The organism is Vibrio sp. SCP2, from assembly GCF_059295395.1.
This window is the reverse complement of the sequence record NZ_JCAFVV010000001.1, coordinates 576717-807402: the sequence shown is the minus strand read 5'-3', so window position 1 is coordinate 807402 and position 230686 is coordinate 576717. Positions and strand designations below refer to the sequence as shown.

Below are 230686 nucleotides of genomic sequence, written 5' to 3'. Positions count from 1 at the left end.
CTAGCAATATCTACCCTTATCGGTTGTACCAGTTTTGGCGTCTTCGCTGATGCTGACACCATTTTTCATAATGCAAAAGTCTATACAGTGAATGAAGCAATGCCTTGGGCACAAGCGTTTGCCGTTAAAGATGGGGTAATTGTTGAAGTTGGTGATCTTGCTAAGGTTGAACAACACCGTGATGCAGCGACTAAGATGGTTGATCTAAGCGGTAAAGTCGTTATGCCGGGCATGGTTGATGAGCACATTCACCCTGACATGGGTGCTGACAACTATATGAATATTTTTGTCTCGCCTTTAGACCCGTGGGAGAAAGTCGTCGCTACATTAAAAGAATACCGTAACAAGTATCCTGATAAAAAGTGGATCTATGGCGGGAATCTCAACTGGCTTGCTGACAATGGCGAGTTTATTTCTGGGACAACGACTCCGTCTCATAAATCTGCTTTGGATGCGGTGATTGATGATAGGCCTGTAGCGCTGTGGGATCAGGGTGCTCACGCCATGTTACTCAACTCACTGGCCCTAAAAGAGCTCGGTATTACTAAAGATCGTGAGCCTCCTGCTGGTGGTATTTTTGTTAAAGATGAAAATGGAGAGCTAACGGGTGTTGTACGAGAGACGGTATCTGAGTGGGTGATTGCTGCACTAGACAACCCGACGGTCGAAGAATGGGCGGATAAAGGTATGAAACCATTTTTTGATGAGATGCACTCGTATGGTGTGACCGCAATGAACGATGCTTATGGTGTAAAGCGAAATTTTGATGCCTATAAGTACCTAGAAGACAAGGGAGAAATGGAGGTACGTATGCACGTCAGTATTTCCTCTCCACTTAATACACCAGAACCAGAAGCAAAGGCAGCCCAACAGTACCTAATTGACAACAAAGAGTCTTTCGCTAGTGAGTTTGTTTATCCATATGGAATCAAATACATCCTCGATGGTTCCGCTGCAGGGCGAACAGCGGTGATGCTAGAACCGTTTATTGGCACTAAGTACTCGGGTTCCCTACGTATTCCTCAAGAAGATGTGATGGAGGAGATGGCAAGGTTAGAAAAACAAGGCTTTGTGTTTAAGGTTCACGCGATTGGCGATGGTTCTATTCGAATGATGTTGGATAATCTAGAGCAATTGCCTGTGCGAAATGATGGTCGTTACCACAGTATTGCCCATGGGACTTTCGTTAACCCGCAAGACTATAAGCGTTTTCACAAGCTGAATGTCGTCTATGAAGCTTCTCCTGCACTGTGGTTCCCATCTGATGCGATTGGCATCATTGAAAAAGATATCGGTAAAAAACGCGTTCAGTACATGTGGCCGATTCGTCAGTTGTTGGCAAAAGATACCCTGATCTCTTATGGTTCCGATTGGACGGTAGCGTTCTCGCCAAATCCTTGGTTGGCTATCGAGTCATTGGTCACGCGTGAAGTGCCGGGAGGCTCGATTGAAACCGCGTTTGATTTTAGCTCCATTTCACTTACTGAAGCTCTGGAAATTGTTACCTTAAATGGTGCTAAAGCGATTGGATTGGGTGACAAGCTAGGCTCTATTGAGAAAGGCAAGTTTGCTGACTTTATCGTACTAGACAATGATATTTTTGATGGCGAGATTCGCAAGCTTCATAAAACGCAGGTCAAACAAACTTACTTCAACGGTAAGTTAGTTTATGAGATGTAATTTCAGCTCGCTGTGGAAAGGGAGCTAGTTTTAGCTCCCTTTTTAATCAATTTAGGATCAGGATAAATGCAGCCAGTAACAATGGCTATTCAAGCATCTTAATCAGCTGTTCACGAATGGGATCGTAAACCTTTTCGGTTGACCACAAAAGTTCGACAGACCAAGCTAGGTGGAAATCATCTTCTACATCGAAGGAGGTGATTTCTCCTGATTTAACATCAGCCTCAACCATTGAAGCAGGCAAGTTACTCCAACCAGCTCCATGTCGAGCTAACTCCCTAGCAATAAGTAGGCTATCTGAGTTAATAACGTTGTGACTATACACTTGATTCTCTACACCTAACTTACGCAGAGGTGTCATCACCACCTGAGTCATACTACGTACCGTACTTGGTGAGAGTGGCTTTCCTTTCTCATATCCGAACTGTTCTAGATAAGCTTGCGTAGCGACGCGCTGCAGCGGAAACTCCAAATAGCGAAAACCGTTTATCTGCGGAGGCCAAGAAAATGTTGCTAGTGCAAAAGCCATATCTGCTTCACCATTAACAAGGGCTGTACGCACGGATTCGGTATCGCCTGTCTTGATCGTGACGTTCACAGAGGGCATAGCACGAATCAATTGGCTAATGGACTCTAGCATACCTAACTCTATTACTGAGGTGTCTATCACAATTAAAGAGCTTCCTGTGTGACCATGAAAAATACTATTTACTTTAGTATCAAATAAATTCGCTTCGGTAAGAAAGGCTTTTGCATGGTCGTAAAGTGCTCTAGCTTGTTCGGTAGGTTCAAGGTATCGGCTATGTCTCACAAATAGATCAAAACCTAGGTAATCTTCTAATGCACTGATTTTTCTGCTAAATGTTGAGGCGTGTTGAGAGGATTTACTTGCCGCTTTAGCAAAACTTCCCTGCTCATAGACGTCTACGAATGCCGCTAAATACTCTAGGTTAAGGTTCATATTTCCTCCCATAATCGATTTGAGCGTGCGTTTTACGCATGCTTAGCGATTATGACATGAAACTAGACTGGATTAAATTCCTTCTCAGACCTTACAGATTTTATGTCAAACAATGTGTTTTAGGATAGTTCTTAATGCACTGACTCGGAGATTCAATATGAAACTTAAAGTACTCTCTCTTGCCGTCCTACTAAGCAGCACTTTTATGGCGAATGCCGCAACGTTCAGCAAACCAGACACCGCATTTGTAGAAGCAGCAACGGCCTCTGGGGTGCCTGCTGCGCTTTGGGATAATGCGGAATACGCAGCATCTACCTTCCCAAATGCGTATAAGTTCACGCCATCTTACGAGATTCAAAAGTCAGGAATTGCTCCTGAGCAGTTTAAGACTAACCAATCATTAGACTTTGACAAAATCATGGTGCCGGCAATCGATGGTGAAATGACCCTCAACGACTTTCTGCGTGATCGTGTGAAGAATCACTCAATGGTTGTTCTCAAAGGTGACCACATGCTTCATGAGCACTACTGGAATGGTATGGATGAGCACTCAACTCACCTAGATATGTCTGTCACTAAATCGTTTACAGCAATGCTTGCAGGTATCGCAGTGAGTGAGGGTAAGCTTGATATGTCTAAGCAAGTCACAGATTACCTACCTCAGCTTAAAGGTACGGCTTGGGATGGAGCTACCGTACAAGAAACCGCTGACATGCGTACCAACGTCGTACAAGAAATTCAAAAGCACAAGTCTTGGGATAATCGCATGACTGACTCTCAAGGCTGGAGCGGTAACCATGAAGCAACTTACCCGCATGGTATTAACGACTATTTCCCATTAGTGAAAGAAGTCTTTGCCCCTATGGGTTCAAAATACACTTACCAATGCATTAACACTGAAGTACTAGGTAAAGTCGTTGAAGCTGCAACAGGTGAGAAACTGGCTGATCTTCTAGAGAAGCAAATCTGGGGTAAAGTTGGCATGGCTGAAAACGCGCACTACCAAGCGGACTTCGCAGGTAACCCTGTAGCTTCTGGCGGTCTAAACGCAGCAACTAAAGACCTTGCACGCGTTGGTCGCATGCTAATGAACGGCGGTAAGAACTACAAAGGCGAGCAAGTGGTTCCTGCTGAGTTTATCAACCAAATTCTTGAAGGTAATGACGAAGTACGTGCTGCATGGCTGAAAGGTAAAGAGTCTGCTTTAGCTGAAGGCTGGTATAAAGATCAGTTCCGTGTACTCAAGACCCCTGGCCGCACTATCTTGGCAATGGTGGGTATTCATGGTCAGGTAGTGGCGATGGATTTCGATAGTGGTACAGTTGTCGCAATGAACGGTGGTTATCCTCAAACGGAGACACCACGTATGGCTATCGCTATTTTCTACAAAGCACTTCCTGCAATCTTTGCAGCCGCTGACGAAGTAAAATAACGGTTGTGACAAATCACCAATGTTACTGATTAAATCTGGTTTCGTTTCAGCGAAGCCAGATTTTAATTGGCCTCATCAGGCTATACTTACAAAGAGAGCGTTAAATTTTTATCTTCACTAATTTCATAAGTCGTTACACAACTCGACGTTTTAACGCTTTACATCTTAAGCTAAGCGTTGAACACTTCTCCCCGAAACTAAAATGAAGTGACAGAGTAGAGTCAGTAACAATTATGAGTAACACCACGACGAAAAAGTCGAATCCCCTATTCGAAATCCTGTTTAACGTATTTATTCCTTCATTCATTCTGATGAAGTTCAGCGGCGAAGAGCACCTAGGTACTGTAATGGCATTGGTTGTCGCGCTGGCTTTTCCGATTGTGTATGGCGGCATGGATCTTATCCGCAATAAGAAGTTCAACTTCATCGCCGCATTGGGCTTTATTAGTGTTTTACTGACAGGTGGTATTGGTCTGTTAGAGCTTGATACCCGTTGGTTAGCACTAAAAGAAGCGTTAATTCCTGGTCTTATTGGCTTAGCTGTTCTGGGTTCGACATTTACTCGTTACCCATTTATGCAGAAGATGATCCTTAACGACACTGTGCTAAATCTAGCGTTGATCACTGAGCGTTTAAAGGAAAAGGGCAAGACGGATGCATTCGAGCGTTGCTTAATGTCGTCAAACTACCTATTCGCGAGTACGTTTGCGTTCTCTTCTGCGATGAACTATTTCCTCGCAACTTGGATTGTGACCAGCCCTGCTGGCACGCCAGAGTTTAACGAAGAGCTTGGTAAGCTCACTCTTTATAGTTACCCAATTATCGCGATTCCTAGCATGCTGATGATGTTTGGTATCTTCTACTACGTATGGCGTCAAATCCGCGCGATGACCTCATTGGAAACTGAGCAAATTTTCCATACCAAATAAGAACATCAAGGGACGGAAACGTCCCTTTTTTTGTTTCCTTCATTCAGTGACTTAGCTAGCTTTTACTTCCCCAAAACCTGCTTCTAATCTCTTTTTATTCTTTGTTTAAGATTCAATCAGTGCATGATGGTTGAGGCAAATAACATTTGTGTCAATGCAATGGTGACAAGGCTGTAACAACATGTTACAAATCGCGAAAATCATTATAAAAATAAGTACTTATTGCTAGCCTGCTTCATTGAGAAAGATCATGACTATAAAAAGAAAACTGTTCGGCTTGACCGGACTCTCTATTATTGCGCTTATTGCCATTGTTGCCATCACGGAGATTAGTAACCTCAAGCTGCTCAAACTTGAGAAAACGCTGATAGAAGTAAAGGATATGGAAGTCTCGTTGCTAGAGATGAATCGTATCGAATATGACTTTCTCGACAAACCTTCGCCAGCTAAGTTGGAAGCCTTCAAAACGGAGTACGCGAGGTTCCAATCGTTATCAGGTTTACTAACAACGGACTTGGAAGAACTAGGGATCGTTGTTCAACAGCTACCGACATTGCGCAGCAACATCACGCTTTACAGAAAAGACTTGGAAAAAATGGCCCAACACTACGGGTCGGATGCTAATCAAGTTGAGCAGTCAAAGCAGGAGATGAAAAGTCTGTTTATAGATATCTTCACTATTTTTCATGGAATAGAAGCCACTCTCGAAGCTGAAATTGAACATGCTCAAATTGCCATAGAACGTTTTATTGCCGGTTCTGTTCTCATTGTCGCCGGGCTGATGCTATTGGGTTCATATTTCCTCATCAGAAGTGTTCAAGGCAATATCAAACAGCTGAGCAATATGATGTCTACTATCGCCAATACACATGATTTAACCTTGAAGGCAAATACAGAACGAAAAGATGAAATTGCTGAAATGGCAGGGCAACTGAACATTCTCCTTGCCAGTATGCAGGGACTCATTTCTCGGGTGCAAGGGAGTGTGAGTGAGCTTGGGGCCGCATCGACTCAATTACAGCAGAGTAGTGTTGATACCGAAGCGGCACTTAACCAACAACAGTTGGAAACAGACAGTGTTGCTGCTGCGGTGACTGAAATGGGCGAGACGATCAAAGATGTGGCGAGTACCACTGAAAGCGCAGCTGGCAACACACAAAGAAGCTATGAAAATGCTCAACTTGGCTTCGATGACATTGTGGAAACCCGTGATACCATTTCTTCTTTATCTACCGATCTTTCAACCGCAAGCGGCGAAGTGAATCATCTTCTTGCTCTGTCTGATCAGATTAGCTCAGTACTGAATGTCATTGGTGAAATTGCCGAACAAACCAACTTGTTAGCACTGAACGCCGCGATTGAGGCTGCGCGTGCTGGTGAGCAAGGACGTGGTTTTGCCGTCGTTGCTGATGAAGTGAGAACCCTAGCGGGCAAAACTCAGAACTCAACAGCAGAAATATCAGAAATCATTGGTGCGGTTCAGCAGCAAACCCAAACAGTGGTGTCTACTATCCAATCATGCAGCAGTAAGGGAGCTGATAGCGTTCATATGTCAGAGCAAGCGTTAAGCCACATTGAAGCTATTATGGAAGAGATGAAGCATATTCTAGATAGCAGTACGCAGATTGCCCTTGCTGTGGAGCAGCAAAGTACTGTGTCCGAAGAAATAGCGCGCAACGTCAATACTATCCGCGATTTGACCTACGCTAACGTGGGCGCGGTGTCTGAAAATGCGCAATCGGCAACGGTTGTCGCAGGTCAAGCGACAGACTTAACGTTGGCAATCGACCGTTTCAAAGCTTAACGGCTTTGGTTAAGTGAATAAAAAACAAAAGGGGTGTTCATCGCCCCTTTATTATTACAGCTGTCGCCAAGAAGATTCTAATGCTGAGTATTCAGGTTTTTCTGATAGCCTTTCAATGCTGACCTGTTCAAGAAGCTGGCTAAATGGTGAGGTATTTAAGAACTCATCAATATGTGTGACGACGGCATCGTCATACAAAGCGCGATGACGAAATTGGATGTATTCCAAAGCAATATGTAGATACAGCGTTGCTAAGTTTGGATCTAGATAGACCTCGCTACCTAACTCTTCCATTTCTTTGTTTAGGTTGGTTAGTGCCAAAACTATGCCTTCTTGCCCGCGTCTGATTAGCTCATTGTCTTGATCGGTAAAGCGAGGTAACACTGCGGTTCTAAAGGCGATTTCCATCAGAGTTTTCGCTGTTCCAAGGAGCTTAACTTGGTCTACATCGTTGAGCTTAACGTTCTTCAGTCTAGTTGGTTGATTGGTCTCAATTAAATACTGGCTAATGCATAAGCTCTCTGTCAGGGAGTGCCCGCTATCTAGCTCTAGGGCGGGAATTAAACAAAACGGATTAACACGTTCTAAATTGCTTGGAGAACTCCAAGGATCGACCCAAACCAATGAAAGAGAAGGGACGTTAGACAATAAAGCTGTCGCCACAACCACACGTGAAAATGGTGAAGTATCATTTAGGTAGAGTTGCATAGAAAGTCCTTATTTCATTGAGTTATTCGCTGATTGCGTTTGTTCTGAGCTGTGTTGATGTCGATAAAATGCATACAAATGAAAGTACTAGCGCACTGGCACTGAGAGCAAATAGGGTGTTGTAAGACGCAAAGTGGGTGAGAAAGTAGGCCATCAGAAAACCACCTACGCCTTGTGAAATAGCAAAAGATAACGTCATTCCGCTCCAAGCTTTGGTATGTAGCTCATAACCAACGCATTCGAGCGTGTAGGTGGACACAAGGGTGACTATCCCAGGGGTAAAAATGCCGACCAATAGGGAAGAGATAAACAACAAAATTGGATGGGTGCTGAATAAAGGAATCGCAACGCCCACCGCTTTAAAACTGAAAGCGATACATAGAGAACGCTTAAGCCCAAATTTATCTCCTAAGCTACCCGTAATGAGTGGTCCCATAGCTGCACCAACACCAAAGGTAGCCCAAAAGAACCCACCACTAGTGAATGACATGCCGAGTTCTCTAACAAGGTAATCGACCCAAAATAAAGTGTGTGGAAGATAACCAATCGCACATAAGCTGTAGGCGAGTGATATGAGGATGACATTTTTAATCTGTGGCTGTGAAAGATGAGAAAATGACGCTTGAACGTAAGCTGCATGGGTGGGGGTAATGCGAGTGTCCCATGCGTTCCAAGTCAAAATAGTGGTGACTAGCGCCACTGCGCCCATCCCTATCCAAGCGGAAATCAAATCATATGAGATAAGTGCTGGCAGCAGTGTACCTGAAAGCATTGCTCCGATACCGATACCAGAAAAGACAATGCCGCTGACTCTGGCTTTGACGTCGGAACTGAATTGGCGAACAATCACTGGCGGAGCAGCAATCATGAGTAATGCGCCAGTGACACCAGCCAAGGTACGCCAAATATAAAACCAAGTCAGAGGGGCGTCTTGCCACGAGCAAGCAAGGTAGCTGAAGCTGCTGATTAACATTGCGCTACGAATGAGCTGGCCAGAACTGAAATAACGAAGTAAAAGATTGGCCGCAGGCGCTCCGGCAATATATCCGACAAGCGTCGCTACGCCTAAGTAAGAAGCATCACTTTCGCTAAACCAACCGCTTTGAATCAATGCGGGCATCAGCGCAATATAAGCAAAACGACCTATCCCATTGCCAATGAGTGTCGCGCCCAAGCCAGCCATACTCGCTCGATTAACGATCTGTTTATTCCATAGCTGTATTGATGTGGTCATATCCGTCATTGCAAGGTGTTTTGCCACTATACTCCACGCATCGTGGTGAGCGTTTGCAAAAACCTGTTGTTCTCTACCTTGAGTCGTATGTTTTTTTGATACTCGCATTGGGTGCAAGTTGTTGCAATGGGGCTTTAGTCGCAATTTCTAATGCTAGTTAACCGAGTGGTGAAGGCTTCTAAGGATTGGGTGTTTGAATTCGCATATCTAACAAGCGTGTACTCAAAGGTAGGTTCAATAAGCTTATGTTTCAATTGTGATGGTTAGCCTGCCCGATGTTCTCGAGTGGCTTGATTATCTAATTTTAATTAGTGGGATATGGATCGGTTACAAGTAATTTTAAATGCCAGCCTAAGTTGATTTGAACTTAGGCTGGCGATGATTTAGCGCGTGTTACTCACCTAAGGCTTTACGTGCTAGCCTTGATGCTGCAGCTTTATGGCGTTCCATCAATTGATGGATGTCGACGCCAATCACTTCGCTGTTCATTACTCGCCAGTGACCAGCAACCATCACGCGGTCAGCTTGTTGAGCACCACATAACAGGAGTGCAGCAAGAGGGTCATGACTGCCTGAGAAACGAATATCGTCGAGTTTGAACATCGCAATATCGGCCTGTTTACCCACGCTTAGTTCGCCAATATCATTACGTCCCATCGCTTGAGCTGAGCCTTTGGTCGCCCAACGCAGCGCATCAAAGTGGGATACGTTTGCCGAGCCATATTGTAGGCGTTGTAAGTACATCGCCATACGTACTTCGGCAATCATGTTTGAGCCATCGTTTGAGGCCGAGCCATCAACGCCTAGGCCAACTTTCACGCCTGCGGCTTCTAAGTCATTGTTTTTACAAATTCCCGAAGCAAGCATCATGTTCGATGTTGGGCAGTGGCTAATGCCTACGCCTGCTTGGCCAAGTCTGCGGATCTCTTCATTATTGAAGTGGATACCATGGGCAAGCCAAGTTTTGTCATTTAGCCAGCCCACATCTTCGAGATAATCGACCGGGCGCATACCAAATTGTTCGACACAGAAATCTTCCTCATCCAGCGTTTCGCACAAGTGCGTGTGCATCATAACGTTCTCTTGCTTGGCGATGTGGGCGGTTTCTTTCATCAAATCTGTGGTGACGGAGAAGGGGGAGCATGGCGCAAGCGCTATTTGGGTCATTGCCCCTTCCTGTTGCTGGTGGTATTGGCGAATCAAACGGTAGCTGTCATCGACAATCGCTTGCTCGGTTTGAATGGTATGCTGTGGTGGCAAGCCTCCATCTTCTTCACCTAAACTCATTGAACCACGAGTAAAGATGGCTCTGACGCCAAGTTTTTGCGCCGCTTCGACCTGCAAGTCTATCGCGTGTTCTAAACCGTTTGGCAGCAAGTAGTGATGATCGGAAGCGGTGGTACAACCCGATAGCATCAACTCGACTAAGGCAAGCTCGGTCGCGACGCTCATCATCTCTTCGTCTAGATTTGCCCAGACGGGATACAGGCTTTTGAGCCAATGAAACAGTTCTTTGTTTAACGCGTCAGGGTAAGCGCGCGTTAAGGTTTGATAAAAATGGTGGTGGGCGTTAACGAGCCCAGGAGTGACGACATGCCGAGAGGCATCAACCACATAATCAATTGAGTGGGACGGTGTCCCATGTTTTGGGATAAGTTCGACAACTTTGTTTCCCTGAACCACGAGGCCACCTTGGGCGTCTTGCGTGTTTCCGGTATAAATTGCCAGTGGATTCTTAATCCAGATGGTTTCCATTCATAATAGTCCTTAGCCATCTCAGCCATTTCAGGGGAGAGGGTCTTAAACGTTTTAGTTACAGTTAAGCTAGCAAATACTAGCGGTGTTATTGTTGTTAAGCTCAGATTGATATCATGAGCTTAGGTCTCCTTTTGATGCCTCTGTTGTGATTAAAGTGAGTTTATTCAGTGGTCTTTGCTTCAAGTTTACTTTCTACCACTTGTGGCGCTTCATCATCAGATTTTCGAATGATCTTTTCTTCGACTTGAACCTTACTCTCTGTCAGTGCTTCACGAACTTCTTTGTTGGATGACTTAGGAAGAAGTTGATGAAGAAGAACCGTTGCTATGGTGCCAGTGGTAATGCCAGAGTGAAGAAAGTTAGCAATATCGTGCGGTAAGTGTTGAAGTAAACGAGGTTCAAAAGTTACGGCTAAGCCTGATGCCAAACCAACACAGATAACCAGTGCATTGCGCTTGGTGTCTGCGGCCATAATCAGCATGCGAATACCTGCGTAGGCAATCATGCCAAACATAACAAAGCCTACACCGCCAAGAACCGGTTTAGGGATGGTTACCGCAACGGCCGCAAGTTTAGGGAACAAGCCACCTAAAATCAGTAGTCCACCAGTTGCTGCAACAACATATCGACTCGCTACACCAGTAATGCCCACTATCCCAACGTTTTGACTGAAAGAAGCCAGTGGCATAGCAGTTAAAATCGAAGAAAGCGTACTGCCTAAGCCATCACCAAGCAGACCGCGTTGTAGATCTTTGCCCGAGATTTGTTTATTACAGTTGTTTGCTAGTGCCATAAAGTCACCCGTTGCTTCAGCAATCACGACAATATAAACCAAGCTCATGCTCACAATGGCGCTGGCTTGAAAGCTTAAACCGTATTTAAGAGGCTCTGGTCCACCAACCCAAGCGGCAGAAGTAATATCATCGAGGTTTACCATACCTAGAGACAGCGCGACGATGTAGCCGCCCGCCAGACCAATAACAATGGCAGATGCAGCAACGGCGCCTTTACAGTAAACCGAGACCGCAACCACGATGCCCAGTGAAACAATGGCTAAGAAAAGCTTTGGTAGAGTTGCAAAGTTTTCACTCGCAGCGGGCGCATCACCCACCCAGTTCATCGCAACGGGCAATATGGTTAAGCCGATTAGGGTGACAACAACGCCACTCACTACCGTTGGGAATAGTTTGCGGACTTTGTCCATATAAAAGCTAGCCACAATCACCACTAAAGAGCCGACTAAAGCCGAGCCCATAATGCTAGCGACACCGCCTTCGCGGCCAATGGCAATCGCCACACCTAAGAAAGCAAAACTAGAGCCCATGACAACAGGTAAACGAATACCGATAGGGCCGACACCAATACATTGCGCCATGGTGACGATACCCGAAGCGAGTAGGGCGGCGTTGATTAGCGAGACAATCTCTTCATTAGGCAGTCCGATGGATGCGCCAACAATGAGTGGGACAGCCACAATACCACCAATGGATGCCAGCATGTGTTGCAAAGCGAGCAGCAAGGTAATGCCGTGTGGCGGTTTTTGGTTGAGTGTATACAGAAGTTTCATTGGTTATACCTCAGAGAGAATCCATTTTTCTCTCGTAGATTGGACAATTGACTTCTACAAACTACGTAGGGTCACGAATTTTTCGTATAGGAAGCTAGCCCAAACCCATGCTCAGGCTAGTTTTCACAAGGATAATTAGGGTCATCAGACCCTAGGAATTAGATGTAGATAAGCTTAGCGACGAAGACGACAGTCAGGATGTACATTGAGATAGAGACATCTTTAGTTTTTCCTGTCGCGACTTTCAGTACTGTGTAAGTAATAAAGCCAAGAGCAATACCGTTTGCAATTGAGAAAGTCAGCGGCATCATCAGGGCAGTAATCGCTGCCGGAGCACCATTGGTAAAATCTTTCCAATCGACATGCTGCATACTGCTCATCATCACGAATGCGACGTAGATTAGTGCACCTGCCGTGGCGTAAGCTGGAATCATACCTGCCAGAGGTGAAAGGAAAATAGCGGCTAAGAATAGCGCTGCCACCACAATGGCTGACAGACCTGTACGAGCACCTGCTGCTACACCCGCTGCACTTTCTACGTAACTGGTAACAGGCGGACAACCGACACAAGCACCAGCGACACTAGAGATAGAGTCGGCCTTTAACGCCTTGCTAAGCCCTTCGATTTTACCTGTTTCTTTGTTTACCAGATGCGCACGTTCTGCAACACCCATCAGTGTGCCTGCAGTATCGAACATGTTAACGAACAAGAAGGCTAAGATGACGCTGACCATTGAGATGTTAAACGCGCCAGAGATGTCCATTGCCAAGAAGGTAGGGGCAATACTTGGCGGCGCTGCAAAGAAGCCGTTGTATTGGACAAGACCTAACATCATACCAACAACAGTGACGCTCAAAATCCCGATCAGTACCGCACCGAAAACTTTACGCTCGCTCAGTACCGCAATGATCAAGAAAGCGATAGCCGCAAGCATGGCATCAGGCTTAGTGAAGTCGCCAAGTGAAACCAAAGTGGCTGGGTTCTCTACCACAATACCCGCGGTTTTAAGCCCGATAAGACCTAAGAAAAGGCCGACACCTGCGGTCATGGAGAAGCGTAAACTCTCTGGAATACTTTCAATGATCCATTGGCGTATTTTGTAGAAGCTCATCCCGACAAATAGGATACCTGAGAGGAATACCGCGCCAAGCGCCACTTCCCAGCTGTAGCCCATTTCACTAACCACAGTGAAAGAGAAAAAGGCGTTAAGTCCCATGCCCGGCGCCAAACCGACAGGCCAGTTGGCAAAAAGTCCCATTAACAGACAGCCAATCGCTGCACCAATACAGGTTGCAACGAAGACCGCGCCAGAATCCATCCCTGAAGCCGCCATGATTTGAGGGTTAACGAAAATGATGTATGCCATAGTGGCAAAAGTGGTGATCCCCCCGATCATTTCGTTCTTAACACTGGTTCCATGTGCTTTCAGTTTGAAAAAGCGCTCTAGTAAGCCACCCGATTGGCTTTCGTTGTTAAGCACTTCTGCTTTGCTTTCATTCATGTCAGCAAGTCCTTTTGTTTTGGTGTTTCTGAAATTGAATACCGCTTTCTGCATCTTGATGGTGTTTTTGCAGACTCCAATTCTCCCGATTGATATGTATGACGTTGTTAGGGTTATCTATTGGTAATTTCTTGCCTTAACTACCTCGATAGGTAGAGAAGCTATACGGTGAGACAAGCAAAGGCACGTGGTAATGTGCACCTGTTTCTCCGAGACCAAAGCGAATCACAACGTCATCTAGGAATGGGATTTCACCAAGGTCGACGTCTTGGTTTTTGTAGTAATCTGCAACATGGAATACCAATTGATATTTGCCTGTCACAAACTCATCGCCTTCTAGTACTGGCTCATCAGTTCGACCATCGAAGTTGGTGGTGACCGTTTTAATCTTGGTCAGGCTGCCCTCTTCAACACGGAACAGCTCAACTTGAATATTTGCACCGGGAACGCCGTGCATTGTATCCAATACGTGTGTAGTTAATTTGCCCATAATTGTTATTCGCGCCCAGCGCTCTCCTTAGCGTTTATTGATTTTAAATTGTATACAAAGTTGTTTTAAACTTGCTTCTGTTACCTATATATGTACACAAAATATCCGGATAGTAAAGCTCGATGTTATAATTTTGTTACTAACGAAAGTGAGCAAAAATCAGTTTTGTGAGATTGAGCTAGATACCTATTTGAGCCTAAGTGTACATAACTTATTGATAAAATAGCTTTTGTTTACGCAAATTAACTTTAACAACAAAATCTTTACATTAAGATAATTTATTGTATACAATGAGTGTGTGAAGTTTGAGAAGGCATAAAGACAAAGTGTCTTGTATTTAAGGAGAGCCTGAATGGATAAGGATTATTCACGAGACCTGATTGGCTATGGGGCGAATCCTCCTCACCCTAAATGGCCAGGTGGTGCTCGTATCGCCGTGTCGTTTGTGTTGAATTACGAAGAGGGTGGTGAACGCTGCCTTCTACATGGGGATGATGAGTCCGAAGCCTTTCTGTCAGAGATTCCAGCCGCGCAGCCGATTAAAGGTGAGCGACATATCAGCATGGAATCTATCTATGAGTATGGCAGCCGCGCAGGTGTGTGGCGTGTGTTAAAGCTGTTTGATGAGTACGAGATTCCATTGACCGTATTCGCAGTTGCGATGGCGATTGAACGTCATCCAGATGTCGCAGAAGCTATGGTTCAAGCGGGACATGAGATTTGTAGTCATGGCTATCGCTGGATTGATTACCAATACATGGATGAGTCGCAAGAGCGCGACCATATGATGAAAGCGATTGAAATCATCAAAGAGATCACCGGTGAAAGACCGCTTGGTTGGTATACAGGTCGTACAGGGCCAAATACCCGCAAGTTAGTTGCAGAAGAAGGTGGTTTCTTATATGACTCAGATGCGTATGACGATGACTTGCCTTATTGGCATACCGAGGCGGGTCAACCTCAGTTAGTGATTCCTTACACACTTGATGTCAACGACATGCGCTTTGCCACTGTGCAAGGGTTTAACTCGGGTGAACAGTTCTACCAATACCTAAAGGACACATTCGATACTTTATACGCTGAAGGTGCGACAGCGCCTAAGATGATGTCGGTTGGTCTGCATTGTCGTCTGATCGGTAGACCGGGTCGTATCGCATCGCTAAAGCGCTTCCTAGATTACGTTAAACAACATGACGATGTGTGGTTATGTCGCCGTGTTGATATCGCTCGTCATTGGCACGAGCATCATCCATACACACCAAAAGAGGGAAAATAACATGACTGAATTTCGTTTTTGCAAACCATCTCAAATGGAACGTACGGAATTTGTCTCCCACTTTGGCGATGTGTATGAGCATAGTCCATGGGTGGCAGAAGCCGTCTACGATCAAGGGCTCTCAGATCAGGATAACTTTGTTTCAAATCTGCATTTAAGAATGGCTGAAACGCTATTAGACGCAGAGAAAGCAAAACAACTTGCACTTATAAATGCTCACCCAGATTTAGCGGGGCGAGCAGCAATTAACGGCGAACTTACTGCCGCATCCACAGCGGAACAAGCTGGCGCAGGCATTGATCAGTGCTCAGCGGAAGAGTTCGAAAAATTCACTACGTACAACGACAGTTACAAAAGCCGCTTCAACTTTCCCTTCATCATGGCAGTGAAAGGGGCCAATCGTTACCAAATTCTTGAATCCTTCGAGAAGCGATTAGGCAATGATAGTGACACTGAGTTTGCTACTGCGATACAGGAGATCAACAAGATCGCACTGTTTCGCCTACGAGATATGTAAGTCACGGAGATGGCGACTGTTTCGTTCTGATATCGATTGATATCTGCCCGACGAAGGGCATAGAGCTCTAGATGAGCATACTCACTTAACCTATTTTTGAATAATTGGAAGGATAAAGGACATGTCCTTAGATATTGAACAATACATTAACCTTGCTGACGATAAACTTGGCGCAGAAGCTATCTACGCTACCGACGACTTTTTTGCCGATAAGAGCCGACTTTTGCGCCGTGAAGCACCAGAATGGAAAGACGATCTTTACGATGATAACGGCAAATGGATGGATGGCTGGGAAAGCCGCCGTAAGCGTGGTGAAGGCTACGATTACTGTGTCATTCGCCTAGGTCTTGCAGGCACGATTGCGGGTGTTGATATTGATACGTCTTTCTTTACGGGTAACTTCCCGCCGTCGGCTTCGATTGATGCCTGTTACTCCCCAGACGGTGATCCAACCGACGCAACCGAGTGGCAAGAGATTCTGCCTTCTATGGGTTTGCAAGGCGATCATCATCATCTTGAACAGATCGAAAGTGATGAAGTGTTTACTCACTTACGTCTCAACATTTATCCAGATGGTGGCGTTGCACGTTTACGCGTTTATGGTCGACCTAGCGTTGATTGGGATCGCATCGATAGTCAACAAAAAGTCGACCTTGCTGCGGTTGAAAATGGCGGTCGCGCTTTGGCGTGTAGTGATGAGCACTACGGCAACAAGTCTAACATTCTGGGCCCAGGTCGCGGTGAGAACATGGGTGATGGTTGGGAAACAGCCCGTCGTCGTACTCCGGGTAATGATTGGGTGATTGTCGCGCTGGGACATGCAGGCAACATTGACCGAGTGGTTGTCGATACAGCCCACTTTAAAGGTAATTTCCCAGATAGCTGCTCAATTCAAGCTGCGTATGTCAAAGGCGGAACGGACGATCAAGTTGCAACTCAGAGTCTCTTCTGGCGCGAACTCTTACCTGCGCAAAAGCTCAAGGCACATGATATTCACGAGTTCAGTTCAGAGGTGAATGATCTTGGCGCTGTGACTCATGTTCGTCTCAATATTTTCCCTGATGGTGGTATCAGCCGTTTACGTTTGTTTGGCACTAAAGCGAAATAAGCGAGGGAAGCAATATGAGCAATGGAATTCGCCGTTTAACCATCGAACCTTTGACCAAGCAAGCATTTGCTGAGTTTGGGGATGTGATTGAAGTAGACAATAGTGACTACTTTATGATCAACAATGGCTCGACTCGTCGTTATCACAAGCTAGCGAGCACCGATGTACAAGAACAAGGTGGTGAAGCCATCATCAGTATCTTTCAAGCGACGCCGCTTAGCTATCCGTTAACGATAAAAATGTTAGAGCGCCATCCTTTGGGATCGCAAGCTTTCGTTCCGTTGCTTGGTCAACCGTATCTTATTGTTGTTGCGCCAAAAGGGGATCAGCCAAATCTGAAGTCATGCCGAGCGTTCTTGAGCAATGGACGTCAAGGTGTGAACTACCACAAAGGCGTTTGGCATCACCCAGTGTTAGCCCTAACTGACCAAGATCAGTTTCTTATCGTCGACCGAGGCGGTGAAGGGCATAACTGCGATGAAGTCTACTTTGAGAACGACTTAGTCTCACTGCATTTGGACGATCTACCGAGCAACAACAAGCTGGAAGAAAAACAGCGCATGGAACAAGCGCTGTAAAGGAGTAAATTATGGATCCACATATCACGGAGTGGTTGAATCTAGCGATTCGCTGGGTTCACATGATAGTTGGCATCGCATGGATTGGTGCTTCATTCTACTTTGTTTGGTTGGAGAACAACCTAAACCGGGTTAACCCAAAAACGGGCCTTTCTGGTGACCTTTGGGCGATTCACGGCGGTGGTATTTATCACCTAGAAAAATACAAACTTGCGCCACCAGAAATGCCAGAGCATTTGCACTGGTTTAAATGGGAAGCGTATTTCACTTGGATCACCGGTGTGCTGCTATTGGCAGTGGTTTACTACTTAAACGCTGAGATCTATTTGATTGCACCGGGTTCGGGCTTATCACCAACGACGGCAATTGCCATTGGTGTCGGTGCTTTGGTTGCTGGCTGGTTTATCTATGACTTGTTGTGTGATTCACCACTAGGTAAAACACCAATGCTATTAGGCGCGGTTCTATTCGTACTCTTAGTTGGCGCGGCTTATGGTCTAGCTCAAGTCTTCAGTGGTCGCGGCGCTTATATTCACGTTGGTGCAATCATCGGTACGATTATGGTCGGTAACGTGTTCCGCGTTATCATGCCTGCACAGCGCAACTTAGTGAGTGCTATTGAAGAAAACCGCGAGCCAGATCCTGCGCTACCAGCGAAAGGCTTACTGCGTTCTCGTCACAATAACTACCTAACCTTGCCAGTGCTGTTCATTATGATCAGTAACCACTTCCCGAGCACCTATGGCTCGGAGTACAACTGGGCAATACTCGCAGGTTTGGCGATCTTCAGTATCTTAGTGCGCCATTACTTCAATACTCGTCATGGTAGCCAGAAATTCGCTTGGACGGTTCCTGTAGCTGCATTAGGTATGGTGACACTTGCGTTTGTCACCTCACCGTATGCTAAGAAAGCGGCAGCACCAGTGGCTAAAGCGCCTGTTGCGGTTGAAGCGACTGCGCAGCCGGAAGTAAGCTCTACAGACACTGTGGCAGCAACATCAGAGAGCCTTGAGCAAACAGGTGCGTCGGCATCGGAATCTGCGGCGCCTAGCGGTGTGAGTTTTGCAGCAATCAACAAGGTTATTCAAGAGCGCTGCTCGGTATGTCACTCAGCAACGCCAACCCATGCTGCCTTTGCCGCTGCGCCAGCCGGAGTGATCTTAGATACACCTCAAGAGATTCAAGCCAATGGTCCACGTATAGCGCAAACCGTAAATACTAAATACATGCCATTAGGTAATTTGACCCAAATGACAGATGACGAACGTGTTCTGGTTGGCAATTGGGTAGAACAAGGGTCAGTAATCAACTAACCCAATTTATCTTGCTTTTCGGATTGCAAGCCCGATAAGCGTGATTCATGCAAACGTGGTATTTCCCGCTATTTATCTCAAGTGAGATCCCCCGGCCCCTGTTCCGGGGTTTTTTATACCGCTAAAAGGAGTTACAAGTGATGGCAACTGCATTAAGTATTCGACACAAGACTATCTTGGCTACGGTGATGGCAGTGATCCTTGTCATAGTGGTGCTAATTAGCATTACGGTCAGTCAGGGGCAGAAGATTATCCTCGACAAAACTTATTCACAGCAGATGCCAGCGGCGTTGGGAGAGGTCAGTAACCAAATTCAGCTGGAGCTAGAAAAGCCGTTGGTTGTTGCTGAAGTGATGTCTCAGCTACAACCACTTACGGATTTTGACGGTCAAGATAGTGGACAAATCAGTGCACAACTCGCCTCGATCAAGCAGCAGTTTAATGCCTTAACCGCCTTTTTCGTTACCACTGTCGACGACAGCTACTATTTGCCAAGTGGAAAGCTCAAATCTATGTCGAGTTCATCAGCGGATGACCAATGGTTTTATGGTTTTCTCAATGGCGATAAGCAGGTCGAGCTGTCGATTGATATCGATGATGCTACAGGCATCGCAACGGTTTTTGTTAACCACGTTGTGATTAGCCAAGGCCGCCGCGTTGGAGTGACGGGGATTGGTCTGTCGCTCGAAAATTTAGGCAATACTGTTGCTAACTACTCTCTAGGCGATTCAGGTCGACTAATGTTGGTCGACAAGAGCGGTGAGGTGATGGTGCACCCTAGTACGCAGCAAGTTGGAAAGCAGTTGGCTGATATTGGTCTTGGTGCATTGACGCCTGATCTGCAAACTTTAGCTGGAACAGCGCCTGTTATACATGAATCAAAGCTTGAACAAACATCGACGATCGTTGGTTTGATGGCTCTGCCACAACTTGATTGGGTGTTGATTTCTGTTCAACCGACAGCTGAAGTGCTCACCGAGATTAACCATTTCATTGAAACGATGATTTGGGTCGGCGGATCTGTAGCGCTGCTGTTCATCATTATCAGCGCATATATGACGAATATCTTGCTTAAACCACTCTCAACCACAGCACAACTACTGCTTGAAATTGGTGGTGGCGGCGGCGATCTAACTCAACGATTGGATGAAAGTCGCCGTGATGAAGTCGGTAACATTGCCAAGGGGTACAATCAGTTTGTCGCCTATATGGGCAATGTTTTACAAGAAATAGAAAGAGCGCGTAAAGAACTGGTTGCAACCATCAATCAGATAGATCAACAAGCTAACGAAATGAAACAGCAGATCCATGGTCAAGAACACAATATTGACCAGGTAGCAACTGCGGTTCATGAAATGAGCGCTAGCTCTGAAGAGATTGCTAATAACGCTAACCATACTTCAGACAACGTCCATAAAACCACTTTAGAGGTGAAAAACGGACTCAGCTCAGTGAGCAAAACATACGCACGCACTGAAGCTATGAGCCAGCAGTTAGAGCAGAGCAATCAAAGTATCGGAAAGCTATCTAATGATATCAATGCCATTGATACAGTACTGGATGTCATTAGTGGTGTATCAGAGCAAACTAATCTACTGGCATTAAACGCTGCTATCGAAGCGGCACGAGCAGGTGAACAAGGCCGTGGCTTTGCTGTTGTTGCCGACGAAGTAAGAACATTAGCGTCTCGAACCCATGAGTCCGCCAGTGAAATTCGTACCATCATAGAAAACTTACAGGGGCTTAGTAACACAGTCGTTAGCGAAGTCAGTCAGAGCCACAAAATTGGTAGTGAGTGTCTCACCGCAGCTCAAGAGTCTGAACATCACCTTGCCTCTATCAGCACTATTGTTGAGGAGATCAATCAACTCAGTGCACAGACTGCCACCGCAACAGGTCAACAGTCTCAGGTGATCAATGAGATTGCACCGCACGTCGAAAGTATTGCCGATGTAGCAAAAAGCAATACTGAGATGGTCACGCAAACATCACAACACTGCGTTAGTTTGAAGAAAAATGCAGAATCTTTAAGTCAATTGGTGGCTAAGTTTAAGTTTTAGCATTGCAGTGAGAGCAACAAGTTATACTAAATGGCCAGCAGTAAATCTGTCTGGCCATTATTGTTAAGTTAGAGTGCGATCAACTAGTGGTTAGCCACTACGCTAACACCACTGAAACTGCTGTATCCGTTGAGCATAATGTAATAACGACCACTTTGGGTGTTAGAGACAGTACAAGTTTCATTGTTACCGTAACGGTATGGTCGGCAATCCCAAGAGCTAGTGGTAGGTTTAGCACCATAGCGGAGGAACAAGTCTGCATCACCGCTACCACCACTTGTTGTGACAGTAAGGGTTTGACCTGCAGCTACATCAATATAGAAATGCTTCTGGTCACCACGAGAGCCGCTAATTCCAGATACAGGGACTCCATTTTTGAGTTCGCCGTCAGGATTTGGAGTTGTACAGTCAGGCTCACAGCCACCATCTGTTTGGCTATAAAGCAGTTTATTCACTGTACCGCGTGTGTCGCTCACTTTATCGACACTTGCTCTCTCGCTAATCAGAGCTGCCACTTGTGCTGGAGAGAGAGAACTGTTTTCTTGAAGGTATAAGGCTGCAACACCGGCGACATGTGGCGTTGCCATAGACGTGCCACTGATTGTACGGTAGCCGCCATCATACCAAGCAGACTTAATGCTCGATCCCGGAGCAAATACATCAACACAGCTGCCCCAGTTAGAGAAGCTAGAGCGGCTATCATTACTTGTGGTTGAGCCAACAGTTACACCGCTAGGTTCACGTGCAGGAGACGAATTACAAGCGTCAGCATTAGAGTTACCAGCCGCTAGCATAAAGCTAATACCTGATTGAACAGCGTTAGCAACAGCTCTATCGAGCGCGGTAGACACGCCGCCACCTAAGCTCATGTTGGCGACTGAAGGGCCCGATGCGTTGGCTGCAACCCAGTCAACACCACCAATTACCCCGGAAGTTGAACCTGAACCGCTACAACTCAAAACGCGGACACCGACAATATTGACGTTCTTCGCCACGCCATACTGTGTACCGCCGATGGTACCAGCAACGTGGGTTCCGTGCCCATTACAGTCCGTCGCATCACTGTCATTGTCGACAAAGTCGTAGCCTGATGTCGCGCGACCACCAAACTCTGCGTGCGTTGTCGTTACCCCGGTATCTATGACGTAAGCCGTGACACCGGAACCATCGTAGTTATAGTTGTAACTATTATTCAGTGGCAGACTACGTTGATCAATCCTATCTAGCCCCCAAATGGCGTTGCTTTGATTGGCATTCGTTGAAATCACAGGATCGATAGAGATCACTCGATCTTGTTCGATAAAATCAACCTGTGCGTCTGAGCGAAGTGCGTTGAGCTGTTGTGGTGACAGGGTGGCAACAAATCCGCTGATTGAGCGGTCGAACACTTTACTGATTTGCAGAACGTGCTCGTTCTCTAAGCTGGTAACGGCTTGTTGCGTAAATTGTTGCATCGCTTGTGGGTTGTCATTGCTGAGCGATAAAGGTTGCTTTAACACGACAATATATTGGTTCTGTATTCCTTTGTTTTCTGATGCCATCAACAGCGGGGCAAGTATTTCACTTTCTGGCTGGCTAACCTGGACCTCTATTTGTTCTGCTATGGCAGTGCTAGAGATCACTGAAAGTGAAGAGGCGATACAACAACTTAATAGTTTCTTAAACATTTAACTTTCCTTTGAATGGTATAAGAGATTGTTGAACATGGCCTACTACAAACAACAAGCATGTTTTGTCGATTCTTATGTCTATAACGGAACCCGTCGACACTCCTCAAAAATATCTCCATATGCAATCATGTTCATTTTAAATTTGGTTGGCGTTATAAATTTGAGTGCCATTTACTAGATTTTTGAAATTGATAGTAAGCTAAGTTCATATCGGTTGGCTGAATGTCAAAGGTCGGCATTATTATGCTGCTGTTTATTGAAATAGTGCTATATACCTCTACTTAGTGATAGATATGTAGATTTATCACTGGATGGGCTTGTGTGGGCGGTTAACGGATTTCGTTGAGGAGGATGATTTTTCGAGTCATCTCTCCAAATTGGTGAAATTGAATATGTAATTGCACTAGTATGCAGCGATACGCTGTCTCTTAGTTGCACCAAAATAACAAGGCGAAATTTTAATCTTATAATTATCAATAACTTGCCTGTTTTTGGTGTGAGCGGGCAAATTGGCATCGATTTTGGATTTGTTTCCTTAGGAAAAAAGAATTGAATAACAATTCACTATAAGGAGATATCCAATGAACACGAAGTTCAAACTCAAGCTTGCAGCAGTAGGTACCGCATTAGCCTGTATGTCAGGAGTGGTGAGCGCCGCCGACACCATTAAAGTCGGAGTATTGCACTCGCTTTCAGGCACCATGGCGATCAGTGAAACCACATTGAAGGACACGGTTCTGATGCTGGTGGAAGAGCAAAATAAAAAAGGTGGCCTACTAGGTAAAAAGCTTGAGGCGGTAGTGGTCGACCCTGCTTCAAACTGGCCGCTGTTTGCAGAAAAAGCTCGCGAGTTGATTGAAAAAGAGCAAGTCGATGTGGTGTTCGGTGGCTGGACATCCGTATCGCGCAAATCTATGTTGCCGGTATTCGAAGAACTCAACAGCCTACTTTTCTACCCTGTTCAGTATGAAGGTGAAGAGTCGTCGAAGAATGTGTTCTACACTGGTGCTGCGCCAAACCAACAAGCGATTCCAGCGGTTGACTACCTAATGAATGAACTTGATGTTGAGCGCTGGGTACTGGCCGGCACTGACTATGTATATCCACGTACTACCAATAAAATCTTAGAGTCTTACCTCAAGAGTAAAGGGGTGAGCGAAAAAGACATCATGATCAACTACACGCCATTCGGTCATTCAGACTGGCAGTCGATTGTTTCTGACATTAAGAAGTTTGGCGCTGAAGGCAAAAAGACCGCTGTGGTTTCGACCATTAATGGCGATGCCAACGTCCCTTTCTATAAAGAGCTTGGCGCTCAAGGTATCTCTTCAGAAGATATCCCAGTTGTAGCTTTCTCTGTTGGGGAAGAAGAGCTGTCTGGCATGGACACCTCTCCGCTTGTCGGCCACTTAGCGGCATGGAACTACTTCATGAGCGTCGATACGGAGAAAAACGATGAGTTCGTCGAAACGTGGCAGAAGTTTATCGCCAGCGAAAAGCGTGTGACTAACGATCCTATGGAAGCGCACTACATCGGCTTTAACATGTGGGCGCAAGCGGTCACCAATGCAGGAACGACAGATCCTGAAGCTGTGCAAGATGCGTTGATTGGCGTGTCTGTACCAAACTTGTCAGGCGGTTACTCAACTATGCTACCTAACCACCATATCACTAAGCCTGTGTTAATCGGGGAAATCCAAGATGATGGTCAGTTCGATATTGTTTGGGAAACGACGGGCCTTGTAGCAGGCGATGCTTGGTCAGAGTATCTCCCTGAATCGGCGAAACTCTTCTCTAGCTGGTCGAAGCCGTTTTCTTGCGGTGCGTTTAATGTTGAAACCAAGAAGTGTTCAGGGACCAATTAAGACTCAACACCCCCAATCAATAACCTGAAAAGTTTGGCGCTGCATGTGGTAACGCAGCGCATTTTTATTGCCATAAATTCTAACGCAAGGATGCATATCATGACGACCGTATTACGGATGCTCTGTGTGCTCGTTTCTGTGCTTATTGGATTAACGACAGCGTCGGCCGAGAACGTTAAGCCACTGACTCAAGACTCTTTCTTCCAGACGTTGACTGGAAAGAACACACACGAAAAGCAGCAAGCGGCTAGCTGGCTTGCCTCAAACTATTCTCATGACATAGCCAAGCCCATTCTAGAGGCGTGGCTGAATGGACAGCTCTATTACCTTAAAGATCATAAACACGCTCAGCATCAGCAGCTATTTATTATCGAGAGTGCTCAAACAGGGGCAGAGGCGAGACAGGCTTGGATTAACGATCCTCTGATCATTGAAAACAAGCGTAAGTTTAAAAAAATAAAAGTGAACAACAAACTTCGTGCTTACCTTCGTACTGAAATTGCATCACTTGGTCTTAACAGCGAGGACTCAGAGGTTCGCAAGCAGTCAATAAAAGCGCTGACAGGTAATCCTGAAGCAATCGACAAGCTCAGCGCATTACAACAAAGCGAAACTAACGCAGAGATCGTTGCTATGTTGGCGTTCGCTATTGCGATTGACGCGGCGCTTGACCCCAAGGCCTCCAATCGCATTGATGCTGTCGAGTCTATCTCTCAATCCAATCAACCGATTGTTCTTAAAACTCTTAACACGATTTTGGCGCAAGAGACCGACCCACAACTCATTGCGGCCGCAGAGCGTGGTTTACAAGACTACCAGCAAAGCCAGCGACTCTACGCAGGTGTCGAGACGTTGTTTTTTGGGCTAAGTCTTGGCTCTGTATTGGTACTGGCGGGAATCGGCTTAGCGATTACTTTTGGGGTCATGGGCGTGATCAACATGGCGCATGGTGAGTTGATAATGCTTGGGGCTTATACCACTTATGTGATGCAGCAACTTCTTCCGGCGCATACCGGTGTGGCGCTGATCTTATCGATTCCTATGGCATTCCTGGTGTCAGGATTAGTTGGGATCTTGATTGAGCGCAGCGTGATTCGCCATCTGTATGGGCGACCTCTTGAAACGCTATTGGCAACCTTCGGTATCAGTTTGATTCTTCAGCAAGCAGTTCGCTCTATCTTCTCTCCGTTAAACCGTTCGGTAAGTACACCAGATTGGATGGCGGGCGCGCTAGAAATCAACCCTATGCTGTCACTGACTTACAACCGCCTCTACATCATCTTGTTCTGTGCCATGGTATTTCTGGCTTTAGTGATGATCTTGAAGAAAACCCCCCTCGGATTACAGGTTCGTGCCGTTTCGCAAAACCGCCCGATGGCGAGAGCTATGGGGATTCGTTCTGAGCGTGTCGATGCGCTGACATTTGGTTTAGGGGCGGGTGTGGCAGGTGTGGCAGGCGTAGCTCTGTCTCAGTTGACCAATGTTGGGCCAAATATGGGCCAAGCCTACATTATCGATTCCTTTATGGTGGTGGTGTTTGGTGGCGTAGGCAACCTTTGGGGAACGCTGGTCGCTGGATTAGGTTTGGGACTGTTTAATAAGATCTTAGAGCCATGGGCCGGAGCGGTACTGGCTAAGATTCTGGTGCTGGTGTTTATCATCTTATTTATTCAGAAGCGACCAAGAGGATTGTTCCCTCAACGTGGTCGCGCGGCTGAGAGTTAAGGAGGCGTTATGACCAATCAAACACACACGAAACCCTCACGCTCTTTTGTCCTTTCTGCACTGCAAGGCGATAAAGGCGGTCAGATGACAATATTGGTCATCTTGGCAGCGGTGATCTTAATTCCGGCGGCGAATATGATGTTGCCCGTTTCGCACCCGCTTCACGTCGAAACCTTTACGATTTCATTGCTGGGTAAATACCTTAGCTATGCGATGTTAGCGCTCGCCGTCGATCTAGTATGGGGCTATTTGGGTATTCTCAGTTTAGGCCATGGCGCTTTCTTTGCGCTTGGCGGCTACGTCATGGGTATGTATTTAATGCGTCAGATCGGCGATCGCGGTGTCTATGGTAATCCTATCCTGCCTGATTTTATGGTGTTCCTAAACTGGCAAGAACTGCCTTGGTTTTGGCATGGTTTCGACCAATTCTGGTTTGCGGCTTTGATGGTGGTGCTAGTACCGGGCGCAATGGCGTATGTATTCGGCTATTTGGCGTTTCGCTCTCGGGTCTCTGGGGTCTATCTCTCCATCATTACTCAAGCTCTCACCTATGCGCTGATGTTGGCGTTTTTCCGCAATGAAATGGGTTTTGGTGGCAACAATGGCTTAACCGATTTTAAAGACATTCTGGGCTTTAGCTTGCAGCAAGACAGTACTCGAATCGCATTGTTTATTGCGACTGGTATTGCCCTTATTGTCAGCTATTTGGTCTGTCGCAGCGTCGTGGCGAGCCGTCTTGGTCGCGTATCGGTTGCGATTCGTGATTCCGAATCGCGCACACGCTTTATGGGTTACGACGTCGATGGCATCAAACTGTGGGTGTTCGTTCTTTCTGCGGTGATCGCCGGGATAGCGGGCGCGCTGTACGTGCCGCAAGTTGGCATTATTAACCCAGGTGAATTTGCACCGCTCAATTCGATAGAGGTGGTGGTTTGGGTCGCACTTGGCGGTCGTGCGACCTTGTTTGGTGCAATTGTTGGCGCTTTGGTGATCAACTATGCCAAAAGCTGGTTCACGGTAGAGTTTCCAGAAGTGTGGTTGTTTGCCCTCGGAGGCTTGTTCGTACTTTCAACGCTCTACTTCCCGAAAGGCTTAATCGGTTTTGTCAGTGATAAGTGGCATTTAGTCGTCAATCGAAACCGCAGGCCTAACGCCGCTGAGTCGAGCACTGACGAAGAGAAAAGTAAGGAGGTCTTGGTATGACTGAGTTAAAGCGCACCGAGCAATTTAAGCAATCACTCGCTGAAGTTACGCGTCGAGATCAAGTATTCTCGTTTCTTAAGCCGGACGTTCACCCACTGATTGATACCAGACACAACATCTTACTCTATGTGGAAGGGGTGAATAAAACCTTTGATGGGTTTAAAGCGATTAATGATCTCAATCTGTATATCCGTGAAGGCGAGCTCAGATGCATTATTGGCCCAAATGGAGCCGGAAAAACCACCATGATGGACATCATCACGGGTAAGACGAAACCGGAGACTGGTGAGGTTTGGCTCGGCTCGAACCTCAACTTACTTAATATGAATGAAGCCGAGATCGCCAATGCGGGAATTGGCCGTAAGTTTCAAAAGCCGACGGTGATCGAGTGCTTAACAGTGTGGGAGAACCTCGAACTGGCGATGTCGGGCGTGCGTTCCGTGTGGGGCTCGTATGTGGCGAAGATGACAGGAGAGCAAAAAGATAAGCTCGAATCGGTGCTGAGTTTAATTCATCTGCAGGACCACCAAACGCTGCTGGCAGGCAACCTTTCTCACGGCCAAAAACAGTGGTTAGAGATAGGAATGCTGTTGATGCAAAACCCTAAGCTGCTGCTTATTGATGAGCCTGTGGCTGGCATGACCCACCAAGAGATGGATCGTACATCTGAGCTCCTTAACTCACTAGCTGGTAAACACTCTGTGGTGGTCGTTGAGCATGATATGGACTTTGTCCGCTCAATCGCTAGCCATGTCACAGTGCTTCATCAGGGGCATGTGTTGGCAGAAGGCACCATGGATGAGGTTCAAGCGCACCAGCAAGTCAAACAGGTTTATTTGGGGGAATAACATGCTATCAATTTCTGGATTGAACCAGTTTTACGGTGAGAGCCACACACTTTGGGACTTGGAGATGGAGATCCCCAAAGGAAAATGCACTGTGTTAATGGGGCGTAATGGTGTAGGTAAGACGACCTTATTGCAATGCATTATGGGGTTGGTCAAAACTGAGAGTGGCGACATCGCCCTTGAAGGTCAGTCTATTATCAAAAAAGAAGCCGAAGCTCGGCCCAGAATGGGGATTGGCTACGTTCCTCAAGGTCGTCAAATCTTTCCAATGTTAACTGTGGAAGAAAACTTGCAAGTAGGCTTACCTATCCGAGCAAAAGGAGACCGTCACATCCCCGAATTTATCTTCGAGCTGTTCCCTGTGTTGAAGGAAATGTTGCATCGCAGAGGGGGCGATTTATCGGGTGGGCAGCAGCAACAACTGGCTATAGGTCGGGCGCTGGTGATCAACCCTAGCTTGCTGATTTTGGATGAACCGACGGAAGGGATTCAGCCCAATATTGTGCAAGAAATCGGCGATATTATTCGCATGTTGAATGAGAAATTTGGACTTACGGTTTTACTGGTTGAGCAAAAACTGCCGTTCGCCCGTAAGGTCGGCGATCAGTTTTGCATCTTGGATAGAGGGCGCACTGTTGCCCAAGGGAACATGGAAGATCTGGATGATAGATTGATAAAGGAGTATCTCACCGTATGATTTGTGAACCTGCCGTTGCGTTTGATTTAGGTGATAATAATCAGACGCTTAAAAAGAACATCGAGTCTGATGTAGAGAAAGGCTGGAAGGCCATGTTATCGCTTTTGTTTAAAGACAGAGGGGATAAAACTGTCATCAAAGACCGTCAACAGAAAGGGCCTTTAGCGATTCAGCGCCCTTTGTATCCCGAAGGGAAAACGTGCCATACCTATTTGTTGCATCCACCCGGCGGTGTGGTCGGTGGCGACACTCTGCAAATAAGCACTCGCGTGGAGCAAGGGGCTCATGCTCTGGTCACCACTCCGGGTGCGACTAAGTTTTATCGCTCTGAAAAACGCTACGCTCATCAGAAACAGATATTGCATGTCGAACGTGGTGGTCTACTAGAATGGTTACCACAGGAAAACATCTTCTTTCCTGATGCCCATGCTCGCCTTGATACCGAAATTCATCTTGACCGTGATGCCCTATTTGTGGGCTGGGAAATGCACTGTTTTGGGCGCCCTGCACTAAATGAGGGATTTTCCTCCGGACATTTAGTTGGAAAAACAGAGGTTTACCGAGATGGAAGAAAAATTTTGACCGAGGGGTTAAATATTTTTGGTGGCGATAAGTCCATGATTGAAAAGGGCTTGCTCAATTTCTCTCTCGCGGGAACGCTGTATATTTCTGTCGAAAATGAGGATTTTTTTCAACTGGTACAGAGCTTGCTCTCTAACATACAGCAAGAAGTCGGCACAGAGGACTTAGTGATTGCTGCGACACAGATAGAACAATTGGTTGTCGTGAGAGCACTGGGTCGATGGAGTGAGGTGATCTTGGAGAGCTTTCAGAGAGTTTGGCAACAAGCGCGTCAATACTGGACTGGTGAAACTCCCCAGCCCCCAAGAATTTGGGCAACCTAAACTCCATGTTTCTCTTTGCTCCTTCTCCATCATGTTAAGGGAATGGCAAGGAAACCAATGGAATTATCACCAAGAGAAAAAGACAAACTGTTGATCTTCTGCGCTGGGATGCTGGCGCAGCAACGAAAAGAGCGAGGGTTAAAGCTTAACTATCCAGAGTCTGTAGCGTTTATCAGTAGTGCCATTCTTGAAGGTGCTCGCGAAGGCAAAACGGTGTCTGAACTTATGGACTTTGGACGAACACTTCTTACTGTTGATGACGTTATGGAGGGCGTACCTTCCATGATTCCTGATGTACAAGTCGAAGCCACCTTTCCTGAAGGGACCAAATTGGTCACCGTTCATGAGCCAATCGTCTAGGAGGATATATGTCAGCATTAACAAGTCAATATTCTGGTTTTATTCCCGGTCAAATTGAATCCGCCCCTGGCGAGATTGAACTCAATGTTGGCCGCGCAACCATCAAGGTCAAAGTGGAAAATATTGGCGATCGACCAGTACAAATTGGCTCGCATTATCACTTTTTTGAGGTCAACGATTCACTGCGTTTTGAGCGTGAAGCGTGTAAAGGGTTCCGTCTCAATATCCCTGCTGGCACTGCGACACGCTTTGAACCTGGCCAGTCTCGCACGGTTGAGTTGGTTGAGTTTGCAGGTAAGCGAGAGATATACGGATTCCAAGGTAAGGTCATGGGCAAACTCGCCCAATAACAAACAAAAACAAGGATAGGTAATGGCAAGCATTTCTCGTCAGGCATATGCCGAAATGTTTGGGCCAACAGTGGGCGATCGCGTGCGTCTCGCAGACACCGAACTGTGGCTTGAAGTAGAAAAGGATTTTACTGTTTACGGCGACGAAGTTAAATTCGGCGGCGGTAAAGTGATTCGTGATGGCATGGGGCAAAGTCAACGCCCAAGCGCCGAAACGCCAGATCTGGTTATCACCAACGCAGTGGTATTGGATTACTGGGGTATCGTTAAGGCAGACGTGGCGGTTAAAAATGGGCGTATTCAAGCCATAGGCAAAGCCGGCAACCCTGATGTGCAGCCAGAAGTGACGATTGTGATTGGACCGGGGACAGAGATCTTAGCAGGGGAAGGATCAATTTTAACCGCGGGCGGTATCGACTCGCACATTCACTTTATTTGTCCCCAGCAAATCGAAGAAGCATTGGCTTCAGGTGTCACCACCATGATTGGTGGTGGTACTGGCCCCAACACAGGCACTAACGCGACAACTTGTACCCCAGGCCCGTGGAATATGCATCGTATGCTCGAAGCGTTAGATGAGTTTCCAATGAACTTTGGCCTACTCGGGAAAGGTAACGCTAGCCAGCCAGAAGCGCTAAGAGAGCAGGTAGAGGCGGGCGCGGTAGGACTGAAGCTGCATGAAGATTGGGGCACGACGCCAGCATCGATTGACACCTGTTTGTCGGTCGCTGATGAGATGGATGTTCAGGTCGCGATTCACACCGATACATTGAATGAGTCAGGATTTGTTGAATCGACTTTAGGTGCGATTGGCGATCGCGTGATTCATACCTATCACACCGAAGGAGCAGGTGGTGGGCACGCACCGGATATTATTCGCGCGGCAGGTGAATCCAATGTTCTGCCATCGTCGACCAATCCAACTCGTCCTTACACCGTCAATACGGTTGATGAGCACCTCGATATGTTGATGGTGTGTCACCATTTGTCGCCTTCTATTGCTGAAGACGTGGCGTTTGCCGAGTCTCGAATTCGCCGCGAAACCATCGCTGCCGAAGACATTCTGCATGATCTCGGTGCCTTCTCGATGATTGCCTCAGACTCTCAGGCAATGGGGCGTGTGGGCGAAGTGATTACTCGCACTTGGCAAACGGCGCACAAAATGAAAGTGCAGCGCGGCAGCTTGAAAGAAGATTCTTCCTACAGCGACAACTTTCGACTCAAACGCTACATCGCTAAGTACACCATTAATCCGGCAATTACTCACGGTATGGCGCATGAAATCGGCTCAATTGAAGTGGGTAAGCTTGCCGACCTCGTGTTGTGGAAACCTGCTTTCTTTGGTGTTAAGCCGAGTGTCATTCTCAAGGGAGGCATGATAGCCATGGCACCAATGGGCGATCCTAATGCTTCGATACCAACTCCTCAGCCTGTCCATTATCGCAGCATGTTTGGTAGCTACGGCAAGGCATCGCAAAACACTTCGATGCTGTTTGTCTCCCAAGCGGCTGAGCAAGCAGGCATCGCGAGTGAGCTTGGTCTTGGTAGCCAAATCGGGGTTGTCAGCCATTGTCGTGATATCAGTAAAGCCGACATGAAGCTTAACGACTGGCAGCCTAACATCGAAGTGGACTCACAAACCTACCAAGTTCGAGCTGATGGTGAGCTGTTGGTGTGTGAACCTGCTGACGTGTTACCCATGGCACAAAAGTACTTCTTGTTTTAACGCAGCAACGAAATAGCCAACCAGTAAACGAACGATTGAATGAGAAAACGAACTGATAAGGAGATGAGATGATCGAACTTACCGAAATCAGCAAAGAAATTTGTACTAAACCTAATGCGTTTCTGAGCTTGCCAATAGATAGCCGAATTAAGAGCCGACTTAAAGTTGAGCTAGATGATGGTCGTGAAGCAGGCTTGTTTCTGCCGCGTGGACACATTTTGCGTGGCGGTGAGCAACTTAAAAGCCAATGCGGCATGATCGTCGAAATCAAAGCTGCGCCTGAAAAGGTCTCGACGGTCTACTGCAGCGATTTGCATCTACTGACGCGCGTGGCGTATCACCTTGGTAACCGGCATGTACCGCTGCAAGTGGAATTTGGCTGGGTCCGCTACCAACACGACCATGTATTAGACGAAATGGTCCAAGGCTTGGGTGCAAAAGTCACCACAGAAGACGCGTCATTCGAGCCAGAAAGTGGCGCTTATGGTGGCCGCTCTGGTGGGCATCATCACCATCACTAATCACACCCAAATTAAAGCAATAACAACAAGGAAGTTATCATGAACAAAACACAACAATTCGCTGCATTCACTTGTCTGGCCCTTCTCTCATCATCAGTGATGGCGCACCCCGGGCACGAAACGGGCTCTTTCTCAGCAGGTTTAACTCACCCGGTAACTGGTTTCGATCACCTGGTTATGTTGGTCGCGTTTGGTATTTTAGTCGCATGCGTACAGACGTCAGCTGTGCGTAAAGTAGGATTAGTCCTCAGCGCGCTTGCCTCACTGTTGGTTGGCCTCGCTGCTGGGCAGGTGTTTGGCGGCTTTAATGGCGTCGAGCTTGCGATAGGGGCTTCGCTGTTTGTCGTGAGCGGCGCAATCTGGCAAGCCTTCCACGCTTCAAAAGATATGCTGCGTTTGGCGCTGACTTTATGTGTTGGCTTAGTGTTTTTCCACGGTTATGCACACGGTGTTGAAGCGCAAGGTGCAATCTCTTCATTTGCTGCGGGTATGACTGTCAGTGCAGCGGCACTTATGGTTCTTGGCTTGCAGTTTGGTCGCGCACTTTCAAGCCCTTGGCTTTCTGTTGGTGTTGCTTCAGTTAGCGCCCTCGTCATCCTGTAAACCTTAGCCTATGTCTTATCAAAATAGGCCAAGCGATCTGGCGTTGTATCGGCTGTTTCAATTGATAAGCCCCTCTCTACCCATCGGTGGCTTTACTTATTCGCAAGGTTTGGAGTGGGCGGTTGAGGCGCAGTGGGTATCGGATCGTGTTTCAATGCAAGATTGGCTCGATAACATGTTGATGAACAGTGTCGCGACACTCGAGCTGCCAATCCTTGAACGCTACTCCCAAGCGCTGATTAACAATAACCAACAACAGTTAGCTGCGCTGAGTGACTTGCTCTACAGCAGCAGAGAGACCAAAGAACTGAGAGCCGAAGAGAAGCAGCGTGGGCAAGCGCTGTATACCTTACTCAAACAGCTCGATATCTATCATGACAGTTTTGACTATGTCGATAGTGAGCCCAATCAGTTGCTTGGGCTTTGCGTCGCCGCGCAGCATTGGGATATAGAAATAGAGCAGCTCAAACAAGGCTACTTATGGAGCTGGGCTGAAAACCTGATCATGGCAGGGGTCAAGCTCGTGCCTTTAGGTCAAACAGACGGGCAGCGCGCTTTGATTCAACTCAGTGAGCGGTTTCCTAAAGCGTTATATAGAGCCAGAACGATTGAAGATTGGATGATCGGCAGCTTTACACCATCAATCTCAATTGCCAGCAGTTTGCATGAAACTCAGTACACACGGCTGTTTCGCTCTTAGCGAAGTAGCAAGCAAAGAATTAGAAGGACTTAATAATGGAAAGTTACAAACAACCTTTACGCGTCGGTATTGGCGGCCCCGTAGGATCGGGTAAAACAGCATTGCTTGAAGTGTTGTGTAAAGCGATCAGAGACAAACTCAATATCGCGGTCGTAACCAACGATATTTATACTCAAGAAGATGCCAAAATCCTTACCCGTGCTGAAGCGTTAGAGCCGGATCGTATTATCGGTGTTGAAACTGGAGGCTGCCCGCATACTGCGATTCGTGAAGATGCTTCAATGAACTTAGCGGCGGTTGAAGAGCTGGCAAAACGTCATAAGAATCTTGATGTAGTGTTTGTAGAAAGCGGTGGAGATAACCTGAGTGCGACCTTTAGCCCAGAGTTGGCGGATTTGACCATCTACGTGATTGATGTGGCAGAAGGGGAAAAGATCCCGCGTAAAGGTGGTCCGGGGATTACTCGCTCAGATTTGTTGATCATCAATAAGATCGATTTGGCACCATACGTTGGGGCGTCGTTAGAAGTGATGGAGCAAGATACTCAACGGATGCGTCCGACTAAACCTTTTGTTTTCACCAACCTCAAGGAAAGCAAAGGGCTAGATACCATCATCGATTTTATCGTCACTCAAGGTATGTTAACCCTGAAAGGTTAAACTTCTCGCTTGGGGCAAAGGCACCGTGTTTGGTGCCTTTCTTGATCTTGGTGTAATACAACTTATTGGTTTTACCAGTTATTTTCGGTTTGTAGTTATTATTTTATAAATATATGGTTAACAAATATTAACTGGAGAGAAAATTATGCCTATTAATGGAATATGTCACGACTTTGCTTTTACTCGCTGTTTCCCTGTCGAGAGTAAAGACAGAACACCTAGCGCGAAAGAGAGTGTTGACCTTTGGCGCATCTTGCGCACTAAGATGGAGCTTATTCATCCAGACAATATCGAAACTCTAAAACCTGGTGTATTAACGGTAACTAATGCAACAGGGCATCCGACATACACTCCGCACTCTTATTATGTTGGGGAAGGCAACGTTTTATACAGCACCAATGACCCATTCTTTGACAAAGTAGAGAAGAGTAAAGTGGATGTGAGCACTCAACATGGAGTGGGGGCGATCACCTATTCTCTTGCAACGCTTAAGGCAGCGCTGAATAACGTTACAGATGGTCCAAACGGTGCGAGCGCGAGAATTGGTACCGATAATCGAGATTTGCAGTTCTATTGGTGTTCTACCGCCGTTGCTCGTTTAGGCTGGTGGTCTAAATAATTGAAAACGCCCTCAACCACGAGTAGTAACAAGTGTTGAGGGCGGTTTGGACTCACTATCACTGCTCATCTTGTTTAATCGTTTCGGCTAAATGCCATGTTAAGCCTCTGGCGTGAGTAACGTCGCGAGCTACGCAGAAAGCAAATCGTCATCGATTCAATGACATACCTTAGTTGATTTCCCTCCCTCGACAGATTCTTGTCTATACTGATTTGATAGACCTAGATTACAGCGCGACTACTCAACTACGTGATTTCAGAGGCGACTATGCGAACAACTCTAATTATGAGTGTGATGAGCACTTTATTGTTTTTTAGCCATTCTGTGTTGGCGATCTCGCCTCCCGCGGAAGAGCCGATCCTTTGGGTATCGGGCAATATAAGCCAATCAAATTCCCCGCAGGGGGTTGAGCTTGATGAAGCGATGATCTTTGGTTTAGAGCAAGGGACTATTCATACCAGTAACCATGTTGTCGCTGAAGTGGTCGAATATAAGGGCCCCACATTAGCTAGCTTACTCGAGTATGTGGGGGTTAAGGGGAAGCAGGTACGAGTGATTGCGTGGGATGATTATGTTGTCACGATATCGCTAGAGGACATTAAGAAGTATGGCATTCTACTCGCAACGCATGAGGCAGGAGTTAGAATGACCATAGACGACAAAGGCCCTTTGTTTGTTGTATTGCCTTTCACCGAGCACGCTGAACTTAGAAACGATTTTTACTATAGCCTGTCAGTGTGGCAGGTGAGAGAGATTGTTGTGGAATAGCACAATGAGTTCCCGTCGTTTACCAAATGGACGAACCTTCATTATCATTATTGCGAGCGTTAGTATTGTGCTGCTGATAATGGCTACCTATTTCTTCTACTCGTTAAGTGAAATTAGAAAAATTTCCCCTCAACCTTATGTCACAATCGTGAACAACAATATTTCGGCAAAAGCGAAGCTTTTGTTGCTAAAGAGCGAACTGCTTAACTTCTCAATTCATCAAGATACCCGCTCATTAGTACGTCTTAAAATGCAAGCACGAGTACATAAAGCCAGCATTCTACAAGACTTAAAGGCTCAGCGTACGCGAAAGATACATGCGCAGTACGGTAATTTAGATGAGTTAGCCGAGTTAGAAGAGAGAATTGCTCAACTCGCGATACAAATATCTGGCATTACACTCAAAGACGAACAGAAGGTCGAAGACTCATTGAGTGCGGTGGAGAAAACGTACTTTGATCTCAACAAATACCTTTCTAGTTTTGTCGCAGAAGTACAAAGAAATCAGCTCGAATTCACTCAGCACAAAGAGAACCTCTATGACCAACAGTATCTGTACATGGCAGTGATTATTGCCTGCTCAATAATTCTGGTCGGTGTCATTTCTTATATGTATCTGGTTCAAATTAAATTGAGTCAAGACTTGGCTGAGCGCGGAGACAAGCTAGAAGAGGCTAAAAAGTTGGCCGAGCAACATGCCACAGCTAAAGCCCGCTTTTTGGCCAATATGTCGCATGAGATGCGGACGCCATTAAACGCGATTATCGGGCTTAGTCACAAAGAGTACTACGAGTCTACCGATGAGCAGACGCGCAACTTTTTGTCGATGATTAATAGCTCAGGCCAACACCTACTTAAGCTGATTAATAGTGTGCTTGATATCAGTAAGATAGAGCAAGGAAAGATGAAGCTGCAAACGGAGCCGTTCTATTGCAGTGAGTTAATTGAACTGTCTAAAACCATCTTTGTTGATATGAGCAAAAGTGATGTTGAGATCTTTTTTTCTACACAGTTGGATAAAGACTACCAACTCATCGCAGATAAAACTAAGTTGCTACAGTTGATCAATAACCTAAGCTACAACGCGCTTAAGTTTACTGAGCAGGGTTATGTTGATGTGTGCCTTTCATTGGAGCGTTCAGAACAAGCGACCATATTAAGATTAAAAGTGTCTGACACCGGCATTGGTATGTCACAAGAGCAACTCGATAAAGTGTTTGAAGAGTTTACTCAGGCCGATGATTCCATCACAAGAAAATATGGCGGTACTGGTTTAGGGCTGTCTATTTGTCAGTCATTGGTCAATCTAATGGATGGGTCTATAGAGGTCGAGAGTGAGTTAAGTAAAGGCACAGAGTTTAGCGTTGCAATACCAGTTAAGGTTGAGGGAGAGAAAGCCATTGGTTGTGTTACGAATCTTGAAAGCCGATTAAGAGTGGTTAGTGCTGACCTCCATGCCAAAGAGCTAATCAGTAATGAACTAAAACGCTTTGGCTTGTTTGATGAATCTGGCGATATCACTGTCTACTACCAAAGTGGCGACAGCGCCATAGAAGACAATTTATCTGTGGTACACGACGATGAGGAAACGATCGTTGTGATTGCGGATTTGCCTACTTCAATTACCGCCTCAGATAAGCAATTAAAGCTGACTAAGCCTTATGATATTTTCAGTTTACTCAATGTGTTAGGTAGTCAGAAGCAGAGTATAGAACAACCGGAGGTTTCGCTGACTAACAGTTCGGGCTTATCTGCTTTGATCGTGGAAGATATGCGAGTCAATCAGATCGTCGCGCAGAAAATGTTGTCGACATTGCAAGTTGAAACTACCACTGCAAACAATGGACAAGAGTGCTTAGATATTATTAAGCAACGCCATTTCGATATCATCTTCATGGATATTCAAATGCCGATTATGGATGGGATAGAAGCGCTGAAAAGAATTCGACAAGATGATTTGGCGCCAGACACCGCAATTGTTGCGCTAACCGCAAACACCTTCGATAAAGACGTATTGCACTATTTAGAGCTGGGTTTTAATGATGTTGTGCCTAAGCCTGTTCGTATTGACATAGTGCAGCGTATTGTAGACAAATACGCCCCCGCAACCATTTAGGTTTGACTTATCTGACTGTCCATTGGTCACAATCATGTTTGTTGGGGGTTTGATGCCAGTCTCTCGGTATTTCTCCTTTTCTGTAACAGCAGCCATACACCTCAAAAATGTGATTTAAATCTAATTAAACCCTTAGTTTGATAATTGATTAATCAGTTACTACTTTTTTATTAACTGTCGAAAAATTTGGGAGGCAGTTTTGAAAAAGTTAAAGGTCGTATTTTTAGTACAGGTCATCATTGCTCTGACTCTAGTGTTACTAGTATCGGCATTCCTTAAGTATCAAGGATTTAAAGATAACTTATTAGTTGAGTTACAGCATTCGGTAGAGAATACGACTCAGCGGATGATGATCAGTTTGCCCAAGGCTGTATGGGATTTTGATTTAGACTCGGCAAAAGTTTCTATTTCCGCAGAACTGAAGCTTCCAGAAATCTCCGCCGTACAACTAATTGATAACGAAGGCAGTGATCTCCTCTTCCTGACTCACCAACTAGTTAATGAAGAGTATGAAACGGTCGAGGTAACAGATAAGTCTCTGTTTACCGAAGAGAACAGCATGAGTGCTGCACTGACTTTTGTCGAATATGGTGAGGAAAATTCGGTCGGTAAGGTGACGGTTTATTTTGACACCCATGCTCTCGATACCAAGCTTGCAGATTCACTGACAACCAACATTATTGAGCTGATTGTTCTCGATATTATTTTATCGATTGTGATCGTCGCAGCATTGTCTATGACGGTGATTCGCCCAATCTCTGAACTGACAGAAGTGGTTAAAGATCTCGCCTCTGGTGATGGTGATCTAACTAACAAGCTTGCCCCAGCAAAATATCAAGAATTTGCAGACATCACCGAAGGAATTAACAGCTTTACAGAGTCTCTCAGGGTAATTGTTCAAGATGTTAATCAATCTTCCGATGCGCTTAAAGACAAGGCGCAAGCCAATGGCGCAACGGCAAAATCCAACGCTGAAAAGCTTGAAATGCAAAAGCATCAATTAACCACTGTGGCAGCAGCGGCAACAGAGCTAAATCAATCGGTTTCTACTGTTGCTGATACGGCTTCCGAAACAGCCCAACAAGCACATACAGCGACTTCACTTGCTACAAATGTCAGTGATGCAATCGAGAGCTCTGCCAGTGACATCATTAATATGCGTGAAGAGATGAATCATGTAAATGCTGAGATGCACATCTTGATTGAAGAAGGAGAAAAGATCACTACGGTTCTTAACGTGATTAATGACATATCTGAGCAAACTAATTTGCTTGCGCTTAATGCCGCAATTGAGGCGGCAAGGGCAGGGGAACAAGGGCGTGGCTTTGCTGTTGTGGCGGATGAGGTGAGAAATCTTGCGGTGAAAACCAGCGAATCCACCGAGCAGATTCAAAAAAACATTGCCGCATTAGACGCGGCGACCAAATCGGTAGAGGATGAGTTGACTCGTATTGCGACTTTACTTGAGCAAACGGCATCAAGAGTGAGTGAATCACAAAGCTCAGTCAGTGAAGTGCAAGGCTTGATTACCGTTATTTCAGATAGAAGTGGGCAGATTTCGCAGGCAACTGACGAGCAGCGTATGGCGGTTGAAGAAATTAGCCAAGCGATTGTTGAAGCATCAGAGGCAACCAATGATGTTTCATCAGGTGCGACTAAGAATGCTAAAAGAACGGAAGAAGTACTGAGCTTAAGCCAAAGTATTGCTAACCATATGGCTAAGTTCCGTACCTAAAATAAGACAGAGGATAAGTTATGAAAAATCTCATTTTGATTGTGGTGAGTACACTGTTTTCTTTTGCTTTAAATGCAGCGGTCATTACTGCCGCGCAGGACCCATGGGCGCCGTTTGTTCAAAAGGATAAAGCGAACCCAGGGGTATCTGTTGAGATTATTACTGAAGCCTTTAAGTCGCAGGGGCATAGTGTTGATTTCAAAATTATGCCTTGGACTCGCGCACTCAATGAAGTTAAAGGCGGTAGGGTAGACGTGCTAGTGGCGACTTGGTTTACCAATGAACGTACCTCTTTCTTGAAGTACAGTGACCCTTACCTAGAAAACTCGCTTAAATTTATTATGCGCCAAGGGGAAGGGTTCGAATACAACGGACTGGATAGCTTGTCGGGAAAAACAGTGGGTATCATCCGTAATTATGGTTATGGAGATGAGTTTTTAGCGGCGAATAACTTTAAAAAGCCCGAAGCGAATGACTTGGTCGCTAATGCTAAAAAGCTGATGGCTAAAAGGATTGATCTGACGTTGGAAGATGAGCTTGTGGCGAAGTCTACTTTGTCTGGTGCGGGAATGAATTTGGCTGACTTTGAGTTCACTAACAATGCCTTGTCCGTTAACCCACTGCATGTAACCTCAGGGTTAGCGAATCCTAATCACGCCGAATACATTGACGCGTTTAACAAAGGGTTAGCCGAGATTAAGGCCAATGGTACCTTTGACAAGATCTTAGCCAAATACGGCATTAAGTAGAGGTATTAGGCTGACAAATAAAAACGCTCCCTTCAAAAACGGGAGCGTTTTTAAATTACAGGTTATAGGAACTTAGCTAGCGAACTTCTTTCCATCGATCTTACCTTTAGCATCATACGCTTTTTCGCCGTAGATAAAGGTCTCGCAAACTGTTCTATCATCACCTAAGCTCATTAGAACAAACAACTTCTCTTCAAGGGTTGTCGCTTGATTCATCCGGAAACGCATTAATTGAGTTGCATGTAGGTCGAGTACGACAAAGTCGGCTTCTTTACCTACCTCTAGGTTACCTATCTTGTCTTCCAAGTGGAGTGAACGAGCGCCGCCTAACGTGGCTAGGAAGAGAGATTTAAGTGGATGTAGCTTCTCTTGTTGAAGCTGCATGATTTTATACGCTTCACTCATGGTCTGAAGAATAGAGAAGCTGGTACCCGCTCCGACATCCGTACCCATTCCGACTCTTACGCCGTGCTCTTCGAGTTTAGGCAGCTTAAACAAGCCAGAACCTAAGAAAAGGTTAGACGTAGGGCAAAAAGCGATCGCTGATTCCGTGTCGGCTAGGCGTTGGCACTCACAATCAGATAGGTGGATACCATGCGCGAATACCGAGCGTTTATGTAGTAAACCATAGTGGTCATAGACATCCAGATAAGAATCTCGCTCAGGGAATAGGTCTAGTACCCATTCGATCTCTTTCTTGTTCTCTGAAAGATGAGTGTGCATATACACATCGGGGTACTCTTCAAGCAGTTTACCCACAGTGGCTAACTGTTCAGGTGTGCTAGTGGGAGCAAATCGAGGTGTAACAGCATAAAGCAGACGACCGCGGTTGTGCCATCTTTCAATCAGTTCTTTTGATGCTTCATATCCAGATTCGGGCGTATCGGTTAGGTAGTCAGGCGCGTTTCTATCCATCAATACCTTGCCTGCAATCATGCGTAGGTTACGACGTTCCGCCTCACCAAAAAATACGTCTACTGACTCTTTATGTACCGTGCCAAATACGAGGGCTGTAGTAGTTCCGTTGCTTGCCAGTTCATCGAAAAACAACTTAGCGACCTTGAGCGCGTAAATTGGATTCTTAAAACGGCGCTCTTCTGGGAAGGTGTAGTTTTCTAGCCAGTCGAGCAGTTGTTCACCGTATGAAGCGATCATACCCGTTTGCGGGTAGTGAATATGGGTATCGATAAACCCAGAGGTGATCAGCTTGTCTTCGTACTCTGTAATATTGAGGTCTTTGGGTTGGCGGGCGAGCACTTCCTCGGTTTCACCAATATCTACAATATGCCCGTCTTCGACCACGATGATACCGTCATCAAAGAATTGATATGAATTGTCCAGTCCGACATCTTTCGGATCCGCGATACTGTGCAAAATTGCTGCACGATAAGCGTTGCGTTGCGTTGTCATTTTTACTTCCTTTTTCAACCCAAATTAAACGGCTGATTGGGTTAGGCGATTTTCTCTTCCAGTGGCGAATCGCTCATATGATTACTTTTACTGTGTGCCGTAGGGCGCTTTTCTTCAAGTGGAATGCCCTGATAGTGTGCGATTAGTTCACCTGCAACCGATACCGCGATTTCTGCCGGATGCTTGCCATTCACCATGCTGACGCCAATCGGGCAAATCATAGTGTTGATCTGTGCATCACTGTAACCACGCTGGGCTAAGCGCATATCAAACTTCTTGCGTTTTGTCAGGGAGCCAATCATGCCGAAATAGACGCTGTCGTCACGGTCAATAATGGCTCTAGCGAGGTCAAAATCGAGTTGATGATTGTGAGTCATGACTAAGTAGTAACTGTTCGGTGGCAAGTCTCGTACCTCTGCGACCGGATCATCGGTCACTAATTTAGTTACGTTACGTGGCAATTCTTCAGGGAAAACATCATCACGCTCATCAATCCAGGTAACTCGGAAGGGAAGAGTCGAGACGATATGTAAAAGGGCTTTGGCAACATGACCAGCTCCAAACACAACCAGATGCTTTTGCGCGGTGCCAATAGGTTCAAAGCTCAGTGTTGCCATTCCGCCACAACACTGGCCTAGACGAGCACCTAAATTAAAGCGTTCTACTTTGAGTGAGCGTTCACCAGCGATCAGCATCTCACGAGCCATTTTGGTCGCGACATGCTCAAGGTGACCACCGCCTATGGTGGCAATCAACCTTTCACGGGTGACCAGCATTTTGGTGCCTGCATCCCTTGGCACAGAGCCACGGTCTTCCAATACAGTCACCATCACGCACGGTTCGCTGTTTTTCTCTAGTTGTGCCAGTTCATGAATCCAATTGTCCTTAAACATACGTCTCTCCTTGAACTATTTATCTTGTCGTCAGTCTATGGAATGACGTTGGTTAGGCTTTCTCTGCTTGCTCTGGTGCCGTTTGTGGCTGACTCACTTTCGCAATCGCCATCAAGACACGTTCCGGTGTTGCTGGTGTATCCAACTTAGGAATCGCTCCCTCGACGGCGACAGAAGCAATCGCATCTTTCAATGCACTCCAGACCGACATACCCAACATGAACGGCGGCTCGCCGACGGCTTTTGAATTAAATACCGTATCTTCTGGGTTCGCTCGGTTCTCCAGTAAGTGGGTATGGAACTCAATTGGCATATCTGCGATCGCTGGGATCTTGTAGCTTGCAGGACCATTGGTCATTAAGCGGCCTTGCTCATTCCAGATTAACTCTTCGGTGGTTAACCAACCGACACCTTGCAGGAAGCCACCTTCAATCTGACCGATATCAATGGCAGGGTTTAGCGAAGCACCTACATCATGCAGAATGTCTGCACGTAGGATCTTGTACTCACCTGTTAAGGTATCAACGATTACTTCCGAGCAAGAGGCACCGTAAGCAAAGTAGTAGAACGGGCGACCGCGAGCCTTTTCATGATCGTAGTAGATCTTCGGCGTACGGTAGAAGCCTGTGCTCGATAGCGATACTTGGTTGAAGTAAGCCAATTGAACAAAGGATTCGAAGGTCATGATTTCATCACGAATCATGATCATGCCATTTTTGAACACGACTTCTTCAGGCGAGACCTTAAAGTGGCTAGACGCAAAATCAATCAAGCGTTGCTTAATGGTTAGTGCGGCATTTTGCGCGGCTTTACCATTGAGGTCGGCGCCCGATGAGGCTGCTGTTGGCGATGTGTTCGGTACCTTGTCGGTATTGGTAGCGGTGATTTGGATACGTTCAACATCAACTTGGAACTCCTGTGCAACAATTTGTGCCACTTTGATATTCAAGCCTTGTCCCATCTCTGTACCACCGTGATTCAAATGAATACTGCCATCGGTGTAGATGTGAATGAGCGCGCCAGCCTGATTGAGGAAAGTCGCCGTGAATGAAATACCAAATTTCACTGGAGTGATTGCTAAGCCTTTCTTCAAGATAGGGCTTTGCTTGTTGAACTCGGCAATCGCTTTGCGGCGAGCGTGGTAGTCACTGCTTTGTTCTAGCTGCTCTGTGATCTCTGGTAAGAAGTTATCTTCAACCTTTTGGTAGTAGTGAGTGACGTCACGTCCTTCCCCACCGTAGTAGTTGGCTTTGCGTACTTCGAGCGGATCTTTGCCTAAGTAGCGGGCAATCTCATCCATGATGTGTTCAATGGTCATCATACCTTGCGGGCCGCCAAAACCACGATAGGCCGTATTTGAGGCAGTATTGGTTTTACAGCGATGACCTGTGACCGTTGCATCACCTAGGTAGTAGGCGTTGTCTGAGTGGAACATTGCGCGGTCGACAATTGAGCTTGATAGATCGGGTGAGTAGCCACAGTTACCTGCAACGATGATCTCTGACCCTTGAATGACCCCATCATCATCAAAACCAATCTTGTATTGGTTGTAGAATGGGTGACGCTTGCCCGTCATGGTCATATCTTCTGCGCGTGGTAGGCGCATCTTAGTCGGGCGCTTGGTTAGATGAGCAATCACGGCCGCCATACATGCTGGCGCTGCGGCTTGGGTTTCTTTACCACCAAAACCACCACCCATACGGCGCATATCAATCACGACTTTGTGCATAGGTACGCCAAGAACTTCAGCAACTAGCTTTTGTACTTCTGTCGGGTTTTGCGTTGAGGTGTATACGATCATACCGCCATCTTCGGTCGGCATAACGCTACTAACCTGAGTTTCAAGGTAGAAATGTTCTTGACCGCCAATTTCTAAATCACCTTCAATGATGTGTTTAGCATTGGCAAGTGCTGCTGCCGAATCGCCACGTTTTTGCTGGTGGCTTTCAGTCACAAATAGCTCTTTTTCTAATGCTTCTTTGACATCCAGAACCGGTGGTAGGGCTTCATACTCAACAATGGCGGCTTGCGCGGCTTTGCGTGCGGTTTCCATGTCGTTTGCTGCAACTGCGAGTACGGGTTGTCCATAGTATTGAACTAGCCCATCAGCAAGCAATGGGTCACCGGGTAGTATGGCGCCGATATCAAGTTGCCCAGGTACGTCTTCATGGGTAATGGCAATCGCCACGCCTTCGAATTCATAACATGGAGAAACATCAAGCTTGGTAATTTTCGCATGAGCGTGGGTACTTAAACGCGCATACACATGCAGTTGATTTGGGAATTCAAGACGGTCATCAATATAGACCGCTTCACCCGTTACCTGCTTTGGGGCGCTGTCGTGTTTTACGCTTTTACCAACGCCAGTTTTGAGATCCTGCTTTACGATGGCGACCATCTCTTCATGAGATAGGGTCTGATGGTGTGCGTTAGACATAAGACGTTACCCTCGTTTCAATCTGGTTGTTCTGATGGTTCTGCTCGATAAAGAAACGGCGCAGCATGTTCGCGGCGGTCATAGAGCGATATTCTTTGCTTGCTCGGAAATCGGACAGTGGCTCAAAGTCGCTGTTTATCTCTTTCATTGCTTTATCGATAGTCTCTTGTGTCCAGATCTGGCCAATTAAGGCAGCTTCACAGTTCGAAGCGCGCTTTGGTGTTGCTGCCATGCCGCCAAAGGCAATACGAGCGTCGACTACTTTGTTGTCTTCGATCTGGATATTGAAGGCCCCACATACAGCTGAGATATCGTCATCTAAGCGCTTAGAAAGTTTGTATGCACGGAAAGTGTCGTTGCTCTTCGGTTTAGGAATAATGACTTGTTCAATGAACTCGCTTTCTTGCTGAGCTGTCACCTTGTAGCTGATGAAGTAATCTTCAATCGGCAGGATTCTTGATTGCTTACCGCGGCGCAGTTTAACCTGAGCGTTGAGGGCGATAAGAAGTGGTGGCGCGTCTCCGATCGGTGAAGCGTTACCAATATTGCCGCCAAGCGTACCTTGGTTGCGTACTTGCAGTGAGGCGAAGCGATGTAGCAGTTCGCCGAAATCAGCGTAGTGGCTGGTCAGCAGTTGGTATGCATCGCTAATCGCCACGTTGGCACCAATGTGTAGAGCGTCTTCGCTCTCTTCGCAAACCTTCATGTCTTCAACAAGGTTGACGTTGATTAGAGTTTCGATTTCTCGGTGGAACTGGGTTACTTCTAGCGCTAAGTCGGTACCGCCGGCAACCAGTTTCGCCTTAGGATTTGCAGTGTAAATTTCTGCTAGCTCATCGACGCTACGCGGAAGGTACGCGGTTAAGTTTCCATGACTTAAGCTAGCTGGCTGTTCTTGCAAGGTTTGCAGTCTCGCGACCGTTTTCTTCTCAAGCTCAACAAACTGATCCATTAGTGGCTCGTTTGAAACCAATGACAAGGCAGCATCCACAATAGGGCGATAACCCGTACAGCGACATAGATTGCCAGCCAGTGATTCCATGACATCTTCTTTGTTCGCTGCTGGTTTGTTCTTACTTAAAGCGAACATGGACATAATAAAGCCCGGAGTACAGTAGCCACATTGAGACCCATGAAAGTCCACCATGGCTTGCTGTGTTGGGTGCAGTTTGTTTTTGTTCTGCAAGTCTTCGACGGTAATAAGCTGCTTACCATGAAGGCTAGAGACGAACGTCAAACAAGAGTTAACAGAGCGGTACTGAAGTTTTCCTTCGATGACTTCACCCAGTACAACGGTACAGGCACCACAGTCACCTGAACCACACCCTTCTTTGGTACCCGTTTTTTGTACATGTGTTCTCAGGTACTGAAGCACTGTCATGTTAGGCGACAGCTCACTTTCTTGTTTGAGTTCTTGATTGAGTAGGAAAGTAATCAAGAGACCTCCTTGTGCATTGACACTATTGTTCTGATGTTTTTTCTGACCTTGTGGTCAATAATTGGATAATTTGACCATTAGGTCAACTTTATTTTTACAAAAATGCAACACGGAAAGGCGCGTTTTAGGCGCTTATGAATAGAGGTGTTTTTGGTAAGTTAATGATTATATGGATAAAGTTATCTAATCTTTGAGTGAAAAATCTTTACGTAAAGAAAATTAATATTGTATTTTTTGTTGTGTACAATCTTGCGGGGATCGGGATGGATGTACAGTCATCCTCAAGAATGAGGGACGAGTGAGTTGAGGCTCTCTTGCAGCGAGTATTGAGGGAGAGAAATTCCCAACACCTTATTAAGTTAGCGTTGGGAATTTGGCTTTTTCTCGTAGCGCAGCGGTCTCGCATCCAAAAGCGAAGCGTTCCCGCATCGTGCTACCTTATCAACGCCCTTTAATCAAATCAGAGAACACAACGTGCAGGTCGTTAGATGCAGCGCCGCTATCTAGGTTGAGCTTGGAACGAATATGGTCGATATGCACTCGCATTAACTCGACGGCCTGCTCGGTTTTACCTGCCTCAATGGCATCAAGTAACACCGTATGTTCATCTAAAGAACAATTAGCGTGGTTGCCTGTTTCGTACTGGGCGATAAGCAGTGACGTTTGAGAAACTAAACTGCGTTGGAAGGCAAGCAGCGGAGCGTTGTTTGCTATCTCGGCTAGCTTAATATGGAACTCACCTGATAAACGTAGCCCTTTACCATAATCACCATTGTCGAAAGCTTGATTTTCTTTTTCAACCAATCGACGACACTCGTCAATCTCGGCGGGTGTTGCGTGCTCAACGGCTAACTCAGTAATTGCTAGCTCCATGACTTCACGCGCTTTAATGATCTGCTTCGCCTCTTCCTTAGTCGGCGCTGCGACCATAGCCCCGCGGTTTGGGCGAATACTGACAACTTGCTCCATAGAGAGTCTCAGCAAAGCGCGGCGAATGATGGTTCGGCTGACACTAAAGATTTCGGCTAAGGCTTCTTCATTGAGTTTCGTTGCTGGTGGAAGGCGTTGTTCCAGAATTGCATCGAAAATGTGGCAGTAAACGACATCATCTTGGGTCTGACCCGCGACCTTAGTCTTGATATTTTTTGCCACAGAATTTTTTAGATTTGCCATAGGCGGCGTTCACTCTTAAACCATTTATTTCCTTTATAAAACAATCATACTTTACTTTGTATACATGTGGCTAGAGCAGGGCTGAATTTGCGACTTTGAACGCACTGTAAATTTTTGCGAATCTTAACAAGAATTCAACATCAAAGTTGTTAGCCGATTTCTAGCTAATGCTGCGTCTGATCTAACAACTCAATTAGAGCAGAGCAAAACGACATTAGCTGCGTAAAATTACCGTCAATCACACTGTAATTTCTGCAAGCCTAAATTAAACTTTAGGCGCAAATCACGTGCTACTTGTTGATGGTTTTGTGTGGATTAATTGGCGCACATTTTTGTCATTAGCGGTAAGCCTTTGCTTTGCTTTAATTAAATATTGACCAACTTTATATTTCTCTTGTTATTGATTTATTTGCGTAAATTGTAGTGAGCGTTCGGTAAAAGCGAGTTGAGCTGTAAACTTGCTCAATTTTGGTTCTATCTTCCATGTTTAATGCGCGATTTATCGCTAAATACTTCCTATCTAGCTGTTGGGAAGAAGGAATTTCTACAAATGACAGGAAAAAATAATGAACCAACAACGTCAATTAAGCTGGATGATCACCTCGATCTTGGGCACGTCTTTGAGCTGGTCTGTGACTGCGGCAGAAATGGTGCAAGTCAGTGATGATGCATTACTCCAACAAACTCTTCAGGCTCAGTCGAACAGCGTGGCTCCAGTGGAGACAGGTTTCGTTGAAGTGAAGCGTGTCGTATTGCCAAACGGTAAAACCAAAGTCCGTTACCAACAAACACACCTAGGTCTACCTGTATTCGATACTTCGGTTGTCGCCACCGTGTCAAAAGATCAGCCTAGCCAAGTGTTTGGTACCATGGCTCAGGGAATTGGTGCCGATCTAGCAACGACAAGCCCGACGCTGGATGAAAAGCAGGCCGTCTCCGCAGCAATTGCAGCCTATCAAGGTAAGTCTGTAGCTAAACCTAACGTTGAAAATGAAAACGCTAAACTTATGGTCCGTTTAGATGAGTCACAGACGGCGCAAGTGGTATACATGGTAGATTTCTTTGTCGCAGAGGAAGAACCAGCGCGTCCGTTCTATTTCATCGATGCAATGACAGGTAAAGTACTTCAGCATTGGGATGGCTTAAACCATGCAGAAGCAACTGGTACAGGCCCAGGAGGAAACTTAAAGACCAATCGCTATGATTACGGTAAAGACTTCCCAGCGTTTGCGATCGACAAAACTGGCACCAAGTGTAAGTTAGAAAATGCTGCGGTAAAAACCATCGACTTAAATCATGGCACTTCCGGTACTCAGGCCTATACGTACGACTGTACTGATGGGACTAACTTTACCGATCACAAATACATCAATGGTGCTTATTCACCACTTAATGATGCTCATTACTTCGGTAACGTCGTGTTTGATATGTATAAAGAGTGGATGAACACCGCCCCTCTTACTTTCCAATTAACAATGCGTGTGCATTATAGCTCTAACTATGAAAACGCATTCTGGAATGGATCGTCAATGACGTTCGGTGATGGTCAAAATACCTTTTATCCGCTAGTGGACATTAACGTCAGCGCACATGAGGTGAGTCACGGATTTACAGAGCAAAACTCAGGGCTCGTCTACCAAAACATGTCTGGCGGTATTAACGAGGCATTCTCTGATATTGCAGGTGAGGCTGCGGAGTACTACATGCGTGGAAATGTAGACTGGATTGTGGGTGCAGATATCTTTAAATCAGAGGGTGGCCTACGCTACTTTGATCAGCCTTCAAAAGATGGTCGTTCAATTGATCATGCATCTCAATACTATGATGGTTTAAATGTTCACTACTCCAGTGGTGTTTTCAACCGCGCGTTCTATTTGTTGTCGAATAAGACTGGATGGAATGTCCGTAAGGGGTTCGAAGTCTTTACCGTGGCTAACCAACTTTACTGGACAGCAAACAGTACTTTTGACCAAGGTGCGTGTGGTGTAGCGAAAGCTGCCTCAGATATGGGATACAGCGTCGATGATGTTAAAGCGGCATTTACCACTGTTGGTGTTGATGCGAGCTGTGGCGCAACGCCTCCTGGCGGCAACGTTCTCGAGAAAGGTAAGCCTCTCACTAACCTTAGTGGCAGCCGCTCTGCTCAAGACTTTTACACCTTTACCGTAGATTCAGCATCAAATGTGGTTGTGTCTATTTCTGGAGGTTCAGGTGATGCTGATTTGTACGTAAAAGCAGGCAGCAAACCAACGACGAGTAGCTATGATTGTCGTCCATACCGAAACGGCAATAGCGAACAATGTAGTGTATCAGCACAGAAAGGTGTGACTTATCATGTGATGCTGCGCGGTTATACAAACTACTCTGGCGTGACTCTAAGACTCGATTAAGCTTACGATCTTAGACATATGACTTAGGGCATCTTCGGATGCCCTTTTTAGTCTGGTGCTATTTACAACATTTCCCTTGATTGAATGTGCAACTTGTGGTCTACTCTCGCCCCTTTTTTGACTAGCATACAAGGAGTTACAATGCATAAGGTGAATGTTGTAGGGACAAGTGGAAGTGGAAAATCGACCTTTAGTGCTCAGCTAGCAAGTGCTCTTGATTGCAAGCATATCGAGATGGATCGCTTGTTTTGGAAGCCTGATTGGCAGGAGTCACCAGACCTAGAGTTTTTTGCCAAGATCCGTAATGCATTGCAAGGCTCCAGTTGGGTGCTCGATGGCAACTACAACCGTACACGGAAAGTGAAATGGGAGAACGTCGATACCGTTATTTGGGTAGATTACTCTCTCCCACGCACCTTGTATCAGGCGGTAAGCCGAGCGATACAGCGATGTATTACAGGCAAAGAGCTTTGGCCGGGAACAGGCAATCGCGAAACTTTTGCCAAGTCTTTCTTTAGCCGTGACTCAATAATTCTCTGGACTGTGAAAACCTATCACAAGAATCAGCAGCGTTATCTAGCGGATATGAATCACCCAGATTATCAGCATATTCGGTTTGTTCGCTTGCGTAGCCCTAAGCAAGCACAGCAGTTACTTGAAGGCTTGCGCAAAGAACACAGTGTCGACCGTTAGTCTGTTACTGATTGGCTTCTTCTACAGGCTGTTTTGTATCCTTTGTTTCAGTAGCCACGGGTTTATCACTGGGAGGTGCAAGCAAGATCCTCAGCCTCTGTCTTAGTGACATATGCTTGCTCTGCACATCATGGAACATATCTCGCCATTCGGAGAAGGTGACCGTCAGCGGATTATAGCTGTCGATAGGCTTGGTGATCCCATAGCGGACGGTTTCCACTTCAGGTTCAAACGTACCGAACAGTTTGTCCCATATGATCAAGACACCCGCGTAGTTCTTATCTATGTATTGTGGATTGCGTCCATGATGGACTCGATGATGCGATGGCGTGTTAAAAATGAGCTCGAACTTACCCAGTGAGCGAATCCACTGAGTGTGGACGAAAAACTGCAAGCCTAAGTTGAGCAGCACAGCAAAAATGACCCATTTAGGTTCAAAACCTATGATGACCAAGGGAACCCAAAATAGCCACATTCCGGCTACCGGGTACATCAAGCTTTGACGAAATGCGGTGCTAAAATTCATTCTTTCCGAACTATGATGCGCGACATGGGCAGCCCACATCCAGCGTATCCTATGGCTCGCACGGTGAAACCAGTAGTAGCAGAAATCCTGCAAAATAAGTAAAACAACGAAAGAGGTCGCGTTCATTTCAATGTCGAGCAATTTCCAACCAAACAGCCAAAAATAGAGTTTTACGATGACGAGGCCTGTCAGCAGATCCGCTAATTGATGCATGCCTGCTAACGAAAAATTGCACAGTACCTCTGGCAGTTTATAGGCGGAGTTCTCTGGTAGCTTTCCTCGTTTCTGACCGATGAAATACTCTGCGGCCATCAAGCCTATAAACAGTGGAGCGAGCAACATCAGCAGCCACTCTGGGTGATCAATAATCGTTTGAAATTCCATTTCTGCTCTCCGTTAAACAGGATTACCACTTGGCAAAGTGATCTTCAGTGAGCCCAAGAACACTTTTTAGCTGATGCTTTTGTCCATCGTTATCGACAACAAAGCCATCAAAGAGACCGATGAACTGGCGAAAGTTACTTTTAAGTAGCAGTAAGTTGAGCTTTTCACTGCGTTTATTGAGTGGTTTAAACCTAAGAGATACTTGTCCATCGTCGGAATATATATGCCAACCTTGCTCAACATGGTCGCGATCAAACGTAAAATGGACTGGATTGAGCAAGTGTCGTTGGCCATTGACCCAAAGTGCATTCTCGCAGCTGCCGGTTTCATTAACCCCTGCGGCTAGGTTCAACCCAAGCAAGGTGTTTTCATCACGGGTATTGATGCTCGCCCAGCGCCAACTCGTTTCACGGCGCATATACCCGGCTGAGAAGTCATAACTGGCGAGTGCATTGTTTAGATCTACGCTATTGCCAGCGATTTCTAGCTTGCCAGTTACCGTAAGGGCGTTGTGCTTTTGAGTGTAAGTCCATCCGGAATAAGCTGTGGGCGTACATACGGAAAGCGGCAAACTATTGGCTGGAGCATGTAAGATAATATCGAGCTTCAGATTGTTGCTCATCGCTTTAGCACGCCACTGGCCTTTGGCTATTTCAAACTGCAGTTTTGTTCCCGCGAACTGTGTCATACCAGAGTAGGGCGACTCGGTCATTTGTTTATCAAACGACAGTGGTCTTAACCAGCTTTGTTCGCTTAGCGAGTCGCTTTCGGTATCGTAGATATAGCAAAACGATGAACCAAGGTAGCGTATATCTGCGATGGCGAATCCTATGATGTATCTTGCCGTTTTTAGACTGACAAACTGAAACTGCTTGTAGTGGAAATGCTTGGCAAGCTTGCTTGCAGGTTTGTCCATACTATTTCGATAGTCAAAACATGTCGCATTGAGCTGCTTAGGCGTACCATCAAAATGACCATAGGTGGGTTTGCCTGCTGACGACACAAGATTCTCAGGAGCAGATTGAGTAGAGATCATAGCTTTGATTTACAAATGATTAACACTTGACTTAGCTTGAGCCATTTTGAAGCGATTAATCAGGTCACTTTCGGACATAAAGTCATCTATGATCACGAAAGTAAACTCATAATGTCAGTATGCTAGAAACACCAATTAGCCAACCTACCCCAAACAACCAACAAACGAGTTATGGAAATTGTCGCTGAGTATCTACCTATAGACCACCGTCACCAGTTAGGCGTTATGGACATCGCCTTGCTGCTAAAAGCGGTGGAGAGCTTTGGAGTCAATACTACTCCCATATTAGAGGAGCTCAGCTTGGTTCATTTAGATTGGCAAAGCGAGAAGACGCAGTTGACCTATGCGGACAAGTTGCTGCTGTTTCGCTATGTGTCTCAGCAGTTTCACGACGTAGGGCTGGGCTTGTTGATTGGAGAAAGAGCTAAGCTGAGCCATTTTGGTCTTTTAGGTTATGCCATCTTAAGCAGTCGTACTTTAGAAGAAGCGATCAAAACGGGGTTTAAATATCTCAACCTAAATGGTCCGGTATTTTCTGTAAAAGTGACAATAGATGACGGTATCGCTTCTATCGTATTGGAAAATACGCTCGAAATTGGCGAGCTTTTGCCTTTCTGTAGCGAGTACTTTTTTAGTGCGCTAGTGGCTATGTTCGAAGAGCTCACCGGGGAGAGGCTCGAGATTACTCGCCTCTGTTTTCCTTATCGAGCACCTGCTTATGGTTCGAAGTATAGCGAGCGATTTAGCTGTGCAGTCGAGTTTGAAGCGCCTAGTCTAAGATTGAGCTTTTGTTCCTCGCTATTGTCTCTGCCGCTTAAAACACATAACGCGGATATGTTGAGCAATTGTCTTCAATCCTGTGATTCAGTCATTGCAGCACTACAATCGCCATATCTACTGACCAACCAGATCAAAACAATTCTGTATCAGAGTGCGGGTGTATTCCCATCGATTGAAGCAGTTGCACTGCAGTTTGGCTGCTCTTCACGTACGTTAAGAAGAAAGCTTGAACTGGATGGGACGAGTTATCAGAAATTGCTCGGCGAGGTACGTAGCGACATTGCCAAAGAGTTTCTGCTTCGTACCGAATTGACCATTGAAGAGATTGCTTTTCGTTTGGGGTACAGTGATACCGCCAATTTCAGAAGGGGGTTCAAACGCTGGACAGGAATAACGCCTCAACGATTTCGTGGGGCGCGGTGAAAGCCTGCCAGTTTTGAGTTGGCAGGCTCTATTTATACCGATTGATATTAGAGGCTATTCGCTAACGCGGCTTGACACCCAAGCGTACATCAGTTCAAGTGCGACGGTTGCGCCCGCTAAGGCAGTCAGATCGCTATGATCGTAAGGAGGAGATACTTCCACCACATCCATCCCGACAATGTTAACACCAGCTAAACCACGCAAGATCTTAAGTACTTTGTCAGAGTTCAAGCCACCACAAACTGGAGTGCCTGTACCCGGTGCAAAAGCAGGATCTAAGCAGTCGATGTCAAAGGTCACATAGACTGGCTTATCGCCAATGATGTCACGAATACGCGCTACAATCGCTTCTGCACTCAAGTCATTCGCTTCCATGGCATTAATGACATTAAATCCATGATCATTTTGGTCATACTCAGTACGAATGCCAATCTGAACAGAGTGCTTTGCTGAAATTAGACCTTCATTTGGCGCATGGTAGAACATGGTGCCGTGATCGTAAGCACTGCCGTTGTCATAAGTGTCTGTGTGCGCGTCAAAATGAATCAGTGCCATTTCTCCGTGATGTTTAGCATAAGCACGCAGAATCGGCAAAGTGATGAAATGGTCACCACCTAGCGCTAACATCGTTTTACCGCTTTTAAGGATCTCACTGGTCGCAGCTTCTAGGCGGTAAGTGAAATCTTCCGCGTCGCCACAGTCGAACACCAAGTCACCTGCATCAATGACTTTAGCGCGGTCAAAGACATTGAAATCCCAAGGGAACTTGTTTCCTTCCCACGCAAGATTTACTGATGCACGACGAATCGCATCTGGCCCCATTCGAGCGCCTGGTCTGCCTGATGTTGCCATATCTAAGGGTACGCCAAGTACGACGAGATCGGCATCTGCAGAGACAGGATTGCGCAGGTAAGGTCTGCGCATAAAGCTCATTGAGTTCGAGTAAAGCGAATAATCAGTTTTTGTAAACAAATCATTCATTTAGAAATCCTCTAAATAGGTGTAGCCTGTTAAGCCACCTTCTAATTCTTCTAAGACGGTTTGCTGCTCGTTCACATTGACACGCTCAGCAACTAACTCACGGTAGTTTTGACGAATCTTATCTACATCAATGTGTACATAGCGCATCATATCTTCGACGCTATCACCTTCATCAATGCGCTCTATAATTGCCTCACCGCTTTCATCAACGGTCACCACTGCACTGTGGGTGTCGCCAAACAGATTGTGCATGTCGCCCAAAATCTCTTGGTATGCACCGACAAGGAAGAAGCCCATCAGGTATGGCTTATCCTTATCCCAAGCTGGAACAGGCAGCGTGGTTTCAATACCTTGACCTTCAACGTATTGCTCTATAGCACCGTCAGAATCACAAGTGATATCGAGCATGACTGCACGGCGATCTTCAACGTTTTCCAATCCTGATAGTGGCAGGACAGGGAACACCTGATCAATCCCCCAAGCATCTGGTAGAGATTGAAATAGCGAGAAGTTAACGAAGAACTTATCTGCTAGTCGATCATTCAACTCATCCAAGATTGGACGGTGGAAACGGTTTTTATTGCTCATCTGGCGGCTCAGCTCGAAGTAAATTCGTAGCGAAAGCTGCTCTGCCCAAGCGCGTTGCTGTAGGTTAAGTACTCCAGTTGCAAACTGTGAGTGTACTTCGGCTAAGTCACTTTGGGTGTCGTTATAAATCTCGATTAAGGCACGCGCATCGCTACCATCTTGCAGGTTTTCCCAATTACGCCACATATTCTGTAGCAGAGTTGGATCTTCAGCACTTGGCTGTCCCACGCTCTCTGGATGATACGCCTCTGTTCCAATTACGTTTGTGATCAATACTGCGTGATGGGCAGTGAGTGAGCGGCCAGACTCAGAGATGATGACTGGTACTGGCTGCTCATACTGTTGGCATACATCGCCCACTGTGCTTACGATGTTACGTGCATACTCAATCAGCCCGTAGTTCATCGAGTTAGACGACTGACTACGTGTGCCGTCATAATCTACTGCTAAGCCACCACCGATATCGAAGTATTTGATATCTGCTCCCATGTCACGTAATTCGCAGTAGAAGCGAGCTGACTCATTAACCCCATTGCGGATATCACGAATGTTGGCCATTTGCGAACCTAGGTGGAAGTGCACCAGTTGCATCGCATCCAGTTGGTCTCCTTGTTTTAGACGCTCAATGACGGTTAACACTTGAGACGCGGCTAGGCCGAATTTAGACTTTTCGCCGCCACTCGATTGCCATTTACCTGCCCCTTGAGATGCCAAACGAATACGGATGCCTAAGCGAGGTTTCACTCCAAGACTTTTTGCTTCTTTTAGAACCAGATCAAGCTCAGATAATTTCTCTAATACGATGAAGACTTTATGACCTAGCTTCTCACCAATTAGTGCTAAGCGGACGTATTCACGATCTTTGTAGCCGTTGCAGACAATCACAGAGCTCGCTTTCTGAGCTAATGCCAGTACTGCGAGTAGCTCAGGTTTACTGCCTGCTTCAAGGCCAAGCTGCTTCGTTTCTAGCTGAGCTTGGCTTTCAAGAATCTCGTCAACGACCTCTTTCTGTTGGTTTACTTTGATCGGGTACACCAGCAGGTAGTTGTTGTCGTATTGGTATTCTTCAATCGCTTGGTTGAACGCTTGGCAAATGCCGTGCACGCGTTGGTGCAGGATCTGCGGGAAGCGAACCAATACCGGCAAATTCAGTTGTTTCTGTTCTAGCTTAGAGACGATATTGCTTAATGGCACCTGATGGGCATTATCACTGCGAGGTGATACATACACTTCACCTTGGTTATCGATACCGTAGAAGCCTTGGCTCCAGTAATGAACATTGTAATCAGCACGAACACGATCAAGTTTGGAATTGTTTTCCACTTCAAATCTCACAAAGATAGGGAGAGAAATACATGACCCAGTGGACCTGAGTCATACCTGACACGGGTCTGAATTTGGCTCTCTAAGCTTCCGCGTCGAGCGCATTAACGGATAAAAAGGCAGCAGAGTCTAACAAAATTGATTTGTCGTCACGACAAGGTTTTTGTTGCTTTGTTTGGGATGATTTTCTATGCAGTATCGCTGACAACTTTATCTTGTTTGGAGCCTTTATTTGCTTGGTTTGAACCGTTAAAATGAGAGCAAATTGATTACCTTTGGAACTACGATGGCAAAACTGACACTTCAAGAGCAAATGCTGAAAGCGGGCTTGGTAAACGAGAAAAAATTAAAGAAAGCCAAAAAGGGCTCGAAGAAATCTCGCGTGCAAGCACGTGAAGTCAAAGCAGCAGTGGAAGAGAACAAGCGTCAACAGCAAGAGCGCGATAAAGCACTGAGTGAAGAGCAGAAAGAGCAACGTTTATCCAAAGAGATTAAAGCGCAAATCAAGCAACTGATTGAGATGAACACCATCGATCAGAAAGATGGCGAAATCAAATACAACTTTACTGATGGCACACTGGTTAAAGCTATCTATGTTGAACAGTTGATTCGTGACCAATTAGCAAAAGGCATTCTATCTATTGCCCGTGCTGATGAGACTTACGTGGTGATTCCAAGTAGCGTAGCGAAGAAAATTGCAATGCGTGACGAGAGCGTCATCATCGAACAAAATGCACCAGCGGAAGATATCCCTGCTGAAGATGATCCATACGCAGATTTCGTCGTGCCAGATGATTTAATGTGGTAATCGCTGTTAAAGAAAGCTCTACTTCGGTAGAGCTTTTTCGTTCTTATAGGCAATAAAAAACCAGCCACTTGGGCTGGTTTTTCGAATCTTAGATAATTGACGCTTAGGTCAATCTAAAATTAAGCTGGTACTACGTTAGCAGCTTGTGGGCCTTTTTGACCTTGTTCAACTTCAAAAGAAACCTGTTGGCCTTCTTTTAGAGTTTTGAAACCTTCAGAAGCGATAGCACGGAAGTGAACGAATACGTCAGCACCGCCGTTTTCTGGAGTGATGAAACCGAAGCCTTTCTCTTCGTTAAACCATTTTACGATACCAGTAGTTTTGTTAGACATGATGTCTTCCTTATATAAGTTAAGTTAATCTTCTATATGCACTGAAAATTTGAACTATTTAATGTAACGATGAAGCTAAGGGAAACACTAAGGATAACAACGGTAACGCGTTTTACTAAGAATTTACTTTCGACTTGCAGTTTCACTAATAACTCTGAATTGCAGAGCACGTAGATAGTACCTGAACTTAGCGCATTGTAAAGGTTTATTGTGAAGGTTGAGTAGGTTTCGAAGAGATTCGTTTAAAATATTTAGAAAAGCCCTCAAGAAGAGGGCTCTATATTGTTAAATTTCACCATTACCAGCTTTACGAGTTGCTTCTTTTGCAGAGGTGATTTTGAAAAGAACGTCCATCATAGCTTTAATGCGCTCTTCATCACTTCCATATTTGTCAAAAGTCAGCTGATTTGGTGCTTTGAATGTCACGTAGCCAACGCGTTGCCCTTCCTGGTATGCAGTGATACGAGCATCTGCGATAAAGGTTTTAAAGTCCCAGCTCCAGCGAGATACATAGTCGAGAGTGAGTTCATCTTCCTTAGGGGTTGTGCCATCTACGACAACTTTACATGTGTAGCCATTGATATCGCACCAATTTAGCATTGAAGCCAGAAAAATATCTCGTGTCGCATCATCTTCGACAATGGTGAGTTGCTTTGATTGGTTTGTCTCTTCAAGGGGCTTACCGTCAAATTTAGGTGAGCTACACCCAGCCATTACAAGTACAGCTGCAACGCAAAGTAGGCGTTTAAACATCATTATTCCTTAGTTTTTATGATCTAATTATTGATAACCTGACAAGCAACCCTGTCGCCTGTGGGAGAGTAAGATTATCATACTTTTCATAGGTATAATTTATAGTTTGTGAGCTATGTATTAGTGCAGGAGCGTGCATTATACGTGGTCATCTTTGTTCTCGCTGTTTGTCTTTTAAAAAATAAAAAAGGCTCCTGAACATCAGGAGCCTTGGTTATAGCTAATGTTTTACTTCATTACTGAGGGTTTAGACCCAGAGTTTGTAACACAAGTTTGAAGTTGTCTTGACGCTCTTTAACTGCGTGAACTTCACCACTCACTGGACAATGACTATCAGGACAGCCACGGTTTACAATGCCTGAAACTGCGTCAATAAACTCAGTGCCTTGTAGGCCACCGTCAACGTATCTCTTCAGCTCAGTATGGTAGTTCCAGCTTGCGTATGGACCACCTTCATCGTTGTAAGCCTGTACGGAGGTTACCCAGTAGAATAGACCTGCAATCCATTTGATCTCTCTGTTCTCTTCTGAGCTACAGATTAAGCCAGGGTTAGAACAGAAGTCGAGATCGGCATAGAGTGGGTTTGCAGGCGGTGCTTGAACAACAACACCATTCACTGTGGTTCCAATTGTATCTGGGTCAACGTGAGAACGACCCATGAAGTGGTTTAGCGTACCGAAGTTTTGGCGACCTGTGGTTTGAATAACACCACGGCCCCACCAACCACAGCCTTCGACAGTGCCGTTAGTGTCGCTACCATCCCAGATGAACTTACCTGCTTTTTGGCCTTCGTAAACTTTACACTCACCACGTTCCCAAACCTGCTTGGAGCTATCTACGCTGGTTGGAACTTCCATACAGTGACCGTCGTTTGTCCAGCGGCCAACATTGCCGTTTACGAGTAAACCTTTCTCTGCAAGAACAGAGTCTGGTGCTGCGAAGACTGGCGCTGGCGCACCGTACCATTTCGCATTAGTTAGTGCGGTGACTTCCATCTTCGGATCGCGTGGACACGAGTAAGGGTGGTCGATGCCGGTAACTGGGTCTTTACCGTAATCGGCGTATTTCTGACCTAGCTGACCACAACTTGCTGTCATTGGGTAGTTAACCGGAGCGCCGTATCTTACTTCGGACCAGTTGTTTTCATCACAAGCGTTGTAGCGAATGGTTTCCTGCATACTTTGCGCTAAGAATGCAGCAATGGCGACTTTTGCGTAAACTGAGTTCGTCGCATCGTTAGCATTGTCATCCAATAGCCAGAAGGTGTTACCAGCGACACCGACATTGTGCATCGAGTTAAGACCGGCTAAGAAGTCATTCCATTTGTATACCGTAGATGGTGCCCATTGTGCTTGAGCCACTTCATAGAGGAAGGCTTGGTTGTTCATTGCATTTTCAGCACTTGCCAATTCAGCATTCAATGAGGTGATTCGAGTTAGTGGTCCATTCTTCACGCTTTCGCCAACGTAATACAAAGGTACGGTCGCAGTCTGGTAACGAGCGATCTTAGTATTTAGGTCAGCACTGTCTGTATCAAATAAAATCGCAAAAATGTTGCTGTGTGCAGCTTTGCGAATATGGCGGTCACCAGAGTTATTGCCTAAGAAGTAGGTGGAAGCCTGCGTGGTTGGAATCGAAGAGAGTAGCGCTGGTGTTTTGATATGGTCAGACACTTGTTTAACGTATTCTAACGCATAGTGCCATTGCTCATCGGTAAGAGCGGCAGTCGTTGCTGATTTAGTAAAGGCAACAAAGTCGGCTTTGTTGAGTGAGTCTGCTTTATAAAGCTCGAAACTTGCCAACAGATCTGAAGACGCGCCAGAAGCGGCGTTCCATACAGCTCGTTTACCTGAATGAGTGTTGTAAGCAAAATCACCAATGCTCAATGTCCAACCGAATGTCGCCTGTGGTGCCAGCGCTGAAATGACAAGGTTATGAGCTAGCGCCCAACCTTTAACATCATCCGTAAGCGTATTGATCGCGTTAACGTCAATTTGGCTATGAGTACCAGTGGCGTCTACTGCTGCGGTTAGTGCTTGTTTGACCGCGACAGTACCAAGGGCTGCACCTTTATCGGCTGTTGCAGCATCCAATACGTCACTGTTGAGGATTATTGATGTTGAGCCCGCAAGATCTGCTGCTTGAATCAAGGCCACGAAGGCGTCAGTCAGTTTGGTCAGATTGGCAAGGTCTTGGCTATTAATCGCATTGATAGTCAAAGTGGATGGAGAATCAAGACTTGCAGGACTTGCGACCACAAAGTTACTTGGCCAACCGCTAACTTCAAGCCTTACTGGATCCAATGGGTTTGGCAATTTAAGAGCAGTAGTGCCACCTGAAGAGTTATTGTCACAATCTAGGTGATGTCCCCAACTGCTGTCACTACCAGGAATGGAAGATGTCCACCAGTTTGCTTTGTAGGCAACATTGTCATTAACCATGATGTCGCCACCAGTGGCATGATCGCCTTGCGTCCAATTTGGGTACACGTTGAATTCAGCACAGACTCCAGTACCAGGCGTTGGATCGGGTGTTGGGTCTGGCGTTGGATCAGGTGTAGGATCTGGGGTCGGATCGGGAGTAGGGTCAGGTGTTGGATCCGGTGTCGGGTCTGGATCAGGCGTTGGATCAGGAGTGGTGCCGCTGACCAACTTCCATGGAGAGTCCCATTCATTGGCGTAGTTATCAGTAGGGCTTTGTCCTGCATTCACCCACCATTTTGCTTCATAGGTATTGCCACCAACGGTTACTTGGCTGCCGCCAGAGTAGGTTTTCGTTGCATCGTAAGGTTCTGCAGCATAGAGGCTACCACTTAAAACAATACACGCTAACGAAGCCGCTAACTTGCTCATTCTAAACATAATTAATCCTTTCCACTCGTTATCTTATTATTTCTGTTTCACGTTTTAACGCTTATAAATTGCGCATGATTAGATAAATAATTACCTAAAAATAAGTTAGCAAGTCTAGAAAAGGATATGTGGAATATTGGCTATATTCGGTGCGTTATGCGGCTGAAATCACGAGGTAATGAGTGAATTTTTGCATGTTACTTAATTGTTAAAAATAACTTGTGAGCTTGCTTCAGATTTGGATTTAAGCCAATCTCATTTCATAAAGATTGTGCGCAAGTGCATAGAATTATTAGGGAAACGGGAAACGGGAAACGGGAAACGGGGGAGGAGGGCGAAGTCAGCCAAGTCACGGTTGGACTTGGCTGGGAAAGAGACCCTAGGGTTAGATCTTCTTAAAGATAATCGATGTGTTGATGCCACCAAAAGCAAAGTTATTGCTCATCAGGTATTCAACATCAAGTTCGCGACCGTTGCCGGTAATGTAATCGAGATTACCACACTGCTCGTCTAACAAGTCTAGGTTTAGTGTTGGGCTAAACCAACCAGTATGCATCATTTCTAGGCTCAACCATGCTTCAATGGCTCCACAAGCACCAAGAGTATGCCCGAAGTAACTCTTAAGCGAACTGATTGGCACTTTACCTAGCGCATTTGCGGTAGCGTTACTTTCCGCAATATCACCCCGATCTGTCGCCGTACCATGAGCCGAAACATAGCCGATTTTTTCCGGTTCGATTCCCGCATCTTGCAGCGCCATTTCCATACAAATCTGCATGGTTTCCATCTGTGGTTGGGTCACATGGGCGGCATCGCAGTTACTGGCAAAGCCAATGATTTCTGCATAGATTTTGGCACCACGTGCTTTAGCATGCTCGTACTCTTCAAGAACTAGAGTACCAGCGCCTTCACCAATCACTAGCCCATCACGGTGAGTGTCGTAAGGACGAGGCGTACTTTTCGGCGCGTCGTTCTTTAAGCTGGTGGCAAATAGAGTATCAAAGACCGCAGATTCGGTTGGGCATAGTTCTTCACCGCCCCCCGCCACCATGACCGTTTGGTAGCCATGTTTAATCGCTTCGTAGGCATAACCAATGGCTTGGCTACCCGAAGTACATGCGCTGCTGGTTGGGATTACACGCCCTTTTAAACCAAAGAAGAGGCCGACATTCACTGCGGCAGTGTGAGGCATCATCTGAACATAAGTCGTGGCGGTAATAGCTCTGGTTGATTTCTCGTTGAGCATCACACCAAATGCACCAACAGCGTCGGTACTGCCTGTCGAAGAGCCGTAAGCAATACCGGTTTGACCATTGGTAAGCACCTCAGCGCCGATTAATCCTGCTTGCTCTAGTGCGTTTTCAGTTGCCACCGTCGCCAAGCGAGACACACGCCCCATACCGCGAACTTGCTTGCGTTTGTAATGCTTAGGCAGTTCAAAGTCATCAACAGGCGCTGCGAGCTTAGTGTTAAGACCATCGTACTGCTCGTAAGACGGCATGTATTGAGTGGCGTTTTCGCAGGCTCTTAGCTTAGGCTCTACAGATTGCCAGTCGTTACCAAAGGCGGTAACGCCGGACATACCAGTGACTACGACGCGTCGACTCATACTAAACCCCCGTTAACCGAAATGACTTGGCGAGTTACATAGCCCGCGATGTCAGACATTAAGTAGCTGACTAGGCCTGCCACTTCTTCTGGCTCTCCCATGCGGCGCAACGGAATCTGAGGCATTGCGTGCTCTTTAACATGGTCATCAACCATACCGGTATCAATAAGACCAGGCGCGACACAGTTAACAGTGATTTTACGTTTAGCCAGTTCTAGCGCGAGAGATTTTGTTGCACCAATAACACCAGCTTTTGCCGCGCTGTAGTTGGTTTGCCCACGGTTACCCATTAGGCCAGATACAGAAGCTAGTGTAACGATTCTGCCACCTTTGCGTTTTTGTACCATTGGCATCACGCATGGGTGGAGCACATTATAAAAGCTATCCAAGTTTGTGTGGATAACACCATCCCACTCTTCTTCTGTCATTGCAGGGAAGGCGGTATCACGGGTAATGCCTGCGTTGTTAACCACACCATAATAAGCACCATGTTGTTCGATGTCGGCTTCTAGCTTAGAGCGGCACTCTTCGCGATTGCTGATATCGAACTGGATTAGACGGCCGCTGCCACCGTTTTCCTCAATGAGGTTCAATGTGTCCTGAGCACCTTGCTGATCGCCCATATAATGGACGGCAATGGTAAAGCCATCTTTCGCTAATTGAACGGCAATCGCTTTACCGATTCCTTTACTTGCGCCTGTCACTAAAACTTGTCGGGTCATTGTTGACTCCTGATTTTCATTTCTTTTAATTTTTCTTCAGATGGTACGTAAACATTCAATTGGCAGCTCGCCACGGTTTGCTGCTCGAATTCGATACGCGCAGTGAACACGGCCATTCCGTTATCTTCCATCATTTTCTCGGCGTATACATCGAGTATTTGACCTTGATTGAAATGGTCACAATGAGACGTGTAACGGCGACTGCCAAGAAGAAATCCTATTGGCGGTTCTTGGCCTTGTTGCATGGCATGGTAACCAGACCAAGCTGCCACTGATTGAGCCATAAACTCAATACCGACATATGCAGGAATGGTTTGTGACTCGGCGTTGAAGAACGGATTCTTATCACCAATATCCACCTGACAGTGAATGGTGTCTCGTTGAATGTCTAGCGCACGATCAATAAGTATCATGGGCTCATCATGGGGCAGTAGCTGCCCAACTGAAGGGTAGTTAGTCATGGGTGTAACCAAAAATTAGACTAATGTTGTTACCACCAAACGCAAAAGAGTTACTTAAAATGGCTTTGCCTTGCAGTTTGGTTTGAGTTTCAACCAGTGAAACTTCTATGTCTTCTGCTTTGTTTTGGCAATGCTGAATCGGTAGTGGTAAATCGTGTTTTAAAATGTGCCAAGCAATCGCGGCTTCGGTAGCACTGGCAGCGCCCAAGGTGTGGCCTGTCAAAGGCTTGGTTGAGCTAACAGGCACGTTGTTTAGGAACAGCCTATGGATGGCTTTGCTTTCCATGCTGTCGTTGAGTGGGGTCGCTGTACCGTGTGCGTTGACGTAGCCAATGTCAGCGGCAGTTAGCCCTGCATCGTCAAGTGCTTTCTGCATCGCTTGCTCAGCACCAACACCTTCAGGGTGAGGTGCAGAGATATGGTGAGCATCAGAGCTATCCCCAGCACCAAGCAAGGCAACCTTTGATGGTGTTTTGCCCAGCAGCATTATCGCCGCTGACTCACCGATATTGATGCCATCACGATTCTCTGAAAATGGCTGACAAAGGTTCTGGGATAAAGCTTCTAAACCGTTAAAGCCATTTAATGTTAGGCGGCAGATCGTATCAACGCCCCCGACAATGACGGCATCCACCAATCCACTGCGCATTAAGCGCTGAGCAGTAATAAATACTCGCCCACTAGAAGAACAAGCGGTTGAGATGGCATAACAAGGTCCGGTAATTCCAAAGTAGGACGCGACAAAGTCACTGGTATTACCTAACTCTTGTTTACGGTAGTGGTATGAATCGGGAAAGTCGCCACTATCTAACTTTTGCTTGTAGGCAATTTCGCCATCGGCAATGCCAGATGTGCTAGTGCCGATAATCACAGCGATACGTGATGCACCATATTCAGCAATGGCATTTTGGACTGAACCCTCAATTTGCTTAAGTGCAGAGAGAGCTAATTGGTTATTGCGAGTATCAAATGCGCTTAAGTGCTTAGGCAGTTCGGGCAGATCAGCTTGCACGCGACCGACTATGGTTGAGGTTTTTGTATTAAGTATATGATCATCTCGCACCATGTTTGATGCGCGTTGACCGGACAGGCACTGATGAATCTGAGAGTCTTCAGATCCCATTGCAGAATGAAAGCCACAGTCTTGAATAAAAATGGGTCTTGAAACGTGTGTCAGCATGATGGCTATCTATGGTGTTGTCTAAACTTTATTAAATTGCAGTGTTTTAATTTTAATAGTGTAGTTGTCGATTAAGTGATGGAAAACGATATCTCCGCTTAGCCTGTCCTTGTTGCTGTATTGGATATCAATGACCTTTTTACCACTATTATCGAAAATTGCTCGAGTATTATAGTTATCAATTATTCGCCACCTTACCTTATTTAATGGGGCTTCCCAAGCAGAAACGGGCCAGAGCGTGATCATCAGGTTAAATAGTACCTGTTCTGGAGGAGGTAAGACGCCCCCCAGGCCACTTAATACCTCGGTTGTGATCTCATCATCTTGATAGTTAAGCGATAATATTCGAGTGCCCCAAGATGAAAAACCAGCTAAAACCAGTTTGTCGCTACTCACTTGCAGCTGAACAGGCAGCTGCTCTGTACGTTTTTGCTCATCGCTGTTCCATGTCGCTTCAATCAGTTGGCTAGCTGTTAGGGAGTAACCTAGGTCGCTTGGTGTTGGTAAGTTAACTTGCTCCTGCTGAGTAATTTGAACAACGGGTGTAGCTGATTGAGGAGTTAAGCTACAGGCACTTACAGTCACACCAAGCAATGTGGCTAATAGCGTTTGGGATAGAAAACGTGACTTCATGATGGTTTCCTTTCTTCAATAGCCATAGGGGACAGCAACCAAGCAACGAAAATACCGCTCAACACTGTGATACCAAAACTATGAATGGCGTGTGTCTGGCTCAGTGACAGCAAGCCAAACGAGAGCAATGTGGTCATCGCCGAAAGCGTAATTGCCAGTAATGTACTTTGGCTACGCGCTTTTTCAGCAAAAAACAGAGTGTAGTCGATGCCAATCCCAATAATGAGAATAAGTGCGAGTAAATTGAACAGATTCAGTGTAGATCCTACGGCTGAAGCGGTCGCTAAACCGGCAACGCAGGCAATCAAAGAAGGCACTAAAATCTTGATTGAATGCTTGAAGCCATAACGTTTCACCAATAGCAGTGCGATAACCGTAAGCGCTGCAATAAGCAACTCCATGACTTTAACTCGATAGTCGGCAAACAAAGCTGAGATTTCTTCGGCTTTATTGAGGTAGCTAATATCACTATGGATATTGGCAAATGCCTTAATCTCTTCTGGTTGCGAGAGCTCATTGAGAACAACGACCCCGGCGACTTTATCTTCTATTTTGCCGACATAGAGAAAGCGCACTGGCTCCGAAACAGTATGCTCAAGATACTCTTGCAGCGTCACTTTCGATAGCGGAGCAGACAAACTAGGTACTTCGGATAGCTTTAACGTATCGCGGAGAAGAGTACCTTGCTGCTGATACAGGTCTTGAATCAGTTGATAGTTTTGCTCTTGGCGAGCGGCTGAACTCAGGTACTGGCTTAGGCTCTGGTAGCTTTGGATTTTACCTTCACGTTGCCATTCTTTTAGCTGTGTGTCTAAAGCTTCAAGCCTTTGCAGTAACGCTTCATCGTTGGCGGCGGTCACGACCAACATCTGTTGTGATGATTGCAGACCACTCAGTTGGGTAATGAACTCTTCCTGCTGTTTTAAACTCTCAGGCATGGCTTGAAGCTGCCTGATATCGTCATCATAGTGCAAGTTTGATAAAGGCAAGGTCGCCGCGATTAAGCAAGTTAAAGGTAGCCCGTACTTAACTGCAGGTTTAGTCCACACAGTGAGCCACTGTTGCCAGAACCATTGCCCTGGAAGCTTTCTGTCAGCACTTGGCTTAACCGCGAGCACAGGATACCAAGCGACGACAGTGGCGTAGGCGGCAATTAAACCAATTGAGGAGAACAGAGCCAGTTGTTGCAGCCCCGGGAAAGGCGCAATCAGCATTCCTAGGTAGCCGATTAAGCTGGTGATGAGCCCCATAGTGATTGCGGTAAAGATATGCTTAAGCCCTTTACGGCTGTCCCATTTTTGACCCGCGGCCAGTCGTTCGGTTAGGTAGTGGAATGCATAATCGATGGAGACGCCAATTAAGCTCGCTCCAAATACCAAGCTAAACAGATGTACGCTACCAAATATCCAAGTTGTTAGAGCTAACGCAGATAAAAGGCCTACACCAATAGAAAGAAGCGCAAGTGATAAAGGTGCTGTACTGCGGAAAACACCAACAATTAAAATGATGACGCCTAATAGCGAGAATAAACCTATGGTGCTGATCTCAGATTTGGCGCTTTCAGTACCAAATTGGGCGTAAAACAGCACTCCAGTATGGAAGGTATTGGCGCTAAACTTTTCGGTTAGCGAGTGCTCAATCGAAACAATATCTGCGACACCTTGCTGCGCCGATAAGCTATAAGGGGAGTCATTGAGTGTCGCACTGACAAGTATATATTTTTGCCCTGCAAACTCTGTAGTGAGGAAGCCTTGGTCAAGGACAAAAGCTGAGCTCAACTGAGTTAGTTGAGAAAGGTAATCTCTAAAAAGGAGGAATGGATCACTCGCGAGCTCTTGACCTGTCACACCAGAAAACGGGTTATACAGTGACTGAAGGACATGTTGGACCTGAGCTTGTGGTTGATTAGCTAACCTATCACGTTGCTCGGCAGTCAGCTGCTGGTAACGGTGATCAAAATAGTAGGCCGCCCAGTGACTTTGTTGCGCTGCACTTACTTTGCCGACGACTTCGGCAAACAGCCCTGTTTGGGTCAAATCTTGTTCCAATTGGCTGGCCGCCGCGAAGGCATGCTCATCTTTGTTGGCGGTGACAACAAACACGACTTTGTCACTTAAATTGCCGGAGACAGATTCAAAGGCTTGTTCTGCGACAGGGTCTTGCTGATTGATAGGCAGCAGCTTGAGGATATTGGTTTCAATCGGAGATTGGGCTGACCAGAGCCACTGCTTCGCAAGCATAGCAATAAACAGCATGACTAAAGCTAGCCATGCTAGTGCGATCTTTTTCGTTGTTTTTGCTTCTGCCAAGTTTGGGAGTTTAGAAGCTGAATTGCGCTTGTTCAGCATCCGTTAGACTCTCTGGTTGATGAGTTTGATTGGAGAAAAGAATCTCGGTTTTATCACCACGAATTTCTTTTAAGGTCAGTTGATCAATGTTCTGGCTTCCAACTAGGGTGATTGTTTCGAATACTGCATTTAATGGCGCTTGTTTTGGCGTCAGCGTAATCGTCCAGTCGCCGGAGGTCACCTTGAAAGCAATGTCGAACTGCTCCTGCAGTGCTTGCGTATCACCATGGAAAACCGCCAAAAACACATGGCTGAAATAAAAGGCCATTGGGTTGTCTTTTGCGGTGACGGTTTGTGGTTTTTGACCTGCAAAAGTTTGGCGCAGCTTATCTTCAGTCAGAACGAGATTAACTGGAAAAGGGATCGTTTGCTGCCAAAGTAGCCCTTGCTGTTTGCTTAATGTGAAATTGCCCTGTGAGCTAAGAGGTTGCTCGAACATTTCGATGTGGCGCAGTTGGGTGAAGTCTCCGCGAACAATTTCATGCTGTGCAAGTTGAACTTGCAGCGACTCAAGATCAGTGACTGTAGCCGATGAAAATGGAGAGACAGCAAGCAGGGCGATTAACAGCCATTTTTTCATTCGGCAATTCTCCCGTGTTGGTGCCAGTATTCTACTTTATCCGTTAGCGCCTTAGGTGAGGCAAAACACATCTCTTCCGTTTCCATTGCCACTGCGACTTGCATTGTGTGACCCTTACACATTCTTTGTCCTGACTTGCTATCATAAATGACGTAATCGACGCGCAGTCGGTTTTCCCACTCGATGAGTTTCGCGGTTACGCGGATCTCGTGGTTAAATGGAATCGCTTTCACGTACTTAACTTGAGTCCCTATGATAGGCCACATATAGCCAGAGGCATTCATTGCTAGGTAGCCGTACTCAATCTTATCCATCATCACACGACGAGCTTCTTCAAAGTAGCGGAAGTAGTTACCGTGATAGATGACGCCCATTGGGTCAGCATCTTGAAAAGAGGTGACTATTGTCACCTCAGATTCGAGCGGGAATAGGATCTCTTGCTCCATTATGACTCCGAGTACAAAGACCAGTGACGCTGTTGAATACGTGAAATAAAGTGGCGCAGATCTTTCTCCAATGGACGATCTTCTGCGACAAATTCAAACTCTCCAAGTACGGCATCGCGAATCATCTTTAGATTGTCGCTCATGTGGTGCTCATCGAGCTCATTATGACGGCGACGAATCTCTACCGCTTGAACACTTGCCAAAAGCGAAGCGGCAGCAACTTGTTCAGTCAGCTCTAGTACGCGAATACAATCACGCGCTGCGATAGTGCCCATGCTGACTTTATCTTGGTTATGACATTCCGTTGAGCGCGAGAAAACACTGGCTGGCATGGTGTGTTTTAGTGCCTCTGCTGTCCAAGCCGAGATGCCAATTTGTACCGCTTTGAAGCCATGGTTAATTGGTTTACGTTCGCCTTCGGCACCCGTTAGGTTGAATGGTAAGCCGTTATTGAACTTGTAATCCATTAGTTGCGCCATTTGGCGGTCGAGCAAGTCAGCTAAGTTAGCGATACCGGTTTTTAGCGTATCCATTGCCATCGCAATATGTCCGCCATAGAAGTGTCCGCCATGCAGAACTCGTTCGTTGTCGCCATCGATTATTGGGTTGTCGTTGGCACTATTGAGTTCGTTCTCAATCATTGAACGTAGCCAAGGCAGTGAGTCTTGGACTACACCGATAACATGCGGCGCACAGCGCAGTGAGTATCGGTCTTGTAGTCGGTCACTGTTACGCGGTGGACGATCCGCTTTTAGATCATCACGTAACCAAGCTGCGACCTGCTGTTGACCCGGGTGAGGCTTAACCGCAAACAGAGCTTCGTCGAAGTGGAAGTCATTCCCATGCATACCGACAGAAACCATGGCAGTAATCTTGGTGCAAAGTTGCGCTAAGTACTCGGCGCGTTTATAGGCAAGACAAGCCAATGCGGTCATGACGGATGTACCGTTCATTAAGGCTAGGCCTTCTTTGGGCTTTAGGTGAATAGGATCAATGCCAAGTTCGGCAAACACCTCAGCGGTAGGGCGCACTTCACCTTTGTAAAGGACATCACGTTCGCCAATTAATGCTGCAGCCAAATAAGAAAGTGGAGTAAGGTCGCCACTGGCACCAACAGATCCTTCTTGAGGAATACGTGGCGCAATATCTTGATTGATCAGAGTAACGATTTGGTTAAGCAGATCATGGGTAACGCCAGACACACCTTGCGCTAATGAGCAAAGACGCGTTGCGAGTACTGCTCTTGCTTGTTCATGAGAGAGCACCTCACCTAAACCACAGCCGTGGAAGCGAGTTAAATGCAGTGGCAGTTCGTCAACAAGGTTGGGCGGAATTGCGACAGTACAAGAATCGCCGTAGCCGGTTGTGACACCGTAGATGACGCCTTCTTCTTTCAGCAGGCGTTCTAAAAACGCGACACCGCGATCGATCTTTGCAGTGAATTCTGGTGAATTATTGAGGCTAGCATTGGCACCTTGGGCAATGGCAACCACATCTTCTATGGTTAGCGCCTGTGCGCCAAACTTAATGGCGTTAGTGTTTTGCTTTGTCATCATTCTGATTACTTAATGTCCAAAAATTGAAAAAATTATACCACTGCAAGGGTGCTTGCAGGGTGTAGTGTTGCAGGCGATTAGCATAATCCTGCACCACTTTCTCTAGTGCTTGCTGTCGCTCCTTACGAGGAAGAACGATCTTGTCGCTAAACGGTTCGAAATAGACGTCAAAGTGAGGTTTCTCACTTGAGTCATCTCTTAAGCCAAATAACAGGTAAACAGGCGCTTTGAGCACTGAAGCCAGCATAAATGGGCCTTGCGGGAAGGGAGCTGGTTTACCTAAAAATTCTGCCCGCACAGAGCGACTTTCTTTGCTGGTGGAAGTGCGGTCGCCAACAATAACCACCCACTCACCTTGCTCGATTTTTTGCTGGAGTAAAATCGCGGTATCAGGCCCCATTGAGCTGACCCGGATCAGATTTAACTCAGAACTTGGGTTGACGGCCTTCATTACGGTGTTGAAACGCTCAGCATGTTCAGTAAAGACCAGAGCGTTAATCTTGACGTGTGAATGTCGGCGGCCAAGCGCACGGCAAAGCTCGATATTACCCAAGTGCGAACCAAGGATAAGTACCCCTTGGTTATTGTCGACCATCTCTTGGAAATGTTCTTGACCGTGGATGGTCAGGTTATCGACATTGAAGTCACCTTTCCAAGCGGCCAGTTTATCCAGCATGGTATGACCAAAGGAGAGTAAATGCTGATAGCTATCTAATCCATTAGGCAAAGTGAGCGAGTGTTGCTGAGCGTAATTTTGTAGCTGATTGAGATAGATCTCAGAAGCTTGTTTCGCCTCTTTGCCAGTCAGGTGATAGTAGCGCATGACAACTTTGAGGATCAGGTTAAACACCTTACGCCCCAGCAAGCTGTAGATCGCGAGCATCAATTTGATACCAAAGATGGTGCCTTGCTCTTGTCGTTTAGACCAGTGTGCATCTTTATTGGCAGCGTTTTTGCGACGGTTTCGTGCCAGTAGGCGAGGGATTCTTGGCAACATGGCGAAGAAAAGTCGCGTGTGCATCCAACTGATTTTAACGTTATCCCACAGAGCATCAAAGTGGGAGATGCCGCCTTCAGGGTAGATAACGCGAGTTTCAATAAAATCAATTTCGACGCCTTCCCAATACATACGCACGAGAATTTCGATATCGAAATCCATTCGTGTGCCAATGTCGTACTTATCGAGCACGTCTACGGTTTTGGCAACTGGATAGGCTCGAAAGCCACACATACTGTCTTTGATGGCAAACGACAGTGTTTCTATCCAGACCCAAACGTGGGTCGCGTATCGACCATATAAGCGCGATTTAGGCACGCTATCATCGTAGACGGGCTGACCAGAAATGAGATGATTGGGGTTTTGCTGTGAAGACGCTAGCAGATTAGGCAGCGCTTCTACGTCGTGCTGCCCATCGGCATCAATCTGTACCACATGACTGTAGCCAAGCGCTTTCGCTTTGCGAATACCGGCCATGACGGCGCCACCTTTGCCCAAATTCTCAGACAGCGTGACCAGAGTAATATTGTCTTGCTCGGCTAACTGTTGAAGTGCCTGTTTAGTTTCATTATTGCTGCCGTCATCCACCACAATAAAAGGTAATGAAAAAGGTTCGAGCGATGACACCACTGCAGCGATGGTACTGCCATGGTTATAGCAAGGGATAAGGAAACAAGGTTGGTAATTTTCCACGTTACTGACCTAGCTTCATTTTACCTGAAGAGTGGATAACTAACCTCTCATCTTGTTGTGAACTGTACTTGAAGGCGAGCTTTTGCTTTGTTTCATCCCAATTCAGCGCGAGGTTTACTGTCATATCTGGCAAGATGGGCTCTTGGAATTTAATCACTTCCATGCCTTTAAAGGTCGGTGGAGTGTTTAACTGTTCAACGGCGTAATACAGCGCCCAATCGATTTGGCTGACGCCCGGCAGCAACGGGAAATCAGTAAAGTGACCACGAAAATCCAATATGTCAGCATCCACTTTAAAAGTTAAAGTCGTTTCTGAGTCTATGGTCTTTACATCTATTATCGTTGGTTTTCTTTTATCCATGTTCTTTTAATCTTGGAATAGCTTTTCAATTTCAGCGACTTGTCGCTTACCTTGACTGTTGAGCGGAATTTCATCTAGCACGCGATACTTTCTTGGAATCGCGATAGGCTCTAGCCAGTCGCGCAGACTTTTACGTAAAGAGAGCCAAAACTTTCCTTTACCAAGTCGCTCCACCTCTTGCTGGCCTGCGTTGGTTAATACTATGACTGCGCAAAGTGTTAAACGGTTCCCATCTTGCATTGGAATGACCGCGCTTTCTTCAATGCAATCTAATTGTTCCAAACGTTTTTCCACTTCAACCAAAGAAATACGTTTTTCTTCAATTTTCACGACTCGGTCAGTACGCCCTTTTAGATCAAAGGTCACCTTATCATGGAAATGGCATTCATCCGCTGTCTGATACCACTCATCGCCTGCAATGTGCGGAGCGCGCAATCTTAGACAATTTTCGCTATTTAGCTCTGCTTCTACACTCGGAAACAACTGCCAAGGTGTCGTTGCCTCTTGTTGTTGTCTAAATGCAATCCCTCCGGTTTCTGTACTACCGAAGACTTCAATAGGAAGATGAGTAAACAACTCATTGCTGTGTTTGGCTGCACTTAGGGGTAAGGGACCGCCCGAGGAGAACACACAGCGTAGTGGCGAGCTAGAATGCTCTTCTGTCAAACGCTTAAGTAAGGCAGGGCTGCTAACCAAGACAGTATTGTCATCCGCGTGGTGGACAATTTGTTCTGGAAACTCAAGATTGAACTGTGCAAACGGCCTACCTGCACACAAAGGCCATAACAGGCGAAACAGTAAGCCATAGATGTGTTGGTGAGATACGGTGCTTTCGATACGTGTATCTACCAAGGTTTGTCCCCACAGTGACTCTAATATTTCAATTTCAGTTGCAAGCTGTAAAAGCGTTTTGTTGATCGCTTTCGCTTTACCGCTAGAGCCGGAAGTGAACAAGGTTATCGAGATCTGTTCGAGTGATAACGCATCAAAGGAAACTTCTTTGATCGTCCCGCGTGTGTTGTGATTGATCTTTAATGCTTTCAGTTCGTTCGCTACCACGACTTGCTCATCATGGATAACGAGATCGAAATGTTCATTAAGCTCCGCAATGGCTTGAGTTTGGTAATTACCCGGTAGGATGATTGCTTTACTAGCATAACAACTGGCAAAGAAACTGACCGCAAATAGATAGCTGTTACCAAAGCACAGAGCGACGCGCTTTGCAGAATGTTGCGATAGCTGCTGAGAAAACTCAGCCACATCTTGTTGAAACTGACCCCATGTAATAGTTTCGTTTGACTCGAACGCCACTGGCTTTGTACTCAAGCGCGATGCGTTCATAAGCGAAGCAAGCGAAGTAAATTCGGGGTTAACTAGGTTCATTTTGATGAGTGATCCTTACGAATAAACTGACGCACAACCCACTCAATTGCAAACAAGCTGCCAGCAAAAATGTAGCTGATCAGCCCGTTATATAGTGTCCAAACTTCGATAGGTTGGAAACAGCTATATAGGGCAGTCAAACCATTGAGAACAAAGAATAGACACCAAACCATGGTGACTTTACGCGTGTAATCAACACCGCTTTGAGGTAGGTCGGGTTCTTGAAGGCGTGCCAAGCGCTCTATGATGGTCTGGGGCTGCTTCAAGCTAGAAGCAAACACAACCAGCATACATAAGTTGACAACGACGGGATAGAACATCAACCAGCCATGTTGTTTGAATAGGATACCTAATCCAACGAGTGAGATACCCGTAACAGCGGTAACTTGCGCGACGTATTTGAGTTCTTTTAGTTTGGTACGATGTACGGACAGGAGGCGTGCTCCCAAGGCGGCGATCAATAGAATCCCCACCATGGAAAGGCCGTATTTATCTATGCCGAAGTAAACGGCGAATGGATAAGCGAGCAGGACAAGTGCAGACAGAACTGTCAGCAGTTGGCGCATTAGGCTTCCTTAAGAAGCTCAGTCACTGCGTTAACCACGTCTTCGACAGTACGCACAGTACTGAACTCAGCGGGTTTGATTTTTTTGCCTGTCACGTTCTGCAGGTGAACTACTAGGTCAACAGCGTCAATGCTGTCTAAATCAAGATCTTGATACAAGTGCGCTTCAGGCACGATATCCGCAGCATCAATCTCAAATAACTCTTCAAGTGCGTCCTTTACTTGAGCAAATACCTGTTCTTTATTTACATCTGTCATGGGTGTACCTACGGATTATTCACTGATCTGTGAAGAAATATACTTCGCTAAGTTACTCACTGAAGCAAAGTGCTCACGAGTATTTGAATCATCCGCATCGATGACAATGTTATATTTCTTCTTAATCGCTAAACCTAGCTCTAACGCATCGATTGAGTCTAGGCCAAGACCATCACCAAACAGTGGAGCGTCTGTCTCAATATCATCAATGGTTAAATCTTCTAGATTTAGTGCATCAATTATAAGTTGTTTTATTTCGTTGTGTAGTTTTTCCACTTGGGCCTACTTGTCACTAGTAATTTTCTGGAAAGATCGTCTCTGATAAATGCTGCTGCAAACGGCGAGCGGCAATTGTTGGGGACGTAGTTTGCTCTATAAATGGTTTAACCTCAACTTTATCCTTAACTTCAACAAGGAAAAAAGGCTTGGTAGGGGGAACTTGATACCATTTTGTCTCTTTTGTGAGAAAGCTCGGAGAAACGCTAATATGGATAACGCGCAAATCTCGTTCAGTTCGCACTGCGATTTGTGCTGAACCTCGTTGGAGTTTCGACTCAACTCCGGGTGTGGTTCGGGTGCCTTCTGGGAAAACGAGTAATACGTTGCCTTGTTCAAAACGCTCTTCGCATATTGCCAGCAAGTCATCAGGCGTTTCATTTGGAATGTAACCTGCCGCTTTAACAATATGCTTCATAAACGGATTGGCCCAAATGGCAGATTTAACTAAGCAGTCGCAGCGTTTCAATTGTGATGCAATTAAAACATAGTCAATCAGGCTTGGGTGGTTAGCAACGATTAAGCAGTTTCTGTCTTGTTGCAGAAGCTCAGCACCGACAATTTTGTAATCAATCGCACCAGTGAACTTCATCAGTTTACAAAACAGATTGAATGAACGCTGAATGGCACCTTGAACACGGTACTCTCGAACCGTTTGATCTTTGGTCAATAGGTGAATTGCGGGGATTACGACGAAACTCAGAGTTAAGCCGCCAAGGCCAAAAACAGAGAAGCAGAACCCCGTTGCAAAAACACGCCAATGTTGATCGAATGTTTTCATTAATTTCTCTGCCAAGTCCATGTTTGCTGGGGTGAATTAATTTCCCATTGGCTTTGATTAGACAAGAAATGACGAATGAATTCTAATCCTTGTGGCAGTGTTTGGGCTGATGTCTCGTTAGTTTGATGTTGCGATAGCGAGAAGCCGTTGCCATTTGAAACAACAAGTCCTAAGCCGTAACCGCGATAGTTCTGGTCTTCATACTTTTTGTAGGCATCAGGTAGTGGCTCATCGAAATCGATAACCAATACTTTGCTGTTTGGATGATCGTTTAAATACAACCAAGCTTCGATAATTGCACTTTGGAAGGTGTTCTCTGAAGCGGCAATTGAGGTAAGAGGAATAGGCTTTTTGGTCGCGATAGTGGCTAGGCCAGCCGCAGTATTATGTACCGACTGAGAAAAAGCCATCGGAGAAGCTTCTTCACCATTTAAGATATCGTCGACAAGTTTGACACTGCGGTGCAGTTCTCCATGACGACTAGCGAAGACTAGGTAATCGACCTCGTGCTCATTGAGAAGTTCAATGGTCGTTTGAACGGCAAGCTTGCTCAGATTACTCATTCTGCGGCGCATCATGGGTGGAATCGCTGAAGTAATTAATTTTTCCTCTTCAGGCCACTGTAAGCTATTTGCCCAACTTTCCCAGTTTTGAGACACTGAGAATCCGTTAGAATGCGCGAGCCACGCGTCGATGTTAAATGAGATGTTGATATCTGAATTTAGCATAAGATATTGAATTGTCGTTTTTACAGCGAAATACTATTAAAGACCAAACACCTAATAAGGAATTATTAATATGTCACCACTAAAGTTACTCAGCTCAGTATTGCTAGCATTGCTACTTGTCGGTTGTGGTCGCGTTCAGCCAGTAATGAACGTTGAGGATACTCCAGTTGCTTATAATCTTCAAAGTAAACAAGTTAAGATGGCGATTATGCAAGCTGCCATGAACCGCGGTTGGGTTGTAGAAGAAGTTTCTGCAAATGAACTGAATGCGAAATTACACGTTCGCTCGCATTATGCGGAAGTAAAAATTCCATATAATGACAAGTTTTACTCAATTATTTATCTCAACTCAGAAAACTTGAAAGCAGGTGATGGCAAAATTCACCGTAACTACAATCGTTGGATTAACAACTTAAACGTAGATATTAAGAAGCAGCTAGCGCAAACAGCGTCTGCACAATAATCATTTAATCAACTTATAGTTAGGTTTTTCGTGGTACAAGAAAACAAAGACCCGTTTAATGCTCTAGAAGCAAAAACAGAAGCTCAAAAGCTATCATTTGCGCCAATCGTGTTCCAAACAGCGCGTACTTTACGTGATTTAGGTATTTTGTCTGCACTAGATAAAGCAGGCGATAAAGGTCTAAATGCAGTTGAAATTGCTCAGCAAACTCAGGTTTCTGAGTATGGCGTTAAGGTGCTGCTTGATATGGCGATCAGCGCCAATATCGTGTTGTGGGAAAAACCTAACTATTGCCTAGCAAACTTAGGCTTCTTTATCCTCCATGATGGCATGACCAATGCCAACATGGATTTTACCGCTGATGTTTGTTACGCGGCGATGATGCACCTCACTGAGGCGATTGTCGAAGGTAAACCTGCTGGCTTGAAGGAGCTAGGAGATTGGGAGACCATCTATCAAGGTCTGTCGACTTTGCCAGAACAAGCAAAAGAGAGTTGGTTTAAGTTTGATCACTTCTATTCTGATCGTTCATTCCCGGTTCTACTTGAAGAAGTATTCAAAAGCCAACCGAAAACCCTGGTTGATATTGGTGGCAACACGGGTAAATGGGCAATGCAATGCTGTAACTACAACCAAGATGTTGAGATCACCATTGTTGATTTACCTCAGCAGCTTGAGATGGCAATGAAAAATGCCAAAGAGCAGGGCTTTGCAAGTCGAGTTCACCCACACCCTGCCAATATGCTTGATAAGCAACAAGTGCTGCCAGAAAGCGCCGATGTTTGGTGGATGAGCCAGTTCTTAGATTGCTTCTCGCCAATGGAAATTTTGAATATCCTAAAGAAAGTCAAAGGTCAGCTTCGTCAAGGCGATTCAATCTACATTCTTGAGTTGTTCTGGGATGCGCAAAAATACGACGCCGCTTCTTTCAGTTTGAATGCCACTTCTCTCTACTTTACCTGCCTAGCCAATGGCAATAGCCGTTTTTATCGTAGCGACGATTTCTTAGAGATCATTGAAGCAGCAGGTTTAGTCGTTGAAGAAAGAACCGATAATATTGGTCTTGGCCATACGTTGCTCAAGCTAAAATCACAATAAAAATTATGAAAAAAGAAATTACCCAAGTCGTTGTTGTTGGTGCAGGGCCTTCAGGTTCTACTGTTTCTGCGTTGTTAAACGCGCAGGACATAAACGTAATTGTTATTGAAAAGGCGCAGTTCCCACGCTTTTCTATCGGAGAAAGCCTACTTCCCGCGTGTATGGAAGTGGTAGAGCAAGCCGGCATGCTTGATGCGGTTAATCAATACGGTTTTCAGTACAAAGATGGCGCAGCGTTTAGGCGCGATGGCGTATACACCCAGTTTGAATTCACCGATAAATTTACTTCAGGGCCAGGGACCACATTCCAAGTACAGCGAGGTAACTTTGATAAAGTCCTCGCCGATAGCGCTGAGATTCAAGGGGTAGAAATTCGTTATCAGCATGAGTTAACTGAACTTGAGTTTGTTGGTGAGCGCTCTTTGCTGACAGTTAAAGATGAGCAGGGTGAGAGCTACCAAATTGAAGCAGACTATGTGTTGGATGCGAGTGGCTTTGGGCGAGTTTTACCAAGAATGCTCAACCTTGAAGAGCCTTCTTGCCTTCCGCCACGCAAAGCTATTTTTACTCATATCGTTGATAACATTGACCCGCAAGCGTTAGAGTACGACCGCAACAAGATTCTAATTTCAGTGCACCCAGAAAATCACGATGTCTGGTACTGGTTGATTCCTTTTTCCAATGGCGTGTGTTCATTTGGTGTGGTGGGGGAACCTGAGTTCTTCGACCGCTACCCGGAAGATAAAATTGCCGCTATTAAGCAACTGGCGAGTGAAGAGTCTGGTTTAGCCCGATTGCTTGCCAATGCAGAATACCCCAACCCTGCGGGAGAGCTAGGCGGATACTCAGCAAACGTAAAACAACTCGCGACCAAGCACTATGCTCTGCTAGGCAATGCAGGAGAGTTTCTTGATCCGGTATTTTCTTCCGGTGTGACCATTGCGATGAAGTCGGCCCAGTATGCTGCCGAGTGCGTGGTGAAACAATTAAATGGGCAAGAGGTTGATTGGAATGAAGAGTATGCCAAGCCACTGATGGTTGGTGTAAATACTTTCCGAACTTATGTCGAAGGCTGGTATAGCGGTATTCTGCAAGATGTTATCTTCTACCAGAACCCCAATCCTAGAATTAAGCAAATGATCAGCGCTATCTTAGCGGGGTATGCATGGGATCAAGATAACCCATACGTTAAGAATAGCGATCAACGATTAAAAACATTGGCAGAGCTAGTTCGCGAAAACAATAACGCTTAGAGTTTTGATTTGGCTCAAGACTATAGATGGCGAAAACCTCAATCACCGCTCATACTTTTTAGAAAGAAGTCGATCGCTATTCAAACAAACTACGTAGGTTTGGATAGGGAAAGGAGGTGATCTATGAAGAACGAACTTGATCCAACCAAGGTTCTACAAGCTTACGAAACGGTGATGGCGAACGGCTCACCAACTGAGCATGGCAAGATCTATGAAGGTGTTGAAGCCTTCTCTGATTACGATGGGTACAATGTGTATATGCGAGGTAATGGTGTCGAGCTAAAAATTGGCTTTCACAATACCTATCATCTCGATTATGACCAAGAGCACCTTAGAGATAGCTTCCTGAAAAAGGTCGCCATGTTAGCGAAATAGAAAACATCATAAACAAGATAATGAATCTGCCCCAATATTTGAGTAATCAATTCTTGGGGCATTTTTATATCCATACACATCATAGACTACCCCACCTAGCAAAATGGTTTGGCTTATCTCCTATGTGTCTCAATTCTGAGTAGAGCCATGATAAATCTATGCATAGAAAGATGGTTTGATGACTAACTATATGGGTGGTAAATGTAGGCCTGTTTATCATGTGAGATTGGTGTCACTTTTTGGTTTCTATCATGAGGTTTTACTTTTTCTTTGTTTCAACTTTGATATATTGCACGCGAGTAGTTGCATGGTTGGCTGCTCTGGCGGTTTGAGTTGGATCTTAACGTTTTCTATCAGATAGGACTGAGCCTAATTTCGATAGGTGTGAAAACGAAAGTTATGGACGGATATCTTAGTGAAACATACTAAGTGTTACTGAGTCGCTATACATACCATGGTTGTAAGAAAGGAATGAATACAACGGTTCTTAAACAAATGATTTAGTTGGTTAATCAAATACAACGATATCGCTGTTGGCTTAAATTTATATGCAGTAAGGTATTGTTCTTTGGGGGATAGATGTTCTATTCATTTAATCTATGTGATGATAATTCCTTAGATTTGGTTCTGAGTGGTAGTCAGCTATATAGCGTTGAAAATGATAATAAAAAGCGTGAGACTGACCTTGATGAAAGAGAACGTTTTGTACTCGAATTTCTTATCAATAATAGTTCTATAGATAACCCGATTAGTCTAAACGACCTCGATAGTGCTTACAGGAGCATTAAATGTAGGGAGAGTGAAAGGGAGCCGTGGCAGACAACGATTCGGAGATTGCAATCAAAATTCAAGCGCTTAACCACGGGTTATGGCCAAAGTATTAATGAAAAGAGACTGATATCGAATGTATGCCAAAAAGGCTATTATGTTGATCTTACACGCTCGACAAGAACGACCCCCCAAAATACTGATCTCAAATTAAGCGATTTCAAGCCGAGTCTTTTTTTGATGTTAGGCTCATTTTTGATGACCTACAAAATGATGTTATTAAGAAAATCGGCCCGAGTTTTGTTGTATGTTGGAGTAATAACCTCTTTATTTTACTCATTGCATATCTATCAACTGACCTCGATCGTTGAACAGTTTCGAGGCAATATCGGTCATGTCGCCCAAGAGTTAACATCACTTGGATGCCATGATGATGAAACTCTGAACGCTTTTAACCATTCTCTCTATCTTGATTCAGCTCTTTTAGTTTCGCCCTTTGATTCATGTTTTGTAGATAGAGATTCGGTTGAATTGCTTAGTGAGGATTATGTTAACTCGCTGCTCAATTTGCCGCAGTTTATTTATAGCGTTAGAGATAACGATGAGACTTATACCACGATGATTGGCAGGGTATCTCTTCGAGCTGTTGAGAGTATGTATAGCAACAACCTTTGGTCTTTACTGGTTGATGGTTTAGTTATCCAGTATATGAATGAAGAAGAGATCGTCATTGGCCAACCCGGTGATATTCGAATTAAAACAAAAGTGCTCGATAGTGGCACCACAGTTTCCTTCTATGCGAGCAATCTAGTGGTTGAAATTGTGTCTCTTTTCTTTGTTGTTTCTCTTGCCTTGTATTGGCGCAAAATCGCAAGGTTTATTCGTTTTTGCCAAGATTGGGTTTTGCTTGATTATGAGTTAGAGCCTGTGGTTGACACCAAAAAGAAAACCACGATTTACCATGAGATATTAACACGTGTAACGCAACGTTCAGCGTTGCAGTACATAGAGAATTTGGCGGAAAATCGGCTTATAACCTTTCATACCATACTTCTCGCTAAGGTCATCGCGAACGCGAATCGAAAGGGCTCAGCTGGAGTCTATGGGATCAATATTTGTCCTAGTTCCTTGCTAGGTGATAACTATATCATCTTAGAAAAACATCTATCTCGGTTACGGCCAAGTGAGGTGGTGTTGGAACTGACGGAAAACTCCAACTTGCCTTACGACAAGGAGATTTGTGCCAATATCACTAAGCTTCAACAGCGAGGTTTTAAGATAGCACTCGATGATTTTGGCACTGGTAATAACAATGTTGAGGTTGTTCAAAAGATCTCTCCTGATTACCTCAAAATTGATAAAGAATTTATTCGTGACATTGACTCAAACGAAGCTAAGCAAAGGTTGCTAGGGATGCTGTCTGAAATCGGCGAGATGTCAGAATGCGAAATAATCCAAGAAGGCGTAGAAACTTACGCTCAGCAGCTTACCTTGCAAAGCTTGGGTTATAACCTTCACCAAGGTTATTTGTACGTATAGCTAATACCAACTAAAAGCCCCAGACAATTTTTCTGGGGCTTTTGTTTTGAGGTCTTGCTGACTGTTTCACGCACCCGATGAGTTACGACAAAAGAAAGCGACCAGTTGCCGCTTTCTCGTTTAGTCATAATGCTTAAAAGTATACGGTCGAAGAGTTTGAACAAACATTAGCAATTGTCTCGCATACTTGGTATGTATAAGTCATGCCACCTTTGGTTCCAGGAGCATCAGTATATGCGTCACTATTCTCTACTGTCTCTATGTCTTCTCCATTTCTTCTTATCACGAAGTTACCTTCCGCACTATTCCAGGCTAGGTCGATGAAATGTACACCCTTAACCTTATATCCGTTAGTCGTCAAAGTTAAATTTGTAGGAGGTTCTACGGTAGTGTCTACATCTATTTTAACGCCGAATTCATCAAGAACAGGCTGGATAGGTGAAGCGATGGTGTATGAAGAAGAACCAGCAAAAAGTAATCCAACTGGATTGTTGCCATTTTGAGTAACAATGAGTGAACCGGAGTCGCCTCCATCACTGAATGTTCCAGGTGTTATTCTCATCTGCTCTTGAAAAGTAGCTGACAAGGTACAGCTCAGAGTTCCTGCGTAGCAAACCGTGACCGTTACTTCAATGGCATCGATATCACCTTGAGTGAATCCTGTAGTGCGTCCATATTTTTGTACTTTGAGCCCAAGCATCGCCTCAGTCACAGTATCCGTTGGCGCTCCATAGCCGTCACTAAGAGTTGAAAACCCGAGCTCTCTACCATTGACGAGTGCTATTGCTGCATCCATTTTATTCATTGAACCTGTACCAAAATCAATATCTTTAGATGCGTAAAGAGTTGCGAAATCGTCATTAGGTGAAGACCCTCCGTCAAAGTCTCCGGGTTGAATAATAGGGTCTCCTATTGAAGCAGCATTAGAATCAGCGAAAACATGATTGTTGCTCAGAGCGTAGACATGCCCTTCAGTAGTGCTGTCGGGATTCTTTGCGACAACTCGAGCTCCTAATGTACCTGCTGTAATATCTCGATGCCCAGCTGACACACCAATAGGAATTGGGGAGTCGTACCTTAAGGTTGGGTCTTCGCTGGTCTCGCTAAAGCATTCCTCAGGTCGTTGAGATGGAGGGCCGCTGCAAGGCGACCTGCCAAGAGCGTAAAATCGACCAGTAAACTCTGGAGTGATTTTGACACCGTTTAAGTTTCTAGGAATACCTTTCATCATTGGAAATTCGGTGAAGACAACGATTTGGACCACTCCATTTTCACCAATAGATAAACCATGGCCAACGACACCTTCAGTCTCAAGGAGTTGAGGCCCGTATGTTTCTTGGACTTGACTTGCTATTTCTAATCCTGGTGGCGAACTAAATGGGGGGGCTGTCATCGCTAATTGCGACCACAGTAGACTAGTTGTAACAGCAAATATCGATATAAACCAATGCTTGAACTTCATGAAACATCACTCCCCTAAAAGTTTAATTAATAATTATGTCAATTATGGTTTGAAAATGTCTGTTTTGCGTATGGTCAAAGGGAAGAAATTGACCACGATTGAGGGATTGGAAAGAAACTGTTTGACTAGAAAGAGAAAACCCGAGAAATAAAATTTCTCGGGTTGGTATTATTGAATTTGAAATTACACTTCAGAGTGTTTGAGATGAACTTCTTCTTCTTTTACACCCGCCATTGGGTCATTGAAGCGATTTTCATCTAGCGCACCTTCAGATTTAGCAACAATGATGGTCACTGCACTATCACCTGTGATGTTTACCGCGGTACGAATCATATCAAGTAGACGGTCGACACCCATAATAAGAGCGATACCTTCTAGTGGTAGACCAACTTGGTTTAGCACCATGGCTAACATGACAAGACCAACACCTGGAACACCCGCAGTACCAATTGACGCTAGAGTTGCCGTCATGATCACCATTAGGTAATCACCCATAGTAAGATCAATGTTGAATGCTTGAGCAATAAACGCTGTAGCGACACCTTGCATGATTGCCGTACCGTCCATGTTCACTGTTGCGCCTAATGGCACAGTGAATGAAGATACACGGTTTTCTACACCCATACGGTTCTTCGCTGTTTCCATTGTGACTGGAATCGTCGCATTTGAAGAAGCCGTAGAGAAAGCAAACATGATCGCATCTTCCATCTTCTTCAAGAAGGTAATTGGGCTAAGACCCGTAAAGCCTTTTAGCATTACACTGTAAGTCACCAGACCGTGCAGCAATAGCGTTCCTGCTAGTACAAGGAAGTACTCAGCTAGATTGACGATAGCGCCAAGACCTAAGCCAGTGAATAGCTTCGCCATCAAGAAGAACACACCGTATGGCGCAAGGTTCATTAGGATAGCAACAAGCTTCATGATCACTTCATTGAGATCTGAGAAGAAAGAGGCAATACGTTCACCCGGTTTACCCGCAGCGCTGATTGCAATACCAAAAAGCACAGCAAAGACGATAACTTGAAGGGTTTTACCTTCTGCCATTGCGCTAATTGGGTTGGTCGGGAACATATCAATGATCACCTGACCAAGAGAGGGTGCTTCCGCCGATTTAAACGAGCTTGCAGCAGTTAAGTCTGCCCCCGCGCCCGGCTGGAAAAGGTTACCCATGGTTAGGGCAAGAGTGATGGCAACCGCTGTGGTTGCAACATAGAACGCGAGTGTTTTACCACCCATACGACCCAGTGTAGAAAGGTCTTTTAGAGAGCTTGTACCGCAAACTAGTGAAACGAAGACTAGTGGGACAACAAGCATTTTCAAGCTAGCGACAAAGATCTGGCCGCCGACTTCAAATAATCCATTTACAATATATGCATCGACAAATCCGTTGTCAGCAAAGAGACTGCGAATCGCAAATCCTGTCAAGATACCCGCAACCATACCTAGAATTACGCGGCTGGTTAGCGACATCGGTTTCTTGGTATTCATAGTGAACACTCCTTATAGTTATGCACCTTGAGTTCACTTCAAGGCGAGCAGGAGGTTAGCAGGCAGATCGAAAAATCAAAAAGCAAAATAACTGACTAGATTTATAGATGTGACATTCATCACTAGAATTTTATGTTATTTAACAGGTTTTTAACCAGTATGATTAACGGAATTATCTATAAATTCCATTTTGTAACAAGGAAAAGACTGATCATTAATATATGTAGGTTTCTCATTACTTGAGAATCTAAATGCATATACTGGTATGAGGTGTTAAAAACTGCATATATAGTCGAGGCTTATGCAGTTTTTAACATGAAATCATAGGGCTAGAGTTGTTCTTCAATTGGCAGCAACCCTGAAGCCCAAGCGCCCATTTTTCGCCAAATACTGGCGTCTGGTTCAGAGGTTAACAATTCTCCAGAAGAGAGATCTTTCCACGCAATGTCACCGTCTTGAATGACTATTTGATAGGCATTTTTCTCTAAGCTTTTTGGTAGCTCTTCGAGAGATTCTTCTACAAAGCGCTTTTGTTCTATGACCACTGCCATTTCTGTGTTGAGGTATGCAGAGCGAGGATCCCAGTTCATAGAGCCGACAAATAGAGTGCTACCATCGATGAATATCATTTTGGCGTGCAAACTTGAACGACTGCTGCCTGTTACACTCCATTTACTTGCTAGATCTGCACTGGCTTTGGTTTCCCATAGTTCTACCCCACCTTTGACGAGCGCTTCACGGTATTTCGCATACCAGCCATGAACGGCAAACACATCGTTTGAGGCGAGACTGTTAGTCACAACGGTAACGTCTATTCCTCGTTGAGCCGCTTCTACCAAAGCGGTTGTTCCAGATTCGGTAGGAACGAAATAGGGAGAAATCAGTACAATTGAGGAATCAATATCTGCTAGCAGTTCACTTAAATTATCAACCAGTTGGCTCTGCTGTGTGGCGACTTTGTCAGGTAAGTCATACCAAACTACACCTTCTCCCCAATACATATCCAAATCACCTGCGACGAGCTGCTCGTAGAGGTCTAACTCAGTGAAGTCGTATTGTCCTTCAGAGAACTTTTCGCCGAGCTTTCTTTTCGCGACTTCTTGTTTAATAGCGCTCTCATTTGGGTGCTGTGCATTTTCAACGATCCACTCCATTGGAATGGCGTAAAGGCTGTTCCAATAGAGGTCAAACTGCTCGGCGGTTTGTTCTACGGCTTTACCATATAAAAGTACGTCAAAGTCACCAAACTCGACATTAGACTCAAATGAAAAGTACTCATTGCCAATGTTGCGTCCACCTACGATAGAAGCAACGCTGTCAGCGGTGAAAGACTTATTGTGCATGCGCCGATTTAGTCTTTGGAAGTCACTTGCCATCGCTATTATTCGGGCACTTCGATAGTGGTGAGGGTTAAACAGGCGAATCTCAATATTTGGGTGGGCATTGAGTGCAGCCAGTTTATCATCACCTCTATCCTGCATATCATCGAGCAGCAAGCGAACCCTAACCCCACGCTCCGCTGCCTCGTAAAGTCGCCAAGTCAGGAGTTGGCTTGTCTCGTCATTACGATAGATGTAGTACTGTAAATCAAGCGAACTTTGTGCAGATTCAATCAAGGCTAGGCGGGCTAGAAGAGCGTCTTCGCCTTGATCTAAGGGTAAAAATCCAGTCAGGGAAGGATTGGGGTGCTTATCAAACTCAAAATATTTGGCGAGTGGGCTACTCTGTTGATAACCCAAATGAGTGGAGGTGGCTTTTTCAGGCAGCGTGCTTGGATCCACCGACGCACAGCCAACCAACCAAGTGAAACACAATAGTGTAAGCATGCGCCAAATGAGAGTGAACAAGCCTAGCCCCTTATGAGTGAGAAACAGTTAATAGACTGATTATAATATCATTTAGCGTTGTAACCACTAATCCAACCAATTGCGTGTATTGGTTTTAAGAGTTCATTGCTTTATGTTAGACGCATAACGCAACAAATAACGATAAAAATCTCAACTATGAATACCGCTTTGCTGGGAATGTTTATTCCGACTTTTTTCTTCGTTTCAATTACTCCTGGGATGTGTATGACGTTAGCACTAACCTTAGGCATGAGTATTGGCTATCGCCGAGCGTTATGGATGATGGCAGGGGAGTTAGTGGGTGTCGGTCTAGTGGCTGTCGCTGCTGTCCTCGGTATTGCTGCTGTGATGCTCAATTATCCGTGGTTATTTGTAGCACTGAAGCTCATTGGGGGCAGTTACCTGTTTTATCTAGGCATTCAGATGTGGCGCTCAAAAGGTAAGCTTGCTATTAACCTAGATGAGCAAGCTCCGCAACCTTCAAGTGATTGGGATTTGGTGGTGCAAGGCTTTGTCACTGCGATCGCTAACCCTAAAGGCTGGGCGTTTATGATCTCTTTGCTTCCTCCGTTTATCGACCAGAGTGCCGACTTAGCCCCTCAGCTGATTGTCTTGGTCTCGATAATTTTGGTGTTCGAGTTTATCTGTATGACTTTGTACGCAACGGGTGGGAAAGGGCTGAAACGCCTACTTGGGCATTCGCAAAACGTTCGACTTCTTAATCGTATTGCTGGCACGCTAATGATGGGTGTTGGTGTTTGGTTGTTTATGAGTTAGTTATGATAAATATAAGGAGAACTCTATGATTAAAACTACCACTTCAGTTGTTGAAGGTCGCCCGGTCCAAGACTATTTGGGTGTTGTTGTAGGCGAGGCAATATTAGGAGCCAATATCTTCAAAGACATGTTTGGTGCGATTCGTGATGTTGTTGGCGGTCGCTCAGGTGCCTATGAGCGAGAGATGGGACGTGCGCGTGAAATCGCCTTCCAAGAGATGGAGTCCAGAGCTCGTGAGTTGGGTGCAGATGGTATTGTCGGTATTGATATCGACTACGAAGTGATAGGTAGCGGCGGTAGCATGATGATGGTGAGTGTTAGCGGAACGGCGGTTAAGTTTAAATAACGCTATTAAGTCCCTAGTAATTACGGTCTAATAGCGTCAATAGACCGTTTTTAGGAATAATGAAGAATGAAAATTTGGGTAGATGCGGACGCTTGTCCTGTCGTTGTTCGAGACATCTTGTTTCGCGCTTCTGAGCGTACAGGGGTTGAAGTGACCTTGGTGGCTAACCAGTTTATTCGCACTCCAGCCTCACCAAAGGTAACTATGCTGCAAGTTCAAGCCGGATTTGATGTGGCTGATAATGAGATAGTTAAACGCTGCCAAACGGGTGACTTGGTGATCACCAGTGATATTCCGCTTGCGGACGAAATCATCACCAAAGGCGGCCATGCATTGAGCTCGCGCGGTGAGCTGTTTACCAAAGAGAACATAAAATCACGTTTGAACATTCGTGATTTTATGGAGACCATGCGTAGCAGCGGTATCCAAACAGGTGGGCCTGCGCCATTAAGTCAGGCAGATCGCCAGCAGTTTGCGAACCATCTTGATAAGTGGTTGGTGCAATGGCAGCGAGCTCAAAAGTAAGGTTGTAATATGGCGTTAGTGAATCAACTCTCTCTGTTTATCGATGTCGTCCAGCAAGGCTCTTTTACTAAGGCAGCCGCTCTGCATGATATGGACAACTCCTCTCTCTCAAAACAGATAAAAAAACTAGAGTCTGATTTGGGCGTTCAGCTTCTTAACCGTTCGACGCGCTCATTTTCACTAACGCCAGCAGGAGAAGAGATTCTCGAACAAGCTCATAACCTTGTGGGGACTTTGACTCACGTTCAATCAATCGCTGACTCTTATCATGCTCAGCCTAAAGGGCGAATTAGAGTGACTGCCCCGTACCATGTGGGTCAAAACTACCTTCGTCCAGTGATCAGTCAGTTTATGCAAGCGTATCCAGATGTTGAGATTGAACTGCTACTGGATGACAAACGCTCGGATATAATTTCTGACCACTTTGACGTGGCGTTTCGTTTAGGACGCCTAGATGATTCGAGCTTAATTGCGAAAAAGATTGCCGATATTAGGGCGGTGATCCTTGCTTCACACAGTTTTATCGAAAAGTATGGAGAGCCGTTAACCCCTGAAGAGCTAGTGAAGCTTCCTTCTGTGGTGTACAGCAACCGATCTTTGACTGTCGATACGATGAGGCTTAGCGAGCAACCCAACTCCAGTAATATCATTAACTACAAGATGAGAGGCAAGCTCAAAGTCAATGATGTCCCGACCTTGATTGCTTCGGTTCAAGATGGGCTCGGTTATGTGACGCTTTCTTCTTCCAATCTAAACTGCTCTATTGATGAGCTTGGGCTGAAGCCGCTTCTTACTGACTATACCTTGTGTAACAAAGGACTGGCTCTTTACGCTTTATACCCTCACCGTAAGCAGACGGCACTGGTAAGAGAGTTTATTACGGCTGTTCAACAGTATATTGGGACTCCGCCTATTTGGGAGCAGCATATTCCCAACTTTGAACATTACTATCCTGCTAAATCATAGCGACTCACTCTTGAAGTACTATCTTGTATAGCGACCGTAAATGCATTAATTCTACTGATAACCTTATTTTGACTAAGGTTATCGTTTGTATTATTTGCCAGATATAAAAATTTTCTAAGATACCTCGATTTATTAGAAAACTTTTACCTTTAATAGGTAAGGTTTGATGTGAAAGGAAAACATTTTCTCTTAGTGATTCATTAGACTACATGCCAAATTTTTCGTGCTTCAGCGCACAGTTTTCATTTGCGTAGTTGATGAGTTATCACCATGAATTCAAAGTCATTTACCTTTTTTCTGTTCCTATCGGTTTGTTTAATTTGGGGGACAACTTGGTTTGCGATGGAAGTCGCGCTGTATTCCATTCCACCCATGTTTGCCACTGCTCTACGCTTTTTGCTCGCAGCTCCACTGCTTATTGTCTTAACCAAAGCGTTTAACCAACCACTGCTTTTCCCTAAGGGGAAGCGTCGTTGGATGCTGATTGTGTCGATTATGTATTTTGCAATCCCGTTCACCCTGATGATTTATGGCGAGCAGTACATTTCGTCGGGTCTTGCTTCGATTATCTTTGCCAATATGCCGATTGCGGTGATGTTAACCTCTTCGCTATTTTTAGGTCTACGTTTGGAAAAGCACCAAATGTTCGGTTTAGTGTTAGCGGTGATCAGCCTATGCATCATCCTATCTAATGAAATGGAGCTTGGAGGCGAAGATTATCTCATTGGCACCTTATCGTTGGGTATGGCTGTTGCGATCCACGCGTTCATGTATGTGTTTGCTCAAAAGCAGTGCCGTGATGTTCAAGTGCTGACTTACAATGCTATTCCATGCTTGATTGCCGCGGTCTTTTTGTTTGCCGTTTCAGCCGTGGGTGAAAATGTAGAGATTGACGCGTTCACATGGGACTCGATCTGGGCGGTTATCTATCTTGGCTTGATCGCCAGTGTTGGAGGTATCGTGGCTTACTTTAAACTGGGTCAGGTGTCGTCACCATTTCATGCTTCAATCTGCTTTTTGATCTTCCCGATTGTCGCATTGTTTATTTCTTCCTATGTGAACGACGAAATGATCTCAGATCAATCAGTTGTTCTGATGTTACCGCTTCTTTTTGGTATCTTATTGACTAAAGTACCGAACAAGTTTTTCAAGCGTAATCAAGCAGCGACAACGGTCTAGTTGCGACTCGGTGGCGCTGTTTTAAAGCGCCAACCCTTACCAAGGAGGCAGTAAACGGATGATCAAATTTGAAGATCTCAAGCGCAGTCTAATCTTACACGGTATGACACCTTTGGAGTTTGCCCCAAGGCTTTCCGCAGAATTGGGGTGCAATTTGTATATCAAACGTGATGATTGCACTGGATTGGCTGGTGGTGGAAACAAGGCCCGTAAACTTGAGTACCTCATTGCCGATGCGCTAGCACAAGGGGCGGATACCTTATTAACCGTCGGTGGTTTCCAATCGAATCACGCCAGACAAACTGCGGCAGCGGCCGCTAAGTTTGGTTTGGATTGTGAGTTAGTGTTGGAGGATGTCGCGGGTACACCAAAGACTGACTACTACAATAACGGCAACATGTTGCTAGATCACTTGCTAGGTGCGCAGATTCACTCTGTGCCTCAAGGTCAACAATGCGATGACTTTGTAACTCAACTAATGAGTGAGCTTACCGCTAGCGGGCGTAAACCTTACTTGATTCCAATGGGTGGCTCTAATGTCATTGGCAGCTATGGTTATGTTCGATGTGCCAACGAGCTGGTACAGCAGATTGCTGAACAAGAAGTGAACATCGACCAAATCGTTTTGGCAACGGGGAGTGCAGGGACACAAGCGGGTTTACTGGCAGGGTTGATTGCGGCTGAGGTTGATATTCCAGTACTTGGAATAACGGTTAGCCGTTCTACTGAGGATCAGCAGGAACTGGTGTCGCAGCTTCTGCGCGAAACGCTAACAAGCTTAGATTTAGATCCTAATCTAGCGAACGGAAAAGTGTTTGCCGATGGCAGCTATTTTGGCGACGGCTATGGCATTCCTACTAAGGCTATGATCGCAGCGGTTGAGCGCTGCGCTCAGCTTGAAGGATTGCTTATCGATCCTGTTTATACTGGAAAAGCAATGGCGGGTCTTTTGGATCTTTGTGCTAAGGGAGAGATAAAAGCAGGAAGCAATGTTTTGTTCTTGCATACCGGGGGGAGCCAAGGCTTATTTGCCTACCGCGAGACATTTGCTTATTAGGCACTCGCTTAAACAGAAAGCAATCGGTGTTGGGTTAAGCCAAACACCGATTTTCGTTTTTAGTGAGCACACTCGATCAAGCTAAGCGCTCAATTGCTTCTACGACTTGCTGAACTTTCACATCATCAAGCGCATCCGGATGCGGTTCAGAGAAACGTTCGAGATCGTTATCGAAATAGAGTCCATGCGCATTGGTAAACTCGGCTGAAAGGCTCGCTCTGACCAGTATATCGGCACCTAAGTTGAGGTCGCCGCCAGCAATGCCAAACGCGTCTTTTACCATCTTGCTCCCAAGTAGTGATTTCGGATTGACGGAAACAATCACAGGGCCAGTATCTTTATGAGCTAAACCTAAGTGACGAGACCACATAGTGAGCGCGAGCTTACTCTGTGCGTAGGCGTCACCATCGGCAAGCGCTTTATTGCCAATAAGAGCCTCAATGCTGACACTTCCTTGAGCGGCTGAAGATAAGTTTACTACTCGCCCATCACTTGGTAGCAAAGGCAAAAGCGCGTTAGTGAGTTTATAAGGCGCAAGTGTATTGACCACATAGCGGACATCTAAACCCTCTTCAGTACGCGGCTGTTGGGTAGAAAATATGCCCGCGTTGTTAATCACAACATCGATGGCTTCAAAGTCGTTAACAAGCTGCTGCGAGAGCTTGTCTACATCACTTAAGTCAGACAGATCCGCCACATAACTAGAGACCTTGCCAAGTTGACTTAGTGTCTTTTCTACGTGTTGCAGTTTGCTTGGATTACGGCCATGAATAAGTACGTGATGCCCTTGGTGAGTGAGCATTTTTGCAGTTTCAAAACCGATGCCATCCGTTGCGCCTGTTACGAGAATAACCTTTTGCATTTTACTGAACCTGTCTGATGTCGATGTAGCCATTATGGGACAAACGGCTCAAGACTACATTAATCGATTCTTCCGAAGATTATGGGTTAAAGCTTCCATAATCAAAGTACACTTGAACGGGAAGTTTATTGCCAGTAAGTGCGAGAGCGCACATTTCACGGCAGAATTCATTGCTATGGTTAAAAATTGAACAGTTAATTTCTACCATGGAGGAGTACATATGCTCGGTGAAGATCATTCTCTACTAAAAGAATTTCCTGAATATAAAGATGCGATTCTTGCGCTTGTCGAAACCAATGAGGACTTTGCGCAGATGATGAGAAACTACAACTCATTAGATAAAGAGATTCGAACCCTTGAGTTGCGAGATTCTCCAATTAGTGACGGAGAAATGCATCAAATGAAACATGACCGAGCCGAGATGAAAGATGCTCTCCATAGTTGGGCTAAATCCTTTTAGTCCAACACTTAGCAAAAAATCTCAATTTTATACGAGCGCCTTTCTGGCGCTTTTTTATTGTCATCCCTAAATCACCGCCTTTGGCGGTGGTGATTGTTCCTAAGGGCTTTTGCCCGAAAATACGCCCATGTTAGAAGTAAGAATCTTATTCACCACAAGTAAGAGGAAACAATTAACATGGGCGATTACAGAAGTTCATCACACGTTTACTGGCGATGCAAATACCATATTGTTTGGGCTCCAAAAATTCAGGTTCAAAATTCACAAGGGTAATGTCGCTAAAGAGCTTTATAAGTCTATCTACATACTATGCAATATGAAGGATTGTGAGGTATTGGAGTTAAATGTTCAACCTGATCACGTTCATTTGGCTGCCATCGTTCCATCAAAAGTTTCGATCTCAACATTAATGGGCATTTTGTTGATACGGTAGGTGTGAACGAGGACATAATTCGGCGTTACGTTAGACATCAAGATAAAAGAGACCAAGAGTATGAGGCTCAGTTGGAGTTGAAGATGAACTAACAGCGCGGATATGCCCCCTTTTAGGGGGGCAGAAAGCTAAATCCGCCTTCTTAGAAGGCGGATATTTACTGATATTCATCAGGTTAAATCTCAACATTATCTCTAATTTTAAGTAGGCATAATGCGTTTCCTACGCACGTGGCTTCTACCATTTTTAAAGCTTAGAAAGTAACTGCTACTAAATTAATTAATAAGTATCCAAGTCTAAGTAGTGATTCTGTGCGTCTTATAAAGTGAGATTCAAAAATTGATTATTAGTTAAGATATTCCTGTCTAGATTACTCAGTGATTTCGCAGTAAGTGAGATCCGGTAACAGTTATACTGTTTGTATAAAATACCCACAGATAGAAGAACTTATGTGGAACCTTAAAAGCTAACAATTGCAGTGGCAGATGCTTTTTTTTCTTTGAGCGCGTATGCGGCAAGCGAGCCAGTGCCGCAATATGTAGACCGAAGTGTTCTTCATGACCATGAACATCATGGTGTCGAAGATCATCAACCAGACAAGGCACCGAAGAAAATACTGACTAAATAAAAATACCAGAGCCTACTTTTAAGGTGATTTCTGCTGCAGATGAAGCAGCAGTAACCTGCGATGTAGAGACATTTGCTACTTCAAATAGTACAGCGCTTATCTCCGCGACTACGACGCCGGGAGCGAGTTGCGTGAACAAACTTATTTCAACAGAAAGCTACGTTCAAGAAACAGCATTAACATGTTCAATGTAGCAAAGCATATAGGGAATATTGCTAAAGCATATCAGGGAGGTGGAAGTGATGAGTTAGAGGCGTTATTCCTCTTCCAGAGCGCAGGCTAATACGCTGAGTTTTATAGTAACAACGTGAGCTTTTTATCTTTGGGTGACAGCTGCGGTAAAGAAGCGGTATCCAAACAGGAGGACCAGCGCATTAAATCAGGCTGATCGCCGGCAGTTTGCGAACCACCTTGATAAGTGGTTGGTGCAATGGCAGCGAGCTCAAAAGTAAGGTTGTAATATGGCGTTAGTGAATCAACTCTCTCTGTTTATCGATGTCGTCCAGCAAGGCTCATTTACTAAGGCAGCCGCTCTGCATGATATGGACAACTCCTCTCTCTCAAAGCAGATAAAAAAACTAGAGTCTGATTTAGGCGTTCAGCTTCTTAACCGTTCGACGCGCTCATTTTCACTAACGCCAGCAGGAGAAGAGATTCTCGAACAAGCTCATAACCTTGTGGGGACTTTGACTCACGTTCAATCAATCGCCGACTCTTATCATGCTCAGCCTAAAGGGCGAATTAGAGTGACTGCCCCGTACCATGTGGGTCAAAACTACCTTCGTCCTGTGATCAGTCAGTTTATGCAGGCATATCCAGATGTTGAGATTGAACTGCTACTGGATGATAAACGCTCGGATATAATTTCTGACCACTTTGACGTGGCGTTTCGTTTAGGGCGCTTAGATGATTCGGGCTTAATTGCGAAAAAGATTGCTGATATTAGAGCGGTGATTCTTGCTTCACACAGTTTTATCGAAAAGTATGGTGAGCCGTTAACCCCTGAAGAGCTAGTGAAGCTTCCTTCTGTGGTGTACAGCAACCGCTCTTTGACCGTGGATACGATGAGGCTTAGCGAGCAACCCAGCTCCAGTAATATCATTAACTATAAGATGAGAGGCAAGCTCAAAGTCAATGATGTCCCGACCTTGATTGCTTCGGTTCAAGATGGGCTTGGTTATGTGACGCTTTCTTCTTCCAATCTAAACTGCTCTATTGATGAGTTAGGGCTCAAGCCGCTCCTTACTGACTATACCTTATGTAACAACGGACTGGCTCTTTACGCTTTATACCCTCACCGTAAGCAAACGGCGTTGGTAGAAGAGTTTATTACGGCTGTTCAACAGTATATTGGGACTCCGCCTATTTGGGAGCAACATATTCCCAACTTTGAACATTACTATCCTGCTAAATCATAGCGTGTTAACCTTGGACAGTTATGATGTAGAAAAGTAGGAAATGTTTAGGTTTTCGTAATATTCTTATTTATATTATGGGTTTGTTGGGCTCATTTTCTAGGTGCTAAATTATTTTAGATGTATTGACTTTTATGGAAATAATGTATAATTGGTATGAGGTGCCCTAGGCTAAAAATAAATATTACTCTCATTGATTAATATGACAAATTTTTGTGTGACAGAGCACATATAAATTGCATAATTAATGATTTATTACCATGAATTCAGTTTCATTTTCTTGTTACTTCCGTTTGCTTGATTCTGTCTAATGAGGAGGAGTTAGGTGGGAAGGAATACTCGGTCGGTTCTTTGCCTTTAGATCTGGTGGTTGTAGTGCAAGTTGTTATGTATGCCTTGCTCGAAAGCAGTGGAGTGATGTTCAGGTGCAGACATGCCATAGTTGATTGCTGTGGTCTTTTTATTTCTGTATCAGTTGAATGCGAAAACGTAGATATCAATTCTTGATGTAGGCGGTAATATATCTGATCGCCATTATGGGCGGTACTATGGCTTACGTTCAGATAGGTCATGTATCTTCATTTCGCGCTCCAATCTGGATTTTTGATCTTCCGGATCTTCGCCTTGTTCATTTATTAAAATGTGAATGACGAAATAACTTCGGAACAGTTAGTTGTTCAATTTAGTTTCGGTTTAGATAAACGATTAGTATTTTCTAGACGGAAATTGAAAAAGTACTAACTCTTTCTGGAAATTATTAGCAATATTTTGAATGACGAATAAATATTATGAAATTCAGTTTGGAATTATTGATGTAATATATTATAATGTAATGTATATTTTAACATTTAGAATGATGCATATGGAATTGATTGAAAGATTTGTCTTACTATTATTTATCACACTCATAACTTCTTGTGGTGGAGGTGATAGCACTGATAGCACTGATAGCACTGATAGCACTATTACCATTGATGCTGAAATAGGAAAATATAAAATCGTTGAAATGACAATTCCTGGGTTAAGTAATAAAACTGAAATTGGAAATGGTTTTTTTTATCAAAATGGAAAAATTAGTGGTTGGGCAAAGGAAAGTGGGATAAGTAGCTACAAAATAAATGATATTAAAATTATAATTAATATAAAAGAATCAATTTCAAACAAAATTAGGATGAATAACATAGAATACGGCTTTGCATGGAAGTCTCCAACGGAAAACAACCTTGTAAAGCTAGATTCTAATTCTAGTATTGTTGATTTAATAATGGAATCCAGAACCATTAAATGGGGTTTGGCAATTAACAATGAAAATGACACTCTATCATGGATTGATCTTACAAACAATACAGTTAATGTGCTTGAAATACCTTCTTCTAAACCAAAAGTAGTGAAGAAGTCTGAAGGTATTGTAAGGAAACCATTTTTAACAAATAATAAACTCTACTGGTTAGAAGATGAATTAGTGGAGGGGAGTCGGTTGATTGGATTATCATCTTATGACTTTTCTACAAAATCAATTTCTCCTCACATTTTGAAATCAATATATCCTGATATAATTACCGATTATCAAGTTATATCTAATGAAACTATCGTTATTCTCAAAAAAAACTATGACCAACAAAGAAGTGAGCTTCAGTTTTATAAAGATTCAGTTCTTGTACACAATTTTTATATAGAAGACACATATATAGGTAAGATATCAACAGACTCAGGGAAAGATAAATTATACTTTGAGTATAAAAAGCATGGTGAAAATTGGAAAGTTGGAGAGCTATCGTATGATAATTATCAACTAACAAATAGTATTGATAACTCTATACTAAATAGCCAAGGTGAGGTAATTAAAGTTGGTATTTCCAATAATAGAATAAAAACAATTAGTGAGTATTATAAGATTATTAAGGAAAGATACTACCCACCATTCGTTGGGCTTTCAAATTATGACAACACTCTTGGACTCCTATCAATATCGGAATCAGCTAGTTTAAGAGCAGAAATAATTTTGGCCGAATTATATAATGATATTGATTTATGGTACCAAATTGCAATTAGAGCAACAAATATAATTGCCAATAATGACATTAATTCCTACAAAAAGAGCTATGATGGGAAAGTTCATCCAACTTGGAGTGTTAAATTATACAGTTTGAACAATGATCAAAATATTCCTTATTTGGTACACGATGCATTGATATTTGATGCGCTTATATTGATTGCGAAAAAACTTAAGAGCAACAATGACCTCTCGTTAGCCTTTCCCACCTTATATAATGATATAATTACTCTGTTTTATGATAATTTTAAGTATCACGAAAAAAATGTAACCTTTTATAATAATGATCAGTATAATATATTACAACCTGGTGAGTTATACTATTCATTTCCATATGATTCACCTTTCAAATACGATGGGATTAATTTGCCATTTAACATGATGAATGCTTACGTACGACCTTTACTAAATTACTCAGAACTTACAGATAATCATTATTTTAAAGATCGTGCAGTTGCTATAGGCCAGCTTTTTAAAAGGCATGTTGAAGGTTCAGACCGCTATACTTGGCCATATTGGTGGGGCCTTTATTCCGTAGGGTGGAATTCTGAGAATGTCTCAAAAAACACAAGCACTCACGCTGCGCCTAATAGAAAGGATATTACCGATGTCGACCATGCATCTCTTGATATCAATGCTATGATTAGCTTATACGAAAGCGGGCTTGTATTCTCGAAAACATATATAGATAAAACAACCAGTACAATGACTAACATCTTGACCGATAATGACTATCGCTCTCCGTTATTAATTGACGGTACCATTAAGTCGGCAAACTACAACTCTATAGAGTACCTTTGGGGACAATTATCTTCGGCCAATTGTTCATCTGTTTTGAAGTATTATGAAAACATGAAATACTTCCCCTATGTACAGGATGCGTACAGTAATACTGCCAGATATGAACTTATTGGTTTATCTTACTTAATTAAAGGTCTATCAGAGTGTGATTTATAAATGTCTCTTTAAAGTGAGGAACGTTTATATCTTGTAATTTATTATGAATATTCGATGTTCTTAGGAAAAACATCGAATAATTCGTACTATCTTATGTCAGCTTTGCAGAACATCTAAGAAAGTATAAGTTAGGTTGTAGTGATGTAATGGACTCTCCACCATCGGCACAAATGTGCCACAAAAAAGTTGAATAGCTTGTATTAGATATGGATGGCTCATTATTAATGTTAATGTGGCTGGGTTAGACTTAGATAAAATCGTTTTTCAGATAGGTGTCTTACTCTATGATGATATATCTAGAGCCAGTTTATATTCCCGCCGAAATGCCAAATGCACTTTTAGCCATTTTTAGTGGAAGAACTAAGCTAGGTTAATGGGAACAATAGTAGTGTATCCGTATTTCTGTAGGCTAAATTTTGTAGTAAAGAAATGTATGAATGAAGGAAGTTTATTGCCAGTAAGTGCGAGAGCGCATTTCACGGCAGAATTCATTGCTATGATTAAAAATTGAACAGTTAATTTCTACCATGGAGGAGTACATATGCTCGGTGAAGATCATTCTCTACTAAAAGAATTTCCTGAATATACAGATGCGATTCTTGCGCTTGTCGAAACCAATGAAGACTTTGCGCAGATGATGAGAAACTACAACTCATTAGATAAAGAGATTCGAACGCTTGAGTTGCGAGATTCTCCAATTAGTGACGGAGAAATGCATCAAATGAAACATGACCGAGCCGAGATGAAAGATGCTCTACATAGTTGGGCGAAATCCTTTTAGCCCCAATTGCAGCGAAAAAACAAGTTTGATAGGAGCGCCAGTATGGCGCTTTTTCATTGATATTCATTAGGTTAAATCTCAACCTTATCCCACACTTTAGCCAGTTTCATGCTTTTCCTATACACGTAACGTCTTACACTTTTAAAGCTTAGAAAGTAACCGCTACTAAATTAATGAATGAATAAGTATCCAAGCTTAAATAGTGATTCTGTGCGTCTTATAAAATGAGACTCAAAAATTGATTATGAGTAATTTGTTTCATAGTTAAGATTTTCCCGTCTAGATTAATCAGTGATTTCGCAGTAAGTGAGATCCGGTGACGGCAATGCCGTTTGTATAAAATATACATAGGTAGAAGAGCTAAGATGGAACTTAAAAAACTAACAATAGCAGTGGCAGGTGCTTTATTTTCTTTGAACGTGTACGCGGCGAGCGAGCCAGTGCCGCAATATGTAGACCGAAGTGTTCTTCATGACCATGAACATCATGGTGTCGAAGATCATCAACCAGATAACGCGCCGAAGAAAACACTCACTCAAAAACCAGAGCCAACTTTTAAGATGTTTGCCGCTGCTGCAGACGAAGCAGCGGTAACCTGTGATGTAGAGACATTTGCTACCTCAAATAGTACAGCGCTTATTTCCGCGATTACGACGCAGGGAGCGAGTTGCGTGAACAAGCTTTTTTCAGCTGAAAGCCGTGTTCAAGAAACAGCATTTGAATCTAGCAATATGTTCAATGTCGCCAAGCATACAGTGAATATTGCAAAAGCATATCAGGGTGGTGGAAGTGATGAGTTAGAGGCACTATTCCTCTTCCTACGCGCAGGCTATTACGCTGAATTTTATAACGACAAAGTGAGCTTTTTATCTTGGGTGACACCTGCGGTAAAAGAAGCGGTCGATGCTTTTGTCGCCAACGCTAACTTCTATGAAAGCAGCGATGCTCACGGTAAAGTGTTGCGTGAAGTGATCATCACTATGGATAGTGCAAGTCTTGAGCATGCCTACCTTGATGTTATTACGCAGTGGCTAAATCGCTGGAACTCAGATTACGCTCAGCATTGGTATATGCGTGATGCCGTCAATGGCGTTTTCACCGTGCTGTTCGGAGGGCAATGGAATGACCAATACGTTCAGGCGATAGGTTCGCAGACCGCTTTGGTCGACGCACTCGCTAAGATGGCACTCAATCGAGATTCTATTACGCGAGCGGATGAGTTTATGACCGCTAACGCGGGTCGTGAAATGGCCAGATTACTAAAGTACAGTGGCACTGCGATTGAAGCGAAAGTAAAAGCTAAGGTCACCGAGGTGTTCAGCCAATACGAGATGTATGGTTATGGGGATACGGTTTGGCTCGCGACCGCTGATACTGCCTCTTATCATTCCGATTGTTCTCAATTTGGCATCTGTAATTTTGAACAACAACTGAAATCTCTTGTTCTAGCACAAAGCTACACTTGTAGCCCGACTATTCGTATTCTGTCGCAGAATATGACTCAAACTCAGCATCAGGCTGCGTGTGAAAAAATGGGTTTTGAGGAAGGTTACTTCCACACCCGACTGGAAACTGGCAATCAGCCTGTCGCAGACGATCACAATACTCAGCTTCAGGTGAATATCTTCGATAGCAGTGACGATTACGGCAAATACGCAGGCCCTATTTTTGATATCAACACTAACAATGGTGGCATGTATCTAGAAGGTGACCCTTCTAAGCCGGGCAATATTCCTAACTTCATTGCTTATGAAGCGTCTTACGCTAACCCTGACCATTTCGTTTGGAACCTTGAACATGAGTATGTCCACTACTTAGATGGGCGATTTGATATGTATGGTGACTTTAGTCATCCAACTGAAAAAGTTGTGTGGTGGAGTGAAGGTGTCGCTGAGTATGTCGCAAATGAAGACAACAATCCTAAAGCGATAGAGACAATTAAAGATGGTTCTACTTACACATTAAGCGAAATATTCGAAACCACTTACGATGGCTTCGATGTCGATCGCATCTATCGTTGGGGTTATTTAGCCGTGAGATTCATGTTTGAACGCCACATGGATGACGTCAACCGCATGTTAGTTGAAACACGAAGCGGAAACTGGTCAAAGTATAAAGTCATCATCAATCAATGGGCAGTTCAGTACCAGTCTGAGTTCGAACAGTGGCAACAACAACTGGTCAGTGGCGGTGCAGAGTCACCGACCGCGGTAATCAATGTAAGCAATGAGGGTAAAGTCGGTGAATCCATTTCATTCAGCAGTGCAGGTAGTTCAGACAACGACGGCCAAATCACAAAATACCTCTGGGACTTCGGTGATAGCTCGACAAGTTCCGAGGCCAATCCGTCGCACCAGTTCAACAGCGAGGGTAACTACACGGTCCGCTTAACGGTCACGGATAACGATGGAAATACCGGCACGACGACCGCTTCGATTGTGATTTCACAGCAAGGAGGTGATTCTTCGCTACCTACTGATTGTGCAGTACAAAGCAAAATCTCAGGCGGACGATTGGTGGTAGGAGAGCCTGCATGTCTTGCGAGCCAGTCAACCATCTGGCTCAGTATCGAAGGGGTCAATGAGCATCAGTCGATGGCAATAACTTCTGCCAATGGGACAGGTGATCTTAAATTGGAATACAGCAATTTTGGATGGCCGAATGAAGCAGGATCGAACCTTCATGGATGGTCAGACAATGAAGGCAACAGTGAGTGTATCACTATCGCTGGGCAAGCCAACTACTGGGGATATTTGAAAGTTTCCGGCAATTTTGAAAATGCAGCAATAGTCGTTGATTTCGATACCTCAAGCTGTCGCCCGTAATCATCTAACCAAAGAAAAAGCTCAGCATTCGCTGAGCTTTTTCAGTAGAAGTTATGAACCACAGTTTATGAAAGTTTGATCTTTTGCCAGATACTTATTTATAGATTTGCTTCTTGTTGCACGTAAACAATGTCTGATTCACGAATTTGTATCGCGATTACTGCGAAATAGCCATGTCATACATTCATAACATTTATGTAAAGCATATGCTCTAGATTCAAGCCTCCAAAACACAACAAGGATAACGTAATGAATTTTAAGCAGTGTTCCATCGCCTTAGTCGCTCTGATAGCAAGCTCAGCTTTTGCTGACACAGATGTGTATCTCACCAACAACTCCGGCCAAGCGCTGACAATTCAAGTCAGCCATGACGGCACAGACATTCTCAAACATGGTGAAGAGTGGAAGCAGCATGTTGAAACCCTTGGACCTTGGGAAACCAAACAGGTGATGAGCTTCAACCGTTGGGAAGGGGTTAAATCCGGTAAAACCTACCGCTTTAGTACCGTTGTTTCAAACCCGGTGGGTGAAAGTGTAACGTTAAATCAGGTGATGAAAGGGCATTGGTACAACTCTTCCATTGAGTATGGTGTATCTGCGTCAGATGTTTCGTTAAGTTTGAAAGATGATCGAAATGTTCACCGTTACAACAGCCAATCATTTGGGGAGCGCAGTGCTGAGCTTGCTTTTAAATCGGCTAAAACCGCTCGTTATGATGACCTTTACTACACCATCACCCCACAAAAGGTCGAAGAGCAAGTAGAGAATGATGAGAACACCCTCAAAATGATGACCTACAATATTTGGGCGCTACCTGTTATCGCTTCTCATATTGGTGATCGTTATGATCTGATCCCTGAATATGTGAAGGGTCATGACGTGTTGGCACTGCAAGAAGTATTCGCAAGTGGACGTGATGCTTTTCTACGTGAACTGGCGAAAGAATACCCTTATCAAACCAAGATGCTCGATAAGGAAGGGATCAACATCTACGATGGTGGTGTGATGATCGTGAGTCGCTATCCTATTGTTAACCAGGCGCAATATGTTTTCCCAGATTGTACGGGTACTGATTGCTTTGCGGATAAAGGTGTCAACTATGCTGAGGTGATCAAAGGTAGCAAGGCTTACCACGTATTCGCCACTCATACTGCGTCGTTTGATACCGATACGGCGAGGGATTACCGTCAGCGTCAGTTCAAACAGATTCGCCAGTTAGCGACGTCACTCAACATTCCCAAAACAGACACTGTGGTGTACAGCGGTGACTTCAACGTCAATAAGCTGAAGTTCCCGGGTGATTACCAACAGATGATTGCCAACTTAAGCGCTATCGAGCCAACCTACTCGGGCTATACGGCGTCGACGTTTGATCCTCGAATCAACGACTTTGCTGGTGAAGCTATGTCTGGGGGGGAAAATGTCGAGTATCTAGACTATGTGATGGTCAGTAATGAATATCAGGTGAAGTCCTATAACGATAACCGTGTGGATGTCCCTCGCTCAACCGACGAAAGATTATGGAAACACTATAATCTGTCGGATCACTTCCCAGTGACTGCGGTAGTGAAATAATGCTGCGTTTGTTGTCATTGATTATGCTCGTCGCTTCGGCGAGCATTATTGGTTGGTTCGTCATTGAAGTCCCGTCCTCTTCAACAATGAATCATAACGTTAACCCTGTAGAGTCCGCGGTTGAGGCGGCGAGAACACCTCCCCCTATTGATAATCTTGCTCAAGGAGACAAAGCTCAAACTCAGGCGCGATCTGCTCAACCTAATCAGCCGAATGCAAATGAATGGGTAGCGCGCTTATCAGCTTTGGAAGGGGCAGCGCTAAGTCAGGAGCTCGAAGCATTCTGGCAACATTGCCTAGAGTTGAACAACTGTGAATTGCAACTGGTCTCGCTGAAATCTTTAATGACTGATTCAGGTTACTTCTTGCTGGCAAATTATCCTCAATTGAAGCAGCAATGGTATGACAGCTTAGGGACTCTAGAGTTAAACCAACTAGCAACGTTAGCCGACAAAATTACTGAGTTTAAACGTGAGGCAGAAGCGATTTGGGGTCAGCAAGCTGAAACAATATTCGCAGATCAATTTGCGGCCTATGATTTTGCTCTCGACTCCCAAGCACTCGCTGATATCTCGTCAGATGATTACCTCGCCGAGTTCGAATCCCTTACGCAGCGTTGGCAACAGAATGCGACATCGGTGGGATTGGACGGTGATGTTGCCACTTTTGAAACGGCGGTTTCTCTCATTCCTGCTAGTTACAGCCAGCAGCAAAGAGATGCGGTCGTCAATCAACTAGCTGCGACTTACCTAAGCAGTGAACAGATAAATGAAATCAGCACTCGGCAGCAGCAAGTAAAGGATCAGCAGCAAGAAGTGCAAGACTATCAAAGCCAGCTTTCAGCATTGAAGTCCTCACTGAGTCAACAGCGAACTTCCACTTATAGCGCGATGACTGATTCTGATTGGATAGCCTATTACAATGAGCAGATTAGCCAGTTCCGTATCGACTTTTTTAATTCTAAGTAATTGTTAAATAAGTGTTTAATGAAAACGATTGCTATTTGAACAGAGAGCGAAATTTTTGAATGGGAGTCTAAAAGGCTTCTGATATGTTTTTAGTTAATATATTGATTGTTGTTATAACGCGCCTGCCATTTATCAATAAAAACAGGGTGTTGCAAATGAAACAACGTCAATGGGCTCTCGGAAAATTAGCGGGAGCATGTCTAGTAGCGAGCTTGGGGAGTTACGCTCAAGCGTCTACACAATGCGAATTTAACGAATTATCTCAAGGTCATTTATGGGTAGAGAGTATCGCATCTGCTCAATCATCTTGCTATCAATCTTGGTTCAATGCGCCAGCTGAAGCGGCTTTTTCACTTTATAGCGAAGCGTCTCTAAGCCAAGTAGCACGCGCGTTAAGTGCTGAAGTGAATCAGTATAAGGGGGAAGATGCGCAGGCAGTTCGTATTGCTAATCTAAGCGAATTCATCAAAGCGGCGTATTTTGCTCGTTATGCGACACAGGAGCTGTACGGCTACTTTTCTGATGAATTGAGTCGCTCGATTGCGAAAATCTCAGATCGCTTTATTCGCTCTCAACATGCAACAGATCTAGGACGCGAGCAAGTTAGGGCAATGTCGTCCATGACCTTGTTGGTTGATAGTGTTAAACAGCTTCATGTAACGATGGAGTCTATGCTGACTTTACTAGAGTCGTTTGATCGTGAAAACAGTAATAACCTTCAGTATGTTGATGGCTTAAATAACCTCTTTCGAGCAATGAATGGTCACATTGTTCGCGATGCTTTCTATGAGGAGTTGGTACAACATCCCCAGTACTTGCAAAGATTAAAACAATTTGTCGATAGCAACTTGTGGACTCTAGGGACGGACTCTGAGTTTCTTATTTACAACGCAGTGCGCGAAACTGGCCGCCTTCTAGCGGGCAGAAACGAATCACTTAACCAGCAAGTCATCCCTTTCTTAGAAAGCATTATGGCTCAGCATAAAATCGGAACTCAAGGTGAAAAACTTTGGCTGGCATCCGCTGAAATGCTGATGTTCTACGCGCCCGAAAAGGCGGAAAAGCTCAATGTTGAGGGTAAAAAGCAGCAACTAGAGCACCGCTTGTTAGTGAATAGGTATGAGTGTAATGGTCCGGCAATCATTCGCTCTCAGAACCTTACTCAGCAGCAGTCGCGGCAGGCATGCGAGATACTGGATTCGACTGAGGCTGATTTCCATCTAGTTGCCAATACTGGTCAGATTCCAGTCAAAGACGACCATAACAACAAGGTAGAGGTTGTGGTTTGGCAAGACAATAATTCGTACACCACATATTCGAACTTTCTGTTTGGTAATAGTACTGATAACGGTGGTCAGTATTTGGAAGGAGACCCTTCGGATGAGAACAACGTGGCGCGATTCCTCGCGTATCGATATTCGTCAGATGAACTCTCAGTCCTCAATTTAGAACATGAATACGTTCACTATCTTGATGGTCGATTCAACTTGTATGGTGGCTTTGGTAAGACACTAAGTGAAGGAAACATTGTTTGGTGGCTCGAAGGTTTTGCTGAGTACATGCATTACAAAAAAGGCTATCAGGCTGCGGTTGATCTCATTGGTGATGCAAACTATTCATTGGCAGAAATACTAACAACAACATATGAGCATGACCTTAATCGAGTTTACCGATGGGGCTACTTAGCGGTTCGTTTCCTGTTAGAGCAACATCCAAACGAAGTTGACCGTCTGCTTCAGTTTGCTCGTTCGGGCGATTATGTGACATGGTCCCGCGAAGTAGATCAGCTTGGTGTTAACTTGAATGCTGAGTTTGCTACTTGGCTGAAAGTTGTTTCAAAACAGCCGGATACAGAAGAGGGGGGCGGCAATGGTGAATCGGGCACCATTGATGAACCTCAACCACAAGAGCTATTGAGTATCGGCTTAAATCAAACAATGAGTTTTAAGGCTGATGATTATCAGGAGCAGCTGTTTTATGTTGATGTTCCTAACGGTATTTCGGAGTTCAGTATTTCGATAACAGGCGACGGAGACGCTGATCTTTACGCTAGTTACGAGAAAGTCGCTCACTATTATGACTACCAGGTTTCAGAGTTCCAGCGTGGAAGTGAAGAAACAATTCGGTTCCTTGCACAATCGAACGGTTTGGTTGCCCCTGGGCGATACTACTTTAGCTTGGCAGCGCGCGAGGCATTTCAAGATGTCGAAGTTGTTACGTTTGCTAAACAGCAAAATCAAACTCATAAACCGAAAGATGACCTATCGCCACTATTGATTGAAAATAGCAAGGCTAAATCACTTACTGTGAATGAGCGTCGCTATATCGGATTGTACGTTGAACAGCCGGGTACTGTCCGTGTTTGGTTGACACCTAAACAGCAAGCGCAAGGAGAAATCGATATGTACGTTGGTCTAGAGGCTTGGGCATCTGAAAATCAGTATGACTTTTCCACGGTTTCACAGGGAAAACACCAGTACCTTGAGTTCAATGTCGAAAAAACGGGTTATGTGCACTTCACTCTCAAGTCTTCTCACTTAGGCAGTGAAATAGAGCTATTTGCAAGTTACTAAAACTAAACATAAAAGAGCGCCAACGGCGCTCTTTTAGTTAATGATATTACAAATGTATCAATAGATGGAGGTTAAATTCGTTGTTGCTAATTTAGACAAAATTAAATATTGATATTTTATGTGATAGAGTGATCTTGAGCAGAAAAATCGGCCAAAATCTAATCATTTTGCTTCCTCTTATCCATCAAGCTGATAGGTTGTAGTTGTAGATTAATTACTCTACTACTGATAATTATTACAATGAGGATCATTTATGAGACCGAATATTTCTATCAGCTTAATGCTTGCAACGGCAGTGGTTGGATTCCAATCCAACGCAAAACCTCTTATTGCACAAGACATGACTCCGGTGTCGAAAGCAGAAGAAATCTCCAAACAGAAACAAGAACTCGCACTTCAGTTCAGTGAAAGGTACCAATCGCTAGAAGCTAACCTGAAAGCGCAAATCACCGAGAAGAATTTGTCGGCATCCGTCAGTCAGATTCAGTCGGCCCAACCATACTCGGCCTTTAGTCGTCAGTTACAACAAGCAGATCAAGACTACCGGACGATCAAAGGAGTCGAAGATTTTACGGACTCTTTAATCGAGCTCCGCATTGCTGATGCTTCGATGGTTGAACAGTGGAAGCAGGGGGAAAGCCCACTTTTCGCATTTGAACCTGCGGGCGATGACTCCAACTGGCAGTACATAGAGGCTTACGACATATACGGTCAGCTGCATCAGTTAGACGTATATGAAATGCCAGACGTACCTGTTCTGGTTGTTGATAGTAATGGCGCCGAGGAGCTAAGAGCGGGTCTACAAGCGATGCAGGCAGAGATGCAGCGTTTAGGCCAACCAACCAAGCTAACAACCGATGAACCCGTTGTTAAGCCAAAAGCGCAGCGGTTTAAACGCTCTGCGATGGCAGCAGATGTGCAACCCCTGAGTACGACTCAGCTTACCAAAATTCGCCTCAATGATGACCAAGAACCTTGGATTTCTGGCAAGGCAGAGATCTACGCTATCATCACTGGTGTTGATCCAAGCAGAGACGCGCCTCAGATAGATTTAGTTGAAATGCCTTACCTCGATTACGACGGCCAAGACTACTACCCAGGGCAAACAATCATAATCTGGCCTCGTTACCGCTGGGGAGCCGTTGATATGGTTCTGATGGAGCAGGACGACGGCACTGACTACAAGGAGCTTGCCAAGCTTCTAGTGAAAGCCGCTGAAGAGATCTTAAAAATGATTCCAGATCCGGAGGTGCAAGGCTATGCCATTATCGCTCAGATCACCGGAAAAATTATAGACGTGATTCCTGATGGATTGCTAACCAACGATGACGATTACGTCGATGTCTATTACACCTTGATGCAAAACACGCCATATGTCGATCGCCCTGGAGCTGGTGGTAATGCTACGGCGACCTTCAAGCCAGTGACGATTAATCCAACTGAGTAAAGATAACGAAACAAGATCTAAAAATGGGACTATTGGTTAGTCCCATTTTTTTGGTTCACGATTAGCGACACTAGAAAGTTTAGATGAACAAGTACCGCATCACTTCAATGGAAACGAAACTGATTAATTTAGAGATAAATGCGATCCATATACACCCTTCAAGAGGTGTTTCGGTCACGTAGTAAAGAAGGGTGACAAAAATGACTAAGCTAATCACCCACCCTAGTGACGGAATTAAAGAGAAAAGAGAGACAACAACAACGATTGCAGCCAGTGAAGCAAAATGTACTTTCTCTAGAGCAATCTGAGCAGCAACATAAACGCTAGATGCTAATATGAATACTTCAAAAGCAAACTCAACTGCACCAGATTCCATCGACTAATCCTTACCGCATACCATATTAAACAAGTTGCTTAAGTGTTTGTTTAAACTGCTATTAATTTGTCATGGTTTCAGTTTAGCCGAATATTTGAAGCCTGCTAATGGTGACCTTATTTTGGTTGTTATTTTTTACTAAGTGTAGGGATGTGGCTGTTTTCTGTGATTTTTCCGCTACTGAGCTGGAACCGCGCTAAATAGAGTAGACCTGCTTTCTGGTAGATGATAAGCAACTCATCATCGCTGATTAAATGATGGTCTATCAGTCGTTCGACATCGTTGATCACTTCGTAGTAGTGAGTGCCATCGGGCTTAGTGATTGCGATGGTTGATAGATCGTTCGATGATAATCGATCGTCTTCATCGGTGTCGGATTTTATTACTTGATACAAGATACCAACGCTTGGTTGATTCGCTTCTTTCTCATTCAGGCGTAAAGTCTCTGCCCGTTCAATCAAGTAATCGTTGTGTTCAAACAACCAGCGTTGTGTACTAGGTTGACTCTCAATAAACAAATAGTTACGCGTGGCGTAGGTGGACTTACTGTAATAAGAGTGATCAAAAAACTGATCGGAATATAGAGGAACCATAAGCGTGCTTTGTCCCTTGATAGAAACAACACTACCTAGAGCGAAAGTTTCCGTGCTGTCGAGATTGTCGGCAACGTTGACCATATTGTCTACAGCACGTTCACGTGTCACATCTTTATAAAGCTCTTTTGTCACCAACAGTAAAACACCAATTGCGAGTACGCCCGCGACCAAAATAATTATCCCATTAAAGCGCCAAATAAGCCTAAATAGTTTGTTCTGTTCACTGATCATATCGCTTCGAATCTCTCTATGCTTTTGCGGTCGTATCAAAAATGGAGCGAAACTATAGCAGTAGTTCTATAACCCATGTTTAAACTGGAATGATTTTAGGTCAGAGTTTTGTTAATGAGCTCCTTTTGGCTTTAATTTCAATGTTGGTTCTTTTTTGATAAAGATTTAGACCAAGATTGATAGGTGGGATTCAGGTCCTTCACATCTTGATAAATCCAAACCATACGATCGACAAACCAAGCTTTGGTGGCCATTAGCCACAGCGTGCCGAAGATCATTGATTCGATATGAAGTGTATAAACGCCAAAGAGCCAAACGGGTAAGCCGAGAAGCTGTAGCAGCATCAAAATTTTGCACATGATGAGGTGATGCTTGGGAATAAGATCTTCTTTGTTTCGATTAAGGTAAATGCGTTCGCCAAATGTCCCCATTGAAGCCCAATTATTGGTTGAAGTGGGAGCAGGAAACACACGTGGGTTTAGCCAAATCCAAGCTAATACCAAGAGTGTTGGGATCAAAGCATACCAGCCTAACCACGCTCTTGATGCTAGGGCAGAGGTGAGCAGCGGCAGAGTGGAAAAGCGAGTATAGACACTCCAAGGGCTAGAGTGTTTTGCCCATGCGTTGTCGTCCATAGACATGGCTTTTTCTGCAAATTTCAAAATGTCCATGTCAAGCCTTTAGGAAGTGGCATACCGGCTACGATAAAGATTCGCATGTGACAAACAATATTCATCAGTTAACTGGGCACGAATATCAGCGTCTACCAGCATTTCTGGCGGTTTCCCATAAGCAAAAACAGTGAGAGCCTCACCTGTCTCTACACACTCAACTTCAAGTGATACTCTTCTATAACCGTCCTTCGCATCAATACGTTCAAGCTTGTCCATTGCCGACAAAGCTTGGTCAGTAACGCTAAAAACTTGCCCTTTTACTGGGTAGCCTTCTCCTTGTTGCAACACTAACCAAGGGGAGTGGCGCTCACCAATCAGGTAAAGAGGGAATCGCTGCTTAGTTTGGAAGGTGTTGCCAAAGCGAGTCCCTTTATTAGTTTTAAAATTAGGAAAACCTTCCTTTAGCGTCCCAAAAACAAATACCTTGTGCACTTAACTTTCCCTAGTTTGATGGCAAATATCATTCGTGCCAATATGCCACTAATGGGGTATAGGTGCAATTTCTACTCAACGATGCAATAAAAACTGTTTGACCAAAAAATAGCCTTTTAAACTTGCTGCGAGCTAAACAACCTCTAAATGGTCTCTGTGCTAGGGCATTTATTGGAGGGAGATGAGCGAAGAAGTCGAATTATAGTGATGAGGTTGGTTACGATAAATGTGGCTTCAATCAAAGAGCCGCCAATTGAGCCAAGCCAGATATTATGGACAACCCAGCACAGTGAGTTGAACAAAATGAGACAGCGTAGCGCAATCCCTTGTTTGCTAAATAGTGCCCACGTTGCCACTGACGAACCAACCACTGTCATAAATTCAAACAGGTGGGTGATATTAGGCAACGTCATTAGCCACATTAATCCAATGAAAAACCACATGACTTTGCGTGATTGAGTTTTGATCGATGCAAAACTACGAGCAGCATTGATGATGACACCAATCGCAGCGACGGTGGCGCCCATGAGTATAAAGTGCACGCCCATGACCAAGCAGAAGGTCATCATTTGATAGCGAAAACGAGTATCATCCTTTTGCCAAAACGCCATAACACCAATAATAAAGGCGAAGCCGCCCATGCTTTGTGCGAGCCAGTTTTCCATTGTTTTGTCCTGAACTATGTGGTGAGTTTGAGCGTTATAAGGTGGTTGGGGGCTATTAAGCGTTGGCTACCAATACACTCAGCCCTCCCTTAAAGGGAGGGCTGAGCGCGTGGTGGTTAAATTAATAGCGCGTTATTCATTGACCAGTGCGACCGCCTCACGGGTTAAACGTGCAAGCTCTTCCCAGTTCCCTGACTCAATCAGCTTTTTATCTACCATCCATGTTCCGCCACATGCTACGACTCTTGGAATAGCGAGATAGTCTTTTACATTCGCTGGGTTGATACCACCAGTTGGCATAAGTTCGACATCGGTATAAGGAGCCAGCAGAGACTTGACCATGTTTATGCCGCCAGACGCTTCAGCCGGGAAGAACTTAAGTGTAGTCAGCCCCATTTCAAGTGCTGCTTCTACGGTGCTTGGGTTGTTAACGCCCGGAACAATATCAATGCCGATCTCTTGGCATGCTCTTACGGTATTAGGGTTAAAACCCGGTGAGACTATAAAGGTTGCACCAGCCTCTTTTGCCGCAATTGCTTGTTCCTTGTTAAGCACGGTTCCTGCTCCGATAAGCATGTCTGGTTGGTGTTGGCGAAGAAGGCGAATTGCCTCTACCGCTGCGTCTGATCGAAAGGTGATTTCAGCGGCAGGTAAACCATTTTCTGCTAGTACCTTACCTAGAGGGATAATGTCTTGCGCGTTGTCGATAGCGATGACTGGGATAACTTGAAGGGCTTTTAACTGTTGTTTGATGTTAGACATGAGTGTTCCTTTAAACGACGCCAAGCGCCGGTTGTGTAAATTCTTTTGAAATTATGGCACCGCGATGTTGAATTACGACGCCAGCCAACTGGTTTCCTCGTTGGCATGCGGTGACTAGGTCTGCTCCTGCAAGGTAGGCAGAGAGGAAGCCACCATTAAATGAGTCTCCCGCTGAAGTGGTATCAACAACCTGCTCAACGACTTGAGTTGTAACTGCATGTTGTTGTAAGTGTTCATCTTGGACCAAACATCCATCTGCGCCCATTTTTACTACTGTTTTTGCAACGCCTAAAGCTCCTAAGCGAGCAAGGGTTTGCTCAGGAGTAGCATCTCCCCATAGTGCCTGTTCATCATCAAAAGTCACCAATGCGACATCGGTGAGCTGATACATTGCTTGGTAGATCTCTTTGACGGTTTGATTGTCATCTTGTGGCCAAAGAGCAGGGCGAAAATTGCTATCGAAGGCGATCTCAACACCTGATGATTTAAGCTCCACAATTAAGTTGAGCAGCGAAATACGGTCTTGCTTAGGTAGAATAGCTAAGCTAATACCGCTCAAAAACAGCGTATCCACTTCTCTTAACGCCTGCTTAACCCGTAAAAAGTCGGGATGTTGGAGAACATAACGGGCTGCTGATTGATCTCGCCAGTAAAGGAACGTCCTTTCTCCTTGCTCATCGAGTTGGATTAGGTAGATCCCTGGCGTGCGGCTGTCATCGTGTAGAACAAGATCTGTCGAGATGCCTTCTTGTTTCCAACGATTGAGCATACCTAAGCTGATGGGATCTTGCCCCAATGCGGTGACATAAGAGGTTTTAATCTCTTGTGGCTTGGAGTTCGCCTCACATCCGCGCGCTAAATAGACCGCAGCATTGAGAGTATCCCCACCAAAGGTTTGGTGCATTGAGCCAAAGGGTTTACCGTTTAGCTCAATCATACATTCACCAACAATGGCGATGTGTTTCATGGGTTAGTTCCTCTCTTCAAAATAGCGCTTAGCATTGCCAAAGCAGATGTTTTCAATCATAGGCCCAAGTAGAGTGAAGTCGTGCGGTACTTCGCCGTTTTCTACCCAGTGTCCGACCATATTACACAAGATACGACGGAAATATTCGTGTCGAGTATAGGAGAGGAAACTGCGCGAATCAGTTAGCATACCGATAAACTGACTGAGTAAGCCAAGTTGTGAAAGTTGTTCCATTTGGCGCCGCATACCGTCTTTCTGATCGTTAAACCACCACCCAGAACCGAATTGAATTTTGCCTGCAATACCACCACCTTGGAAGTTACCAATCATGGTTGCCATCATCTCGTTGTCACGGGGGTTCAAGCAGTAAAGAATGGTACGAGGAAGTTGGTTCGTTTTGTCCATTTCGTCTAATAGATTGGCAAGCTCAAAAGCAAACGGTCGATCGCCAATCGAGTCAAAACCAGCATCGGCCCCAAGTAGGTTAAACATACGCGTACTGTTGTTGCGCTGCGCACCAATATGAAGTTGCATGACCCAACCAAGCTGAGCATAGCGCTTACCTAACCACACTTGTACGGCAGTGGAGAACTGAGCGCATTCCAACTCACAGAGCACTTCACCATTGAGTCGACGTGAGAGTAGGGCATCGAGGTCAGATTCGGTTGGAATGGGCGCATAGCGAACCACTTCAATACCATGATCCGCCGCTTTGCAGCCGTGAGTATCAAAGTGAGCAAGCCTTTTATCTAAAGCGTCTAATAGATCATTGAACTTGTTAATCTCAATATCGGCAACCATGCCCAGTTGCTGCATATAATCAGCGAATCCATCGAGTTCGATTTTAAACGCTTTGTCTGGTCGCCAACTTGGAGCGACGTTAACGTCAAAAGAGTCATCTTCAGCGATAGTTTTATGATGTTCGAGCGAGTCGATTGGGTCATCAGTCGTACCCGCCATAACGACATTCATCTGCTTCATGATACCGCGCGCGCTGAACTCAGGCGTTTGCAGCAGTTCATTACAATGATGCCAAATGTGCTCGGCACTTTCAGGGGCAAATAAGGTATTTGTAATGCCAAAGGGGCGGCGCAGTTCAAGGTGTGTCCAGTGATAGAGCGGATTACCTAAGGTCTGTGGAACCGTCTTTGCCCAAGCTAGATACTTTTCGTAATCACTGGCATCTCCGGTAATGAATCGCTCGTCGATCCCCGCTGAACGCATACCCCGCCATTTGTAATGGTCACTTTCAAGCCAGATTTGTCCGAGGTTATCGAATTGGCGATTGTTGGCGACTTCTGACGGATTTAGGTGGCAGTGGTAGTCATAAATTGGCTGGTGGGCTGCATGCTCATGGTATAAGCGACGTGCCGTTTCATTTGCAAGCAGAAAGTCTTCACATAGAAATTGTTTCATCATCCTATCCTTTACAGTGAAGCGACGGTTTTACGTGCGCCATGGTCAATGAGTGATTGATAAGCTGTGCTCACTGCGTCTATAACTTTAGGGTTTTGACCCAACTCTTTGGGAAAGATCGCTTCTACGCCAAGTAAGGCGGGAACAACGGATACATTGAAGCCATGCTCATCGCAGATTTGGCGCAGAGTATCAGCCATTGGGTCGCGAACATCGATGTTATGTCCTTGCTCATCAACCCCAGAGACATAGCGCATCCATCCGGCAATGGCAGTAGCAAGCCAAGAAAAATCCGAGCCTTGTGTTAGATGGAATTGAAGGCTGCCGCCTAAGCGTTGTGGGATTTTTTGGCTGCCATCCATCGCGATTTGCCAAGTTTTGTGTTTAAGACTTGGATTGGTAAAACGTTCAATGAGCAGCTTAGCGTAGCCTTTTAAATCCGTCCCTTCGGGCATGTTTAAAGAGCGAGCCTGCGCCTTTATCATCATATCAAACGCAGCTTTTCGGTAACCGTGGTCAGTCATGGTATCTGAGATATGCGCATAGCCACCAAGATAACCGAGATAGGCGAGGAATGAATGGCTGCCGTTGAGCATTCGCAGTTTCATCTCTTCATATGGGACAACATCAGCAACGAACTCCGCACCTGCAACGTCCCACTCTGGTCTGCCAGCGACAAAGTTATCTTCTATCACCCATTGGCGAAAAGGTTCGCAGGCGATAGCGCAAGGGTCTTCGCAACCAAGCAATTCGGCGATTTCCGCTAAGGTTTCTTCTGTCGCGGCTGGAACAATGCGGTCAACCATAGTGCAAGGGAAAGTCACATTCTCCTCAATCCAATGAGCAAATTCAGGGTCGAGTAATTGGGCAAATTCCAATATCGCTGCTTTCGCTACGTGGCCATTCTCTTGAACATTATCGCAAGACATGACGGTAAAAGGTTTTAAACCACGCTCTCGGCGCATTTTAAGGGCTTGAACAATATACCCAAGTGCAGATTTAGGCTCGGTGGGATTGGCCAAGTCGGCGACAACCAATGGGTTATTCTTGTCTAGCTTGCCTGTTGCAGGATCGGCGCAGTAACCTTTCTCTGTGATTGTGATCGACACAATCGACACCTGTGGCTCTGCCATTTTACTCAGGACAGTATCAATGCCATCAAGGTTTGGATGGAGAGATTCAGTGACTGAACTGATCACACGAACGGTGGTTGATTCTGCCCCTTTCTCGGCGACCGTATACAGATGATCTTGCTGCCTAAGCGATTCGATTAACGCTTCGCCACCAAACAGATTTACCTCGCAGATTCCCCAATCTGAACCCGTTTTACTCAACATTTCATTGGTAAATAACGCTTGATGTGCGCGGTGAAAAGCGCCAAAGCCAAGGTGAACAATGCGGCTTTTCAGATTGTGACGATCATAGTCCGGCAGCAGGACCGTGTCGTTTAGTATGGTGTTTGCAATAGTTTTCATTGTTATATCCCTCATCCCACAGAGTGAACTATGGGATGGTTTATTGTATTAGTTAGTAGCCAAGCACTAGGTTCGGTAAGAAAAGGCTCAGTTCAGGAATAAAGGTGACGGCCATCAGTGCGGCGACAAGGGCTGCATAGAAAGGCAGCAGAGGTTTAATGATCTTATCGATAGCAACGTCAGCGACTGAACAACCAATAAACAGAGCACTGCCGACAGGTGGAGTACAGATACCAATCGCTAGGTTGAACGTCATCATGATGCCGAAATGGACTGGGTCGATACCCATGTCGAGCGCGATAGGCAGGAAGATTGGTGTAAAGATCAATACTGCTGGTGTCATGTCCATAAAGATACCGACAATCAGCAGAATGATATTGATAATCAGCAAAATCATCAGCGGGTTATCAGAGACAGCCAATAACGCATCCGCAATCATGTAGGGGATATCCGCGTTAGCCATTGCCCACGACATTCCCATTGAAGCGCCAACTAACAGTAAAACGATCGAAGTGGTCACCGCAGATTCAAGAACAATCTTTGGCAGTTCACGCCATTTCACTTCACGATAGATAAGTACTGCAAGGGTAAAGGTGTAGACAACCGCGATGGCAGAGGCTTCGGTCGCTGTGAAAATACCACCAATGATTCCGCCCATAATGATGACAATCAGCGCTAATGATGGTGCCGCTTTCAGGAAGGTATTCCATACAACGGACATAGAAGGGCGCTCTGCGATTGGGTAGCCACGTTTTTTCGCGATGTAGCCTGCAACCAGCATGATACTTAAACCCATCAAAATACCGGGAATGTAACCCGCTAAGAAGAGTGCAGCGATAGATGTACCACCAGACACCAATGAGAAAACAATCAAAGTATTACTTGGCGGGATCAACAGACCTGACGGGCACGATGTAATGTTAACCGCTGCCGAAAAGTTCTCATCATAACCATCTTTCTTTTGCAAAGGTGACATGGTGCCGCCAACTGCAGCAGCAGAGGCAACAGCAGAACCTGAAATCGAACCAAACATCATATTCGCCATCACATTAACGTGAGCAAGAGAACCTGGCAGGCGACCACCGAGCACTTTTGCGAAGTTAATTAGGCGCAGGGCAATGCCCCCTTGGTTCATGATGTTGCCTGCAAGAATAAAGAACGGGATTGCGAGCAGTGCAAAGTTGTCAAGCCCAGCAGCCATACGCTGAGCAACCACTGCGATTGCAGGTTCAAGTGGTAGACTCATGAGAATGGTCGCCAAAGACGATAAACCAATCGCAAACGAGACAGGAACACCTATTGCGAGCAATACGGCAAAGGTGCCGAATAGAGTAAGAATTACTTGCCATTCCATTGTGGAATCCTTCTATTAATCAATCTGAGATTCGGCGACTAGTGTGTTGCCTGAAATAAGCTGTTTAACGCGCTCAGTGGCGAAAACTGCTGAATAGAAAATCATTAGTACGCCGCTGATAGGCAAGCAGAAATAGATGTAACCCATCTCTAAACCTAGGGCGGGAGTCTGTTGACCTGTGGCTAGTGTTTTGGCAGCGAGCTGAATGCCACCATGAACCAATACGATATAAGCAAACACGCCAATCGCAATTTGAATAACAATCTCATTAATCAGTTTACGTTTGCCCGTTAGCTTCATGGTGAGTAGGTCGATAGCGAGGTGTCTTTTTAACCCTGTGGTGTAAGCCGCCCCTATCAGTGCGACCCACATAAATAGGTAGCGGGCGAGTTCATCGGTCACGGTACTGGGTTTGCCTATCACATAGCGGGACACGACCTGCCAAATGACGCAGAACACCAGAAAGGTAGAGAGGGAGACGGTAAACGCGGCTAACCCCTTGTTTATGTAACTGACCAATTTATTCATCTTTAATTCCTTTCAACAACATACCGTACATTCCGTAACAATTGGTATACCAATGTGGTGTCTTTTTATGACTTCGCCAAAGAATGCGCCGAAATTACTGTTTGGATTATAAGTTAGACAATTTGGTTGTCACGTGAGCAGGTTCACAAACGTATTGGTTGACCAATTTGTGGGTGTTTATTGTGATTTTGGTCAATCAATTTGCTTTTTTGTTTTGACGATTGGTTTTTTAGCCACCAATATTGGCTTCGAAACAAGAAGTATCCCTAAAAAAATAAACACCCTAGATATTGGACAACCAATCAATGGAGAGAAGAATGAATAAGCGCACAACTTTGCTAACTACCGTAATTGGAGCAGCACTGACATTAGGAGCGACTGCTTCAGCTTTCGCTGCCACTAACCTAAAGCTAAGCCATAACCATCCACGTGACCATGCAGTACATAAAGCGATGGACTACATGGCAAAAGAAGTAAAAGAACTGACGGATGGTGAAGTTCGCATCCGTATTTACCCTGATGCACAGCTAGGCACACAACGTGAATCAATGGAGCTAATGCAGAATGGCGCTCTTGATATGGTGAAAAGTAATGCCGCAGAACTTGAAGCTTTCTCTCCTGCATATTCAGCGTTCAACTTGCCGTATTTGTTCCGTGACAAAGACCATTACTACAAGGTGACGGACGGTGAAGTCGGTCGCGAGATCCTTGGTTCTTCTAAACAAAGCGGTTTTATTGGTGTGACTTACTATGATGCAGGTGCTCGTAGTTTCTACACCAGCAAACCAATCAAAACGCCTGACGATCTTAAAGGTCTGAAAGTTCGTGTTCAGCCAAGCCCATCGGCCATTGCAATGGTAAAAGCACTCGGTGGTAACCCGACCCCACTGGCATACGGTGAACTTTATACGGCATTACAACAAGGTGTGGTTGACGCAGCAGAAAACAACATCCCATCGTTTAGCTTAAGCCGTCACAGTGAAGTGGCGAAGTACTTCAGCTTAGACGAGCACACAATGGTGCCAGATGTATTGGTTATCTCCTCGAAAACCTATGACAAGTTGACGCCTGAGCATCAAAAAGCCTTGATGAAAGCCGCGGCAGATTCTTCAGAGTACATGAAAAAGCTTTGGGCTGAATCTGAGGCTAAAGAGCGTGCTAAAGCTGAAAAGATGGGCGTAACTTTTGTTAAACCAAACAAAGAGTTGTTTGTGAAAGCTGTACAACCAAGATATGCAGAAATTGAGAAATCTAACCCAGAGCTAGGTGCTTTGGTAGAGAAAATCAAAGCTGTTCAGTAATTCACAAAAATATAAGTAGTTATCGAACTAAAACAAGGTGTTACCACATTCTGGTATATAGAGGTTGACCAATTTTTATTGGTCGCTATGATGGCGTGAGAAGTTAGATGGAATACAGTGATAATATCATCATGATGCCTTTTGAAGCGAAAAGACCGTATCAAGAGATCGGTTTAGTACTAAGACAAGAGTTAATCGAAGGCCAATATAGTGTCGGAGATAGGCTCCCGCCAGAGCGCGATATTGCAGAACGTTTAGACGTTAGCCGCACAGTAGTGCGTGAAGCGATCATCATGCTTGAGCTAGAGAACTTAGTCGAAGTGAAAAAGGGCTCCGGTGTTTACGTTATCAATATTCCATCTCAACCTAACTCTCGTGAGAACGTGATTAGTGATGACGCAGGTCCATTTGAGATGCTGCAAGCTAGGCAATTGCTAGAAAGTAATATTGCTGAATTTGCGGCTATGCAAGTGACACCAAGTGACATTGTCAAAATGCGTTCAGCTCTTGATCTTGAGCGAGAAGAACTCGCAAGCGGGACTGCTGATTGTAATGGCGATGAGACTTTCCACCTATGCATAGCTGAGGCAACGCAAAACTCAGTGCTAGTGGATATGTTGAAGCAGTCTTGGGAGCGTCGTGAGTGCAGCCCTATGTGGAAAAAGCTTCACTCGCACATTGTCGGTCAAGATTATCGCGAAGAGTGGATCGACGATCATGCCAAAATCCTCGCCGCATTACAGCGAAAAGATCCTATCGCTGCTAAAAATGCCATGTGGCAACACCTTGAAAACGTCAAACAGCGCCTGTTGGAGTTGTCTGACATCGATGACCCAAATTTTGATGGTTACCTTTTCAGCTCAAACCCAGTCGTTCTTCGGGGCGCTGAAAAGAGTTAACCACATTATCCGACTTAGGTCGGGGTTAGTCAGAGTAGCGGCATAGTCACCGCTACATAATAAGAAGTCGTTTGCACTTAGCTTGAAATCTTTGAGCGGGATAAGTGCGTCTTAAAAAAGGTGAGTGTCATGGAACAAACTTGGCGTTGGTATGGTCCGAATGATCCTGTGTCGCTAGACGATATTCGTCAGGCTGGCGCAACAGGGATAGTCAATGCGCTGCACCACATCCCAAATGGTGAAGTGTGGTCAAAAGAAGAGATCTTAAAGCGCAAAGCAATTATTGAAGCAAAGGGCTTAAACTGGTCGGTGGTTGAAAGTGTACCCGTGCATGAGGAAATCAAAACTCAAACGGGCCAGTTTCAACAGTGGATTGATAACTATAAGCAAACTCTCCGCAATCTTGCGGAATGCGGCATAGATACGGTTTGCTACAACTTTATGCCTGTGCTTGATTGGACTCGTACAGATTTAGAATTTGAGATGCCAGATGGGTCAAAAGCGCTCCGTTTTGACCAAATAGCCTTTGCGGCATTTGAGCTGCACATTTTAAAGCGCCCTAATGCACGTGCAGATTACACTGAAGCTGAGCAAGCTCAAGCTCTAGATTACTTCAATCAGATGAGCGAAGAGCAAGTTAAGCAGCTGACAAGCAATATCATTGCTGGTCTGCCGGGAGCAGAAGAAGGCTACACCCTTGAAGAGTTTCAAGCGCAACTCGATCGCTACAGTGGTATTAGCAAGGATAAATTACGTGAGCATATGGCACATTTCTTAGCGGAATTAATGCCAGTTTGCGAAGCGCACGGGCTTAAACTTGCGGTGCACCCTGATGATCCACCACGCCCAATCCTTGGTTTGCCTCGTATCGTGTCTACAATCGAAGATATCGATTGGTTGACCGAAAATATTCCGAGCAAAATGAATGGTTTAACCATGTGTACTGGATCGTATGGTGTCCGTGGCGACAATGATTTGGTCAAAATGATCAAAAAGCATGGCGACCGCATCTACTTTACTCACTTGCGCTCAACCAAACGTGAAGAGAGTAACCCAATGACGTTCCATGAAGCGGCCCACTTAGATGGTGACGTAGATATGTATAACGTGGTGATGGCTATTCTAGATGAGGAGCAACGCCGCGCGGAAGTAGGCGATAACCGACTTATCCCAATGCGTCCCGATCATGGCCACCAAATGCTGGATGACTTAAATAAAACCACCAACCCGGGCTATTCAGCGATTGGTCGCCTAAAAGGTTTAGCAGAAGTTCGCGGTCTAGAGATGGCACTGAAGCGCGCTTTTTATACTAAGTAGTATTGAAATGGTTGAAGAAAAACGCAGGTCGCTAATGACCTGCGTTTTTTTATGGTTGTCTCCATGATTCCATGACGTTGAGTTAAGATCCGAGCGGGTTGATCTTTGGGATGCTCAAAACAGATTCAATCCAAACACCTCTTTTACCTTGGTCAGCATGAGTTGTGTTCTTTGATGAGATTTGATGCTGCCTTGTTTTAGTACCTCAATAAGCTGCGCTTTGTCAGCGAGATAATCGGCACGTTTCTCCCGTATTGGACGAAGCATTTCTTGCAGGCACTCCTCAAGGATTTTCTTCGTTGTACCATCACCGAGACCGCCCCTGCGATAGTGGGCTTTAAGCTGCTCGACATAGCCTTTGTCGGTATGAAAGGCATCAAGATAGGTGAAGACGATATTACCTTCCACTTGCCCAGGGTCTTCTACTCTTAAGTGATTCGGGTCGGTAAACATTGACTTTACTGCAGCGCGAATCTCTTTTTCATTCGCACCTAAATTGATGGCGTTGCCCAAACTCTTAGACATTTTGTTTTTGCCGTCAGTACTGGGTAAACGCGGTGCGTCACTCAGTAACGGGCGGCATTCATTGATGATGGCTTTGCCTGCTAGGTTATTAATTTTTCGAACGATTTCGTTGGTTTGCTCGAGCATAGGTATCTGGTCATCGCCAACCGGAACCAGCGTCGCGTTAAATGCAGTGATATCAGCTGCCTGAGAAATAGGGTAAGTAAGAAAACCTGCCGGAATAGAGCGCTCAAAACCTTTACTCTGGATTTCATTTTTAACGGTTGGATTGCGTTCTAAGCGCGCAATAGACACTAAATTGCTATAGAACATGGTGAGTTCGGCAAGAGCAGGCAGTTGAGATTGCAAGCAGATGGTTGTTTGCGATGGGTCTATGCCCACGGCTAAGTAGTCTGCCACCACATTCAAAATGTTTGATGAGACTTTTTCCGGGTTGTGCGCATTGTCGGTAAGGCCCTGCATGTCTGCGACCAAGATGGTTTGATCATGTAGTGCTTGAAGGGAAACACGTTGTTGCAGCGAGCCGACATAATGGCCTAGATGCAAAGGGCCTGTTGCTCTATCCCCAGTAAGGATGACTTCGCGCTGTGAAGGTGTTGGATGATTGTTCATGGTTTATCTCCGAGTTAAATAGATCGCTACTGGAGATAAAAAAGCACCACACTCTTAGCTACCATCCAGCAGCGTAAGAATGTGACTATTCCGCGCCGCTCTAGTTAGAGCGCCACCAGAAAAGGTTGATGTGAGAGGTTTTAAATTCTTTCATCCTCACAACGTAACAGTCGGTAAGGATGAAAGCAAGCAGAGAGCAGTAACAGTTTAAACAATTGAAACGGTGAAGTTTTAGCTCAACTTACTCACTGACGAACACGTACAAGTCGCCTCGGCAATGGTTGATGCTGTACTCAATCGGTCTGGCTGATTTGTCGTAAGCGGTTTGTTCAATCAGCAGGACTGGGGTCTTTTCGTCGATATGGAGCTTTTCTAAAGATTCTTCAGTCGGCATGATGGCCGAAACGCGACTTTTCGTTTTAGACGGCATAATGTCTTGGCTACGGAAATAATCGTAGAGCGATAGCTGAATTTCGTCTGGGTTGTGGATGAGTTCTGCTGGTACATAAGATTCTTCGATGGAGACTGCCTGATCATCGATATAACGAACGCGCTTAAGAATAAAAACCTCATCTCCTTGGTTTATATTGAGCGTTTCTGCAATCTCACTAGAGCAAGGGACAATGTCTTTTTTAATCCACAATGTGTCGGGTTTTTTGCCCTTCAACACCACCTGTTGAGAAAAGCCCGCGGCTTCTTTACCTGAATATTCGACGGTTTCACTGATCTTGGTGCCTAATCCTCGTGAGCGGATGATGACCCCATCTTTATCAAGTAGGTCTAATGCTTTACGAACCGTAATCCTTGAGACACTGAGCAACTCACTAAACTCGCGCTCTGTTGGTATAAAGTCTCCACCGCTGAGAATGTCTTGCTCTGTGGCACTTTTAACCGATTCAGCAATTTTGATGTACAACGGAGATTTATCGCCTTGTTCGATGCGCTTTTTGATCAGCGAAATCAGAGGTTGATACGTAGTCATGAGTTTCTTTTTGTTATCAGTGATCTGGCGATTATAGCCGATTTGCTCTACCGATATGAAGAGCTGTGCAAAGGAGTGGGCGTATCCCCACTCGCTTTTTAGAGCGTTATGAGACTTGTGCGATGACAACACCTTGTGAGCGGGGTTTTACTTGCCAGACTAGTAGGCAAGCGATGAGCACGAGCCCTGCACAAATTAAGTATGAAAGGTCATAGGAACCGAAGCTATCGATTGACCATGCGGCGAGTACAGGGCCAATAAAACCACCCATTCCCCAAGAAGTGTAGAGAATGCCGTAGTTAGTACCGAAGTGTTTGAGCCCATAAAGATCTGCCATTACTGATGGGAAAACAGCAAGCAAAGTACCGTAGCCAATTCCTGCTAATCCGGCACCAATGATGAGAGTTAGTGAAGTATCATATTGAGTAAACAGCAGCATGTTGATGGTTTGCAGCCCCATTGCCAATGCCAAGGTTTTCACTGCGCCGATTTTGTCACTGAGTAACCCTGCCGCCAAGCGGCCGCCTGAGTTGAATATTGCTAAGGCGATAACCAAATATGCACCATCGAATATATTGGCTTGGTGAGTGGCGATAGAGGTGATGTTTGCGATAACCATTAACCCGGCTGCAGCTGCAAAAGCGTAAGCAAACCAAAGGAAGTAAAATGAACGTCCTGCGAGCATTTCTCTCCATGCAATATTGGTTTGAGATCTTTCGCTTTTCGTGGCGTTTGTTGCTTGTCTGGCTGGTGGACTATAGTCCGCTGGTGGATTGCCGAATGAGCACGCCAATGGAAAAGCAATGAGCAGCAATCCTGCCCCCAAGATTTGTAAACTAGCCGATAAACCATACTGGCTGATTAAAAAAGTCGTAAGAGGCGCAAGGTAGAGTGCGGCGAGTCCGAACGCGGTCGCGAGGACACCATTGACCATCCCTTTCTTTGAAGGATGAAACCATTTCATCGCTGTTGGGTTAAGGCAGGCGTAAGCAAAACCAATTCCTGTGCCTGTCAGCGCCCCAAAGCTTAAGCTGAGATTGAGTGGCGTAAGTGAAAGCCCAGATACCATCATTCCGCCACCAGCGATAAAAGTGCCGACCATCAAGATCTTTTTTGGGCCACACTGGTCTTGAATTCTGCCTGCGGCAAGCAGTGCTAACGATAGAGTCACAATGGTGATCGTATAGGGCAGAGAAGCTTCAGTATGTGTCCAACCCATTTCAATAAGGGCATTTTTAAACACACTCCATGTATATAGTACGCCGATGCACAAATTGATGCCGCATCCAGCGGCGAGAATGGTGTTCGCTCTAGATTTCATAATGTCTGGGATAGTAAATAGGTAAAATGGATGTGCCCTAAGAGGCTTAACGTATAGTTAAGCCTCAGTAACTTTGCGATTTCAGAGATTTAAGCGTATTGAGCTAGATAGCTTGAAAGCTGTTTGCCGTCGGGGGCGCAATCGCCGCCGGCATGGCTGACGACGTATGAAGCAACGGCATTGCCCAGTAAGACTGCATCAGCAAAATCCCAACCAGAGCTAAGACCCGCGAGTACACCGCCAGCATGGGTATCGCCAGCACCTATCGTATCAACCACTTGTGCAGCGAAAGGAGCGACAGTGCCATAAGCGTCACGATTGCTGAACAGAGCCCCATCACTGTCCATTCGCAGGATTAGAGGGCATTGGTAACGAGAGTACCACTGCTCGACAAACTCTTGGCTAACATCCATTCCTAAGTGTTGTGCTTCTTGCCGATTCAACGAAACGATCGGCTTCAGCGCCAGAAGACGCTCCATGATCTTGGGTTCTATATCGTTGATTCGTGGGCCGAAGTCGATAAAGAGTTGGCTACTGCTTGGCAAGGTTTCAAGCCAATCAACGATCGTTTCGCCGCATTGTGAAGCCAGTTGATAACCAGAAAGATAGATGATGGCGTCAGCGTCTAGGTTAAGCGTATCAAGCACCTGCTGATTCCAATTATTCTCAACACCGCTGACAGAGAGAAAGGTTCGCTCGCCATCAGGCTCTACGAGTGCCAAACACCAACCATTATCGCCGCTGTTATCTTGGAGATCAGAGCTTATCCCTTTTTCTAGCATGGCGTTACGAATCAAATCTGCCCATCGCCCTTGTCCAATAGGTAGGGCATTGGTTGATCGAATTCCAAGTCGATTGACCGCAATAGCGATGTTCAGTGCGCATCCTCCGACATGCATGCCCTTTTCCTGCATTTCAACATCACCACCGCGCTGCGGAAGGGCGGGAGTTTCAGTTACGATGTCGACGACGGCTGCACCAATTAGGCACAGTTGACGCCGATTACTCAAGCTAGGTATCAGGTTGATTAGAGCATTATGAGGCATAGACTTGCTCCTTACTTTCTCTTAATACTCTGAACTTACGAGCGTACTCTTCAAAGTCGAGTTGATTTTTGTCATCGAGCTGTTTTCTAAGCATAGGGTCAATAGCCTGAATGCCATGCAAAGCGCCACAGATAGCGGTTGCCATCGCACCGATCGTGTCAGTGTCACCACCCAAGTTAGCACATAAAATCGCGCAACGGTTAGGGTCAGTTTGTGCTAGCTCGACCATTGCAATCGCCGCAGGCACGGACTCTATGGTACTTACTCCTGCACCTACTAGGTTATAGATTTTCTCCATTCGTTCCTCTATACCAGAAGGCTCGCTAGCAATATTTAGCGCTAGTTCGATACGCGCTCCCATTGAAGCACTGAAAGTGGTGACATTTTTAGTTTGAGCTGCAATAGCAATGGCAGGCAGCTGATCTTTAATGGAAGACCAACTCGAACCTTCAATGGCTTTAGAAATCGCCCATGCAATTGCGACGGCACCTGAGATAGCGACATCTGATTTATGAGTTGGGCTAGATGCCAATGCAACCTCACTGATAAAGTCGTCAAGGCTTACCGTAGGCATCAGGCACCCCATAGGAGAGACGCGCATTGCTGCGCCATTGGTTACGCCATTGTTTTCAAGTTCGCTGATCGCCACACCATCTTTAATCGCGCGCATCGCAGCTTTTGAACTAGGGCCGAAAATGTTCTTGTTGAAGGCATCAAACCCTTCTGCCCACGTTAGAACGTTGCGAGCAATCACTTCAGGAACAATTTCACCATCACATTCGATAATCGCATCGGCTAGGGCTAGCGCCATATTGGTATCGTCGGTGAACTGGCATGCTTCAAAGTAACAGGCGGCATTATTTTCTTGTGGGCCATCGAGAAAACGATCAATCCAACCAAAATGGGCTTTTACTCGACTACGTGGCCACAACTCAGACGGCATTCCCATCGAGTCACCTAATGCCTGACCATAAAAAGCACCGAGAATTTTATCTTGTTTTGTAATCGTCATTTTACTTACCAAAAATTGAGGTTGAAGAGCCTGCTCAGAAACCGTTGTGGGGCTATGTCTGAGCAGGAAATTTATTAAGCTTGTGCTTTTTGCTGGGTATTGGATTCGTCGCTTTGAGAGTCAATCTTAATCGGTTTGATCTCACCGTTTGGTTCACGGAAGAAATACATGAAGATGACTAGGATGACGGCGATCATCAGGCCACCGAATCCCCACATGCCTGCCCAGTTAAAGGTCAATCCGTCTTGTGGCGTGTCATAAGCGAACATTTTTTCCATCAATACTCCCCCGAGACGGTAGCCTAGCAAGCTGCCTATACCTTGACAGCCAAGGGTGATAAGGCCTTGAGCGGCTGTTCGCATATGCGCTGGCGCTTTCTTATCGACATAAATGTACGCCGTAACGAAGTAGAAGTCGTAACTAACCCCATGCAGTAGAATGCCCAAAAATAGCAGTGAGTATAGGTACCAAGCTTCTGCACTGCCGTAGACAAAGAATCCGTAGCGGATTGCTGCAGTAAAGAGACCAAGTAATAGTACCTTTTTAATACCAAATCGCTTGGTAAAGAAAGGTAATGCGAGCATGAAGAAGATTTCAGAGAACTGGCCTAGCGTCATCCAACCCGTGGCGTTGCTCATACCAACTTCAGTTAAGAATCCATTTGCGAAGATGTAATAGAAAGCCAAAGGCATGCTAAACATGAAAGAGCAAACAAAGAAAGCAAGGAAGTTACGATCTTTTAGAAGCACCATGGCATCAAGCCCAAGCATAACTTTTAGATTCAGCTTGCCAGTACTTTTTGGTGGTGTGTTAGGTAGTGTTAAAGCAAATACACCAAGTAATGCTGAGCTTAGAGCCGTGATGATCAGTGGGATGTTGCTTGACGAGATATCACCATAACCTAACCAAGATGGTAAGAAGCCGATAGCGATACCAGACGCAATCCAACCAATTGTGCCCATAACACGTATGCGTGGGAAGTCGCGTTCAACGTCATCAACGTTTGAGAAAGCGATACTGTTGGTCAGCGCGATGGTTGGCATATAAGTGAGTGAGTAACCGAGTAGCAGCGGGAAAAAGGTTGAGAACTCAGTTTGTTGTGCTGCTAGGTACATCAGTCCTGCACCCGCTAAAAGCATCACGGAAAGTACTTTCTGCGCTGGGAAAAAGCGATCAGTAATTGAGCCAACAAGGATCGGCGACAAAATAGCGGCAATCGCAGTACACGCATAAGACCAGGCAATCTCAGTAGGAGTAAATCCGTTGGTATTTAGAATTTGCCATAAGGGGACGAACCAAGCGCCCCATATAAACCATTCAATGAACATCATGAATGATAGTTTGATGTTAGTAGATTTCATTTTATGTCCTTAGGTACTGTAGGGTACGCATTGATGGTATTTCAAAATGTAATACCAATACAATACCAAGGTAGTGCTTTTGTGATCTAAATAAAATTGTCAATAGCTGACTTTTATAATTAAAGCAGTGATCTCCAGAGATGACGAGTGAATGCTGAAAAGCAGAAAGCTTGATTAAGCAAAGCGTTAGCCTCGCCGGAAGCTGTTGTGAGACAAGGCGAGATAAAGAGGATCCGAAAAGCGCTTGATCCTTTAAACGCAGCATATACAATAAATATACGTTTTATATATAAAGTGTATTTTATGGGTATTGTTAAGATTTCAGATGAGTTGCATGAAGAGCTCAGAAAAGCGAGCTCTGTGATGGCGCGCTCGATCAACTCGCAGGCAGAGTTCTGGATCAAGATTGGTATGCTTGCTGAGCTGCATCCTCAGCTCTCTTTCAATGACTTGGTGGCAGATTTAATGAAATCGGCAGAAGTGTCAGTGACCAATGTTTCTGCGACAGAAGGCGTTGCTAATGAACAGTAATGTAGCGATTAAGTCAGAAAGCGAGATTGAATTGATGCGCACCTCCGGCAAGTTGTTGGCTAAGGTGTTTCAAATGCTGGATGACTACGTGAAGCCGGGTATTTCAACTATGGACATTAATAACCGAGTTGAAGATTTTATTGTCAATGAGCTACAGGCGAGACCTGCCAGCAAAGGGCAGTATGATTACCAGTACGTCCTCAATACTTCGTTGAATGAAGTAGTTTGTCATGGTGTGCCTAAAGCGAGCCAAATCCTAAAAAGTACCGACATTATCAATCTGGATATTACGCTAGAGAAAGGTGGCTTTATCACTGACTCAAGCAAAATGTATGTGATGCCTGATGCAAACCCACTGGCGCGAAAGTTAGTCAAAGTGACTTATGAAGCGATGTGGCAGGGGATCAAGCAAGTCAAGCCAGGAGCGCGTCTTGGTGATATTGGCCATGCCATTCAAAGCTATGCAGAGACTTACGGCTACAGCATAGTAAGAGAGTACTGTGGTCACGGCATTGGTCGAGAAATGCATGAAGAGCCGCAAGTGCTTCATTATGGTATTCGCGATACCGGTTTGCTGCTAAAAGAAGGCATGGTGTTTACCATTGAGCCCATGGTTAACCAAGGTACCGAGAAAACCAAGACTAAGAAAGATGGCTGGACGGTGATAACCCGAGACAAAAAGCTGTCTGCTCAATCAGAGCATACAGTGTTGGTCACTAGTAGTGGGTATGAAGTGCTGACGTTAAGAGAAGAAGAAAGCTTGCCTAGTTGATAATAAGAATAGGGAAGCAAGATTAACTCTGCTAGAATCCGCGCCACCAAGTGTTGTTGTCCTTACTATTTGGACACTTATCCATCAGGGTATGAGCAACACTGGCTATTTAACTCGCTGCAATTAGTAAGACACCTAGGATCTCAATATGATGACCGATGAAGAAAGAATTGAACTACAACAAAATAACCCTCTACACGGCCTGAAATTAGAGACTTTGCTACAAGAGTTAGTAGACTTTTATGGTTGGGATATTTTAGATACCGCAATGCGCTTCAACTGCTTCCACACCAACCCTTCGATTGCTAGTAGTGTCAAATACTTAAAGAAAACCGACTGGGCGCGAGAGAAAGTAGAAAACTTTTATCTGTACCGTTTTAAGCGTATGCCTAGAGCGTCTAGTGAAGAGTATGATTTACCTCCGCGCGCGCGCACTTTCCCACATGGCCTTAAACCAAAAGAGCCGATGGAACTGACCGTTGAATCAATATTGAATTCACAAGCAAAGGCGGCCTCGGCGCATAAAGCCCGTTCTTCGCGCGGCGGTCGTTCACGAAAGTAACGCTTCAACAAAACCTATTGATTCTGCCAGATACATCATGGTGTATCTGGCAGAGTGACTTTATGAGGTTAGATCGCCTGCGTGGCTTTCTCTAACCAAACTTTTCCTTGCTCATCGAGGTCTGGTGAGAGCTTACTCCAACACTGCTGATGGTAGTTGTTGAGCCATTCAATATCACTGCTATCCAGCATCGATTTATCGATCATCTTGGTCGCGATTGGCGCGAGGGTTATGGTCTTAAAGCCATAGAAAGTGCCAAATTCGTTCTCTTCTAACTCGATCACCTTCATGATGTTTTCAATCCGTACTCCATGCACACCTTCGCGGTAAACACCGGGCTCATTAGTTATTACCATACCCGGTCTAAGGGCGACTTCGGCAGGGTTTTGCGAAAAGTTTTGCGGCCCTTCATGAACATTCAAACATACGCCGACACCATGACCCGTACCACATTTATAGTCGATACCATGCTGCCACAACACGCCGCGCGCCATGATATCGAGATTGGCTCCAGTCGAGCCTTTCATAAAGCGAGTTTGTGTTAGGCGTATGACAGCCTTTAGCACTAAGGTGTAGTCCTTTCTTTCTTGTGCTGAAGGGTTGCCAAAGTGGAAGGTGCGAGTGATGTCTGTGGTACCACCTGGATATTGCCCACCCGAATCGACAAGGAAGAAATGGCTTTCATCGACTTGGTAGCAGCTCGTTTCGTCTGCCGCGTAGTGCATCTTAGCGCCATGCTCAGCAAACCCCGCGATGGTTCTAAAGCTTTCGCCTAAATAGCCGTCAATCTGCTTGCGGTAGCCCATTAACTGTTGCTCGGCATTTAACTCGGTGACTTTGCCACTGGGTACTTGTTCATCTAGCCATTGCATGAATTTCACGACCGCTACGCCATCTTGGCGCAAGGTCTCTTCCATACTTGCAAGTTCGGTTGAATTCTTTTGGGCTTTCATTAGCGTGACAGGGCATGGGCGGTCAATTAGACAGAGCTCAGATTTGATCTGGCTTGCTAACAGGCTGTCACAGTTTTTAGCGGTATAAATGACCCTAGCGCCTTTTTCGATAAGGTTTAACGCTGTGCTAAGGTGCTCGTAATCATGGATATGAACCTGAGATTCTTCAAGTGCGGCGACAACTTGCTGAGCGAGCTTTCGATTATCAATAAACAAACGACAACTTTGCTTATCGACAAGTAAGTAGCCCTCAGATATCGGGCAATAGGTGGTATCGCCTCCACGAATGTTAAGCGTCCACATCACGTCGTCTAGCGTTGAAATCAATAGCGCATCGGCTTTTTCATCATTAAGGTATTGATGAATCTGAGCGACTTTTTCGCCACATGTTAGCCCTGCAACTTCTATTGGATGGTTAAAAACAGGTGCTGTCGGTCGCGATGGTCGATCATGCCAAATGGGGGAAATAAGATCGTGTTCTAGTACCACTCGAATCGATTTGTCTGCGAATGCGCTAGTAAGCTCATCAAAAAATTGCTTACTGATACTGCGACCATCGACACCTACCGTCGCGTTTTCTGGCAAGGTTTGAGCTAACCATTGCGCAATTGTTGGCGTCTCGGATAGGCGTGCTTTAAACAGCGATAAACCAGAGCCTTCGATTTGTTCGGCTCCTTGAATGTAGTAGCGTCCATCTGTCCAAAGCCCGCCGCTATCTTTGGTCACCACCACGTCGCCAGCAGAGCCAGTAAAGCCTGATATCCATTGTCTTGCCAACCAGTAATCGGCGGAGTATTCACTGGCATGCGGGTCATTATTGGTAACGATATAAGCATCAAAATTATGTTCTTGCATGCCGTCTCGTAAAGCGTTAAGTCGTTGTGGAACAGTGGTTAAAGTCATAATGGTTGGCTTCCTAGCAAAGTATGAGTACAGAAAATGTGGTGGTCTGGCAAACCACTTCGAGTCGGTTTTTGTTGGCCACATAAATCAGTGGCACTTGGGCAACGGGTACGAAACACGCATCCACTTGGTGGATTGAGCGGTGATGGAAGATCGCCAGGCAGTAATTGAATATCACGATTGCGAGCGAGTGTTGGGTGAGCGATAGGAACAGCAGATAGTAAGGCCTTAGTGTATGGGTGCTGGGCGTCATCGAAAACCTTATCGTAGCGCCCAACTTCCATCGGTTTGCCTAAATACATCACCATGACACGATCGCTTATGTGTCTTACTACACTTAGGTCGTGGGCGATCATGACCAGTGTTAACCCCATCTCTTGTTTTAAATCATCAAGAAGATTAATCACCTGCGCTTGTATCGATACATCAAGGGCGCTGACAGGTTCATCGCACACCACTAAGTCGGGTTTGAGGATCAGAGCACGTGCGATGCCTACGCGTTGACATTGACCGCCCGAGAACTCGTGCGGATAGCGATTTCGCTGGCTCGCAAGTAAGCCCACTTTATCCATCATTGCGATAACGCGACTTTCTACCTCTTGGCGGCTTAAATGGGGTTCATGAGTCAGTAGGGGTTCAGCGATACATTCGGAGATCGTCAGACGAGGATTCAAACAGGCAGAAGGATCTTGAAACACCATTTGAAACTCACGACGTTTGTTCGCTAGCTCTTGTTTACCAAACCCGCGCATATCTTGCCCCTTCCATGAGAGCTCGCCCCCCGTCGGTTCTATCAGGCGAAGCAGTGCTCGTGCTAGGGTTGATTTTCCGCACCCAGACTCACCGACAATGCCTAACGTTTCTCCGCGGAACACTTCTAAGTCGATACCATCGACGGCTTTCACCACTTTGCGTTTACTTGGCAATATGTGTTTATTGATTGCGAAGTGAACTTTTAGATCACGCGCTGAAAGTAAAACTTCTGGTTGGTTCATGTTACCTCCTAAGCTGAACGCGCAATGGATGTGATGGAAGCGGGGGCATTGACATGGCAAGCTAACCCTTGGCTCGTAGAGAGCGCTCTAAATGGCGGCATTTGCGCACTGCACTCTGCCCGATACTCGTTGCAACGTTCTTTAAAAGGGCAGCCTTTGTTGTGAATCAGTGCACTAGGGGGATTGCCGGGTATGGTAGGCAGGCGATCCATATCTTCACTGATTGAAGGAATTGCTTTGAGAAGACCTTGTGTGTACGGATGAGAAGGGGTGGCGAATATTGACTCCGTATCCGCCTCTTCCATTTTACGACCGCCATACATGACTAAGACTCGATCACACATTTCCGCGACCACGCCCATATCATGGGTAATAAGCAGAATGGCGGTGTTGAATTCTGCTTGCAGCTCACGCAATAGAGTCAAAATTTGCGCTTGTACCGTAACATCCAGTGCGGTGGTCGGTTCATCCGCGATCAGTAGTTCAGGTTTGCACAGCAATGCCATTGCAATCATTACTCGTTGACGCATGCCGCCGGACATTTCATGCGGATACTGCGCCATCCTTGTGGCCGCTGATGGAATCCTTACCGCATCAAGCATCGCAATGGCTTCTTTATCGGCTTCTTTACGTGACATGCCTTTATGAATCATCAAAACTTCGGCAAGTTGCTTACCAATTTTCATAAACGGGTTAAGTGAGGTCATCGGATCTTGAAAGATCATGCCAATCTTTTCTGCACGAATATGATTGAGTTGGCTTTTTGACATCGAAAGTAGGTTTTCACCGTGGAAATTGGCTTCACCGCTGACCAAACCGTTGTCAGCAGTTAGGCCCATCAGAGCAAAAACCGATTGGCTTTTGCCCGAGCCGGACTCGCCGACAATGCCCAAGGTTTCGCCCTTGTTTATGCTATAGGACAAATCACTGACCGCTTGCACTAAACCATCAGGGGTTTGGAAGCGCACATTCATCTGGTTAATCGAGAGAATACTCATCACTACTCCTTAGCGATCTTTTGGATCGAGTGCGTCACGCAGACCATCACCGATAAAGTTAAAACAGAACAAGGTGGCAACAAGGAATATTGAAGGGAACACCAATTGCCAAAGGGCGACATCTATTGTTTTCGCGCCCTCAGCGATTAAGATGCCCCAACTGGTATCGGGTGGTTGAACGCCCAGCCCCAAAAAGCTTAAGAAGGACTCAAACATAATGAACCCGGGTACCATGAGTGAGGAGTAAACCATCACAATGCCCAGTACATTGGGTAACACGTGACGGCGCACTATGGTCAATCGAGACACACCGATAGAATGGGCTGCTTCGATAAACTCCCTTTTCTTGATACTGAATGTGACGCCGCGTACGACCCTAGCAATGCCGAGCCAAGAGACCATGCCGATCACAACAAAGATCAGGTAGATATTGTTGCCAAATAGGGTAACGAATAGGATGACCAGAAACATAAATGGGACGGAGTCGAGCACTTCTATAATGCGCATCATAGTGCTATCAACGATGCCACCAAGATAACCAGATAAGGCTCCCCAAGCAGTTCCAATCACCACCGCGACCAGTGCCCCCATAAAGCCAACCATGATCGAGAGCCTGCCTCCCTGCATGGTGCGGGCGAAGATATCTTGGCCTAAATCATCGGTACCAAAGTAGTGCCCTGAACTGAGCGAAGGTTTGCCTAATTCATAAGGGTCAGCAACTACGTTCCAATCAATTTCATCGTGACCGAAGGCAGCAAGCTGTGGGCCGAACGTGATACACAAGACGATAAACATCAGCACATAAATGGATGTCATTGCGGCACGGTTCTTACGAAAGCGAGTCCAAGCGTCTTGCCATAAGCTACGCCCTTCAACCGCTTCAACTTGAGAGCTTACTTGATCTGCTAGCTCCTGGGCGTCAATACGTTTGGTTAACATTGGTTACCTCCTAAACACGAATGCGCGGGTCGATGACGGTGTAGAGAATGTCGACCACCAAGTTAAACAAGATGGTAAGAGAGGCGACAATCAGGGTGATGCCCATGACTAAGCCGTAATCTCGGTTGAGTGCTCCAGAGACGAAGTGTTGCCCCATACCTCCGGTACTAAAGAAGATATCGATGATCACCGAGCCAGTGACAACGGCAACAAAGCTCGGGCCGAGCATCGCGACAATTGGTATGAGTGAAGGGCGAAGAGCGTGATGAAATAGGATGTAGCTGGTGGACAGCCCCTTTGCTTTTGCTGTGCGTATATAAGGTTGGTTGAGCGTCTCAATCATTGCACCGCGCATGACCCTAGCGATACTTGCTACTGAGCCAATCGCTAAACTAAGTACAGGTAAAATCAAAAACGAAGCTTGTCCGCCTTCCCATCCGCCTGCGGGTAGCCAGCCTAAATGGATGGAGAAAATAGTCACAAGCACAGGCGCCAAGACGAACGCTGGAATCACAACTCCTGTCATTGAAAGCGACATAAGTAAGTAGTCGAGTTTTCCATTGCGATTGAGCGCGGCTATGGTGCCTAGAACCATGCCTAGCGGGACGGAAATACAAAAAGAAATTACGCCCAACACAGCTGAAACAGGCCATGATTGCGCGACAAGTTCGGTGACACTAAAGTCTTGATAAACGAAGCTAGGGCCAAGGTCGCCCTGTATGAAGTTCCCAATGTAGATAAAAAACTGAACAATAAAAGGTTCGTTAAGGTGAAATTTGGCTTCAATATTGGCGCGTACCACTTCTGGCATCGGCCTTTCCATATCAAATGGGCCGCCCGGGGCAATATGCATCAGCCAAAAAGAAACCAAGGCGATGAACAGTAGTGTGGGCACTGCGATAAGCAAGCGACGGAGAATATACAGCAACATGACGCATCCTTTCGTTCAAAAAAGCCCGCTACCGATGAGTAGCGGGCAAACCGTCCCAATTAGTGGGCCTTTACGTAAACATTCTTGCGGTAGTATGACGACTCAGGATTGGTGCGCTCGAATCCACCGACATACTCCTTGATCAGGTATTGGTCGTTGCCATTGCGATACATTGGAATGATCGCCATGTCCTCGATTAGAAGTTTCTCTGCGGCAATATATTCAGCTGAAGGGTCACTTAAGCTCTTAGACTCAGCCATCAGGCGGTCATACTCTGGATTGTTGTATTTTGAGTCGTTGTACTCGCCGGTTGAGACAAAGATATCTAACCAAGTCGAAGCTTCATTGTAGTCGGCAGTCCAACCACCACGGCTGATGTTGCCCGGATCTTTAAGTGCGTAAAAGACCTTAGGCTCTAGCTGTTTGATTTCGATTTGTGCACCCAGTTTGCTCTTCCACATACCAGCCATTGCGGTGGCCATCTTCACATCTTTAGAGAAGGTAGGGACAGTGAAGGTCAGCTTAAGTGGGTTGCTCTTGCTGTACCCCGCGTCTGCAAGCAGCGCTTTAGCTTGAGAATCTCGCTTAGCTTGATCCCAAGTTGCGAAGGTTGGCGTATGAGTTTTAAAGCCATCGGTTTGCGGTGGCACCAAAGTGAACATAGGGATGCCGCCATTCTTAGCAATCGCCTTGGTAATGATTTTGCGGTCAATCGCAAATGATAGAGCCTGACGAACGCGTAAATCTTTGGTTGGCCCTTTTTGTGTGTTCAAGTAGTAGAAAGTCGATCCTAAAGAGGCACTGGTATCAGCGACTTGTTCTGGGTATTTCTTAAGGAGTTTGCTTTTCTGCGCCGCTGGAATCGAGAGTGCTTGATCAATTTCTCCTGCAAGGTAGCGGTTTAGTGCGACGTTAGCATCACCAATCGGTAACCAAGTAATTTTCTCTAGTACGACATTATCTGCGTCCCAGTAGTGGGCGTTTTTCGCCATCACCATCTTCTCATTGACTTTCCAACTTGAAACGGTGAACGCGCCGTTGGTCACGATGTTTTCGGGCTGTGTCCAAGCGTTGCCATGCTTTTCTACCGTTGCCTGATGAACAGGGGCGAGTACAGGGTGGCTAAGCAGTTTGATGAAAAAAGGCACAGGCTTTTCTAACGTTACCTCAAAGGTATAGTCGTCAACAGCACGCACACCTAAGGTATCTGCCGATGCTTCACCCTTCATAATCTTGTTTGAGTTTTTTATGCCCGGAATCGCAGCAAACCATGCGTACGGAGAAGCGGTCTCGGGATTGATTAAGCGTTTCCAGCTATAAACGAAATCGTGCGCAGTCAAAGGCTCGCCATTTGACCATTGAGACTCACGCAGCTTAAAGGTATAGACAGTGTTGTTATCATTAGCCTGCCAACTCTCTGCGATACCTGGAATGGTTTTGCCTTGTTTATCTTGGATTGTAAGACCTTCAAACAGGTCTCGTCCTAGATTAAATGCAGGCTCTGCCGCTTGTTTTGCAGGGTCAATAGAGGTGACTTCTGCTCCGTTGTTTAACACAATCTCTTGTTTATCTGCGAGCTGTGTCCCAGCAGGAAAGGGTTTAGCTATCGCGTTGCTAGTCAGTAGCGCAGCAGCGATGGTACTTAGTGCGATTAGTTTTTTGGCTTTCATAGCTTCCTCGTTATGTCCTTATCGGAGTGGCCCTTTGGCGTCACGTTGTGGGGGAGGCCTACTCGAAAAACGGCACAAGAGTAAGCTTGATGTTTCACCAAAGGGATAAGAGAAATGTATATTGTATAAAATAATCAAACAACATTAATTAACATGTTTGTAACAAGGTGGCAAAAAGAGAGACCGGCAGTCTTAGAATCTGAGGCTGGGTAAAAAATAAGCTATTGATGTGACAATTACTTCGCTTTGATCACAGTAAGAGCTCAGGAAGAGAGGGTTACTGGCGACGGAAGCGGGACGAGACTTCTTTAAGCAGCTTTCCATCAATTTCAGGAATGCCGTCAGAGAAGAAAATCTGTTGCCCAGGAATGTTTCGCAACAAGACATTCGTCAACTCGCCCGTTCCATTGGCGCTGTTGGCGGCATGCATCTCACCGATTTTCTGATCGACTTCTTTTTCTAGTTGCAGCCGTTGCTCTGCGGTTAATCGCACGCGAGCGTGGCACACTTGTGAGAGGGTTTCATCCGCCATAGAAACTTGTTCAAAGCGTTTTTTGAACAAGGTATCAAGCGCAGTGCCTTCTTCCATGATAAAGCGGCGTCCAGAACGATAAAAAATCTTATCTCCGAGATTTTCTATGTAGCCCAATACTTCTGCAATACTAAGGTAAAAACGCACGCTGGTGTCAGACAATTGGTACTCCTCAGCGATTTCCTCTGGGGTTTTATTGCAAGAAGTCACTAGGTAGATGAAGTCGAGCAGGTAAGGGTGTTCAACAAACAAGGCGTTTTGTTCGTCGGATAAAAACTGTTCGTTATCGCGTTGAATTTGAATCGCGATATCCGATAAGCCTTGTAAATCAGTATTGAGGTGGGTGGTGTAGAGCAAGATTTTATCTAAGCCCAGCGATGGATTGTGTAGTTGGCGCTTAATCGTTGACAACGGGATCCCCGTCTTCTCCGACAATTCGCTGTAACACAAACCTTCGTCTTTAATTTTCTGACGAATCGCCGCCAGCAAGAACTCTGGGCCTAGATGCATGGCTTTTACTCACTCTATTGATGGTTGTTACGCTCAAGCAGTAAGTCGCGTATGGCAGCACCAGCCTCAAGGATATGCTTTTTCAGCATGTACTTAGCGCCGTCAATATCGCGGTTTTGGCACATTTCCAGTAGCGCCTGATGCTCTTTATCTGCCTTTGCCGTTCCTTCGGTGAAAAGGAGCTGCATGCGAATGTAGCGGTCACACTTGGTGTTGAGGTTATATATCACGTCCATGGTTTCAGGCATGTTAGCCGGTGCGTAAAGCGCCTTATGAAGCTCATAGTTGTAATTGCTCCATTCTTCGACTTCGTCCCCGCGGCTCACAACATCATCGAAGCGTTCGCGAATCTCATTGGCACGCGCCAGGTCTTCATCTGTCATGTTTTGAATCGCACGTTCTAAGATGTGGCATTCAACCACTGCGCGCAGTTCAAACAGCTCATCAATCTTATCTGGTGAAAGCTCGGTTACCGTCGCACCTTTATGGGCTTCGAAGCTCACTAGCCCTTGCGCCTCAAGCTGCATTAAGGCTTCACGTACGGGAATTCGACTGACATTAAACTCTTTTGCCAACGCATCTTGACGTAATGGCTGCCCAGTTTTTAACTCGCCTTTTAAAATTTTGCTGCGGATTGCTTCTTCCACTAATTGGGTTCGAGTCTTAAAAACAGGTTGTTGCGACATCCAAGTCTCCAGTGTTTCTCTATTACTATTTTGTATTCAATATACCATTTGATTGGCGCAATGCGACTTTACAACTCAAAAACAGCTGCTTTTTGGGGGATTGGTCAATAGATGATAACAGTGGTCGTCAAATCCTCCCGATAACTGCATTGCGATTTGATTTAGTTATTGTTTTTGGAATCAAATACTTTGTGCATTTCATTTCATTGTTAATATTGAGGTTTTCGTTAGTTGTATATGGAATTTTTATGAAAAATATTAGTGGGTTGTTAGTGCTATTCTCTTTAGTGTTTCTCTCGGGTTGTCAGTCCAATGCTCTTAGTAGAGTAGATAACGTTGTAACGTCTGACTCTATGAACCTAAAGATACTTATAGATAGTCAGTATCAATATATAGGAGATTTTGAGTCTAGTGAGTTCTATGAGTATAGCGATGGAGTGGGTGGCTCAGTTCACGATCTAAACACTATGTTATTTGTAAATGGTATTGACGATTCTTTTATCTTGCTAGAAAAGAAGACTTGTCGAGATTGCTACTTTACTCCGACCTCCAGAGTTGCTGAAGGTGACGGACAAGCTAGCTTTTTTGTCGGGACTACTCGAATTTACCGTAGAGAAAATGGCTATGTCACTTTAGTCCCACACAATGAAACTGATGCTCAAACCCTAAAACTATTAATGCAAGTAAACAACGATGGTGTGTATGAAGGAAACTTCTGTGATAGCTCTTATGTGACCGGCATAAACAATTCATATTTTCAGATAGGTGTTTTTGCATCTTGCGATAATGAACCAGAATCGCTACCGAAGATTGCGGATCTAGTTAGCTTTGAAGCATTGTAAGCCCTTCTATTACAGTCGGATAACGCCAAAGAAGTGCATTACCCTCCTATCTACAAATAAACTCTTTAGCGCGAAGACTATAGCCCCAAACATTGGGGCTTTCTTTGCCTTTTAAATTATGACCGCGTTTAATCCATCATTTCGAACGTAGAGAAGAATGCGTAATCGTTGAAGAATTCTATGCAAGCCCTGATTTTGTCGTATTCAATTTGCACTTAATATCTATATCATTACTATATTCAACTGATGTATAAACTTTAGTTTCATAACATGCGTATAGGCCTTGATTGCTCAAGGCTTGAGCAGTGTTTCTTAAAGTGCAGAAACAGAAAATAATAAGTATAAATTCAAAGGAATGATATGGAAGTTGTCAAACGCCTAAAAGTGGCTTTGTTGTGTGCAGTGTCTTCAATCGCATCTATTGGTTTTGCCTACGCGGATTCAGATGCAAGTTACCCAGAAGGGTGGGAAGATTGGCCAGTGGTGAAAGAGTCAATGAACCTCCCTGCTGATACCGTTTTACCGCCAGATACCTCACTGTTTATTCAAGAATCAGTTCGTGCGTACGCGTGGATCAATGAAGGAAGAGGCTCACCTCTGACTATTCGAGTTAACCCAAGCAAATTAGAGCAATACAAAACTCATGGGCCTTATACCGATGGCCCAACGGTTGTCGCGGTCTCAGAAGTGGACGGCATCATATGGGTGACGGAACATATAGAAGGGCTGGCGATTTATGGAAGCTACAACCGTAAAGGCGAGGACATCAGTTCTATGCATCCTTCCCTAGATCCTAGCTTTTGCGCTAGCTGCCACACCACTTACAAAGATATCTGTATCAATGGTACCTGTACGGAGCCTGTGCTCGCGACCTACACGGATAGCAAAGAGTAACTCTGTTGAGTGACCGTTTATTTGGCTGGATGACAATAAACCAGATGCTGTTTGTTTCGCATCTGGTTCTTGTTTTGTCCATCATTTTTGGTATGTCCTACAGCCGCTATCAAAATGACTGGTCAACGAAAGTTGAGTACCTAGCGGATATGTCTGCCAGTCATCTTGCGGCATACAACACCTTCTTTTCTGGCTCTGTAGCCGGAAGAAACTATGCCAACCTGCTTATGCAGTCGACGTTAGATAATCTTAAAGCGATACCGAACTTAAAGTTTGCCGAAGTCTCGGGAACTAGCGACTACCTAAAGCAAACCGTTAAGGTGAGGTACTCGATAGCGAAAAGCAAAGGGTGGCGGCTTGATGTTACCGAAGAAGAGGCTCAAATGCTGGCTATTAAGTTAGTTAAACTTGAGAGCAAATTAGCCGCAACACCAACCACCAACGCAGTACATATTAAGAAACTTAATCGACTGATTAATAAGCTAAAGGTCGATCTTTCGGTTATCAATGAGAACCTTGAGTTACGCTCACTGCCAATTCCGACCATACCTGAGAATCTATACGACTCGGGTTATTACCTCGATGAGGAAGCGGGGCTACTTTATGTCCAGGTTAAATTACGCAATAACAATGGCGGCTACTTCAGAGCGGTTGTCGATGCAACATCGCTCGAGCAGATCCATAAGGAACTGCTAGTTCGCGTGTTATATGAAGCATTGGTTGCGTTAGTTATCTCATTCCTACTGATTTATTTGGTGACTTTTTGGTTGGTCAGCCCGGTCAAAGCTTTAGCACTGTCTATGAAGCAAGATATTGAAAAGATTGACCAATCAAAAATTCCAGAGATAAAAAGAGCGGATGAAATTGGTGATTTGGCACGCTCTTATTCGAGTTTGATCACCAAGATTAAAAACCAACTGCGGATTTTACATAATCAAACAGAAACCGATCCGTTAACCGGTATTGGCTCTCGCTTTAAATATCAGAAACATGCTGCGAAAACAGTACAACAAGCATTGCATCAGGGAGAGTTTGTCTATTTCGTCATGTGTGATATCGACAACTTTAAGCTGTTTAACGACTCTTACGGTCACACGGAAGGCGACAATGCCCTCACTGATGTCGCGAATGCGATGAACAGCCTACTTGAGCCACAAGAGTTAGGTTGTCGTTTAGGTGGAGAGGAGTTTGTATTCATTCTTTCAAGCAAAGTGGAAGAGAAGCTGAAAGAAAGAGTAGACGTGCTTAGAGTCGCTGTTCAAAACCTTAACATTGAGCATTGCAAGAACTCTCCGCATGACGTTGTCACTGTGTCTATTGGAGCTGTTCCGATATCTTCAGGGCTGCACGATGTCACCGTGGAACAATCAGACCAATGTATCCAACGCGCTATTGTTAAAGCGGATGAGCAACTCTATTTGGGTAAAGAAGCTGGCCGAAATGTGGTGATGTATAGCCAGGCTTTGATCATTGAATAAGCCTTCCTCTTTATCCTACTTAAAAAATAATCCCACTAATAAACAGAAAGCAAAGGAGAGTCTATGCAAGGTCTTGATTCTAAAGACTTCTTAATGCAGCCTCAAAAACGTACATGGATAGATACGGATATTACCGTCGACCACTACAATGGGTTAATCCCTTGTGACGTTGATGACGGGTACGCGTTAGGTGTTTTATTCCGCAGTCAAGAAGTCGATATTGTTGGTTTGAGCTCAACGCTTGGTAATACTGATGATATTGACGTGACGACGGAGATTGCGACTCAGTTTACCGCCAAATTTGGGCCAACCAGTTTGAGGGTATCGAAAGGAAGTCCCGTTTTCTATTCTGAAGCGCAAGACAAAGAGTTGCCAGAAGCCGTCAACAATCTCGCTCAAGAGTTAAAACAAGGCCCATTGACCATTCTTGCTATCGGAGCGTTGACCAACATAGCCTTACTTATCAAACACTTTCCCGAGTTGGTCGCGAACATTGAAGAAGTTGTCTGTGTTGCTGGGCGTCGAAATACAGACCAACATTTCGTAGCGAGTAAGAGGCAGTTGCGACCTTTCAGAGATCTTAACTTCGAAGTCGATGAAGCGGCGTTTAACGTACTGTTAAACAGTGACGTACAACTCACACTTATTCCGTTTGAAGTCTGTGATGATATTTGGATTGATTTCCATGAATTGAGGGAAATGCGCAACGGCAGTTCACTGGCGGAGTACTTAGAAAAAGAGTCGCGTATTTGGGCACTTGAATGGGCGGCGCTATTTGGATCAAGCCAAGGGTTCATTCCTTTCGATATGGTTGCTGCGGCTTATGTGATTAACCCTGAGTGGTTTGCTTTAAAGCAATGGCATACTCAGGTTCAAGTTGCTCCAAGTGACACCGATAGAGGTGAAACCAAGGAATACCTAGTCTGCAATGAACAGCTAACCACGGGCAAATTGGTGAACTACGCAGTGGAGTTGTCACCTAGTGCTGAGCCTGAGCTATTTAAACGTCTTACGGAGCAGGATATCAGTAGTTTTATACTGGGTTTATCTCACGTTAACATCATTGTTGAAGATGTTGACAGTGCCGCAGAGTACTATCACAGAGTACTGGGTTTTGAGCGAGCGATCGATGATCAAGGCCAGAAGATGGATTATCGCAATGTTTCAATGGCGGAGTTCAATCAAGATGCTGGGCTATCAGATCAAGATGTTGAGCTGGATGTGCTTTTCCTTAAACACCCTTACGCTTCGATCTATTTGGAACTGATGCGTTATCACAAGCCGATAGGTCAATCAGAAATCCCGCCTCAACCAAGAACCTATGACCTAGGTGGCCCGCGACATATAGCTCTCGAAGTCTCCAACTGCACAGCGGTGTTTAGATACCTTAAGCAGCAAGAAGGCGTGGCGATGATTGATCCGTCTGAAGATTATCATCCTGAGAAGCTAGATGGTTTCCCGATTTCGTTTTTCTACTGGATTGACAAGTATGGTGTGCAGTGGGAAATGGAAGAAGGGCGCCGCGTCGGTGTCGCTAGAGGGATCATGTAAACCTTGTTAGCAATATGAAGCAGTCATTGGCGACTGCTTCACTTACTCCATCATCTAATTGCTTTCTGCGATAGCAATAATGCGTTTTATCACCGTATCTGGCTCAAGATCTTTGTCGCGATAGAAACGGAAAATGGCTGAGTTGATCGCTTGCTGAGCCACTGGATTAACCGCCATCGAATCAATCATACTCGGCACGACTTTGTTATTGGTTATTCCGACTTGGAAATCCTGATATGACTGTATCTGACAAGGATTGAAGTCACTGATATCAATATCTTCTCGAACGGGAATAGAGCCTTTTATCTGATTAAAATCACGTTGAAAGTCTTTATCTGCCAGAATATCAGCAGCATGATTGGCTTGAGAGGAGCTGAAGGATTTGCTCGCCATAAAGATAAGGCTATCCATGTTAAACAGGAATACGCCGTCACTTTCTGGGGTGGCGTAGCAACCGACATCATTGGGGACATCGATGTTGTTCGCCATTAACTCACCTAATATCCAGTCACCGCCGAGTTGGAACAGAGCTTGGTCTGAAGCCAGCGCGCGGGTTGCAGAATCCCATTTGGTGTCTGGTAACGAGTTTTCTACCAGTAAGCTAATTCGTCTTAGTTGCCGGAGCGCGAGCCTCAAAGGTTCACTGTCGATACTCTCTTTTTGTAGCTCAACCATGGCTTTGGTGTAAAATTCGACTCCACCCGTTGATATAACTAGGTTTTCAAACAACATAGCGATTTGCCACGGCTGCTCACCGACCGCAAGTGGGCTAATGCCATTTCGTTTGGCCAGTTCCATGGTGGTGAACATTTGCTGCCACGTTTTGGGGACAGGCTGACCAAGAGAGTTAAGAAGCTTATGGTTAACCCACATCCAGTTAAGTCGGTGTAAGGTCAATGGTAAGGCTACGTAGCCATTTTGTGTTTTATTAATCTCTCTCGCGAGCGGGTACAAAGTCTCATCCCAGTGATGCTTCTGAGCAACGGAATTGACGTCATGGAGAATGCCTATTGCATCCCAAGATTTGATACTCGGTCCTTCTGTCTGAGCAAAGCTTGGTGGATTTCCCGCTAGGGCGCGTGCTTGCAGAACCGTCATGGCGCTGTCACCACCGCCACCTAATACTGGGCTTGGGGACAGTGCTAAGCCGTGGCTAGTGAGTTGTTTTTCAAGTACGTTGAGCGCCTGCTGTTCACCGTCCGATGTCCACCAATGAAGAAACTCGACGTTAGCGTAAACGGGTAACGAGAGAAGAGGGAGGGATAATAGTGATACAAGTTTGTTCATAGCGAATCTCTTGGGAAAGATAACGTAGCGCATAAACCACCAAACTGAGACCGAGATAAGGTGAGAGAGCCGCCATGCGCTTTGGCAATGCTCTGGGAAATGGTCAAGCCAAGCCCAGAGCCTTCATGCTCAGTGTTGGCGCGGAAATAGGGTTGGTAGAGCTTTTCGAATAGCTCTGGCTCTATGCCCTGACCATGATCTTCAATCCGTATATCGACATGCTCTGTCTCTTCAATCAAAGTGATTTCAGCTTTATCACCATACTTAAGCGCGTTGTCGACGAGGTTCTGAACACAGCGTTTGATAGCTAAAGGCTTACCTGCTAAGGGCTTGTCGACGTGCCCTAGGATCGTTAGGTTATCGGCTTGATGGGGAAATGAAGTAGTAATATGTTGGATCAACTCATTAAGGTTGATAGGTTCAATTTCCTCGTGGATATCTGTGTCTTTTATGCATTGAAGGGCACCTTTGACCATAAGATCAAGGTCGTTGGCGATGCGAGTAAAGCGCTCTCGTTCCATTTCATCATCAAGCATTTCGGCTCTCAGCTTCAGACAAGCAATCGGTGTCTTGAGATCATGAGAAATTGCGCCAAATAGCATTTCACGATCATTAATATGGCTATCTATTCTACGATTCATTTTGTTAAACGCTCTCACTGCCGCTTTTAACTCTTTGCTCCCTCTTTCCTTCACTTTGGGAACATCCAGCCTGCTCGACATTAAGGTCGCAGCTTTGGCGAGCTCACGAATCGGTAGTATCTCGCGTCTAACGATAAACCAAGTACAGAGCAAAAGTAGCAAAGCAGACAAACAGAGCGTTAACCACTCTCTAAGTTCGAAATAGCTAGTCTCAAGATTCACATAGGGAGCAGGTAGGACGGCAGCAAGGTAAAACCATTCATTCTCGGCTACTTCAACTTGCATCACTAGAATCGGCGGATCTAAATCCCCAAACGAGAGTGAGTAATGTGCCCAGAGTAGTGGTAGCTCATCAATGGGTAACTCGTTATTAAACACACGCAGGTTTTCTCTTTCAGTAAACTCAACGTCGATATTCGGAACGCCTTGTAACTCGCTTTTGAGCACTTGCTCGACTTGATTGACGACCAGTGTTTTAGTTTCGCTTTGAGCAATCGGTGGGACATCAATACGGTGATTGTTGAGAGAGACAAAAAAGCGCGTGCCGCCCATGTTTCTCAATTGGTTTAGGACTAAGTGGCGATATTCAGCAGGAAGAGTCTGGAAAAATGAAATCGTTGATGAGGCGCTTAACGCTAAGCTTTTAACGGTATTGGAGAGCCCTTGCTTGTCCCGCTCACTGGCATGCTGATACCAAATTAGTCCAGATAATAGCTGCGCGGCAAGAATCACCACTAACAAGAATGCGCTAGCACGAAAGGCTAATGACTGGCTGAGTGCTCTAATTTTCATAGTGGACATCCGTTGTCAGCATGTAGCCTTTGTTGCGAACTGTTAAGATCAAAGAGCGATCTTTATCTTCGAGATGGTGTCGTAGACGACTAATTTGAACGTCAATTCCTCGTTCAAACGGGTCGGCGTCTCTGCCCCATATTTCGCGCGCAATATCGTCGCGAGACAAAATAGCTTGAGCATTATTGATGAACAGACCAAGCAAGGAGAGATCTGCGCCACTAAGTTGTTTGATACTATGATTGTCTAAATGAGTCAGTTGACGTGTGACAGTATCGAGTAGCCATCCATCGAATCTCACTTTGCGGGTGAGTTTTGCCTCAGTGGTGTGTTGGCTGCGCCTTAGAATAGTCTTAATTCGTGCTAACAGTTCACGAGGGCTGAATGATTTGGTGATGTAGTCATCCGCACCCATTTCGAGTCCGGCTACGCGATCGGCTTCCTCGGTTACCGCTGTGAGCATGATGATCGGAATTTGCGAGTCACGACGAAGTTTTTGGCACAAGGTAAAGCCATCTTCACCGGGCATCATGATATCGAGAATGATCAAATCGGGTTGATTGGATTGTAATAAGCGCCACATCGCTTGGCCATTCTCAGCGCCAATGACGTCGAAGCCTGCCCGACCAAGGTAATCAGATAGGGCTTCTCTTAGCTCTAAGTTATCATCTACCACCAGTATCTGTTTGTTTTCCATTGTCATGCATCCTAGCTTGTGCGCACAAATATGATGCATTGTTGCTTACTCTTTCTCAATCGAGGATAAAGCAATTTTCAGATTTTGAAGCAACACTTTTGTAAGTCATCGCTTACAAACTGGCAGTGTTTTGTAACCTTCAACACTTCTAGACTCGATAAAATTTCCCCGACTTTACGTGAAACACAAAACCCGAGGATTCCTCGGATACTAAATGACTGACATAAGTCAGGAGGGAACCATGTTTGGAAGTTTATTTGGACAACTACAAAAAATAGGGCGGTCATTGATGCTGCCTGTGGCGGTGTTACCGGTTGCAGGCCTAATGCTCGGGATAGGTAATGCCGGATTTGCCTTTATTCCAGAATCCTTAAGTAAGATTATGCTGGCGGCGGGCGATGGCGTATTTGGCAATATGCAGCTGATGTTTGCGGTCGGCGTCGCGCTTGGGTTATCTAAAGGTAACGATGGCGCCGCTGCACTCGCTGGCTTAGTCGGCTTAATCATTATGAACGCCTCGCTCGGCATTGTTACTGGGCTTAGAGGTTTTGAAACGGATGCGACCATTATGGGCGTCAGCACTCTGCAAACTGGGGTGTTTGGCGGGGTGATCATTGGTGCCGTTGCTGCCCTGATGTATAACCGTTTCTACAATATTCGTTTACCCGAGTATCTTGGCTTTTTTGCCGGAAAGCGCTTTGTACCGATTGTCACTGGTTTAACTGCCATTGTCGTTGGTGCATTTTTGGCGTTCGCTTGGCCACCAGTAGGGCAAATGTTAGATGCATTCTCCCATTGGGCGGCATATCAGAATCCAGTTTTAGCTTGGGCTGTTTATGGGGCAGGTGAGCGCTCACTACTTCCAGTTGGTTTGCACCACATATGGAACGCACCTTTCTTCTTTGAAGTGGGTAGCTACATTGATCCTGAGACAGGCAAAGAGATCACTGGTGAGTTAACTCGCTTCTTCGCTGGAGATAAAACCGCGGGTTATCTATCTGGTGGCTTCATGTATTCAATGTGGGCACTACCCGCAGCGGCTCTCGCTATCTACCACTGTGCAACACCAGAGCGTAAGAAAATCGTCGGTGGTTTAATGATGTCGGCGGCGCTAACCTCGTGGTTAACAGGTATTACAGAACCTATCGAATTCACTTTCTTATTTGTTGCGCCAGTGCTGTACATCATTCACATCTTTTTGACTGGTATTGCCTTTGCTATTACCGCGTTCTTGGAGATCAAACACAGTACTGATTTTGCTCACGGTGCAATTCAGTTCTTCTTGTACTATCCAATGTCGACTAACGCGTGGATGTTTATCATCATAGGTCCGATTTGGGCGTGCCTATACTATGGCTTGTTCCGCTTCTTAATCGTAAAACTGGATCTCAAGACGCCGGGGCGTGAGACTGAAATTGCAGAAGTCAAAATCGCGGGCCAGCCCGATGAGATTGCGGTTGATGTGATTGCCGCCCTAGGTGGTAAAGCGAATATCAAGTCTGTTGACGCGTGTATAACCCGCTTGAGAGTGTCAGTAAAAGATATTGCCAATGTCGATGTGGAAAAGCTCAAGCAGCTCGGTGCTCACGATGTGCTAGTGATAGGTGACAGTCTGCAAGCCATCTTTGGTACTCAGTCAGATACCATTAAGTCTGAAATTCACGGAGTGCTCGCTACCTCCTGATCTTACCTTTCCCCCCTAAATCACCTGATTGGTAAGATTTTGCCAACCTCAAACGAGGTTGGCTTTTTCGTTTTACACTGATTTACTTCCCATCGACGCTCATACGTACATTTAGTGGATTAGCCGACTTGAGTGCTTGAGGCAATAACTCTTCAGGTACTGCCTGGTAAGCGACCGGTCTTAGCCAGCGTTTAATCGCTTCTGCACCGACAGAAGTACTCGCGGGCATAGTCGAAGCAGGGTAAGGGCCACCGTGTACCATGGCATAACTGACTTCGACACCCGTTGGCCAACCATTAAACACGATGCGACCTGCAACTTCTTCCAATTCAGAGAGTAACAAAGCGGCGAGCGTATGATCATCACGATCCGCTTGTATGGTCGCGGTCAGGCTACCTGCTAAGTGTTGGCTAAGTTCAAGCATATCTTGGTCGTCTTCACACAAAACGACAATGGACTGGGGGCCAAAGATCTCTTCTTGCCACTGAGGATTTGAGCGCCACTTCTCGCTGGTGGTTTCAAACAGCATTGATGGCACACCTTGTTCCGATGACGATAGTGTGCGAGTAAGACCTGTTTGCTGTGCTCTTAGCTCGCTTTGTTCCAGGTAGTTGTGCTTAATGCCAGCAGTGAGCATGGTCTGCCCTTGCTGAGCGGTAATACCTTCGCGTACGGCAGCTAGGAACTCATCGGTTGCAGTGCCTTTCGCGACAAAGACGACCGCAGGTTTGGTGCAGAACTGACCGCAGCCCATATTCATCGACATTACATACTCTTCAGCTAAAGACCTTGCGCCACTCTTCATTCGATTCGAAAGAATGAAAACAGGGTTTGAAGCGCCTAGTTCACCATAGAAAGGAATCGGTTCTGGTCTTCGCTGAGCGAGATCAAACAGGGCTCGACCTCCATGAATGGACCCCGTAAAACCAACCGCTTTAATTGCAGGGTGCGTGACCACAGATTGCCCAAGCTCGTGTGTTGTTCCTTGAAGCAGAGCAAAAACGGCTTGCGGCAAGCTTACGATGTCGAGTGCTTTTGCTATGCACTTAGCGACGATGTCACTGGTTCCAGGATGGGCTGGGTGACCTTTTACAATCACAGGGCAACCTGCCGCAAGTGCAGAAGCTGTATCGCCACCAGCGGTAGAGAAGGCGAGAGGGAAGTTAGAAGCACCAAACACGGCAACAGGGCCTAAGGCGATGTTTTGACGGCGAATATCGGGTTTAGGTAAAGGCTCGCGAGATGGATTGGCAGTATCAAATATCGCCTCTTGCCAAAGACCTCCTTCCACTACATCGGCAAAGAGACGGAGTTGAGCTGTGGTGCGGCTTAGCTCACCATTAAGCCTTGCGAGTGGGAGGGCAGACTCAAGATTTGCTCTTTCTACAATCGCTTGGCGCTCCTCTTCTAAGCAGTCGGCGATGGTCTGTAACAGTTGGCTACGTTTATTGGGAGAGGTTTGCCTATATGCTTTTGCTACTTCATGAGCAGCAGTAATCACCAGATCAACGTCTTGATCAGAATGCTCGGCGAATACCCCTTGCAGGGGCTGCTGTGTTTGAGGGTTTATGGCAGAAAAAGTAGTCGTGGTACTCATAACGGGTTCCTAGGTGTTCTTATTATTTTGAGGTTATTTCAGTTCAAAGCCGTAGGCGTAAGGGTCTTGATCATCTACCCATATGGTGTTGTGTCCTGTGACTTGAGCCCACCCTTCAATGCTTGGCAGTATGGCCGCGCGCCCGTTGACCTCGGTGATACCTTCAATACGGCCAGTGAACAAGCTGCCAATAATGCTTTCGTGGATAAAATCTTCGCCCTGTTTGAGTTTTCCTTTGGCATACCACTGCGCCATTCGTGCGCTGGTTCCTGTACCACATGGTGAGCGGTCGAGCGCTTTTTCACCGTAGAAGACGGCATTTCGTGCGGTAGATTCTGGCTGAGTCGGTGTGCCTGTCCACAAAACATGAGATACACCACATACGGTTGGATCTTTTGGGTGGATGCATTCGACGGCCTGTGACACCGCCTGCCGAACTTTAGGGCTAAGCATTAGAATTTCATCAGATGAGTAGTGTTCAAGCCCTTTATAGTTTTCTTGTGGATCAACAATGACGTAGTAATTGCCACCATAAGAAACATCAACCGTTATCTCACCCAGCCCTTCCACGTTAACGGTGACATCTTGATGGGCTAGGTAGGCAGGAACATTGTAGATCTTCACTGAGGTGACTTTCTCGCCATCGCGTTGGTAATGCACTTCAATTTGACCAGCCGGAACATCGAGGATCAATTTGCCTTCGACGCGCGGAGTAATCAAACGATGTTCTAGGGCCGATGTCACGGTACCGATCGTGCCGTGTCCACACATCGGCAGGCAGCCGCTAGTTTCGATAAACAGAATCGAAGCATCAGCATTCTCACTGCAAGGAGGAAGAACAACCGAACCAGACATCATTGCATGACCGCGAGGTTCAAACATGAGCGATTGACGGATCCAATCATAGTGCTCCAAGAAAAACTGACGTTTGTCACTCATCGTCTTGCCTTCTAAATGAGGAACACCGCCTGCTACTAGCCGGACAGGATTGCCACAGGTGTGGGCATCGATACAAAAGAAGGTTCCTTGTCTCATTTCTTGCTCCTTGAATAAGAAATTAGTTGAAGTAGTGAGAATGGATGTTATCGTGATGTTAAGTATATTTTATACAATTTTGTTTTTGAAACGTGATAAGGAGCAAAATAAATGGTGAGCAACAATTCAGCAGATTCGCAAAATATTGCAGTGATTGGTGGTGGGATAATTGGCTTGTGCATTGCTCTGAAGTTGCAACTTGAAGGTGAACACGTGACGGTTTTCGATAAGCGTGGAGCAGGGCAAGGATGCTCGAAAGGTAACGCAGGGCATTTCGCAACCGAGCAAGTTTTTCCGCTTGCTACACCAGCACTTTTGCCTCAACTGCCAAAGATGCTTCTGTCTCGTCAAAGCCCCGTCTCAATACGCATTCAAGACATTCACAAAACCACCCCTTGGATGATTCGTTTCTTACTAAATGCGAGAGATAAAACGACCAAGCAATCCACTCAAGCCTTGACTCAACTTAATCAGAACGCGATGAAAAGTTGGTTCGCGTTGCTTGAAGAAGTCGGGTTACAACACCTAATCGAGATGGACGGTTCATTGCTGACATTTGAAAGTGAGCAGTTATTTGATTCATATCGTTCTACGCTAAAAAGCTTGCGAGAACACGGGGTGGAGTGCCAAGTTTGGCAGCAAGAGAAACTGCGCGAACGAGTACGTCAACTTTCTGAATCAGTAAAGTTTGGTGTGTTTTTTCCAGATACTGGCCATAGCCTAAACCCTTATAGGCTATGCGTTGAGCTTGAATCCTCTTTTAAGTTTCGCCAAGGGGGCTGGGTAGAAGAACAAGTGGAAGAGGCATATTTTGACGGTGAGTTGGGTGTTGTCGCAACGGAAAATGAAAGCTACTCGTTTGACAAAATCGTCATTGCCACTGGCGCTGAGTCAGCCGATTTGGTTAGAAGAATTACCGGCATTAAGGTGCCACTACAAGCAGAAAGAGGTTACCACTTAATGGTGCCAGAGCTTAAAAATGCTCTCCCTTTTCCTGTCAGTTCAGCGGATAGAAAATTCATCATGACGCCTATGGAAGAGGGACTGAGGTTAGCGGGTACGGTTGAGTATGCAGGGCTGAACTCACCCCCGAATATGAAACGTGCGACCATGCTTAAAGAGTTGGCAAAAGGGCTTCTAAAGTCGGAGTTATCCTATCAGTCCGATGGTGAAAAGTGGATGGGAAACCGCCCCTCATTGCCTGATTCTTTACCTGTCATTGACAGCGTAGAAGATGGAAAAATACTGTTTGCTTTTGGCCATCAACACCTTGGTCTTACCCAAGCGGCCATCACTGCAGACCTCGTCAGTGAACTAAACCGACAGCGTGAACCATCGCTTGATATTTCACCATTTTCGCTAAGTCGCTTTTGCTAAAAATTTTTAAAATTAAATATTGTATAAAATATACCGACGTATTATGTTAACGAAAGGTTGCGGGTCGGACGAGAAAGGAACGAGAGATGATTAACTTAGACGCACAGCAAATAGTCAACTGCCTTTCGATGGTAGGGCTGATTGAGTCAATGCGACTAACCTACCAAGAGCAAGCAACTATTCCACAGCGTAACGTGATGCCTTTAGAGGAAGATAAATACGATGCGTTTGCCTTGTTACCTGCTTGGAGTGAATCGCTGATCACCGTCAAAGCTTTTACCTATTTCCCAGATAACTACATGGAAGGCAAAGACAGTTTAGCGTCAAAAATCCTCGCCTTTGATCGCTCTAATGGTGAACCACTGGCTTTGCTCGATGGCAAAGTCCTTACTTACTGGCGCACTGCTGCTGCATCTGCGCTTGCTGCGGATTATTTAGCAAAGCGTGAAGCTGAAACCTTGCTCATTTGTGGAACAGGTAATCTGGCTCCCTACATCGCTTACGCTTATTCAGCCATTCGTCCGATACGCAAAGTGCTGATTTGGGGGCGCGATGAGCAAAAAGCACGTCAAACTCTCGATACTATTTTGACGAGCAATGAGTATCAGTCGCTGCCCAACTCTCATCAGTTCACGTTAGAAGTCATTGAAGATGTCGATTCAGTACTTGATCAAGTGGATATCATTTCATGTGTCACTGGGTCAGATAAGCCTCTATTTAGTGGTGCTCTGGTTCAACCAGGAACTCATATCGATCTGATTGGTAATCACGACTCTGACAAGCGAGAATGTGACAGCACTATAGTTCAAAGGGCCAATGCGTTTGTCGATAGCAAAATTAATGTGTTGGCAGAAGCGGGTGATTTGTTGATCCCGATAGAAGAGGGAGTTTTCGCCGCCGAGAATATACGAGCAGAGTTATCTGACCTGTGTAAACAAACTCACCAAGGTCGCAGTAATGAAGAGGAAATAACCTTATATAAATCAGTAGGTAGTGCTCTTGCTGATCTTGCGGCAGTAAAGTTTGTGCTACAGGAAAAAGAGATTTTTTAACTAGGGGAAATCCCCGTTTAATTGCAGTTTCGACTGCAAATTTAAATTGCATACAATATACAAATGGAAGGTAAAGATGAACGTAGATTGGAAAGGTGTCTACCCTGCAGTAAGTACTCAGTTTCGTAAAGATCAGAGCATTGATCTCGACGCCACTCAAACTGTAATCGATAACCAAATTAACGATGGCGTTAATGGCATTATTTGCTTGGGGACGGTCGGCGAAAACTGCGCGCTGTACCCTGAAGAGAAGCGTCAGGTTCTCGCGGCAGCGAGAGAAGTGGTTGCAGATAGAGTGCCACTGATTGCGGGGACAGCAGAGTCGATAACCACTGCGGCGATTGATTACATGCAAGATGCGCAAAAAATTGGTATCGATGGCTGCATGGTGATGCCTGCAATGGTCTACCGCACATCGGATAGCGAAACAGTGGACTACTACCGTACTCTTGCGCAAGCAACGCCTGAAATGCCAATTATGATTTACAACAACCCTGTTTCCTATGGCGTCGATGTGAATCTTGATCTAATGGAACAACTTGCAGAGTGTGAAAGTATCGTTGCGGTTAAAGAGTCTACCACTGACACGCGTCGTATTACTGAACTGTACAATCGTTTCGACGACCGTTTTACCGTCTTTAGTGGCGTTGATGATATCGCTCTGGAATCTCTCATGCTTGGTGCGACGGGGTGGATCTCTGGTTTAACCAACGCATTTCCTGCTGAGTCTGTTGCTATCTATAAACTGGCAAGCCAAGGACGCTATGCTGAAGCGTTAGAAATCTACCGTTGGTTCTTACCACTGCTTCGTTTAGATACGATTCCAACTTTGGTTCAATGTATCAAACTGGCGGAACAGGTGTGTGGTCGAGGCAGCGAGCAAGTACGTGCTCCTCGTCAGAACCTAAAAGGTGAAGAGCGCGCGCAAGTGATTGCCATAGTCGAACAAGCGATTGCGACGCGTCCAGATTTGTCTAAGTACAATCTTTAAATCATGTTCCTAGCAGGGCAAGTTCCATCTTGCCCTAATTAAACCGAGCCCTAAATTGTGTGGGTGTCATCTGCTTAACGGCGCGGAACTGGCGGTTGAAATTAGAAAGGTTAGAAAAGCCCGCTTTTTCCGCGACCAACGCAATTGGAGACTGAGTACTGGCAAGCAGTTCACACGCTTTACCAATTCGAAATAGCTTTAAGTGATCGGAGAAACTGACTCCAAAGTGCTTTTCAAACAACCGATATGCCGAGCTTTCACTGATGTGGAGGGCGTGGCACACATCAGAGATTTTGATCGGTTCGTGGAAGTGCTTTTCGATGTATTGTGTGGCTCTTTCCACTTTCTGATGGGCATCCTTATCAGAGATTTGGCTAATTCGATAAGGCGTAGTAGAAAGTTTCTGAGATTCTAAATCATCCGCTAAGTGAATAAGAACTTCCATGACTTTTAAAGCTTGGTAGTGGCGCTCAAGCGATTCCGTTCCAATTAACAACTGCGCCACCTTTTGCGCCGTTTCGTCACTGAATTTGATACCAAATGCTGCTTTTTCTAGTAGAGCTTTGATATTACGTGCTTCGGGAATCGTTGACTGAAGCCTCTCAATCCAATGATGCTTAAGCCAAACGATGATTGAGCTGTGCGGTTTTTCTACACTGCTTGCAAGCTTGCCAGTAATCATATGCGGTAATCCCGGCCCATAAAGCAGAAGTGTGTTGTTATGGACTTGGCCGATTGCATCGCCTGCAAGATAATTGCCGTTAAAGACATTCTCCGGATCAAGGTAAAGGACCAACTCGTATTCAGAGTGATAGTGCCATGAGCAAGCAAACTCTTCTTTCTTTACACGACAATGAAATTCTCGCACCAACCAGTCGTAATTTGGTGCGCTGAGTACATTTTCTATAAATGGTTTCATTAATAAGCCCCTTTGTCATCGCCTAGGCTAAGCCAGATGACTTTAGCCGTCAAAAACAAAAGAGATATTGAAGGAATAGTATTAGAGGTGGCTCGAATACTATCAATTGATAGGCATCGGTTTGATTAAACTAGCGCTAAGTTAAAGACATTACATCGCACGAGTTGGCTCATCATGTACAAAGATAAAATTGCTCTATTATTTATTTTCACCGCATTTGTAACAGGCTTATGTGGTGCGTTTTTTTACCCACTTTCGAGCTTATTTATCGTCGAACAGCTTGGCGCCTCGCCAATGATGTTGAGCTTATATATGGTGCTCGCAGTGGTGAGTTCCGTTGTCGTCTCACAGCTGTTGGCTGCTCAATCTGACAAGAACTGGCAACGAAAAACGATTTTAGTTGTATCGTTGACCTGTTACTTGGTGACCGTAGTGAGCTTTATCTTTATCCGAGACTATTGGATGGGGGTCACAATAGCCACACTGTTTGGCAGCTTTGGTGGTGCGGCGTTTGGACAGCTATTCGCCATGGGGCGCGAGTACGCGGATGATAACGTTGAAGATAGCACAACATTCCTGTCGACCATGCGTGCAGGTATTGCCATTGCGTGGGTGTTCGGACCGCCTATCGCTTTTATGCTGAAAGCGACCTTTGGTTTTGGCGCGGCATTTAGTACATCTGCTGTCATTGTCGCTGTCGGTATCTTAGTGATCATGTTTTTCTTACCTTCGTGTCAAACGTCTGCCGAAGAGTTAGAAGAAGACCCGACAAAACCGAGTTCGAAAGGTAAAGGTGGCTTGATTTCGTTGTATTGCCTAGTGCTGGTTGTCGCTTTTGGCGCCAACAATCTTTATATCACCAGTATGCCTCTCTATCTTTCGCAAGAGTTACAAGTTGACCCTAACTGGTTGGGCTTTTTATTTGGTGCTGGCGCACTATGTGAGATCCCTGTGATGCTTTGGGCTGGGCGCTTGTCGGAGAAAGTAGGGACGGTAAAACTACTGCTTATGGGTATTACCAGTGGTACGCTTTTCTATGCGGTAATGCTGACCAACACAAGCTTTGAAGCCATGTTAGCCGCTCAACTATTGAATGGGTTCTTTATCGGTATTTGCGCTACATTGGGCATGGTGGTTCTGCAAGACATGATGCGAGATAGATTAGGAACAGCATCAACTTTGTTCTCCAATATGCTAAATATCAGCATGCTAGTCGCGAGCCTTTCTGTCGGCGTTGTCGGTGAACTATACAATTATTACAGCACCTTATATGTCTCTTTTGGTGGTACCTTGGCTGCGCTCATCCTATTAGTGTTGTTCAATATAAAGTTGAATAGCCGTGGCGATGAACTGAAGCAGGCAAAAGTGTCTTAATTTGGCAGAAAATGATTTGTAGGAAGAGTTGATGGTTGGCAACATTCCTTACAATACAAGATGTTATTTGCAATCTTGAGTTTGATGGAGTTCTCTTTTCTAGTTCAAAAGTTAACCAAACACTCAACTTTAGTACTGTTTTATATTGTGGGAGATAGTTTGAAGTATAGTTATTAAATATATCTATAGTATTTATGGTTGTTGGAATTGGCGTCTCTTAACGATAGAAAACTGGTGCTGTTAATTCGATATGTACCCACATTGATTGTTGCTTTGTTTGCGACTGTCATCATGTTGGTGTTTATTAGTGACAGTAAGGAAAAAGCACGCCTTAGTGTTGAATCGTTACGAAGCAATATGTTGGATCACCAAAAGCAAGTGATCTTTGAGCAAGTGGAGCAGGTTTACAACCGAGTTGTCTATCGTCAGGCACAAACGGTATCAGAGTTAAAAAATCAGGCAAAGCAAAGAGTTGATGAAGCTCATCAAATCGCCGTCAGTATCTTCCAAAATAACCCGAATAAAAGTAAATCAGAGATCAAGAAAATGATCTCTGATGCCCTCAAGCCTATTCGTTTCTACAATAATCGCGGTTACTTCTTCATCTTTCAGATGGACGGTATCAACGTAATGCACGCCCTTAAGCCGCAAATAGAAGGTAATTCGGCGTGGAATGCTGTCGATATTAAAGGCACCTACATCTTAAGAGAACATATCAAGCTGATTCAGCAGAATGACGGAGAAGCTTTTTATCGCTGGTGGTACCAAAAGCCGGGCTTCCCTGTCACGCAAGAATTTGAAAAGATAGGTTTTGGTAAAGCCTTTGAGCCGTATGACTGGTTTATAGGAACGGGTGAATACGTAGCTGATGTAGAGGGAGACGTTAAATCTGCATTGATTACAAGTATTGCTGATTACCAAACTAACCAAGAAGAAAAGGTGTTTATCTTTGATGCCGATGGCGTCATTTTAGTGCATGAAAACTCTGATTTGGTTGGAAAGAATGTTTATCAACTCGACGGTCAATTGGCTAAAGCTTGGCAGAAACTCACTCGTCGTGATTTCGCGCAAGGCGATTTCATTGAGCCTCCAACTGAACAAGTCAGCGCAACTTCCCAAATTGCCTATTTGAGACAGTTTAATCCTTGGGGCTGGTATATAGGAGCCTCGTTTCCGATCAACGAAGTTAATCGTTATATAGAGAAGCAGCAAGAGATACTTGAAGACAGCCACAACCAGCAGTTAATTAACCTCGTTCTTATTAGCTTAGCCTCAACGTTGCTCATGGTTGGACTGAGCTTTGTAGCAAGCCATATTATTGTGAAGCGTTTTGGCAAGTTCCAACAACGGATTACTGATGACTTTGAGCGTCTGGAAGAGTCCAAAAACCAAATGCAGTATATGGCGCTGCATGACCCACTAACAGGGTTATCCAACCGCTCTGCTCTGATAGAGCAAATTGAAACGGGAATCGAACAATCGAAAGATAGTCAGAAAAAGCTTGCCGTTATCTTCTTGGATTTAGATGACTTTAAAAAAGTTAACGATCTTTATGGGCACTCTGTGGGTGACAAGCTTTTAGAGTGCTTAAGTCGTAAGTTCGAATCACTGCTTGAACCTCAAGACTCAGTGGCTCGTTTCGGTGGCGATGAGTTTATTTTCTGTTTCCCAGCGTTAGACGACAAGCAGCATGCAATAGCGAAAACATCGGCAGTCAAAAGCGTGTTCGATGAGCCTTTGATCATTGATGGACGCTTACTGACAGCCGATTGCAGCATCGGTGTCAGTATGTATCCATGTGACAGTGATAGCGCAGAAACCTTAATCACCAATGCAGACATGGTTCTTTACCGTTCTAAGCAAAATAAGAAAGGCAGCATCCTTTTCTTTGATCATGAGATTAATCAACAGATCAAAGATGAGTATCAAATTGAACAACAGTTAAAACATGCGCTGCGCCGTCAGGAACTTAGCGTGGTGTATCAGCCCCAAATATGTACTGCACGCGGAGAAACGGTGGGTGTTGAAGCCTTAGTCCGATGGAATTCGAAAAAACACGGATTTGTCCCACCGGATGTCTTCATTCCTCTTGCAGAAGAGAATGGAATGATCAACGAAATAGGGCTGTTTGTGTTCAAGAAAGCCTGTGAAGATATTTGCCATTTACCGGGTAATGGCGGTGAGGGGTTAAATGTTTCTATCAATGTTTCTCCTAAACAGCTGCTGCTCGACGGATTTGTTGAAAGTCTACTTGCGATCACGGAAGAGGTGGGAATAACCACCAAGCGAATAATGCTTGAAGTAACGGAAAGTATTTTTATTCATGATTTGGAGAGAGTGACACCTATCATTGCTCGATTGCAGTCACATGGATTCAGCATTTCACTGGATGACTTTGGTACTGGCTACTCTTGCTTAAGCCATCTCAACCAGTTCACGATTGATGAGATAAAAATAGATAAGAGCTTTATCGCCAACTTGACTGATAACGCTCAGAGTAATGCGTTGATTAAAGCTATCTTGGCAATCGGAGAGACTTACCAAATTAAAGTGGTGGCAGAAGGGGTCGAAACGAAAGAGCAACACATGATGCTAAGCTCATACGGTTGCAACTGTGTCCAAGGTTATTACTTCTCTAAACCCATTCCTGTTGATGTGCTAAATGTGTGGTTGCAAGAGCGGGAACAAGCTTAGAACGTCACTTTAAGCAAGGGCCATGTTGCAAGCCAGTTTTTTCCCTCAACTCTACTCACGAATAGATTTTTTGGTCGCGCAGGGTTGTGAGATATTTTTAGGTCAAACAGTGAATCTAAGCCGAATGCAGAAACGCATTCATATTCAAGTTTATCGTTTAGTCTAATTCCTATGGCGGTTTCTTTTTCCGGCCAGTAGCCCATCGCATCAACCGAATTTCGGTATGGTGCATCTCCATTTCGAGTATGCATCAATGCTTGGTTTCTAACCTGCCAGTTTAGATTCGGCATCTGTAGTCTTAGTTGTTGTTCATATTCGAGGTAGCGGTCTGAGTTTGATTCACTGCTATCGAAATAGATGACATCAACATCATTTAAAGGTGTTGCTTCAGACTGATGGTGTAATGAATCCCACACTAAATTTCGCACAAATCCGGCTGCAATATAGCAATCAGGTAGACAGAGTTCGGAAACGCACTTTAGGGCTTGAATGCGTATAGGGTCTGCTTGAGTAAGGTCTATCAACTGCTTTTCAAGGAGCGTGTGTTGCATCGGGTACTCTCAATCAAAAAAGCCAAGTGCTAGAACACTTGGCTTTATCTTTTTAAGCGAGCTTCAGTTCAATCTGCTGGCGGTACATCACCATATCTTCAATGGTCAGTACTGGCATATTGTGTAGCTTACCAAAGGCAACGATTTCTGGCGTTTTCGCCATGCTACCGTCTGGGTTGGTCACTTCGCAAAGTACGCCTGCTGGCTGAAGACCAGCCATCTGCATGAGATCGATTGTGCCTTCAGTATGGCCGCGGCGAGTAAGTACACCACCTTTGCGCGCACGCAGTGGGAAGACGTGACCAGGTCTTGCTAAGTCTGAAGGTTGCGCTGTTGGGTTTGCAGCAGTCTTGATAGTCGTCACGCGGTCTTGTGCGGAAACACCTGTTGTCACACCCACTTTCGCTTCAATTGAAACCGTAAACGCAGTTTGGTTTGCGCTGTTGTTGTTTTCAACCATTGGGGTCAGTTCAAGGCGGTCTGCTTGCTCTTCTGGCAGGCATAAACATACAATACCGCTGCATTCGCGAATCATTAACGCCATTTGCTGCGTTGTAAGTGATTCAACTGAATAGATAATGTCGCCTTCATTTTCACGATCTTCATCGTCAAGCAAAAGTACGCCACGGCCCTCTTTAAGGGCAATAAGTGCGTTTTCAACGCGAGTAATTGGTTCGCCGAATTCGGCAAGTAGAGATGACTGATTCATGGTTAACTCCTAAATATCACCAGAATCAGGGCATACATGAGCACTGAGGTATAAACCCCAGCCAAAACGAAATGCACCACGACACACTTAGATCAACCGCTCTTTGCATGGTGGTGTGTTTTCATTCTCTCTCATCCGGACTTTAACCGTCGGCTCTGGGTTTTCACCAGATCTGCTGACCTCGACGTATCGAGCGCTCGCGGGCTCACCCTAAACTCTGAAGGGAATACCGCCGGTGGGGAATTTCGCCCCGCCCTGAGAATAAATAAACGTTTGCTTAAATAGCGCAGAGATTGTATCGGTTTTGACAGGGAAATCAATATCGTGCCGAGAAAGCTAAGATTTAAGCGTTTAGTTTTCAAGCAGAAAAGGAAGTGATAATGGGAAATTTTCGCCTCAAATCTCATCTCTTTTTTACCTTCTCGTTCGTCTTTAATCTGATGTTTATCGAGACTAAAGAGGCAAAGTGATGAAAATCGAGCATATCGCAATCTGGACAAAACAACTTGAAGTGCTTAAAGAGTTTTACATTAAGTACTTTGATGCGAAGGCCAACGAAAAGTACCATAATCCAAGCAAGAAATTTTCTTCGTACTTTCTATCCTTTGATAGCGGCTGCCGACTAGAGCTAATGGAGATGGTAGGGGTACCAGAATCAAAAGATGATTTGTATGAACAGTTTACGGGCTTAATTCATTTTGCGATTTCATTGGGTAGTGAACAGGCTGTGGATGAGTTAACGGCTCGCTTGGTCGCGGATGGGTATGAGAGAGTTGATGGTCCAAGGCATACCGGCGATGGCTATTATGAAAGCTGTGTGTTTGACCCAGATGGTAATCGACTAGAACTAACGGTATAGAGATGGATAAAGATAAGGTTTTACTGCAACTATTCAATCGGGAAGCTGAGCCGCAAGCTTTGGTGAGCAAAGAAGCCTTAACACCAACGCAAATGCAGAGTAGAGAGTATCGACATTGGCTTGAAGGTAAGCGTGAACTTACGCTTGACGATGTTGTGGGCAATCATTGGATTAAGACCTGTACTGGCGGCTACATTACCGAAGTCGCTTTTCATTGCGATGGTACTTTAGACGAGTATCGATTGTTTGACCGTTTCCATACTACGGGGAAGTGGAGATTGAAACAGGGGCTCGTCTCGGTAGAGATCTACAAAGGGGAGAATTCCTACAGTTTTAGCGTTGTCGGTAACGCAGAGATCAATATTCATTCTGCGGTAGAACACAAGAATGGCGAGCTTCACTCCTATCTTAAGCTGTCGCAGATTAAATAGGGAAACCTTTACTGGTGAGTTGTGCCTATTTAGGGCTACCAATGGTGTTTGGTAGCCCTGTTTAGCTTACTTAACTGGCTTGGTATGAACATCCACTTCGCCAGTAGCTTGATTTACTTTTGCATGGTAGGTGAAGTCGGGATCACCGTAATGCTTGAAGGTGAAGCGAAACTCTTCGGCAGGTGCCCAAATCTCGACATCATAAACCGCTTTAATATCGTAACCATCTTGTTGATAAAGCTCTGTCGCCATGACTTTCTCCATGGCACTTTGTCGTTGTGCTTCGAGATCGATCACTGGCTCTACAGATGGGTTACTTGGGTAAGACTCTCCGTTGAAGCTCATCAGTCGGTATGCGCCATTACTCCAAACGATAAAGTCTCGCCAACCACTGCGGTAGCTATCAGCTAGTAAGATTGGCGTATCGGTGACTGTCATGTTGGTGATGACTTGGCCTGAGTGATCGAAAATGGTCGCACTACAGCCGCCGCTGCCACAAAAGTAAGGATCTCGAATTAGAACAAAATACTCGGGATTACCATCGCTGTTTAAGTCCGCTTTCCCTGATAGATATTCGACATTGTCAGTGGCTAGCGAGAGTCCTTCTGGGGCTAAAATCTGTGAGTCTACCCATTCTGCAATCTGGGCATCAGCATTCTTATCGGCCGCATTTTCGATGTCGCCAGTTGATGAGCAGCCAAACAAAGATAGTGAGCCTGAGATTAATGCTGCGGCAATAAGTTTGTTTTTCATCCAAGTTGTCTCTGTAGTGTGTTGTAGCGTCTAGTATACTCACTACTTAGCATTTTGAATAAATGTTTTGATATCAAATAAAAAGCCAACTCAAACATATGAGTTGGCTTTTGGATTACTATACTTTGCGAACAAGGTTAACCGTAGGCAACACTTGGGAACCAAAGAACTAACTGCGGCCAAACAACCAAACAGATAAGTGCGACTAACTGAATGGCGATAAACGGAATAACGCCGCGGTAGATATCTTTTAGTGCGACACCCTCTGGGCAAACCCCTTTCAGGTAGAACAACGCAAAGCCAACAGGCGGGGTTAGGAAGCTCGTTTGCAGCGCCATAGCAACCAACATCACGAACCAAACCAAGCTTGGGTTATCCACCACACCGTGACCATCCAGTTCAATTCCTAGGCTTGCGATGACTGGCGCGAGTAGTGGCAGCGCAATCAAGGTGATTTCAATCCAATCAAGGAAGAACCCAAGCAGGAAGACGATCATCAAGATGAAAGCGATAATGCCATAAGGACCAAACGGTAAGCCGCTTAAGAATGACTCAATGAGTTCATCCCCACCTAGCTCTCGCAACACTAAAGCAAAACAAGAAGCGCCTAAGAAGATCATAAAAATGTAGGCCGTGGTGCCGTAAGATGACAGTAGTACCTCTTTCAGTACTTTGAGGTTAAGCTTCTTATTGTAAGCCGCGAGCATAGTTGCACCCATCGCACCGATGCCGGACGCTTCAGTTGGCGTAGCCACTCCAGCGAATATAGAGCCTAGTACACAGAAGATCAGCATAACGGTAGGTGTGATGTCTTTGAAGACCTGCAGAATCAAGCTCCAATCGACAGGCTCAACATCTTCTGGCACAGGTGCTTTGTCCGGATTCATCTTACCTACAACCAGAATGTAGATGATGTACAAACTACCCAGTAGCAAGCCCGGCATGATGGCACCCATAAACAAGTCACCGACCGAGAGACCAAGTTGATCCGCCATGATCACGAGCATAATGGATGGGGGAAGTAAAATACCCAGTGTCCCTGCTGATGCGACGGTGCCAAGAGCAAGAGGTAGGTGATAGCCCTGACGCATCATGCTTGGCAGTGACATCACGGTTAACAACACCACAGAAGCACCGATGATCCCAGTAGAAGCCGCTAAGATGATACCAATTGCCATCACAGTAATGGCTAAGCCACCGTGTACCTTACCAAACAGAGCCTGCATTGAAGCCATGAGCTTTTCTGCGATTCCTGATTTATCGAGCATGTTACCCATGAAGATAAACATAGGTAGGGCAACCAAGATCCAGTTGTCCATGATCTTGTAGATACGGTTAACCACCAAACCTAAACTGGTGTAATCGAGGCCAGTAAAAGTATCGAGATAGATATCCGCGAAATACCCTACTGCCGCAAACACAACGCCAATACCACCAAGTACGTACGCAACTGGAATGCCGGTAAACAGTAACAGGATAAACGAGCCAAACATGGCTATCACAATCCATTCATTCGCTTCCATGATTTGCTCCTTTTGATTGTTCGCCGCCAAACAAAGTTTCTAAATTGCGCAGAATTCTCGCTAGCATCGACAGCAGTAACATCGTAAAACTGAGTGGGATAACGCTTTTGATAAGCCAGCGATAAGGCAGTCCGGATGGGGACGCAGAACTTTCATTTACGCGCCAAGACTCATAAGCGAAATCATAAGAGTGAAGAATCACAATCACGACAAAAGGTATCGCTAGCAGGGTTAGTCCAAACAGATCGACGAGTGCTTTTTTACGCTCCGAGAACTTGTGATAAAACAGATCGACGCGTACATGTAGGTTGGATATTTGCGCGTAAGCGGTACCAAACATTACCGCCGTTGCGTACAGGTGCCATTGCAACTCTTCAAGCGCGATTTGGCCATTGGAGAAGACTTTTCTCAGCACTACCTGAATGATGATCACTGCAACTAGGGCTAGGTTCGTCCAAGCCAAGGCCTTACTTGCGGTGGTGATTAAGCGTTCGATGTGGCAGTACATAGGGACCGTCGGGGTTGAATACAACACTTTGCTCATTGGTTACTCCTTACAACCATGGCCGACGCTTTCACGTCGGCCTTTAAGTCCAATTTACGCAAGCTTATTGGCTTTGGGTTTCACGAGGTAAGAAGCCGTTTGCTGCCCACAGCGCGTACCCTTCACGGAAGGTGCTTAGGTCACTCCAGACTTTATCGAAGAATGGGTCGGCGGCTTTTTTCTCATCAACCACTTCTAGCCAAGTATTCTCAAACAGGTTGAGCATTTCCTTGTTCCAGTAACGGATTTCTACGCCGTTTTCCTTAGCTTTTTCCATCGCAGCAAATTGCAGTGCTTCACCTTCTGCAATCGAGTAGGTCATGGTTGCCATACAAGTGGTTTCAACCGCGGCTTGTTGAGTGTCACTCATCTTGTTCCACGTATCTTTGTTGATCAGCAGCTCGAATACGGTCGATTGTTGGTGCCAGCCCGGGAAGTAGTTGTACTTAGCCACTTTGTGGAAACCTAAACGTTGGTCAATGGCAGGCTGAGAGAATTCTGAAGCATCAATCGCCCCCTTCTCTAGAGCGCCGAAGATCTCACCGCCAGGTAGTTGAACCGTACCAACACCAAGTTTTTCCATCACCGATGCGCCAAGGCCGAAGAAGCGCATGTTAAGACCTTTTAGATCCTCTGGTTTCTCGATAGGCTTACGGAACCAACCCGATGTTTCCGGGGAAATGATCGCACAAGGCATCACTTTTACGTTGTAGCCACCTTGGTCATACATCTCTTGATAGAGCTTTAGCCCGTTGCCGAAGAACAGCCACGCCATGTATTCCCCCGCTTCTGGGCCAAATGGTACTGCTGAGAAAAGCGCAGACGCAGGAAGCTTACCTTGCCAATAACCAGCGGTTGAATAGCCTGAGTTGACCTTACCTGTAGATACTGCGTCTAAGATCTCAGCTGGATTGACCAATTTACCTGGCTCATAGATCTTCATTTTGATCGTACCGCCCGAGGTTTTGGTGATGTGATCGGCGTACCATTGAATCGGTGTACCGAGAGCAGGTAAGTGGCTACCAAAAGCGATTGGGGTTTTCAGTAGTACCTTTTTATCTGCGGCTTGAGCGCTGATAGAAAGACCTGAAGCTGCAAGAGTGAGTGCAGTAGCGATGGCAACTTTCTTAAGGTTCATGAGGGTGTCTCCTTGTTAAGCTGAGTTCCTTGTCAATATTGAGAAATGTGAACATCGCGTAGTAATTTGTGTTAATGCAATGTTACATTTGAGCTTAAGTTTAGAGAGGGGATTTATTGCTCTCTATTGGGAGAATTGCGCAAATTTAGTCGGTATTAAGTGCAATTTTCCGAATAAAGTTTCAGTAAAACTACGTACAAGCATGGATGGCGAAATGGGATTTGTAAGTAACAGAAGGCTGACACTCAACATCATTCTACTATCGATAGTTCCATTAATTATCGTAGTGGTGATTGTTGCTAGCATCCTATTTAGTCAAGCAAAACAGCTAGTTGAGGAGCAGGTCGCCTTGACCCGAAATAATGTCCTGGCGGTCAAGAAGCAAGAATTAAAACAGTACGTAGAAATGGCAGTCAAAAGTGTCGAGCCTTACTACCTAGATGACTCGTTAACTGAGGAGCTCGCCAAGCAAATTGTTGCCGAAAAGTTGAGCAGCCTCACATATGGCAGTGATGGTTATTTCTTTGCCTATACCTGGGAAGGCGATGCGCTCGTGTTGCCATATCAAACAGATAGAATAGGCAAGAACTGGTGGAACGTCGAAGATGTTCAAGGAAAAAAACTGCTGCAAGAGCTCATCGAAGCGGGAAAAAGCGGTGGCGGTTTTGTCGATTACTTATGGCACAAGCCATCGAAGAAAGAACCACTACCCAAGCTGAGCTATGCGGTCTCGCTTGATAAATGGCAGTGGATGGTGGGGACAGGGGTCTATCTCGACGATATTGAGCGACAAGTCGAGCATATGCAAAACGGCTTTGACCAGAATGTTGGCAAAACCAGTACCGCCTTGTTTGGTTTGGTGTTTGTTGCCGTATCTGTCATTGCTGCATTGGGTGCTTCACTCAATCTCAATGTTCGCCGTTTAGCGAATCAGCAGCTAAGCGTATTGAATCAACAGATTATCGATTCGCAAGAGAATGAACGTCGCCGCGTATCGCGAGAGCTGCATGACGGCGTCAATCAGTTGTTGGTCGCCGCTAAATACCGTTTAGACAATGTTTCCCAAGAAGCGAATGAAGAGAAAAAAGAACTTGAACTCGATGCGAGTAAAAACGCTATGGAGCAGGCGATTGTTGAATTGAGAAGAATTTCGCGTGATTTACGCCCGCCGCAGCTGGATGACTTAGGGCTGGTGGCGGGGATTGAAGCCTATATAAACGAGCTAAGGGAGCGTACGCAGTTAGAGCTCGTGTTCGAACACGATATAGATGGAGAAGAGTTTTTACCAGAAGTAGAAACAACCTTGTATCGGGTTGTGCAAGAGGCACTGCATAACGTCGAAAAACACGCCAATGCACAAGGTGTCGACGTGATTATGCAAAGAGAAGGCAGAATGTTGATTTTAACCGTCAGTGACGACGGAGTCGGTATTCCGGCCAAGAAACTAAAATCAGGAAAGCGCAAACAACCTATATTTGAACATATGGGATTGCAGAATATGAAGGAAAGGATTCAGGCGATTGGTGGCACATTTGCCGTAACCAGTGAGCAGGGACAAGGTACAGAAGTACGAGTGAGCTTAAACATGGAGTTTGTATGATTAGACTTGTATTAGCCGACGATCATCGTTTGATGCAGGACGGGCTAAAGTCGCGACTTGAAAGGGAAGACAACCTAGATATTCTCGCTTGTGTGGGAACAGGTATCGATGCACTCGACACCACACTGTCACTGAAGCCCGATGTGTTGTTGCTCGATATTAATATGCCGGGCCTCAATGGGATTGAAGTCTTAGAGAAGCTCGAAAAAAGCCATTCACGCACGGCAGTGATTATGTTGTCGATGCACGATAGCCGAGACTACGTCGTTCGCTCTGTCAAATCAGGGGCGAAAGGGTATGTGCTCAAAGATGTGGGTTCTGAAGAGTTGGTCATGGCAATCAACCAAGTGGCGCAAGGGCGTTCTTATTTGTGTCCTCAGGCATCAGACCGATTGCTTGAGCAGATAAACAATAAGCCAGAGCCAAAAGACGATACGCTGACTAACCGCGAGTCAGATGTGCTAAAAGCGATTGTTAATGGTGCGTGTAATAAAGATATTGCCGACTCACTTCATATCAGTGTTCGTACGGTAGAAACGCATCGACTCAGAATCAAAAAGAAGCTGGGCGCTACCTCAACAGCCGCGTTGGTCAAACTCGCTCTGCAAAAAGGCTTGGTGAGTGAATGACAACGAATCTGCTTTCAAGTCGACAGCCTATTCTGGATAAGATCGTCTTTTTTTGTGCCGTGATTCGATTTGGCTCTTTTCGTGAGGCGTCCATTCAACAAGGTATTTCTCCTGCGGCGGGCAGTCGGTGGGTTAAAGAGCTTGAAGAAGCGATGTCTGTCGAGCTAATTAAACGCAGTACACGGCAGTTGATCGCCACTCAAGCAGGTCAATTACTTTATGAGCGCTTTTCTCCGCTACTGCCCGACATTCATAGCTTGTGTGAAGAGGTGCAAAATCTAGCTGAAGAGCAGCGTGGTGAGATAAAGCTCTCTTCCACCCCTTTATTTGCACGTCAATATTTGACCAAGATTGTCGCCGAGTATATTGAAATGCACCCTCAGGTGAATTTTAAGATCTTTATTGAGGCAGGAGAGTTTGATCCACTCAGTATCGACTTTGCGTTTCGTGCCAGTGCCAGTTATGACGGTGAGCCAGAACAAGATTCGTTACTTGTACGTAAGCGGCTGCTGCGTGAGCCTTTATATTTATGTGCTTCTCCCCAATACCTCGCTAAACATGGTATGCCAGAAAATCCTAATGAGCTTGGTCAGCATCGTTGCCTATATGCGCGAACCTTGGTTGGAGGCAACCGATGGTGTTTTGAGCGTGATGGAGAAACGGAGATAGCCACCATTCAAGACACTCTAGAGTGTGACAACAGCGAAATGCTGCTTGATCTTGCCCTAGAAAATGCTGGGATTGCTTATCTACCTCATTCCTTGGTGAGCAAGCTAATTCAAGATGGCGATCTGCAACACATCATGCAAGATTACCAGTGTGCGAGTTTTGATATCGACCTGTTTTTCCGTCCAAGAACGCCAATGCCAGAACGTTGTCTCGGCTTTAAACAGTACCTCTATCAGAGGGTCGAAGAGATCTGTGCCACTCACTCCCCCTAGCTAAAAACTATTCCTAATATGAAAATCACAATCTCTATTTGTGCAATTAACAACAGCGCCGACAGGAACTAAGCTGATTTGGTAGACAGAAACTCGGGCAGAGACAACAAGGAAGGTTGAAGTGGTCGCAAAGCTTACGCCAGAACAGGCAGCGCAATGGATTAATGACGGTGATTCAGTATTACTCGGGGGGTTCATTGGCAGTGTGGTGCCTGAAGCCATTGAAAGAGCCATTGGGGAGCGTTTTACTCACACTCAGCAACCGAAAGACCTTACTTTGATTTTTGCCGCAGGGCAGGGCGATGGGCAAGGCCGCGCTGTTAATCATCTTGCAAAACAAGGTCTAGTGAAACAAGCCATTGGTGGGCACTGGGGTTTAGTCCCTAAGCTACAACAACTAGCGGTCGACAACCTGATTCAAGGCTACAACCTTCCTCAAGGTATTATCTCTCACTTATTACGTGACACCGCAGCAGGTAAGCCGGGCACGATTAGCAAAGTCGGGTTAGGTACGTTTGTCGACCCTAGAATCGAAGGGGGAAAAATCAACTCAGCAACCACGCAGGAGTGGGTAGAGGTGATTGATCTGCTTGGAGAAGAACACCTGTTCTATCATAAACTGCCCGTCAATGTTTCCATATTGCGAGGCACCACAGCCGATGAGAACGGTAACATCACTATGGAAGATGAGTGCCTAATTGTTGAAAGCTTAGCGGCGGCGCAAGCAGCAAAGAACAACGGGGGTAAAGTGATCGTTCAGGTGAAACGCGTCGTCGAAGCCGGAACGCTCGATCCACATGCGGTGAAGATCCCGGGGATTTTTGTTGATGCTGTGGTTGTGTGTCAAGACGAGGCAGAGCATATGCAAACCTTCGCCACCATGATGAATCCTGAGTTTGTAGGAATCCCAACTCCTCAAGAGCACGCAATACTTTCTGAGTCTAACCAGCCTACTAAGCTTGATGCGAAAACCATTATTGCTCGTCGCGCCGCGATGGAGCTAGAAGCTAACTCTATTTTAAATTTAGGGATTGGTGCTCCTGAATATATCGCACAAGTCGCGCAGCAAGCGGGGGTTTTGGAGCATTTCACTTTAACGGTTGAGCCGGGCGCCGTGGGTGGAACGCCGCAAAGTGGATTGGATTTTGGTGCCTCTCGTCTACCACAAGCCATTATCAGCCAAGATCAGATGTTCGATTTCTACGATGGTGGCGGCGTCGACCAAGCCTTTCTTGGCTTAGCCCAATGTGACAAAAGCGGTAATATTAATGTCTCTCGTTTTGGCAGCAAAATTGCAGGTTGTGGTGGTTTCATCAATATCACGCAGAACGCGAAGAAGGTCTATTTTTGCGGCACTTTTACCGCACAAGGTTTACAAGTTGAGGTAAATCACCAAGCTTTGACTATTATTCAGGAAGGTCGACAGAAAAAGCTCATTAACCAAGTAGAACAAATTACGTTTAGTGCTAAGCAAGCCGTTATGAGTAACAAGCCTGTTCTGTACATCACCGAAAGAGCGGTGTTTCGCTTAACGGAGAATGGATTAGAGCTAATAGAAATAGCTCCGGGTATGGATTTAGAGCGAGACATCTTGCAGCACATGGATTTCGCTCCTGTCGTCAGTTCGTCATTAAAATTTATGGATACTGCAATCTTTGACACGCAGTTTCGACTCAAAATTAGTAAAGATGAATAGCGGTTCAATCGTTCATCAACTTCCAATCAAGGCAGACACCGATAATTCGGTAGGCGAAGTGCGTTTGCGATTGATTGGTTTTACTCGTCAGTTTTTTATTTTGCCCATAAGGATTAAGACATGTTTGAGAACAAAATTTGTCTGGTAACAGGCGCAGCGCAAGGAATAGGTCGAGCAATCACTGAGAGATTCGCTCACAACGGAGCGAAAAAGGTATACGCCTTAGATATGAATTCGGACGGATTAGCCGCGGCATTTTCTGATGTAGAAAATGTGGAAGCTGTTACAGTGAACATTTGCGACCGACAAGCAATTGCTGAGCTGGTGGAGTCAATTAAACAACAATACTCGCGCGTAGATGTGTTAGTGAATAACGCAGGTGTGACCCGAGACGCACTGATCGACAAAATGACAGAGCAAGAGTGGGACTTTGTACTAGACGTTAACCTAAAAGGTGTATTCAACCTGACTCAAGCCATCGCGCCGTTAATGATGGAAAACAACTACGGCTCGATTGTGACTATGTCTTCAGTAGTTGGGACCGACGGCAACATTGGGCAAACCAACTATGCGGCTACAAAAGGTGGGGTTATTGCCATGACAAAAGGGTGGGCGAAAGAGTTTGCTCGTAAAGGGGCTCAAGTTCGCGCCAACTGTGTAGCACCTGGCTTTATCGAAACGCCCATGACCGCTGATTTGCCGGAGAAAGTTCTCGATATGATGAAAGGCAAAACGCCACTTGGCCGTATGGGGACAACGGAAGATATCACCAATGGCGTCGAGTTTTTAGCCAGTGACAAATCAAGCTTTATCACTGGGCAAGTTCTTAAAATAGATGGTGGGTTGGTACTCTAAGATGACCGAGAAAGTCTATATTGTTGCTGCCAAGCGAACTCCGATTGGCAGCTTCCTTGGCGGGCTAAGCTCCCAATCTGCCGTTGAATTAGCGAGCTTAACCATTAAGAGTGCGCTTGCCCAAGCCGAACTTGCTCCGACCATGATTGATGAAGTGGTGGTGGGTAATGTGCTCGGTGCAGGTTTAGGGCAGGGGGTGGGTCGGCAAGCCGCTATTCACGCAGAGATACCTGTTACAACCCCTGCGTATACCTTGAACATGATCTGCGGCAGTGGCATGAAATCCATACTCAACGCCATAAACTCGGTACGAAGCGGTGACGCAAACCTTGTGGTTGCTGCAGGCACCGAAAGTATGAGTAATGCTCCTTTTGTGGTGGATGGGAAGTGTCGCCAAGGCAATAAAATGGGCGATATCTCCATGGTTGATACTATGCTCAAAGATGGCTTAACGGATGCTTTTGGCAGTTTTCATATGGGTATTACTGCTGAAAACATTGCCAAGCGCTATGAAATAAGCCGTGAGGAGCAAGACGCATTTGCCCTGCGCAGCCAATCAAGAGCCGAGCAGGCAATTAAGTCTGGTTGCTTTGAACAAGAAATCGTTCCTGTAGTGATTAAATCACGCAAAGGTGAAAGCGCTGTGAATCTTGATGAGCATCCGAGATTCGGTACGACCATAGAAAGCTTGTCTGGGCTTCGCGCGGCATTCGATAAGCAAGGGAGCGTAACGGCAGGTAATGCCTCCGGCTTAAATGATGGTGCGGTAGCCTTGATTGTTGCCAGTGAGCAAGCGGTTCAGCAACATGGGCTTGCTCCTTTGGTTGAGGTAGTGGCAACAGGGCAGGGTGGTGTTGAGCCTGATGTGATGGGATTAGGCCCAATCCCGGCGGTAAAACAGGCATTGCAACGCGCAGAGCTCGAGCTGAGTGATATTCAAAGGTTAGAGCTCAACGAAGCCTTCGCTTCGCAAGCCATTGGAGTGATGAAAGGGCTGTCTGAACAGCATCAAGTGCCTTACGATTGGTTTGAAGGTAAAACCAACGTCAATGGCGGTGCGATAGCCCTTGGGCATCCAATCGGTGCATCGGGTGGCCGAATTGTCACTACGCTGATCTATGAAATGATCCGCTCTAAAACTCAACTCGGTCTCGCCTCACTGTGTATCGGTGGTGGTATGGGTACTGCGTTGATTCTCAAGCGGGTTAGTTAGCTAGTGTTGAAGGTGTGCTTAAGCAAACCAAAGCTAAGTCTAGAGTCGTGGCTTAGCTTTGTTGGATAACTAGGTTAGTTTTTAAATGCTGTGTTATCAGTTAGCGGCTGTTCAAGCGCTTAAACCTTGATAGAGAAAATACACACCCAAGCCAAACTGAAAAGCGATGATGAGCCAGTAAGCTATGGGGTGTGACGCCTTACTCACATCAAACCATCCCCACCAATCAAGAACCAATATGGTGTCAGTTTCTTCTTTGAGCAAATCCCAAATTGTGAGAGCAATTAAGGTTATTCCTATGATTATCGCGATGTTCATGCTTATTTCTCTGATGAATCTAATGTCGCTATTGAGTGATGGAAAGGAGGTGACTTATCCTTTAAATAGTTATTGGCCGAACTTTTCTACAAACATCTGCTTATACGACTTTGTCTGTAATTCTGAGTCAGTGAGACCAAACTGACTGGCGAGAGCTTCGAGTTCGGATTTATAGTCAACAAGCATGGACTCGTCGTCTGTCATTATGGCGAACTCGGCAAAATCACCGATATCTTCTAGCGAATCAACTGTGATATGAAATTTGCCAACAAAATAGATGCTTCTTAGTTTTGTTGCTTTTAAGGTGATTTCATAGCCCATGGTTTGCAGCATGCTTATAGCACTGACTTCGTCGGTGATATTCGTTGCTTCACATCGATCTGCTTCTGGCCCTTTTACTATCCACAACTTGATTCCAGATGGCTCCATTTTACGGATACAGACACTCTTGTTTTCGGCGAGCAGCGTTTTGTTAGGAGTATCAAAGTACCAGTCGGACTCTAGGTTGTCCTGCAGCATAACTTCATGCGGAATCTGGTTTAAAATCTCCAAGAAACTCGCTTTTGACTCTAGGCTATACTTCAGTTCTACCTCGTACTTGCCTTGAAAATGCTTGTTACTCATGTGTTGTCTCAGTCGATAGAAGTATGGTTTATCACAAGAAGAAAATGGTAAGCATGGTCGGAGGTATACCTCCTTGAAGTTGTATTTCTAACCATGAACATCGACACTATCTTGTGGTGCTTCAGAGCGTTCATCCATACCATAGTCTCGAAGAACACTAGCAACCCTCAAGCGGTAACTTTCAAAAACACCGTTTCGGCCTTTTGATTGAGCTAGTCTATGGCCTTCTAAACGACGCCATTCTTGAATTGCGTTTTCGTCTCGCCAAAATGACAAAGAAAGAACCTTCCCTTCATTGCTAAGGCTTTGGAAGCGCTCTATTGAAATAAAACCTTCAATTTCTGAAAGGAGTGGTCTGAGTTCATTGGCAATATCAAGGTACTCCGAGGTTTTACCTTCCGCGACTTGAACTTCAAAAATTACGGCTATCATTGTCCACCATCTGCTAATCAATACTTTAGCTATTTTAACGAGTTAGCTGTTGATTAATATGACAAGCAGCAAATAACACTCCACTAGATCAGCTCATTTAACCGCTTTGAGGGGCAATTCTGAGATTGATAAGTGCCAATTGCTATGAGCTTGATAGTGCATCGTAAAGTGTAAGCATGGTTCCCAACACATTTTGGAGTTGGTCAATGTTATACCTTAACATTGAACCCACTTACGCTTACTTTCCTTAGAGCGCTGAATTTTGTTCGCTTTAGAAAGGTCATTAATTGCTTTAGAAAAGTCAGACTTTGAAAGCCCTAATTGCTTTTGTAAATCGGGGTCTAGGGGTCTTGGAGATTTTAACGCCGAGTATACCTTGTCTTCAGGCGTTTTAGAGGTTGATATTGGTTTTGGAAGGTTAACAACTGTGTCATCCTTAGTTCGAACTACTCTACAAGTGACTCCAAATTGCACACATTGAAATTCAAAGGCCGCTATTAAACTTTCGTCATTTGTATAGAGTTCAAAATTAACCGAGCCAAACTGCTTCTTTTCCAACGAAGACAAGATTCTAGAAAGATAAGCGATTATGTAAAAGTCAGCTTGATTTGAAGCAGAAGGATAGTCAGATAAGAATAAGAACAAAGACTTTTCGCAAACTAGTTTTACAGCTTCAGATTTGGAGAAAACAAAAACCTTGTCCACTACCGTTGCTTTAACTTTCTCTAACTCTTTTAAACCGATGTTCTCGGCATCCACAAAGATCATTTTCATATCGTCTTGCCTTTTTCATCCGACAAGAACAACTTTAGACAAGACACACTTTAATATCAATTAAGTGGCATATCATCTACAGAGGTGCAGCTAACCGAACCAAAAATGCCAAAGGTTAGCCGCCACTCTTAAGTCGTTTGTTAGCTGTGCATTGCCCCGTATTTTGAAAATTCCTGCCTAATACGTTCATCGATGAAATCAACTGGAGCTAACTCTCCTGAATGCCTGTTACATATAAAATAACGATGCATCGAAAAGTCGTAACGGTTATTGAAGCCCATTATTCCTAGTAGATGCTCAACACTCTTTGGTTCAAAAAAGAGTGTCAAGGGAATACGCTGCTTCTCATGGTAATCAAAACCAGAAAGTGAACGCAAAAATGCCAATGCAGATTTTTTTTGTTGTGCTGTACCAATGAGACCATATGATACCGCTGTAATGATCCAAATATCAGTGTAATAGTACTTAATGTCTACCTGAACACCTTCTAGGTGTACTTGTTGGATAACCACCCCCCCCCTTCGATACCGGGGAGATCTATGTGTGACCAACAGCCTAATTTGCCGTTATTATCCATTGAAGGTTTGATCAAACCTTTAGAAATGTTCCAAGCATCAGTTGAGCTAGTAGCCATGACTGATTTGACTTGGAGTTTCTTCGTTGCCATTTCTGAATCGATGATTACGTCATATCCGTTGTCATCTACATCCGAAATATAGACTTTAAGGTAATAATTATTAATAGCGGCTGCTAACTGAAAATCATACGAAAGACGATTTAGCAACAAAGCTTCTCGTCGAGTGGAGTTCTTCGGTAAATTGAAGAACTTATCTAATTGATTATCAAATACTTCCATTACTTACTCGTACAGCTGTCAGGAAGATTTTGACTGCAATCAGTTCTTCCTTAATTCTTATTGTTTTTTATCGTACCATGTTAGTATTTTTGTAGTTAAACAAAAAGAGCCAACCTTCTGGCTGACTCTATTTCCTTATTTTAAACGGCTAGTTAGGCATGGTTGTCTGCGGCTTCTAGCGCCTCAACCCTTACAGCTGCGACCTTAAACTCTGGGATCTTCGCGTGTGGGTCGGTGGCTGTAGTGGTGAGCCTGTTTACTGGCGACTCGACGAAGTGGAAAGGAATAAAGATCACCCCTTTCTGGATTCGTTTGGTCACAAACGCATCGATCTCTATCTCTCCTCTTCGGGTTGAGACTTTCAATCTTTGACCATTTGAAATCCCCAACGCTTCGGCGTCTTGTACACTGATCATCGCTCTTGGCCCAGCAAGTTTGTCGAGCCCTTTGGTTTTACGCGTCATGGTTCCGGTGTGGAACTGTTCTAACACTCGGCCTGTGGTAAGCACTAGCGGGAACTCTTCATCAGGCAGCTCGGCTGCGTAGCGGAATGGAACCCCAACCATCTGCCCTTTACCGCGAGTGAATTGGGTTTGGTGCATGATGCGTGTGCCGTTCGGGTTGTTCTTATTGCTCGGCCACTGGACACCTTCCGGCGTAATGTTATCCCACTTGAGGCCTGCATATTGTGGCGTGACACGGGTAATTTCCGCTGTTATGTCAGCGACATTTTGATAGTGCCAGTCACTGCCCATTGCATTGGCGATTTGTTGGATGATCCACCAGTCCTCTTTTGCTTCTCCCGGAGCGTTGACTGCGGCGTTGACTCGTTGCACGCGACGTTCTGTATTGGTGAAGTGACCCGATTTCTCGGCAAACGAGCATGAAGGTAAAACCACATCTGCGTACTGAGCTGTCTCAGTTAAGAAAATGTCCTGCACCACTAAGAAGTCGAGCGTTTCTAACCCTTCAATTACATGGGCTTGGTTCGGGTCACTCAATACTGGATTCTCACCCATAATGTACAATCCGCGTACATCACGTTGGCATGCGCCATCAATGATCTCGGTGAGTGTTAACCCAGGTTCTGCTGGCAGGTCAGGTGCGTTCCACTCAATAGAGAACTTTTGGCGTATCATTGGGTTATACACCTTTTGATAGCCAGGGTAGTTGTTTGGTAGTGCACCCATATCACAGGCACCTTGAACATTAGATTGACCGCGTAGTGGGTTGATGCCGCCACCTTCGATACCAATGTTGCCGCACAAAAGCTGCAAGTTGGCGATTGAGCGAACGTTGTCGTGCCCCGTTGTATGTTGGGTAATGCCCATAGAGTAGTAGACTGCGGTACGTTTGGCGGTGCCTATGGTGCGCGCCATGGCAAAGATGTCTTCAGCGCTGACTCCAGTGACTAGCTCGACTTTATCTAAGGCGTAAGCAGGGGACATCACTTCTTGAAGTAAGGTATCGAAGCCATCCACACGCTCTTCTATGTACTCTTGAGCGTACCAACCGTTTTTAATGATCTGCTGCATCACACCGTTTAACAGCATGACATCTGTCCCCGGTCTATGAGCGAGGTACAGCTCAGCATGGTCGACCATATCAATCCGTTTTGGATCGGCGACGATCAGTCGAGCGCCATGATGACGAATTGCCTGCTTGATATGCGAAGCGATAATCGGGTGCGCAGACGTGGTGTCTGAGCCTATGATAAAGATAACATCTGAATGTTTAATGCTTGGGATGTCGTTGGTCATTGCGCCACTGCCTAACGAGGCTTCAAGACCGGTAACGCTAGAGGCATGACACAAGCGCGCGCAGTGATCGACGTTATTAGTGCCAAGCTCACGACGGATAAACTTCTGGAATGCATAGTTATCTTCGTTGGTGGTTTTCGCTGACGAGAAACCTGCCAACGCATTGCCACCGAAGTCTTGCTTAATCGAAGAGAACTTCTTCGCGACTAAATCGATCGCTTCTTGCCAAGTGGCGGGTTGTAACCAGCCATCTTTGCGGATGAGTGGTGTGGTAAGCCTTGAATCATCATTGATAAAGTCGAAGCCAAAACGGCCTTTGACGCACAGCATGCCTTGGTTAACGGGAGATTCTGCACCTTTAACGTAGCGGATTTGATTGCTCGCCTCATCGACATGCATGGTGAGTTTGCAGCCAACCCCGCAATAAGTACAAATGGTATCGACTTGTTTAAGTTGTTCGCTGCGACCTTGAGAGCGATCTCGGCTATCGACCATTGCGCCTGTCGGGCAGGCTTGCACACACGCTCCGCATTGCACGCAGTTGGAGTCACCCATGAGCAAACGACCATTTCTCGCTGAGCCAAAGTGCGGTCTATCATCGGGGCGAAGGGCAGGGCGTCCTTTCTCATCGTGAACAAAATTGAGAATCCCGTGAACGGCTTGTTCGCTACATGCCTGAATACACTGACCGCAGCTGATACAGCGGTTAGCATCGAACTCGATAAACTGCGAACTGCGGTCAACGCTGAACTTGTGTCTAGGATCTTTACTGCGCAGTGTTAACCAGTCTTGATGAGATTTCACCTCTAGCGAGACTTTGAACTGCTGCTCGGCACCATATTCTGTTGAGTAGTCACGTAAATCACATTGGGTGTTGGCTTGGCAGCCACATTCAAGGCAGCGCAGTGCTTCTTGAATGGCGTCATCGTTATCGAAACCCAGTTCAACTTCGGCAAAGCTCTGCTCACGTTGCTCTGGAGTGAGCTCTGGCATAATGCTTCGAGCGACTTTTTCGATATGTTCGAAGTGAAGCGGATCAACTTGAGAGAGTTTCTTCTCTTTGCGCGAGTTGAATTCTGGCTTAGGCATATCTGCCATGTCACCATTGAGGTATAAATCAATCGCTTTCGCAGCAATGCGACCATCTCCCACGGCTTCTACTGCGGTAGCAGGGCCGCGCCTGAAATCACCAATACTGAATATATTGCCTGTCCCCGTGTGCATGGTGGCGTCATCTGTTTGCGCGGTATTCCAACGAGTCAGTGGGATAGAGAGTGAATCGTTCTTCAGAAAGCTCAAATCAGGTTTTTGCGATACCGCAGCAATCACGGTATCAAACGCTTCAGTGAAGAACTCACCAGTGGCTTGTGGTCGACGACGCCCTGAAGAATCTGGAGCACCTAGCGCCATTTTCTCTAACCGAACTGAACTGACACGACCATTTGAGTCGGCAATATTTTCGGCAGGATTGGTCAAGAATAAGAACTTCACACCTTCGTGTTCGGCTTCTTCAATCTCATAGTCTTCGGCGGGCATCTCTTCGCGAGTACGGCGATAAATCAGGGTGGTATCTGCTCCGGCTCGGCGTGCAGTTCGAGCGCAATCTATTGCTGTGTTACCCCCGCCGATTACTGCAACCTTTTGGCCAGTGGTGTAGTGCTGCTCAGTGACATAATCTTTGAGGTAATCCACACCTAGGTAGCAGCCATCTAAATCACTGCCCGGATAGTTCATCTCCACAGCGAGTGAGGCTCCAACAGCGAGACACACCGCGTCATAATCTTCGCTTAATTGAGATAAGCTAAAATTCTCACCCAGCTTCTGATTCGTTTTCACCACCATGCCGTTACGGCACATTAATTCGATCTCTTTGTCGAGAATCGCTTTAGGGAGTCGGTATTCAGGGATCCCATATCGAAGCCAGCCGCCGGCTTGAGGCATAGACTCGAACACCGTGACATCGTAACCTTCATTGGACAAGTAATAGCCCGCAGTTAGGCCACCCGGCCCACTTCCGACAATTGCAATGGAAAGGTTTTTGGCTGGTTTTTTCTCTGGTACATAAGATTCTTGCGCTGCAAGGTCAGCATCAGCAGCGTGACGTTTGAGTTGTCGAATGGCTATCGACTCATCAACCAGTGAGCGGCGACATTCACTCTCACAGAATGCAGGGCAAACACGCCCAATTGAAAGCGGCATTGGCAGTGTCTTCTTGATTACTTCAATCGCTTTTTGATGATCGTTCTGTGCGATGAAATATAAGTAAGACTGTATATCGACACCCGCAGGGCAAGCGGTTTTGCATGGCGCTTCACAATCGGCGTAGTGATCTTGCATGATCCGGTTGAGTGCTTGCTTACGGTGGGCGCTGAGTTGTTCTGATTGGGTGATGACATTTAACCCAGAATAGACTTCTAATTCACAAGCACGCTTTGTTCCGCCACTTTCTACTTCGACGACACATAAGTCACAAGGGACTTTTTGGTCAGATTTGTTCAGGCCACATAGTGAGGGGATGTCTACTCCACACACTTTGGCCGCTTCTAGAAGGGTCGAGCCTTGCTCAACAATTCGATACTTTCCGTCTATTACGATTTCAATCATAAGACCCCCGCAGCATAAATATAGCCACACATTCTATAAGGATAATATGTCGCAAGGAAAGTTCGTGTGACAAAAAACTCAATCTTTAGATATTTGTTGGATCAGGTGAGCTGTGCTTTCCCTGCAATTTTTCAATATGGGCGCTTTATCACTGCGGTTTGTTGATAAGCATCAATTGAAGTTTGATACACCTCTTTAGAGGTATGTATCTCGATCTCATTGCTCGCAAAAATAACCGCAATTTTACTATGGTTGCTATGCTTAAGTAGGTTGTAAGTCACCTTACAATGTAAGCGAAGGCGAGAGGTATTGGGTCATGAGTTCGTCTAATTCAAAGCTATCAGAGAGTCGACGTAGGTTCTTGCGGGATGCCGCTCGAACGGCGGCTGGGGTTGGGGTCGCTGCGACAGTATTGGGACTTCAGTCGACGCAAAGTCAGGCAAGAAACGGAGAAGGTGTGCCCGTGCGACCACCGGGAGCGCTGCCTAAAGGGGAATTTGAAGCAGCGTGTACTCGCTGTGGTTTATGTGTTCAGGCCTGCCCTTATGATACCTTGAAATTGGCAACGCTACTCTCTTCTGTTGAATCAGGAACGCCTTACTTTAATGCGCGCAAAATTCCATGCGAGATGTGTGAAGACATCCCTTGCGTGCCTGCTTGTCCAACCGGAGCGCTTGACCCTAACCTGACCAATATCGACGATGCTCGCATGGGTACCGCGGTCTTGATTGACCATGAAAGCTGTCTTAACTGGCAGGGTTTGCGCTGTGATGTCTGTTACCGCGTTTGCCCACTAGTCGATGAAGCAATAACCCTTGAGCATATTCGCAATGAACGAACGGGCTATCACGCGAAACTCATTCCAACCGTTCATTCGGACAAATGTACAGGTTGTGGAAAATGTGAGCAGGCTTGTGTGACCGAAGTTGCCGCAATCAAGATCATTCCAACAGAGCTCGCGAAAGGCAAGATGGGAGCTCACTACCAATTGGGTTGGGAAGAGGTAACCAAATCACTGGAAAATAGCGCGCCGGAAGTGCCTGTAGAAGCGTTAGAAACGCTAGGAGGTAAGCTCTAATGGCTAAGAATCTAGCAAAAGATGCAGGAAAAGACGCAATCCGAGAACTCGGCTGGTGGAAGGCTCATCGCTTCTTGCTGCTGCGCCGTGTATGTCAGCTCAGCATCATTGCGTTGTTCATGGCAGGGCCAACCTTAGGTGTACTAAAGGGCAACTTATCGTCTAGCAATCTGTTTGATGTCATTCCGTTTAGTGATCCATTAATTGTTCTTCAAACACTCGCAGCAGGGCATATGCCTGAACTCACTGCTTTGATTGGCTTCGCCATTGTGGTGGTATTTTATGCTGTGGTGAGCCCGCGTGCTTTTTGCGGCTGGGTTTGCCCCCTTAATATTGTTACCGACTTCGCCGCTTGGCTGAGAAGAAAGCTCAATTTAAAGGCGAGCTACCGCTGGTCATCTAAACTTCGTTACTGGTTGATTCCAGTACTACTTATCGGCAGCGCAATCTCGGGAAGCGTACTTTGGGCGTGGATTGATCCGGTTGCTACCCTTCATCGTGGATTGGTGTTTGGAATGGGGGCGGGCTGGATACTGATTGTTATGGTCTTCTTGCTAGACTTGCTGCTTGTTGAACACGGCTGGTGCGGTCACTTATGCCCGCTAGGTGCAACCTACGGTGTGATTGGTTCCAAGAGCTTACTTCGTGTTTCAGCAGTGCGTCGTGAAGACTGTACCAAATGCATGGATTGCTACAATGTTTGCCCAGAGCCAGAGATTTTGCGTCAGCCGCTAAAAGAAGGTGACCGACGAGTCATGAGCCAAGACTGTATGAGCTGCGGACGTTGCATTGATGTGTGTGCAGAGAAGGTCTTCGAGTTCAAAAACCGTATTTCGGTTCAGCAAGTCGATTAATAGCATTCGAGATAAAGAGATGAACAAGCTTATGTGTGCGGTTGATCATCTCTTTATTTTTTAGCGCTTGAAGTTTGAACAAAGATTACCCTATACTCGCGCCATCACTTCTTTAGGAGATTACGCCAATATGAATAACTAACACCTGTTATCCAGTTTTACATCGTTATTAGGATTCCACAGGGTTAGTCGGCGTAGCTCCGTCTGTGCTCATCGAGCATGACTTCACTTATACAAGATTGTTTTTTATCGCATTTGTTTGCGATCTGTTTGCTACGTGCAATGCCTAATCCTGTCTAACAGGAGGCAACTTATGCCAGTTATACAAGCCAATAAAATCAGCTACCACTTCGACAATGGCGAGGTGCTTTTCAGTGATATCTCTTGTTCGTTAACGCAATCTAAAGTCGGGTTAGTCGGACGTAACGGGGTGGGGAAATCGATTCTCGCCTCTATTCTAACCAAGGCTCTTTGTCCCACTCAGGGTGAAGTCGCTTTAAATGCGAGCGTGAAAACCTACACTCAATTACCTTCAAAGCTACTGGATGGCAATATCTCGGTTGCGCAGTACCTTGGGGTCGAGAGTGTTCTTCGCGCTTTGGCGAAAATTGAGCAAGGGGATTGCGACGAACAATTGTTCGAAATTGTCGGAGAGCAATGGTCTTTGAAACAAGAGCTCGAATCCCAGCTTGGTGAGATGCAGTTACCGCGAAACACGGACTTTCTCTGTTCAGAGCTGAGTGGCGGACAGCTCGCACGCTTACAGTTGTGGCAACTGTTTCAATCTGATGCGCAGCTGCTAGTGCTAGACGAACCATCCAACCATTTAGACAAACAGGGTCGCGAGTGGCTTCGTGAGCAAATGAATGCCTTCACGGGTCATATATTGCTTATAAGCCATGATCGCTTTTTATTGCGAGAAATGGAGCAAATTTGGGAGCTTTCAACCTTAGGGTTAGCCCAATATGGCGGTAACTACGATGACTATAGAGGTCAAAAAGATCTAGAAGTAACTGCGGTTGAACGTCAACTAGACAGTGTGCACAAGGAACAAAAAAGGCTTGAGCGACAAGCGCAAAAGAACAAAGAGAAAGCCGAGCAAAGACAAGCAAAAGGAATGAAAGCGCGCAGAAGTGGCAGCCAACCTAAAATCTTGCTTGATGGTATGAAAGACAGTGCTGAGCGAACCATGTCTAACAAGCTGAAAAACGAAAACAGTCGTCGAGAGCTGCTTGATAAGAAAGAGCACGCTTTGAACAAGAGGAGTGAGCAGTTAAAAGCGCAAAAGCTCTATATGGGTGAGAGTCATGGAGGCCGAAAAGGACAGCTAGTTTCGATAGTCAATGGTGTCTTACCTTATGGCTGCCAGGAGCCTATTCATTTGCAGCTAACGGGAACTAGCAAGCTTTGGTTGCATGGTGGTAATGGGTCAGGCAAGTCTACCTTACTTAATATCTTGCGGGGTAAAAGTACTTTGCTCAGTGGTGACTGTTACCTCAATACGCCGTTATTTTACTTAGACCAACACTTTGGCTTGTTAGATAACACCAAAACTTTGTTAGATACGGTGATGGAGATGTGCCGTGGACTAGTGGAAGCAGAGGCTCGAACTTTGTTAGCAGGTATCGGTTTTCGGCGTGATTCGGTTTTCCGCGCAGTCAAGCAGCTAAGTGGTGGTGAGAAAATGAAGTTATCAATGCTGGTGGTCAGCCATCAGCAAACTCAGCCGGTACTTCTGTTGGATGAGCCAGATAACCACCTCGATCTGGAGTCTAAGCAGTTACTCGCCCAGACGTTAAATCAGTACAGTGGAGCATTTGTCTTGGTCAGTCATGATGAGGACTTTGTACAGGGAAGCGGGGTAAATGAAACTTACAGCCTGAGTAACGAGTTTTAATCGGCTAAAGGCTTAAGTTCGCTACTTTAGCTCTTTAGCAACAACCTTGTTGCGGCCGCTCTCTTTGGCATCATAGAGAGCGGCATCAGCGGTTTCATAAAGTTGTTCCATCGTGTACTTAGGTTTGTTGGTCGTCACTATTCCAAACGAAGCCGTAATAACATCAGAAGCGCGGCTGAACTGGTGCTCTAACTGTAACGATTCAATCTCCAGTCGGATTTGGTTGACGAACGATATGGCTTCTTCTGGAGAACGCCCTGTAAACAGCACGCCAAATTCCTCTCCGCCCAGACGGAAGCAGTAATCAGAACTCTGCTGACACTGCTTTTTCAGGGCATTAGCAAACTCGACGAGCTGTTTGTCACCGTTAAGATGTCCGTAATGGTCGTTGTATTGCTTGAAGTCATCGACATCAATAATTACAAAACTTAGCCAGTCTTGGGTGCTCTGCGCTCGTAGGATTTCTGTAGGGAGCTTTTTATTATAGTAACGGCGATTAAACAGCCCTGTTAAAGGGTCAGTAATCGATAGCTGCTCGATTTTGTTTTTCTCATGTAACAGCTGCTGTTCTATCTGCTTTCGCTCGGTAATTTCGCTATTGAGTTTGTCATTTAATTTGGAGAGTTTGCTCGTCCAGTAACTTAATAAAATCAACACCGACAACGACACAAGAGCGATTTTCCACACGAGACTATAATCCACTCCGTGTTCGTATCTAACCGTTACCCATCGGGAGTAGATGGTTTGTTTCTCTTCTTCAGAGAGGGCATCCAAAGACTTCTGCAAGATGCTGTTGAGGATCGGCCAGTCACTTCGCACTGCCATTCTAAGATCTATTCGATACGGTGTGAGCCCTGAAACTTTAAGGTTGCTATACCCTTCGCGTGTCATAACATAGTTGGCGGTTGCAATATTACCTACGTATGCATCTACTTTGCCTGATGCGACGGATTGCAAAGCATCTGACACGTTTTCAGCGGCATACAGCTTGATTTGTGGGTGGTTGTCTCGCAGTAGCTCGTATGAACTATACCCTTCTACCGCCGCAACCTGCATACCATTGAGAGCCTCGATATCGCGCACATAAGGAATGTCTTGATTGGTGATAATCATGAGTGGAAAACTGAGGTATGGGCGAGTGAAGTCCAGATATTGCTCACGATCTTGCGTGACAGGAAGAGCAGGGTAAATGTCTAGTGCTCGCTGTTTTGAAGCTTCAACAACCTCAGACCAACTCATATTGGTACTAGGAACAAGCTCTATCCCTAAGCGCTGAGCGATCAGCTTAATGTAGTCGGCAGCAATGCCCTGATACTCTCCACTACCGTCGACATACTCAAACGGCGGCCAATCAATATCAATTGCTAACCTTAGTTCGTTATGATCTCTTAACCATTCTACTTCTTCATCGGTCAACTTGAGTGCTTTGGTGTTTTGATAATAACCATCAAGTAGGAATTTGATGCTGAAGTTATACAGTTTATCGCTCTCATGCTGTTTAGAGAGCGCCTGAAAATCAATACGTTGCCAATTGTCGTCAATAAAGCTTTGAAACATGGCTACATTGGCATGATTGATTGAATAGAATGGGGAGCGAAACTGGGTGGATTCAGCAATAAAATCGTGACCATCAAGATAGTCGTTCAACAAGATCATGCTCCACGCCGCTTCGGTAAAGTGACCACCAACCGAGATATAGGGCTCTCCCTCTTCAATTACTCTAAGTGCTTCCGGTAGCCAATCCACTCCTCCGATATAGATGGAATTTAGCGGTAACTCTAGCTCTAGCATGGCATCTCTGGCACCTAATGCGATAGTGTCAGAGGCGGCCCATACCATGTTGATCTCAGGATTACGTTGGTAAAAATGCTTAAATTGGCGTTTCGCTTCTTCACGCCCCCAACTCATATTGGAGTCGCTTTCCGCAACAACAGTCACGCTCGGGTTGTGCCGTATAAACTGATAAAGCCCTTGGTTTCGCTCGACAGCCGATAACTCCTTGAGATTACCATTGAGCACCAGCATTTTTACTTTGTTGATCTGACCATTGGCTTTTAGCAGCAGTTGCTCGGCCAAAACGGAACCTGCTTTGATATCGTTAGGAGTAATTTCTCCAATCCAGTAACGATATTTGGTTCGAGGGAGAAATTCACGGGAGTTAAACCCTGTGTTGAAAAGAATACTCGGTATTTTGCATTTCTCAGTAATGGTAAGCAGCTTTTCACCTATCTGTTCGTAGTTCATGAACAGAACACCATCTACGCCTTTCTCACATGCTTGGGAGACTTGCTTCAACATGGTCTCGGGTTGGTTCTCTGCATCATAGACATGTAAGGTAACGCCAAGGTCATTGGCAGCCGCTTGGGCAAATCTTATCTGCGATTGCCACGAAGCACTCTCTGTTCGCGGAACAAACAGCGCGATCTCTGCACTCATAACTTGAATGGGTAACAATAAGAAAAACAACAGTATTGCGCGAACTTTCATTGGTACCGTTCAAGAGATGGGTTTTCTCTAGTATAGCAGTCGCTACTTTAGTTTCGTTGCAAGGCAGGTCTTAGGAGTTTCAAAGCACAAACTGAACGGTCACAGCGACAAAGGCATGATCGCTGGCTTGCTTGTCTTTTTCAAAGCTTGGGTTGATCAAGTGGGCATCCAGTGTCTGGTAACCTGTGACGTCAGCCATCGAATATTGGGAGTCGGGTTGAAACTCCTGTGACAGCAGAATGTAGTCGAGCACATTCCCTTTAGCAAAATGATAGTGAGTGGGCGGTCGCTCACTTTCAATTGCCGATGCAGATTGAAGCTGCCAGCTATCTCTTAGCCTGAGTTGTTTATCGTCTTCATTGACTTGTTGAGTCAGTAAACCAGTAATATTGCTGCTTATCGCTTGGTTCATATCTCCCATCAGCACCGTTGGGATTGGGTGGTTGTTATATTGTTGTTCCATAAACAGTCGTAGCATAACCGCTTCCCATCCCCTTTGCTGGCTGGATAACCATTGACCCACAAGGGAGTGAGTTTTCTCTGCGTCAAGGCTGTCTGTTGGCCTTTGTGACTTAAGGTGGCAGACATAAACGGCTACTTCGCCGATATCTGGAACATCGACCGTCGCATAAATTGGTTTGCGGCTAAAGTCGGGAGCCTTAACCTGATAGTTCTCTTCTATCGAAGTTAGCGGAGTGACAGCACTGACGCTGACAATAGGGTATCGTGATGCAATGGCGACAACGGGTTGAGAGCAAATATAGTCCTGCTCTAGATGAGGTTCATCGACGACAGCAAAATGAGGGTAGCCTAGTTCTTCAAATAACATTCGCGCGGCGTCGATACTAAACACCTCTTGAACACCAACAATATCCGCATCTAAGGATGTTAGTTTTTCTTGTGTCCAGCGGCACTTCTCTTGCCAAGCTTCGCCATTATAGATGTTTTCAAAGTCGTAAAACGCTTGTGGGGGTTCTACAAAGTTGAATAGATTAGCGGTAGCGAAAGTTAGCGTTTTATTGGTCAGCAATGGATAAACTCAACTACAAAGTTACGTACCCCGATTATATAACATCGCAAAAGGTTACTTAATCTTTGAACTGGAAATACTCATTGTAAATGTATCATTTATGAAGCTGTTGAGTTTTTTATGTGATTCACTAGAGGGCTGGGTTTCATTTGTGATATAAGAGGTGTTCTATCGATATGTCCTGATGAAAACTGATAATGATGCAACTTTCTCTACTTAACGAAATACTGATCAAATCACCAAATATTGGTGGTGAAATAAAGCGCACAATTGCATATGCATCACTCGATCCAGAAGTCGCAGCGACTAGAGCAAGAAAAGTCTTAGAGATGCTAGTGTGTAAGATGGATGTTACTCACGGAGATAACTTATGTGAAAGGATACAGTCATTAGATGATACTGTTCCTGAACACATTGTCACTTATATGCATTTTGTGCGGAAGATAGGTAATTCGGCAGTTCATGGGAGCGGAGACGTCTCAGAGAACATAGCAAAAGACATATGCTCAGCTTTGATTAACTTAGCTTGTTGGGTTTTGAATATCGATCCTAATAAAACGCAGGAGAAAACAGCTCGTTATTTCATTGCAGATCCTATTCATAGAACGTGGCCAAAAATTGCGGTGCTTACAAATGATGGAGTGTTGTATAGCGAATACCTAACTTTTATGAAGTTAACACCTTTCAGGAAGCATGGCCTTGATTTTGAAAGTTTTAAAGCTTCGGACTTTTCATTTGGTGAAAAAGAACATGGTAGTGCGTACCAAACGATTAGAGAAGTGACTTATGCCGAGGCAAAGGCATTTAAGTTAACAGCTCAAGACAACTGGCTTGATAGATATTTAATGAATGTCGGTGTTAGGGGCATTTAGACGATTTAATCGTTATGTTTGAGAAAAATATGAAAACATATGTAATTTTAGCGCATGGTTCGACTTCAGTTCCGATTGATGTGATGACGGAGACTGCTTCGGATGAGATATCATCTTTGTTAGAGCAAGGGTTTGAAATACTAGAAGACAACCTACAAGCACGATCTGTGAATGAAGCCTTGGAAAAAGTATCTAGGGTGTCCAGCGAAGCAAAGAATACTCGATGTCATCACGATAACGTTGTTGTAAGCACGAATAACTCCATCAATGGTATGAGTGGAGAGTATGTCGGAGTGGTATTTTCGGAAAAAATTAGAACGATTGGTGCTTTTACACTGTACTCTGCTAACGAAAAGTTGTCTGAACTACGCTCTAAAGCTATTGATGAGCTAAAGCAGAAGGCATATCGGCTAGGGGCCGATGCTATTACTGGATTGCAAGTTCAGATATCTACGAATACTGGGACTATTGGGATTATGTCTGCTCTAGGAGGTGACCCAAAAGGAGATGTCCTTGGTTGCGTATCTGTATCCGGAACAGCAGTAAAGCTCCGCTAATACTTATTAGAAGTGAAGCCGATAAACACAGTGTTTTAACCATTACACATTTAATTGATATTGATTATGGTTCTCATGTTTGTGGGGTGTCACTATATAGTGATTAACTAGAGCAAATCTAAGGCATGATCATGTATGGTTTAATACTAGCATTACATATACTCGCGGCGACTATTTGGACAGGAGGGCATATCGTACTAGCGGTGGTCGTGCTGCCTAGGGTGCTACGAGAACGTTCTGCCCAGCGACTTTTAGATTTTGAATCTGTCTATGAAAAAATTGGTATGCCTGCGCTAGTTATTCAAATCATTACAGGGCTAATGTTGGCATACAGAATGTTACCTGATGTGAGTTTATGGTTTGATATGTCTATTCCAATTTCGCACGGGATTGCCGCTAAACTCACTCTGCTATTGCTCACTTTTCTATTCGCATTAGATGCAAGGTTCCGAGTAATTCCTAAATTATCAGAATCTAATCTCACTGATATGGCATTGCACATTATCCCGGTTACTGTTTTCTCAATACTGTTTGTTATTGTTGGCGTATCTTTTCGAGTTGGGTGGTTGGTTTAAAGATAAGTAAAACAAAGGCAGTACCTACAGGACTGCCTTTGTTGTCAGGGTTATGCGTTAGCCTCAATAAAACCCGCCATTTTTGAAGTGTGCGAAGGTCAATACGCCTGCAATGACGAGCTCTAGAACTAGCGGCGGTACTACAGCTTTATCAAACCCATCAAGCACAATACCGACTATACGACCTATCGCGACAGCGAGCATGACGATTGCAACAAAGAAGTAGCCTTCTGTATCGCCAGAGGTTAGTCCAAACACCAGCATTGCTACGCTGGCTAAAAATAGACCGCCCATGACGGAGCGAACGGTATTGAGACCAGCTTTACCGATGGGTTCAAGCGCGAAGTTAGCTAACATTTTTTGAGGGGCGAACATCGACATCACACCGAGTCCAGTTAGCATTAAAGTGAAAATTCCTACCAGTATTTGCAGTGTAGTATCCATAATGATTCTCCTATTCGTTGTTATTGTTACGAAAATTGTTCGATAGCTTGGCGTGCGTTATCTTGCGCAGCGATATTGCCGAGCGAAGGTTCAATCGTGATTTGGTCGACGACGGGGCCAGTTGGAGAACCTTGTCGACTAGCGTAAAAGTGCCCAGACTCAAACCTTGGATCGAACAGACCATCAAGGTAGCGTTTTGCCCCTTTTTCGACGCTGTGCATCATGCCTAGCATCGGCATCAGTAGCCCTCCAACATATTTGAAGAACACTTTTTTAAGGAAAGGAAGGTCATCCATACCATTGGTGCCCGTTGTGCCGCCTGGACTCATAGTGACAAATCGTAGATGAGGGTGCTGGCGTGCCATTGAAGACATCCATAGCGCAGCGGTGAGCTTGATGGTTCCATATATATCCAGTGGATCTGCTTTAGCACCAAATTTGCTTCCGTTGGCAATAGACGCGAACTCTTCGACGGATGAATTGCTCAGTTCAGGTTTGGCAACACCCATCTTAGGCACACCTCTTGCCGTTTCAGAGCCTGCATAGAGCACGGTTGATGTAATCAGCTGCCTTTTAATGAGCTCTTCAACCAACACCGAATGCCCAAACACATTTGCCGCAAAGATATTGGTTACGCCATCTGAAGTGAGGGCATTCGGTGTGCGGCCACCAGTGCCACCCGCGTTTAGCACAACCGCATCAAGAGGTGCAGACAGCGTCGAAACGGCGTTGCGCACTGACGATGAATCCGAAACATCAAGGATTAGGATTTCAAAAATGTCCCGGCCAGATAGCTGAACCAAATTGGTCTTCGCTTCTCGTGCCTTGGCGAGATTCCGGCAGCCGAGATAAATTTTATTAATGCCTTCTTCTTGAGCGAGTTGGCGTGCCGCTTCGAACCCAAGACCTGCGTTAGCGCCTGTGATTAATACCGTTTGAATAGTACCCATGTCATTCTCCATTGGTGTGATTGCTGACTTGGGATTAAGTTACCATGGTTGAAAAATGGACTGTATACAGGTAAAAGTGAACACGGTGCTTCAAAAATGAATCATTGGAGAATGAAGTGAAGACGAATGAGAGCTATGCCTTCAACTGGGATGATCTTAAGTATTTTCTGGCTGTGGTACGCAGTGGTACGTTGCGCGGCGGTGCAGGCAGCATCGGAGTGAATCACACGACACTAACTAGACGTATTTCAGTGATGGAAGAACAGATAGGCAGTCGTTTGTTTGACCGCTCTAAGCAGGGGTTAGTCCTAACCCAAATTGGTGAAGAGTTGCTGCCTTATGCAGAAAGAGTCGAAGATGAGATGACGTCCGCGTCGAGAATGATCATTGGTAGAGATTCCGATCCAGTAGGAACGGTTTATGTCTCTATGCCTCATGGGATGGCTTTGACTTCACTAATGGATGATTTGGCGCTGTTTTCGGAGCGCTATCCGGACATCACTCTAAACTTGCAGTTTGGTAATGATATTGCCAACTTGAGCCGACGAGAAGCGGACGTATCTATAAGGGTCGCCAACGAAGTTTATGATGAAGCGGTAGGACGAAGACTGGTTCAAATGTCGCAAGCGGCGTATTGTACTCGGGAATACGCGGAAAAGGTCAAAGACAACCAAGGTGAAGGACTATCATTCATTGGTTGGCATGAACCTGAAGGCGACATCACAGCGAAATGGTTGCAAGAGAGCTACTATCCAAAAGCAACGCTAAAACATCGCGTTTCAGAACTTGTACCTCTGATCTCTTTGGCAGCTTCAGGACTTGGTATGGCTTATCTTGCGTGTAATCTGGGTGACAGGCATCCAAACTTAGTTCGTGCTCCTTTTCAAAAACCGATTCCCTATCGCAGTATTTGGCTATTGATGCACAGCGATCTGCGCAGAACAGCACGCATTCGATGCTTTGTTGATTTCCTCGCTGAGCAGGTTCAGTCAAGGGAGAACGAATTTTGGGTAGCAGGGACGGTTAAGAAATGAAGCGTTGAATCAAGCTTCATTTGAGTGAATCTGATAGCGATTTCGCCCCGCATCTTTTGCTTGATATAGGGCGGCGTCAGCTTGGCCGAACACAGTTTCCCACTCATCGGCAAGATATTCTCTTTTGCACGAAGACGCGCCAATGGAGACCGTGATACTAAATTGCTGATCGTTGTGATGAGCAATATGCGCTTCGACATTGGCTCTCAGTCGCTCAAGGGTCTCTTCAAGTTTGCTTAAATCTTCCATCGGCATGACTAAGACAAACTCTTCGCCGCCCCAGCGAACTAAGATATCTTTCTTACGCAAATTGTTCTGCAGCGTCTCTACGGTCTCTTTGAGTACTAAATCCCCAATTTCATGGCCGTACCGATCATTAAATTGCTTAAAGTGGTCAATATCGATCACGCTTACCACATAGACAGGGCTTTGCATCGAGGACGGAGCTTGCTCTAACCAGTTTTCTAAAAACCTTCGGTTGTAGGCTCCGGTCAATGGGTCGGTAGTATTTTGGTTACGTAACTCTAGGTTAGTGCGTTTTAGGCTTACGACGCTGCGAATAACAAAAAACGCCAGTATACCAAACAGAGCAGCGTAGAGGATCTCACGTGAGCGTTGCTCTTTGAGCGTAATGGTTTGTAGTTCATTCTGCGCTTCTAATAGCTCTATCTCTCGCTTGTTTAGTCGTCTTTCAAGCGCACTTTTTTCGCTGAGTATGTCTTCATTGTAGGTCTGACGATAAAAATTTTTGCGCACCAAGTACTTTTGCTTCATGAACCTAAGTGCTTTCTCATACTCGCCAAGTGCTTCGTGGGCTTCGACAAGCTTGGTTAATATGTCTAGCTCCCAGATGATTTCATTACTTTCTGAAGCTTGCAGGATGTACATGACCTTGTGTGCGTAAGTGATTGCCTGTTGGTATTCCTTCTTGAGTAAGTAGGCTCCGGCATAGGCTTCATAACAACTTGCCAGCATCAGGCTGGTTGAATTCTTTTCCGCTTGGATAACACAGCGCTTAGCCATAGCCAAAGCTTCTTGAGGCTGACCGACTTTAGAGAACATTTGGGACATATTGGATAGAGTCGAGATTTTGATTCGGTTCGAACCGGTCTTGTCCGCTTCCTCTAAAGCGCGCTCCATGTAATATTTAGCTTGTTCATTCTGTTCGGTTGCGAAGTAGACCGCACTCGAATTCGCAAACAAGATAGCTTCAAACAGGCTGTTATCGTATTGATTGTCGTTGTAGAGTTTCAGCGCACGTTGTATATAGGTATCGGCCCGCTCCCAATCTTCGGAAAGCATATAGACAGTGGCGATGTTATTCAGTGTCATGGTGCTCTGAAAGTCATCCCCAATCTCGCTGACAAGCTCGTATGCCGTTTTATAGTAGTTCAAGCTAGCTTTGATATTCGAACGCTGAATTTTGACATTGCCTAACCAACGATACGCGCGTGCTAGCAGGCGTCGATAGCCGATTTCTCTTGCTATTGGCACCACTTCATTGAGAAGGTATTCCGCTTGAAGTAACAAGTCGGAGTCTATTAGCTTTAGTGCCTGATTGAGCTTGGCCTCAGCCACTATCCAGTCGACATTGTTATCGACGCCTAGCTGCTCCATGTCAGGAATAGTGATGTTTTTAATCCCTTCATATTTTCTGAGGTTGCCTAGGGCGAAATAGTAGAGTGCTTTGGAAGAAGGAGATGCATCACTAGGTAGCTTGTATTCTTCCAAACTAACCGACTTTGGTCGACAAAGAGAATGGTAATAAAACTCAAGCATTTGGCGGTCTTGAGTCTCAATATGTGAATAGAGAAAATCCTGATCAGCCGCGACATTGCAGGCAGCAAAAGAGGGCGCTGCAGCAATCGATGCCAAAATGGTAACCATTATGGTAAAAAGGCGTTTCATTAAATCAGGTGATCTCAACATATTAGAAGATTAATGCTTTAGTTTATCATCTTATAAATAACCTGTGCGGAATTGTGGGCAATATTTAACAATGGTTTGTCCAGTCATTCCCATTTTATTTGCATTATTTTAAAAGCTTGTCTTAGTACTATAGTTCACATCACGATGTGATTGAAATCAATCCAACCATTAGCAAGCTGTTCTGGTGCCGATATTTGATCAGAGATATTCAAGTCTTGCAGGGCATGATAGAGAGGCTGATATAAGTTCTTGGTGATCAGTTGTTGCTCAATTTTTTCTAACAATCTTAGCTGCTTACTTTCGCTGCACTCGGCGATGGCTTCGATGACTTTTTGCTCCAACCAAAGTTTATTTTTATCCGATAGGCAGGCTTGGTGGCAGTAATTACACAGTAGCCAATCAACCCAAGAAAACAGCGTATCTTCGCCAAACACTTCTCCACTGATGATAATATCCGCATTTTTGAACGTTTCAGGTCGATTGAACTCTGGGTACTCTAAAACTTGTAGTTGGCAGTCGATGCCGAGTTGCTGCAAACAATCTGTAACGAGTTGTGCGGTGGCGATATTGGTTCCAAGCTGATAGGTGACAACAGCTAAGGGTTTTAATGGGAGTTTAAGATCCGCGAGAGCATATTTGACCCCAGATAAATCTTGCTCGGCAATAGGAGTAGGAGTTGAGAGCATACCTTTCGCGCGTGCGACTACTTCACAATCTTCCCCGCTAGGTGTGCCGATACTGAGCATAAGAGCTTGTAACCACTTGCGATGAGCTCGATTTCGCATCCAAGTATGATGGTGAGGATTCAGCATTGCATAGGTACAACCCTGTTCCCATTTTTGCTTGGCGGTAAACTTCGCTGTCGATTTTTCCGCTAGGTGACGCCCATGAACCACATCGCAATTGAGCTCGAGAGTGTTGGCATTATCACCCACGTTCCATATTTCGACGCCATCGACCCAAGGTCTTAAGCCGTGATAGTGCGGGTTAGCGCTGAGTAATGTGCGCCATTCGGTTTGTTCTGACAGCAAAAATGAGCCGCAGCCGAGTAATTTTTCGTCCTTCACTTTCGTTATGCCCATCGCACTATGACTTAGTAATCGAGGCAATAGAGCAGGCATGGTGTGGCTGGTGAATCTAATCCGAAGAGGGTTGATTACCTCCACTTGATCGATAAATCGAAAAAGCTCGACTTGCGCTCCACCTTGTTCCATCAAGCGTTGAAAATGTGCCTTGATATCTTTTGCCTCTAATGGGCTTCCATCTTCAAACTTGAGCCCTTTTCTCAAGGTTATGGTCAGGCTGTCATTTTGCTGTTGCCATGAATGTGCCAGATCGCCATGTAGGCTAGGTTGAGTTCGAAGTAAGTTCGCATATAGATAACTGGCGATGTGCAGCTCGGTACGGCGATTAATCTTGACTGGATCTAGGCAATGGGTGCCTCGATAGAAAGGAATTTGTAAGATGTCTTGTTGAGTTTTTACTGGCTGATATTGGGAAAGATATTGGCTAAGAAAACTCTCCCTTTCTTGTGTATTAACGAGAACAAGCGCTGCTTCCACATTACCTTGTTTAAGTAGGCTAGTCGCTTTCTGTTTTAAAACACCATCAAGCGGTTGCTTTAATTTCGCTTGAGGTAAATTTCCGCGCCCAACCCCTGATTGCCATTCAATTTTCTCTTCTTCAACCAAGCGTTTAATTAGCAACTGTGCGTTACGACGCGTACAACGTAAAGCATGGCTGAATTGATCTAATGATACTTGAGTCCAATGTTGGAACGAGAGGTTATCACGGCAAAATGCCAGAGCATTCCAATAGCGCATAAAGGTGAAATCCTAATTTTATATTTCTATTTTTCTTCATCTTTTAATCTCGATAATAAGAGATTCTATTCAGGATGAAAGGAGAAATAAATGAATACGTTAGCTAAGCCTCAAACTTCAATTTGGCGTAACAGGCCATTTCAAATTCTATTTTCCAGCGCGTTGTTTGTTGCGTTCTCAGCGCAGATTTACAATCTCGCATTACCACTGTTGGTTTATGAACTGACGCAATCTTCAAAGATGATGGGGTGGATGCGTGCAGTGGAATTTTTGCCAAATTTACTCTTGGCGCTGTTTATCGGTGTGGTAGTCGATCGCGTTGATAAGAAGCGTTGGTCACAAGCGATGTTGTTGGGTCAGTTGGTGGTCGTTTTGTGTTCGTATCTTGCAGTGGAGTGGCTAAGTGAGCCACTTTGGGTCCTGTTCCCCGCCGCCTTTTTGATGATGGCGTTTAACTATGGCTATCACAATGCGCGCATGACGATGATGAAAAGGGCATTGGCTCCTGAAACGCAAAATACTGCGATAGCGCGGATGAGTTCGTTAAACAGCGTGATGGAAACGGTTGGACCAGTGTTATCGGGAGCATTGATGCTGATGTCGACAATCCACAATGTTTTTCTCGCTGTCGCGGTGCTTCTGTTGCTTTCATATTGGCAATTAGAAAGGTTAACGCTTGCTCCAAGTGAACCGCCAAAAAAGCAGAGTGTCTTTGCGGCATTAAAAGAAGGTTGGACAGTGTTACGAGCTGAACGCAACATGTGGACAATTACTATTGCGGTCATGGTGATTAACACAACAGGAGCCGTTTTCTGGATCCAAGCAATATTCTACGCGAAATCAGAACTTGAGTTTAACGCTTTGGAGGTGAGTTACGTGGTCGCCGCATCGGGAGTTGGTGGGCTGTTAGGGTCATTTAGTGCAGATAAATTGCGGGCAAGATTGAGTTTAGGCGTGGTTCTGATTGGCTCGATAGTTTTGGAATCTCTTGGTTTTGTTCTGCCGCTAATCGTCAACAATGTCTGGGGTATGGCTGCGGCATTTTTATGGATTTCTGCCGTTGGTTTGTATAGCAGTATTTGTATCTGGAGCTACCGACAGGAAGCGTTTGAAGAGAAGTTTTTAGGTAGAGTTGCAGGTATCACGGGTTCGATCTTTAAGTTGCTGATGCCTTTTGGCTTGGCGGCATCGGGTTATTTGATTGCTCACTTCGGCATAGAAGCCATCTTTATATCTTGTTTTGTTGTTCAATTATTCGCTGCATTGGGCCTACTGTGTTCTCAGGTGAGGCGAATATCGTAACTCTCGCGTGAGCTTTACATACATTTACGCTCTCAATGTGTTTCTTTACTTGCCACCATCTAGACTATGATTACGTTGAGCAAACAGGGAACGACAATGAAAAATGCACCAATAAACAGTTTGTTAGCTATAGCTTGTTTCGCCGTATGGTCTAGTGCGGCTAATGCAAACGAGCTAACCACACCGATAGTAGATACCAACCAAAGCCAATGTTTTGGGCTTAGAAACACATTGAGCTCTTGTCCCTCTTCTTCTGATGACACTTTTGGACAAGACGCTCAATATCAAGGCAATACCCCAAGCTACACCAAAAATAGTAATGGCACCGTAAGTGACAACGTGACGGGTCTTATGTGGACACAGTCAACCGATCTCAATGGCGATGGCAAGATAGATGCACAAGATAAGCTGAGCTATGACGATGCGTTGGATTATGTCGCCTCATTGAATCATGGTGGTTATAGTGATTGGCGCTTGCCCTCGATTAAAGAGCTCTATTCTTTGATTTTGTTTGATGGCCAAGACCCAAGTGGTGTTAATCAGTCCGGCACCGTTAAGATGATTCCTTTCCTTGATGCAAGGTACTTCGATATGAATGCGGGAGATGTTCATTCTGGCGAAAGGCTGATTGACAGTCAGTTTGTGTCGAGCACCAAGTATGTTTCTACCACCATGAACAAAGACGAAACGGTATTTGGCGTTAACTTTATTGATGGACGCATTAAGGGTTATGGCATTGCGAGCCCGCGTGGTGGCGACAAAACCTTTTATGTTCTCGCCGTGCGAGGTAACCCAGATTACGGCATCAACCAATTTGCAGATAATAACAACGGCACCATCACTGACAACGCGACGAGTCTTGTCTGGCAGCAGTCCGATAGCCAATCGCAGATGGATTTTCCTCAAGCTTTGACCTACTGCGAAAACCTTGAACTGGCGGGCAGAAGCGACTGGAGGCTACCAAGCGTGAAGGAACTGCAATCTATCGTTGATTACACGCGTTCGCCTGCCACGAGTAACAGCGCGGCAATTGATCCAATTTTCAATACGACTGCGATCACCAGTGAAGCAAACCGCGAGGATTACGCGAACTACTGGAGTAGCACGACTCACGAAAATATGAGAAACGGCGGGCATGGTGCGTATGTCGCCTTCGGGTCATCCTTAGGTTACATGCGCAATGCTTGGATTGATGTTCATGGTGCGGGCTCTCAGCGCAGTGATCCTAAAACCGGAGATGCAGGTCAATACCCGACTGGACATGGTCCTCAGGGAGATGCGATTCGAATTGATAACATGGTTAGATGTGTTGCTGGTGGCGGTGTCGAGTTTGTTCAGCAGCCAGCTTTAGCGAATCGACCAGCAGAAAGTTACCAAAATGGTGGTAGCGCTTCTTCTATGTCGTCAAAAGGTAAGCAAAATATGGCTGGTTCGAATAACGGGCACTTTTCTCGCATGGACCGAAATGGTGACGGGAAAATCTCTCGCCTCGAAGCAAAAGGCAAGTTGGCGAAAGATTTCAGTCGATTTGATAGAAACAATGATGGTTATTTGACCCAAGCGGAGATGCCAAGCAGAAAATAGCGAGCTTACTTGACCCGTCTATCGCTTTATAGTTTAGAGTTAATGATATCGACTAGAAGCTATGAGTGGACGGATGTACAAGATCTCTCAATTAGCAGAGCGGGCGGGTATTTCTCGTACCACTCTGCTTTATTACGAAAAGCTAGGCATTATTAAAGGAGCGAGACAAGCGAACGGCTATCGCTCCTATAGTGACAAAGATCTCCAGCGTTTGCTTTTGCTGCAAAAACTACAGGCTGGCGGTTTAACTTTGAAAGAGTGTCAGGCTTGCTTAGATGCACAAATCAATCGTGATTTGTTGAAAGACAGGCTGAATCAGCTCGATCAAGAAATCTCGCAAAAGCAAAAGTCCCGCGAACTGCTTGCCGCGTTATTAGGCGAAAGTTCTCTTAGCGAGTGGCACGATACCCTCGACCAACTTGCCCCTGATGCGCATTTAGACTGGCTGATAAAACAAGGTTTTGATGAGAAACAGGCTATGCGTTTGAAATGGTTATCAAAAGATATGAATGAACACGATCGCTATATGCGAGACTTTGATCTGGTTTTCAGCCAACTGACGTGTTGGGGGCCCGGAAGCCAACAAGATACACATTCAGCGATTCAGAAACTGCCCTTTTCACCTAAGCATATTTTAGAAATTGGCTGTGGGCAGGGCATTGCGACCCGAACACTGCTAGAGCATACCCAAGCGCACATTACAGCGGTCGATAACGAAGAGTATGCATTAGACAATATTAATCAAATCATGCAGCAGCTCGGTGAAAGAAAACGTGTGACTACCGTTTGCGCCAATATGGCGAAACTGCCATTTGAATCTAAGCAGTTTGATCTGATTTGGTGTGAGACCAGTGCGTACATCATGGGAGTTGAGAATGCTTTTAAGGAGTGGCGACATCTCTTGTCCGATGAAGGTTATCTAGTGCTGAGTGATTTGGTCTGGAGTGTAGAGGAGCCATCGTCCGATGCCATGAGCTTTTGGCACAAAGAGTACCCCGATGTGACCACTGAAGAGACGCGCATTGAGCAAGCAAAGCGAGCTGGATATACGTTAGTCGATTCATTCCCTGTCAGTGATCAAGCTTGGGACAACTACTACCAACCGCTAAAAGCTCGGGTGAATGAACTCGCGCACGAGTTAGCTGGCTCATCTGCTCTCGCGGATTTGAACCGCGAGATCTCTGCTTATGACAACCGTAATGGTGAGTTCAATTATCAGATATTTATTCTTAAAACAGGGTGAATTTTTTGATCAGTCAGTGTTGACCTGTCTACAGCTTTACAGTTTAAGCTGCGCGCATAAACTTTAAAGAGGAACACACTATGAACTACGGTCTATTTAATCCGAAAGAGACAGACGAACTTACTCAGTTATTCACTAAAACCTTTGGAGACTCTGAAGGCGTAGAGGAAGGAAAAGTTATTGGCACTCTAGTGAACACACTAGTAGAGACGACACCAGAGCAAGACATCGCGATTTTTGTTGCGAGAGATGAACAAAAGATTGTTGCGAGCATTCTATTTACTCGTCTTGGTTTTACTGAGGAACACGCAAGCTTCTTGATGGCACCGGTAGCGGTTAGCACTGAGTATCAAGGACAGGGGATTGGGCAAGCATTAATCCGTCATGGCATAGACACGATGCGCAGCCAAGGTGTGAAGTTAGCTTTCACATATGGTGACCCAAACTTCTACACTAGAGTGGGTTTCAATCCGACGTCTGAAGAGCAATTTAAGGCACCGTTAACACTGAGCTTCCCTCATGGTTGGATGGTGCAGACATTATCTTCAGACATGATTCAAGCGCTTGAAAGTCGCCCAACATGTGTAGAAGGATTTAATAATCCTGCGCTTTGGTAATGAGTAAAACGTTAAAATGCCGACAATTCAGTTGTCGGCTTTTTTGTGTTTGATAAGAAATCGTCAGAGAGATAGCGTTTTTTGGCTTTCGCTTAAGGTTTGAATGGTCATCAACAAGGCATAAGTCTATTATTCGAGGCAGTGCATCATCAGGATAAAGGAATCGTATGAAGCTAACGTTTGGAGTCATACTAAGCTTATGGACTTGTCTAGTATTTGCAGAGCCCATAGAAGAAGCGCGCGAAAATGCGTTTATCAATGTCAATATGACGCTAGAGCTGGACGGAATCGAAGGTGCGATTCAGGATACCCGTCAGTCTCTCGACCAAGTTGGCGTTGCGCTTAACAGCATAGCGCAAAGTGGAAACTTGAATGATGAGCAACAACAGCTATTGACTGACACCGTAGATAATCTTAATCAACTGGTGGTATTGTCTAAACAGTCGGTAGCCGCAATGCCGGGGGCTTTTGAACATTCTAGACAAGCTGTTGCGACAGAAAGTGAGCGCTTTCTTAATGACTTACGCTCGCAAATTTTGCTGGTTATCGGCGTTATAGGACTCGTCATTGTGTTGATCATTGCTGCGATTGCATGGTTGATTTTACGCCCAATGCAAGAAACACTGGTTCGAGCAACGCAGAATATTTCTTCGATGGCTGGCGCGATTAAGACTACCGCTCAGGCATTGGATTCTATATCGAACCAACAGCAAGAGATTGCCAAACGTTTAGAGTTGGTCGGTGACCACAATGACGATAATCAATCAGACTCAAACAAGGACTAAAGGAGAGGGGTTATGGAACCACGTGTCAGCATAATTACTTTAGGGGTGCAGGATTTGGAGCGCTCACATCAGTTTTATTCCAAGCTAGGTTTTCCTTCCTCCAAAAATCCTGAAGAGGGGATCATCTTTTTCAAAACGGGTGGCGTATGCTTAGCTTTGTATCCGTTAGATGCATTAGCAAAAGATGTTTCGCCGGATATGGCGGTTGTCAAAGAGGGCTTTAGTGGGGTGACGCTCGCACACAATACCCGTTCAAAGCAGGAAGTGGATGAAGTGTTAGCGCTTGCGGTCAGTGCAGGAGCCAAGCTAGAAAAACCGGCGCAGGATGTGTTCTGGGGTGGCTACAGCGGTTATTTCTCTGATCCTGATGGTTATTTATGGGAAGTGGCCTACGCCGATTTTTGGCAGTTCAATCAAGACGGCTCACTGGTTATTGAATAAGGGGGATTCGTGGAGCTCAAAAGAATACATCATGTTGCGGTTATTTGTTCTGATTACGAGGTTTCAAAACGTTTCTATACCCAAGTTCTCAAGTTGACTGTGATTGCCGAAAACTACCGCGCTGAGCGGGATTCCTACAAACTTGACCTTGCTTTACCTGATGGGGGACAGATTGAGTTGTTCTCTTTTCCTAACCCGCCAGCGAGGCCAACCAGTCCAGAAGCGCAGGGATTAAGGCACTTGGCATTTAGCGTTGATTCGGTAGAGCAGTACGCCGCTTATTTGATGAAGTGTGATGTGGAAGTTGAGCCGATTCGAATTGATGAGTTTACTGGTAAGCCGTTTACCTTTTTCAAAGATCCTGACGGCTTACCGTTAGAGCTTTATCAAGCTTAGCTTAGTAGTTCACGCTGAATGACGGTAAATACACCAGCCTCACGATTGCTTGGCGCCTGAAAGCGTGCAATCTCTTTAATCTTAGGGTGAGCATTATCCATTGCATATGAATGATAGCTCGCCTTAAGCATCTCTAGATCATTAAGGTAATCACCAAAACTCATGGTTTGCTCGTGAGTAAAGTTGAGCGTGTTTTGTAGGTGCTCGATCGCAGCGCCTTTTGAAGCTTCAGCGTTCATCACGTCGAGCCAGATTTTGGCACTCACAACCACTTGATGGGTCTGACCAAACGCTTGGTCGAAAGTAGGGAAAACCAGCTCTTCTGTACCGTCGAAGTGGCAGATGGCGACCTTGATGAAATCATCATCTACACTAAGCAGATCGTCTACATACTGGCACTTGTGGTAATACTTAGCGAACTCCTCAAGCGCTTGCGGATCTTGCGTTTCGATATACGCTGAATGTTTGCCACATAAAACTATTTGCGCGCCAGAAATGCCTCTAGCCGCCTCAATAATTGATTTGATTGAAGGTTTGTCGATCTCACAGCTATACAATTCTTCACCTTTGTGCATCACCAATGTACCGTTTTCAGCGATGAACATCATGCGATCATTAATTGGTGAGAAGGTCTCCATTAGGCTGTAGTACTGTCGCCCAGAGGCCGCAGCGAAGATAATGCCTTTCTCTTCTAATTGCTGGTATAGATTAAAAAACTCTGGGTTGAGTTGGCTATTTTCATCGAGAAGCGTGCCATCCATATCGGTGGCTACGAACTTTATATCAGGTGTCGGCATAGTGGCTAATGTCGTCTCTTAGGACTGTTTTTAAAAACGATAAGTTACCTGACTTTTGTGACGACTCAAGTGTTTTAAATCAATCTACAAAGAAATCACCGATAGAGAGTTGCCAATTAAACCTGATGATTCTGTTCTAAAACGGCAAGTGTACTCTCTAAATCAAAGTGGGCAGCAAACTCCTCATTGACGGCTTTGCCACTCAAAATAGAGTTGGCGATATACACCGCACAGGCTGGGCTAAAATCAGACTCCATTAGCTTTTCTGGGTCATCATGGTTTAAGACCCCTTCAATGATGGGCAAAGGAAAGCCCCAAAAGTGCAGTAGGTATCCCCCAAGCTGCTCTGATTTGGTTTTAAACAGGTAGTGTTCTAAGTGCGATTTATCGTTGCCTTTGGTTTTAGGATTTAGAAACGCGCTCATTAGATCAGGGGCAATTTTCATTCTGACGTACTCACCAATACGGTGAAGAATACCCACAAGAAAAGTCGTATCCTTGAGGTCAGGTTCAACTAAGGTTGAGGCGAGCTTTGCGACTTTAAGGCTGTGCGATTGAATTTTTTCCAATGGCTTGCTCGGTTCATTCATGGAGACAGAATAGACTTCAAGCATGGCGATAATATTAGTGACCACTTGGCCACCTAAACGAGTGATTGCTTCAGAGATACTCTTGATCTCTTTGCGTCCTCTAAAGATGGCATTATTAGATATCTGAATGATCTTAGCGCACATTGCCGGCTCTTCACTAATGAGCTTTGCCACATCATGCATCGAGGAGTTGGGATCCATTAAGGTACGCTTAACATCAAAGAACAGCTTGGGCGCTACTGGCAGCGATGTAATCGTACCAATTGCATTTTGAATCACTCGATCAGGGAACAATTCAAGAATCTCTTCAATACGCTGGACTTCCGCCTTGATGACACTTGGATCGCAAGGCTTCATAAAAGCTTGGTGGGCGAAAAAACCGCCTTTTATTGTGACATCTGGATCCGAATACCCGGACAATGACGCACGTATAATACCTGGATGCCTTTTACTCACCTCTTCAAGCAGTTCTGCACCGTTCATCTTCGGCATTAGCATGTCTGAGATAATTAAATCGACCTCATGCTCTTCCAAAAACTGCAATGCTTCTTCACCGCCTTCTGCGGTAAATATCTTCCATCCAGTTCCAAAAAGGGCTCGCTTTAATCCGTTCAGGATCATGCGTTCATCATCAACTAGCAGCAGCTTCATTATCTAGTCTCTCTTCAGTGCCAACGCTCACGTTGTCTAACGGTAGTGAAATAGTAAATGTCGTTCCCTCTCCAACAGTACTGTCGGTAGAAATTGCTCCTTTATGTAAATCGACGATAACTGAGTAAGCCAAACTAAGCCCTTGCCCTGTCCCTTTGCCGACGTCTTTTGTGGTGAAGAAAGGGTCGAATATTCGGTCAATAATATTTTTCGGTATACCCGTACCATTGTCTTGGATGCGAATCTGAGCAGTATTTTCCTCGAAATGGGTTGAGACCTTGATCGTGCCCAAAGTGCCGTCTTGACGACCAAATTTTTCTTCGATTGCGTGAGCCGCATTAATGATGAAGTTAAGCATTACTTGGTTAAATTCATCACGATAACAAGGAATAGCAGGTAATCTAGAGTCAAAACTGGTTTCTACTTCAGCGACATAGCGCCACTCTCCACGTGCAATGGTAATTGTCGACTCAATGGCTTCTGCAATATCGACTTGGTGCATCTCGTGGTTACTTGAATGCGAGAAAGACTTCATTGCCTTTACGATTTTGCTAATACGTTGCAGCCCTTCTAAGGACTGATCCAGAGCGAGAGGGATTTCTTCTGCGATAAAATCCATATCGTTTTCAGCAATTTCGCTTTTGATCTGTGATTTTAGCTTCTCGACAGGTTGATCCTCCGCCTTTTCAATGGTTTCTGTAATCTGGTTGATAGTGTTTAGGCAGGTCTGAAAGGCGTCTTTCAAAAATATTGTGTTGTCAGAAACATATTGCGTTGGCGTGTTTATCTCATGGGCGATACCAGCGGCAAGTTGTCCCATTGATTCCAATTTTTGTGCTTGCCTTAACTGCTGCTCAAGCTCCATCCGTGTCGAGATATCACGGATAACACAGTTAAAAAGCTTCTTATCTTCGTTGCGAATTGTAAGTGCAGAAAGGCTTACTTCTATGGGAAACGAGCGGCCGTCTTTTTTAATTCCTTCTGTGGTCAGGTTGCTTCGGTGCTCTAAATCGTTGTTGGCACCATTTTGCAACGAGACTTTATCAAAGGTTGGCATTAGGTCTTCGATGTTCTTGTGATCGATCATTTCCTTTTCATACTCGAACATCCTTAGCCCCATGTCATTAATGCTATCTATGATGCCTTCTTGATCAACGATGATGACACCATCGGCGAGGTTGTTGAGGATATCTTGCTCACGCAACTTACTGGCGACAATAGAGTGCTCTGCTCGTTGGAGGCGTTGGTCGACTATAGACGCGACGAATGTTGCAGCACAGATTAGCAATACAAATAGAGCCACTATCAAAGCAATGTTATGAGCGTCGCTCATATGGTTATGTACGGTTGGAGTATCGGTTAAGGCGTAAAAGCTCACAGCACCCATAGCCGTGTAATGCATACCAGCGACCGAAAGGCCCATAATAGGAGCTATTAAGGCACGATGAGTAACGTTCTCTCCATAATGGCGATTGCGAAGTTTGATCATATAGATTGAGATACAAGCAAACAAAAAAGCAATCAGAATAGAGAGAACAAACCAGACGAAGTCATAGACCATCAGGGCGTCCATCTGCATCGCTTCCATGCCAAGGTAGTGCATCGAGCCAATACCCAGTGCTAAGTACAGCGCACTAAGCTGAATATCTAATAGTGAGAATCGTTGACTATAAAGGACTTGAAACGCGAAGTAAGCGCCAACGACTGGTGGAATAAAAGACAACGCGGTTATACCAGGATGATAGGACATTTGCGCAGGCACCATAAACGCCAACATGCCTGTGAAATGCATTGCCCATACACCAAGGCCAAACACAATACTGCCAAATAAACGCCACAAGCTGACCGTTTTCGCCTCATTTGAGCTCCACATTCGCTCAATGACGATCAAGCAAGAGTAAGCGGCTAAGCTAGAGACAAGAATGGAAAGTAAGACCAAAGAGTAGTGGAACTCTCCTTGGAGTAAATTGTAATCCGCTAAGTCAACGGATTTAAATCGCCAAAACTCTACCATAGCCCGACCTTTCCTTTGTTTACGTTGTTAGTTATTCCATTAAGGCGCTGATTAAAAACTCTGCGCTTTCTCTTCACTCTCAATTTGATCGTGCTCTTCCGGTTCAATCATGGTTACCCAAACTTCCCCGGCTACCGCTTTGTTCTCTAGGCAGTGGTGCACAATATTCATCAAAGTTTGAGTCACTCTCTGTCCTTTTCGTGCAATAAGTTGATCACGGTTGGTTCGAATCTCCTGCTCAATAATCATGTTGGGATTTAGGAAGCTGACATCGACGAAAATTTTTGGTGGTTCAAAATCGAGCGTCGATTTAAAAGCGCTCAGTATGCTTGGGTCATAGAGGTGATCTTGGTTGTCGAGCTGTTCAACGGCATCAGGGATGGTATAGCCGGCACTTTCAAGTTTTATATAGTCACAGACAACCTTAAGCATTCTTGAACCGTAGGGTAAGTCGGTTCCCTGAACGTCATCAATGGGATTACCTTCTCCATTAAAGCCTTTCTCTTGGTAGAGAATAGTCTTAGCAATCCCGCTCATCCTAGGGATTTGTTTGAGTAGATCTGATGAAAGGCAAGGGTGTTGGTCGAAGAGTTGACGATCTTCTTCAGTGATGACTTGTCCGCTACTAATATTTTCTAAGGTGCTTTGGGGAAAAATAATAAAGCCGAGTTGAGACAATTGAACCATCGGCTCAAAACTCCAATGAGGCTTTAGGTTAAGCGCTTTACCTAACTGCTGCATATGGAATTGAACTTTATTACTGCGGTCATTGATTTCAGGGCTGACAAGAGAGACAACATCGCTCAGGACATTAATGACGCCTTTTAACGTCTTGTTAAGCAGTACTTTCTCTGCAACGATAAGCTCGTATTGCCGAATGGCAGCGTTAATAAATCCTAGTAGTTGTTCCGGTGTACAGGGTTTATTGATAAAACGAAATACGTCGCCTAAGTTGACGGCATCGACCGCTGTTTGTTGGTCAGCATTCCCGGTAAACATCATACGCACTGTGTCAGGTGACTTATCTTTTACGGCTTGCAGCAATTGCAGTCCATTCATGACAGGCATTTGCATATCAGACACAATCACAGCGTACTGCTTCTTGGAGATGAGTTCGAGTGCTTGCTCGCCACTGTTTGCAAGATCGATATCGACATGACTTCTCAAAGTTCGACGAAATGAATTAAGGATGTTCACCTCATCATCAACTAAGAGTACGGGCTTTTTCATTGTTAATACTCGTGTAGTTGCATTATAGATTTAGTGTAGTACAGACAGTAGCTTATGAAGACTAATTAAGTGTTTTGTTGCTTATAAATTAGAGAAGTGCGAAGTAGGAAGTTTTATCGAGTTGATAATTAATCCAGTCAGGGAGTGGCGGTTGATGAAAAAGGAGGAGATAACTCCTCCTATGTTTTAGCAGTGAAAGAAAACTATTTCCCAACAAAAGCTACAACAACTTTATCGTCACCTAGGGTTCTAGAAAACACATAAGCATTGTCATTGTCTATAGGCTGATGTTTACCTGCGCCAATGGCTGGGTGGTTATGACGGAACTGACCAACGGTTTGCCAGTGAGAAAGCAAGTCTTTCCTTTCATCATCAAGCTTCCAGACCATATCGGAACGAGTCCCTTGGTGGAAATCGTCTGCGTATGGGCCAAGTTCACGACCGATTTCATCACCATAATAAACCTGAATAGCGCCAGGGCTTAGGAGTAGAGCATTAGCAGCATTACGCTGCATGTCAAAAGACTTAAAGCGGTTGAAGAACAGCTCAGTATCGTGTGAGGACATATAGCTAACAGGCGTATAGTCAGGGGTAGATTGTATTGAATCTGCGTAGTTCTGATAAACTTCCTGCATTTGGCTAAAGCAGGCTGCGCCTTTATCGAGTTTCTTCTGCATATCAAAGTTGATCAGCGCATCGAAACCTTGGTCCGCATACGGTGAGCGGTAAGCCGAGTGCCCCCATACTTCCCCCATCACCCAGAACGGTTGACCAGACTTACCATTTTCACTGCGCCACTGCTCTAGGTTCTCGCTTGCGGCCTGTTTTAGTTTAAGCCAAACATCCCCTTCAACGTGCTTTACTGTATCGACCCTGAAGCCATCAATACCAAAACGTTTTACCCAGTCCGACTGCCACTCAACTAAGTAATCCGACACTGTGTAGTCAGGTTTAGTGACAACACGAGTATCTGGGTTGTCGAGAAGCCATTTAGGGGGTGTAACCGGTTTTGTTGATTCAGTAATAAAGTCTGGTAAGCCTGCTAAGTTCATTGTGGTGTCGCTGCTACCGGGTTGTGTATAGCCCGGTAAATCTGCACGAACCCAATCTGGGCCCCACCAGTTTTGCCATTGTTTGCTTTGATAGTCGATGGCGTTATTGAAACTGTGCCAGTTTTGACCTTCTTCAGGAGTCCATTTTGCCCACTGCTCTGGCATTTTCGAACGATCGACCACTTCCAGATTATCAAACTGCATATCTGCCAGCGTGCCATAACCGGCATGATTAACGACGGCATCAAGAAGGATCTTAATTCCGCGTTTGTGTGCTTCCTCAACCAAGGTTTTCAGGTCTTGTTCGTTACCAAAGTTTTGGTCTATTTTAGTGAAGTCACGTGTCCAGTAGCCGTGGTAAGAATAGAATGGGAAGCTGCCACTTTCGCCGCCGCCAACAAATCCATGTACTTGCTCAACGATCGGAGAGAGCCAGATCGCATCTGTACCAAGGCTCTTTATATAGTCGAGCTTTTCAATCACACCTTTAAGGTCGCCACCGTGGAAGGTTCCGACTTCCTGCTTGCCGTCTTTCTGGCGACCGTAACTCTGATCATTGCTGGTATCTCCATTGTTGAATCGGTCGACCATCACAAAGTAAATATTGGCGTTCTTATAGGTAAATTCTGGCTTATCAATGGGAGCTGTTGGCTCAAGCAGAACTAAACCGCCGCTGTGCTTCGACGGTGTAATAGTAACTGAGCCATTTTCAACAGTCACAACTTGCCCGCTTAACGCATCTTTAATCTCTTCGCCATCGGTGAATGTATCGCCTAGATTCAAGGTAACTTCTTCACCAGAGTACTTCTCGCATTTTACATCAGGGATAGGTCGGCTGAATGTCTGTTTGCTCTTCTTTGCTTCTCGCGCAATGGTCAGCGTGTTGTTCTCTTTATCGAAGGTAAACGAGTAGTCGCCACCGAAACGGACTTTTAGTGGCAGGACGGTATCTTCTCCGCAGTTAAGTGACAAAGGTCGACGAAATCTGACTTTCTGACTTTCAACCACAGGGCAGTTGCCATCAATCCCAGATACGGTAAGTTGATACGTTTCTTTACTCAGTGTCATGAGCGCGGGGTCAGAGGCTGATAGTGGGACATCGCGACTGGTGGTTGTTGTGGATAAAGTTAAAGTTGGACTCGCTACTACAGGTACGCTTAATAAAGCTAAGAGCATGATTGGGTTGGGTTTAAACAGACTATTCACGTTACATCCTTGAGGTTATTATTTTTTTACCCAACTACCCTAACTGAGCTTCGAACGCACGACATCATTCCCAGCGTCTACGCCTTAAACAAAGATGTTCATCACATTCCTTATTGCTAGGGGAGGAGTAAGGATTATTGATAGCGTCGATAGAAGTTGATCTTGGTTCAAACTTGGAAAATAACCCTCAAACCGCAGTGAAAACTGTTGTTGTAGAAATAGTGAGTGAATTTTAAGCAATTAAGCACTGGCGGCGTCTTTTATTCTCATAACTGATACAAATGACAAAGTTTTTCAGTCGAAACTAAATTCTAATCACCTTTAACCTGCGAAATCCCTTATGTAACCTATACTTATACCTTGCTTATTGATATTTATATCGAATATAAAATACTGGAAATGCGAGCTATATTTGATATTTTGTGCGTATATTCTGACAAAAACTATAACAAAACGTTTCTAGCTTCTTGCTCAGCCTGCAGGAGTGTGATTAGGAGACCTTATGGACGTAGAAGTATTACGCCAAGCCTCGATAGTAAAAGAAGTTTCTGGTGATGTTGTTGCTGTAAAACCAGATGGAAGTGCTAAGAAAGTCGTTGTAGGCGATACCATTCCTAGTGGCGAAATCGTTATTACAGCCAACCACTCGACAATTTTAATGGAGTCCTCTGAGGCTGCTATTAATCTTGATGCGAATACCCTCGCGACAGAAGATGACCTGGGCGGGTGGGGAGTTGCCCCGGTTGCCGGAGAAGTGAACTTCGACTTGGCGCAATTGGGCGAAGGTGCGATCAGCGAAGACGAATTAGCGGCCATTCAAGATGCTATCTTGGCAGGCGCTGACCCTACAGAATTGCTTGAAGCAACGGCGGCAGGTGCAGGTGCCGCAGGCTCAGCAAACGGTGGTTTTGTAACTATCGAGTACAACGGTACTGAAGTTCTGGCGAGTACTTTCTTTGAAACGTCCGGTTTTTCTACAGACTCTACCGAGCAGGTCGATGATGAAGTCAGACCTATTATCTTCGCCGATGGTGGGCAAAGCATTAGTGAGGCTTTAACTGAAGGTTCTCTCTCTGGCGGTACTTACCCACAGTCAGTGACGAGCTCAGTGACCATATTTGCCGCTGATCTGTCTCTCGATCCTACCTCTTTTGTGCCAGAACCACTTTCTTTGGCCTCACTGTTAAGTGAACTAAACTCCGATATTACGTCTAATGGTGAGTCAGTTGCGTTTACCTATAACGCTACGACTAACACAATTACGGGTGTAGATGGTGATGGCAATCCTGTCCTCACTATAGATATTGATGCAACCAGCGTTGGTAGAGATGTCGGTTTAGAGCTAACCACAACAATCTTACAGCCAATTGATCACACACCTTCTGTTGGCGGCGGCCAAGTCGCCTTCACTGGTGATCAAATTACCGTTTCCTTTGAAATAACGGGTACGGATACGGGTGGAAACTCAATCCAAGCTCCGATTGAGGCGCAAGTTGCGATTAATGATGGTGCACTGCCAGATTTTAGCTCGATTTATACTGCGACACTCTACGAAGCGGGCCTAGATGGTGCCTCTGGTGAAGGGCCAACCAATACCTTCGCGGAAGGAACTTTAGTCGGTGCGCTTGGGAGTGATATCGTCAACGAATTACAAATTGATGTCGATGCATTTAACACCGTGCAGCAATCAACGCCGATTACTTCACAAGGGCAAACCGTTGTTCTTGAAGCGGTGGCAGGTGAGCCGGGTAGATACATCGGCTACATCACCTTAGATGGTAGTCGAATCGACGTGCTCAGCGTAACCATTGGTGATGTGACGACAAGTGCCACTGAATTTAGCGCTAAGTATCAGATTCAATTGCTACAAGAGCTTGATCAACCGAACAATGGTCAATCAGGCGACCAAGATCAGGTTTCAATCTTACTGCCAGTGTTTGCTATCGATGCGGACAATGATCAATCCGAACGCTCAAATCTGGTGGTGAATGTCGGCGATGATATTCAAGTGGTGATTGATGGCAACTTGAATGTGGTTGAGCCAACGCTGGGGGAAACAGAAACCAGCAATGTCGTTGATGTAATTGAGCAAGCCGGTGCCGATCAAGGTGAAGTGACGTTTGTGACTTTCGATGGTGTGGATGTGCAGTACCAGCAAGGTCAGACAGAGTACCCTGTCGACCACGGCATCTTACATGTGACAGCAGATGGTGAAGTGTGGTTTGTACCGCGTAGCAACATCGAGCACTCGACCAAGGATCAGATTAAGCACGACATTGTTATCACGGTAACTGACAACGACGGTGATGAACTAACCAGTAACGTTGAGTTAACCATTACTGATGGTAAGAACCCTGAAATTACCTCAATTACCGAAGCAACCGTTTATGAAGCGGGGCTCGGTGATGGTTCGCAAGTGGGCCCAACTCAAACTGAGTTTACTGGCACGCTCAGCGGTAATTTAGGCAGTGATAAGGTGACTGGCTTACAAGTTGACCTTAATGCTTTTGAAACTGCGCAGCAAAGCTCACCAATCACCTCGCAGGGCAAAGCGATTGCCCTTGAAGCGGTCGATGGAGAGCCAGGTGTCTATCTTGGTTATATCAAGCTCGATGATGGTACACGAGTCAATGTGCTTAAAGTGACTCTGGGTACGGTTAGCGAGGGAAGCGGCACCTTTAACGCGAGCTATAAAGTCGAACTTCTGCAAGAGATCGATCAACCGAAACAAGGTGGTGCACTCGCAAACGATTTTTCGACCATTACTCTCTCCATTTTTGCCACCGACTCGGACAACGATGAATCAGCGCGCTCGGATCTCGTCATCAATGTAGGCGATGATATCCAAGTGGTAACTAATGGCAATATTGAGGTGGTTGAGTCGACCATTGGTAGCGCCAATCAAAGCGATGTGATTGAAATCATCAAACAAGCGGGCGCTGACCAAGGCGAAGTAACGTCGTTCACCTTTGATGGAAAATCTTACACGCTGCAAGATGGTCAAACAGAGTATACGGTTACCGATAGCAATTCAGTGACTGTCGGTAAAGTCGTCATCACGCCAGATGGTAACGTCTCTTTTATTTCTGATAGCCGACTAGATCACTCAACGATCGAAGAGATCAAGCACACCATAGTTGTGACTGTGACCGACCAAGATGGCGACAAGTTAGAAAGTACCGTTAATCTGGTGATTAAAGATGGCCAGAATCCGGTAATTAGCAATATCACCGAAGCGACCGTTTATGAAGCGGGCTTAACTGATGGCGGCACTCAAGTAGGGCAAACCAATACCGTGTTTGACGGTGTCTTGACCGGCCAATTGGGTAGCGACAACGTTACTGATGTGCAGATTGATCTGCAAGCGTTTAGTACCACGCAGCAGGCCGATCCTATTACCTCTCAAGGTAAGGCCATTGTGCTTGAGGCGGCTTCTGGTCAGCCAGGCGTATACCTAGGATATATCACTCTCGATAACGGGACACGTGTTGATGTACTTAAAGTCACCATTGGCGCGGTAACCATGTCAGGAACAGAGTTCAGTTCCAACTACAAAGTTGAATTGCTGCAAGAGATTGATCAGCCTCAGCAAGGTGGGGCGGTTAAAGGTGACTTTACGACGATTTCGTTACCTATTTATGCTACTGATGCTGATAAAGATGAGTCTCTCCGTTCGAATCTCGATATTAACGTGGGTGATGACATTCAAGTTGTCACTGATGGCAGCATTTCAGTCGTAGAGTCAACGATAGGCAGCTCCAACCAGAGCAATATCGTTGAGGTGATCACCAAAGCAGGTGCAGACCAAGCGACAGTCAGCAACGTGACCTTTGATGGCGACAAGGTGTCATTAATCGACGGCGAAACAGAGTATCAGGTCACAGACGGTAAACTGGTGGTCACGCTTGATGGTCAAGTTTCGTTTATCCCTGACAGTAATCTAAACCATTCTTCAAGTGAGGAGCGCAAACATACCATTGTTGTGACCACAACGGATAAAGATGGCGATCAACTCACGAACACTGTTGAACTTACTATCACAGATGGTCAGAACCCAGAGATCACCAGTATCACTGAAGCTACCGTTTATGAAGCGGGACTAATTGATGGTTCTGGTGTAGCAGGGCAGAGCAATGCTGAGTTTTCGGGAACCTTAGTCGGCCAGTTGGGTAGCGACAAGGTAACAGGTTTCCAGATCGATCTAGATGCGTTTAAAACTTCACAACAGACTTCACCGATTACGTCGCATGGGCAAGTGATTCAACTTGAGGCCGTCAATGGGCAGCCGGGCGTTTACCTCGGTTACATAATGCTTAACGGCGCGCGAGTTGATGTGCTTCAAGTGACGATTGGTTCTGTGAGCATGTCTGGGACAGAGTTTAGTTCCAATTACAAAGTAGAGCTGATCCAAGAAATTGATCAACCGAAGCAAGGTGGGGCTGCTGCTGGCGATTTCTCGACGATTTCTTTGCCTATCTTTGCGACCGACTCCGATAACGATAAGTCTTCAAGCGCCAACCTAGTGATCAAGGTTGGTGATGATATCCAAGTGGTGAATGATGGTGCCATTTCAGTAGTAGAGTCGACAATTGGCAGCTTTAACCAAAGTAACGTTGTTGAAGTTATTAGCCAAGCTGGCGCTGATCAAGGCAAAGTGACCTCATTCACGTTTGACGGTAAAGTCTATACGTTACAGGACGGTCAAACAGAATATTCAGTGACAGATACTAATTCAGTCACGGTTGGTAAAGTTGTGATCACGCCTGATGGTAAGGTCTCTTTTATCGCTGAAAGTCGACTCGATCACTCAATGAGTGAGCAGAGCACACATACCATAGTGGTCACTGTGACCGACCAAGATGGCGACAAGCTGAATAGTACGGTTGATTTGGTCATTAAGGATGGTCAAAACCCTCAAATTTCCGATATTACTGACGCTAGCGTCTATGAATCTGGCCTTAATGATGGCTCTAGTCCCGATAAAAACAACACTGAGTTTACGGGGCAGGTTACGGGGCAGTTAGGCAGTGATAATGTCACTGATGTACAGATAGACCTACAAGCGTTTAACGCTGCGCAGCAAACCGATCCAATTACCTCACAAGGTAAAGCGATTGTTCTCGAAGCAGTTGATGGTATGCCAGGTGTTTATCTTGGCTATATCACTCTGGATAGCGGTGCACGTGTCGATGTACTCAAAGTAACGATTGGTTCAGTGAGTATGACGGACAGCAAGTTTAGCTCATCGTATACCGTTGAATTACTTCAAGGACTGGATCATAGCGCGCAAGGGAAAGATAACCTTGAACTACGACTTCCCATTTATGCGGTGGATGGAGATGGCGATAAGTCTGGTAATCATAATCTACTAGTCAACGTTGGTGATGATACCGCGACTATTGATGGCTTCAAGATTGGCAGTACCTTCTCGGTTAATGAAGATGATACTAGCTCTGGCTCTTCGCCGGGCAGTGCAATTGCAACAGGTAGCTTTATCACAACTGAAGGTGCAGACACCGTTGTTAAGTATGAACTCGTCAATATCAATACGACGGAGAATGGCCTTAAGTCAGGTAGTTTTGACGTTGATATTACTAAACAGACAGGGACTTCTGATCCCGCGATATATCAAGGTAAGGCGAATGGTGAACTGGTTTTCACCTTAGAGCTAAACAGTGATGGCAGTTACACCTACACCCAAATTAAGGCTCTTGATCATGCACCAGGTTCTGATTCCCTAACGGTTCCGTTTGATGTTGTGGCTATTGACCGAGACGGAGATGTTTCTCCATCGGTACCTCTTGCTATTGAAGTAAAAGATGACAAGCCAATATTAACAGGCACGACGGGAGAGAAAGTCGTCGATGAAGACGATCTGTCCGGAATTGGTTCGGATCAATCTCAGATTACTCAAATCTCTGGCAACTTCGTTGTAAACGAAGGGGCTGATGGTGTCGTTGAGTACGAGCTTGTGGATGCAGACAATACGCTAAATGGACTTGAGTCTGGTGGTGAAAGTTTAGAGTGGGCAGCTGTTTCAAATAGCGGAACAGTGTTTACCTACACGGCACAAACCACCTCAGGCGTGCCTGTGTTCACGATCAAGTTTGATACATCGAACAAGAGCTATACCTTTAATCTTCTTAAGCCTTTGGATCATCCAGATGGTGATGGTCAGAATAGCCTCGATATCAATTTCAAAGTCAAAGCAACAGACTTTGATGGCGATGAAAGTGGTGTGATTACGCTGCCGATACAAGTGACCGATGACATTCCGCAGCTAACGGGGCAGTCAATCACTCGTATCGAAGGCCAGAACTTTGGTGGCTCCAAAGTTGATATGTTTGCCGATGAAACAGATAAGGGTGCGGACAATGCTGCCCTTACCAAGATTGAAGGTACAACCGATGCGAATGGCGCTGAAATTGTCTTTGGTGGTCCAAGAGGCACCTATTTAGATTCGGTCGACTTGAACAGTGGTCGTCAAAATGTGCGTGTTTATGAACAAACAGATGACGGCAATGGCGGTACTGATACTCGACAGTTAGGTATTTTGAGAATTAACTCAAACGGTGAAATTGAGTTCCGAGCTACCAACTATCTTGAGCATAATGGTGACGAGATTAAGTTCAAGGTCAATGTCACTGCGACAGATGGAGACAATGATACTTCTGTAGCTCCTCTAGATATCACGATTACTGACCGTGAAGCTCGCCCTATCGCACTTAAAGTGACGACTTTCGAAGATGCGGGTCGCGACAGCAGTATCAATTATGCGCCTGGCGATGAACCTGCTTGGGAAAACGCTCAAGATAACCAAGCAGGTCTACCAAATGAGCCTGCTAAGGTCTCTTTGTCAGTTAATCTATTCGATAGAGATAACGTCGAAGACATTGGTCAGTTGACGATTAAAGCGGGTAATCATCGTGGCACTTTCTACTATGAAGAAAATGGTGTGCTCCACGAGCTTAAGGCAGACGCTAATGGCGACATTATTTTTGATGGAACCGTGCTACAGCAAAGCTTTACGCAAAGTGGTAACAACACAATAGCGACAATCGATAACCTCTATTTTGTTCCAGATCGCAATTACTCCACCGGTAATGGCGGCGTTCGCATTAACTATCAATTGCAAATTGACAATAATGGCTCAGCTGATCATACCGTCGATTCAAACTTTAGGATTGAAGTAGAAAGTGTTGCAGATATTGCAACATGGAACGACACTCGTAGCACTTATCAATATCAAGTGGAAGAAGATGGTGACAATGTACGCATCCAACTTCGCGCTGAAACTCAAGATACCAGTCGACCAGAGACAATCACTTACGAGCTGAAAGTCACGGACGGCGAAGGACACTTTGAGTTGCTTGATCGTAATGGTGATCCGATAACGCCTGTTAACGGTGTCTATACCATTTCGGCCCAAGACATCAACCGTATTCAGGTTAATCCAGCAGATAATTACTCGGGTCAAATTCGATTTGAAGCGACTGCGGTAACGACTGAACGATCTAACCCGTATAATGATGGCACCCTTGATAAGGGAAGTGCGCGCTCTGAGCCTAAAGAAATCATTATAGACGTCACTCCAGATGCCGATATGGGCAGCTTTAGTGTCAACCGTATCCAGATTAACGAAGATAATATCGCTGATCCAGATTACACCGGAACTGGACCAAACCACGAACCTTTCACGCTCAATGAAGTCATCACGATGAACCCTTCGGTTGATACTGACGGTTCTGAGACTCTGCATGTGCGCATTTCAGGAATTACAGAAGGCGCAAGTTTGGTTTGGGTTGGCTCAGGTACAAGTCAAATTACGACTGTGACGGTCAATGGCGTGACATACCAAGAAATTCCTTATGACCAGATCGGCAATGTGGAAGTGATTCCTTATCTGCACAGCAATGTAGATTTCAAGTTTGATGTAACGGGTGTAGTTAAGGATACCGCTAACCTATCGGGTAATGTCGTTCATGTTGATGAAGCGATTATGGGCACCAAAACCGTTAATGTTGCGGTTAAAGGTGTCGCAGATACGCCTGAGAACAACACGGGCAACTCAGCTGACTGGAAAGCGTTTACTGATGGTAGCACCTCTGGTGTAGAAACAACGATTGATGAGAATGGCTCAGCAGAGATTAAGTTCTCGGTGGAATCTGGAGAGTTTGCCCAGCGTCCGGCGGATAATTCTGAGTCGATTACTGTTCTTTTGTCCAACATACCAGATGGTGTGGTGATAGAAGACGCCAGTGGCAATGCGGTGAATTTAAACTTCACGGGTTATGACTCAAATGGCCAACCAATCTATGAAGCGAATATCACCAACCTAGGAGCAGGATCTAATTCAGGTATTGTGATTAGACCGGTTTCGTCTTCTACAGAAAATATCCATATCAAAGAGACCATAATCGTCACGGAAAATGATGGTCACTCTAAGAGCTTTGAGCGTGAGATTCGCGTTAAAGTTCAACCGGTTATCGATACATCAGATAACTACAAGAATACCTCTGTGGGTGATGAAGATAGCCCAATCGACATTAAGTGGCATCCTAAGGTAGGCCAAGACTATACCGATACTGATGAACACGTGACGTCGATTAAAATTAGCGGTATTCCTGATGGCTCAACGGTTTATGTTGATGGCCAAGTCGTTACGGTAACCAATGGTAGCATTGAGGTTGTTCCAAGTGCGGGTCAACCTCCAGAGGCATTTACTCAAGCAGCCCTGCAAAATGGCTTCATCCAGATAACTCCTCCGAAGGACTCAAGTACTAACTTTGATCTGCAAACGACGATTGAGATAGAAGAGGTCAATCACGAGCATGCGATTGGTCAACCTACCGATGAAGTCGGTCGTGCACAAGCAACACTCAATGGCACCATCACCGTTAAGGTGAATCCAGTTGTTGAGCCGAAAGATACCAATAATAGGCTGATAGTAGAAAATGAAGGTGGCAGCGAAGTTGGCTCGGCCACGAACCAAATAGTTGCAAACATTGACGGTACGATTCTGTTTACTACGAATACTGCCAAAGCCGCTCAGTCTGGCGAGTTTGTTATTCGCTACCTTGAAACCGATGATTCGGGGCCTGTTGATGAGCCTAACGAGCAGGTTACCAAGATTGTCATTCAGTTTGATCCAACTCAATCTGCTGTGTTTGATCAGTTGACTGTTGAAGGCGCCTTATATGAGGGCAATGGCCGTTGGGTAGTGACTGATAAAGATAATAACTTTAAGATCAAGGCTCCGAACGGATTAGATTTCACACCTGACGATGCTGGTGACCCTAACGTCTTCAATGATATCAAGCTGAAAATTATTACTCAGGTTGTCGATATTGGTGATGACGGCAGCAAGCGAAGTGTTGCGGAAACGCGTGATACAGACGTTACGCTTTCATTCCCTGAACACGTGAGCGGTAATGAGTATAAAGCAGGCACTGTTGATATTGTCGATAACAGTGTGATTACTGGTAGCGAAGATACCGTAATAGATTTGGGTAATCAGCTTAAACCGGTAATTTCAGTCACCTCGCATGATGGTCATGAAGACATCATTACGATTGTCATCGATAGTACAGTGACAGTAGGCGGCCAAAACTTCACGATAGGTGTTGGTGGGTCTAACGTTGACTTTACTAATGGAAAATATGTCTTTAAGGCAACGCTCACCGCGAGCGGAGACATTGAAGGGCTAGATGGGCTAACCATTACCCCACCTAAAGATTATTCCGGTGACTTTAGGTTACCTCTTACCGTGATTACCACAGACAAGGTATCTGGTGATGAGATTTCGAGATCAGAGTCGGTCATCATCAAAGTTGATCCTATCGCGGATGTTAAAGATGGGGCAAACCCAGAGCCAGAGATCACGTTAGAGGTGAAAGGCTCACTGGACGACTCAATGAACCCGATTGATCAAGATGGTCAAGGTGGGCCGGATAAAGTTGGCTACGAAGATAGTTACATTCAACTCGATCTTGGTTATGACATCGCAGATAAGGTGACAGGCGTTGAAGGTGGTAACGAAGTGCTCTCTTCTGTGACGCTAACTTTGGCGGACACAACGATCGGCGAGTTTTATGACCAAGCAGGGACGAGTTTGGGAACATCGGTAACCTTTACTCAGGCTCAGATCGACGCAGGCGCGCTAGACAATATCTTATTTAGGCCGAAAGCGAACTACCCAACGGGCAACGATGACAACAAAGTCACGATCAACGTAACAGGCACAGTCACCGACACCGCGACATTTAACGAGCTGGGTACATCCTCTAGCCATTCAGATAGTTTCACTACTAGTGTTAGCTTTGAGGTGACGCCTGTAGTGGACGAAGTGAAGGTGACAGGACCGGGAACTGATCCTAGCCAAACCATCGAGATTACGGGCAATGAAGACGAAGCCATTTCGCTTGGTAACTCTGGTGCAGTCTCCATCGAACTGACCGATACTGATGGTTCAGAATCGTTTGTGTCGATCAAGTTTACCGATGTGCCAGATGGCTTCTTGCTTATTGCTGATCCATCTAGCGGCTACACAGTGAAAAACAACGGCAATGGCGAGTGGAGCGTTAAAGTCCCTGCAGGTACAACAGATACTCTCGACTTAAGTGCGATATCAGTGCAACCACCTAAGCACTTTAGTGGTAGCGCTGAGTTTGGCGTGGCGGTCTTTACTCAGGAATCGTTACTTGGTGTGCCTACCCCAGCGAAAAACCTGCCTAACTTCAAGCTTACGGTTAACCCTGTTGGTGATATTGTCGATACTGATCCTACAGATTCGGCAACGGGCTCTGAAGGTCAGAATATCGATATTGCCATTAACGCTTCCGTGATAGATAAAGCGATGTCCGCGACAGGAACTGGTACATATACCGAGAACGCGCCAGAAACGATTCGTGTGGAAGTGACCAATGTTCCTCAAGATGCGAAGATCTTCTACCCAGATGGGACGACTCTCGCGAGTTACGATCCAGTAACTAAGGTGTGGACGCTAGATATCCCGGCGCAGCAGCTCGATAAGATCGTGTTTAACTCAGGCGAGCACAACAGCGACACAGGCAATGCTTTAGGTATCGATGGGCCGATACATATTGCTGTGCAGTCAAACGACAATGGCGCATTAGGACTGAAATCTGAGTTTGATGTCGATTTAGTTGTTGACCCAATCAATGATCAACCTACTTTCGTGAACGTTGTAAACCTAGAAACGTCGGAAGATGTTGCGGGTGGTTTAGCAATCAATCAGTTGTCTATTGCTGATGTTGATGCCACTTACGATGATCCCGATGCGACTTATACGCTCACTTTGCAAGTCGACAAAGGTACGCTTGAGTTTGTTAATGATGCGAATGTTAACTTTACTCTTGCTCCTGATGGCAGTCTTGTCGCGACAGGTGAATTGGCGGATATCAATGCTGCGATAGCTGCGGGTAAAGTCATCTTTAAACCAGATGCTGACAGTAACGATATCAACTCGGGTGGCCCTGTGACGGTGACAGCGACAGTGGATGATGGTGGCAACAACGGTGCGATCAACCCAGGCGATAGCAGCACATCATCGACCAATCAAACCACCTTCTTGATCAAGGTAACAGAGGTCAACGATGCGCCAGAACCGAGAGATTTCAACTTAGCTGATCTGCCGGAAGAGGGCAGCATCACCATCAACGTGCAAGATCTTATTGATGGAACCTTCGACAAAGAAGGTGACACCATTAGCGTTGAAAGCCTTACTCTAGTCGAGGGTCAAGGCACTTTGACGCAGCAGGGGGGGAACTGGGTATTTGAAGCGGCTAAAGACTACAATGGTCCAGTGAAAATTAGCTATGTTGTTAAAGATGATGGCACGACTAATGGTCAGCCGGATCACCAGACAGGAAGCGCAGAAATTAACTTTGATGTGACTCCTGTTAACGACAAACCAGTACTGGACATTGACGACATCACTTCATCGATAGACGAAGCAGCGAGCCAACAGCTTAGTGGAATTAATGTTTCGGATGTCGATTATGTTGGGGCGTCTGCTAATGACTTGATGACCGTGACACTCAATGTGGATTACGGAAAACTGTCGATCGTATTGCCTGCAGGCTCAGGTGTGACGGCTACTGGAGAAGGAAGCAGTACACTAACGCTATCAGGAACGCTTGCGGAGCTTAATGCGCTACTTGATACGCCGACAAGTACGACAGGGGTGTTTATTGACGCAAGTTTAGCGCCTTCAAACACCATTGCGCTTGATGTGACCGCAAAAGATAGTTGGAACCCGTCTGGTCTCCGATTAGAAGCGGAACCTAAGCACTATGACATTACGGTTAACCCAGTGGCGAATGCGCCAACACTGGCATTTGACAGCAAATATGCTTTCAACAAGAACATTACCGCGACGCAAAGTGCCAGCACCAGCGGTATTGCGGTACTGGGTATTATGGCAGCACTAACTGACACTACAGAAGCGCTCACTTTAGAAGTTAAAGATGTGCCTCCAGGTGCGACGTTGGAAAGCACCAACGGCACAGTTTCTTTTGAAAACGGGGTCTGGCATGTGTCGCAGGATGCGATTGACACGTTGACGGTCAAAGGGGCTACGGTAGGCGACCATACTTTGCATATTACCGCGGTGTCGGAAGAGCTTGATGGCAATGGCCAACCTCTAGATAGAGCAGAGTCGAACAACCATATCGCGATCGACCTTAATGTAGTAGATAACGTCACTGCATTGGAGATTGATAAGTCATCGCAAACAGAAGCTGTACACCTTGATGGTAGTGGTTCTAATAGTACGCTAACAGGTGGCAGTGGCGACGACCTACTGGTTGGTGGAGCAGGCAATGATACCCTCATCGGTGGTGCAGGAGACGACACACTAATGGGTGGCGAAGGTAACGATACCTTAGAAGGTGGTCTTGGCTCCGATATTCTTGTGGGTGGCACTGGAATGGATGTTTTCGTCTGGCGTGAAATCGACGATGGTTCACTTGATACGATCAAAGACTTCAGTGTCAGTGAAGGTGATAAAATCGATTTACGTGAAGTACTTCCCGAGCTGAAATCAGGCTCTCTCGATATGGATACTCTACTTGAACACCTAGAAGTAAAAGTGGATGGAGACAATGTCGAATTACATGTTCACCCTGCGGGAGAGGGGACTCAAGATCAAGGCATCTTGGTTGAGAACCTTGTACATCAGCTAGATAGTGGCTTTAGTGGTATGTCTCATGAAGATATGGTTTCTTCACTACTGCAACACGTTATGGTTCATGACAACAATTAAAACAGTTTAGTTAACTATGAATACAACAACGCCCCTGATTAGGGGCGTTGTTTTAATTTATAGTTGCTACATCTTACAAAGCTACTTCACTTTGTAGGTTGCGACGAAGCTTGTTACAGCGTGTCTGATGGCTTGCTGAACTTCTTCACAGCTTGGAGGAGGCAAATGAGCCACTAATTGTGGCCAGAAAATCACTGCTTTAATGCTGCCTAGATATTGTTCTATAGCGATGGAAACATCAGAAATGTTTAAAGCACCTGCTTCTATCCCTTGTTGTGCCCACTTTTGCAAACCGTATGAATCTCCGAGAGACTGGTATTTAGACACTAATACCTTCGAGGTTTCATGGCAGCGAATACACTCAGCCATCACCAATCGTGCAGTAATTTGGTAGTCCTCATTATTGATGTAACACATCTGCTTCAACGTCAATTCGGTTAACTGCTCTTCAATTGATATAGAAGGTTCAAATTCCACCTCACATTGGTCATCAAAGCGGCACATAAGTGTATCGACAATAACCTCAAATAAAGCCTCTTTGTTTGGGTAGTATTTGTAAAGCGTGCGCTTAGATACACCAGCATGCTTGGAGATACCCTCCATACTTGCTTGCTCAAAGCCCTTTTGAGAAAAAACGTCGATGGCAGATCTAATGATATCTTCTTGTTTTATATCGCTTCTTTTTACCATGAAAAGTATCCAACAGACTTCAAGTAAACGATGGCACTTACTTTATAATTGGTGATGCTAAAAGTACACACCATCGTTTACTTCATAATTGTAATTAATCTTAGTGAGATAGATGCTTAATGTCAAAAACGAGATTAACACAAGATATTGGTGGTTTGAGCAAGAAGTTCAACTGGAATAAATGACTCTTAGCTATCGAAACTAGAATCTTTAACTATTTATTTTTTAATGCCTTTTGCGGTTTTTCCTACAATTTACAGGCTTTCTCTCTACTCGCTCTATAAAGACTTTTGTTTTTATTGATTATTTGTATACTGGCATAATAACAATTATGCAACAAGTTGGTTTGAGGAGAGTGGTATGGAAAGAGAACAAAGCTTGTTTCAATGGGAAAGGGTGAAGCGATTTAACCTTCCCGTCTGGACTGTCCTTATAGGTGTTCTTATCGCGCGAACCAGCTTCTTTATGGCTTGGCCATTCTTAGTCGTATTCCTGTATCAAGACTACGGCGCCTCGGCAATTGAAGTCGGCGGTATGCTAGCAGCGTCTGCATTTATCGGATCTTCGACAGGTCTCTACTCGGGGTACTTATCCGATAAGTTTGGTCGAAAATGGTTGATGGTAGCAGGTTGCTTTATTGCATTCTTTGCCTACTGTGGTATCGCTCTAGCGACAGAAATGTGGCATTTCCATCTATTAGTATTACTGACCGGTTTGATGCATCCAATGATTGATGGTCCAGCAAAAGCGGTACTCGGTGACTCCTTGGCTGATTTGAAAGACCGAGAATTGGCGCTTAACACACGTTATTTCCTGTTAAACATAGGTGGTGCTGTTGGGCCATTAATCGGCGTTACATTGGCACTGGCTGATCCGCAAAGCCTATTTTTGGTGACAGGGATTACCCACCTTGTGTATGCCTTTTGGATTATGTATGGTATTGAGAGAAAGAGCCACAAAGCGGATAAGGGCAAGGAGTCTTCTGTACTACCAAACTTTAGGCAAACCCTAAAAGTGATAAGCCAAGACAAAATATTTGTTTTGCTCCTATTTGCTAACTTGCTGCTGATGTTTGTCTACGCTCAATTGGAATCATCAGTGCCTCAAGTGATTGTACGTAGTGGTATTGAAGATGCCGCTAAACTCATTGCTATGCTGATGGTCGTTAATACTGCAACGATAGTTATTTTCCAGTTCCCATTGCTTAAGCTAATGGAGAAGCTGCCGCTGTTTAGTCGTACTAGAATTGGTATGGTACTGATAGCGATGGGGCAGGTTGGCTTTATCGTGTCACCAAACGATTCTGCACTTGGTTGGGCTATCGCTTGCTTTATTATTAGTGTCGGTGAAGTGATCACTTTCCCAACCATCAATGTACAGATTGATCGCCTTGCACCTGACCATTTACGCGGTTCTTATTTTGGCGCCACCGCGCTGTACACGCTAGGTTTCGCGATAGGGCCGCTGCTTGGTGGGGTAATGATTGAATGGTTTGGTGCCACTTGGTTATTCGCGCTCTGTTTTGTTGCCTGTCTAGGGATGATTTGGCTTTATTACGTTGCCTCCAATATGGAAGACACTGTAGAGCGTGAGGTTGCAATGCAGTAGCCCAAGTCTGGGCTACTTATCGAATGTTTAGCGTGTGATTACCTCTTCTTCGCCAGCTCGCTGAGGAGCAAGTTGTATCGTTTGGGTCGGGAAGGCGATATCGGCATCATGCTGCTGGATGATCTGGTAGATTTTGAGCAGTACATCTTGCTTCACTTCGTGGTAGCGAATCCAGTTAACGGTTTTTGTAAAGGTATAAACCATTAGGGTCAGAGAGGAAGGAGCAAAACCATTGAAGTTAACAATCAGGGTTTGCTGAGTATCGATATCTGGGTGGTTTTCTAGCATGCTTTTAATATCTGATACGATGATTTCGACTTTAGCTCCATCTTTGTATCGAATACCAATGTTCTCGTTAATACGTCGGTTGAGCATACGAGACGGGTTTTCTACGACAATGTTGCTGAAGACAGAGTTTGGAACGTAGATGGGTCTCTTGTCGAAGGTTCGAATGATCGTCATGCGCCAACCGATGCGCTCTACGGTTCCTTCTATCTGTCTGTCTGGAGAACGAATCCAATCACCAACTTTAAATGGTCGGTCAAAGTAGATCATCATTCCACCAAAGAAGTTAGACAGCAGATCTTTGGCGGCGAGACCAACAATTAGACCACCGACACCACCAAACGTAAGTAGGCCAGACAGGCTTAAACCAAATGCCTGCATGACAGTTAGCGCGCCAATGACGATAAAGAACAACCGCGCAACTTTGGCAACCGCCTGTACAGTTGTTTCGTCTCTGTTGTTCTGTTTTAGTACGTACTCTTCAATGTTGTTGATAAGACGCATGGTGATCCAAACGAAAATACCAATCACTAAAATGAGCTTAAGAGTACTCAGCCAGTTAAGCTTGGAACCCATGTAATCTTGGAGAAGAAAACCTGCTGAGATAGTTGCTGGCCAGCACCATATCAATGCACTTACTGGGGTCTTTAATGCTTCTAGTGTTAGATCATCCCAATGAAAACTGGTTTTTCCAACCAATACCTCTAGTCGGCTGTAGACGATGCGCCATACGATCCACACTAGAAAACTTGCCAACGTGATAAGCAAAACATTGGTATCCCAAGTTTGCAGCATGTTGGCGAGTGGTTGCGGTAATTGCGTGAGTAACTCGTTCATTTTTCGATTCTAATTTGGTCGGTATGGCACAAGTATATGTGTTATATCACAGTCAAACTAGAGGTTATCAACCGACTAACGTTAAATGGAGTGTGTGACAAAGAGACGAGCGTTGATTCTCACTTATTGCCGAAATGATCCGAGAGCGCTGCGCGACGATTTTTAGCGGAGCCTCCTCCTGACATATCGATAGTATTTTCATAGCCCTCTTTGATAAAACGCTGGGTAGGGCTGTTGGGTTCTAAACGCCTAAGTTGAGGAGATTTGAAGGTTCCCGCCAGTTGATAGATGGAATCGCCACCTCCCGTCTGAACGGTAATGCGCTTGCCATCGAAATCAAATTGGGTCGCTATTAATCGGTCGTTACGATAGACGCCGCGCGAATTCAACGTAAGCACCTCAGTCTGATAAGGCGGCGCACCGATTTCTATCCACCTGCCGTAAACATGTTTAGGGTGGGTATAGTCTTTATAGCTAAAATAAAGCAGTGCACTGAACGCGATAGCCAGAGTGACGAAGATGAACACGAAGGCGGTTCTGATAGCGGAACTTTTAGTCATTTCAACCTGCTGTCTTCGTCATAGGGGTGAATTTACTGCGGACACATAGATTGTCGGAGATTATAACTCAGCGCAATAACACCTGAGAGAAGTTTGAACTCCAGCCCAAAATTGTTGAGGTAACGAATGTGTCCTTCATATTATTTTAGCCGACTTCAAGCTAATTAACGAACTATAGTCATCGCTGAAATCATAGTTGCCGAGGCGTTTAGAGAGCGGTTTTATCATTGAGTAAGCAAATATGGTTGCCTGATTTAAAAAAATTCGATAAAACAAATGTTTTGATGGAAAGTAGTTAAGCTCAAGGAGAGATAAATGATCAAGGTAAACAGTTACTTTGAAGGTAATGTTCAGTCACTCGGTTTTAATCAGCAAGATGGCGACTCTAGTGTTGGCGTTATGGCTGCTGGTGAGTACACATTTGGTACAGCAGCGCCGGAAAAAATGACCGTAGTGAAAGGTGCATTGACCGTCAAACTAGCCGGTGCTCAAGAGTGGGTGACTTATGGCGCAGGCGAGTCTTTTAACGTGGCTGGTGATTCATCTTTTGATCTGCAAGTGAAAGAATCAACCGCGTACTTATGTGAGTACTTGAGTGAGTAATCACTACCACAATAGCATCTGACAAAACCACGCAGCGGCGTGGTTTTTTTATGCCTGAAAATTCTTCTCGTCAAAACCACTTGGTAACCCAATGTTAACCAGCGCTTTGCTACCTTTGCAGCTTGAGAGAGCGATGTTCAAAGGTAACACGGTGCGATTCGATATTAAGCTAGCGGTTCCAACAAAATGGAAAACAATGGTAGCGCTTTTGCTTGCCATCATTGCCTTGAAGTTCAACCTGTTTGTTATTTGGGGTGTCTTTTGTTGCTTTTGGGGTGTTGAGAATTTGCGAAACAAAGAGGCTTACTTTGTCGAGCGAGTCAAACTGAGCGATAACCCGATACTTTTTACCATCATCATTTTGAGTTGGTTTTTTATGGGCGCGCTCTATTTCTATATGGACGAACGCATCTTCCAGTTTTTCTATGCACTTTAACCATCAAGAGGTGTGACATGAAGGTTTATCTAATCAAAGCGTCTGCAGGTAGTGACTATTCCAAATATAAAGCGGAGACTGGCGGCCCGCCGCAAAACATATTTGCAGCAGCGGCAGCGACGCCCAAGTGGTATGGCTTAGACATGGTGGATGAAACCATCGGTATGAAGGCTGACTTGGCGACTGACGCGCAGTTGATCGTGATATTTATGTCAACGCCAGATGCGTATAGAGCGTATGATCTAGCGAAAACATATCGAGCGAAAGGTAAGCTGGTGGTACTAGGTGGGCTACATACCAAGTTCAATCAGGACGAAGCCGCCGAGCATGCAGATGCAGTTATCATTGGAGAGGTTGAAAACTACTGGCTGGAACTACTCAATCATGCTGAATTTGGCAAGTTGAAACTTAAGTATGAAAGTGAAGAGCCCGTTGACCTTAGTCTGCTTAACCCATACCCAACCGACATCATTTCGCCTTCGACTTACCACTACACATGGTCAGTCGTGGTGACGCGTGGATGTCCGTTTAAGTGTAATTTTTGCCTAGTCCCTAGGTTCTTCAATAAGTTCGAGACAAGGCCGATTAGTCATATAGTTGATGAGTTAAAGCACCTAAAGTCGCTTGGTGTCGAATGGGTCGAACTTCATTCAGATAATCTTACCCATAACCGTGAGTTTGCCATTCAGCTATTCGAAGCCATTGCGCCACTGGAAATGAATTTTTATGGTGAGACAACGGT

194 protein-coding genes, 4 pseudogenes and 1 riboswitch (2 of these 199 only partly in view) are annotated in these 230686 nt (G+C 45.3%); of the genes and pseudogenes, 99 read left to right on the top strand and 99 right to left on the bottom strand.

Going from position 1 to position 230686, the window contains the following annotated elements; translation table 11 throughout:
* A protein-coding gene (locus tag AC5O63_RS03850) for an amidohydrolase (RefSeq protein WP_494503980.1) crosses the window boundary here: on the top strand, nt 1-1680 show its 3' portion. The gene continues 9 nt to the left of window position 1, outside the view; 1680 of the gene's 1689 nt are visible here — the last part of the coding sequence; its start codon lies off the left edge, out of view; the stop codon is at nt 1678-1680.
* Between the two features lie 85 nt (nt 1681-1765).
* Here the strand turns inward: AC5O63_RS03850 and AC5O63_RS03845 are convergent, their stop codons facing one another.
* Complete coding sequence (locus AC5O63_RS03845; RefSeq protein WP_494503979.1) at nt 1766-2641, bottom strand: LysR family transcriptional regulator; 876 nt, start codon at nt 2639-2641, stop codon at nt 1766-1768.
* Between the two features lie 157 nt (nt 2642-2798).
* Here AC5O63_RS03845 and AC5O63_RS03840 point away from each other — a divergent pair, with 157 nt between their 5' ends.
* The 3 genes from AC5O63_RS03840 to AC5O63_RS03830 all read left to right on the top strand — a co-directional run bounded on the left by AC5O63_RS03840 (nt 2799) and on the right by AC5O63_RS03830 (nt 6806).
* Nucleotides 2799-4073 carry a serine hydrolase domain-containing protein gene (locus AC5O63_RS03840; protein ID WP_494503978.1) on the top strand — a complete coding sequence of 425 codons (1275 nt, stop codon included), beginning with the start codon at nt 2799-2801 and terminating at the stop codon, nt 4071-4073.
* A gap of 233 nt (nt 4074-4306) precedes the next feature.
* Nucleotides 4307-5002, top strand: coding sequence for a VC0807 family protein (locus AC5O63_RS03835; protein ID WP_239854961.1), 696 nt, complete (start codon nt 4307-4309; stop codon nt 5000-5002).
* A gap of 250 nt (nt 5003-5252) precedes the next feature.
* Entirely contained in the window at nt 5253-6806 is a 1554-nt protein-coding gene (locus tag AC5O63_RS03830; RefSeq protein WP_494503977.1) for a methyl-accepting chemotaxis protein, read from the top strand.
* 54 nt (nt 6807-6860) lie between these two features.
* Here the strand turns inward: AC5O63_RS03830 and AC5O63_RS03825 are convergent, their stop codons facing one another.
* The 6 genes from AC5O63_RS03825 to uraH form a co-directional block, all read right to left on the bottom strand.
* Nucleotides 6861-7514 (bottom strand): glutathione S-transferase N-terminal domain-containing protein, encoded by a 654-nt coding sequence (locus tag AC5O63_RS03825; RefSeq protein WP_494503976.1) that lies wholly within the window; start codon nt 7512-7514, stop codon nt 6861-6863.
* Between the two features lie 22 nt (nt 7515-7536).
* A complete protein-coding gene (locus AC5O63_RS03820) occupies nt 7537-8748 on the bottom strand; it encodes a YbfB/YjiJ family MFS transporter (RefSeq protein ID WP_494504562.1) in 1212 nt (403 codons plus the stop codon).
* Nucleotides 8749-9141: 393 nt separating this feature from the next.
* The gene (locus tag AC5O63_RS03815; protein ID WP_171320515.1) at nt 9142-10503 is read right to left on the bottom strand and encodes an 8-oxoguanine deaminase; all 1362 of its coding nucleotides are present in this window, start codon (nt 10501-10503) and stop codon (nt 9142-9144) included.
* Nucleotides 10504-10666: 163 nt separating this feature from the next.
* Nucleotides 10667-12073 (bottom strand): nucleobase:cation symporter-2 family protein, encoded by a 1407-nt coding sequence (locus tag AC5O63_RS03810; protein ID WP_054961789.1) that lies wholly within the window; start codon nt 12071-12073, stop codon nt 10667-10669.
* A 158-nt stretch (nt 12074-12231) separates the two neighbouring features.
* The gene (locus AC5O63_RS03805; RefSeq protein ID WP_004744095.1) at nt 12232-13575 is read right to left on the bottom strand and encodes an NCS2 family permease; all 1344 of its coding nucleotides are present in this window, start codon (nt 13573-13575) and stop codon (nt 12232-12234) included.
* A gap of 136 nt (nt 13576-13711) precedes the next feature.
* Nucleotides 13712-14065, bottom strand: a complete 354-nt coding sequence (gene uraH, locus AC5O63_RS03800; protein ID WP_038197691.1) for a hydroxyisourate hydrolase — start codon at nt 14063-14065, stop codon at nt 13712-13714.
* 352 nt (nt 14066-14417) lie between these two features.
* Between uraH and puuE the strand changes: the two genes are divergently transcribed.
* From puuE to AC5O63_RS03765, 7 genes and pseudogenes are all read left to right on the top strand, one after another.
* Nucleotides 14418-15341, top strand: coding sequence for an allantoinase PuuE (puuE, locus tag AC5O63_RS03795; protein WP_494503975.1), 924 nt, complete (start codon nt 14418-14420; stop codon nt 15339-15341).
* 1 nt (nt 15342) lies between these two features.
* Nucleotides 15343-15858 carry a 2-oxo-4-hydroxy-4-carboxy-5-ureidoimidazoline decarboxylase gene (gene uraD / locus AC5O63_RS03790; RefSeq protein WP_171320518.1) on the top strand — a complete coding sequence of 172 codons (516 nt, stop codon included), beginning with the start codon at nt 15343-15345 and terminating at the stop codon, nt 15856-15858.
* Nucleotides 15859-15979: 121 nt separating this feature from the next.
* Nucleotides 15980-16966: an allantoicase gene (alc, locus tag AC5O63_RS03785; RefSeq protein ID WP_239854955.1), complete on the top strand. Its 987-nt coding sequence runs from the start codon at nt 15980-15982 to the stop codon at nt 16964-16966.
* Nucleotides 16967-16980: 14 nt separating this feature from the next.
* A complete protein-coding gene (locus AC5O63_RS03780) occupies nt 16981-17544 on the top strand; it encodes an ureidoglycolate lyase (RefSeq protein ID WP_239854954.1) in 564 nt (187 codons plus the stop codon).
* Between the two features lie 11 nt (nt 17545-17555).
* Nucleotides 17556-18498 (top strand): annotated as a pseudogene (locus tag AC5O63_RS03775) (urate hydroxylase PuuD); the annotation flags it as partial.
* Between the two features lie 89 nt (nt 18499-18587).
* Nucleotides 18588-18857 (top strand): annotated as a pseudogene (locus AC5O63_RS03770) (urate hydroxylase PuuD); the annotation flags it as partial.
* A 140-nt stretch (nt 18858-18997) separates the two neighbouring features.
* Nucleotides 18998-20917, top strand: a complete 1920-nt coding sequence (locus AC5O63_RS03765) for a methyl-accepting chemotaxis protein (protein ID WP_494503974.1) — start codon at nt 18998-19000, stop codon at nt 20915-20917.
* Between the two features lie 83 nt (nt 20918-21000).
* Here the strand turns inward: AC5O63_RS03765 and AC5O63_RS03760 are convergent, their stop codons facing one another.
* Complete coding sequence (locus tag AC5O63_RS03760; protein WP_494503973.1) at nt 21001-22584, bottom strand: S8 family peptidase; 1584 nt, start codon at nt 22582-22584, stop codon at nt 21001-21003.
* 584 nt (nt 22585-23168) lie between these two features.
* Between AC5O63_RS03760 and urtA the strand changes: the two genes are divergently transcribed.
* From urtA to AC5O63_RS03670, 18 genes are all read left to right on the top strand, one after another.
* Nucleotides 23169-24452 (top strand): urea ABC transporter substrate-binding protein, encoded by a 1284-nt coding sequence (gene urtA, locus AC5O63_RS03755; RefSeq protein ID WP_004744086.1) that lies wholly within the window; start codon nt 23169-23171, stop codon nt 24450-24452.
* 99 nt (nt 24453-24551) lie between these two features.
* A complete protein-coding gene (gene urtB, locus AC5O63_RS03750; protein ID WP_494503972.1) occupies nt 24552-26177 on the top strand; it encodes an urea ABC transporter permease subunit UrtB in 1626 nt (541 codons plus the stop codon).
* Between the two features lie 9 nt (nt 26178-26186).
* Nucleotides 26187-27380 (top strand): urea ABC transporter permease subunit UrtC, encoded by a 1194-nt coding sequence (gene urtC / locus AC5O63_RS03745; protein WP_494503971.1) that lies wholly within the window; start codon nt 26187-26189, stop codon nt 27378-27380.
* Complete coding sequence (gene urtD / locus AC5O63_RS03740; protein WP_494503970.1) at nt 27377-28228, top strand: urea ABC transporter ATP-binding protein UrtD; 852 nt, start codon at nt 27377-27379, stop codon at nt 28226-28228. The genes urtC and urtD overlap by 4 nt, the downstream gene beginning before the upstream one ends.
* Nucleotide 28229: 1 nt before the next feature.
* Nucleotides 28230-28925 carry an urea ABC transporter ATP-binding subunit UrtE gene (gene urtE / locus AC5O63_RS03735; protein WP_494503969.1) on the top strand — a complete coding sequence of 232 codons (696 nt, stop codon included), beginning with the start codon at nt 28230-28232 and terminating at the stop codon, nt 28923-28925.
* Nucleotides 28922-29830, top strand: coding sequence for an urease accessory protein UreD (locus AC5O63_RS03730; protein ID WP_494503968.1), 909 nt, complete (start codon nt 28922-28924; stop codon nt 29828-29830). Before urtE ends, AC5O63_RS03730 begins: the two co-directional genes overlap by 4 nt.
* Before the next feature lie 57 nt (nt 29831-29887).
* Nucleotides 29888-30190, top strand: coding sequence for an urease subunit gamma (ureA, locus tag AC5O63_RS03725; protein WP_494503967.1), 303 nt, complete (start codon nt 29888-29890; stop codon nt 30188-30190).
* 8 nt (nt 30191-30198) lie between these two features.
* Nucleotides 30199-30540 carry an urease subunit beta gene (locus tag AC5O63_RS03720; RefSeq protein ID WP_494503966.1) on the top strand — a complete coding sequence of 114 codons (342 nt, stop codon included), beginning with the start codon at nt 30199-30201 and terminating at the stop codon, nt 30538-30540.
* Nucleotides 30541-30562: 22 nt separating this feature from the next.
* On the top strand, nt 30563-32266 hold the full coding sequence (gene ureC, locus AC5O63_RS03715; RefSeq protein WP_425667384.1) for an urease subunit alpha: 1704 nt from the start codon (nt 30563-30565) through the stop codon (nt 32264-32266).
* Between the two features lie 68 nt (nt 32267-32334).
* On the top strand, nt 32335-32787 hold the full coding sequence (gene ureE / locus AC5O63_RS03710; protein ID WP_004744077.1) for an urease accessory protein UreE: 453 nt from the start codon (nt 32335-32337) through the stop codon (nt 32785-32787).
* A 39-nt stretch (nt 32788-32826) separates the two neighbouring features.
* Nucleotides 32827-33390: a HupE/UreJ family protein gene (locus AC5O63_RS03705; protein WP_494503965.1), complete on the top strand. Its 564-nt coding sequence runs from the start codon at nt 32827-32829 to the stop codon at nt 33388-33390.
* Nucleotides 33391-33400: 10 nt separating this feature from the next.
* On the top strand, nt 33401-34090 hold the full coding sequence (locus tag AC5O63_RS03700; RefSeq protein ID WP_494503964.1) for an urease accessory protein UreF: 690 nt from the start codon (nt 33401-33403) through the stop codon (nt 34088-34090).
* A gap of 35 nt (nt 34091-34125) precedes the next feature.
* Nucleotides 34126-34749: an urease accessory protein UreG gene (gene ureG, locus AC5O63_RS03695; protein ID WP_004744074.1), complete on the top strand. Its 624-nt coding sequence runs from the start codon at nt 34126-34128 to the stop codon at nt 34747-34749.
* A 145-nt stretch (nt 34750-34894) separates the two neighbouring features.
* Nucleotides 34895-35368 carry a hypothetical protein gene (locus tag AC5O63_RS03690; protein WP_004744072.1) on the top strand — a complete coding sequence of 158 codons (474 nt, stop codon included), beginning with the start codon at nt 34895-34897 and terminating at the stop codon, nt 35366-35368.
* A 267-nt stretch (nt 35369-35635) separates the two neighbouring features.
* Entirely contained in the window at nt 35636-36136 is a 501-nt protein-coding gene (locus AC5O63_RS03685; protein ID WP_494503963.1) for a putative pterin-binding protein, read from the top strand.
* A 4-nt stretch (nt 36137-36140) separates the two neighbouring features.
* Nucleotides 36141-38252, top strand: coding sequence for an ATP-binding protein (locus AC5O63_RS03680; RefSeq protein WP_494503962.1), 2112 nt, complete (start codon nt 36141-36143; stop codon nt 38250-38252).
* 199 nt (nt 38253-38451) lie between these two features.
* Nucleotides 38452-39987: a methyl-accepting chemotaxis protein gene (locus AC5O63_RS03675; RefSeq protein ID WP_494503961.1), complete on the top strand. Its 1536-nt coding sequence runs from the start codon at nt 38452-38454 to the stop codon at nt 39985-39987.
* 20 nt (nt 39988-40007) lie between these two features.
* A complete protein-coding gene (locus AC5O63_RS03670; RefSeq protein ID WP_494503960.1) occupies nt 40008-40736 on the top strand; it encodes a transporter substrate-binding domain-containing protein in 729 nt (242 codons plus the stop codon).
* Between the two features lie 72 nt (nt 40737-40808).
* On the opposite strand, the gene guaD is transcribed toward AC5O63_RS03670, so the two are convergent.
* From guaD to AC5O63_RS03645, 5 genes are all read right to left on the bottom strand, one after another.
* Complete coding sequence (gene guaD, locus AC5O63_RS03665) at nt 40809-42146, bottom strand: guanine deaminase (protein WP_239856006.1); 1338 nt, start codon at nt 42144-42146, stop codon at nt 40809-40811.
* Between the two features lie 41 nt (nt 42147-42187).
* Nucleotides 42188-43039, bottom strand: coding sequence for a xanthine dehydrogenase accessory protein XdhC (gene xdhC / locus AC5O63_RS03660; RefSeq protein ID WP_494503959.1), 852 nt, complete (start codon nt 43037-43039; stop codon nt 42188-42190).
* Nucleotides 43040-43091: 52 nt separating this feature from the next.
* Nucleotides 43092-45476, bottom strand: coding sequence for a xanthine dehydrogenase molybdopterin binding subunit (gene xdhB, locus AC5O63_RS03655; RefSeq protein ID WP_494503958.1), 2385 nt, complete (start codon nt 45474-45476; stop codon nt 43092-43094).
* Nucleotides 45469-46914 carry a xanthine dehydrogenase small subunit gene (xdhA, locus tag AC5O63_RS03650; RefSeq protein ID WP_494503957.1) on the bottom strand — a complete coding sequence of 482 codons (1446 nt, stop codon included), beginning with the start codon at nt 46912-46914 and terminating at the stop codon, nt 45469-45471. The genes xdhB and xdhA overlap by 8 nt, the downstream gene beginning before the upstream one ends.
* 441 nt (nt 46915-47355) lie before the next feature.
* A complete protein-coding gene (locus AC5O63_RS03645; protein WP_239824011.1) occupies nt 47356-48087 on the bottom strand; it encodes a GntR family transcriptional regulator in 732 nt (243 codons plus the stop codon).
* Between the two features lie 566 nt (nt 48088-48653).
* Here AC5O63_RS03645 and AC5O63_RS03640 point away from each other — a divergent pair.
* Together AC5O63_RS03640 and AC5O63_RS03635 are read left to right on the top strand one after the other, a co-directional pair.
* Nucleotides 48654-50477 carry a M4 family metallopeptidase gene (locus AC5O63_RS03640; RefSeq protein WP_494503956.1) on the top strand — a complete coding sequence of 608 codons (1824 nt, stop codon included), beginning with the start codon at nt 48654-48656 and terminating at the stop codon, nt 50475-50477.
* Between the two features lie 141 nt (nt 50478-50618).
* Nucleotides 50619-51170 carry a P-loop NTPase family protein gene (locus AC5O63_RS03635; RefSeq protein ID WP_494503955.1) on the top strand — a complete coding sequence of 184 codons (552 nt, stop codon included), beginning with the start codon at nt 50619-50621 and terminating at the stop codon, nt 51168-51170.
* 4 nt (nt 51171-51174) lie between these two features.
* On the opposite strand, the gene AC5O63_RS03630 is transcribed toward AC5O63_RS03635, so the two are convergent.
* On the bottom strand, nt 51175-52080 hold the full coding sequence (locus tag AC5O63_RS03630; RefSeq protein ID WP_494503954.1) for a sterol desaturase family protein: 906 nt from the start codon (nt 52078-52080) through the stop codon (nt 51175-51177).
* Nucleotides 52081-52102: 22 nt separating this feature from the next.
* Complete coding sequence (locus tag AC5O63_RS03625) at nt 52103-53116, bottom strand: DUF2804 domain-containing protein (RefSeq protein WP_494503953.1); 1014 nt, start codon at nt 53114-53116, stop codon at nt 52103-52105.
* Between the two features lie 171 nt (nt 53117-53287).
* Here AC5O63_RS03625 and AC5O63_RS03620 point away from each other — a divergent pair, with 171 nt between their 5' ends.
* Nucleotides 53288-54319, top strand: a complete 1032-nt coding sequence (locus AC5O63_RS03620) for an AraC family transcriptional regulator (RefSeq protein WP_494503952.1) — start codon at nt 53288-53290, stop codon at nt 54317-54319.
* A 54-nt stretch (nt 54320-54373) separates the two neighbouring features.
* Here the strand turns inward: AC5O63_RS03620 and speB are convergent, their stop codons facing one another.
* Nucleotides 54374-55300 carry an agmatinase gene (gene speB / locus AC5O63_RS03615; protein WP_494503951.1) on the bottom strand — a complete coding sequence of 309 codons (927 nt, stop codon included), beginning with the start codon at nt 55298-55300 and terminating at the stop codon, nt 54374-54376.
* Complete coding sequence (gene speA / locus AC5O63_RS03610) at nt 55301-57223, bottom strand: arginine decarboxylase (RefSeq protein ID WP_494503950.1); 1923 nt, start codon at nt 57221-57223, stop codon at nt 55301-55303.
* Nucleotides 57224-57497: 274 nt separating this feature from the next.
* On the opposite strand from speA, the gene AC5O63_RS03605 reads away from it, so the two are divergent.
* On the top strand, nt 57498-58019 hold the full coding sequence (locus AC5O63_RS03605; RefSeq protein WP_494503949.1) for a DUF2058 domain-containing protein: 522 nt from the start codon (nt 57498-57500) through the stop codon (nt 58017-58019).
* Between the two features lie 119 nt (nt 58020-58138).
* On the opposite strand, the gene cspE is transcribed toward AC5O63_RS03605, so the two are convergent.
* From cspE to AC5O63_RS03505, 20 genes are all read right to left on the bottom strand, one after another.
* A complete protein-coding gene (gene cspE / locus AC5O63_RS03600; protein ID WP_004744614.1) occupies nt 58139-58351 on the bottom strand; it encodes a transcription antiterminator/RNA stability regulator CspE in 213 nt (70 codons plus the stop codon).
* Between the two features lie 285 nt (nt 58352-58636).
* Nucleotides 58637-59104, bottom strand: coding sequence for an Sbal_3080 family lipoprotein (locus AC5O63_RS03595; protein WP_171320549.1), 468 nt, complete (start codon nt 59102-59104; stop codon nt 58637-58639).
* A gap of 236 nt (nt 59105-59340) precedes the next feature.
* Complete coding sequence (locus tag AC5O63_RS03590) at nt 59341-61965, bottom strand: cellulose-binding domain-containing protein (protein ID WP_494503948.1); 2625 nt, start codon at nt 61963-61965, stop codon at nt 59341-59343.
* A 376-nt stretch (nt 61966-62341) separates the two neighbouring features.
* Nucleotides 62342-63565: a beta-ketoacyl-ACP synthase gene (locus AC5O63_RS03585; protein WP_494503947.1), complete on the bottom strand. Its 1224-nt coding sequence runs from the start codon at nt 63563-63565 to the stop codon at nt 62342-62344.
* On the bottom strand, nt 63562-64287 hold the full coding sequence (locus AC5O63_RS03580) for a 3-ketoacyl-ACP reductase FabG2 (protein WP_171320555.1): 726 nt from the start codon (nt 64285-64287) through the stop codon (nt 63562-63564). The genes AC5O63_RS03585 and AC5O63_RS03580 overlap by 4 nt, the downstream gene beginning before the upstream one ends.
* Nucleotides 64284-64748 carry a hotdog family protein gene (locus tag AC5O63_RS03575; RefSeq protein WP_494503946.1) on the bottom strand — a complete coding sequence of 155 codons (465 nt, stop codon included), beginning with the start codon at nt 64746-64748 and terminating at the stop codon, nt 64284-64286. The genes AC5O63_RS03580 and AC5O63_RS03575 overlap by 4 nt, the downstream gene beginning before the upstream one ends.
* Nucleotides 64741-65928, bottom strand: a complete 1188-nt coding sequence (locus tag AC5O63_RS03570) for a beta-ketoacyl-[acyl-carrier-protein] synthase family protein (protein ID WP_494503945.1) — start codon at nt 65926-65928, stop codon at nt 64741-64743. The genes AC5O63_RS03575 and AC5O63_RS03570 overlap by 8 nt, the downstream gene beginning before the upstream one ends.
* A 21-nt stretch (nt 65929-65949) precedes the next feature.
* Nucleotides 65950-66561 (bottom strand): DUF3261 domain-containing protein, encoded by a 612-nt coding sequence (locus AC5O63_RS03565; protein ID WP_494503944.1) that lies wholly within the window; start codon nt 66559-66561, stop codon nt 65950-65952.
* Nucleotides 66558-68909 (bottom strand): MMPL family transporter, encoded by a 2352-nt coding sequence (locus AC5O63_RS03560; RefSeq protein WP_494503943.1) that lies wholly within the window; start codon nt 68907-68909, stop codon nt 66558-66560. Before AC5O63_RS03560 ends, AC5O63_RS03565 begins: the two co-directional genes overlap by 4 nt.
* Nucleotides 68881-69489 (bottom strand): LolA family protein, encoded by a 609-nt coding sequence (locus AC5O63_RS03555; protein ID WP_494503942.1) that lies wholly within the window; start codon nt 69487-69489, stop codon nt 68881-68883. Before AC5O63_RS03555 ends, AC5O63_RS03560 begins: the two co-directional genes overlap by 29 nt.
* A complete protein-coding gene (locus AC5O63_RS03550) occupies nt 69486-69935 on the bottom strand; it encodes an acyl-CoA thioesterase (RefSeq protein ID WP_494503941.1) in 450 nt (149 codons plus the stop codon). Before AC5O63_RS03550 ends, AC5O63_RS03555 begins: the two co-directional genes overlap by 4 nt.
* Complete coding sequence (locus AC5O63_RS03545; RefSeq protein ID WP_004744625.1) at nt 69935-71488, bottom strand: HAL/PAL/TAL family ammonia-lyase; 1554 nt, start codon at nt 71486-71488, stop codon at nt 69935-69937. The genes AC5O63_RS03550 and AC5O63_RS03545 overlap by 1 nt, the downstream gene beginning before the upstream one ends.
* Nucleotides 71469-73181, bottom strand: coding sequence for a glycosyltransferase family 2 protein (locus tag AC5O63_RS03540; RefSeq protein WP_494503940.1), 1713 nt, complete (start codon nt 73179-73181; stop codon nt 71469-71471). The genes AC5O63_RS03545 and AC5O63_RS03540 overlap by 20 nt, the downstream gene beginning before the upstream one ends.
* A 1-nt stretch (nt 73182) precedes the next feature.
* On the bottom strand, nt 73183-73542 hold the full coding sequence (locus AC5O63_RS03535) for an ApeI family dehydratase (protein WP_239824031.1): 360 nt from the start codon (nt 73540-73542) through the stop codon (nt 73183-73185).
* A gap of 6 nt (nt 73543-73548) precedes the next feature.
* Nucleotides 73549-74925 carry an AMP-binding protein gene (locus tag AC5O63_RS03530; protein WP_494503939.1) on the bottom strand — a complete coding sequence of 459 codons (1377 nt, stop codon included), beginning with the start codon at nt 74923-74925 and terminating at the stop codon, nt 73549-73551.
* Entirely contained in the window at nt 74922-75491 is a 570-nt protein-coding gene (locus AC5O63_RS03525; protein WP_494503938.1) for a COG4648 family protein, read from the bottom strand. Before AC5O63_RS03525 ends, AC5O63_RS03530 begins: the two co-directional genes overlap by 4 nt.
* A complete protein-coding gene (locus AC5O63_RS03520; protein ID WP_171320567.1) occupies nt 75491-75748 on the bottom strand; it encodes an acyl carrier protein in 258 nt (85 codons plus the stop codon). The genes AC5O63_RS03525 and AC5O63_RS03520 overlap by 1 nt, the downstream gene beginning before the upstream one ends.
* Before the next feature lie 15 nt (nt 75749-75763).
* Nucleotides 75764-76024: a phosphopantetheine-binding protein gene (locus AC5O63_RS03515; protein ID WP_004744631.1), complete on the bottom strand. Its 261-nt coding sequence runs from the start codon at nt 76022-76024 to the stop codon at nt 75764-75766.
* Nucleotides 76025-76040: 16 nt separating this feature from the next.
* Nucleotides 76041-76805: a lysophospholipid acyltransferase family protein gene (locus AC5O63_RS03510; RefSeq protein ID WP_272787967.1), complete on the bottom strand. Its 765-nt coding sequence runs from the start codon at nt 76803-76805 to the stop codon at nt 76041-76043.
* Nucleotides 76805-77533, bottom strand: coding sequence for a beta-ketoacyl synthase chain length factor (locus AC5O63_RS03505; RefSeq protein WP_494503937.1), 729 nt, complete (start codon nt 77531-77533; stop codon nt 76805-76807). Before AC5O63_RS03505 ends, AC5O63_RS03510 begins: the two co-directional genes overlap by 1 nt.
* A 70-nt stretch (nt 77534-77603) precedes the next feature.
* Between AC5O63_RS03505 and AC5O63_RS03500 the strand changes: the two genes are divergently transcribed.
* The 5 genes from AC5O63_RS03500 (at nt 77604) to AC5O63_RS03480 (ending at nt 83029) form a co-directional block, all read left to right on the top strand.
* Nucleotides 77604-77996 (top strand): hypothetical protein, encoded by a 393-nt coding sequence (locus tag AC5O63_RS03500; protein WP_239851536.1) that lies wholly within the window; start codon nt 77604-77606, stop codon nt 77994-77996.
* Between the two features lie 30 nt (nt 77997-78026).
* A complete protein-coding gene (locus AC5O63_RS03495) occupies nt 78027-79094 on the top strand; it encodes a methyltransferase (protein ID WP_494503936.1) in 1068 nt (355 codons plus the stop codon).
* Nucleotides 79095-79099: 5 nt separating this feature from the next.
* Complete coding sequence (locus AC5O63_RS03490) at nt 79100-80347, top strand: NAD(P)/FAD-dependent oxidoreductase (RefSeq protein WP_494503935.1); 1248 nt, start codon at nt 79100-79102, stop codon at nt 80345-80347.
* Nucleotides 80348-80470: 123 nt separating this feature from the next.
* Nucleotides 80471-80722: a DUF3081 domain-containing protein gene (locus AC5O63_RS03485; protein WP_004744637.1), complete on the top strand. Its 252-nt coding sequence runs from the start codon at nt 80471-80473 to the stop codon at nt 80720-80722.
* 579 nt (nt 80723-81301) lie between these two features.
* Nucleotides 81302-83029, top strand: coding sequence for an EAL domain-containing protein (locus tag AC5O63_RS03480; RefSeq protein WP_494503934.1), 1728 nt, complete (start codon nt 81302-81304; stop codon nt 83027-83029).
* Nucleotides 83030-83162: 133 nt separating this feature from the next.
* Here AC5O63_RS03480 and AC5O63_RS03475 read toward each other — a convergent pair whose 3' ends face one another.
* The 3 genes from AC5O63_RS03475 to AC5O63_RS03465 form a co-directional block, all read right to left on the bottom strand.
* On the bottom strand, nt 83163-84491 hold the full coding sequence (locus AC5O63_RS03475) for a chymotrypsin family serine protease (RefSeq protein ID WP_494503933.1): 1329 nt from the start codon (nt 84489-84491) through the stop codon (nt 83163-83165).
* Between the two features lie 183 nt (nt 84492-84674).
* Nucleotides 84675-85979, bottom strand: coding sequence for a dicarboxylate/amino acid:cation symporter (locus tag AC5O63_RS03470; RefSeq protein ID WP_239851530.1), 1305 nt, complete (start codon nt 85977-85979; stop codon nt 84675-84677).
* A gap of 329 nt (nt 85980-86308) precedes the next feature.
* On the bottom strand, nt 86309-87805 hold the full coding sequence (locus AC5O63_RS03465) for a phospholipase D family protein (protein ID WP_494504561.1): 1497 nt from the start codon (nt 87803-87805) through the stop codon (nt 86309-86311).
* A 177-nt stretch (nt 87806-87982) separates the two neighbouring features.
* On the opposite strand from AC5O63_RS03465, the gene AC5O63_RS03460 reads away from it, so the two are divergent.
* The 6 genes from AC5O63_RS03460 (at nt 87983) to AC5O63_RS03435 (ending at nt 92676) form a co-directional block, all read left to right on the top strand.
* A complete protein-coding gene (locus tag AC5O63_RS03460) occupies nt 87983-88603 on the top strand; it encodes a LysE family translocator (RefSeq protein WP_494503932.1) in 621 nt (206 codons plus the stop codon).
* 25 nt (nt 88604-88628) lie between these two features.
* Nucleotides 88629-88949: a heavy metal-binding domain-containing protein gene (locus AC5O63_RS03455; RefSeq protein ID WP_004744645.1), complete on the top strand. Its 321-nt coding sequence runs from the start codon at nt 88629-88631 to the stop codon at nt 88947-88949.
* A gap of 66 nt (nt 88950-89015) precedes the next feature.
* Nucleotides 89016-89474: a YaiI/YqxD family protein gene (locus AC5O63_RS03450; protein WP_049844698.1), complete on the top strand. Its 459-nt coding sequence runs from the start codon at nt 89016-89018 to the stop codon at nt 89472-89474.
* Between the two features lie 9 nt (nt 89475-89483).
* Nucleotides 89484-90440: a LysR family transcriptional regulator gene (locus AC5O63_RS03445; RefSeq protein WP_239851524.1), complete on the top strand. Its 957-nt coding sequence runs from the start codon at nt 89484-89486 to the stop codon at nt 90438-90440.
* A 270-nt stretch (nt 90441-90710) separates the two neighbouring features.
* Nucleotides 90711-91619, top strand: a complete 909-nt coding sequence (locus tag AC5O63_RS03440) for a DMT family transporter (protein ID WP_494503931.1) — start codon at nt 90711-90713, stop codon at nt 91617-91619.
* A gap of 58 nt (nt 91620-91677) precedes the next feature.
* The gene (locus AC5O63_RS03435) at nt 91678-92676 is read left to right on the top strand and encodes a D-cysteine desulfhydrase family protein (protein WP_494503930.1); all 999 of its coding nucleotides are present in this window, start codon (nt 91678-91680) and stop codon (nt 92674-92676) included.
* Nucleotides 92677-92752: 76 nt separating this feature from the next.
* Here the strand turns inward: AC5O63_RS03435 and AC5O63_RS03430 are convergent, their stop codons facing one another.
* Nucleotides 92753-93538, bottom strand: coding sequence for an SDR family NAD(P)-dependent oxidoreductase (locus AC5O63_RS03430; protein WP_494503929.1), 786 nt, complete (start codon nt 93536-93538; stop codon nt 92753-92755).
* 220 nt (nt 93539-93758) lie between these two features.
* On the opposite strand from AC5O63_RS03430, the gene AC5O63_RS03425 reads away from it, so the two are divergent.
* The 12 genes and pseudogenes from AC5O63_RS03425 (at nt 93759) to AC5O63_RS03370 (ending at nt 109653) form a co-directional block, all read left to right on the top strand.
* Nucleotides 93759-93998: an HP1242/YdcH family protein gene (locus AC5O63_RS03425; protein ID WP_004744651.1), complete on the top strand. Its 240-nt coding sequence runs from the start codon at nt 93759-93761 to the stop codon at nt 93996-93998.
* 177 nt (nt 93999-94175) lie between these two features.
* Nucleotides 94176-94523: pseudogene (gene tnpA, locus AC5O63_RS03420) on the top strand (IS200/IS605 family transposase).
* Between the two features lie 386 nt (nt 94524-94909).
* A complete protein-coding gene (locus tag AC5O63_RS03415) occupies nt 94910-95059 on the top strand; it encodes a hypothetical protein (protein WP_494503928.1) in 150 nt (49 codons plus the stop codon).
* A 345-nt stretch (nt 95060-95404) separates the two neighbouring features.
* A pseudogene (locus AC5O63_RS03410) lies at nt 95405-95511 on the top strand (YaiI/YqxD family protein); the annotation flags it as partial.
* A gap of 9 nt (nt 95512-95520) precedes the next feature.
* Entirely contained in the window at nt 95521-96477 is a 957-nt protein-coding gene (locus AC5O63_RS03405; protein WP_494503927.1) for a LysR family transcriptional regulator, read from the top strand.
* 859 nt (nt 96478-97336) lie between these two features.
* Nucleotides 97337-99484: a hypothetical protein gene (locus AC5O63_RS03400; protein WP_494503926.1), complete on the top strand. Its 2148-nt coding sequence runs from the start codon at nt 97337-97339 to the stop codon at nt 99482-99484.
* A gap of 541 nt (nt 99485-100025) precedes the next feature.
* Nucleotides 100026-100265, top strand: a complete 240-nt coding sequence (locus tag AC5O63_RS03395; protein ID WP_494503925.1) for an HP1242/YdcH family protein — start codon at nt 100026-100028, stop codon at nt 100263-100265.
* 365 nt (nt 100266-100630) lie between these two features.
* A complete protein-coding gene (locus AC5O63_RS03390; protein WP_494503924.1) occupies nt 100631-103090 on the top strand; it encodes a collagenase in 2460 nt (819 codons plus the stop codon).
* Between the two features lie 249 nt (nt 103091-103339).
* Nucleotides 103340-104665 carry a sphingomyelin phosphodiesterase gene (locus tag AC5O63_RS03385; RefSeq protein ID WP_494503923.1) on the top strand — a complete coding sequence of 442 codons (1326 nt, stop codon included), beginning with the start codon at nt 103340-103342 and terminating at the stop codon, nt 104663-104665.
* The gene (locus AC5O63_RS03380; RefSeq protein ID WP_494503922.1) at nt 104665-105633 is read left to right on the top strand and encodes a chromosome partitioning protein ParA; all 969 of its coding nucleotides are present in this window, start codon (nt 104665-104667) and stop codon (nt 105631-105633) included. Before AC5O63_RS03385 ends, AC5O63_RS03380 begins: the two co-directional genes overlap by 1 nt.
* Before the next feature lie 155 nt (nt 105634-105788).
* The gene (locus AC5O63_RS03375; RefSeq protein ID WP_494503921.1) at nt 105789-108206 is read left to right on the top strand and encodes a M9 family metallopeptidase; all 2418 of its coding nucleotides are present in this window, start codon (nt 105789-105791) and stop codon (nt 108204-108206) included.
* Nucleotides 108207-108459: 253 nt separating this feature from the next.
* Nucleotides 108460-109653, top strand: a complete 1194-nt coding sequence (locus tag AC5O63_RS03370) for a DUF3103 domain-containing protein (protein ID WP_494503920.1) — start codon at nt 108460-108462, stop codon at nt 109651-109653.
* 79 nt (nt 109654-109732) lie between these two features.
* Here AC5O63_RS03370 and AC5O63_RS03365 read toward each other — a convergent pair whose 3' ends face one another.
* From AC5O63_RS03365 to AC5O63_RS03315, 11 genes are all read right to left on the bottom strand, one after another.
* Nucleotides 109733-110029, bottom strand: coding sequence for a hypothetical protein (locus AC5O63_RS03365; protein ID WP_494503919.1), 297 nt, complete (start codon nt 110027-110029; stop codon nt 109733-109735).
* Between the two features lie 128 nt (nt 110030-110157).
* Nucleotides 110158-110856, bottom strand: a complete 699-nt coding sequence (locus AC5O63_RS03360; RefSeq protein ID WP_494503918.1) for a hypothetical protein — start codon at nt 110854-110856, stop codon at nt 110158-110160.
* 137 nt (nt 110857-110993) lie between these two features.
* Nucleotides 110994-111527: a DUF6653 family protein gene (locus tag AC5O63_RS03355; protein ID WP_494503917.1), complete on the bottom strand. Its 534-nt coding sequence runs from the start codon at nt 111525-111527 to the stop codon at nt 110994-110996.
* A 9-nt stretch (nt 111528-111536) separates the two neighbouring features.
* The gene (locus tag AC5O63_RS03350) at nt 111537-111962 is read right to left on the bottom strand and encodes a gamma-glutamylcyclotransferase family protein (protein WP_494503916.1); all 426 of its coding nucleotides are present in this window, start codon (nt 111960-111962) and stop codon (nt 111537-111539) included.
* A 143-nt stretch (nt 111963-112105) separates the two neighbouring features.
* Complete coding sequence (locus tag AC5O63_RS03345) at nt 112106-112627, bottom strand: YgjV family protein (protein ID WP_494503915.1); 522 nt, start codon at nt 112625-112627, stop codon at nt 112106-112108.
* Between the two features lie 132 nt (nt 112628-112759).
* Nucleotides 112760-113389: a bifunctional 4-hydroxy-2-oxoglutarate aldolase/2-dehydro-3-deoxy-phosphogluconate aldolase gene (locus tag AC5O63_RS03340; RefSeq protein ID WP_494503914.1), complete on the bottom strand. Its 630-nt coding sequence runs from the start codon at nt 113387-113389 to the stop codon at nt 112760-112762.
* A gap of 10 nt (nt 113390-113399) precedes the next feature.
* Nucleotides 113400-114356, bottom strand: a complete 957-nt coding sequence (locus AC5O63_RS03335; RefSeq protein ID WP_494503913.1) for a sugar kinase — start codon at nt 114354-114356, stop codon at nt 113400-113402.
* A gap of 3 nt (nt 114357-114359) precedes the next feature.
* On the bottom strand, nt 114360-115772 hold the full coding sequence (gene uxaC, locus AC5O63_RS03330) for a glucuronate isomerase (protein ID WP_494503912.1): 1413 nt from the start codon (nt 115770-115772) through the stop codon (nt 114360-114362).
* A gap of 11 nt (nt 115773-115783) precedes the next feature.
* The gene (locus AC5O63_RS03325) at nt 115784-117247 is read right to left on the bottom strand and encodes a mannitol dehydrogenase family protein (RefSeq protein ID WP_494503911.1); all 1464 of its coding nucleotides are present in this window, start codon (nt 117245-117247) and stop codon (nt 115784-115786) included.
* Between the two features lie 52 nt (nt 117248-117299).
* The gene (locus AC5O63_RS03320; RefSeq protein ID WP_004742882.1) at nt 117300-118601 is read right to left on the bottom strand and encodes a TRAP transporter large permease; all 1302 of its coding nucleotides are present in this window, start codon (nt 118599-118601) and stop codon (nt 117300-117302) included.
* A 15-nt stretch (nt 118602-118616) separates the two neighbouring features.
* Nucleotides 118617-119129, bottom strand: coding sequence for a TRAP transporter small permease (locus tag AC5O63_RS03315; protein WP_494503910.1), 513 nt, complete (start codon nt 119127-119129; stop codon nt 118617-118619).
* Between the two features lie 317 nt (nt 119130-119446).
* On the opposite strand from AC5O63_RS03315, the gene AC5O63_RS03310 reads away from it, so the two are divergent.
* From AC5O63_RS03310 to uxuA, 3 genes are all read left to right on the top strand, one after another.
* The gene (locus AC5O63_RS03310; protein WP_004742879.1) at nt 119447-120430 is read left to right on the top strand and encodes a TRAP transporter substrate-binding protein; all 984 of its coding nucleotides are present in this window, start codon (nt 119447-119449) and stop codon (nt 120428-120430) included.
* A 107-nt stretch (nt 120431-120537) separates the two neighbouring features.
* A complete protein-coding gene (locus tag AC5O63_RS03305) occupies nt 120538-121329 on the top strand; it encodes an FCD domain-containing protein (RefSeq protein ID WP_004742878.1) in 792 nt (263 codons plus the stop codon).
* 129 nt (nt 121330-121458) lie between these two features.
* Nucleotides 121459-122646, top strand: coding sequence for a mannonate dehydratase (gene uxuA, locus AC5O63_RS03300; RefSeq protein WP_494503909.1), 1188 nt, complete (start codon nt 121459-121461; stop codon nt 122644-122646).
* A 114-nt stretch (nt 122647-122760) separates the two neighbouring features.
* On the opposite strand, the gene trpS is transcribed toward uxuA, so the two are convergent.
* From trpS to AC5O63_RS03270, 6 genes are all read right to left on the bottom strand, one after another.
* Nucleotides 122761-123783, bottom strand: a complete 1023-nt coding sequence (gene trpS / locus AC5O63_RS03295; RefSeq protein WP_494503908.1) for a tryptophan--tRNA ligase — start codon at nt 123781-123783, stop codon at nt 122761-122763.
* 241 nt (nt 123784-124024) lie between these two features.
* The gene (locus tag AC5O63_RS03290) at nt 124025-124765 is read right to left on the bottom strand and encodes a GntR family transcriptional regulator (protein WP_171320603.1); all 741 of its coding nucleotides are present in this window, start codon (nt 124763-124765) and stop codon (nt 124025-124027) included.
* A gap of 106 nt (nt 124766-124871) precedes the next feature.
* The gene (locus AC5O63_RS03285) at nt 124872-126086 is read right to left on the bottom strand and encodes an L-lactate MFS transporter (protein WP_494503907.1); all 1215 of its coding nucleotides are present in this window, start codon (nt 126084-126086) and stop codon (nt 124872-124874) included.
* Between the two features lie 89 nt (nt 126087-126175).
* Nucleotides 126176-127132: a PfkB family carbohydrate kinase gene (locus AC5O63_RS03280; protein ID WP_494503906.1), complete on the bottom strand. Its 957-nt coding sequence runs from the start codon at nt 127130-127132 to the stop codon at nt 126176-126178.
* A complete protein-coding gene (locus AC5O63_RS03275; protein ID WP_494503905.1) occupies nt 127122-128144 on the bottom strand; it encodes an ADP-ribosylglycohydrolase family protein in 1023 nt (340 codons plus the stop codon). Before AC5O63_RS03275 ends, AC5O63_RS03280 begins: the two co-directional genes overlap by 11 nt.
* A 74-nt stretch (nt 128145-128218) precedes the next feature.
* Nucleotides 128219-129505: a nucleoside permease gene (locus AC5O63_RS03270; protein WP_004743665.1), complete on the bottom strand. Its 1287-nt coding sequence runs from the start codon at nt 129503-129505 to the stop codon at nt 128219-128221.
* Between the two features lie 303 nt (nt 129506-129808).
* Between AC5O63_RS03270 and AC5O63_RS03265 the strand changes: the two genes are divergently transcribed.
* The 3 genes from AC5O63_RS03265 to AC5O63_RS03255 all read left to right on the top strand — a co-directional run bounded on the left by AC5O63_RS03265 (nt 129809) and on the right by AC5O63_RS03255 (nt 131370).
* Entirely contained in the window at nt 129809-130036 is a 228-nt protein-coding gene (locus tag AC5O63_RS03265; RefSeq protein ID WP_004743666.1) for a ParD-like family protein, read from the top strand.
* Nucleotides 130026-130808, top strand: coding sequence for a type I methionyl aminopeptidase (gene map / locus AC5O63_RS03260; RefSeq protein ID WP_494503904.1), 783 nt, complete (start codon nt 130026-130028; stop codon nt 130806-130808). The genes AC5O63_RS03265 and map overlap by 11 nt, the downstream gene beginning before the upstream one ends.
* Nucleotides 130809-130956: 148 nt before the next feature.
* Nucleotides 130957-131370, top strand: a complete 414-nt coding sequence (locus AC5O63_RS03255; protein ID WP_004743668.1) for a VF530 family protein — start codon at nt 130957-130959, stop codon at nt 131368-131370.
* 68 nt (nt 131371-131438) lie between these two features.
* Here the strand turns inward: AC5O63_RS03255 and AC5O63_RS03250 are convergent, their stop codons facing one another.
* The 8 genes from AC5O63_RS03250 to AC5O63_RS03215 form a co-directional block, all read right to left on the bottom strand.
* On the bottom strand, nt 131439-133226 hold the full coding sequence (locus tag AC5O63_RS03250; RefSeq protein ID WP_494503903.1) for an aminopeptidase P family protein: 1788 nt from the start codon (nt 133224-133226) through the stop codon (nt 131439-131441).
* Nucleotides 133223-134221: an ABC transporter ATP-binding protein gene (locus AC5O63_RS03245; RefSeq protein WP_494503902.1), complete on the bottom strand. Its 999-nt coding sequence runs from the start codon at nt 134219-134221 to the stop codon at nt 133223-133225. The genes AC5O63_RS03250 and AC5O63_RS03245 overlap by 4 nt, the downstream gene beginning before the upstream one ends.
* An 8-nt stretch (nt 134222-134229) precedes the next feature.
* Complete coding sequence (locus AC5O63_RS03240; protein ID WP_239824077.1) at nt 134230-135219, bottom strand: ABC transporter ATP-binding protein; 990 nt, start codon at nt 135217-135219, stop codon at nt 134230-134232.
* Nucleotides 135220-135228: 9 nt separating this feature from the next.
* Nucleotides 135229-136158: an ABC transporter permease subunit gene (locus AC5O63_RS03235; RefSeq protein ID WP_239824078.1), complete on the bottom strand. Its 930-nt coding sequence runs from the start codon at nt 136156-136158 to the stop codon at nt 135229-135231.
* A 10-nt stretch (nt 136159-136168) separates the two neighbouring features.
* On the bottom strand, nt 136169-137089 hold the full coding sequence (gene oppB / locus AC5O63_RS03230; RefSeq protein ID WP_171320612.1) for an oligopeptide ABC transporter permease OppB: 921 nt from the start codon (nt 137087-137089) through the stop codon (nt 136169-136171).
* Between the two features lie 59 nt (nt 137090-137148).
* Nucleotides 137149-138759: a peptide ABC transporter substrate-binding protein gene (locus AC5O63_RS03225; RefSeq protein WP_494503901.1), complete on the bottom strand. Its 1611-nt coding sequence runs from the start codon at nt 138757-138759 to the stop codon at nt 137149-137151.
* A gap of 277 nt (nt 138760-139036) precedes the next feature.
* Nucleotides 139037-139801, bottom strand: a complete 765-nt coding sequence (locus tag AC5O63_RS03220) for a transcriptional regulator (RefSeq protein WP_239851455.1) — start codon at nt 139799-139801, stop codon at nt 139037-139039.
* Between the two features lie 14 nt (nt 139802-139815).
* Nucleotides 139816-140487 carry a GntR family transcriptional regulator gene (locus AC5O63_RS03215; protein ID WP_004746148.1) on the bottom strand — a complete coding sequence of 224 codons (672 nt, stop codon included), beginning with the start codon at nt 140485-140487 and terminating at the stop codon, nt 139816-139818.
* A gap of 248 nt (nt 140488-140735) precedes the next feature.
* Between AC5O63_RS03215 and AC5O63_RS03210 the strand changes: the two genes are divergently transcribed.
* The 4 genes from AC5O63_RS03210 (at nt 140736) to AC5O63_RS03195 (ending at nt 145252) form a co-directional block, all read left to right on the top strand.
* A complete protein-coding gene (locus AC5O63_RS03210; RefSeq protein WP_494503900.1) occupies nt 140736-141329 on the top strand; it encodes a hypothetical protein in 594 nt (197 codons plus the stop codon).
* Between the two features lie 360 nt (nt 141330-141689).
* Entirely contained in the window at nt 141690-142223 is a 534-nt protein-coding gene (locus AC5O63_RS03205) for a hypothetical protein (RefSeq protein WP_494503899.1), read from the top strand.
* 5 nt (nt 142224-142228) lie between these two features.
* Nucleotides 142229-143701 carry a diguanylate cyclase domain-containing protein gene (locus AC5O63_RS03200; protein WP_494503898.1) on the top strand — a complete coding sequence of 491 codons (1473 nt, stop codon included), beginning with the start codon at nt 142229-142231 and terminating at the stop codon, nt 143699-143701.
* Between the two features lie 63 nt (nt 143702-143764).
* The gene (locus AC5O63_RS03195) at nt 143765-145252 is read left to right on the top strand and encodes a nucleoside hydrolase (RefSeq protein WP_494503897.1); all 1488 of its coding nucleotides are present in this window, start codon (nt 143765-143767) and stop codon (nt 145250-145252) included.
* 54 nt (nt 145253-145306) lie between these two features.
* Here AC5O63_RS03195 and AC5O63_RS03190 read toward each other — a convergent pair whose 3' ends face one another.
* From AC5O63_RS03190 to AC5O63_RS03180, 3 genes are read right to left on the bottom strand one after another with little or no spacing between them, the layout of a single operon-like run.
* Nucleotides 145307-146539: an ABC transporter substrate-binding protein gene (locus AC5O63_RS03190; RefSeq protein ID WP_494503896.1), complete on the bottom strand. Its 1233-nt coding sequence runs from the start codon at nt 146537-146539 to the stop codon at nt 145307-145309.
* The gene (locus AC5O63_RS03185) at nt 146536-147972 is read right to left on the bottom strand and encodes an ATP-binding protein (protein WP_494503895.1); all 1437 of its coding nucleotides are present in this window, start codon (nt 147970-147972) and stop codon (nt 146536-146538) included. Before AC5O63_RS03185 ends, AC5O63_RS03190 begins: the two co-directional genes overlap by 4 nt.
* Nucleotides 147962-148669, bottom strand: a complete 708-nt coding sequence (locus AC5O63_RS03180; protein ID WP_367938590.1) for a response regulator transcription factor — start codon at nt 148667-148669, stop codon at nt 147962-147964. Before AC5O63_RS03180 ends, AC5O63_RS03185 begins: the two co-directional genes overlap by 11 nt.
* 241 nt (nt 148670-148910) lie before the next feature.
* On the opposite strand from AC5O63_RS03180, the gene ptsG reads away from it, so the two are divergent.
* Nucleotides 148911-150353, top strand: coding sequence for a glucose-specific PTS transporter subunit IIBC (ptsG, locus tag AC5O63_RS03175; RefSeq protein ID WP_494503894.1), 1443 nt, complete (start codon nt 148911-148913; stop codon nt 150351-150353).
* Between the two features lie 82 nt (nt 150354-150435).
* Here the strand turns inward: ptsG and AC5O63_RS03170 are convergent, their stop codons facing one another.
* Both AC5O63_RS03170 and AC5O63_RS03165 read right to left on the bottom strand, forming a co-directional pair.
* Nucleotides 150436-151950, bottom strand: a complete 1515-nt coding sequence (locus AC5O63_RS03170) for an aldehyde dehydrogenase (NADP(+)) (protein ID WP_494503893.1) — start codon at nt 151948-151950, stop codon at nt 150436-150438.
* A 33-nt stretch (nt 151951-151983) separates the two neighbouring features.
* Nucleotides 151984-152985: a 4-hydroxyproline epimerase gene (locus AC5O63_RS03165; RefSeq protein ID WP_494503892.1), complete on the bottom strand. Its 1002-nt coding sequence runs from the start codon at nt 152983-152985 to the stop codon at nt 151984-151986.
* Between the two features lie 111 nt (nt 152986-153096).
* Here AC5O63_RS03165 and AC5O63_RS03160 point away from each other — a divergent pair, with 111 nt between their 5' ends.
* The 3 genes from AC5O63_RS03160 to AC5O63_RS03150 all read left to right on the top strand — a co-directional run bounded on the left by AC5O63_RS03160 (nt 153097) and on the right by AC5O63_RS03150 (nt 156405).
* The gene (locus AC5O63_RS03160; RefSeq protein WP_494503891.1) at nt 153097-154362 is read left to right on the top strand and encodes an NAD(P)/FAD-dependent oxidoreductase; all 1266 of its coding nucleotides are present in this window, start codon (nt 153097-153099) and stop codon (nt 154360-154362) included.
* 86 nt (nt 154363-154448) lie between these two features.
* Nucleotides 154449-155414: a bifunctional Delta(1)-pyrroline-2-carboxylate/Delta(1)-piperideine-2-carboxylate reductase gene (lhpI, locus tag AC5O63_RS03155; protein WP_494503890.1), complete on the top strand. Its 966-nt coding sequence runs from the start codon at nt 154449-154451 to the stop codon at nt 155412-155414.
* A gap of 76 nt (nt 155415-155490) precedes the next feature.
* Nucleotides 155491-156405, top strand: a complete 915-nt coding sequence (locus tag AC5O63_RS03150; protein WP_494503889.1) for a dihydrodipicolinate synthase family protein — start codon at nt 155491-155493, stop codon at nt 156403-156405.
* 34 nt (nt 156406-156439) lie between these two features.
* Here AC5O63_RS03150 and AC5O63_RS03145 read toward each other — a convergent pair whose 3' ends face one another.
* Nucleotides 156440-157324, bottom strand: a complete 885-nt coding sequence (locus AC5O63_RS03145) for a helix-turn-helix domain-containing protein (protein WP_486796290.1) — start codon at nt 157322-157324, stop codon at nt 156440-156442.
* A gap of 174 nt (nt 157325-157498) precedes the next feature.
* Here AC5O63_RS03145 and AC5O63_RS03140 point away from each other — a divergent pair, with 174 nt between their 5' ends.
* Both AC5O63_RS03140 and AC5O63_RS03135 read left to right on the top strand, forming a co-directional pair.
* Complete coding sequence (locus tag AC5O63_RS03140) at nt 157499-158698, top strand: sugar efflux transporter (RefSeq protein ID WP_494503888.1); 1200 nt, start codon at nt 157499-157501, stop codon at nt 158696-158698.
* A 234-nt stretch (nt 158699-158932) separates the two neighbouring features.
* Nucleotides 158933-161392: a bifunctional diguanylate cyclase/phosphodiesterase gene (locus AC5O63_RS03135; RefSeq protein WP_494503887.1), complete on the top strand. Its 2460-nt coding sequence runs from the start codon at nt 158933-158935 to the stop codon at nt 161390-161392.
* On the opposite strand, the gene AC5O63_RS03130 is transcribed toward AC5O63_RS03135, so the two are convergent.
* Both AC5O63_RS03130 and ribB read right to left on the bottom strand, forming a co-directional pair.
* Complete coding sequence (locus AC5O63_RS03130) at nt 161389-161943, bottom strand: nucleotidyltransferase family protein (RefSeq protein ID WP_494503886.1); 555 nt, start codon at nt 161941-161943, stop codon at nt 161389-161391. The genes AC5O63_RS03135 and AC5O63_RS03130 overlap by 4 nt on opposite strands.
* 52 nt (nt 161944-161995) lie before the next feature.
* Nucleotides 161996-162652 carry a 3,4-dihydroxy-2-butanone-4-phosphate synthase gene (gene ribB, locus AC5O63_RS03125; protein ID WP_494503885.1) on the bottom strand — a complete coding sequence of 219 codons (657 nt, stop codon included), beginning with the start codon at nt 162650-162652 and terminating at the stop codon, nt 161996-161998.
* A gap of 119 nt (nt 162653-162771) precedes the next feature.
* A riboswitch (FMN riboswitch) is annotated at nt 162772-162919 on the bottom strand.
* Between the two features lie 202 nt (nt 162920-163121).
* On the opposite strand from ribB, the gene AC5O63_RS03120 reads away from it, so the two are divergent.
* Both AC5O63_RS03120 and AC5O63_RS03115 read left to right on the top strand, forming a co-directional pair.
* Nucleotides 163122-163511 carry a VOC family protein gene (locus AC5O63_RS03120; RefSeq protein WP_494503884.1) on the top strand — a complete coding sequence of 130 codons (390 nt, stop codon included), beginning with the start codon at nt 163122-163124 and terminating at the stop codon, nt 163509-163511.
* 2 nt (nt 163512-163513) lie between these two features.
* Complete coding sequence (locus AC5O63_RS03115; RefSeq protein ID WP_494503883.1) at nt 163514-163942, top strand: hypothetical protein; 429 nt, start codon at nt 163514-163516, stop codon at nt 163940-163942.
* 66 nt (nt 163943-164008) lie between these two features.
* Here AC5O63_RS03115 and AC5O63_RS03110 read toward each other — a convergent pair whose 3' ends face one another.
* From AC5O63_RS03110 to AC5O63_RS03095, 4 genes are all read right to left on the bottom strand, one after another.
* Nucleotides 164009-164695 (bottom strand): COG3650 family protein, encoded by a 687-nt coding sequence (locus AC5O63_RS03110; RefSeq protein ID WP_494503882.1) that lies wholly within the window; start codon nt 164693-164695, stop codon nt 164009-164011.
* Nucleotides 164696-164832: 137 nt separating this feature from the next.
* Nucleotides 164833-166218 (bottom strand): TRAP transporter large permease, encoded by a 1386-nt coding sequence (locus AC5O63_RS03105; protein ID WP_054961034.1) that lies wholly within the window; start codon nt 166216-166218, stop codon nt 164833-164835.
* The gene (locus AC5O63_RS03100; RefSeq protein ID WP_054961033.1) at nt 166205-166762 is read right to left on the bottom strand and encodes a TRAP transporter small permease subunit; all 558 of its coding nucleotides are present in this window, start codon (nt 166760-166762) and stop codon (nt 166205-166207) included. The genes AC5O63_RS03105 and AC5O63_RS03100 overlap by 14 nt, the downstream gene beginning before the upstream one ends.
* Before the next feature lie 64 nt (nt 166763-166826).
* The gene (locus AC5O63_RS03095) at nt 166827-167900 is read right to left on the bottom strand and encodes a TRAP transporter substrate-binding protein (RefSeq protein WP_486788276.1); all 1074 of its coding nucleotides are present in this window, start codon (nt 167898-167900) and stop codon (nt 166827-166829) included.
* Between the two features lie 214 nt (nt 167901-168114).
* Here AC5O63_RS03095 and AC5O63_RS03090 point away from each other — a divergent pair, with 214 nt between their 5' ends.
* From AC5O63_RS03090 to AC5O63_RS03065, 6 genes are all read left to right on the top strand, one after another.
* Nucleotides 168115-169500, top strand: a complete 1386-nt coding sequence (locus AC5O63_RS03090; protein ID WP_494503881.1) for a cache domain-containing protein — start codon at nt 168115-168117, stop codon at nt 169498-169500.
* Nucleotides 169497-170129, top strand: coding sequence for a response regulator (locus tag AC5O63_RS03085; RefSeq protein WP_494503880.1), 633 nt, complete (start codon nt 169497-169499; stop codon nt 170127-170129). Before AC5O63_RS03090 ends, AC5O63_RS03085 begins: the two co-directional genes overlap by 4 nt.
* Nucleotides 170126-171070, top strand: a complete 945-nt coding sequence (locus AC5O63_RS03080; protein WP_494503879.1) for a LysR family transcriptional regulator — start codon at nt 170126-170128, stop codon at nt 171068-171070. The genes AC5O63_RS03085 and AC5O63_RS03080 overlap by 4 nt, the downstream gene beginning before the upstream one ends.
* A gap of 121 nt (nt 171071-171191) precedes the next feature.
* Complete coding sequence (locus AC5O63_RS03075) at nt 171192-172766, top strand: acyl CoA:acetate/3-ketoacid CoA transferase (RefSeq protein WP_494503878.1); 1575 nt, start codon at nt 171192-171194, stop codon at nt 172764-172766.
* A 120-nt stretch (nt 172767-172886) separates the two neighbouring features.
* Nucleotides 172887-173621: a beta-ketoacyl-ACP reductase gene (locus tag AC5O63_RS03070; RefSeq protein ID WP_494503877.1), complete on the top strand. Its 735-nt coding sequence runs from the start codon at nt 172887-172889 to the stop codon at nt 173619-173621.
* 1 nt (nt 173622) lies between these two features.
* On the top strand, nt 173623-174834 hold the full coding sequence (locus AC5O63_RS03065; RefSeq protein ID WP_494503876.1) for an acetyl-CoA C-acetyltransferase: 1212 nt from the start codon (nt 173623-173625) through the stop codon (nt 174832-174834).
* A gap of 111 nt (nt 174835-174945) precedes the next feature.
* Here the strand turns inward: AC5O63_RS03065 and AC5O63_RS03060 are convergent, their stop codons facing one another.
* The 7 genes from AC5O63_RS03060 to fdhF all read right to left on the bottom strand — a co-directional run bounded on the left by AC5O63_RS03060 (nt 174946) and on the right by fdhF (nt 182202).
* A complete protein-coding gene (locus tag AC5O63_RS03060; RefSeq protein ID WP_494503875.1) occupies nt 174946-175152 on the bottom strand; it encodes a hypothetical protein in 207 nt (68 codons plus the stop codon).
* Between the two features lie 69 nt (nt 175153-175221).
* Entirely contained in the window at nt 175222-175776 is a 555-nt protein-coding gene (locus AC5O63_RS03055; RefSeq protein WP_494503874.1) for a class IV adenylate cyclase, read from the bottom strand.
* An 87-nt stretch (nt 175777-175863) separates the two neighbouring features.
* A complete protein-coding gene (locus AC5O63_RS03050) occupies nt 175864-176208 on the bottom strand; it encodes an antibiotic biosynthesis monooxygenase family protein (protein ID WP_494503873.1) in 345 nt (114 codons plus the stop codon).
* Between the two features lie 216 nt (nt 176209-176424).
* Nucleotides 176425-176982 (bottom strand): hypothetical protein, encoded by a 558-nt coding sequence (locus AC5O63_RS03045; protein WP_494503872.1) that lies wholly within the window; start codon nt 176980-176982, stop codon nt 176425-176427.
* Nucleotides 176983-177122: 140 nt separating this feature from the next.
* On the bottom strand, nt 177123-177494 hold the full coding sequence (locus AC5O63_RS03040) for a hypothetical protein (RefSeq protein WP_494503871.1): 372 nt from the start codon (nt 177492-177494) through the stop codon (nt 177123-177125).
* Complete coding sequence (locus tag AC5O63_RS03035; RefSeq protein WP_494503870.1) at nt 177470-177838, bottom strand: hypothetical protein; 369 nt, start codon at nt 177836-177838, stop codon at nt 177470-177472. The genes AC5O63_RS03040 and AC5O63_RS03035 overlap by 25 nt, the downstream gene beginning before the upstream one ends.
* A gap of 152 nt (nt 177839-177990) precedes the next feature.
* Nucleotides 177991-182202, bottom strand: a complete 4212-nt coding sequence (gene fdhF / locus AC5O63_RS03030) for a formate dehydrogenase subunit alpha (RefSeq protein ID WP_494503869.1) — start codon at nt 182200-182202, stop codon at nt 177991-177993.
* Between the two features lie 316 nt (nt 182203-182518).
* Between fdhF and napG the strand changes: the two genes are divergently transcribed.
* The 3 genes from napG (at nt 182519) to AC5O63_RS03015 (ending at nt 186031) form a co-directional block, all read left to right on the top strand.
* A complete protein-coding gene (napG, locus tag AC5O63_RS03025) occupies nt 182519-183280 on the top strand; it encodes a ferredoxin-type protein NapG (RefSeq protein WP_038197251.1) in 762 nt (253 codons plus the stop codon).
* Complete coding sequence (gene napH, locus AC5O63_RS03020; protein ID WP_049844757.1) at nt 183280-184134, top strand: quinol dehydrogenase ferredoxin subunit NapH; 855 nt, start codon at nt 183280-183282, stop codon at nt 184132-184134. The genes napG and napH overlap by 1 nt, the downstream gene beginning before the upstream one ends.
* Nucleotides 184135-184447: 313 nt before the next feature.
* Nucleotides 184448-186031: an ATP-binding cassette domain-containing protein gene (locus AC5O63_RS03015; RefSeq protein WP_494503868.1), complete on the top strand. Its 1584-nt coding sequence runs from the start codon at nt 184448-184450 to the stop codon at nt 186029-186031.
* Nucleotides 186032-186052: 21 nt separating this feature from the next.
* Here the strand turns inward: AC5O63_RS03015 and AC5O63_RS03010 are convergent, their stop codons facing one another.
* Nucleotides 186053-188518, bottom strand: a complete 2466-nt coding sequence (locus AC5O63_RS03010) for a diguanylate cyclase (protein WP_494503867.1) — start codon at nt 188516-188518, stop codon at nt 186053-186055.
* Nucleotides 188519-188597: 79 nt separating this feature from the next.
* The gene (locus tag AC5O63_RS03005; protein WP_494503866.1) at nt 188598-189548 is read right to left on the bottom strand and encodes an endonuclease/exonuclease/phosphatase family protein; all 951 of its coding nucleotides are present in this window, start codon (nt 189546-189548) and stop codon (nt 188598-188600) included.
* Between the two features lie 197 nt (nt 189549-189745).
* Between AC5O63_RS03005 and AC5O63_RS03000 the strand changes: the two genes are divergently transcribed.
* The 3 genes from AC5O63_RS03000 to AC5O63_RS02990 all read left to right on the top strand — a co-directional run bounded on the left by AC5O63_RS03000 (nt 189746) and on the right by AC5O63_RS02990 (nt 191552).
* Nucleotides 189746-190420 (top strand): DUF4145 domain-containing protein, encoded by a 675-nt coding sequence (locus AC5O63_RS03000; protein WP_494503865.1) that lies wholly within the window; start codon nt 189746-189748, stop codon nt 190418-190420.
* Nucleotides 190421-190449: 29 nt separating this feature from the next.
* On the top strand, nt 190450-190977 hold the full coding sequence (locus AC5O63_RS02995; protein WP_494503864.1) for a heavy metal-binding domain-containing protein: 528 nt from the start codon (nt 190450-190452) through the stop codon (nt 190975-190977).
* A gap of 131 nt (nt 190978-191108) precedes the next feature.
* Nucleotides 191109-191552, top strand: coding sequence for a CopD family protein (locus tag AC5O63_RS02990; RefSeq protein WP_494503863.1), 444 nt, complete (start codon nt 191109-191111; stop codon nt 191550-191552).
* 63 nt (nt 191553-191615) lie between these two features.
* On the opposite strand, the gene AC5O63_RS02985 is transcribed toward AC5O63_RS02990, so the two are convergent.
* Nucleotides 191616-191996 (bottom strand): DUF4345 family protein, encoded by a 381-nt coding sequence (locus AC5O63_RS02985; protein WP_494503862.1) that lies wholly within the window; start codon nt 191994-191996, stop codon nt 191616-191618.
* A gap of 26 nt (nt 191997-192022) precedes the next feature.
* Nucleotides 192023-192946 carry an SDR family NAD(P)-dependent oxidoreductase gene (locus tag AC5O63_RS02980; RefSeq protein WP_494503861.1) on the bottom strand — a complete coding sequence of 308 codons (924 nt, stop codon included), beginning with the start codon at nt 192944-192946 and terminating at the stop codon, nt 192023-192025.
* A gap of 116 nt (nt 192947-193062) precedes the next feature.
* On the opposite strand from AC5O63_RS02980, the gene AC5O63_RS02975 reads away from it, so the two are divergent.
* Complete coding sequence (locus AC5O63_RS02975) at nt 193063-193980, top strand: LysR family transcriptional regulator (RefSeq protein WP_494503860.1); 918 nt, start codon at nt 193063-193065, stop codon at nt 193978-193980.
* A 9-nt stretch (nt 193981-193989) separates the two neighbouring features.
* On the opposite strand, the gene AC5O63_RS02970 is transcribed toward AC5O63_RS02975, so the two are convergent.
* Together AC5O63_RS02970 and AC5O63_RS02965 are read right to left on the bottom strand one after the other, a co-directional pair.
* Complete coding sequence (locus AC5O63_RS02970) at nt 193990-195855, bottom strand: tetratricopeptide repeat-containing diguanylate cyclase (RefSeq protein ID WP_494503859.1); 1866 nt, start codon at nt 195853-195855, stop codon at nt 193990-193992.
* A gap of 188 nt (nt 195856-196043) precedes the next feature.
* Nucleotides 196044-197732, bottom strand: coding sequence for an ABC transporter substrate-binding protein (locus AC5O63_RS02965; RefSeq protein WP_494503858.1), 1689 nt, complete (start codon nt 197730-197732; stop codon nt 196044-196046).
* 90 nt (nt 197733-197822) lie between these two features.
* Between AC5O63_RS02965 and AC5O63_RS02960 the strand changes: the two genes are divergently transcribed.
* The 7 genes from AC5O63_RS02960 to gloA2 all read left to right on the top strand — a co-directional run bounded on the left by AC5O63_RS02960 (nt 197823) and on the right by gloA2 (nt 204100).
* Nucleotides 197823-199034 (top strand): MFS transporter, encoded by a 1212-nt coding sequence (locus AC5O63_RS02960; RefSeq protein WP_494503857.1) that lies wholly within the window; start codon nt 197823-197825, stop codon nt 199032-199034.
* Nucleotides 199035-199130: 96 nt separating this feature from the next.
* Entirely contained in the window at nt 199131-200618 is a 1488-nt protein-coding gene (locus AC5O63_RS02955; protein ID WP_494503856.1) for an Lcl C-terminal domain-containing protein, read from the top strand.
* A 73-nt stretch (nt 200619-200691) separates the two neighbouring features.
* A complete protein-coding gene (locus tag AC5O63_RS02950; protein WP_494503855.1) occupies nt 200692-201861 on the top strand; it encodes a methyltransferase domain-containing protein in 1170 nt (389 codons plus the stop codon).
* An 80-nt stretch (nt 201862-201941) separates the two neighbouring features.
* A complete protein-coding gene (locus AC5O63_RS02945) occupies nt 201942-202478 on the top strand; it encodes a GNAT family N-acetyltransferase (protein WP_494503854.1) in 537 nt (178 codons plus the stop codon).
* A 167-nt stretch (nt 202479-202645) separates the two neighbouring features.
* Complete coding sequence (locus AC5O63_RS02940) at nt 202646-203263, top strand: hypothetical protein (RefSeq protein ID WP_494503853.1); 618 nt, start codon at nt 202646-202648, stop codon at nt 203261-203263.
* Between the two features lie 12 nt (nt 203264-203275).
* Nucleotides 203276-203704 (top strand): VOC family protein, encoded by a 429-nt coding sequence (locus tag AC5O63_RS02935; RefSeq protein ID WP_494503852.1) that lies wholly within the window; start codon nt 203276-203278, stop codon nt 203702-203704.
* Nucleotides 203705-203713: 9 nt separating this feature from the next.
* A complete protein-coding gene (gene gloA2 / locus AC5O63_RS02930; RefSeq protein ID WP_171383861.1) occupies nt 203714-204100 on the top strand; it encodes an SMU1112c/YaeR family gloxylase I-like metalloprotein in 387 nt (128 codons plus the stop codon).
* Here gloA2 and AC5O63_RS02925 read toward each other — a convergent pair.
* The 5 genes from AC5O63_RS02925 to AC5O63_RS02905 all read right to left on the bottom strand — a co-directional run bounded on the left by AC5O63_RS02925 (nt 204097) and on the right by AC5O63_RS02905 (nt 211610).
* On the bottom strand, nt 204097-204897 hold the full coding sequence (locus AC5O63_RS02925) for a Cof-type HAD-IIB family hydrolase (RefSeq protein ID WP_486796325.1): 801 nt from the start codon (nt 204895-204897) through the stop codon (nt 204097-204099). The genes gloA2 and AC5O63_RS02925 overlap by 4 nt on opposite strands.
* Before the next feature lie 116 nt (nt 204898-205013).
* On the bottom strand, nt 205014-206138 hold the full coding sequence (locus AC5O63_RS02920) for an HDOD domain-containing protein (protein WP_494503851.1): 1125 nt from the start codon (nt 206136-206138) through the stop codon (nt 205014-205016).
* The gene (locus AC5O63_RS02915; protein ID WP_494503850.1) at nt 206119-208152 is read right to left on the bottom strand and encodes an MHYT domain-containing protein; all 2034 of its coding nucleotides are present in this window, start codon (nt 208150-208152) and stop codon (nt 206119-206121) included. Before AC5O63_RS02915 ends, AC5O63_RS02920 begins: the two co-directional genes overlap by 20 nt.
* Nucleotides 208153-208203: 51 nt before the next feature.
* Nucleotides 208204-209382: an HD domain-containing phosphohydrolase gene (locus AC5O63_RS02910; RefSeq protein ID WP_494503849.1), complete on the bottom strand. Its 1179-nt coding sequence runs from the start codon at nt 209380-209382 to the stop codon at nt 208204-208206.
* Nucleotides 209383-209585: 203 nt separating this feature from the next.
* Complete coding sequence (locus AC5O63_RS02905; protein ID WP_494504560.1) at nt 209586-211610, bottom strand: alpha-amylase; 2025 nt, start codon at nt 211608-211610, stop codon at nt 209586-209588.
* Between the two features lie 532 nt (nt 211611-212142).
* Here AC5O63_RS02905 and AC5O63_RS02900 point away from each other — a divergent pair.
* Entirely contained in the window at nt 212143-224925 is a 12783-nt protein-coding gene (locus AC5O63_RS02900) for a retention module-containing protein (RefSeq protein ID WP_494503848.1), read from the top strand.
* A gap of 81 nt (nt 224926-225006) precedes the next feature.
* Here the strand turns inward: AC5O63_RS02900 and AC5O63_RS02895 are convergent, their stop codons facing one another.
* On the bottom strand, nt 225007-225615 hold the full coding sequence (locus tag AC5O63_RS02895) for a TetR/AcrR family transcriptional regulator (RefSeq protein ID WP_494503847.1): 609 nt from the start codon (nt 225613-225615) through the stop codon (nt 225007-225009).
* A gap of 360 nt (nt 225616-225975) precedes the next feature.
* Here AC5O63_RS02895 and AC5O63_RS02890 point away from each other — a divergent pair, with 360 nt between their 5' ends.
* Nucleotides 225976-227223 carry an MDR family MFS transporter gene (locus AC5O63_RS02890; RefSeq protein WP_494503846.1) on the top strand — a complete coding sequence of 416 codons (1248 nt, stop codon included), beginning with the start codon at nt 225976-225978 and terminating at the stop codon, nt 227221-227223.
* A gap of 27 nt (nt 227224-227250) precedes the next feature.
* Here AC5O63_RS02890 and AC5O63_RS02885 read toward each other — a convergent pair whose 3' ends face one another.
* Entirely contained in the window at nt 227251-228345 is a 1095-nt protein-coding gene (locus tag AC5O63_RS02885) for a mechanosensitive ion channel family protein (RefSeq protein WP_494503845.1), read from the bottom strand.
* 119 nt (nt 228346-228464) lie between these two features.
* Complete coding sequence (locus AC5O63_RS02880) at nt 228465-228905, bottom strand: DUF2850 domain-containing protein (RefSeq protein WP_239853361.1); 441 nt, start codon at nt 228903-228905, stop codon at nt 228465-228467.
* A 315-nt stretch (nt 228906-229220) separates the two neighbouring features.
* Here AC5O63_RS02880 and ppnP point away from each other — a divergent pair, with 315 nt between their 5' ends.
* The 3 genes from ppnP to AC5O63_RS02865 all read left to right on the top strand — a co-directional run.
* Complete coding sequence (gene ppnP, locus AC5O63_RS02875) at nt 229221-229508, top strand: pyrimidine/purine nucleoside phosphorylase (RefSeq protein ID WP_171320680.1); 288 nt, start codon at nt 229221-229223, stop codon at nt 229506-229508.
* Between the two features lie 91 nt (nt 229509-229599).
* Nucleotides 229600-229944: a hypothetical protein gene (locus AC5O63_RS02870; RefSeq protein ID WP_494503844.1), complete on the top strand. Its 345-nt coding sequence runs from the start codon at nt 229600-229602 to the stop codon at nt 229942-229944.
* Between the two features lie 17 nt (nt 229945-229961).
* A protein-coding gene (locus AC5O63_RS02865) for a B12-binding domain-containing radical SAM protein (protein ID WP_494503843.1) crosses the window boundary here: on the top strand, nt 229962-230686 show its 5' portion. Its footprint extends 487 nt past the window's final position; only the first 725 of its 1212 coding nucleotides appear in the window; the start codon lies at nt 229962-229964; the stop codon falls past the right edge of the window.

Coding starts and splice junctions, on each gene's coding strand:
- AC5O63_RS03555 (WP_494503942.1), bottom strand. CDS start 69,489: ATGAAAAAATGGCTGTTAATCGCCCTGCTTGCTGTCTCTCCATTTTCA.
- AC5O63_RS03115 (WP_494503883.1), top strand. CDS start 163,514: ATGGATAAAGATAAGGTTTTACTGCAACTATTCAATCGGGAAGCTGAG.
- AC5O63_RS02990 (WP_494503863.1), top strand. CDS start 191,109: ATGTATGGTTTAATACTAGCATTACATATACTCGCGGCGACTATTTGG.
- AC5O63_RS03065 (WP_494503876.1), top strand. CDS start 173,623: ATGACCGAGAAAGTCTATATTGTTGCTGCCAAGCGAACTCCGATTGGC.
- AC5O63_RS03360 (WP_494503918.1), bottom strand. CDS start 110,856: ATGATCAGTGAACAGAACAAACTATTTAGGCTTATTTGGCGCTTTAAT.
- AC5O63_RS03475 (WP_494503933.1), bottom strand. CDS start 84,491: ATGAAGTTCAAGCATTGGTTTATATCGATATTTGCTGTTACAACTAGT.
- AC5O63_RS03460 (WP_494503932.1), top strand. CDS start 87,983: ATGAATACCGCTTTGCTGGGAATGTTTATTCCGACTTTTTTCTTCGTT.
- urtA (WP_004744086.1), top strand. CDS start 23,169: ATGAACACGAAGTTCAAACTCAAGCTTGCAGCAGTAGGTACCGCATTA.
- napG (WP_038197251.1), top strand. CDS start 182,519: ATGAGTTCGTCTAATTCAAAGCTATCAGAGAGTCGACGTAGGTTCTTG.
- AC5O63_RS03225 (WP_494503901.1), bottom strand. CDS start 138,759: ATGAAAGCCAAAAAACTAATCGCACTAAGTACCATCGCTGCTGCGCTA.
- AC5O63_RS03060 (WP_494503875.1), bottom strand. CDS start 175,152: ATGAACATCGCGATAATCATAGGAATAACCTTAATTGCTCTCACAATT.
- AC5O63_RS03105 (WP_054961034.1), bottom strand. CDS start 166,218: ATGGAAGCGAATGAATGGATTGTGATAGCCATGTTTGGCTCGTTTATC.
- AC5O63_RS03445 (WP_239851524.1), top strand. CDS start 89,484: ATGGCGTTAGTGAATCAACTCTCTCTGTTTATCGATGTCGTCCAGCAA.
- AC5O63_RS03395 (WP_494503925.1), top strand. CDS start 100,026: ATGCTCGGTGAAGATCATTCTCTACTAAAAGAATTTCCTGAATATACA.
- AC5O63_RS03195 (WP_494503897.1), top strand. CDS start 143,765: ATGCAAGGTCTTGATTCTAAAGACTTCTTAATGCAGCCTCAAAAACGT.
- AC5O63_RS02925 (WP_486796325.1), bottom strand. CDS start 204,897: ATGCCGACACCTGATATAAAGTTCGTAGCCACCGATATGGATGGCACG.
- xdhB (WP_494503958.1), bottom strand. CDS start 45,476: ATGTCTAACGCACACCATCAGACCCTATCTCATGAAGAGATGGTCGCC.
- ppnP (WP_171320680.1), top strand. CDS start 229,221: ATGATCAAGGTAAACAGTTACTTTGAAGGTAATGTTCAGTCACTCGGT.
- AC5O63_RS03455 (WP_004744645.1), top strand. CDS start 88,629: ATGATTAAAACTACCACTTCAGTTGTTGAAGGTCGCCCGGTCCAAGAC.
- AC5O63_RS03700 (WP_494503964.1), top strand. CDS start 33,401: ATGTCTTATCAAAATAGGCCAAGCGATCTGGCGTTGTATCGGCTGTTT.
- AC5O63_RS03575 (WP_494503946.1), bottom strand. CDS start 64,748: ATGACTAACTACCCTTCAGTTGGGCAGCTACTGCCCCATGATGAGCCC.
- AC5O63_RS03280 (WP_494503906.1), bottom strand. CDS start 127,132: ATGCCTCATAATGCTCTAATCAACCTGATACCTAGCTTGAGTAATCGG.
- oppB (WP_171320612.1), bottom strand. CDS start 137,089: ATGTTGCTGTATATTCTCCGTCGCTTGCTTATCGCAGTGCCCACACTA.
- AC5O63_RS02885 (WP_494503845.1), bottom strand. CDS start 228,345: ATGAACGAGTTACTCACGCAATTACCGCAACCACTCGCCAACATGCTG.
- AC5O63_RS03820 (WP_494504562.1), bottom strand. CDS start 8,748: ATGACCACATCAATACAGCTATGGAATAAACAGATCGTTAATCGAGCG.
- AC5O63_RS02940 (WP_494503853.1), top strand. CDS start 202,646: ATGAAGCTAACGTTTGGAGTCATACTAAGCTTATGGACTTGTCTAGTA.
- map (WP_494503904.1), top strand. CDS start 130,026: ATGAACAGTAATGTAGCGATTAAGTCAGAAAGCGAGATTGAATTGATG.
- AC5O63_RS03505 (WP_494503937.1), bottom strand. CDS start 77,533: ATGCTAAATTCAGATATCAACATCTCATTTAACATCGACGCGTGGCTC.
- AC5O63_RS03705 (WP_494503965.1), top strand. CDS start 32,827: ATGAACAAAACACAACAATTCGCTGCATTCACTTGTCTGGCCCTTCTC.
- AC5O63_RS02910 (WP_494503849.1), bottom strand. CDS start 209,382: ATGAAAAAGCCCGTACTCTTAGTTGATGATGAGGTGAACATCCTTAAT.
- AC5O63_RS03220 (WP_239851455.1), bottom strand. CDS start 139,801: ATGCATCTAGGCCCAGAGTTCTTGCTGGCGGCGATTCGTCAGAAAATT.
- AC5O63_RS03640 (WP_494503956.1), top strand. CDS start 48,654: ATGAACCAACAACGTCAATTAAGCTGGATGATCACCTCGATCTTGGGC.
- uraD (WP_171320518.1), top strand. CDS start 15,343: ATGACTGAATTTCGTTTTTGCAAACCATCTCAAATGGAACGTACGGAA.
- AC5O63_RS03840 (WP_494503978.1), top strand. CDS start 2,799: ATGAAACTTAAAGTACTCTCTCTTGCCGTCCTACTAAGCAGCACTTTT.
- ribB (WP_494503885.1), bottom strand. CDS start 162,652: ATGAATCAGTCATCTCTACTTGCCGAATTCGGCGAACCAATTACTCGC.
- AC5O63_RS02960 (WP_494503857.1), top strand. CDS start 197,823: ATGAATACGTTAGCTAAGCCTCAAACTTCAATTTGGCGTAACAGGCCA.
- AC5O63_RS02905 (WP_494504560.1), bottom strand. CDS start 211,610: ATGCTCTTAGCTTTATTAAGCGTACCTGTAGTAGCGAGTCCAACTTTA.
- AC5O63_RS03500 (WP_239851536.1), top strand. CDS start 77,604: ATGTCACCACTAAAGTTACTCAGCTCAGTATTGCTAGCATTGCTACTT.
- AC5O63_RS03535 (WP_239824031.1), bottom strand. CDS start 73,542: ATGGATAAAAGAAAACCAACGATAATAGATGTAAAGACCATAGACTCA.
- AC5O63_RS03255 (WP_004743668.1), top strand. CDS start 130,957: ATGATGACCGATGAAGAAAGAATTGAACTACAACAAAATAACCCTCTA.
- AC5O63_RS03815 (WP_171320515.1), bottom strand. CDS start 10,503: ATGGAAACCATCTGGATTAAGAATCCACTGGCAATTTATACCGGAAAC.
- AC5O63_RS03245 (WP_494503902.1), bottom strand. CDS start 134,221: ATGAACCAACCAGAAGTTTTACTTTCAGCGCGTGATCTAAAAGTTCAC.
- AC5O63_RS02935 (WP_494503852.1), top strand. CDS start 203,276: ATGGAACCACGTGTCAGCATAATTACTTTAGGGGTGCAGGATTTGGAG.
- AC5O63_RS03180 (WP_367938590.1), bottom strand. CDS start 148,669: ATGGAAAACAAACAGATACTGGTGGTAGATGATAACTTAGAGCTAAGA.
- AC5O63_RS03805 (WP_004744095.1), bottom strand. CDS start 13,575: ATGAATGAAAGCAAAGCAGAAGTGCTTAACAACGAAAGCCAATCGGGT.
- ureG (WP_004744074.1), top strand. CDS start 34,126: ATGGAAAGTTACAAACAACCTTTACGCGTCGGTATTGGCGGCCCCGTA.
- AC5O63_RS03145 (WP_486796290.1), bottom strand. CDS start 157,324: ATGAAACCATTTATAGAAAATGTACTCAGCGCACCAAATTACGACTGG.
- fdhF (WP_494503869.1), bottom strand. CDS start 182,202: ATGATTGAAATCGTAATAGACGGAAAGTATCGAATTGTTGAGCAAGGC.
- AC5O63_RS03530 (WP_494503939.1), bottom strand. CDS start 74,925: ATGAACCTAGTTAACCCCGAATTTACTTCGCTTGCTTCGCTTATGAAC.
- AC5O63_RS02985 (WP_494503862.1), bottom strand. CDS start 191,996: ATGGATACTACACTGCAAATACTGGTAGGAATTTTCACTTTAATGCTA.
- AC5O63_RS03165 (WP_494503892.1), bottom strand. CDS start 152,985: ATGAGACAAGGAACCTTCTTTTGTATCGATGCCCACACCTGTGGCAAT.
- AC5O63_RS03265 (WP_004743666.1), top strand. CDS start 129,809: ATGGGTATTGTTAAGATTTCAGATGAGTTGCATGAAGAGCTCAGAAAA.
- AC5O63_RS03645 (WP_239824011.1), bottom strand. CDS start 48,087: ATGGCAAATCTAAAAAATTCTGTGGCAAAAAATATCAAGACTAAGGTC.
- ureA (WP_494503967.1), top strand. CDS start 29,888: ATGGAATTATCACCAAGAGAAAAAGACAAACTGTTGATCTTCTGCGCT.
- AC5O63_RS03830 (WP_494503977.1), top strand. CDS start 5,253: ATGACTATAAAAAGAAAACTGTTCGGCTTGACCGGACTCTCTATTATT.
- AC5O63_RS02870 (WP_494503844.1), top strand. CDS start 229,600: ATGTTAACCAGCGCTTTGCTACCTTTGCAGCTTGAGAGAGCGATGTTC.
- AC5O63_RS03485 (WP_004744637.1), top strand. CDS start 80,471: ATGAAGAACGAACTTGATCCAACCAAGGTTCTACAAGCTTACGAAACG.
- uxuA (WP_494503909.1), top strand. CDS start 121,459: ATGGAACAAACTTGGCGTTGGTATGGTCCGAATGATCCTGTGTCGCTA.
- AC5O63_RS03170 (WP_494503893.1), bottom strand. CDS start 151,950: ATGAGTACCACGACTACTTTTTCTGCCATAAACCCTCAAACACAGCAG.
- AC5O63_RS02920 (WP_494503851.1), bottom strand. CDS start 206,138: ATGAAGCTGCTGCTAGTTGATGATGAACGCATGATCCTGAACGGATTA.
- AC5O63_RS02995 (WP_494503864.1), top strand. CDS start 190,450: ATGAAAACATATGTAATTTTAGCGCATGGTTCGACTTCAGTTCCGATT.
- AC5O63_RS02945 (WP_494503854.1), top strand. CDS start 201,942: ATGAACTACGGTCTATTTAATCCGAAAGAGACAGACGAACTTACTCAG.
- AC5O63_RS02890 (WP_494503846.1), top strand. CDS start 225,976: ATGGAAAGAGAACAAAGCTTGTTTCAATGGGAAAGGGTGAAGCGATTT.
- trpS (WP_494503908.1), bottom strand. CDS start 123,783: ATGAACAATCATCCAACACCTTCACAGCGCGAAGTCATCCTTACTGGG.
- AC5O63_RS03160 (WP_494503891.1), top strand. CDS start 153,097: ATGGTGAGCAACAATTCAGCAGATTCGCAAAATATTGCAGTGATTGGT.
- AC5O63_RS03450 (WP_049844698.1), top strand. CDS start 89,016: ATGAAAATTTGGGTAGATGCGGACGCTTGTCCTGTCGTTGTTCGAGAC.
- lhpI (WP_494503890.1), top strand. CDS start 154,449: ATGATTAACTTAGACGCACAGCAAATAGTCAACTGCCTTTCGATGGTA.
- AC5O63_RS03625 (WP_494503953.1), bottom strand. CDS start 53,116: ATGATCTCTACTCAATCTGCTCCTGAGAATCTTGTGTCGTCAGCAGGC.
- AC5O63_RS03685 (WP_494503963.1), top strand. CDS start 35,636: ATGCGAACAACTCTAATTATGAGTGTGATGAGCACTTTATTGTTTTTT.
- AC5O63_RS03270 (WP_004743665.1), bottom strand. CDS start 129,505: ATGAAATCTACTAACATCAAACTATCATTCATGATGTTCATTGAATGG.
- AC5O63_RS03545 (WP_004744625.1), bottom strand. CDS start 71,488: ATGACAAAGCAAAACACTAACGCCATTAAGTTTGGCGCACAGGCGCTA.
- AC5O63_RS03570 (WP_494503945.1), bottom strand. CDS start 65,928: ATGCTGACACACGTTTCAAGACCCATTTTTATTCAAGACTGTGGCTTT.
- AC5O63_RS03310 (WP_004742879.1), top strand. CDS start 119,447: ATGAATAAGCGCACAACTTTGCTAACTACCGTAATTGGAGCAGCACTG.
- AC5O63_RS03325 (WP_494503911.1), bottom strand. CDS start 117,247: ATGAAAACTATTGCAAACACCATACTAAACGACACGGTCCTGCTGCCG.
- AC5O63_RS03680 (WP_494503962.1), top strand. CDS start 36,141: ATGAGTTCCCGTCGTTTACCAAATGGACGAACCTTCATTATCATTATT.
- urtB (WP_494503972.1), top strand. CDS start 24,552: ATGACGACCGTATTACGGATGCTCTGTGTGCTCGTTTCTGTGCTTATT.
- AC5O63_RS03190 (WP_494503896.1), bottom strand. CDS start 146,539: ATGAACAAACTTGTATCACTATTATCCCTCCCTCTTCTCTCGTTACCC.
- AC5O63_RS03365 (WP_494503919.1), bottom strand. CDS start 110,029: ATGGAATCTGGTGCAGTTGAGTTTGCTTTTGAAGTATTCATATTAGCA.
- AC5O63_RS03110 (WP_494503882.1), bottom strand. CDS start 164,695: ATGAAAAACAAACTTATTGCCGCAGCATTAATCTCAGGCTCACTATCT.
- AC5O63_RS03240 (WP_239824077.1), bottom strand. CDS start 135,219: ATGAGTATTCTCTCGATTAACCAGATGAATGTGCGCTTCCAAACCCCT.
- AC5O63_RS03595 (WP_171320549.1), bottom strand. CDS start 59,104: ATGTTTAAACGCCTACTTTGCGTTGCAGCTGTACTTGTAATGGCTGGG.
- AC5O63_RS03810 (WP_054961789.1), bottom strand. CDS start 12,073: ATGAAACTTCTGTATACACTCAACCAAAAACCGCCACACGGCATTACC.
- AC5O63_RS03690 (WP_004744072.1), top strand. CDS start 34,895: ATGCCTATTAATGGAATATGTCACGACTTTGCTTTTACTCGCTGTTTC.
- AC5O63_RS02915 (WP_494503850.1), bottom strand. CDS start 208,152: ATGGTAGAGTTTTGGCGATTTAAATCCGTTGACTTAGCGGATTACAAT.
- uxaC (WP_494503912.1), bottom strand. CDS start 115,772: ATGAAACAATTTCTATGTGAAGACTTTCTGCTTGCAAATGAAACGGCA.
- AC5O63_RS02900 (WP_494503848.1), top strand. CDS start 212,143: ATGGACGTAGAAGTATTACGCCAAGCCTCGATAGTAAAAGAAGTTTCT.
- AC5O63_RS03215 (WP_004746148.1), bottom strand. CDS start 140,487: ATGTCGCAACAACCTGTTTTTAAGACTCGAACCCAATTAGTGGAAGAA.
- AC5O63_RS02950 (WP_494503855.1), top strand. CDS start 200,692: ATGTACAAGATCTCTCAATTAGCAGAGCGGGCGGGTATTTCTCGTACC.
- AC5O63_RS03635 (WP_494503955.1), top strand. CDS start 50,619: ATGCATAAGGTGAATGTTGTAGGGACAAGTGGAAGTGGAAAATCGACC.
- AC5O63_RS03315 (WP_494503910.1), bottom strand. CDS start 119,129: ATGAATAAATTGGTCAGTTACATAAACAAGGGGTTAGCCGCGTTTACC.
- speB (WP_494503951.1), bottom strand. CDS start 55,300: ATGAATGATTTGTTTACAAAAACTGATTATTCGCTTTACTCGAACTCA.
- AC5O63_RS03205 (WP_494503899.1), top strand. CDS start 141,690: ATGGAAGTTGTCAAACGCCTAAAAGTGGCTTTGTTGTGTGCAGTGTCT.
- AC5O63_RS03440 (WP_494503931.1), top strand. CDS start 90,711: ATGAATTCAAAGTCATTTACCTTTTTTCTGTTCCTATCGGTTTGTTTA.
- AC5O63_RS03085 (WP_494503880.1), top strand. CDS start 169,497: ATGATTAGACTTGTATTAGCCGACGATCATCGTTTGATGCAGGACGGG.
- AC5O63_RS03780 (WP_239854954.1), top strand. CDS start 16,981: ATGAGCAATGGAATTCGCCGTTTAACCATCGAACCTTTGACCAAGCAA.
- AC5O63_RS03630 (WP_494503954.1), bottom strand. CDS start 52,080: ATGGAATTTCAAACGATTATTGATCACCCAGAGTGGCTGCTGATGTTG.
- AC5O63_RS03355 (WP_494503917.1), bottom strand. CDS start 111,527: ATGGACATTTTGAAATTTGCAGAAAAAGCCATGTCTATGGACGACAAC.
- AC5O63_RS03345 (WP_494503915.1), bottom strand. CDS start 112,627: ATGGAAAACTGGCTCGCACAAAGCATGGGCGGCTTCGCCTTTATTATT.
- AC5O63_RS03565 (WP_494503944.1), bottom strand. CDS start 66,561: ATGAAGTCACGTTTTCTATCCCAAACGCTATTAGCCACATTGCTTGGT.
- AC5O63_RS03015 (WP_494503868.1), top strand. CDS start 184,448: ATGCCAGTTATACAAGCCAATAAAATCAGCTACCACTTCGACAATGGC.
- AC5O63_RS03580 (WP_171320555.1), bottom strand. CDS start 64,287: ATGACCCGACAAGTTTTAGTGACAGGCGCAAGTAAAGGAATCGGTAAA.
- AC5O63_RS03320 (WP_004742882.1), bottom strand. CDS start 118,601: ATGGAATGGCAAGTAATTCTTACTCTATTCGGCACCTTTGCCGTATTG.
- AC5O63_RS03405 (WP_494503927.1), top strand. CDS start 95,521: ATGGCGTTAGTGAATCAACTCTCTCTGTTTATCGATGTCGTCCAGCAA.
- AC5O63_RS03210 (WP_494503900.1), top strand. CDS start 140,736: ATGAAAAATATTAGTGGGTTGTTAGTGCTATTCTCTTTAGTGTTTCTC.
- AC5O63_RS03385 (WP_494503923.1), top strand. CDS start 103,340: ATGAATTTTAAGCAGTGTTCCATCGCCTTAGTCGCTCTGATAGCAAGC.
- AC5O63_RS03560 (WP_494503943.1), bottom strand. CDS start 68,909: ATGCTGAACAAGCGCAATTCAGCTTCTAAACTCCCAAACTTGGCAGAA.
- AC5O63_RS03250 (WP_494503903.1), bottom strand. CDS start 133,226: ATGACTTTAACCACTGTTCCACAACGACTTAACGCTTTACGAGACGGC.
- AC5O63_RS03305 (WP_004742878.1), top strand. CDS start 120,538: ATGGAATACAGTGATAATATCATCATGATGCCTTTTGAAGCGAAAAGA.
- AC5O63_RS02955 (WP_494503856.1), top strand. CDS start 199,131: ATGAAAAATGCACCAATAAACAGTTTGTTAGCTATAGCTTGTTTCGCC.
- AC5O63_RS02965 (WP_494503858.1), bottom strand. CDS start 197,732: ATGCGCTATTGGAATGCTCTGGCATTTTGCCGTGATAACCTCTCGTTC.
- AC5O63_RS03045 (WP_494503872.1), bottom strand. CDS start 176,982: ATGAAAATGATCTTTGTGGATGCCGAGAACATCGGTTTAAAAGAGTTA.
- AC5O63_RS03835 (WP_239854961.1), top strand. CDS start 4,307: ATGAGTAACACCACGACGAAAAAGTCGAATCCCCTATTCGAAATCCTG.
- AC5O63_RS03465 (WP_494504561.1), bottom strand. CDS start 87,805: ATGCTTACACTATTGTGTTTCACTTGGTTGGTTGGCTGTGCGTCGGTG.
- ureE (WP_004744077.1), top strand. CDS start 32,335: ATGATCGAACTTACCGAAATCAGCAAAGAAATTTGTACTAAACCTAAT.
- AC5O63_RS03285 (WP_494503907.1), bottom strand. CDS start 126,086: ATGAAATCTAGAGCGAACACCATTCTCGCCGCTGGATGCGGCATCAAT.
- AC5O63_RS03480 (WP_494503934.1), top strand. CDS start 81,302: ATGTTCTATTCATTTAATCTATGTGATGATAATTCCTTAGATTTGGTT.
- AC5O63_RS03235 (WP_239824078.1), bottom strand. CDS start 136,158: ATGTTAACCAAACGTATTGACGCCCAGGAGCTAGCAGATCAAGTAAGC.
- AC5O63_RS03550 (WP_494503941.1), bottom strand. CDS start 69,935: ATGGAGCAAGAGATCCTATTCCCGCTCGAATCTGAGGTGACAATAGTC.
- AC5O63_RS03095 (WP_486788276.1), bottom strand. CDS start 167,900: ATGAACCTTAAGAAAGTTGCCATCGCTACTGCACTCACTCTTGCAGCT.
- AC5O63_RS03760 (WP_494503973.1), bottom strand. CDS start 22,584: ATGTTTAAGAAACTATTAAGTTGTTGTATCGCCTCTTCACTTTCAGTG.
- AC5O63_RS03605 (WP_494503949.1), top strand. CDS start 57,498: ATGGCAAAACTGACACTTCAAGAGCAAATGCTGAAAGCGGGCTTGGTA.
- AC5O63_RS03490 (WP_494503935.1), top strand. CDS start 79,100: ATGAAAAAAGAAATTACCCAAGTCGTTGTTGTTGGTGCAGGGCCTTCA.
- AC5O63_RS03470 (WP_239851530.1), bottom strand. CDS start 85,979: ATGAATACCAAGAAACCGATGTCGCTAACCAGCCGCGTAATTCTAGGT.
- AC5O63_RS03390 (WP_494503924.1), top strand. CDS start 100,631: ATGGAACTTAAAAAACTAACAATAGCAGTGGCAGGTGCTTTATTTTCT.
- AC5O63_RS03845 (WP_494503979.1), bottom strand. CDS start 2,641: ATGAACCTTAACCTAGAGTATTTAGCGGCATTCGTAGACGTCTATGAG.
- alc (WP_239854955.1), top strand. CDS start 15,980: ATGTCCTTAGATATTGAACAATACATTAACCTTGCTGACGATAAACTT.
- AC5O63_RS03525 (WP_494503938.1), bottom strand. CDS start 75,491: ATGCGCCAACTGCTGACAGTTCTGTCTGCACTTGTCCTGCTCGCTTAT.
- AC5O63_RS03520 (WP_171320567.1), bottom strand. CDS start 75,748: ATGACAGATGTAAATAAAGAACAGGTATTTGCTCAAGTAAAGGACGCA.
- AC5O63_RS03720 (WP_494503966.1), top strand. CDS start 30,199: ATGTCAGCATTAACAAGTCAATATTCTGGTTTTATTCCCGGTCAAATT.
- AC5O63_RS03140 (WP_494503888.1), top strand. CDS start 157,499: ATGTACAAAGATAAAATTGCTCTATTATTTATTTTCACCGCATTTGTA.
- AC5O63_RS03100 (WP_054961033.1), bottom strand. CDS start 166,762: ATGAGCAAAGTGTTGTATTCAACCCCGACGGTCCCTATGTACTGCCAC.
- AC5O63_RS03590 (WP_494503948.1), bottom strand. CDS start 61,965: ATGTTTAGAATGAGCAAGTTAGCGGCTTCGTTAGCGTGTATTGTTTTA.
- AC5O63_RS03510 (WP_272787967.1), bottom strand. CDS start 76,805: ATGAAAACATTCGATCAACATTGGCGTGTTTTTGCAACGGGGTTCTGC.
- AC5O63_RS03670 (WP_494503960.1), top strand. CDS start 40,008: ATGAAAAATCTCATTTTGATTGTGGTGAGTACACTGTTTTCTTTTGCT.
- AC5O63_RS03765 (WP_494503974.1), top strand. CDS start 18,998: ATGGCAACTGCATTAAGTATTCGACACAAGACTATCTTGGCTACGGTG.
- AC5O63_RS03425 (WP_004744651.1), top strand. CDS start 93,759: ATGCTCGGTGAAGATCATTCTCTACTAAAAGAATTTCCTGAATATAAA.
- AC5O63_RS03400 (WP_494503926.1), top strand. CDS start 97,337: ATGGAATTGATTGAAAGATTTGTCTTACTATTATTTATCACACTCATA.
- uraH (WP_038197691.1), bottom strand. CDS start 14,065: ATGGGCAAATTAACTACACACGTATTGGATACAATGCACGGCGTTCCC.
- AC5O63_RS03585 (WP_494503947.1), bottom strand. CDS start 63,565: ATGAGTCGACGCGTCGTAGTCACTGGTATGTCCGGCGTTACCGCCTTT.
- guaD (WP_239856006.1), bottom strand. CDS start 42,146: ATGACAACGCAACGCAACGCTTATCGTGCAGCAATTTTGCACAGTATC.
- AC5O63_RS03120 (WP_494503884.1), top strand. CDS start 163,122: ATGAAAATCGAGCATATCGCAATCTGGACAAAACAACTTGAAGTGCTT.
- urtE (WP_494503969.1), top strand. CDS start 28,230: ATGCTATCAATTTCTGGATTGAACCAGTTTTACGGTGAGAGCCACACA.
- AC5O63_RS03430 (WP_494503929.1), bottom strand. CDS start 93,538: ATGCAAAAGGTTATTCTCGTAACAGGCGCAACGGATGGCATCGGTTTT.
- AC5O63_RS03275 (WP_494503905.1), bottom strand. CDS start 128,144: ATGACGATTACAAAACAAGATAAAATTCTCGGTGCTTTTTATGGTCAG.
- AC5O63_RS03010 (WP_494503867.1), bottom strand. CDS start 188,518: ATGAAAGTTCGCGCAATACTGTTGTTTTTCTTATTGTTACCCATTCAA.
- AC5O63_RS03080 (WP_494503879.1), top strand. CDS start 170,126: ATGACAACGAATCTGCTTTCAAGTCGACAGCCTATTCTGGATAAGATC.
- cspE (WP_004744614.1), bottom strand. CDS start 58,351: ATGTCTAACAAAACTACTGGTATCGTAAAATGGTTTAACGAAGAGAAA.
- AC5O63_RS03825 (WP_494503976.1), bottom strand. CDS start 7,514: ATGCAACTCTACCTAAATGATACTTCACCATTTTCACGTGTGGTTGTG.
- AC5O63_RS03730 (WP_494503968.1), top strand. CDS start 28,922: ATGATTTGTGAACCTGCCGTTGCGTTTGATTTAGGTGATAATAATCAG.
- AC5O63_RS03055 (WP_494503874.1), bottom strand. CDS start 175,776: ATGAGTAACAAGCATTTTCAAGGCAAGTACGAGGTAGAACTGAAGTAT.
- AC5O63_RS03290 (WP_171320603.1), bottom strand. CDS start 124,765: ATGACTACGTATCAACCTCTGATTTCGCTGATCAAAAAGCGCATCGAA.
- AC5O63_RS03050 (WP_494503873.1), bottom strand. CDS start 176,208: ATGATAGCCGTAATTTTTGAAGTTCAAGTCGCGGAAGGTAAAACCTCG.
- AC5O63_RS03070 (WP_494503877.1), top strand. CDS start 172,887: ATGTTTGAGAACAAAATTTGTCTGGTAACAGGCGCAGCGCAAGGAATA.
- xdhC (WP_494503959.1), bottom strand. CDS start 43,039: ATGTTTAAGGACAATTGGATTCATGAACTGGCACAACTAGAGAAAAAC.
- napH (WP_049844757.1), top strand. CDS start 183,280: ATGGCTAAGAATCTAGCAAAAGATGCAGGAAAAGACGCAATCCGAGAA.
- urtC (WP_494503971.1), top strand. CDS start 26,187: ATGACCAATCAAACACACACGAAACCCTCACGCTCTTTTGTCCTTTCT.
- AC5O63_RS03380 (WP_494503922.1), top strand. CDS start 104,665: ATGCTGCGTTTGTTGTCATTGATTATGCTCGTCGCTTCGGCGAGCATT.
- AC5O63_RS03375 (WP_494503921.1), top strand. CDS start 105,789: ATGAAACAACGTCAATGGGCTCTCGGAAAATTAGCGGGAGCATGTCTA.
- AC5O63_RS02880 (WP_239853361.1), bottom strand. CDS start 228,905: ATGACTAAAAGTTCCGCTATCAGAACCGCCTTCGTGTTCATCTTCGTC.
- AC5O63_RS03185 (WP_494503895.1), bottom strand. CDS start 147,972: ATGAAAATTAGAGCACTCAGCCAGTCATTAGCCTTTCGTGCTAGCGCA.
- AC5O63_RS03090 (WP_494503881.1), top strand. CDS start 168,115: ATGGGATTTGTAAGTAACAGAAGGCTGACACTCAACATCATTCTACTA.
- urtD (WP_494503970.1), top strand. CDS start 27,377: ATGACTGAGTTAAAGCGCACCGAGCAATTTAAGCAATCACTCGCTGAA.
- AC5O63_RS03150 (WP_494503889.1), top strand. CDS start 155,491: ATGAACGTAGATTGGAAAGGTGTCTACCCTGCAGTAAGTACTCAGTTT.
- ptsG (WP_494503894.1), top strand. CDS start 148,911: ATGTTTGGAAGTTTATTTGGACAACTACAAAAAATAGGGCGGTCATTG.
- AC5O63_RS03435 (WP_494503930.1), top strand. CDS start 91,678: ATGATCAAATTTGAAGATCTCAAGCGCAGTCTAATCTTACACGGTATG.
- AC5O63_RS03620 (WP_494503952.1), top strand. CDS start 53,288: ATGGAAATTGTCGCTGAGTATCTACCTATAGACCACCGTCACCAGTTA.
- AC5O63_RS03370 (WP_494503920.1), top strand. CDS start 108,460: ATGAGACCGAATATTTCTATCAGCTTAATGCTTGCAACGGCAGTGGTT.
- ureC (WP_425667384.1), top strand. CDS start 30,563: ATGGCAAGCATTTCTCGTCAGGCATATGCCGAAATGTTTGGGCCAACA.
- puuE (WP_494503975.1), top strand. CDS start 14,418: ATGGATAAGGATTATTCACGAGACCTGATTGGCTATGGGGCGAATCCT.
- AC5O63_RS03340 (WP_494503914.1), bottom strand. CDS start 113,389: ATGTCTAACATCAAACAACAGTTAAAAGCCCTTCAAGTTATCCCAGTC.
- AC5O63_RS02895 (WP_494503847.1), bottom strand. CDS start 225,615: ATGGTAAAAAGAAGCGATATAAAACAAGAAGATATCATTAGATCTGCC.
- AC5O63_RS02980 (WP_494503861.1), bottom strand. CDS start 192,946: ATGGGTACTATTCAAACGGTATTAATCACAGGCGCTAACGCAGGTCTT.
- AC5O63_RS03035 (WP_494503870.1), bottom strand. CDS start 177,838: ATGGAAGTATTTGATAATCAATTAGATAAGTTCTTCAATTTACCGAAG.
- AC5O63_RS03130 (WP_494503886.1), bottom strand. CDS start 161,943: ATGCAACACACGCTCCTTGAAAAGCAGTTGATAGACCTTACTCAAGCA.
- AC5O63_RS03335 (WP_494503913.1), bottom strand. CDS start 114,356: ATGAAACACATCGCCATTGTTGGTGAATGTATGATTGAGCTAAACGGT.
- AC5O63_RS03000 (WP_494503865.1), top strand. CDS start 189,746: ATGATGCAACTTTCTCTACTTAACGAAATACTGATCAAATCACCAAAT.